Below are 230686 nucleotides of genomic sequence, written 5' to 3'. Positions count from 1 at the left end.
AACAATGTTTGCGAATGATATAGTTAAATCTGCTCTTCCTAATGTTTCATCTCTTTTACCTGCACTTGAAAAATCTTGACAAGGTGGACCACCAATTATCATTTGAGGTTTCAAACTTTTTACAAATTCAAGACCTTCCTCACTTCCTAAATCTGTATCATAAATAGGATGGTCGAAATTATCTTTATATACTTTTACGGCAGGCTCCCATTTGTCAAAAGCAGCTAGTATTTCAAATCCTGCGTTTTGAAAACCAAGTGATAAACCACCACAACCCGAAAATAAATCTACTATTTCCATTATGCGAATAATTCAGGTGAGTTAAAAATAATTGCGTCAAACCGTCTTTCAGGGCTAAGTAGATTTTGTCCGCCACCAAGAATAATTTTTCGAATGTCCTTTTTCTCAATTCTCGGTTTCGTTAATTCTGCACAAGTCATATATCGGTGTGTTACACGTCCGCTTACAGCAAATGCTTTATCGTTTTTAGTATTATACGAAAGTTCGTCAATAATTTTGTGATGATTGATTTGACCTTTTTGGAAAAATCATAAAGCATTTTGAACAACCAAATAATGGTTCTTATTTGTCGGGTAATTTTATTGTTTACAGAAAGTTCACCTCTTGCTACATCAACGAAAAGTTGAGTAAATGCAAAATTACTCCATACAAACACATCTAAACAATTATCAGTTAATTTGGGTGATTTTCCGTTTGTTTTCCAAATTGGTTGTAATAAAATTGGCTCTTGTTTGTCTAAAACCGAGAGAATGATTTTGTCAATGGTAGTAATCATTTCTGTTATATGTGTCCAAACAACTGAACCGTCTGTCCAATCCGAAATACTATCAAATTTATTACCGATAAGTTGAGACAATTCCTTTTGTTTGTCTTTGAAGTTTACAGCAATACTACAAGCCAAATACACGATAGTATCTGGTCGTATTACAATTTCACAACCATAGTATTCTTCACTTAAATTACAAGTTGAATTGTCAGGCAAAGCTGTTAGCTTTACTTCAATTGGTTTCAAGCATTGTCCGTTGCTTCTTAGTTGAGTAACTAAGTCAACTCTTGGTAATGAACCTATAACTAATTGTTGATATGGTGTAAATGGACTTTCAAAAGAAAAAAAATAAATCATCTGAATTTTGTTCAATACCATAAAGCTCTTCAGCCGATATTTTTTGATGATTTACTTTGAGGTCTTTGTCAAGACAGATATAAACATTTTCTAACCTTTTTGAAGCAAGAAAATTTGTCAAACCCGCAGGAAATGAAGAATTAAACTGGTTCTTACCCCAAGTATCTGCTTGGGTAAAATCTCTGTTTGAATGTATTACTCCAAATAATCCTGGTTTTTGCATTTTCATAATTTACTATATCTATAATTTGCTTCAAAATTACTATTTTTTTGGTAAGACAGGGCGGTTTTGTTCGTAAATTGAGGTTGTACAGTCGCTCGTAGCATTGTGCATAACGGCAGTCTGTGAAAAAACTTCACAAACCCTGTCAAATATAGCCAAAATAGTTTGTTAAAAAAATCGAGTTTTCGTATTTTTAAATAGGCAACACATCCAAGGAATCTTGCGTAATCAGTTACATTTGTCCAGCTTAGAAGATAAAATAACACCCGATAATCCAGTTCGTTTTATAGATGCTTTTGTTGAATTAATAGACCTTGAAAAAATTGGATTTACACCCGTTATTTTAAAAACCGAAGGGCATCCGAGTTTTAAGACCGAAGTGTTTCTTAAAATCTATTTATATGGTTATTTAAACGGTATACGTAGCTCAAAAAAACTAGAAAAAGAATGCATTCGCAATATCGAAATGCAGTGGCTTTTAGCTGATATTCGTCCTAACTATCACAGCATTTCTGATTTCAGAAAAGAAAATCCTAAAGTACTCAAGAAACTCTTTAAACTATTTCTTTCTTTTTTAAAAGATGTAGATTTAATTACTGGTGAAACCATTGCTATTGATGGGACTAAATCTAGAGCACACAATGGCAAAAAATCGAATTTTAATCAAAAGAAAATCGATAAACACTTGGCTTATATCGACACCAAAACCCAAGAATATTTGGATGAATTAGAAAAAAATGATGAAAAAGAGAATGTAGTTAAAATCAACAATATTCAACAAAAAATAGCACGTTTACAACAAAACAAAATCAGATATGAACTCCTTGAAAAACAACTCAAAGTGAGTGGTGAGCCTCACCCGAACTCGAAGGAGCGAACTGACGAAGTAAATAAGCACCATAGAATTCCCATAGTAAGTGAATATAGCGTAATCGGTTCCGTTCTACAGAGGTTTACTTCACTGAGTTTCTATTTTGTTTTGGTGTTCAGTGATTACAATTCATTGTTCGTGCTTCGCACGCAACGAAACCTTAGCTGTTAGTAGCTGGCATTTCTATCGTTCCCATATTTTTCTAATTAGTTTCAGCAATGGAAATTCTTTCCTTTTAGTTGGTTTATCCAATGGTGTGTCGTTGTTGTCTGTTTGTGTGGTAACTATTGTTGTTTCACTTTGACTGGCGTTATAACTTTTAATTTCTAATTCAAATCGTTCGTCTTCGTAAAGTGGTTGATCTAAGTCTGCCCCACCTTTATGTGCAAATTGAACATAGTCTTTTGGTGGTGTTGGCAATTTGCTTTCACATTCCTGTGAACAGAGATTTGTCAAAAGAGGTAAAACGTCTGTGCCTACATTTAAAGAAATCCAAAGTTGATTTGTTTGCTCGTAAGTCATAGTCTTACCACAAATGCTACAATTTACGGTGTCGCCTGAATACCGTACTGGATTATGAGTTAAACGAGGAAAGCCCATTCTGTTTTTCCAATTTCCATACAAGGCTCTTGTGCTTACTCTGCTGTCTTTTAGATTTTTACACTCTATAATTTCATAGGGAAACCAATGTAAGTCGTATGAAGTGTAAGGATCAAAATATTCAAGAGCTTCCATTTGTCCAATTTCTGGTGGAATACGTTTCAGTTTACTACCATAAAGCCAAACTTTTTTAACCTTCGTCAGTTTTGAGATTGTCTCAGGTAATGTATGTATTTGAGCAAACAACTCTAGTCCAAGTTCTTCTACAGGTGAAAATTCTTCTCGGTTTTCTGCTGCCACCTTGTCAACATAGTCACATAGCTTTTTCCAAGCAACAGAATTTCTGTCTTGCACGTCATTCTTTATTTTGGAAATTATTTTGTTCATTGTCGTGTTCTATTATGGATGTCTTCTATGCTTGCTGCTAACGTCAGTCTGTGAAAAAACTTCACAAACCCTGTCAAATATAGCCAAAATAGTTTGTTAAAAAAATCGAGTTTTCGTATTTTAAAATAGGCAACACATCCAAGGAATCTTGCGTAATCAGTTACATTTGTCCAGCTTAGAAGACAAGTATTGATACCCAGTATCAAAGGGAAACAATAAAAAACTCCGAAATACAGACTTCAAAAAAAGAGGCACAGAGTGCCTCTTGTATATCATTAAACTTTTAGTTCGAAATTCCCATAGTGAGTGAATGGAATGCAATCGGTTCCGTTCAACAGAGGTTTACTTCACTAAGTTTCTATTTTGTTTTGGTGTTCAGTGATTACAATTCATTGTTCGTGCTCCGCACGCAACGAAACCTTAGCTGTTAGCGGTAGGTTTTTAATCAACCCCCATTATTTGTAAAAAAATAATTTTAGTTTCTTCAATTTCAAAAACTAAATCAATTCCCATTATTCTATAAAAAGCACCTTTAGTAATTCTTGTCTCATATACATTTACTGATTTATTGATAAATTCATTTTCGAATAAATGTATAAATTCATTAATTGAATATTTTATTCTGCTTTTTAAATCTTTAATTGCTTGGATTTCTTCAGAATTTGAATCTGATTGAATTTCAATAAAAGGTTTGTATAGCTCTATTTTTAGTTTTTCTTTCCAGTTTTCAATTTTGAAGACTTCAATTGTCCAATCATTCGGATAAACTCCAAACAGTTCGTAAGAATTATTTTGTATTGACTTTTCAATATTCCCAGCAGAAAAATTAAAAGAATACATTTTATACTTCATTCCAATTACTGAAAAACAATTGATTGCAGCAAGAGAAGCAAGATAACCGTTAAGATAAACTAATTTTGTTTGTAAAATTTGATCTTTTAATTCTTCATTCAACATAAATTTCGTCATTAGGTTTTTTTGGCAAACTTACCGCTAACGTCAGTCTGTGAAAAAACTTCACAAACTCTGTCAAATATAGCCAAAATAGTTTATTAAAAAATCGAGTTTTCGTATTTATAAATAGGCAACACATCCAAGGAATCTCGCGTAATCAGTTACATTTATCCAGTTTAGAAGACAAGTATTGATACCCAGTATCAAAGGGAAACAATAAAAAACTCCGAAATACAGACTTCAAAAAAGAGGCACAGAGTGCCTCTTGTATATCATTAAACTTTTAGTTCGAAATTCCCATAGTGAGTGGATGGAATGCAATCGGTTCCGTTCAACAATGGTTTACTTCACTAAGTTTCTATTTTGTTTTGGTGTTCAGTGATTACAATTCATTGTTCGTGCTTCGCACGCAACGAAACCTTAGCTGTTAGCCGACGTTTCTTTTTATAAAATCTTTAAATTTCTTTTTAAAATCTTTCTCAAACATATTAATATCAAATATTTTTCTACCATAACCTTTCTCAGTTGCAAAAATCATTGATTTATGAAATTCACTATCTAAACCTTCTATTTTTTCTTTATAAAACTTAGTTGAGCAAACCCAAGTTTCTACATAAAAAGCAAACATATTTGATAATCTTCTAAATGTTCTCTTTTCATTTTCCATGAAGTATGAATTGACATATGGTTTAGCCAAAATAGCATCATCTTTGTGATAACCCATCAGTAGTATTGAATTTCCTAAATAAGGAAAAAATGAAATAAAGATTCCAGTTAATCTATCCATGTCTTTTCCATGTTCGGCTTTATATCTGTATACTTCTTCAGGTGTTTCATAATTTATTAAAGCATTAAGACATATTTCTTGTAATTCAAATTGGCGATGTTGAAAGACAAAAGATTCAGTTTGATTTTTTAAATCTGACCACATAGAATCTTTATAAAATTCCATGTCTAAAATTCCAAGTTTATTTTGCTCAATTGTTACTTTTAGTAATTCTTTATTCATTGAAATTTCTTCATTTTTCAAAACGCATTCATGAAGTTTTATTACAACTTGTTTGAGCCAAATTTCATTGTGTAATGTTCTTAGTGCGAATAATAAGCATGAAGTATAATCATCAGAATTTATCTTTCCTTCGGTTTCTATTTTTTTAAATACTGAAGCGTCATGTTCATTACAAAACCCCAAAAAAGTGTATATTTTATTAATTCCATCTTTTTTGAATCCAATATACTCTTGCTTAAAATTATCTATTTTTAGTTCCCACAAATGGTTGTCTTCAGCAATTGAAGATAATATTCCATTTTTTTGCATGATGTGAGAATTTATAGACTTTTTAGTGCATCCAGGAAACATACAGATATTTGTTTTATCTTTCGCTTGCTGTGCACAATCGGCAAATATTTTTGCAATTTTAGTATTTTCTGTTTTCACTATGATTTTTTTGGAAATGACGGCTAACGGACGAGGCTTTGCGAAGCGCGACCGAAGGAAGCGTTTTTCAAAGCCTGATTTGTACGCTGTTATGCTTCTCAAAGATAACAGTTCCAGTTGGGAATAACAATAGCTAGATAAACATTTGCAACCTATTTTGTAAAACTGAGGCTTTACGATGTTGGTTGCAAATAGCATCGAAATTCAACTGATTTTAAGAAAGTTAGGCTGAAAATTTGACATTGTCATTTTTTTCTACTAACTTTGGTCAAGATTTTTTTAGCGATTTCGGTTTGAAAATAAATTTTCGGCAAAACTCTTTTGCAAAAGCTTGGCGAATAATCATTATCATTCTCCTTATTTAAAATCAATCCTTTTTCGATAGTTTATCAGATATTTTTGTCCCAATTGCGTTACAACTCATAAATAGGCGAACCTATCTTAATCGTATTTATTGTTATTATTGAAACAATTTAAAAAGGCGTACTTCGCATTTTGTATTGTTTTTTCCAAATATAACGATAATAATGATTAAAAACAGTTAGAAATATACTCATCAAGATAGTTTTTTGAGATCAATCTTTCTAGTTAACTGGATACTCTTAAAGCAATTATAACAGCAGAAAGTAGTTGTTTAGCTAAACTTGTCAAAGAAAATAAAGCCTACCTAAAAATTATTTGCTTTTATCATAGTAATCGAGGAGCAATGTGGCGCAGTGTGCTGAAAGCATAGCCCTGAAGCGTAACACAGTGGAGAAAAATTGCGGTTGATATTCCTCTTTTGGCTCTTTTGTTCTGCATTGCAAAGTCTATTGTCTAATTTGGGTTCAGTCTATTGATGGGGCAATGTTTTTGTATGCTTACTGAATTTTTTTGTGTGGAAAAAATATTTTTTTAAAAAAAACTACACAAAGTTGTGTGGAAAAAAAATTTTTAAAAAAACTACACAACTTTGTGTGGAAAAAATATTTTAAAAAAAATCCACACAGATTATACGGAGTGTTAATCTATTTAATTATAAAGATTGTGTCTTGTATTTTCCAAGAGGGGGATTATGAAAAGGGATGGGAAAATAATGTGAGTTCCTGCTTTTCTTGTTTGTGTTTTTGTTTTTAAAATGAGGGCTAAGGGGTTGACAAGAGTTGATTTAAAAAAAGTGTGTCCAAAAAGTAAAAAATCAAGGTTGTATGAGTGTATTTAATAATCAGTATTATGTGATTTTTATCTCTCAACAATAGGAATGATTTCTTTGTAGTCTTTTGGGACACACTTTAACTTTGAGGCTCTCCAAAAAGTCCGCTATCTTGTCATTTGACTTCGTCCAGTCGCTTTGCTCTAGTTGACCAAAGAGAGACCCGAGAGCTCCTCTCGAACAGGCAAATCACATAGTACTGATTATAAGACTCCTCCTTCCGTTGGAGTAACAAACTGTATGTTGATTTTTTACTTTTAGGACAGCCTCATTATTATATATCAGATTTCTTAAATTATTTTTTTAGTTCATAACGATCTGAATCCATTACTTTTACCCAAGCTTTAACAAAATCCTGTACAAATTTTTCTTTGCTATCATCTTGTGCATAAACTTCTGCATAAGCGCGTAAAATAGAATTTGAACCGAATACTAGATCAACTCGAGTCGCTGTCCATTTTACCTCTCCATTAGTTCTATCTACTATACTGTAAAGATTTTTTGTTACGGGTTTCCAGGTATACTTCATATCAGTAATATTTACAAAAAAGTCATTAGTTAAAACCCCTTCTCTATCTGTAAAAACACCGTGTTTTGTGTTATCATAGTTGGTTCCTAAAACTCTCATACCACCTATTAAAACGGTCATTTCTGGCGCAGTAAGTCCCATAAGTTGGGTTCTATCAAGAAGTAATTCTTCTGGTGTAATGGCATAATCTTTTTTTAACCAGTTTCTATAAGCATCATGAATTGGTTCAAGAACAGAGAACGATTCAACATCTGTTGTATCTTGTGTTGCATCTCCTCTTCCTGGATTAAAAGGAACTTTAATATTTATACCTCCTTCTTGCGCTGCTTTTTCTATAGCGGCGCTACCGCCTAAAACAATTAAATCAGCTATGCTAATTTTATGACTTAATTCGTTTTGAATTTCTTCGAATTTACTTAATACTTTTTCTAATCTTGCAGGTTCATTTCCTTCCCAATCTTTTTGAGGTACTAAACGAATTCTAGCTCCATTTGCTCCTCCTCTAAAATCAGAATTGCGAAATGTTCTAGCGCTATCCCATGCTGTATTGATAAGTTCTGCTTTAGTGAGTCCTGAATTTAAAATTTTTGTTTTTAATTCTTCAATATCAGTATCATTTAATTTATAATGAACAGCAGGAATTGGGTCTTGCCAGATTAGATCTTCTTTTGGCACATCTGCTCCTAGGTAACGGCTTTTGGGTCCTAAATCGCGATGAGTTAATTTAAACCATGCTCTTGCGAATACCTCTTCAAAATATTGGGGATCATTATAAAATTTTTCTGATATTTTTCTATATTCAGGATCTAATTTCATTGCCATATCAGCATCCGTCATAATAGGGTTTCTACGGACTCCTTTTATATGGGCATCAAATGGTTTATCTTCTTCTTTTATATCAATTGGTTCCCATTGCCATGCATCTGCTGGACTTTTTCTTAATTCCCATTCGTAATTTAATAAAAGATGAAAATAGGTATGATTCCATTTATCAGGGGTTGTTGTCCAAGCTCCTTCTAATCCACTTGTTATTGTGTCTTCTGCGTTACCTTTTCCTTGAGGGTTCATCCATCCAAAACCTTGTGTTTCAACATTGGAAGATTCTGGATTGGGACCTAAAGCAGAGGCATCGCCATTTCCATGAGCTTTTCCTACGGTATGTCCTCCTGCTGTTAAGGCTACTGTTTCTTCGTCATCCATTGCCATACGTTTAAAAGTAGTACGAACGTCTTTGGCTGTTTTTAACGGATCTGGATTTCCATCAACTCCTTCTGGATTTACGTAAATTAATCCCATTTGTACTGCTGCTAAAGGATTTTCAAGGGATTCACTATCTGAATGATCTGAATATCGCTCTTTTCCTAACCATTCTTTTTCCGCTCCCCAATAAATGTCTTTTTCGGGATGCCAAATATCTTCTCTACCTCCTGCAAAACCAAATGTTTTAAATCCCATTGATTCATAAGCCATATTTCCTGCAAGTATGATTAAATCAGCCCAAGAAATTTTGTTACCATATTTTTTCTTAATAGGCCATAACAATCTGCGTGCTTTATCTAAATTTCCATTATCAGGCCAACTATTAAGAGGTGCAAAACGCTGATTACCTGTGTTAGCTCCTCCTCTACCATCTGCCAAGCGATATGTACCCGCTGCATGCCATGCCATTCTGATCATTAAACCTCCATAATGTCCCCAATCAGCAGGCCACCAATCTTGGCTTTCTGTCATTAATTTTTTTAAATCATTTTTTAATGCTTCAAGATCTAATTTTTTAAATTCTTCTGCATAATTAAAGTTTTTTCCTAATGGGTTTGTTTTGGTATCGTGTTGATGTAAAATATCTAAATTAAGTGCATTGGGCCACTTATCCATAACAGAATTTTGAGATTCTGTATTAGCCCCATGATGAAATGGGCATTTTCCTTCTTTTGAATTGTTCATAATTCTTTTAGTTTAAATTTTTATTTATTATTTTTCTTATTGTTATTATCCTTATTATCCTTTTTTTAATCTCTCTGTTATTTAAGATAACAAAAGATCAGAGTACTTATGTTACTTTCTTATATCTTTTAAATTGGATAGCTTAGATAGCTTCTCTATATCATAAATTATAAATGCTAAAAATAGTTAAGAATACTATTTTTCATATGGCTAAGATTTATACAATATTATGTTCTGGATTATATTTTTTTGTTATTCAATAACTCAAATATAATAAAAATCTATGTATTTAGTTAGGAAAAGTAGTCTCTATTTATTGAATTTAGTCAACTTAAAGGTTTTAATTTCTAAGATTTTTTGTGATGAAAATTTGTAGTACTATTTTAAAATGTATGTGTACTTTAATAAAGGAATATAGCTAAACAATCTTTATTGCTTTGGAAAGGAATTTATAGTTGTTAGTAGACTCTAAAATCAACTAATCTAATTAGAAGGAAGTATTCTAAAAGTAAAAAGTCTGGACAAAATTTTTCTTTCTGGTACAAAAGAAAAGTCTCTTAATGAATATGATGTAATTTTTTAGTTTGATCAAAATGGTAGGATTTCAGTTTTTTGGGATACTGTCTTCTTTTTGAGTTTATTTTTAAAAAGGGTAATTTTATAATATGCTTTTTTAGAATATACTTTTATATTTCGTATAATTCAATAGGTAATTTATCAGGGTCTTGAAAAAAAGTAAATCTTTTTTGGGTGTATTCATCAACTCTAATAGGTTCTGTAATAATATTATTTTGTTTTAATTTTTCTATGATCTCTTCTAAATTTGAGACTTCAAAAGCTAAATGTCTTAATCCGCAAGCTTCTGGTCTTGAAGCTCTATTGGGAGGGTTTTGAAAAGAAAATAATTCTATAATATAATTTCCATTTAATGCTAAATCTAGTTTGTATGACTGTCTTAGGTCTCTATATTCTTCTCTTATAATTTCGAGTCCTAAAATTTGTGTATAAAAATATTTTGACTTTTGGTAATCAGAACAAATAATAGCTATATGATGAATCTTTTTTAGCATATGCTTTTAAAATGTATTGAGGGTGTCTGAAAAGTAAAATCTAGACAAAGTTTATGCCTCTTCTTAAAAAAAGATTTTCATAATATATACTTTCTTCCTTTAATAGGATAATAAGCTTGTAAACTTTTAGACACCCTCAATTATTTTTGAGAATTAATTAAAGTTTTTGAAGTTCTTTTAATACGGCTTCTCCAACTCCATGTGCTGATTGTGGATTTTGTCCTGTTACAACTCTTTGATATACTGCTACATGAGATTGCCATAATCCTGATTTCTCAAACTTTGCACCACGTTCTATCAGTTTTGTTTCTAAACTAAATGGAACAACGTTTTCTAATTTTATAGCACTTTCTTCTTCGTTAGTAAAAGCGTTTATTTTTTTACCATCAACTAAATATTTCCCATTACTAAGTTTTATATTTACTAGACCTGCTGGTCCATGGCAAACGGCACTTACAACCCCATTATTTTCATAAATTTTTTGTGCAATTAGAGCGAGTTCTTCATTATCTGCAAAATCCCACATAGTTCCATGTCCTCCTGCATATAAAATAGCTACATAATCTGCTGGATTAACTTCTGATGGTATCATCGTATTTTGTATTTTAGCTTGGTATTTTGTATCAGCTAAGAATCTTTGGTCAACTGGATCTTCGTTATTTTCTCCATAATAAGAAGGATTACCTCCTTTAGGGCTTACAAATTCTATTTCGTATCCTGCATCACTTAAAACAGCCCAAGGATGGGTTACTTCACCTAAATAATAACCTGTAGACTGCCCTGTTTCTCCTAATTTGTTGTGGCTAGTAACCACAAATAAAATTTTCTTGTTCATTTTTTTTGTATTTAAATTTTGTGCAGTTGCTTTATATATTCCACTAAAAAGAGTGAAGCTAGCAATTACGATAATTCCTTTCAAGACATTTTTAAATAGTTGGAAATAGTTGGCTCATTGCTAGTACTATTTTAAATTGATTTTACAAATTTGAGTACATTATTTTTTCTTTAAAAGGAAGTAAATCACAAGTTTGATGTGATATATATCACATTTTAAGAACTAAGACGACTAAGAGTTTCTCTTGAAACGCCTAGATAAGAAGCTATTAGGGTTTTAGGTACTCTTTGAAATAATATAGGATAATTTTCTCGAAGTTGTTCGTATCGTTCTTTGGCATTACTGTTTAATAATGATAATATTCTTCTTTGTAATGCCATATAACCAGAATTGGATTTTTTTCTAAAGAAGTGTTCTATTTTGTGCATATCAGCACATAATTTTTCTCTATTTTCTAAGGATAAACAAAGGACTTCTGTGGCTTCAATACAATCAATATTAAGTATTGATTTTGTTTCATTGAAGTAGGCTTGATAGTCTGTTATCCACCAATCTTCCATTGCAAATTGCATGATATGTTCTTTTCCATCTTGGTTAACATAATATGCTTTTAGAAGTCCTTTTATTACAAAATGATCATTTTGTACAAAATCTCCTTCTTGAATGAGATATTGGTGTTTTTTTAATTTTTTGATTGTGAAATGGGATAAAATATATTGAAACTCTTGGTCTGTTAATGCAGTAATTTTTTCTATTTGCTGTCTTAATATTTCACTCATCTTATTTTATAGGCTATTTTTTAAAAAACGACATGTATTTTATGAGTTAACTTGCCATAGGGTAAATATAGGATAAAAGATAAGAAGTACCAAGTTGGGCTGGGATTCTATTACTCTTTATTAAAGTGATTATATGAATTTAAATATTTTTTTAATCGTTTTAAGCTTGGTTTAAATAGTCAAGCTCAAAACGATTGTTTTTTAAATAAAAGCTTTTTATGTTAGGTATCCTGTTTTTTAGGGGTATCTGTTATTCGTTTTATTTATGATTTAACGTTACGAAATGCTAATATTTTTTCTATTTCTTGTAGGTTCGTATTTTTTGCTTTTAGTAAAATTAAAAAATGATATAATAAATCAGCTGCTTCATTTTTAAACAATTCATTATTAGTATCTTTTGCTTCTATAATGAGTTCTACTGCTTCTTCTCCTACTTTTTGAGCAACTTTATTAATTCCTTGTTTAATGAGTTTGTTTGTATATGAGTTTTTATCATTATTATCAACTCTATTGGTAATCAAATTTTCTAATTGATACAAAAATCCTTTGTGGGTTTCTTCTTTAAAACAAGATTTTAGGCCTGTATGACAGGTTGGTCCTTCTGGTATTGCTTTAATTAAAATAGTATCATAATCACAATCTATTTGTATATCTTTTACTACTAAAAAATTTCCTGATGTTGCTCCTTTTGTCCATAAACGGTTTTTAGTTCGGCTAAAGAATGTAACTTTTTTTTCTTGTAATGTTTTATTAAATGCTTCATCATTCATATAACCTAACATTAATATTTGCAAGGTGATATAATCTTGAATAATTACAGGAATAAGTCCATTATTTTTTTGAAAATTTAAATTCATCTTACTTGAATATTTTGTGATATTAAATATTTTTTTAATTGAGGAATGGAGATTTCTCCAAAGTGAAAGATACTTGCTGCTAATGCAGCACTTACTTTTGTTTTTTGAAATACTTCTTTAAAGTGTTCTTGTTTTCCTGCTCCTCCTGAAGCAATTACGGGTATATGTACTGTATTACTTATTTTATCTAATATATCTAATGCAAATCCTTTTTTAGTACCATCATTATTCATAGATGTTAATAGTATTTCGCCTGCGCCAAGTAATTCTGCTTTTTTTGCCCAATGAATGGTTTTGATGCCTGTAGGCTTTTTGCCTCCATTAATAAACACATTCCATTGATTGTTTTCAAATTTAGTATCAATAGCAACTACGACACATTGACTACCAAATTGATTGGCTATTTCACTTATAAGAGTTGGTTTTTGTATGGCTGAGGAATTAATACTTACTTTATCTGCTCCTGCTCTAATAACTGCTTGTGCATCTTGTATAGAATTAATTCCTCCTCCTACAGTAAAGGGGATATTAATTTCCTTAGCTATTTTTTCTACTAGGTTTACTAATGTTTTTCTATTTTCAATGGTAGCTAAAATATCTAAAAAAACGAGTTCATCAGCACCATATGAAACATAATGTCTAGCTAACTCTATGGGATCTCCTGCGTCTTGTATATCTAGGAAATTTATTCCTTTTACTGTTCGTCCATTTTTAATATCTAAACAAGGGATAATTCTTTTTTTTAACATAATTTACTTAAGTCTTTAAGATTAATTTTACCTTCATAAATGGCCTTTCCTACTATGACTCCGTAACAATTTATTTGTTTGAGTTTTATAATATCTTCTATAGATGAAACTCCGCCACTTGCTATTAAATTACTCTTTGTATTTTTTAAAATTTCTTGATATAATTCATTTGATGCCCCTTGTAACATACCATCTTTAGCAACATCTGTACATATTACGTGAGTAATACCTTTAGTTACATAATTTTTAATAAACTGAACTACGTCTTGTTCTGTTTTTTGAAGCCAACCTTGTGTTACTATTTTTCTATTATGAGCATCTGCCCCAAGAATAATTTTTTCGCTTCCGTAATTTTCTAACCATGTTAAAAATAAGGTGGGGTTTTGAACTGCAATACTTCCTCCTGTAATTTGTGTAGCACCGCTATTAAAGGCTATTTTAACATCTTCTAGACTTTTTATGCCACCTCCAAAATCTATTTTTAAAGAGGTTTTTCGAGCTATTTCTTCTAATACTTTATAATTGACTATATGATTTGATTTTGCTCCATCTAAATCTACTAAATGAAGATATTGAATCCCGTTTGCTTCAAATTTTTTAGCTACTTCTATTGGGTTTTCATTGTAAATTTTTTGTGTACTATAATCCCCTTTTGTAAGTCGAACACATTTTCCATTAATGATATCTATAGCTGGAATAATTTTCATAATTCTAAAAAGTTTTTGAGTATTTTTTCTCCTATCGTGCCTGATTTTTCTGGATGAAATTGGGTGGCATAAAAATTATTTTTTTTCATTGAAGCGCTAAATGGTATAATATAATTACATATGGCGGTTGTATTTTCAGAAATTTCAGAATAATAACTATGTACAAAATACACGTCATTAGTTGATTGAATTCCAAAATATAATTGATCCTTAAAATTTATAAGGTTATTCCATCCCATATGAGGTACAATATGAGTTATGGGAAATCTTTTTACATTAACTTGAAAAATTCCTAAACAATTTACGTTACCTTCTTCAGAAAACTTACACATTAGTTGTTGCCCTAAACAAATTCCTAAAACGGGTTGCTTTAATGATTTTATAAGTTTATCCATGTTACGTTCTTGTAAATATTTCATAGCTGTGCTGGCTTGTCCTACGCCTGGTAAAATGACTTTTTCTGCGTTTCGAATTTCCTGTTCGTTATCTGTTACAATACAATTAAAGCCTAAACGCTCTATGGCATTTTTAACTGATGTTATATTTCCTGCATTGTATTTTATAATGGCAATCATAATGTTCCTTTTGTACTAGGGATTGAAAAATTATTTGTTTTAGAAGTAGCCATTTTTAAAGCTTTTGCAAAAGCTTTAAAAATGGCTTCTATCTTGTGATGTTCATTATTTCCTTCTGCTTTTATATTTAAATTACACTTTGCATTATCACTAAAAGATTTAAAAAAGTGCATAAACATTTCAGTAGGCATATCTCCTATTTTTTCTCTTTTAAATTGAACGTCCCAAACAAGCCAAGGTCTACCTCCGAAATCTATTGCTACTTGAGCAAGACAATCATCCATGGGTAATAAAAATCCATATCGTTCAACTCCTTTTTTAGTTCCTAAAGCGTTTAAAAAGGTGCTTCCAAGTGTAATAGCCACATCTTCTATTGTATGATGTTCATCAATATACAAATCTCCTTTTACTTGTATATTGAGGTCTATATTACCATGCTTAGCAATTTGTTCTAACATATGATCAAAAAAACCCAATCCTGTTGAAATACTCGCATTTCCTGATCCATCTAAATTCAGTTCTACTAGTATTTTTGTTTCGTTAGTATTTCGCGTAACCTTTGCTTTTCGTGATTTTAAGGCTAATAATGTATAAATATCTCTCCATGATGTAGTGGTTAATTCTGCTTGATCGCAATTTTCTTGTCCAATTAATAAAGCCTTACAACCTATATTTTTTGCTAATTGAACATCTGTTAAACGATCACCTATTACATATGAATTTTCTATGTCAAAATCTCCTTTTATATAGTGTGCCAGCATTGCTGTTCCTGGTTTACGAGTAGGTAACTCTTGATATGAAAAGGATTTATCAATTAATATTTCATGAAATTCAATACCTTCATTTTTAAATGCTTTGAGTATTTTATTTTGTACAGGCCAAAAAGTATTTTCTGGAAATGATGGTGTACCTAATCCATCTTGGTTAGTTACCATAACGAGTAAATAATCTAACTCTTTAACTATACGAGAAAGATTTTGAAATACACCCGGGTAGAATTCTAATTTTTCTAAACTATCTAACTGACAATCAACTGGAGGTTCTAAAACTAATGTACCATCTCGATCTATAAATAATATTTTTTTCATAATTTAATATCTTTTAATATGTTTATGAGTATTTTATTTTCATGAGGTTGACCAATGCTAATTCTTAAGGTATTTTGAATTACTGTATGACGATTACGGATGATGATATTTTTTTGTATTAATTTTTGATATATAATATTGGCTTTTTCTACTTTTAATAGAATAAAATTTGCCTGAGTTGGATATATCTTTTTTACAAAGGGAAGCTTGTTTAATTCTTCTATTAACCAAGTTCGTTGTTCTATGATTATTTTTTTATTTTTAATAAAAGTTTCTATATCATTTAATGCTTTTATTGCTTCTTCTTGATTAATCTTACTTATATTGTAAGGAGGCTTAATCTTTGTATATAAGTCAATTATTTCTTTACTGGCATAGGCAATTCCTATACGAATAGCAGCTTTTCCCCAAGCTTTACTTAATGTTTGGGATACTATTATATTAGGATATTTTTTTACTTTTTGTAATAATGATTCTTGCATGCTAAAATCAATGTATGCTTCATCTATAAAAACGATTCCTCTAAAATTTTTAATAATCGTTTCTATATTTTCAATATGATTACCTGTTGGATTATTAGGTGAGCAGATAAAAATCATTTTAGCTTCTGTACTTAAAATTCTATCAATATCTAATTGAAATGATTGATTAAGAGGAATGGTTATGACTTGAATATTATTTATGTGAGCAGCTACTTTGTACATGCCATAAGTAGGTGGACAAATAATGATTTTATCAAGGGCTGGCTCACAAAATATTCTGTAAGCTAAATCAATGACTTCATCACTGCCATTTCCTATAAAGATATTATCAGGAGTAATATTTTTTACTAATCCTAATTTATCTTTTAGTTCTTTCTGATAAGGATCTGGATAACGATTTAAATAACCAAAAGGATTTTCATTTGCATCTAAAAATATACCATCGTTTGTATTAAATTCATCACGTGCACTACTATAAGGAGTAAGTGAAAGTATGTTAGAGCGTATAAGTTTTTTTATTTGAATCATGATTCTAAATTTTTTAATCGAATGGTAACTGCATTTTTGTGGGCGAATAACTGCTCTTCTTCTGCCATTACTTCTATGATGGGACCTATGTTTTGAATTCCCTCTTTACTTAATTCTTGGAAGGTTATTTTTTTATAAAACTATCAACGGATACTCCACTATAGTTGCGCGCATATCCATTAGTAGGTAATGTATGATTTGTTCCACTGGCGTAATCTCCTGCACTTTCACAACTATAATTACCTAAAAAAACAGAACCTGCATTACATATATCTGAAAGGTATTGATTATATGTTTGTACTGCTAAAATCAAGTGTTCAGGTGCATATAAATTACTTAATTCTAAACATTCCCATATATCTTTCAATACAATGGCTTTACTATTTTGAAGTGCTTTTTGAGCAATTGTATTTCTAGGTAATATTTGTATTTGTACTCTTACTTGTTCTAGTATTTGTTTAATTATTTCTAGATTGTCAGAAAGTAATATTACTTGACTATCAGGACCATGTTCCGCTTGTGAGAGTAAGTCTGCTGCAACAAAATGAGGATAACTTGAGTTATCTGCAATTATTAATAATTCACTAGGTCCTGCGGGCATGTCTATTGCTACTCCAAAATTCATTGCAACTTGTTTAGCTGCTGTTACATATTGATTTCCTGGTCCGAAAATCTTATCTACTTTAGGAATTGATCTAGTTCCAAATGTCATTGCTCCTATTGCTTGGATACCTCCAACAGTAAATATTCTAGTAACACCTACTAATCGAGCAGCAAATAAAATTGCAGGATTAATTATGCCGTTTTTATCGGGTGGTGTACAGAGTATAATTTCTTTACATCCAGCTAATTTAGCGGGTATTCCTAACATTAACACCGTTGAAAATAAGGGGGCGGAACCTCCTGGTATATAAATCCCTATTTTTTCTATAGGGCGGTTTTCTCTCCAACACTTTACGCCTATTGTGGTTTCTATTACTTGCTTTTTTTCAATTTGTGCTGTATGAAATTTTTCTATATTTGATTTTGCTATTTGAATAGCTTCTTTTAACTCTTCTGATATATTTTCTATTGATTTATTCCAAATTATTGAATCTATTTCTAATTTTTCTAAATCAACATGATCAAAAAAATGGGTATATTTAATTACGGCTTTATCTCCTTCTTTTTTAATCTCTGAAAAAATTTGATTTATGGTTTCTGAAAGATTTGTTTGATCTATATTCGGACGTTGGATAAGCTGCGTCCATTCTTTTTATGTGGGTTTACAATTATTTCCATTTCTTATTGTTTTATAGTATCATTTTTTCTATTGGAATGACTAATATTCCTTCTGCTCCGAGTTCTTTAAGCTTATCAATAACATCCCAAAATTGCTCTTCTTTTACCACGGAATGTAAGCTACTCCATCCTTCTTCTGCTAATGGTAATATTGTAGGTGATTTCATTCCTGGTAAAACATTACAAATTTGGCTGATAACTTTATTAGGTGCATTTAATAAAATATATTTATTTTCAGCACCGTTTTTAACAGCTTTAATTCTGAATAACAATTTTTCTAAAATGGCTTTTTTTTGTTCTGATAAAATGGGATTTGCTATGAGTACTGCTTGACTTTTTAAATACTACTTCTACTTCTTTTAGACCGTTCATTAATAAAGTACTTCCCGTACTTACAATATCAAATATTGCTTCCGCTAGACCAATACTGGTGGCAATTTCTACGCTACCTCCTATCTCTTCGATTGTTACATTTATATTTTTTTCTTTAAAGAAATTTGTAAGAATTTTCGAATAACTGGTAGCAATTTTTTTGTTCTCAAAATAATGTAAACCTGTATAGTTTTCATCTTTGGGAATAGCAAGTGAAAGTCTACAGGATGCAAAACCTAGTGTTTCTATTTGTTTTACTTTTTTATCTTTTTCCCATACTTCATTCTGCCCAAGAATACCTATATCAGCTACTCCTTGCTCTACATATTGCGGGATATCATCGTCTCGCAGAAATAAAATTTCTAGTGGAAAATTTTTTGCTTCTGATTTTAGTTTACGATTTCCATTAGCCACTTTAATACCACATTCTTCTAGTAGTTTTAGTGATTTTTCGCTTAAACGTCCACTTTTTGAACTGCAATTTTTAATTTACTCATTTTAAAATATTTATATCTGAGCAAACCAAATAATGGAAATAAAAAAATCCCGTCTGATTTACTCAGACGGGATTAGGTATATTATTTGATGTTACAGCACACCACTATCACCTCGCCTGAGCGATTAAGTGATGATGATGATGTAACATATTAAAATTCATTGATTTTTATTATTTAACGCACAAATTTAGATATAAATTTAAAAGTACAAAATTTATTTTTAATTTCTATCAAACATTTTAGGGATTATATTAGTATCTGTTTCTCCACAGAACGTCCAAGAAATAATATACCAACGATTATTTTCAAAAATTAGTTGAATACTATTTATTCCTCTTCTTACTATTTTTCCTTTTTCTTCTAATTTTGTCTCATATGTGCTCCAAACATGAGCAATATTTCCAAAAATTCGAACTTCCCTATTGATCTCATTTTCATAAAATGAGGTTTCAAAAATCATTTGATCGGTTTCATTATGAAACTCTTGAAGTGATACTGTTTGCTGTCTATTTTGTTCTTTATCAAAATATGAATATACTGCTTTTGGATGATGTAAATAAGTATCTCTTTCCCATTGCCTTTTTACTCCCTTTTTCCCTGAAACTACTTCGTAACTGGCTTTAATTAAAGCATCAATTGTTTGTACATCTTTATCATAGCTTGAATTTTGAGCATTTAAATTGTTTAATGTCATAATTACCATTGACGTTAAGTAAAATAATATTTGTTTCATTTTATTTTTTTATACAAAACAACCAAGATCGTTTTAATTATAAAAATAAATTATCTGATCTGATCTAATTATTATTTAAAAGGTTGTTTTTCTTATTTAAAGTAATAATTTATCAATACAATTTATTAAACAATCTTTATAGCTTTTTGCTATTGCAATTTTATGTTCTTCAATAATTAAATGGCTATCTTGAATATAGCTCACATTTTTTAAATTTATAATATAGGAATTATGGACTCTCATAAATTCATCTGGTAATTTATCTATAAGATCTTTTAAAGTTTTATAATAAGTGTACTTTTTATTATTTTTTACAAATATTTCAACGTAATTTCCTAAACCTTTTATAAATAAAATATTTTCAAAATCTAATTTTATTAATTTTTTATCTGTTTTTATAAAAGTATAATTTTGTTTATCTCTCATTTTATAATATATTAAAATTATATCTTATATCTGTAAAAAACAATTCCAGAACCTTAGTAACTAATTGATTTACAAACCTAAAAAACTCCTATTAATATTTCACTAAGAAGAATATAAATATTTCGTATTCTTTTCTTAGTATAATCAAGATATAGAGTTTTTTTAAACCAAATTAGGTGTTATACTTTATAATGAAGATGAAAAGAGCAAAAAAGATAAAAATACACAGATTTTTTATCCGAAAATGTAGTTTTACTATATTGGAAACAAAAAAATAGGTACTTCTTAGATTCAAACTCATTGTTTTATTGGTAATAATTTTCTAACGCTTAATTTGTATTTAAAAATATATTTTACTACTAAATTTATTGTTTTTCAAGTTTATTTTCTATCTATCACACAGGCTAAAAATAGCCTTTAATTACCCAAATATCCATGTCGAAACTTTAGGAATTATTTTATAAAAACATTAACTCATATCGAACAAATGGTAAATACTATAATTGCCGTTACAGGAATTTTTAATGATACTGGAATTTGTAATAAATCTGCTAACCAATAACCAAATCCAACAATAAAATAGTGTATAAAATAAATCCTTAATCCGCATTTTGTTATATTTTTAAATAGTTTTATAAGGAAGGAGTATTAATACTACTAGAAAAACTGCAATGATCATTAATACATCAGATGAACAATACAAAGAGTATAAAAAGAATAATTTAACTTGATCCTCTGTACAGTTTGAATTAGCTATTTATCATTTTAAATCCAATATAGGTGATTCTATATCCAATAAAAAATAAAGGAATAGCAATAATTAAGGTCTTAGTGCAATTGTATTTTTTAAAATCTTTTGCTAAAAAAATTCCCTAATAAAAAATAGTCATTAGATCCAGCAAAATAATAAAATGTTCCAAAGCTATTGCAAGTAGATATTACAAATAACTCATGAGAAAAAGTATAAGCATATGGTAAAAAGAATATAATGCTGCATATAATTAAAAATATTATCTTCTGATTTTGATTTGCTTTTTCACCCGATGCTGAAAAAAAAGCATATAGAGATACCACATTGGCACGGTATAAGCATTAAATTTAAAAGGAATAAGTATTATATTTTTAATTGCATCATGAAATATCTGTGAGGCATTAAGAAAGCCATAAGTAAATACATCTGAAATGATCGTTGAGGGTAATCCTAAAAAGTCCTTTTTATAAAAATCACTAATTGATATTTTTATAGGTAATAGTCGTAAACCTCTAATCATGACGAATAAAGGAACGTAAGGATGAAAAAAAGATCCATAAATTGTACCCAAAAAGTTAAATTCAGGATTTGAGCATGCTTCAGGAAAAAGATTAAATGGATCTCAACAATGAATACATCTTACCATAAAAATAGCAATAGCATTACTTTTATTATAACTTTTTTTTAAACGGTATATCGTATATTAAGCAATAAAGTAAATTATTATATCATGTAGTTGTGTTATTAAAATTGAAAATGTTACAGAACTAGATTTTATAAAACAACTTATTGGGTCATTCTTCTAATTGAATTCAATAAATAAGCTATCAAAATGAAACCAATCTTTTTATATTATTTTCAATAGACATTTCAAAAAAAACTTCTGTTAATCAAAAAGTTAACAGAAGTTACAAACATCATTTATTATTATGTCATACAATTCTATAAATACGATGTATTGGAATAGTAACTCCTTTTTTTAATATTATTTCTTGGTCTGTCACTCCCCAAACTGTCGTGTCTACTACTTTTTTGAGATAGCATCTTCAAAATAAATTTTAATTTTAGAGTGCTCTAAATTCCCCAGTACCTGAGCTCTTTCTAACTCTACTTTAAGTTGTTCTCTATCTTTAACTTCTTCAAGTACTTGTTGATTTGGAAAATGTAGGCTTTCTATCAATTCTTTTTCGATTAATTCAAATTTTGTTTCCATATATTTACACTTATTTTTCTGAATCAGAGATATTATAAATTTAATCATTTTTTATAACAAATTACTTTTTTTATGAATTCATTTACATTTATACCGTTTCAAAATTTAGAATCTGAGCGATTAATACTCAGAAAAATGAACCATAATGATGTAGAAGAGGTATTTGCATTACGCAGTAACCCTAAAAATATGGAGTATATACCCCGTCCATTATTAAAAGATAAGGAGGATGCCATACGACTTATTGATACTATAAATACTAAAATTGACCAAAACGAAGGAATTAATTGGGCAATTACAGAAAAACCAAATGATAAATTAATTGGATTCTTAGGATATTACCGCATACAAAAAGAAAATTATCGTTCAGAAATAGGTTATATGATATTACCAGAATATGCTGGTAGAGGAATTATTACTGAAGCTAGTAAATTAGTATTAGAATATGGTTTTAATCAAATGGGGTTACATTCTGTAGAGGCTGTTATAGATCCTAAAAATGGAGCTTCTGCGCGGGTCTTAGAAAAATTAGGATTCTCAAAAGAAGGGCATTTACGAGAAAATGAGTATTTTGAAGGTAAATTTTGGGATTCAGTAATTTATTCTATTCTAAAATCAGAATTTAAATATAAATAGCTTGAGATACAGAATATCTCAAGCTATTTATAAATTTTATATTGTTTTATTTTATTCTTTTTCCCAATTCCCAACAACAGAAGTAGCTAAAGCATTTCCTAAAACATTAGTTGCACTTCTAAACATATCGCAGAAGTGATCTATTGGTAATATCAAAGCGATGCCTTCAACTGGAATATCAAACATTCCACAAGTAGCTGCAACAACTACTAAACTTGCTCTTGGAACACCTGCTATACCTTTACTAGTAAGCATCAAAACTAACAACATAGTTAATTGAGTTCCTAAATCTAATGACACCCCGTAAGCTTGTGCAATAAAAATACTAGCAAAAGTCATATACATCATACTACCATCTAGATTAAAGGAATAACCTAAAGGAAGCATAAATGATACTATTTTATCTTTAATTCCAAATTTTTCTAATTCTTCCGTTAATTTAGGAAAGACAGCCTCGCTACTAGTAGTACCAAAAGCAATTACTAAAGGAGAAATGATATGATTTAAAAGTATTCTTAATCTACTTCTTAAAAATAAATAACCTATAATTAGTAATACAATCCATAAAGAAGTAATTCCTACTATAAAGGAACCAAAATATTTAGCATATGTTAATAACAACTCTCCTAAATCACGAATAGCAAATACTCCTGCTATTGCTCCAAAAACACCTAGAGGAGCAAATTTCATCACGTAATTCACCATTTTTAAGATAATATGAGATGTTTTATCTAATGCGTTTATAACAGACTTTGTATGATTTCCTAAAGACGCGGCTGCTAAACCAAAGAAGATTGAAAAAATTACAATTTGTAAAATTTCATTTGCTGCCATTGCTTCTACAACACTTTTAGGTATTATGTGTTCAACAAAGTTTTGAGCAGAAAAGTTTTGCGTTTTTTCTGTTACCTCAGCTGCTGTAGTTACATCTACCCCGCTTAGGTTTAGTCCTGCTCCTGGTTTTAAGATATTTACCCAAAACATTCCTATTAACAAGGATATAAAGGAAGCTGTAAAGAACCATCCTAAAGCCTTTCCTCCTATTCGTCCAACTGCTTTTATATCACCTAATTTAGCAATACCTACGACTAAAGTGGTAAAAACTAAAGGAGAAATAATCATCTGAACTAAACGAATAAAAACGGTTGCTAACATCTTTATATATCCACTAAAATCTCTAGCAGTAGTATCATCACAATTATTATGTATAAAGATTCCTAATGCAGCTCCTAAAATCATTGCTAATAGGATTTGCACAGTCAGATTTGAAAAAGTAGATTTCTTAGAAACCTCATTTTTAGTTATTTCCATTATTTAAATTGATAAATTTTATTTAATAAATAATAATCTGCCATTACTAAAGCAGCCATAGCTTCAACAATGGGTACTGCTCTAGGAACAACACAAGGATCATGTCTGCCTTTTCCTTGTTGTTCTATAAGCTCTCCATTTACTGTTAAAACTTCTTGTTTTTGAATTAAAGTAGCTACAGGCTTAAAAGCAACTCTAAAATAGATATCCATTCCATTACTAATTCCTCCCTGTATTCCTCCTGATAAATTAGTCTGGGTGGTTCCATCTGGATTAAAATGATCATTATGTTCACTTCCTTTCATTTTAGCACCACAAAAACCACTTCCGTATTCAAAACCATGAACTGCATTTATAGATAACATGGCCTTACCTAATTCTGCATGTAACTTATCAAAAACAGGTTCTCCTAAACCAATTGGTACATTTTGAATAACACAAGTTATTGTACCTCCTATTGTATCACCTTGTTTTTTAATTTCTTTAATATGAGTTTCCATTAGTGCAGCTATTTCAGGATCAGGGCATCTAACTGGATTTGATTCTATTTTAGAAAAATCTAACTCTTGGTATGGTTTATTTACAAAAATTTCTCCTACAGAAGATACGAAAGCATTAATTTTTATTTGAGGAATAACTTGTTTTGCTACAGCTCCTGCTAGTACTCTAGAGGCAGTTTCTCTTGCAGAACTACGTCCTCCTCCTCTATAATCACGAAACCCATATTTTTGATCATATACATAATCAGCATGACTAGGTCTGTAAGTGTCTTTTATGTGACTATAATCATCTGATTTTTGATTTGTATTAGGAATTATAAAACCTATAGAGGTTCCTGTAGTTTTCCCTTCAAAAATTCCTGACAAAAATTGAACTTCATCTTCTTCTTTACGTTGTGTAACAATAGAAGATTGGCCTGGTTTTCGTCTTTGCATTTCTTGATGAATAAGAGACATATTTAATTCGATACCTGATGGGCATCCATCAATTATTCCTCCTAAAGCCATGCCATGCGATTCTCCAAAAGTGGTTATTTTAAATATATTTCCAAAAGAATTTCCTGCCATTAGATCATTAGTATTAACAAATATTAAAAGAATAGTTTTTAAAGATGTTTATTTATTTTTTTAAAAAACATTCAAAAAATTAAGGCTGTCTATGTAAAACAGCCTTAATAAATATTTGTATTGTAAATTAAAAGACAAACATAGCGCGTTCGCTCATCATTTCATTTACTTCATTAGCTACTTGCTCAACAACTTCTTCATTTGTATGATTCATTAATACTCGATCTATAAAATCTACGATTTTATCCATATCTGTTTCTACTAGACCACGAGTAGTAATGGCTGGTGTACCAACTCGAATACCTGAAGTTATAAAAGGTGATTTATCGTCAAAAGGAACCATATTTTTATTTACGGTGATTTCAGCTTTTACTAATACATTTTCAGCTTCTTTACCTGTAATCCCTTTATTACGTAAATCTATTAACATCATGTGATTATCAGTTCCACCTGATATAATGTTATAGCCTCTTTTTACAAATGCTTCTGCCATTGCTTTCGCATTCTTTTGAACTTGCATTGCATAAGTAAAGAATTCATCTGATAAACATTCTCCAAAAGCAACTGCTTTAGCAGCGATAATGTGCATTAGAGGACCTCCTTGATTTCCAGGAAAAACAGCCATATCTAATAAATTAGACATCATTTTTACTTCTCCTTTAGGTGTTGTGTACCCCCAAGGATTTGGAAAATCCTGTCCCATCATAATCATTCCACCACGAGGACCACGTAATGTTTTATGAGTAGTGGTTGTTACAATATGACAATGAGGAATTGGGTCATTCATTAACCCTTTTGCTATTAAACCAGCAGGATGAGAAATGTCTGCCATTAAAATAGCACCTACTGAATCTGCAATTTCACGAAAACGTTTGAAATCCATATCACGAGAATAAGCTGAAGCTCCCGCAATAATTAGTTTAGGTTGTTCTTTAGTTGCTACTTCTTGAATTTTATCATAATCTAGCATTCCTGTTTCTTGATCTACACCATAAAAAACAGGATTGTACAATTTTCCTGAAAAATTCACAGGAGACCCATGCGTTAAATGTCCACCGTGTGATAAATCAAAACCTAAGATTTTATCACCTGGTTGTAAACAAGCTGCAAAAACAGCAGTATTAGCTTGGGATCCTGAATGAGGTTGTACATTTACATACGCTGCTCCAAACAAAGCTTTTGCTCTATCAATAGCAATTTGTTCTACCACATCTACTACTTCACAACCTCCATAATACCTTTTACCTGGGTAACCTTCTGCATATTTATTAGTTAAACAAGAACCTGCTGCTTCCATTACTTGGTCGCTTACAAAATTCTCAGAAGCAATTAATTCAATACCGTGAATTTGTCTGTCTTGTTCATCAAGAATTAAATCGAATATTTGTTCGTCGCGTAACATTTTTGAATCTTTTTTTATAAATGGTTGTCAAAAATACAAAAAGTGTTTGGTATAATCCCAATAGAAACTATATTTGAAGTGTAAAAATTAATTATAATCACAAAAAAATATAATATGCCTATTACAGCTAACAATCCTGAAAGGAAATCATGGCTAGATGTATCATCTACTAGTGATTTTCCTATCCAAAATATTCCATTTGGTGTTTTTTTAACAAAAGACGACATAGTAACAGTTGGTACTCGTATTGGAGACTATGCCATCGATTTAGGTGCATTACATCAATTAGGTTATTTTGAAGGAATTGATTTAACAGACGATGTTTTTCTTCAAGATGCTTTAAATGAATTTATTTCTTGTGGAAAAAAACATGGCGATTAGTTCGCAATCGTATTGCTGATATTTTTGATTCCGAAAATGCTGATTTAAGAGATAACACAAAACATCGTGAAGTAGTCATTTTTAATATTGAAGACGTAGAAATGCAACTTCCCGTATTTGTAGGCGATTATACTGACTTTTTTCAAGTAAAGAACATGCAACAAACACGGGCAAAATGTTCCGTGACCCTGCTAATGCTTTATTACCAAACTGGTTGCATATCCCTGTAGGATACCACGGAAGAAGTTCTACTATTGTTCCTTCTGGAATTCCTGTTCATAGACCTATGGGACAAACAATGCCTGCTGAAGCAACAACTCCTGTGTTTGGACCGTCACGTTTAGTAGATTTTGAATTAGAAACAGCTTTTATTACTACAGATGCTAATTTGATGGGAGAAAACATCCCTGTAGCAGAAGCTGAAGACTATATCTTCGGAATGGTATTATTAAATGATTGGAGTGCTCGTGACATACAAAAATGGGAATATGTTCCATTAGGTCCTTTCTTAGCTAAAAATTTTGCTAGCTCCATTTCTCCTTGGATTGTTACCCTAGATGCGTTAGAACCATTCCGTTGCGCATCTCCTATTCAAGAACCAACTCCTCTACCATACTTACAACAATCAGGAGATAATGCTTTTGATATAAACTTACAAGTAGGAATTACTCCTGAAAACGCTGAAGAAACAATCATTAGCAATACTAATTTTAAGTATATGTATTGGACTATGAGTCAACAATTAGCACACCATACTATTAATGGCTGTCGTATAAATTCTGGAGACATGATGGGATCTGGTACTATATCAGGACCTACAGAAGATTCTCTTGGTTCTATGTTAGAATTAACATGGGGAGGAAAAAATCCTATTACTCTTAAAGATGGCTCAGAAAGAAAATTTATTAATGATGGTGATACTGTAATCATGAGAGGCTATTGTCAAAATGATAAAATAAGAATTGGTTTTGGAGAAGTTTCTAGTAAATTATTACCTCCTAATCCTACTAAATAATTTTTTTTAATACTCCGAGAAACTCGGAGTATTTTTTGGTCTGAATTTTGCTTAATCTAAATTTTAAAATGAAATTGTATGAAAAAAATTACATCCCTAATAGTACTTATCGGATTTTTGTTTAGCTGTAGTGATATTAAGCAAACACAATCTATGTTGAGTGATGGCAATTATGATGGAGCAATTGGTAAAGCAGTTGAAAATTTAAAAACCAATAAAAACTCAAAAGGAAAACAAAATTATATTTATTTACTAGAAGAAGCTTTTGCCAAAGCTAAACAAAGAGATTTAGAGTCTATTTCTACTTGGGAAAAAGAAAGCAATCCTAATAATTTAGAGAAAATATACAACACTTACATTCAGTTACAAAATCGTCAACAAAAAATTCAACCTCTATTACCTTTAACTTTTATAAGAGAAGGAAGAAATGCGCAATTTCCTTTTGACGACTATTCAAACGCATTAATTACCACTAAAAGTAAACTTTCTAATTTCTTATATGAAAATGCACTAAAACTAATGAAAACAAAAGATAAAATGAGTTTTCGTCGTGCTTTTGATGATTTAGAATATTTAAACAGTATAAATCCTGAATTTAAAGATTGTATAAAATTAATGGAAGAATGTCATTCTAAAGGAACTGATTATGTACATGTATATACTAAGAACGAAACTAATATGGTAATTCCTTATCGTTTACAAAATGATCTATTAGATTTTAGTACTTTCGGACTAAATAATAAATGGACTGTTTTTCATAACAACAAACAAAAGGAAATTAATTATGATTTTGCAATGCTTGTTAGCTTTAGGTCTATTAATATTACTCCTGAAAATGTTTATGAAAAAGTTTTTTCAAAAGAGAAATTAATTACAGATGGCACAAAAAAACCACAATTAAACTCAAATGGTCAACCAATAAAAGATGAAAAAGGAAATTATATTATGGTAGATAATATGATTACTGTTAGAAGTACTATTTATGAGTTTAGACAAAATAAATCATGTAGTATTATGGCTAAAATTGATTATTTAAATCTAAATACTAATCAGTTAATAAATACATTTCCTCTTACAAGTAATTTTGTATTTGAAAATATCTATGCCCATTATAATGGTGACCCAAGAGCCTGCGATAATAATTATACTTCTTATTTTAATCGTAGAGCAGTTAGTTTCCCTAGTAATGAACAAATGATTTATAATTCAGGAGAAGATTTAAAAAACAAGTTAAAGCAAATTATTACGAACAATAGGTTTAGAAAATAAATTTTTTAGGTTGTTAAAATAATTGTTTTGTGCCAAATAAAATTAAATACTTTCAACAACCTTTGATGATAAATAAAAGGCTCGGATTTTTAAAAATCCGAGCCTTTTATTTATCTATTATAATTGAATTTATCTTAGAGTAGCTCCTAATTCATTCTCAAAATTTTGAGTTAGTTTACTCATTACTTTATCTATTTGTGAGTCAGTAAGGGTTTTTCCACTATCTTGTAATAAGAAACTTATTGCATATGATTTTTTCCCTTCTGGTAAATTTTTACCTTGATAAACATCAAATAAATCCACTGCTTTTAATAAGTTTTTTTCTGTTTTCTTTGCTAAGTCAAGAATTTTTGCAAATTCAACATTCTCATCTACTAACAAGGCAAGATCTCTTCTTACTTCTGGATATTTTGAAATTTCAACAAATTTTACATTCGTTGATAAATGTTTTAATATAGCATTCCAGTTGAAATCAGCAAAAAAGACCTCTTGTTTAATATCAAAATGTTTTAGTATTGATTTTTTTACTGTACCAAATTCTACTAAACAGGATGTTCCTAATTCATATACCATTCCTTCGCTTAAAACATCACTTTTGATTGGCATTGTAACAACATTTTTTATACCTAATCTTTCAAAGATATTTAAAATATAACCTTTAAATAAAAAGAAATCACTTGGTTTTTGAACATTTGTCCAAGATTCTTTTGAACGATTTCCACTCATTGTTAGGGTTAAGTGCATCTTCTCTTCATGTCCTGCTAATTGTTTATGATAGGTCTTACCGAATTCAAATAAACGTAAATCTGCATTTTTACGATTTATATTAAAAGATACGGCTTCCAATGCTGAGAACAACATTGATTGACGCATAGCTGATAAATCATTACTTAAAGGATTAAGCATCAAAACATTATTTTTTTCATGCAAACTATCAGTTAAACTCACATAATTTGGAGTCGTTAATGAATTGGCCATCATTTCATTAAAACCATTTCCTACTAATAAATTAGCAATAATATTTTGTACTTTATAATCTTCAGTTTTAGATGAGTGTGCAGTTGTAGCATTTAATTTTTGAGAAAATTCTATATTATTATAACCATACACTCTTAAAATTTCTTCAATTACATCTATTTCACGAGTTACATCTACACGATAAGCAGGAACTGTTAATCCTAATCCTACCTTAGATATGCTATTTACTTTTATATCTAATGAAACTAAAATATTTTTAATTTCTTCATCAGGAATTTCTTGCCCAATAATTTTCTTAACTTTTTCTAAATTTAGCAAAACAGGAAAATCTTCGGTTTTTTTAGGATAAACTTCCATAATGTCTGAAGTCATTTCTCCACCTGCTATTTGACATATAAGAATTGCAGCACGTTTTAAAGCGTATTCTGTAATAGTTGGATCAATTCCTCTTTCAAAACGAAAAGAAGCATCTGAATTGATTCCATGTCGTTTAGCTGTTTTACGAATAGAAACAGGATTAAAATAAGCACTTTCTAAAAACACTGTAGTAGTTCTTTCTGATACGCTTGAATTTTTACCTCCCATTACTCCAGCAATACATAAAGGCCCTTTTTCATCACAAATCATGATATCCTCTTTATGCAAAGTTCTTTCAACATCATCTAGTGTAATAAACGTATCTCCTTCTGTAGCATTCTTCACGATTACTTTTCCGTGTATTTTAGAAGCATCAAAAGCATGTAAAGGTTGCCCTAATTCATGTAAAACATAATTAGTTATATCTACGATATTATTTTTAGGGGTAAGTCCTATTGCTTTTAATCTATGTTGTAACCATGCAGGCGAAGGACCTACTTTAACATCTGAAATTGTAACACCACAATACCTAGGTACTAATGTTGTATTTTCAACATTTACATCTATTTTCAAAGTTCTTTTTCAACTTTGTAGGAACTTACAGATGGAGTAATTAGTTCAGTACTTATATCTTTTTGAAGCATTCCTGCACGTAGATCTCTAGCTACTCCCCAATGGCTCATAGCATCCGCACGATTAGGAGTAAGACCTATTTCAAACACTTCATCTATTTCTACATTAAAAACCGTTGAAGCTAATGTTCCTGCCTGTATATTTTCATCTAGCACTATAATTCCTTCATGACTATCTCCTACTCCAATCTCATCTTCAGCACAGATCATTCCATGACTTTCTTCTCCTCTAATTTTACCCTTTTTAATTTCAAAAGAATTGCCTTCTTTATCATATAATTGAGTACCTATAGTAGCTACTATTACTTTTTGCCCTGCTGCAACATTACTAGCTCCACAAACTATTTGAACTGGTTCTCCATTTCCTAAATCTACCGTAGTAATTTTAAGTTTATCTGCATTTGGGTGCTTTTCACAAGTCAATACATGACCTACTACTAAACCTTCTAATCCTCCCTTGATTGAAAAAAATTTTTCAACTCCTTCTACTTCAAGACCTAAATCAGTCAATAATTCAGCTGTCTTTTCCGAACTCCAATCTGTTTTAATAAATTGTTTTAACCAGTTGTATGAAATTTTCATTTTGAATATTTATCAAATTTTTAAAGCTTCGCAAAGATAAAAAATTACTTAGGAGTTTGAAGATAAATTTTATATAGTCTTAAGCTTATATTAAATAATTTAGTCTTTTTAAATCCTTGTTTATAACCTAAATTAGTTTATATAAAAATATTTAAGTCTTATTCCTTATAATCAAAACTTATCAACCTTATCAAAAACCTATACATTAGATTGATTTATATATACTTACAATAAAAACTCACTTAAAAAATCTTTTTTAAAAATAAAAACACTTGGTTTTAAATACTTAACAATAGCTTTTATATAAAGTTCTTGAGTTTAATTTCATACAGAATCTTCCGTCCTAATCATTTTTATGATATATAATTCTGGAGCATTTTATTATTTTGATAAAATTTAATCTGTAATAAATAATTATTTAATTCTATTTCTAAGGTCTATAATACCTATTATTATTATTATTAATACTACTTAATAAAACCAAAACATGACAACTGACAATTATTAAAACTGACAATTATTAAAACTGACACTATTACCTGACATTTATTCACAAAAATTATTTTTTAAAACATTATTAACACATTATTTAAATATAAATATAAAAAAATATATTTTGAAATATAATTAACAACATAGAGATATAAATAAAACAACTTTTATATTATAACATTATTTTTTACATAAAAATATTTTTGTTATACAAAAATGAAAAACAAAAAAATATCACATTATTAAAACAATCGATTAATTAAATATTTTAAGTATTTGGAATAAAAATTGAGATAAGTGCTTTATTAATTTTTAAAACATAGTTTTTATGAAAAATTTTTTAATTGCAACCGCAATATTAATTACATCAAGTGCATTTGCTCAAAAAGGAAGCTTTTATGTAGGAGGTCAAGTGGGTTATTCGAGCACTAAAACAAAAGTAGAAAGCACAACTCTATCTGAAGGTACTACATGGAACTTTTCACCTGAAGTGGGTACTTTTTTAACAAATAATATTCAATTAGGTGTTGGGTTTACAACTCAAGGTACAAAAAGAGATATTCAAAATAGAGAAAAAGAAGAAAAAGAAAATCAATACGGAGGAACTATTTACAGTCGTTATTTCTTTGGCGAAGGAAGTAATGCTTTTAGACCTTTTGTTGGTGTTAATGTTGGACTATTACCAGGAAATTCAACTGTTATAATAAAAAATAATTCTGCTAGTATTGAAACTAAAAACAATACTTTCGAACTTAATACTAATTTAAATGCTGGTTTTGGATATGCTTTATCTCCTAAAATCACAGTAGTAGGTTCTTTAGGCCTTTTAGGATTTACATCTCACACATCAAAAGATTCTAAAACAAATGTAAAAGCAGAAACAAATACTTTTAATTTTGACCTTAACTCTTTAGGAAATAGATTTAATGTAGGTCTTTATTATACTTTATAGAATACTTTATTTATCCTATAAAGTATAATAAAAACATTTAGTTAGAGACTGTCTAAAAGTTAGCAAATTCTTATATCATTAAAAAGAGATTCTATACTTAAAATATAAGTAAATGAATTAAATCAGATACGTTCATTATCAGATTTCTTTTTGATTACAAAACAAACTTAACTCTGCTTTTATTCTTTTAGGCAGTCTCTTTTTATTTTATTCTAAGAGGTATCTTAATTTGAACCCAGCAAAATACTGATGATTCTAATCATTATATGTCTTTAAAAGAAAATATTGTAACCTTTTTAATTGATATAAAATCTTAAATAGCTATTATCGTATCCTAGGATTTTACAAAATCAGTAATTTTATCTGCTATTTTATTTGCTTCAATTGTATGATGAGAATCTCTATAAATTACTTTACCATTTATTAGAACTATAATTTGTGGCGATTGATGGATAACATCTAAAGTTTGAGCAATAAAATTTGAAACAGATCTATAAGCATGTAAATCTAAATAGTTAAAATCTGATAGTTCTTCAATTAGATTAAATCCGTTTATTAATCGCTCTTTTGCAAATGCACTAATACCACAGCTTACGCTATCTTTAAAAATAACTTGTGGTTTATTATTTGATTTTTCAATAATTTCAAGAACATCATTTTCTGTCTTTATAATATTCCATTTTTCTGTTTCCATACGTTTAAATATTAATTAGTTTTATATATAATAATACCTTTTTTTGTCATTTTGAAAATTAATATTAAAGCAACTCATTCATTCTTATTCATCACATTATTAGTTATTTATTATATAATTTCAATATTTTTCGTCACTTTTAATCTATTTTTGTGATTTTTATAATGAATGAAGAAAAGTATCAAATCTTTCAAAATGACATGTATAACCATTAGGATTTTTTACTAAATAATCTTGATGGTATTCTTCTGCAAGCCAAGCTTTAGTAAAAGGTTCTAAAGTTGTAGCAACTTTTGCTTCCCATTTATTCGATTTTTCTACTAAATTTATCATGTCTTGTGCTTGTATCTTTTCTTCTTCATCTTGATAAAAAATAGCAGAGCGATAACTACTTCCTATATCATTTCCTTGTCTATCAATCGTAGTAGGGTTATGAATTCTAAAAAAATAATCTAATATTTCTTTAAAATTAGTAATCGAGGTATCATAAGTTAATTCGATTCCTTCTGCATGACCAGGGTGATTTCTATAAGTAGGATTGTCATTTTCTCCTCCTAAATAAACAACTTCTGTGTCAATAATACCAGGTCTTTTTCTAAATAAATCTTCCATCCCCCAGAAACATCCACCTGCCACATACGCTTTTTTAATGTTTGCCATATCTACTCCTTTTTTATACAAATTTAGAACTTGATTTCTAAAATCTCTTTAGGAAAATTCCATTTACTTTTGTGAATATTTCCTTTTTACAACTTTACTTTCTTAGTCATAAGTAATTTTTTTAATTGATATTAATTCTAAATAGAATTTATTTCATTCAATAAAGATTTAAACATGAAATCTTATTCTAACCACTTTTCTAATGTATTTATTAGAAAAAAGCAAGCAATTTAATAATAATCATAAAAAACTGTGTAAAACTGAGGTTAAAACGTAAAAATTCTAATATTAATTTCTTTAAAGTCATAAAGAATCATAACTTTATTCTTTGCTATTGATATAAAAGTAAAATATGCTGATAAAATTATTTCATTCTATTATTTAAAAAATATTTTAGATTAAAATTAATAATCTTTCTAATATTTAAAAGTGCTTATCTATACGTTTTCAAAGCAAAATAAAGTAAACTAAAACAAGAAGTTTAGTTATAATCGTTAGTATTTTATCTCCAGATATAGTTAAAATATTATTTTCAACTCCCCACCTCATTTTAAGTCTCTACTTGCAGTGACTCTACTAATTTCCTTGAAGTGTAACAAATACTCTTTTCTGTTAAATAAATTTGATTTAATGATTTCTTGAAAGAGGTTAATCCTTTCAATAGCTGTTAAGTTATTATTTTGCATTTTAAGAAGGCTTAATAATACTTGTAGAATTATTTAATAAACAACGTAAAATATCCTATTTCATCAGATATTTTTATAAATTGGTCATATAGCTTAATAGCATTTTGCACTTCTAAAATACCCTTTTGAGGTGCTAAGACTCTTTTTTTTTCTAGTAAAACAGTTTTTTGTTTTTCTGTGAGCATATTCCCCTCTACTTCTAAAGAAGATTGAATCGTTTTAATACGGTTTCTTTTCCTTAACTCTTTAGCAGGTTTGTATAAATGGATAGCATTAATTACTGCAATTCGTTCTGATATTGAAGTAATTAATTTTAAAATTTTCTATGTAGTTTGATGCAGCATTTTATATATGATAGTATCAAGGTAATACATGTTATTACTTCCCGATACAAAAATTCGCAAAAATATTTCCTAACAATTCATCATTAGTTACTTCACCCGTAATCTCACCAAAATAATATAATGCCTGTCGGATATCAATAGCCATGAGATCAGAAGACAGATTTTGTTGCATACCCCATTGTACTTTTTGAATTTCTTCTAGTGCTTTAAGTAAAGAATCGTAATGTCTTGTATTTGTTATTATTGTTTCGTTATTTCGTAAAGCACCAGTATTCACAAATGACAAAAGAGTATTTTTTAATTCTTCGATACCTTCTTTGTTTTTAGCCGAAATGAATAAGGTTGTTAGTTGTTGGTTGTTGGTTGTTGGTTGTTGGTTGTTGGTTGCTAGTTCTACTTGAAATTGAGTAATCATTTCTTGAGCGATAATGTCTTTTTTATTGATAATGATTACCAAAGGTTTTAAAGGATATTTATTTTTTATTTTTTCAATTTCGATTTTTATAGGGGATGAACCATCAACTATTAACTTAGAACCATCCACTAATAATAAAACCACCTGAGCTTGTTCGATCTTTTCAAAGGTTTTTTGGATACCTATGCTTTCTACAACATCTTGTGTTTCGCGTATACCTGCAGTGTCTATGAATCGGAAACCTATACCGTTAATCACTAATTCGTCTTCTATAGTATCACGTGTGGTACCTGCAATGTCGCTAACTATGGCACGCTCTTCGTTGAGTAAGGCATTTAAGAGGGTAGATTTACCCACATTAGGTTCGCCTACAATAGCTACAGGTATTCCGTTTTTAATTACATTACCTACAGCAAACGAATCGATTAATCGTTTTAAAACAAATTCTATACGGTTTAGTAAATCTATGAATTGACTTCTATCGGCAAATTCAACATCTTCTTCTGCAAAGTCGAGTTCTAATTCAATTAAAGAGGCAAAGTTGAGTAATTCTTCTCTTAATTTGGCTAATTCGTTGCTAAATCCGCCGCGCATTTGTTGCATGGCAATTTGGTGTGAAGCTTCATTATCGGATGCAATCAAGTCAGCAACCGCTTCTGCTTGTGACAAGTCCATTTTTCCATTTAAGAATGAACGCAAGGTGAACTCGCCCGCTTGTGCGATACGACATCCTTTACGTAAAAAAAGTTGGATAATTTGTTGCTGTATAAATGTAGAACCATGGCATGAAATTTCTATAGTATTTTCGCCTGTATAGGAATGAGGTCCCTTGAAAATAGAAACCAAAACTTGATCAAGTATCTTTTCACCATCTACAATATGACCTAAATGTAGAGTATGTGATTTTTGCTTTGTTAAATCTTTATTTTTAATTGATTTAAAAGACTGATTAGCAATATTTATAGCTTCTTTTCCTGAAATTCTAATTAAAGCAACTGCACCAGCTCCCGAAGGTGTAGCTAAAGCAACAATAGTATCGTTTGGGATCATATTTAATCGAATGTAAACCGTATGCAAAGATAATTTTATTTAATAAAAAATAACCTGTAATAAAATATCTTTTAAAGAATTAAAAAATCACAGATTAGTATAATATATTAAATATAAATTGAACGGAAAAACATTGTATCTTGTATTAAACACAATCTATTGCTCTACTTTTTTAGAATAGACACACTAAGAGTAAGGAAATAAAAACATCTTAAAAAAGGAAAAGGATATAATCTCTTTTTACACAGCTAAAACATAGGCTACACTATTTTTTTTATTACGCGAAGTTTATGAGTATGCTTATTTAATTCTGCATTATATATTCCTAAATGATCTAATCGATCTATTCTAACTTTACCACTAGCATGTATAATATAATTATTTTCCATTATAATTCCTACATGAATAATATTTCCTTCTTCATTATCAAAAAAGCCAAATCACCAGGTTCACTTTCTTCTATAAAACTAAGAGGATCTCCTTGTGTTGCTTGCTGTGAAGCATCTCTAAGAAGTTTATAGCCATTTAACTTATAAACCATTTGGGTAAAACCAGAGCAATCAATTCCAAAAGGGGTTTTCCCCCATAAGTAAGGACTATTTAAATACATGAAAGCTGTATTTATAATTTCAGCTTTTGATTTTTGTCCACTAACTTTTAATCCTTCAAACTGGTAATTTTCTACATTTATATCAGATATAGATAAAAAACTTAAAGCGGCTCCTAATGGTATCGGTATTAATGTATTATCTGGTGATGTAATATATTCCATTAAATCTCCATTTAAAAACAAGTCAGCGTTTTTTAAACACTCATATTGTTGAGCTGTAATAAATTGAAATTGTTTGTTATCTACCCACCCTTCATAATGATCAAAAGCTAATCTAATTTTAGACCATTTAGAATTCTGATCAATTATTTGAAAATGTTCACCAAACAAAACTTGCGAAACTAGTTCACTACGATCATTAGGTTCAAAACGTAAAGGAATATTAGCTAAATTACAAATGCCAAACATTTTATCTATCATGATATTTTAATTATGAGTTATGAACTAGTTTATTTTATACATAAAGACTTAAGTCCATAACTCATAAGATTTTATTATTAGATTTTCTCTATTACAATAGCAGAAGCACCACCACCGCCATTACAAATAGCTGCTGCTCCTATTTTTGCATTATTTTGCTCTAATACATTTAATAAAGTAACAATAATTCTAGCTCCAGAACATCCTAGAGGATGTCCTAATGAAACAGCTCCACCATTTACATTAACCTTTTCATTATCTAAACCTAATATTTTAGCATTTGCTAAACCTACAACGGAAAAAGCTTCATTAAATTCAAAAAAGTCCACTTGATCTAAAGTGATACCTGCTTTATTTAGAGCTAATGGTAATGCTTTAGCTGGAGCAGTAGTAAACCATTTTGGTTCTTGTGCTGCATCGGCATATCCTTTAATATAAGCCAATGGTTTTAAACCTAATTCATTTGCTTTTTCTTCACTCATTAAAACTAAAGCAGCAGCTCCATCATTAATAGTCGAAGCATTTGCAGCGGTAACTGTACCTTCTTTTGTAAAAACGGGATTTAAAGCTGGAATTTTATCTAATTTAACATTCGCATATTCTTCGTCTTTTGAAACTACTATAGGATCTCCTTTTCTTTGAGGAATTGTAACTGGAACAATTTCGTTATCAAATTTTCCCGCATCCCAAGCAGCTGCTGATCTCTTATATGATTGGATTGCAAAATTATCTTGTTCTTCACGAGTAATATTATGTTCTGTTGCGCATAAATCTGCACATACTCCCATAGCATTATTATCATAAGCATCTGTTAGTCCATCTTTTTGCATTCCATCTATAAATGTAGTAGAACCAAACTTTACACCATTGCGCATATGTACGTAATGTGGAATTAAGGACATATTTTCCATACCTCCTGCCACAATAATATCTGCATCTCCACACATAATAGCCTGAGCTCCCATCATTACAGCTTTCATACCTGATGCACATACTTTATTTACAGTAGTACAAGCAACATCATTAGTAAGACCTGCAAATAATGCGGCCTGCCTAGCTGGAGCTTGTCCAACACCTGCTTGTACTACATTTCCCATATAAACCTCATTAACTAAGGCTGGATCTAAATTTATCTTATTTAAAGCACCTTTAATAGCAACAGCACCTAATTGTGGAGCTGTAACAGAAGATAAAGCTCCCATAAAACTTCCTATTGGTGTACGGGCAGCTGATACTATAACTACTTTTTTCATTACAAATGATTTTCTAAATTAGTTTGTGCGAAATTAGTAATTTAAAATAGAAAAAATAAACTCTTTAATGAATATTCACATTAAATAACAAGTTAAAACTTTTATTTTACATTTCATTATAGTCTAATTTTTATTTAAAAACTACGATACGTATATAATTATTCAACACAAACAGTATGATCTACATATTTTACATTAAACTCTTTTGCTTTTCAAAAACCTAAACATTTAACCACTAAGCTGTTACAAGAACAATAAAAATAGACTTTATTTTTTTTTAAAAAAAACGAATAAATACTTGTAAAAACATAATCTTATTATATCTTTGCAACCGCAAAACGAATTAAAGTTCTTGTAAAGAATGTTTGGAGAGGTGCCGGAGTGGTAACGGAGCAGATTGCTAATCTGTCATCGGGTAACCGATGCCAGGGTTCGAGTCCCTGTCTCTCCGCTTTTGTTTAGCTTTTCGGGGTGTAGCGTAGCCCGGTCATCGCGCCTGGTTTGGGACCAGGAGGTCGCAGGTTCGAATCCTGCCACCCCGACATAGAAAAGTTTAGATTTTTATCTAAAAGGTCCAATAGCTCAGCTGGATAGAGCAACTGCCTTCTAAGCAGTAGGTCTCAGGTTCGAATCCTGATTGGATCACAAATTAATGACTTACATAATCATACGTTCATTAAAATATTAAATTAATTAAGGAGAGGTGCCGGAGTGGTAACGGAGCAGATTGCTAATCTGTCATCGGGTAACCGATGCCAGGGTTCGAGTCCCTGTCTCTCCGCTTTTATTTAGCTTTTCGGGGTGTAGCGTAGCCCGGTCATCGCGCCTGGTTTGGGACCAGGAGGTCGCAGGTTCGAATCCTGCCACCCCGACATAGAAAAGTTTAGATTTTTATCTAAAAGGTCCAATAGCTCAGCTGGATAGAGCAACTGCCTTCTAAGCAGTAGGTCTCAGGTTCGAATCCTGATTGGATCACAAATATGAATACTTAAAATTACCAAAAAACTCACAAGACACTGTAAATACTAGGTCTGTGAGTTTTTTTTATGTCTAATTTTTAAAATACATATGGCAGTTTTAAGTACAAACGAAAGGGTTTTTGACACAATTCTGGACACAAATAAAATCTATGTGTCAATGAGAACAAAATTTTGACCTAGAAACTAGAAAAATAGAAAAGAAAAAACTCTAAATTTTCCAATATACACAATTTTATATAAGAGTAATCATACTAAGAACTATTCTTCCTATTACTAATTCCTTAATTCATAATCACAAAGAGAAGTAAGCTTACTTCTCATAAAAAAAAACAAAACACGCCCTGTCATTGCGAAGAATGAAGCAAAAGCGTGTTTCTTTTTATAACTTTTTATTTTTACAGTATCACCCGCATTACAAATGCTCTGTTTTTCTTTTTCCTGTATGTAGGTACTCGTTATAAACGAGCACCAGTGGGGGACTTCGCGGGGCTGGGGGCATAAGTGTTCGAAACCCTATTTTGGTTTGAAAATATCCTCAACTTGATTTGGGTTTCCACCGCATTTTTCCACAATATCTTTGATGATTAATACTTCTAACTCGTTAGCAAATTTTAGTTTTGGTATTTTGTACCCTTTTAGATTGTTTAGTTTTTTATAAACTGTCAAAAGGATCGCCATTATCAAAATCATATACATAACAACCTTTATTCCGTTTAGATTCCTAGAAATCAAATGACTAAAGTTTAAGTTTTGTTTTATAAATTTAAAAAACACTTCAATCTCCCATCGCTTTTTGTAAATATCGACAATCTCTTTAGAAGTCAGGTCATTACTATTACTTAAAAAATAGAATATTTCATTACTTTCCTTTTCTCTTGCAATGATTAACCTTAAAAATGAAGTTGTTTTTTTATTTCGTTTATCAAACAATATGACCTTCAAATCTCTTTCAATATATAATCTTTCTGTTTCGTTTTGAACTATTTTAAATTCCTCAACTATATCAAATCGAGTATAATTATTAAGACGAGTAACAAAAATAAAATTCTGGTTATTAAAACTTTCAAATGCACTTCTTGCCTGAAGTCCGCGGTCAAAGACCAATATATTTTCTGGACTTAGGGGACATTCATTTATCAAATCTTTTAAAGCAAAATCTTCAGAAACGAAAGCTTGTTCTGTAAATATCTTTGAGTGTATAGGAACATTCGAAAAAGCCATACTAAATTTCACAAATCTTTTATCTCCTTGTTTGTTAATCTGCATTCCTTCTTCAAATAATTTAGAAGAAATACTGACTAAAGTAGAGTCGAAAGCAATGATGTTGTGCTTTTTATTAAGATATTTATTTTGAAATTGTTTCAAGCAACTTTTGAAAATTGCTTCGAAATAACACGGATTTATAGTAACTAATCGGTCTCTTATCGAATTGTATTTTACTCCGTCAAAACTATTGTTTGCAATACTTTTAAATGCTAATGAATGATAAAATTCCTCCATAACCCTCAGGCTATTATTTTTTACATTTAGCATTGAAAAAAGTAAAAGTTGAAACATCGTTTGCCCATTGAGCTTTTTAACTTGGTAATCAACCTTGTACTTTAATGATAATCTTTCTAATTCCTCTTTTGGAATATAATTTAACACTTCCGAAACTTGCATAGTTTCTTGTAAAATTATAAAATTTAAGGTTTCGAACACTTATGGGCTGGGGGTCAGATTAATTTACATAATAATCTATAAAAGCAGTATCTTTTAAAATTTGATTATAATACTTTTTATTAAATTTATAAGTTACTATAACATATAAAAGATTTTTTCCTTTTTTATATTTTGTCTCTTCTAGTAATAAATAATTTACTCCTGATTTTTTAATCTTTATTTTTCCTTTATGAAAATCTGAATAGATAAATTCAACTTTTCTTATTGTATTTGGGATATTCGCCAACATACAATCCATTTTAAATTTTTCTCCAAATTTAATTTTGTCTGAATCTAAAAAACAGTTCACAGGTTTTCCTTCATAACTTTTTATCCTACCTAAAGAATCTAAACGAATTATAAATGGTACTTTTCCAAGACTATCATATAACATATATTTCCTTAAGTTCCCGTTTTCATAATTATAGAAACCATCCCCACACAAAGTATCTCGACTATATGTCAATAAAGTATTTATTTTTCCATTTTTAAAATATGATACAGCAATCCCATCATTCATTCCATTTCTGAGATTTTGGATTTCTTTTAATTTACCACTATCAAAAAATCTATATAAATTACCGTCGAGTTTGTTGTTTTTATAACTGCACTTTAATACAAGCGCTCCATCTTGATTGTATGTATAAGATTTTCCCTGTAATACAGTGTCTCCTTCTTTTATAATATAATTATATATTTCTCTTTCATTGTTTTCAGGGTTTATTCTTTCAATCACTTTATTCTTTTTACAAGAGATAAAAATTAATAGAAGAATAAAAAGAATTAAATTTTTCATAGTAACTTATTTTTTACTCAAATTTTTTCTTGCAACTCTCTCACTTTTAACAAACTTACCGCCATTGTTTTGATCATAAGTACTTACTGTTATTGAATCGGACTCTTTATTAGAACTAAATTGTGTAGTTTTTTTAAAGTTATCTACTTGTTTTTTTTGTTGAAGCTACTGCATTTTCAACTTGTTCCATCACTTTTACACCATCTGCAAGTTTGTTTATATTATCTAGGTGCGATATAGATGGCGCACCAACTTGTCCAGATGCTATCATATAAAGCTCTGAAATATCAATTTGTGTGGTATTACTTGCTGAATTAATTCGTTCCAAACCTCTAACATTTAATATATTCCCAGCATCATCTACTACTAGTGTAATACCTCCTTTAAAATGTCCTTTTCATTTCCTTTCAAAGGGTCATTCTTTTCTTGAGGGATATCATCGATTCTATCATTTAATATCAACCAAGCTTCTGGTGTTATAGGAGACACTCCAGAATGTGAAAGTGTTTCTGAATCGTTTTTTACGATTTTTCTAGTTAAAACTTTATTATTTTTATCCTTTACTATGTACTCTACATCTACAGTATCATAATAATCATAGACTTTAACAGCATCATCAGATAACCTTTAGTTTTGTTCTTTGAAAAATTTGTAAATTATAACAAAAATGACCAAACCAACAAAGTGAACCCTCGAGCGATCAAAGTTAACGACTTACGACCCGATTAGGACTTTGTTGGTTTATACTGAAAAGCTTCAGAGTAGTAATTAAGGTTTTTAGACCTATTATCAAGGTTTCGAAAGAATTCAGTATTTGGTTATCTAATACTCAATGTTATGAACAAATTTAATCATTTTATTGGAATTGATATTTCCAAAGAGTATTTCGATGCTACTTTATTGGTCGAAAGTAACATTCAAAAACACAATCAATTTGCTAATTCTGTTAAAGGTGTTAAGGGTTTTCTAAAATGGCTTAAACAAGAAAATGCCTCTATTGAAAATACATTGATATGTATGGAACACACAGGGATGTATAGTAAAGTATTGTCTAGTGTTCTTCTTGCTAAGAATTGTAACACTTGGATAGAAATGTCTTTAAAAATCATTCGAAGCAGTGGTCTTCAAAGAGGTAAAAATGATAAGATTGATTCAGAACGAATTGCACTTTACGCTTTTAAAAATCAAGACGAAGTAACCCTTTTTAAAGCACCTAAAAAGTCTTTAGAAAAAATACGAGTATTGTTGTCTTTACGTGAAAAAATGGTAGCGTTTAAAGCTACTTTGATTACAAATGTAAATGAACTAAAGTTATTGGATAAAGAGCTTTATAGGATAACTCAAAAACATCAAAAGCAAAGTATCAAAGGAATTAATCAGGACATTAAAAAGATTGAAAAAGATTTAGAAACTCTTATTTTAGAAGATGAAAAATTAAATTCTTTGTACAATACTATCACTTCTGTTCCTGGTGTTGGAAAGGTTACTGCTTTATCATTAATTTGTTTTACAAAAGAATTTACAACTTTTCAATCCCCAAGACAATTAGCTTGTTATTGTGGAGTTGTTCCTTTTGAATATACCTCTGGAAAAAGTATAAGAGCTAAGCCGAAGGTGCATTTTATGGCTAATAAGAAATTAAAAAAACAATTGCATATGTGTGCTTTGTCTTGTGTAATGCATAATCCAGAAATGAAAATTTATTACCAACGTAAAGTAGCAGAAGGTAAAAGCAAAATGCTTGTCTTAAATAACGTAAGAAACAAACTTGTACACATTATATGTGCTTGTGTTAGAGAAAACAGACATTACCAAATAAGAGAAGTAGCATAAAAAACAATAAATAAATTTTTCTTTTGAAAGGAAAGAAGTAAAAAACTTCTTCCCCTTCGCAAGACTTATTGTGTTTTTGCTACATAAAATTATTAAATTATTCGCAAAAAATAATCGAAAAGTTTAACAATTATTATTTGCTTTTATCATAGTAATCGGGGCTGGACAACATATTTTTATATTTTTTAAATTCTTCAAAATAACCTTCTTCCAATAATTTTTTAATTAGAATTTTACTCATTGAATAATTTAAAAAGCAATGCTCATGAAATATCCTATCATAAAAAAGAAAAGTGGGTCATCTTCGTTTATTAAGAAGCGTGGAAAAGCTATCAATTCTTCTTTCGAATACATAACATTACCACAAATCTTACATTTACTCCTTCCATCTATCATTATAGCCATAAATTAATATTTTGTTGTTGATGCATCAGCTTCAGAACCTTTACCTCTATATATTGTAGTTCTTTGCCCATCATGATAAATATATTGTTTGGATTGATTTAAAACATCTAAAGCCTCTCTGTCAGCTGGACTAGGTGTATTCAATTCACCTGCTCTAACTGGTTTGTGAGTTTTTTTTATGTCTAATTTTTAAAATACATATGGCAGTTTTAAGTACAAACAAAAGGATTTTTGACACAATTCTGAACACAAATAAAATCTATGTGTCAATGAGAACAAATTTTGACCTAGAAACTAGAAAAATAGAAAAGAAAAAACTCTAAATTTTCCAATATACACAATTTTATATAAGAGTAATCATACTAAGAACTATTCTTCCTATTACTAATTCCTTAATTCATAATCACAAAGAGAAGTAAGCTTACTTCTCATAAAAAGACACTATCCTACAAAGTGTGTAAGTTAAAAAGTTTAGGCTTGGATTTTATAATCTGAGCCTTTTTTCAAATATAAGATTAAATTGGTTTAAAACAATACCCCAATTTTGTATTGGCATCGACCATTTTTTAGTTGCTTCTTTTAAGGCAAGGTAAACCGATTTTATTACCGCCTCATCTGTTGGAAACGACATTTTGTTTTTGGTGTACTTGCGAATTTTCCCATTAAGATTTTCAATTAAATTTGTGGTATAAATAATTTTGCGGATTTCTAACGGGAAGTCAAAAAGATGGTTAATTCGTCCCAATTTTCCCTCCAAGATTTGATAGCATATCCATATTTAGATTCCCATTTTTGAGCAAAATCTTCTAGAGCTAACTCGGCGGCTTGTTTTGTTGGTGCTGTATAGACTAGTTTCATGTCGGTTGTAAATTGCTTTTTATCTTTCCATACGACATATCTACAAGCATTTCTTATTTGGTGAACCACACAAATCTGTGTTTGTGATTCAGGAAAAACAGAACGTATGGTTTGAGTAAATCCGTTTAAATTATCGGTAGCCGTTATTAAAATATCTTCCACTCCGCGGGCTTTTAAATCGGTTAAAACACTCATCCAGAAGCTTGAACTTTCATTCTTACCTAACCACATACCAAGAACTTCTTTTCGTCCTTCATGATTAAGTCCTACTGCTAAATAGATAGTTTTATTGATTACTTTTGAGTTTTCACGAACTTTGAAAACAATTCCATCCATCCAAACAATTAAGTAAACTTCATCTAATGGTCTGTTTTGCCAGGTTACTATCTCACTTGCTACTGCATTAGTAATTCTTGAAATGGTAGAAGTTGAAATGTCAAAATTATACATTTCTTTGATTTGCTCTTCAATATCACTAACACTCATTCCTTTAGCATAAAATGAAATGATAACATTCTCTAAACCATCAATAATATTATGTCTTTTAGGGACTAAAACAGGTTCAAAACTACCTTCTCTATCTCTTGGGACTTTAATTTGATCTTCTCCAAAGGAAGTCTTAATCTTCTTGGTTCCATGACCATTACGATAATTGCCGTCAGAGGTTTTTTGATGTTTTTCGGTATCTAAGTGAGCATCTAGTTCGGCATTGAGCATGTGTTCTACTGCTCGTTTATGCATTTGCTTAAAAAAGGAAGATAAATCTTCTCCATTTTTAAAGGATTTAAAAAAATCCTTGTTGTTTAATAAGTCTTCTTTGTCTATCATAACTATGTAAATATATAAAACGTTAAAAAGTTATTTCCGAAAAATTTTAGCTCTTTTAAGCGAGCTAATTTTTCAGAATAACTTTTTAACTTACACAGTTTGTGTTATACTGCCAATCCAATCAGAAACAGTGTAATAGTAAACTGGCTCAAATCAAACAATCTTCGAAAAACCCAATATCTAGCAGGACATAGATATATCAGCAGTACAGAACGCTACCAACAAGACAATTTAGAAGAACTTCACGAAATGATAAACACTTTTCATCCAATCAAATAATCTTCCAATGTAGAGCCATCAATAGGTGTTCACTCCTGGCTCGCTTTGTTCCAGTCATCACTTCCAGTCGCTTTTACAAGCTCCGTTCTCGTTCTTCCTTGCACACACTCTCTGCGTCGTTCACGCTTCGCTATTTTGTCCGTTATAGTTTTTAGTGTGTTCCGCTTCGCTTCACCTAAATCAAGGAACACGTCCAACGCTCGCCGTGTTGTGGCGGTTGCTCCCTGTACTCTCAGTACGCCCTGCAAGGTGTAGCAAAGCTACGCCGAAATAGATTTGCTACCTGCTTCGTTCCTCGCAGTACGCTTCAGGGCTATGCTTTCAGCACACTGCGCCACATTGCTCCTCGTCGTGCCTCCTCGTCCGCATCCCGTGTCGCAGGCTTCGGTACATTGCCGCAACACCGCCACATCGCTCCTCGGTAAGTAAAAAGGCTTTTTTATACCACTAACCGCATAACGCCTTTTTTACTTCCCTGCGGTGCTTGGGGGTGTTTATTCTTGAACCGCATAGGTTACTGAGCCTGTCGAAGTACTAACGCCCTTCGGTTGTTTGCTCATTTTTTTAGAAGAAAGCCAATGAGGCTTTTTCTTAAAAATGGAGCTCTCTCTTTTGGCTTTCTTCCAAAAAAATCGAGCACCACAAGGCTAAAGTACCTGTAAACTAAAGGTAAACACTCGAAGAATAGTAAATACTTGCCAATGGATAAAGGATAAATAAACGGATTTTTATATATTTGGAATGTAGCAATACAAGACGTTCTTTAAAAAAACAGTTGTAGTTAGAGGTAAGGCAAGCGGAAAAATTTTTTTTTACTGGTTTTATCAGAAAAGACATACCCAAAGTAGTGGTAACCCTAGTAAAAAACGCATAAATTATTATCCTTTTGGTTCGCTCGTTCCTAATCGCCACGGATACAGTAAAGACTACCGTTACGGATTCCAAGGACAAGAAAAAGATGACCAAATTAAAGGGGAAGGGAATTCGTTGAATTATGAATTTAGAATGCACGACCCTAGGTTGGGAAGGTTTTTTGCTATTGACCCGCTGGCTCCTAAATACCCACACAATTCTCCGTACGCTTTTAGTGAGAACAGGGTTATTGATGGAGTAGAATTAGAAGGTCTGGAATGGGAAAGCATTAAAAATCAAGATGGAACGACTACAAGACAATTAACTGTTCAGATGCATAATAATTCTGGTTTATCTGAAATACAAGTTGGAAAATTACAAGAAACTTTGAAAGAAAATTTTAATAAAATTTTCACTGGAGAAGGTGCAACAGGTAATTTAGTTATACAAAATGTTACTGAAGCAAAAGGAGATTTTTTAGTTATTCTACAGGATACGAAATCTTACCCAGTTTTTGACAAAGAAACTCAAGAAGTAGTTGGTAAAACTTATTTTGGTGGACTGACAGCAAAACTAGGTCAGACACAAAACAACAGTTTTGATTTAAATGTAACAGTAGATGGTAGTAAAAGAGCTAATTCAGCTATATCTAGAACATTTAATCACGAAGCTGGGCACACAGCTGGTCTCGAACATCCTTGGGAAATAAGCAATCCTGATATAAGACAAGGGACATCAGCAGTAAGCGATTCAACCGTTCAAAAAAACCTTATGAATTCATCAGAGAATACTAATGTAGATAATCGTTCAAATTCAGGAACAAAACTAACCAGTGGTCAGTTTAAAAGTATGGATGAATTAATTAAAAAACGACAATAAATCCAACTTATGAAAACTATCTCTTTTTTAATTTCGTTTTTAACACTAACTACTTTAATTAGTTGCTCCCCAACACAACAAACCATAAAAAGTATTAGTTGTAACAATAGTATTACTATACAATATGATAAACCTTTAAAATCTCAAAAAATATCTTCTGAAGATATTAAGAAACAAGGTTTTGTAGTTATCTTTTTACAATCATTTAATGATTCTATAAAAGCTTTTGTCAATAATAAAATTTATTACGACAAATTTTTAAAAACAGCTAGTAATTCTGATAATCATACAAACTATTTTGGATACAGTTATAAAAATGACAAAATTGTACCTATTCTTAAAATTGAGTCGATATCAAAAAAATCTTGTTTTGATTTACAAATAAATAAAAAGTATAAAAGAATATATGTCTTTTTATCAGATGAGGGAAATTGGACAGTTAGATTCTCAAATAATTACTATTGATAAATATAAAATCCCGCTCCCGCCCACCGATAGTTCGAGCGTCACGCCATAAGTGTTCGAAACCCTATTTTGGTTTGAAAATATCCTCAACTTGATTTGGGTTTTCACCGCATTTTTCCACAATATCTTTGATGATTAATACTTCTAACTCGTTAGCAAATTTTAGTTTTGGTATTTTGTACCCTTTTAGATTGTTTAGTTTTTTATAAACTGTCAAAAGGATCGCCATTATCAAAGTCATATACATAACAACCTTTATTCCGTTTAGATTCCTAGAAATCAAATGACTAAAGTTTAAGTTTTGTTTTATAAATTTAAAAAACACTTCAATCTCCCATCGCTTTTTGTAAATATCGACAATCTCTTTAGAAGTCAGGTCATTACTATTACTTAAAAAATAGAATATTTCATTACTTTCCTTTTCTCTTGCAATGATTAACCTTAAAAATGAAGTTGTTTTTTTATTTCGTTTATCAAACAATATGATCTTCAAATCTCTTTCAATATATAATCTTTCTGTTTCGTTTTGAACTATTTTAAATTCCTCAACTATATCAAATCGAGTATAATTATTAAGACGAGTAACAAAAATAAAATTCTGGTTATTAAAACTTTCAAATGCACTTCTTGCCTGAAGTCCGCGGTCAAAGACCAATATATTTTCTGGACTTAGAGGACATTCATTTATCAAATCTTTTAAAGCAAAATCTTCAGAAACGAAAGCTTGTTCTGTAAATATCTTTGAGTGTATAGGAACATTCGAAAAAGCCATACTAAATTTCACAAATCTTTTATCTCCTTGTTTGTTAATCTGCATTCCTTCTTCAAATAATTTAGAAGAAATACTGACTAAAGTAGAGTCGAAAGCAATGATGTTGTGCTTTTTATTAAGATATTTATTTTGAAATTGTTTCAAGCAACTTTTGAAAATTGCTTCGAAATAACACGGATTTATAGTAACTAATCGGTCTCTTATCGAATTGTATTTTACTCCGTCAAAACTATTGTTTGCAATACTTTTAAATGCTAATGAATGATAAAATTCCTCCATAACCCTCAGGCTATTATTTTTTACATTTAGCATTGAAAAAAGTAAAAGTTGAAACATCGTTTGCCCATTGAGCTTTTTAACTTGGTAATCAACCTTGTACTTTAATGATAATCTTTCTAATTCCTCTTTTGGAATATAATTTAACACTTCCGAAACTTGCATAGTTTCTTGTAAAATTATAAAATTTAAGGTTTCGAACACTTATGTTTACAAAATCGCGCTAACGTTTGCGTTGAGACTCACTTTGCGTCATTCCTGCGCCATCTGGTAACCTTTGTGTTGAGACTCACTTTTTGTCATTCCCGCGACTACGGGTAAAACCATAGTTATCCCAATGACACCTAATGCTCGCGACGGCAGGGGATCGGGTTCGAGCCTTCTAATTTTATTTAGCCCATTCAGGTTTACTTTTCCATCCATCAGGTGGAGCAACTAAAACACTATCAGGGACTGGGTTGTCTAATATTATTCCAGGAGAGCCTAAGATATTATCGTTCTCAAGAAAAACAACAAGAAATCTGTTACCAATTTTTAAATTTTCAACTAATTCAAAACTAGCGTTTGAATAATTTTTAAATTTTTTTCCCTTTACTACAAAAGTAAAAAACACATTATACGAACCTCCTTTTTTAATGCGATATTCAGTAACTTCTCCAATTGTATATTTTCCTTCTTTCTCAACCCTTGGCAACAATACACAATACCTATAATAAAATAGCGAAACTATACATAAAAGGAGTATATATAAAAGGATTTTAGATTTATTAAGAATCATAATTATAGTTTATTAATCACATTTTTCTTCACTGGAACAATTGTTGTCATTAATTTTATTTGATAACACTTGAGAATTAATTTCAACAGTGGTATCAATCACAGCTTGTCCGACAGTTTGAGCAGAACCTGGCTCTAAATTACCAACTGGAATTTTCGTTTTTAATGCTCCTAATGTCAAATCAGTTATCATTCCAGTTCTAAAAGCACTTTCACTAGAAATTGAAAAAACAGGAGTCTTAGAATTTAAATCAATCATTGATTTCATACTTAAATTAGATGAATTCCCAATTGCACTTCCGACTACTGGCGCAAAAAAGTATCTCCCGCCACTTTAACAAGGTTAACGTCTTTGCTTATCAATGCTTGTGTGCTAACACTTATTGCAGCTTTGGTTAACATTACATCTGTAGCAGACATTGTGCCAACTGCTCCAACATCTAAGATTGCAGCTGTTGGAGCAATGACAGGAGCTAAAATCACCCCAACTGTACCTACAGCTACATTTTTAAGTGTCTCTCTAAATGCCTTAGCTTCTCTGTCATTTGAAGTAGCAACATATTTTAAAGCTTTTTTAATGGTAGTTGCTGTACCTACACCTGAATTAAGTTCTTTAATAGTTATACCTGCTTTCTTCATTTTTAAAGCAGAATTATCTCCAGTATAAATCGCCTTTACCATTCCATCCGCACCATAAATATTAAATTGATTCTGTGATTTTGTACCTGACCAAGTCCCAACATTTTGTTGAGTATAACTCATTTGTTTCGTTGCTTCATATTTACCGCCTTTGTTTTTGAAAACGCGATAAACATTAACATTTAAATGTTCTGCCCCTTCTAACTCAATAGCATCCAATACTCTATTTTCACTAAAAGCATAAGACGAGTTCCAAGGATATTCATCTTCTTTAGGATCCACCGCAAAAAACCTTCCCACCCTTGGGTCGTGTCCTCTATAAGTGAAGTTTATGTAGTTCCCTTCACCTTTTAACTCGTCATCTTTTTCCTGTCCTTGGAAGCCGTAACGGTAGTCTTTACTGTATCCGTGCCTATTAGGAACGAGCGAACCAAAAGGATAATAATTTATGCGTTTTTTACTAGGGTTACCACTACTTTGGGTATGTCTTTTCTGACAAAACCAGTAAAAAAAATTTTCCTGCTTGCCTTACCTTTAGCTACAACTGTTTTTTTAAAGAACGTCTTGTATTGCTACATTCCAAATATATAAAAATCCGTTTATTTATCCTTTATCCATTGGCAAGTATTTACTAACCTTCGAGTGTTTACCTTTAGTTTACAGGCACTTTAGCCTTGTGGTGCTCGATTTTTTTGGAAGAAAGCCAAAAGAGAGCGATTCATTTTTAAGAAAAGCCTCTTTGGCTTTCTTCTAAAAAAATGAGCAAACAACCTTTAGATTTGTTCTTTGAAAAATTCGTAAATTTAATAACAACCAAAACTGACAAAGTAAACCATTCGCGCCGCAAAGATTTTAGGCTTATCCCTCGATCAGGACTTTGTCAGTTTTATTGAATCAGCATCAAATAGTTATTCAGTCATAAAGGACTATTATCAAGGCTTGGATAGAAGATTCAATAACTTGGTTGCTAATTTTAAAATCTTTTTCTATGAGTAAATTTAGTAATTTTCTAGGAATCGACGTGTCAAAAGAATATTTTGATGCAGTAGTGATTTTGAATGGTGATAAAAACAACAGCATTCACAATCAGTTTACTAATGATAGCAAAGGTTTAAAAGAATTGATAGCTTGGTTGAAATCCAATCAATCTAATGCGAAAAACACCTTAGTTTGCCTTGAACATACAGGTTTATATGGCAAAATAATTATCCCCCATTTGCTTGATAAAGAGTTCTCTGTTTGGGTTGAAATGTCTTTAAAAATTATTCGCAGTTTAGGAGTTCAAAGAGGTAAGAATTACAAAATAGATGCTGGAAGAATAGCCTATTATGCGATGAAAAATCAAGAAGAAGCCCAGTTTTATCAACCGCCAAGAAAAGTAATTGATAAAATTAGAAAGTTACTGACTCTTAGAGATCATTTGGTAAAAACCAAAGCCTTGTTAGTTAAAAACACCAATGAACTCAAAAGTTTTGAGCCAGAACTGGCTAAGCTAAATGAAAAATATTCCAAAACAACCATTCAAGGAATAGAGAAAGATTTAAAAAACATTGAAAAAGAATTGGATAAAGTCATCGAAGATGATGAAAAACTTTCTAATTTATATGAAAAAGCAACTTCAGTTGTTGGAGTTGGAAAAATAACCGCTTTGTTGTTGATTTGTTTTACCAATGAGTTCACAATGTATGAAAACCCAAGGCAATTAGCTTGTTATTGCGGTGTGGTACCTTTTGAATACAGCTCTGGAAAAAGTGTAAGAGCAAAACCAAAAGTCCATTATATGGCTAATAAAACACTCAAAAAACAGTTGCATATGTGTGCGCTTTCTTGTATTTCAGCAAAAGGTGAACTCAAAGAGTATTTTGAAAGAAAAGTAGCTGAAGGCAAAAACAAAATGCTAGTAATAAATAATATTAGGAACAAATTAGTACACCGAATTTGCGCCTGTGTAAGAGATAATAAGCTATACGAAAGAAAAGCAGCTTAATCAAAAACATATAAATTTTCTTTTGAAAGGTAAGAAGTAAAAAACTCCTTACCCTTCGCAAGACTTATTGTGTTTTTTCAAGATAAAGTTATTGAATTATTCGCAAAAAATAATCGAAAAGTTTAACAATTATTATTTGGAAAAACCATAGTTATCGGTAGGTAATCTGGTTTTAAATAAACTTACTTTACATAAATATCAAATTTTAATGTATCAATAAACATAGGTGTCACATTGTCATTAAACTTATACCTTACTATACTCTGAATAGTATTTCTTCCCTTTACACAAAATTTTTCTTCTAAATCGTAGAAAAATGGTTTTGAATATTTAATATTTTTTAATTTATATTTATTTATTGAATTTTCTATTTCAATACTATAACTTTTTTTTGAATTTGGAATATTCGGATAGATAAACCTGCAATTAATTTTGCCTCCAACTTTATGTTCATTCTTCTTTTGAGTATATTTTACAAATTTCTCTTTATTATACAAATGCTTATCAAGTTCATGTTGAAACAACTCAACTTGAAGTAGTCCACTACTTCTGGTTACTCCTATTTTATCATATTGTATAACATAAAAAGGAACATCATTCGTATCACTAACTACATATCTAGAAAGCAGACCTCTTTTACTATAAAAAAAACTCTCTAAAGTAATATTGCTATTTTTTCTATAATGTTTAGATTCTTTTATACCATTTTCGCAATAATATGTACAATAACCAAATGGTTCATTATTCAAAAATTGACCTTCAGATGTAACATTCCCTTTATTATTATAATTAATAAATTTACCGTCAAAGACAGTATCGCAATTTTTAATTTTATATTCATTTATCCCTTTTAATTTTCCATTTGCATAAAATTCCTTTAAAACATATTTTTTTCAAATATATTTTCATAAATTAAAAAAGAAATGATTGCAATACAAAATAATAATATAATCAATATAACTTTAAAATGTTTCGTCATTATTTATTAGTTTTTTTCTTATTTTTCTGTCTTTCAAGCACATCGTTTCTAGTATATTCACCAGGTCCAGTTTTAACCATATAGACACTATCTTTTGATTTAGGATTAGATTCTTTTTTATTTAATTCATCAACTTGTTTAACTGTTGATTTAGCTGCATTTTCAACTTGTTCCATCACTTTTACACCATCTGCAAGTTTGTTTATATTATCTAGGTGCGATATAGATGGCGCACCAACTTGTCCAGATGCTATCATATAAAGCTCTGAAATATCAATTTGTGTGGTATTACTTACTGAATTAATTCGTTCCAAACCTCTAACATTTAATATATTCCCAGCATCATCTACTACTAGTGTAATACCTCCTTTAAAATGTCCTTTTTCATTTCCTTTCAAAGGGTCATTCTTTTCTTGAGGGATATCATCGATTCTATCATTTAATATCAACCAAGCTTCTGGTGTTATAGGAGACACTCCAGAATGTGAAAGTGTTTCTGAATCGTTTTTTACGATTTTTCTAGTTAAAACTTTATTGTTTTTATCCTTTACTATGTACTCTACATCTACAGTATCATAATAATCATAGACTTTAACAGCATCACCAGATAACGGGTCAGTTTCGTATCTTACTTTTCTTTTTAATGAATAATCAACTAATTTTGCATCTGTTTTAATAATTTCACCATTTTCATTTGCTGTAATAGTTACTTTTCTCTTTCTTTTTCCATCAGGATCAATGATTGATATCGGACTATTCCCAGCGAAACTATATGGGGAATCATAAGCATATTTCATAAACAAGGGGTCTTGCTTAAACCATCTCCCTACTCTCGGGTCATACATCCTAGCCCCAAAATCATAACTATTTCCTTCCCCTTTAATTTGGTCGTCTTCTTTTCCATTAAACCCATAACGATAACCATTTGGTTTTGAGCTACCATGGCGGTTAGGCACGAGCGAACCAAAAGGATAATAATTTATGCGTTTTTTACTAGGGTTACCACTACTTTGGGTATGTCTTTTCTGATAAAACCAGTAAAAAAAAATTTTTCCGCTTGCCTTACCTCTAACTACAACTGTTTTTTTAAAGAACGTCTTGTATTGCTACATTCCAAATATATAAAAATCCGTTTATTTATCCTTTATCCATTGGCAAGTATTTACTATTCTTCGAGTGTTTACCTTTAGTTTACAGGTACTTTAGCCTTGTGGTGCTCGATTTTTTTGGAAGAAAGCCAAAAGAGAGAGCTCCATTTTTAAGAAAAAGCCTCATTGGCTTTCTTCTAAAAAAATGAGCAAACAACCGAAGGGCGTTAGTACTTCGACAGGCTCAGTAACCTATGCGGTTCAACAATAAACACCCCCAAGCACCGCAGGGAAGTAAAAAGGCATTATGCGGTTAGTGGTATAAAAAAGCCTTTTTACTTACCGAGGAGCGATGTGGCGGTGTTGCGGCAATGTACCGAAGCCTGCGACACGGGATGCGGACGAGGAGGCACGACGAGGAGCAATGTGGCGCAGTGTGCTGAAAGCATAGCCCTGAAGCGTACTGCGAGGAACGAAGCAGGTAGCAAATCTATTCCGGCGTAGCTTCGCTACACCTTGCAGGGCGTACTGAGAGTACAGGGAGCAACCGCCACAACACGGCGAGCGTTGGACGTGTTCCTTGATTTAGGTGAAGCGAAGCGGAACACACTAAAAACTATAACGGACAAAATAGCGAAGCGTGAACGACGCAGAGAGTGTGTGCAAGGAAGAACGAGAACGGAGCTTGTAAAAGCGACTGGAAGTGATGACTGGAACAAAGCGAGCCAGGAGTGAACACCTATTGATTGCCTTTGATTGGAAGATTATTTGATTGGATGAAAAGTGTTTATCATTTCGTGAAGTTCTTCTAAATTGTCTTGTTGGTAGCGTTCTGTACTGCTGATATATCTATGTCCTGCTAGATATTGGGTTTTTCGGCAGTATAACACAAACTGTGTAAGTTAAAAAGTTATTCTGAAAAATTAGCTCGCTTAAAAGAGCTAAAATTTTTCGGAAATAACTTTTTAACGTTTTATATATTTACATAGTTATGATAGACAAAGAAGACTTATTAAACAACAAGGATTTTTTTAAATCCTTTAAAAATGGAGAAGATTTATCTTCCTTTTTTAAGCAAATGCATAAACGAGCAGTAGAACACATGCTCAATGCCGAACTAGATGCTCACTTAGATACCGAAAAACATCAAAAAACCTCTGACGGCAATTATCGTAATGGTCATGGAACCAAGAAGATTAAGACTTCCTTTGGAGAAGATCAAATTAAAGTCCCAAGAGATAGAGAAGGTAGTTTTGAACCTGTTTTAGTCCCTAAAAGACATAATATTATTGATGGTTTAGAGAATGTTATCATTTCATTTTATGCTAAAGGAATGAGTGTTAGTGATATTGAAGAGCAAATCAAAGAAATGTATAATTTTGACATTTCAACTTCTACCATTTCAAGAATTACTAATGCAGTAGCAAGTGAGATAGTAACCTGGCAAAACAGACCATTAGATGAAGTTTACTTAATTGTTTGGATGGATGGAATTGTTTTCAAAGTTCGTGAAAACTCAAAAGTAATCAATAAAACTATCTATTTAGCAGTAGGACTTAATCATGAAGGACGAAAAGAAGTTCTTGGTATGTGGTTAGGTAAGAATGAAAGTTCAAGCTTCTGGATGAGTGTTTTAACCGATTTAAAAGCCCGCGGAGTGGAAGATATTTTAATAACGGCTACCGATAATTTAAACGGATTTACTCAAACCATACGTTCTGTTTTTCCTGAATCACAAACACAGATTTGTGTGGTTCACCAAATAAGAAATGCTTGTAGATATGTCGTATGGAAAGATAAAAAGCAATTTACAACCGACATGAAACTAGTCTATACAGCACCAACAAAACAAGCCGCCGAGTTAGCTCTAGAAGATTTTGCTCAAAAATGGGAATCTAAATATGGATATGCTATCAAATCTTGGAGGGAAAATTGGGACGAATTAACCATCTTTTTGACTTCCCGTTAGAAATCCGCAAAATTATTTATACCACAAATTTAATTGAAAATCTTAATGGGAAAATTCGCAAGTACACCAAAAACAAAATGTCGTTTCCAACAGATGAGGCGGTAATAAAATCGGTTTACCTTGCCTTAAAAGAAGCAACTAAAAAATGGTCGATGCCAATACAAAATTGGGGTATTGTTTTAAACCAATTTAATCTTATATTTGAAAAAAGACTCAGATTATAAAATCCAAGCCTAAACTTTTTAACTTACACACTTTGTAGGATAGTGTCGCTTGGATTTTATAATCTGAGCTTAGTCTTATGTTTATTTTGTTCTAAAATAAATAGTTAATCAATCTTCATTATAAATATCTGCCAATTGTCTTTTTGCTAAATCGATATCTTTTAAAACATCACTCTTTTTTGTTAAATTATAATAAGTGTTTGCCAATAAATAGGCATCTACTGGATGTTCCATATATTCATAATTAAAACATTCTTTATATATTGAATAGTTTTTTTTATTAAATACCTCATTATAAACTTTAAAATTTCTATAATTTAATTTTTCTTGATATTTCTTTTCTTGTTTATTCTGGTATTTCGAAAACAATATTTGCTCTTTATGTTTATTATAATATTTAAAGAATAATATTCCAAAAACAACATTTGAAATAATTAAAATTAGACTAAATACCTTTTTATAGTTACTCATTTTTTATTTTAAATTTATTTATTCTTTTTCTTATCTCCAACTTCAACAGATACATTTTCTTCAACATAACTACTATTAACCCATCCTTTTTTATCTCCACCTAATGAAATCTCTTTCCAAGCACCATCAACTTTTCCTGTAAGATTTAATGATGATCCTTTAGGTAATTGCTTAATAACGTTATTACCATAACCTGCTGTAGTCCTAACTTTTAAATTATTAACTGTTGTTATTCCCGTTATGGTCACATCAACATCTGTATAGTTAAACATATAGTCCCAAGCACTTGGAGCACTCATACCATTGTAATCAGCATCAAATTGTCCTTTCCATTCCCCTCCTTCAAATAAATTCCAATGACCAGGAGTATTAATATCTACTTTTCCGTGTTCTCCATCAACTGGATCGGCTCTTTTGTTTTTGGCATTTGTGATTTTTCTAGGGCCTAATTCTTTCCCAGGAATAAATGCTCCTCTTTCGTCTGGTGCGATTAATATTAAATTAGGATACTCAGCACTTATTTTCTGTGCGATTGCTTTGAGGTATTGACCGTTTTCTTTAAAGAAAGATCGACCTGTCCTACAAGAATGTAAAACAACAACAATTTTTTCAGTGCTTTTAGCATTTTTATATACATCACTTTTCTCTAAAACAGCTTTAAATTCTCCAGGTTTATCAGTCCATTTACCGTTACCTGTTAAATCGAAAGAAGAAGGTGAACCGTGCATATATACGTGTACAGCAGATTTATCGGTATTTTTTACTGCTTCATTATAAATAGTTGCATCTTTCTTGGGATCAATAAGGGTAACTTCAGAACCTTCTAACTCTCTTCCATCCATAACCCTATTTTCAGAAAAAGCATAAGGACTATTCCAAGGAAAATTAAAACTTAATGGATCTCTAGCAAAAAACCTTCCCACCCTAGGGTCGTGCATTCTAAACGTATAATTCAAAGAATTCCCTTCCCCTTTAATTTGGTCATCTTTTTCCTTGTCCTTGGAATCCGTAACGGTAGTCTTTACTGTATCCGTGCCTATTAGGAACGAGCGAACCAAAAGGATAATAATTTATGCGTTTTTTACTAGGGTTACCACTACTTTGGGTATGTCTTTTCTGACAAAATCGTTAAAAAATTTTTCCGCTTGCCTTACCTCTAACTACAACTGTTTTTTTAAAGAACGTCTTGTATTGCTACATTCCAAATATATAAAAATCCGTTTATTTATCCTTTATCCATTGGCAAGTATTTACTATTCTTCGAGTGTTTACCTGTAGTTTACAGGTACTTTAGCCTTATGGTGCTCGATTTTTTTGAAAGAAAGCAAAAAAAGAGAGTTTCATTTTTAAGAAAAAGCCTCTTTGGCTTTCTTCTAAAAAAATGAGCAAACAACCGAAGGGCGTTAGTCTGCGTAACGTTTAACACCCCCAAGCACCGCAGGGAAGTAAAAAGGCGTTATGCGGTTAGTGGTATAAAAAAGCCTTTTTACTTACCGAGGAGCGATGTGGCGGTGTTGCGGCAATGTACCGAAGCCTGCGACACAGGATGCGGACGAGGAGCAATGTGCTGAAAGCATAGCCCTGAAGCGTACTGCGAGGAACGAAGCAGGTAGCAAATCTATTCGGCGTAGCTTCGCTACACCTTGCAGGGCGTACTGAGAGTACAGGGAGCAACCGCCACAACACGGCGAGCGTTGGACGTGTTCCTTGATTTAGGTGAAGCGAAGCGGAACACACTAAAAACTATAACGGACAAAATAGCGAAGCGTGAACGACGCAGAGAGTGTGTGCAAGGAAGAACGAGAACGGAGCTTGTAAAAGCGACTGGAAGTGATGACTGGAACAAAGCGAGCCAGGAGTGAACACCTATTGATTGATTGTTCTTTGGAAGATTATTTGATTGGATGAAAAGTGTTTATCATTTCGTGGAGTTCTTCCAAATTGTCTTGCTGATACCTTTCTGTACTACTGATGTAACGATCTCCTGCAAGATATTGTGTTTTTCGTAAGTTGTTTTGTTTTAGCCAGTTTACTATTACGCTGTTTCTGATTTGGATAGCATTTTGATAATTATAATTAATTAGTTTTAATTCATCACTTAATTTTTTTAATACGTTGCTGATATTGGTGTTGCCGTAATTTGAGGTAAAAAGGTTGTCGGTTGTTAGTTGTTGGTTCGTAGCAATTGACACTATCCTACAAAGTGTGTAAGTTAAAAAGTTTAGGCTTGGATTTTATAATCTGAGCCTTTTTTCAAATATAAGATTAAATTGGTTTAAAACAATACCCCAATTTTGTATTGGCATCGACCATTTTTTAGTTGCTTCTTTTAAGGCAAGGTAAACCGATTTTATTACCGCCTCATCTGTTGGAAACGACATTTTGTTTTTGGTGTACTTGCGAATTTTCCCATTAAGATTTTCAATTAAATTTGTGGTATAAATAATTTTGCGGATTTCTAACGGGAAGTCAAAAAGATGGTTAATTCGTCCCAATTTTCCCTCCAAGATTTGATAGCATATCCATATTTAGATTCCCATTTTTGAGCAAAATCTTCTAGAGCTAACTCGGCGGCTTGTTTTGTTGGTGCTGTATAGACTAGTTTCATGTCGGTTGTAAATTGCTTTTTATCTTTCCATACGACATATCTACAAGCATTTCTTATTTGGTGAACCACACAAATCTGTGTTTGTGATTCAGGAAAAACAGAACGTATGGTTTGAGTAAATCCGTTTAAATTATCGGTAGCCGTTATTAAAATATCTTCCACTCCGCGGGCTTTTAAATCGGTTAAAACACTCATCCAGAAGCTTGAACTTTCATTCTTACCTAACCACATACCAAGAACTTCTTTTCGTCCTTCATGATTAAGTCCTACTGCTAAATAGATAGTTTTATTGATTACTTTTGAGTTTTCACGAACTTTGAAAACAATTCCATCCATCCAAACAATTAAGTAAACTTCATCTAATGGTCTGTTTTGCCAGGTTACTATCTCACTTGCTACTGCATTAGTAATTCTTGAAATGGTAGAAGTTGAAATGTCAAAATTATACATTTCTTTGATTTGCTCTTCAATATCACTAACACTCATTCCTTTAGCATAAAATGAAATGATAACATTCTCTAAACCATCAATAATATTATGTCTTTTAGGGACTAAAACAGGTTCAAAACTACCTTCTCTATCTCTTGGGACTTTAATTTGATCTTCTCCAAAGGAAGTCTTAATCTTCTTGGTTCCATGACCATTACGATAATTGCCGTCAGAGGTTTTTTGATGTTTTTCGGTATCTAAGTGAGCATCTAGTTCGGCATTGAGCATGTGTTCTACTGCTCGTTTATGCATTTGCTTAAAAAAGGAAGATAAATCTTCTCCATTTTTAAAGGATTTAAAAAAATCCTTGTTGTTTAATAAGTCTTCTTTGTCTATCATAACTATGTAAATATATAAAACGTTAAAAAGTTATTTCCGAAAAATTTTAGCTCTTTTAAGCGAGCTAATTTTTCAGAATAACTTTTTAACTTACACAGTTTGTGTTATACTGCCGGATGAAAAGTGTTTATCATTTCGTGAAGTTCTTCTAAATTGTCTTGTTGGTAGCGTTCTGTACTGCTGATATATCTATGTCCTGCTAGATATTGGGTTTTTCGAAGATTGTTTGATTTGAGCCAGTTTACTATTACACTGTTTCTGATTTGGATTGCGTTTTGATAATTGTAGTTGATTAGCTTTAATTCATCACTTAGCTTTTTTAATACGTTGCTGATGTTTGTATTTCCATAACTTGATGTAAATAGAGCCTCCCCAACCCCTCCACAGGAGGGGCTTTCCCTAATACCGCTTGCTTTTTCTATGGCTCTTAATCTGTTGCATAGTGTTTGTCCTAATAACTGTATCCCTCTGTAATTGATTAATAGATATTCGGTTTGTTTATAATTGTAAAAAGTTGGTCTAAAGTCGTAAATGTATTCTTCAATAATCTTTAAATTGTAATCGTTGATTGGCACATATCTTTCTTTATAGTTTTTTCCTTTTCTAACATAAATTCGTTCTTTGTCGAATAATATATCTTTGATTTCAAGGTTTATCGCTTCATTTCGTCGTAGTCCACAACTGTATAATAACACTAAAATTACTTTATCTCTTTTTCTAATTCGCTCCTGTTCATTACTGTATTCTGTAGCTTTAAATAATTGTTTAATTTCTTCTTGGGTGAGGATTTGTAAAGAGTCTCTTTGGTTGTATTCCTCTCGTTTTAGATGTATGGGAAGTGGTTTGGCGTTGTGTGCTTTGAGGTAGTCGTTCAATTTGATGAGTGCTTGTATGTGCTTGTTGAGATAGGTGTTGGAAAGTCCTCCGTCTCGGGTTTGATTGTTTCGGGTTTTTAGATGATGATAGTAGTTTTTTATTGTTTGTACATTTATTAGATTGATTTGGTATTCTTCCAAGTAATAAAAAAACTCTTTGAGGTGATTGGGTAAACTTTTTTGTGTACTCTCCGCATAACCTAATATATCCAACCAGTTTTTAAAATCCTTGTGTATTTCTCGATAGCTTTCGTTTTTTAAGTGTAGTTGTTTCATAAGCCCCCTAACCCCAAAAGGGGAATTTTGTTTATGGTTAATAATTATTTTTTGGTGTATGTTATTTTTTGGATTATTTTTACTTTTTACACTTAACTAGTTGATTTTATTTTGATTGACTTCGTTTTTTGAGTAAGGTTAGTTTGTGGCGAGTTGGCGAGTTGTATTTGTGTCATACAATCTTGTAATGCTTTATTTATTAAGTCTTTCAAGTCTTTGTATTCATCTATATTTACTACTTCATAACAATTTGATTTACCTACTTTATTCTTTACTTTTCTAATCTAGTTTTCTAGTAATAATTGTGTGTTGTATCGTCTAAGTGTGGTTTCTTTTACTCTTAAATTTCTTCTTATTTCGCTATTGGAAAATTGAGTTTGATTACTTTGATTTAAATATTCTTTTAGGTTTTCTAAATGGTTTCTGCACGCTCCTGATAAACTATCGCTTTTTCTAAGTAACACTTCTTTGATGAGTTCGTTGGCTTCTTGTATATCTTCTACTGATGTTTCTATATATTCCTCTCCTGTTTCTTTGTCGATGTGGTGGAACTTTTGGTATTGTTTGTAAAAGGTAATGGCTTCTATAAATTGTAAATAATGGGCGTTGGTTCTTCGAGGTTTAAAGACGGATTGAGGAAGTGTTAAGTGCATTGCAAAAGGATTTCTTACCGTTATGGTTTTGAGTAGTCTTTGTGCATTTTGAAGTAACATTTTAGTTTGTATTTCTTCTTCATAATTGATTTGTCCTGCTGACACGGCACGCTGGTAGAACATAATTTTTTCATCCTGCTCCTGGCTTTCATCGATGTATAATAAAAAACTTCGATTACTATTATCCTCGTAGATGCTTTCTTGTGTAGTACAACCACTCACACTTACAGGACCTTCCACCGTTAAATGGATGGTTTGAGTAGTGCCTTTTTTGTCTTTATGAACAACGGTTTTTGTGATTTTTTTCTTTGATTGTAGTTCTCGAAGTGGATAGAGTACACTTTCTGCTCCGTCCAAATCTTCGATTAAGATTAGTTTGTTTTGTAGTTCCGTGCGATTGAAGTAATAAAAGGCATTGGCTGATAAAACGGTCATTTCTATTTTATCTTCTTCGGGAATAAGTTCTGCTACTTTACTTTGCAGGTGAGTTTTTCCTGCTCCACTACTGCCTAATGATATACAATGTAATGGATTGTTGGTTTTTCTTGAGGTAAAGATTAAGTACATTAACAAGCGGTTGATTTCTTCTCCGATTACTCCCGATTTACCGATTAAGTTTTGTGTGTTTGTTCAATTAAATTTTCCTGTGCTAAAAATTCCTTTGCTTGTTTAATCTCTTTCTCAGTCAAACTTTTGACTTTCGACTTTTGACTTTCGACTGTTCTTTCTACTTCTTGCAGTCTGTAGTTTTCCAGTTCATTGGTTAATGCGTCTAAATCTCTTCTTACGATTGTTGTGCCTATTTCCAGTTTTTCGGCTACTTTTCTTGTGAGTTTTTCTATACTGGTGTCATTGTATAAATCAATATTCTGTCTTAGAACTTGCTCTGATTTTAGTTTTTGTATTCCCAGTGTTACTCGTAAGGCTTCTAAATTGTTGAACCTGATACCGCCTAAATGGCTATTTTTAAGTGTTTGGTTTCGTGGATGTAGTGGTTGGGGTTGGTGGTGTTTAAGTTATTACTCATCTTTTAAAATATTTTTAAAAATTTAACTTATTAACTAATTCGCACAGAAATAAACTAAATAGTTTTTATATTTACAAACTATAATTTTGAAAATTAACCCACAACGCACAAATTATTTGCTTTTTACTTGCATTATAGTTAATTTAGCTTAATTAATAAACTTTATAGTTATGGATTTTAGCAGTAGATTAAAGCAATTACGAACCGAAAAAGGACTTTCTAAACTAGAGTTAAGCGAGCTAGCACAAGTACATCACGTGCAAATAGGAAGATATGAAAACAAAGGAGCAATGCCTTCGGCTGATGTATTAGCAAAAATCGCTAATACCTTAAATGTTACCACAGAATATTTATTAAATGGTACTAAAGAAGATTTAGCCAATATTACCCTAACCGATAAAGAGTTATTGAATCAATTCAAGTCTATCGAAAAACTTTCGGATGAGAAAAAACACATTGTAAAAGAGTTAATAGATGCTTTTATTTTAAAAAGTAATTTACAACAACAATTATCTATCTAAAAAAGTAAAGTTATGATTTCATATAATGTAAATATCCCAGATAATAAACAACATTTCTTTTTGGAATTTTTAGAACTTATTGGTGCTAAATACGAGAAAAAACAAGAAGAAGATTTTACACTAACTGAAGAACAAAAGAAAATACTTGACGCTCGTTTAAACGAACCTAAAACCAGTTTTATGCCTGCTAGAGAACAATTAAGCCAATTACGTGAAAAGTATGGCTTATAGTTTATTTATTTTGCCTCAAGCACAGCTTGAAATTGAAAATGCCTACGAGTATTACAGTCAATTTTCTGCTTCTGCAGTAGCTAATTTTGACCAACAACTTGAAGAAGTATATCAAAACCTAGAAACTAATCCTTTTTACCAAGTACGATACAAACATTTAAGAGCTATACCATTTAAATCGTTTCCGTTTCTTGTTTATTTTAATATTGACCAAGAAAACAATATTGTACACATTTACTCCGTTTTTAATACCTATCAAAGCCTTGATAAATTAAAACCATAAAACAACAAAACCAGCATCACAGTTGGTTTTGTGTTTATTAAGGGACGCTTTTTGCTAAAATTATCGTGGAAAGTGCAAGCCAAACAAAAACCAACCTCCTTTAGGAAAATCACAAAAAACAGATCATAAAAAAAATCCCTAACAAATTAACGTTAGGGATTTTTTTATTTCAAATACCCTCTCTAAACCCCTTTATTTACTAGTAATTCCGTTATAACGGACACTTTTGTATAGAATTACTTAAGGAGATGCAGGTTAATAAACCAAGCGATACCTTGATCTCTTCTTCATAAAAAACTCAAACCTTTCACTATTTAATGGGTCATTAGAATTTATTAAAAAACTCAACTTAATATTTTCATTTTTTTCAAAACTTATATTACTAACATAAAATCTGACAATCTTTTCTCTAGAGATTTTATTATCCTTATATTTTTCTAATTCACAAAAATTTCTAAAAGTAACTTCATTACCATTGCTTAGAAGAATTTCTTTTTGTAGAAGTTACTAATTGAATCATTAATTTTTAACGAGAGAGAATCAATAGCTAATTTTACATCTAGTGATTCAATTTTCGATAAAATTTCTATTTTGTCATCAATACCTATAACAGAAATAATTATTGAATATTTTTTTGTTTCTCTTTTTATAACTTCTAATTTAGAATCATCTAAATCTGTGTAATAATAATTTGTCCTTGTGCAAGAAAAAAGAACGCATACCAAACATAAAACTAAAAAAAGTTTTTTAACGTTTTCCTTTCTTTTGTATCTTACTAACATCTGTTCTCTCTATATCTATTAATTCATAACCTCCTTTTTGTAAAGCCTGATTAAGTTGTCCTAATTGTTCAGTCGTCATTCCTTCTGTGTAAATTCTCTGCCCATTTTTTATTCCTTTATAAACACCATTTAATGCTTGGTGGACAATTATTGCGCTTTCAGTTGCAAATGAAGCTCTTTTAAAATCAAATTCATTAGGATGCATATCATTGTCCAAATCGTGGGTATTTCCATCCCAACTAAAATATCCAAATAAATTTTTTGCAGTAGATCTAAATATAGCCCCTTTATGTGCTTGTACATCTTGCAAAGTATGCATGCCATTCCAAGATTTTCTACGGCTTTTGTATTTGCTTCCATATGTTGAATAGAACTTAAACTTGCTGATTCGAATAATAAACTCCAAGCATTATTAAGGCTTCTGTTAATTGAAACTTGAGCTGATATAATATTTGATTCAGAATAAGTTCTTGTAGAATGCCACTTTTGAGCTTCAGCACCTTCAGACTGTGAATCTTTAGTTCTTGTGTAATCGATCCATTTTTTATAAAGTATTCCTTTGGCTTGATCTCCATTTAAAGCTCCGCCAATACTTTTGAAAATTGAGTTATTACCTTGACTATATTTTACATTCTTATCTACTATAACTCTTCCCATCAGTGCCCCTTCATAAGTTGAAGATCTAGATGCTGGATTGTTTGTATAAGTTGAAGAATAATGTGCAATTAGATTAGCTACGACTTCTGAAATACCTGATTTCATTAATTTGTATCTAGTAAGCATATAATGGATAAAAAGAGCGTATTTACCATCTTGATCAATATGAGAAACAGGATTATTTGCGGCATAAATATATGGACTCAAATTTGCAAACTTTGTTTGTAATGGATCAAGGCTTAAAAACCTTCCAATCCTCGAATCATAAAACCTAGCCCCAAAATCATAACTATTTCCTTCGCCTTTAATTTGCCAGTCGTCCTCTTTTCCATTAAATCCATAACGATAACCATTTGGTTTTGAGCTACCATGGCGGTTAGGCACGAGCGAACCAAAAGGATAATAATTTATGCGTTTTTTACTAGGGTTACCACTACTTTGGGTATCTCTTTTCTGACAAAATCGTTAAAAAAATTTTCCGCTTGCCTTACCTCTAACTACAACTGTTTTTTTAAAGAACGTCTTGTATTGCTATATTCCAAATATATAAAAATCCGTTTATTTATCCTTTATCCATTGGCAAGTATTTACTAACCTTCGAGTGTTTACCTTTAGTTTACAGGCACTTTAGCCTTGTGGTGCTCGATTTTTTTGGAAGAAAGCCAAAAGAGAGCGCTTCATTTTTAAGAAAAGCCTCTTTGGCTTTCTTCTAAAAAAATGAGCAAACAACCCTTTAGATTTGTTCTTTGAAAAATTCGTAAATTTAATAACAACCAAAACTGACAAAGTAAACCATTCGAACTGCAAAGTTTCTAGGCTTATCCTTCGATCAGGACTTTGTCAGTTTTATTGAATCAGTATCAAATAGTTATTCAGTCATAAAGGACTATTATTAAGGCTTGGATAGAAGATTCAATAACTTGGTTGCTAATTTTAAAATCTTTTTCTATGAGTAAATTTAGCAATTTTCTAGGAATCGACGTGTTAAAAGAATATTTTGATGCAGTAGTGATTTTGAATGGTGATAAAAACAACAGCATTCACAATCAGTTTACTAATGATAGCAAAGGTTTAAAAGAATTGATAGCTTGGTTGAAATCCAATCAATCTAATGCGAAAAACACCTTAGTTTGCCTTGAACATACAGGTTTATATGGCAAAATAATTATCCCCCATTTGCTTGATAAAGAGTTCTCTGTTTGGGTTGAAATGTCTTTAAAAATTATTCGCAGTTTAGGAATTCAAAGAGGTAAGAATGACAAAATAGATGCTGAAAGAATAGCCTATTATGCGATGAAAAATCAAGAAGAAGCCCAGTTTTATCAACCACCAAGAAAAGTAATTGATAAAATTAGAAAGTTACTGACTCTTAGAGATCATTTGGTAAAAACCAAAGCCTTGTTAATTAAAAACACTAATGAACTCAAAAGTTTTGAGCCAGAACTGGCTAAGCTAAATGAAAAATATTCCAAAACAACCATTCAAGGAATAGAGAAAGATTTGAAAAACATTGAGAAAGAATTGGATGAAGTCATCAAAGATGATGAAAAACTCACCAATTTATTTGAAAAAACAACATCAGTTGTTGGAGTTGGAAAAGTAACCGCTTTGTTGTTGATTTGTTTTACCAATGAGTTTACAATGTATGAAAACCCAAGGCAATTAGCTTGTTATTGCGGTGTAGTACCTTTTGAATACAGTTCTGGAAAAAGTGTAAGAGCAAAACCAAAAGTCCATTATATGACTAATAAAACACTCAAAAAACAGTTGCATATGTGTGCGCTTTCTTGTATTTCAGCAAAAGGAGAACTCAAAGAGTATTTTGAAAGAAAAGTAGCTGAAGGCAAAAACAAAATGCTGATAATAAACAATATTAGAAACAAACTAGTGCATAGAATTTGCGCCTGTGTAAGAGATAATAAGCTATACGAAAGAAAAGCAGCTTAATCAAAAACATATAAATTTTCTTTTGAAAGGTAAGAAGTAAAAAACTCCTTACCCTTCGCAAGACTTATTGTGTTTTTTCAAGATAAAGTTATTGAATTATTCGCAAAAAATAATCGAAAAGTTTAACAATTATTATTTGGAAAAACCATAGTTATCGATTGACCACCCGAAAGGATTCGGGCGGGAGCTGGGGACTACGGGGTTTGTTTTTGTAACCAAAGGATTGTATTCCAGAGGGAAAACATAGTATTGGCATTATGTAACCACACCTTGTCTTTGTTATTTACAACAATATTCTTATACATAAATTTAAACTTTAAGTAGCCTTTTCCTATTCTACAAGCATTTTCATGTAATGCATCAATAAATTCATCATGCGAAATTTTCCCACACTTTCCAGAAGATGTTAAATAATAAACAAACTGTTCTCCAATAATAGTGTAAACTCCTTTATCTTTATTTTGAATTCCTACTAAAGCTTTTTTTTCTTGTTCATTCAATTCTTTTATTGTTCCAGAAGTTTCATCTATAAAGTATTTTCCAGCATTTGTCAATAAATTATTTCTCTCTATTTTAGCTTTTAATACATTTAATCTCATAAGATTATAATTTTCCCGATAGTTTATAACCAGTACCTATATTTTTTTCAATTTTAAGTCCAAAAATTCCCTTACCTGATTTCATTCTAGATTCCAATATTTTTTTCATTTTTTCATTTACTGAATTAGTTCTAATTTCAATAGATTTAGCTCCATGTCTTTTGAAAGCTTCTTTTATCAAATTAATCTGACTATGCGAAGTTTCATTATAAAAACCAAATTGATCAATAATAGCTACATCATCAACAATTCTCTGTCTACTATATCCAGTTGCTGTTTTAAGGGCTTTCTTTTCTGCACTTGTAAAATCAAATTTTCTAATAGTGTTTTTCCATGATTTTATTTGACTTTTAACAGCTCTTAAACTAGATTTAGACAATTCAACTGAACCACTAACAGTCGAACCTCCACCACCTTGCATTCTTTGTTCTTCACTAACTGCCTGCAATCCTTTCATTGCATAAAACTGATATCTCTCTCCACCATAATCACCATCTTTATTTTCTACCATGTTATCATGTGAAGTATAAGTCCAAGTTTCATCATAAGTTACAAATTTAACTTTATCGAATTCTTCCCATGTTCCTTCTCTTTCTTCATGAACAACATATAGTTTTCTTGGATTTTTAACCTGTTCCCACAAATAGAATCCTACCGTTGATTCAGTATCTTTATGTGGATTCCATTTGTATTCATATATATCGTTTGAATGTGTGTATTTTAATATTGGCTTACCATTAACCCATATTCTAGTATAATGATATTCTTCTGCGCCATCCAAATCTATTGCTTGGATAGGAGTATTTCCAGCAAATTGATATGGAGAATACCAAGGGAATTTATTAGCTAAAGGGTCAATACTCAAAAATCGTCCAACTCTCGTATCTTGCATACGAGCTTCATAATTTACACTATTTCCTTCCCCTTTAATTTGGTCATCTTTTTCTTGTCCTTGGAATCCGTAACGGTAGTCTTTACTGTATCCGTGGCGATTAGGAATTAAGGAGCCAAAAGGATAGTAATAATATTTCACTCTCTATCCTCTACAACATATATAATAAACAAAGCATAGAGTAAGTAAGTTTTATAAAATATTTTTGCGTCTAATTATTCTTTAGTTAAGAACATATCATCATCGAAAATAAGAAATATTTTTTGACTCTTCAAAATAAAAAAGAATAGATTAAAAATCTAATAGCTACTTAATATAATTTTAAGTTACTAACATATATTATTTTTAAAAAAATTTAATTATAGTTAAAAAATGTTTTTTGATGAATCTAAATTCAAATAAGATCTTCATAACTATAATTACAACCATAACTAATTGATCATAATAAGGATAATTTTACATCCAGTTTATGTTAAGCAAACAATACTAAATGACCAATATCCATAAATTAGTATCATAATTAGTTAATGTTATTATAAGTAAATAACAAAACATATTTACATTCTTATTTAACAAAAAATAGGAAAACTGACTTCTTAACTAATAAACCTAAAAACTAAAAAGAGCAGATCCCTAATAAAATAACTAATTATAAAAGGCTTTAAAGTTTTTTTCAGAAATTATAATTTAAGAAGAAAAACAAGATATTTTCAAAAAACATATTATTAAATAATAATCATAATATCAAATAAAGAATACTCTGAACTAGTAAATTTAGAATTACACCTATTAATAACCAAAGTATACAGTTATTACACATACTTATCTTTTTACAGTTTTCATATATAAAATTCAATGTTAATAAAGAATACACTAGTAAGAATGTTTTACTTGACTTACTATCTTCACCTACTCCATTTTCATTAATACTGTCATTTAAAAGCTTAGCTTTATAGCAAATTTTTATGATAATAATCGTAAAGAAAAAACTTCCTTATATCTTTTATAGTTCGACAAATTATTAGAATTATTTTTTATCATTCTAAAATTAGGGATTAAAATAAGTAATCTAAAAATACTTTTTTTCAAAATACTATAAATTAATTAAATATACTAATTTTAATTTATGATTGATTTATTAATAATTCAAGAACTAATTCTATCTTATCACATACTTCCTCACTTACGTTTCTAAAATGCCAAAAATCAAAAACTTTTGACTCTGGTATTTCAGGATAATAGTTTTGAATAACAGCTTTAAAAGCGTCAAAACTCCTAAATCCTTTATTAAAAAAACACATCAAAAGACTACTGGAACGCTGAACTAGTTCAATACGCTTTAATGTAGACAGTTCCCTCTTCTTCATTGTATTTGTAGAATCAACTGACATAAACTTTTGTATATTTGTTTTTAATATATACACAAACTATATACACATATAATTTGTGTAAACTATGTGTGAAAATTATATATGCAAATTATTTGCATAAACTGTCTGTGAAAATTACAGATACAAATATATAAAATATTTGATATTCAACAAATAAAACATCAAATATTTTATAATACAAGTAATAATGTTAAAAATTAAACAAAAGTAAAAAGTAAATTATGAATGCAGAAGAATTGAAAGTAGCTAGGAAAATCAAAGGCTTAACACAAAAGGAAGTAGCTGATTTAATAGGCGTATCTTTTCAAACATATAATGGATATGAGAATGGAAAAAAGATTCCATCAACTAAATATCAAATATTAGAAACTGTTTTATCGACCATTAATCAAGTAAAAGAACCTCGTCTGCTATATTTTACTGAAAATGGATATGAAAAAACTATCAAGCACTTAAATGAACTTATATTACAACGAGAAGAAATTCTAAAAATTTTAAATCCTAATTCTCTGGATTACTATCATAATTTAGAATTAATTGAATTATATAAAGAGAGAATTAAATATATGAACCTTGTAAATAATAATAACAAGAAATAGTTTTAAAAAATACTACATTCTTTTAAAATGATTTAGAATATTGCAATAAAAATAATTCTATTTTTTTTAAAACAATATTATTTTAAAAATAACTATTAATTATCTAATTCCATTAATATAATATTATTTTTATAAGTAGATTATTTTTAATTGGACTTGTAAAAAATATTTGAAATATAAAAGGCTATACCTTATAAATTAGAGGTGTCTTTTTATGGCAAAAATGAATAATAATTAATGGTCTATCTACTGTAATTTTTTTAAAAATCAATTGCTTTTTTATTGAATATATGGGCTTGTTCTACATTTACAACATGTCCACATTTTTCTATAACAGTTAACTTTGCTGTTTTATAATGTGATTCTACAACCTTTTTGACAGTTGGCAAAAACATATAATCTTCTTCACCCATTATATATAAAGTTGGAATATTTAGTTCTACTTGTCTAAACCAACGTAATATGGGATTTATTTCTGATGTTAACTTAAACCATTTTATAAATTCTTTTTGATATAATTTTTTAGCTTCATTTATAAACATTAGACGAGATTGTTTATGATTTTCTTTTGGCATGATAATAAAAGCAAACAATCGGTAAAGAACTAAATAAGGAAGCATATATTTAAAGACATTTCCTACTCTCATTAATATTTGTGAACGAAAATTCATTTTTAAAATAGCTCCTCCCATAATCATGCTTTCTACTCGTTCTGGATACATTTCGGCTAATTGTCTTATTACTATTGTTCCTAATGAAATTCCGATAAAATGTGAAGATCGTATTTTTAGATAATCTATAACTTCTAACACATCATGAGCAATAGCTGTGAAGGTATATTTTTTTGAGAAACTTGTTTTCTTTGAATCTCCATGCCCTCTCAAATCTAATAATAGTACGTTAAAATACTTTTGAAATTCTCTAATTTGTTTAAACCATATAGAAGAACTTCCTCCTGCTCCATGTATAAAAGTAACCCATTGATTACTTGATGTATTTTGATAAATAGTATAGTTAATCATCTTTTTTGAACCAATATTTTTTAGTGAGAATGTCCATGATGTAAATGCAATTCACCAATACGTAAACGTAATTTTTTAAAATAATCAAAAGATTTAACTAAACGAGAACCATACCAAGAAAACATTTCACCATCAACAAAAACGGTTTTAGCATGATGTGAATAACGTCCTAATTCAAAAGCATGCTCATCTTTAAAAGGAAAGGGCTCTGAGGAAAGAAAAATCAAGTCTGGATCACCTTGAATACGCATTTTTTGCACAATAATTTCTGGATAGCGCTCAGGATATTTTTCATTATTAGCATAAATATTTTGGTATTTATTTAACTCTAATAAATGATTAATAAAAGTATCTCGACCAGCTACCATATAAGGTTTTCCCCAAATAAAATAAGCGACTGTTTGTTGTTCATAATTTTGAATAAAATGAAGAAAATCATTTTTAACGAAATTAATTTTATCAATCCATTTTTGAGCTTCGGTACGTACATTAAATAGTTTTCCAAAATCTTCAATCATTTTATTATTATCGTGAATGGTATAAACATCAGTTACCCAAACAGGACAAATTTGACTTAATTCTTGAACTATTTCTTTTGTGTTTTCTTCTTTATTACAGATAATAATATCTGGTTGTAATTCTTTTATTTTTTCTATTTTTACATCTTTTGTTCCCCCTACAATAGCTTTAATAGATTTAAAATGAAAAGGATGTATACAAAATTTTGTAATTCCTATTATTTTTTCTTCTAAACCCAAATCGTATAACAATTCAGTTTGCGAAGGAACTAATGAAACTATTCTTTTAGGAGTAGTTTCAAAAGTATGTTGAGTTCCTACTTGATCAATAAAAATCATTTATTTTTTATTTTTTAATCATACTAATTCCAATATGTAAGTTTTCCCTTAGATACTAGTTATTTGCTTTTAATTTCTATGTTATGTATAGGTTATTATAAAGCCATTATAAAGCCATTATAAATTCCATTTCTTTTTGTAACTTGAGTGCTTCTTCTCTTGCTTTTTCGGCAAAATCTTGATCTTTTGAAGCATAAATAATCCCACGTGAAGAATTAATAAGTAACCCAATATTAGCATTCATTCCATATTTGCATACTTCTTGTAGACTTCCTCCTTGTGCTCCTACTCCTGGAACTAATAGAAAACTATTGGGAATTATTTTTCTTATCTCTTGAAAATATTCTGCTTTAGTAGCGCCTACAACATACATTAGATTCTCTGAATTTTTCCATCTTTTTGAAGTTTCTATAACGTGTTTATACAACTCTTTTCCTTCAACACTTAAAGTTTGGAAATCAAAGGCTCCTTCATTTGATGTTAAAGCTAACATTATGGTATGCTTGTTTTGAAATGTAAGAAAAGGTTCTACAGAATCTTTCCCCATATAAGGAGCAACCGTAACTGAATCAAATTGTAAATCTTCAAAAAAGGCTTTAGCATACATAGAAGAAGTATTTCCTATATCACCTCTTTTAGCATCTGCAATAGTAAAAATTTCAGGATAGTTTTTATTAATGTACTGAATTGTTTTTTCAAGAGAAATCCAGCCTTTAATCCCATAAGCTTCAAAGAATGCTATATTAGGTTTATAAGCAACACATAAATCATGCGTAGCATCTATAATGGCTTTATTAAATTCAAAAATAGGATCTTCTGCACTAAGTAAATGTTGAGGGATTTTTTGTAAATCTACATCTAAACCTACACAAAGGAATGATTTTTTTTGTTGAATTTGATGGATTAATTGTTGTGTTGTCATCTTAAAATTTTGTCTGCAAAAATAAAAAAGGATGTTCAATTTGAACATCCTTTTAAATAAATATATTATTCTTATAATTGATATGAAATGCCTGCATTTAGAATTCCTTTATATCCTAATCCTGCTTCTGCCGTTATTCCTAATTTTCCACCATATCTAAATCCTATACCTGTAATTTGAAAATTAAATCGAGTTGAATTATCAAAAGACAGACCTTCTGATGATAAATTATTGGATCTATTTCGTATAAAGGTATAGCCTATTCCTACTCCTGAATATAATCTAATTTTGTTTTTTGATAAATAATTATAATCAGACTTTATAGCAAAGGTAAAATCATCTTCTTTTTGTTTATTAATAAACTTGTTATTGGATATTACATCAGAAATAAAAGCTTCATAAGCAAAATCTAACCCTAAATTTAATTTGTTAATGATCGTATAATTATATCCTAGATTAAATACTCCTGAACTAACTTTATTTTCAACTGTTACAGCTCCTAAACTTGCAGGGGTAATTAAAATGTCTGTAACAGTATTAATAATGTTATTTGTTGAAAACAATCCATAGCTGACCTTAAACTCACTAGTTCCTTTTTCTTGAGCATTAATGGAAAAAAAGGAGATAAACAATAGTAATAAACTAATTCTTTTTAGATCTATTTTTTTCATTTCATGATTTATTTTAATAACATTCAAGATACAAAAAATAGTACAATTATTCTATGATTAATTTCACTTCTACTCTTCTATTTAGTGCTTTTCCTGCTTTTGTTTTATTTGATGCAATTGGTTTTGACTCTCCAAATCCAGCTGTTGTTAATCGAGTGGTATCAATTCCTTTACTTACTAAGTAAACTTTAATAGCAGACGCTCTTGCTTCAGATAATTTTTTATTTACTTCTGCTTTTCCATCACTATCTGTATGTCCTTCTAGTGAGAATTTAGCTGTAGGATATTCTTTTAATAAGGCAGACATTGCTTCTAACACTGGATAAGTAGAAGCTTGAAATGTATTTTTTCCTGCATCAAACAAAATTGTTTTTGCATAATCATTTAATTTTTTAACAACAGCTTGAGTTACTTCTGGACAACCATTATTTCCTACTGTTCCTGGAACGTTTACACATTTATCATCCTTATCTAAAACTGTATCTCCATCTGTATCAGGCCAAGGACAACCTGCGTTTTCTTTAGGCCCTTTTTCATCAATACATTTATCTTCTGGATCTATAATTCCGTCATTATCTGTATCAGGCCAAGGACATCCTGCATTTTCTTTAGGTCCTTTTTCATTAATACATTTGTCTACATCATCCAATATTCCATCATTGTCTGTATCTAATATTTCTTTTACTGGTACTGGCTGTATTTTTTCTTCTTCTTCTTCTTTAGGTTGTTTCACTCTCTTTTCTCCTTTGTAAATAGGCACTTTTAACCCAAAATATAAGTCAACTCCTTTAGATTCTGATGATATTAAATTTGATAAAACAGATCCTGATCCTACAAATAAAGGCCCTAAACGAAGACTTGTCCCTACATTTACGCCCCTATATTCCATATAATTAATTGGTAATGCAAAACTAAACCACTTTGTTTCATAACGTGGTGTTAAAGCATAAGTATTTGCAATTGATAAGGTATTTAAAGCTTTTTTATCATTCAAATTAAAATCTGCATTAAGATTTAAATAAAATTTTCTAAAAAAATTCCAATCTACATTAGTATGTAATGCTGTAGGCAATATTACTTTTTGAGATGTTTCTTCTTCTGGTGAAGGGTCAAACAGTTCTAAAACTTTTTCAAGATCTTTTTCTGACTCAATTTTTATTTGTTGTACGGTAACACTATTAAACTCGTAATGTTTTTGTGTATCTAATTTATATCTTATAGACCCTATATCTGTTACAGATGCCCCAAATCTCCATTTATAATTAGGTCCATATTTTTTTTGCACATTTTGATTTTTTATTTCAAAAACAGCACCAAAATCAGCACCAAAACTACTCGTATTAGGATTTAATTTAACTTCTTTATCTATTTTATCAAAATCTCTAGTACCCCCAAAAATAAAATCACCAGTAGCTATAATTTTTCTATTTTGGGCAATATTATCTGCATCATAAAATACACTTATATTTCTTCCATAAGCATAAGAATTAACTACACCTTGTATGTATTTTAAGGATAAACCTCCTTTTAATGAATATTTATCATTATTTAATATGATAGCTCCATAAGACAATCCTAACTCTGCCCAAGTGTTTGCTACTAAATTAAAATCACCTTCTTCTATACGATAATCAGTAATGTCTTTAAAGTCTTTTCGAACTTTATCAAATAAAGTTCCGTTCAATTCATGTAGATTTGTATTACCTCTAGCTCTGGAAAAAAATCCAATAGAGTGTTTAGGAGCTATATTAAACATAAATGATAGACCTAATACATCCGCATTTATAACTGCATTGTTATTTAACGAGGAAAATTTTTTAGCCTGAAGATCTACATCAAAATCTTTTTTAAGGAGATCTGTAACTTTTGCTCCAAAATAATCATTACTAAATAAAGCATTCGCTGAAACTAAATTTAAATCTAAACGATAGGGAGATCCTACTATGGTAGCTGGATTATAAACCATTCCATGTACACCACTATAATTATCAGGTAAGAATCCTATATAGGATTGTGCTTCTATTTGCTCTGCACAAAGAAGCATGGACACTAATGCTAGAATTTTTTTCATTTAAGCTTATTTGATTATTAATTTTTATTGTATAAGAATAAAAGCCCTTATATATAAGGGCTTTTATTCTTAATAAACTTCTGATTCTTTTAATTTTTCTGTATTAGCTACTAATTGTAGTTCATCAATGAATTTTTGAATTTTTCCTCCCATCACACCGTCCATATCAAAAATATCCATTCCTATTCGGTGATCTGTTACACGTCCTTGTGGGAAATTATAGGTTCTAATTTTTGCAGAACGATCTCCTGAACTAACCTGTGAATTACGTTTTTTAGCATCTTCTTCTTGTTTTTTAGCTAATTCCATTTCATATAAACGAGAACGTAATACGGATAATGCTTTATCTTTGTTTTTATGCTGTGATTTTTCATCTTGACATTGTGCCACTAACCCTGTAGGAATGTGTGTCATACGAACTGCTGATTTTGTTGTATTAACAGATTGACCTCCTGGTCCTGATGAACAGAACAAATCGATACGTACATCATTCATATCTATATGTACATCAAACTCTTCTGCTTCTGGTAATACCATAACAGTAGCTGCTGATGTATGTACACGTCCTTGTGTTTCTGTTTGAGGAACACGCTGTACACGGTGTACTCCTGCTTCATATTTTAAAGTTCCATAAACATCTTCACCTGTAACTTCAAAAATAATTTCTTTAAATCCACCTGCTGTTCCTTCATTTAAATCTACAACAGAGGTTCTCCAGCCCTTAGCTTCACAATATCTAGTGTACATTTTATATAAATCACCTGCAAATAAAGAAGCTTCATCACCACCTGTACCTGCACGTATTTCAACCATAACATTTTTAGCGTCCTCTGGATCTTTAGGAATCAGCATAAATTTAATTTCCTCTTCTAACTGAGGTAATCTTTCTTGTGCTTCTTCTAACTGCATCTTAGCCATTTCTACCATTTCGGCATCAGAACCATCTGCTATAATTTCTTTAGCTTCATTAATATTTCCAACAAGATTTACATATTCATCGCGTTTTTCTACTAACGCTTTTAAATCTTTGTATTCTTTATTTAATTGTACATAACGTTTTTGATCAGCAATAACATCTGGCTGGATGATTAAGTCTGATACTTCATCAAAACGTTGCTTTACATATTGAAGTCTTTCTAACATATTGTAATTCTTCTATTTTGGATTGCAAAATTACAACTTTTGTTTCAAGAACCAAGAATTAGAGATTCAAGTTTTGCTATCTGATTTAAATATCTGTTTATAAAGTCTTTTTATTGAAAAATAGACCTATTATTTTTATTAAAAATAATTTATAGGAAAAAAGGTAAACTGCCTTAAATCTTTGTTTTTAATACAATCTACTCTATATTGTACTTTTTTTTATACTTATCGTGTAATTGTGTTTGATGTGATTGTAGGGAAATTTTTCTTCCTTGTATAAAAGCATTTGATAAATTATTGGTTCTCATATCAAGTGCATCACCATCAGAAATAAAGAGAGTTGCATCTTTACCTACTTCTAAAGAACCACAAGTGCTATCAATTCCTAAAATTTTAGCAGTATTTAAGGTAATTGTTTTTAAGGCTTGTTCTTTTGTTAATCCATACGCTACAGTAGTTCCTGCTTGAAAAGGGAGGTTTCTTGTATTCATACGCTCCATATCTCCACTATTTTCTAAGGCTACTAAAACTCCTTTATCTGTTAAAAGTTTTGCTAATTTAAATGGATGATCTATATCATCTTGATCTAAATTCGGCAAACTGTGTACCCTTCCTATTAAAACTGCCACATTATTTTGAACTAATAAAGGGGCTATTTTATCTGCTTGATATCCTCCAACTATAACCAATTTAGGAATTTGATTTTCTTTTACTATTCGGATGGCATCAGTAATTTGTTTTTCTTCATTAGCGTTTATATAAAGTATTTGAGTTCCATTAAAAACTCCTCTTAATGATTCAAATACTATATTTTTTTCTATTGATTCATTAGTTAAATAAGCTTTTGCTTGTTTTAAGAAATCAGAAAATTCAGTTACTTGTTTTAAATAATCATTATTTATTTCAATAGTACCTGGTTCTGCCCACCAACCTGATTTTTTAAATGTAAGTGGAAAGTTACAATGAATTCCATCATTTTCTTTAATTGTAGCATCTTCCCAAGTCCAAGCATCCATTTGTACAATAGATGAAGTTCCTGCTATACGTCCTCCTCTAGGGGTAATTTGAGCTACAAGAACCCCGTTAATCCTTGCTGTTTCTATTATTTTCGAATCTGTATTATATGCAATTAAGCTTCTTATATTAGGGGTAAAAGTACCTATTTCTCTTTCATCATCTGTAGCTTTTACGGCATCTATTTCTACCAATCCTATAGTAGAGTTAGGTGCTATAAAACCGGGATATATGTGTTTCCCTTCTGCTTGTATAACTTGATCATAAGAAGTTAAATCAATACGAATATTACGTGCATCCGCAACTAATGTCAACTTTCCTTCTTTAAATCCTATTGCACAATTTTCTATTACTTCCCCATTACCTAGATGAGCTATACCATTCATAATGAGTATTGACTGAGTTTGTTTAGGAGCTGGTATTTGCTGAGAATAGGTTCCTATTGTAAATAATATGGAACATAAAATTTTTATATCTATTTTCATTAATCTGAATCTTTTAAAGTTTGATTTATCTTAATAATTTTCCATTGTATCACAATGGTAATGTTTTTTCTCAGTTTTAGTTGCTGGTCTTGTAATTGCTCCTTGATTTTTTTCTTGTAACATTTGATTTATGAGCTCTTTTTTTTCTAATTGAATAGATTTTCTATGTTTTTCATCCAGTACTTTATCATAATACACAACTCCTTCAATCATGGTTTTATCAACTTTTGCATAAACTGATAATGGGTTGTCATCCCATAAAACTAAATCTGCATCTTTACCTATCTTTATACTTCCTATTTTATGATCTAAATGTAATAGTTTAGCTGGATTTAATGTAACCATTTTCCAAGCTTCTTCTTCTGATACTCCTCCATATTTTACAATTTTTGCAGCTTCTTGATTTAATCGTCTTGACATTTCTGCATCATCTGAATTAATGGCTACAAGTATTCCTTTTTATGAAGAATAGAGGCGTTGTAAGGAATAGCATCATTAACTTCGTACTTATAAGCCCACCAATCAGAGAAGGTAGATGCTCCTACTCCGTGTTCTTTCATTTCATTAGCAACTTTATAACCTTCTAAAATATGTGTAAAGGTATTTACTTTAAAGTTAAATTTTTCGGCTATTCGCATTAGAGATAAAATTTCAGACTGGACATATGAGTGACATGAAATAAATCGTTTACGATTTATAATTTCGGCTATTGTTTGTAATTCAATATCAACTCGTGGTTGTTTCATTATGCCTGATTTTCCTTGGGCATTAAATTGTTTCCAATTTTTATCATATTCAAGTGCACGGGTAAAATAATCTATAAACACTTGTTCAACTCCCATACGTGTTTGTGGAAAGCGAGTTGGATCTGAAATACCCCAATTAGATTGTTTTACATTTTCTCCTAAAGCAAATTTGATAAATTGGGGGAATTTTGAAAGATCATTTCATCAGGTGATAGCCCCCATTTCCAACGCACTATAGCCGAGCGTCCTCCTATAGGATTAGCGGAACCATGTAATAACTGTGAAGTGGTTACTCCTCCTGCTAAATTTCTGTAAATATTAACATCATCTGAATTTACAACATCCTCTATGGTAACTTCTGCCGAGGAATTATGACCTCCTTCATTTACTCCACTAGATATTGCTATATGAGAGTGTTCGTCTATAATTCCACTAGTTAAATGTTTTCCTTTTGCATCTATATTTTCAATTATATCTTCTTTTATATTTTTACCTATAGCTGCTATTTTTCCATTTTTTACTAAAACATCTGTTTCAGTTAAAATTCCTTCTTTTTCATTTGTCCAAACCGTAGCGTTTTTAAATAATATACTTTTTACGTGTGGTTTTTCTATATTTCCATAAGGCAAATTAGGAAAAGTTACAGGAAAAATTTTATTCAATTTTTTATCTTCTAATTCTTGATTATTGGGAATAAATTTATCTGTTTGTGTTGCTTCCCAAGTAGATTCTAATCCATCAGCTGTTACAACTTTACCTATAATTTTTTTACTATCTGAAATAAAACCTGTTAATCTATTAAATTCTGTTTTAGTAGTATCTGCTGTTTGTAATAAGATATTTATCCAATTATTAGATACGGTTAGTTTAGCATTTATTTTTTTATTATCAGTATTTTTAATTTCTATCTTAGGAGCATTAATTTCTCCTTCTATTTTCATATTATAATTTTCATTTTTGAAAGTTACATAATAGTTTCCTCTAGGATCTTTAGCTTCTAAATCATTTATTATATTTTTTTCCCATTAACCCAATTTTCAAACAAAGTAGTTTTAGGATCAAAAATATCACCTGAAGTAATTAAGAAATTGGCATAAGCACCTGCTTTTAAAGAACCTATTTCGTTTGATTTACCTAATAAATCTGCTGGAACTGTTGTTAATGCTTCTAATGCTGTTTTTTTACTAAAACCATACGCTATGGCTTTTAATAAATTAGTTTTAAAATCATCTATTTTTTTTAATTTATCAGTTGTTAAAGCAAATACAATTCCGTTATCAGCTAGTATTTTAGGATTTAATGGTGCTTGATTCCAAAAACGTAAATCAGCTAATTCCATTTGATTTGCTATATAAGGATCTGATACGTCGTATACTTCAGGAAAATTAATAGGTATGATTAGTTTTGATTGTATTTTTTTTATATCCTCAATCCGTTCAAATTCATTACCCGAGCCTTTAAATATATAATTAACGCCAAATTGTTTTCCTATTTTGGCTACACGCAGAGTATTTAATTTATCTTCTGAATCAAAAATTTGAACTAATTTTTGATTTTGTATTAGAGCTTGTAATGAAGCGTCTTTATATTCTGAGTTTCCTTTTTGATACCAACTAGCATCGTGGTACATTTGTTTTAACAGAGCTAAGGTCCCCATTAATGAAGAAGGATAAGCTTGATTAGAAGAGCTACTTCTGGTTAAGGAAAAATGGTTTGTTGCTGATTTTTCTAAAAAGTTATTTGTCTCATTTTCATTATTTAAAAAAATCAATGCTCCTGTTCCTCTTGCTATTCCGTCTGGAATATGAGTTCCCAAAACTCCAAATCCTGCTTTTAAAAATTCTTCTGCTTTTTGACTATCATATTTATAAACTTCAAATACATTTTTTTCTGATTTAATATGTTCATTCCAATAATAGCCTTTTCTTTTTGTATCGTACAAAGGATTATTTGTTCTATTAGCATTTGTGTATTTTATTGTTTCAACTCCAAAATTAGTATACAAATCAATAAATGAAGGATATATAGTTTTTCCATTTAAATCAACAGTTATAGTGTTTTTGGGAATTATTAAATTTTGACCAACTTCTATAATTTTTCCTTCTTTAATTAATAATGCTCCTTTTTCTATTATTTGTGAAGGCGTAACATAAATTTTTGCATTAATAAAGGCAGTATAATTAGAAATATTAGTTTTAACACTTTCATTATTAGGAAAATATTCTTGAGAATTAATATTATTCAAAAATGTTAAGTTTAAGAATAAAAATGTTACTATTTTTTTCATAATTGATGTTTATTTTATTCTCGAAAATTAAAAATAAGCATTCAAAACAAAACACATATATTAAATTTTAACAAAATTTTAAGTAATAAATTTAAAAAACAAACAACTCTATTACTTTTTTATTATTTTTACTATATACAAGCCATTTAAAAAATATAAGCCATGTTAGTAAAAGTATTTGGAAGTGCCGTTTTTGGTGTAGATGCTACAACCATAACAATAGAAGTTAATACAGAAAAAGGAATTGGTTATCATTTAGTAGGATTACCTGATAGTACAATTAAGGAAAGCTGCTTTAGAATAACAGCAGCTCTTAAAAATAATGAGTATCATTTTCCTGGAAAAAAATAATTGTAAATATGGCACCTGCTGATTTACGAAAAGAGGGATCTGCGTACGACTTAACTATTGCAGTAGGTATTTTAGCCGCCTCTGGACAAATAAATAAAGAAGAAATAAATCAATACATCATAATGGGCGAACTTTCTTTAGACGGAAGTTTACAACCGATAAAAGGAGCATTACCTATTGCTATAAAAGCTCGAGAAGAAGGTTTTAAAGGTTTTTTCTTACCTAAACAAAATGCTAATGAAGCTGCTATTGTATCAGATTTAAACGTATATGGTATTGAAAATATAAAAGAAATCATTGCTTTTTTTGAAAAAAATTACAACTAGAACCAATACGAATTAATACACGTGAAGCGTTTTTTAAAACTATAGACTATCCCGAGTTTGATTTCGCTGAAGTAAGAGGGCAAGAATCTATTAAAAGATGTATGGAAATAGCTGCTGCGGGAGGTCATAATATTATTTTAATCGGACCTCCTGGTGCTGGTAAAACAATGTTAGCCAAACGACTACCCAGCATATTACCTCCTATGACTTTAAAAGAGGCATTAGAAACAACTAAAATCCATAGTGTTGCAGGAAAAGCAAAAGATTCAGGATTAATCAATCAGCGCCCTTTTAGAGCTCCCCATCACTCAGCATCTAGCGTTTCTCTTGTAGGAGGAGGGAGCTATCCACAACCTGGCGAAATTTCCTTAGCTCACAATGGTGTTCTTTTTTTAGATGAACTACCCGAATTTAAAAGAGAGGTTTTAGAGGTTATGCGGCAACCTTTGGAAGATCGAGAAGTAACTATAGCAAGGGCTAAATTTACGATCACTTACCCCTCTTCTTTTATGCTTGTTGCTAGTATGAATCCTAGTCCAAGTGGTTATTTTTATGATTCAACATCTAAGTTAAGTGGTAGTGCTAACGAAATGCAGCGTTATATGAGCAAAGTATCAGGTCCTTTATTAGATAGAATAGATTTACATATAGAAGTAACACCTGTACCTTTTGAAAAACTTTCAGATAATCGTCAATCTGAAAGCAGTTTAGAAATTAGGAAAAGGGTTTGTAAAGCACGTGACATTCAAAGCCTACGATTTAAAAATTACGAACATCTGCACTACAATGCCCAAATGACCACAAAACAAATAAGAGAATATTGTGCGTTAAATGAAGATTCACTTTATTTATTAAAAACTGCGATGGAAAAACTGAATTTATCAGCCAGAGCTTATGACAGAATATTAAAAGTTTCGCGTACTATAGCTGATCTTGAAAATTCAGAAAATATTCACTCTCATCACATTGCAGAAGCTATACAATATAGGAGCTTAGACAGAGAAGGTTGGCTAGGATAAGAATAATCTATAAAAAAAGAGATGGTTTGATTTTATGACCATCTCTTTTTTTTTAATCAGTTAAAAAGCTAAACTAATTGTTTTAATGCTATTTCAAATGCCCTTGCACTAATATTCTTTTTATCTGAACTTGAATCAAAAGTCTTTTGAATAGCTGTTTTAATAACATCAGAAGTATCATTAAAAATTGCTTCATCTGTCATTTGTACCTTACGTTCCATAAAATAAGCAAAAACACGAGCCATTCCACAATTTGAAATAAAGTCTGGAATTAAACTTACTTTACTATCTGTTTCTTCCATAATAGGTCCGAAGAAAATTTCTTTATCTGCAAAAGGAACATTTGCACCACATGAAATTACTTCTAATCCTGAAGTAATCATACTTTCTACTTGTTCTTTAGTTACTAAACGTGAAGCTGCACATGGAGCAAAAATTTCGGCTCCTATAGACCATATTTTTTCATTAATTTCTGAAAAAGGAAGCATGTTTTGTGCTACTAATTTATTTCCCTCTTTATTTAGGAATAATGATCTTATTTCTTCAAAACTAAAACCTGTTTCATTAATAAGTCCACCATCTCTATCTATAATTCCTACGATTTTGGCTCCCATTTCTGCTAAGTAAAAAGCAGCTGCGGAACCAACATTACCAAAACCTTGAACGATGGCTTTTTTACCTACAACACTTCCACCATAGATATCATAATAATGTCTTACAGCTTGTGCTACCCCGTAACCTGTAATCATATCAGCTACAGTATATTTTCTATGAATATCTGGCGAAAAAGTAGTATTCTCTATTACCTTTACTACTCCTTGACGTAATTGTCCAATACGATTAATTTTATCCGCTTCGGTAGGTTTAAAGTGTCCGTTAAAAACCCCTTCTTGTGGATGCCAAACACCACATTCTTCTGTCATTGGTATTACTTCATGAATTTCATCTACATTTAAATCTCCTCCTGTACCATAATAACTTTTTAATAAAGGTGAGACTGCTTTGTACCAACGTTGCAGGACTTCTTTTTTCTAGAATCATTAGGATCAAAATTGATCCCTGACTTAGCTCCACCTATAGCTGGTCCAGAAACTGAAAATTTAACCTCCATTGTTTTAGCTAATGATAAAACTTCGTTCATATCTAAGCCTTTACGCATACGAGTTCCTCCTCCAGCAGCACCTCCTCGTAACGAATTAATTACAGTCCATCCTTCTGCATCTGTTTCAGGATCTTTCCAATGAAATACTACTTCTGGTTCTTTATTTTCAAATTTCTTTAAAAGCTCTTTCATGTTATTTTATTTAAATTTAGATGTGTCTATTATGAAAAAAGTTGTGCAAATGTAAATATTTTGCACAACTTTTTTCATGACTTATGTTTTTAATGTTTTCCTAAAAGCTCATTCTTTAAATCTTCATCTGCTGGTTGATCTGATAACCAAATACCAAAAAGGGCTTTTTTAAAGTCTTTTCCTTCTACTTTTCCTTTTAATTTATCATTTTTAACAACTGAAATAGCCTCTTCTTTTGGATTGTATGACAATACATACACATCTCCTTTTACAATTTCATCTGAAAGCAATAATTTAAATTGATTAATCTTAGGCATCATAGCATTTAACTTTTCTCCGCATGATTTTTCAAAACCTTTTTCCATTGCATTGGTTAACTTACGGGCTGTCACCATTTTTGAAATTATTTCAATACGAACAGCCATGTCTGTTTCTCCATCCATAATCACTTGAGAATCTTGCGTTAATGCTGTCAAATATAAAGCCTGCACATACACATCAACCCAAGCTTTTGATCTAGTTCCAAATCCATTTAATTGAATTTTCTTTCCTCCATTTACTTCTATTGTTCTAGGAACAATCACTCCTTCTGTTTCAAATTGCGTTTGTGCACTAGACAAAAACGTTGTAAACATAAAAGCGGCAAAAAATAATTTTCTTAGTTTCATATTCTGAATATTTTTAGGGTAATACAAATGTACCACATTTAAAGAGGATTCCAAAAAATGACAGTTTTTATTCTTATTTGTATTCGTATATGAATCCTGCTGAATGATCTTCAAAGGCTCCTGTAACACTTGAAAGTACATTAATTTTATGTTGTAATTTTAGTACTCCCAAAAAGGCAAAAATTAATGCTTCTTTAAATTCTATTATATTTTTATTTGGCACTGTAATTTCTATATCCGGATTATTTTTTTTTATTTTTTTCAATTAAGTAATCATTATAAGCTCCACCACCAGTAATTAACATTTTACCTGTTTTTTTAAATAATACTTTTTTAATTTGTAGAGCAATATGTTCGCAAAATGTACACAAAATATCTGGAATACTTAAATTATCATATCTATCAATAATAGGAAGTACTTTGCTTTTTACATATTCAATCCCTAATGATTTAGGAAAGGGTAATGTGTAATATTCTAGTTGATTTAACTCTGTTAATAAAACTTGATTAATACTTCCTGAAGCAGCTATTTTCCCTTTATCATCAAATTTATTTCCTATTTTTTCGGATAAAAAATTCAAAACAGTATTTACTGGAGATATATCAAAAGCGACTCTTTTTCCTTGAATTTGAAATGAAATATTAGAGAAACCGCCTAGATTTAAACAGTAATCAAAATCTGAAAATAAAATTTGATCTCCTATAGGTACTAAAGGAGCACCCTGCCCACCCTTTTTAACATCTTGAATTCTAAAATCACACACTACTGTTTGACCAAGCAACTGAGCTATTATTGGTAAATTGCCTATTTGCAAAGTAAAACCTTTTTGAGGTTGATGTAAAACAGTATGTCCGTGTGAACAAATAGCATCTAAATTATTTAAATGATATTTTTGTATAAAATTTCTAATAATAGAACTTAAATATATTGTATATTCTTGATTTAAAATTTGTAATTCGAACTGACTAAAGTTTACAGCAGATTTTAATTTAAATAACCATTCTTCAGTATATGGTATCGTTTCTGCTTCTAATATTTCAAATTTCCAGATCTGATCTTCATTTTTCAACAGTACGTGAGCTAAATCAACCCCGTCTAAAGAGGTGCCAGACATTACACCTACAACATTAAAAAAGTTCTTTTCCATAACTTGCAAAAATAGTCAAACTTATTGGTAAATTAGTATAAATAACTATATTTGAAAACTTTTATAAAAATAAAAACAAAAACACATAAATACGATGAACTTTAATTTAAGCGAAGAACATTTAATGATTCAGCAAGCGGCAAAAGATTTTGCTCAAGCGGAATTATTACCAGGTGTTATAGAAAGAGATGAACATTCTATATTTCCAACGGAACAAGTAAAAAAAATGGCTGAACTAGGCTTTTTAGGTATGATGGTAGATCCAAAATATGGAGGAGCTGGTTTAGATAGTGTTTCATATGTATTAGCTATGGAAGAAATAGCTAAAGTTGATGCGTCTGCAGCAGTAATTATGTCCGTTAATAACTCTTTAGTATGTGCAGGTTTAGAAAAATTTGCCAGTGAAGAGCAAAAAATGAAATATTTAGTTCCTCTTGCTAAAGGTGAGGTTATCGGTGCATTTTGTTTATCAGAACCAGAAGCAGGTTCAGATGCTACTTCTCAAAAAACGACTGCAATTGATAAAGGAGATTATTATTTATTAAATGGTACTAAAAACTGGATTACCAATGGTGGTTCAGCTTCTACTTATATCGTTATTGCTCAAACGGATGCTGAAAAAGGACATAAAGGAATTAATGCTTTTATTGTTGAAAAAGGATGGGAAGGTTTTTCTATAGGTCCAAAAGAGAAAAAAATGGGAATCAGAGGCTCTGATACACATTCACTTATGTTTTCTGATGTAAAAGTACCGAAAGAAAACCGTATAGGTGAAGATGGTTTCGGTTTTAATTTTGCTATGGCTGTTTTAAATGGCGGAAGAATAGGTATTGCTTCTCAAGCTTTAGGTATTGCATCTGGAGCATATGAGTTAGCTTTAAAATATTCACAAGAACGTGTAGCTTTTAAAAAACCTATTTTTCAGCATCAAGCCATTGCTTTTAAATTAGCTGACATGGCTACTCAAATTACAGCTGCTAGAATGCTTTGCTTAAAAGCAGCTTGTGAAAAAGATGCAGGACAAGATATTTCTCATTCAGGCGCAATGGCTAAATTATTTGCTTCAGAAACTGCTATGAATGTAACTATAGAAGCGGTTCAAATACACGGAGGTAATGGCTATGTAAGTGAATATCATGTAGAAAGAATGATGCGTGACGCTAAAATTACTCAAATCTATGAAGGGACTTCTGAAATTCAAAGAATTGTTATTTCAAGAGGTTTAGTAAAATAAAAATTACTGAAAGAAAACAAAATAACAACTTATAAACTTTCCTAAAAGTCTATAAGTTGTTATAATGGAGCTTGTCCTAAAAGTAAGAAATCAACGTATCGTTTGACACTATCGCAAAAAGGAGTTTCATAATCAACATGATGCAATTATTTCTTCCTCTGACAAAATGATGAAGTCTACTAACTTTTAGGACAGCCTCTTTTTTAAAATATACTCTACATATACTTGAAGATTGGATCCTAATTTTGTATTCAAATTAACTATTTTCTGATTGATTTCTTAATGTCAAAAATATGGTTTATAGATCTTTTCTATTTAGATTTTCAATGAGATTTAAATTATTTTTCTGATTTCTAAGAAGAGAATAATAAAAAACAGCCCGTTTCCCTTAATTTTTTTCCTAAAATTTTATAGCATAATACTATTTATACTTCTATTATCAATAAAGTATTCTAAAATCTAAGAGCTTATTTTATTTAAATTTAAACACAATAAATAGAGGTTTAAAAAACATCATTTTTTTATTTACATCGCAGTAACAAATAAAGTTTAAAATTGTCTTATTTTTTGGATACAGTCTATAATTACTTCTCAGATTTCATTATTTTGACTATTCTTTCAAATATTTTCAAAAAATATTTCAATGTTCATCCAGCAATAAGCTATCTATTTTCAAAAACTTTTAATTTTCAATAGTTTTTTAAGATAAATAAAGATAATATGTATTGATTTTTAATAAGACTATGAAAAGGAAGAAAAGGTATTTATTCTTATGTTTTAGAAAAGAAGAAGAGGTTGTCTAATTGTAAAATTACCCCCCAGTTTGTCAATTTAATAAAAAAACAAAATCAATTTTTTATGTATTCATTCAGGGTTTCTCTAGTTTATCTTAAAAGATAACTAGAGAAAGCCACTGAAGAAAGTTAAATGACTATTTGAGGATTTTTAGACAACCTCTTTCTTAAATCAACACAGGATTGATACTAAAACTTTTTTATAATTTATTAGAAACACATCATATCTGATTAAATTTTTAATTTATATCATAATAATTCTGCATTAAACTTTTAACTATAAATACTTTATATCAAATTAGTCAATCTAGTTTTTTAACATTGAAAAAATTTCATCTTTCAAAAATAACAATCTAGCTTTTAGTTCGTGCATATGTGCATCTGTAGTGGCTTCTGCTCCAGAATTATATCTATGAATTTCATGTTCGACTTCATGATATTCATCAAATAATTTTCTGAAATGATTGTCTGTTGTTTTTAAATCATGAATTTTTTCGGTGAATTCGGGAATTCGTTCAGTAGGTTGTGTCTTTCCATTTTTGCTTATATTTAAATTATTACTATAATTCTTATTTTTTACTGCTTCTTAAACTAACTTTTATCATTATTTACAATGTGGCGTATTTTGAATAAACAAACTCATGGTACTAGGAGATAAAAAAGGTAAATCCAATCCTAATCCTCTAAAAATAAATAATACTCCGACTCCAATGACTGCTATTGGTATTATTTTTTGAATTTTATTTCGTACAGGCATTGTCAATAAATTGGATATATATACGACCATAGTCATCATAGGAATTGTTCCTATTCCATACAAAGCCATATAAACGATACTTAAAGAAATTTTTTGCATAGCGATAGCTCCAAAAAGTGCTACATAAACTAACCCACAAGGTAAGAATCCATTAAGTAATCCGATCATAAAAATAGATTGATAGGTTTTGTTTTTAAATTGCTGACCTAACAATGTTTTTACTTTACTTAACATTATGAATACAGGTTTAGAAAAGTTGTATTGGGCGAAGACTTTTTCTGGAACTAAAACTATTACTATCATTAAAATGCCAATAATAATTGACATTTTTTGCTGGAAACCAGCAAGAAAAAGCCCTCTACCCAACAAACCAAAAAATGATCCTAATAAAATATAGGACATAATTCTTCCTATATTATAAATTATAATTTGTATAACTTTTTTTGTTTGATTTTTTTCTATCAACAGGTAACATCATAGCAATAGGACCGCACATACCTACACAATGCAAACTGCTAATTAAACCTAATATGAATGCTGAATAGATCATTTTTTAAGTACTTAATTTCTAGCACTCAACTAGTATATTATTTTCGTTAGATTTTTAAATCCTAAATTCATTAGCTTTTTACTCAAAAAAACGTTTTTTTATTTTCATTTTTTAAATTAATAAAAACTGGATACTGAGTTATAGATTAACTTTTTCTTTGTTCAAATAACTTTTCCCTTGGTATTCCCAGTCAATACTAATGTCCCAACGACCGCCAATCAGCTTGGTTTTAGGTATGAGCAAATTGGAAGAAGATAACGATATGGGCACATCGAAATCTAATTGCTGATTAGACGGTCTATAAAAGGACACCTTACCTATTATATTTTTATATTGAAATGATTTTGGAAATTTTATTATAAGTCCTTCACTTTTTGTTTCTATAAGGACTTTTTCTTTTAAATTAATTGCATTTTGTTCTTTATCTAATTGATTCTGATATCCTATTTCTTTTTTATAATATTCTTCTGTAACCATTTCATGATCATATTCTTTCGTTCCTTGCACTTTAAATACAAAGTATAATATGAATGTGATAAATAACCCAAATGCTATCACAATTCCTGTTCCCCAATTTGCTCTCATAATTATATTATTATCTACCTATTTGTGTTGTATAACCTAATGATAAATAGCTTTTGCATTATATTTCTAATAGGTCTTTAAAAGTCACGATGCTAATTAAATTTTCTTGGCCCTAAAAAATTACTAGTCGTTGTTTCTATTAATTTGTTATTATTATAAACCTCTATTTTTATTTTTGTTTTATCACCTTCTAGAAATGCTGGATGAATTTCTACGAATAAAGTCCCTTGAGCTAAATTATCTTTTTTAACTTGAATACTTTGTTTTCCTACAATTTCAATTTTACCCTCTGGATTAACTAATTTAAAAGTTACATTTTTAAAATCATCCATAGTTTTATTAACTATTTTATAAGTAAAAACATTCGTTATATTTTCTCCTTTGTGTTGGAATAATTGCCCTGGTAAACGCAACACTGTGGCTTCTACATCATTTCTTAAAAACAACATCCCTATAAAAATACCTATAAGAATAACTAAAACGGCTATATATCCTTTCATTCGAGTTGTAAAAACAAATTTTTCTTTTTTTACAATCTCATCTTCACTTGCATAACGTATTAGATTAACAGGCAAGTTTACACTTTTCATGATAGTATTACATTCATCAATACAAGCTGTACAATTAACACATTCTAACTGTGTCCCATTACGAATATCAATTCCTGTAGGACAAACATTTACGCACTGATGACAATCTATACAATCACCTTTACCAGCTAATGTTCTGTCTTCGCCTTTTTTAAATTTTGCTCTTCCTTTTTCTCCTTCCCCTCTTACGTGGTCATAAGCTACATTAATGGTTTTATTATCTAACAACACACCTTGCATACGACCATAAGGGCAAGCTATAATACATACTTGTTCTCTAAACCATGCAAATACGAAATAAAAAACTCCTGTAAAAATCAAAAGAGCTATTAATGTTCCCGTATTATTAAGAGGTCCTTGACGTACCATATCTAAAACATGATCACCTCCTGCTAAATAGGCTAAAAAAACATTAGCTATAAAAAGAAACTATAAAAAAGAGAATCCATTTTATTACTCTTTTTCTAATTTTTTCTGCATTCCATTCTTGCTTAGTTAGTTTTATTTGAGCCCCTCTATCTCCTTCTATCCAGTATTCTATACGTCTAAATACCATTTCCATGAAGATAGTTTGAGGACAAATCCAACCACAAAAGATCCGACCAAAAGCTACTGTAAATAATGCTAAACCAACGACTCCAATAATCATTGATATTACGACTAAATGAAAATCTTGAGGCCAAAATGGAAATCCAAAAATTGAGAACTTTCTTTCTATTACATTAAATAGTAAAAACTGGCTACCATTTACTTTTATAAAAGGTGCTAAAAAGAGAAAAATTAATAAAAAGTAACTTACTATTTTTCTTTTGTCATAAAATTTCCCACTTGGTTTTTTAGGAAAAATCCAAGCGCGCTTTCCTTCTTTATCAATAGTTGCAATAGTATCTCTAAAACTATCTGATGGTGAATGGCCTGCCATAATCAATTTATTTTTATGTGATTTCGAATGTAAAGAAGAAATCACATACTTTATGTGATTCCTTCTATTACATAAGAATGACAAACTACATGAGAAACTTATATTTTCTCCTTTAGTCTATTTTTTATTTAACTTTTATTGAATCTACAGTTACTGTTTCTGTTACAGGTTTAGCTGCTGATGTTCCTTCTTCCCAAAGATCTCCTTCAGGAGCTTTTCCACCAGGAGGATTGGTTCCTTGTAAACTCAATACATAACTAGCTATTTTTTGAATATCAGAAGGTTTTATCTGATCTTTCCAAGCAATCATCCCTTTACCTGCACGTCCTCCTTCCATAATAGTATTAAATACATTTTTAATACCTCCTCCTAAAATCCAATGATTATCAGTTAAGTTAGGCCCAATCGCACCTCCTCCATCTGCTTTATGACAAGCAATACAATTGGTTTGAAAGATAGTTTTTCCTGCATTAATACTTTCAGCATCTGTTAATAAAGTAACTTTTTCTTTATCCATTAAGTCTGGTGCCGTTTTTTTGTATTCTTCTACTTGCACTTTTGCTATAGCCATTTCTTTTTCAAACTCAGCGGTTTGATCATCATGTCCTAACATGTGAAAACGTACTAAGTAAATTAATGCAAAAGCAATAGTCCCGTAAAATAAATATACCCACCAAGGAGGTAAAACGTTATCTAATTCTTGAATTCCGTCATAATTATGATTCATAATTAACTCATTTTCTTCTTCAACTTTTCGAGAACGAGTTAGTTTTTGCATAATTCCTTTAAAAAACTGAGTTTCAGTAAAAGGTAAGTTATCTTCTAATTCTTTTGCTTTACGTTGTTCGTCTGTTAATAAAGTATCTAACACTTTATCTGTTGCATTAAGAACCAGCTCTACTGCTACTAATATTAACAAAAAAATTAATAGAATAACATTCAATATAGGGTATTTAATAAATGCTGGACGGTCACCCGAGTCAATAAAGAATTCCATTGCAATGAAAAACATTGCAAAAATACTGGAATTCTTACATATATAGGAAATATTTTTTTCATGTGCTTAAATTTTATTTTTTAGCAGTACATACTGATCGCTCTTTAAACTTTTAGCATTTGTCATAAATAGCGATTTAATGCTTTATAAGTTTAAAAATTCGTCTGTAGTACCTTCTGCAAAAGGTAAATTACTTAATTGATTAATCTTATCTTTCTTATAAGTAAAAACCCAAAAATATAATCCTACAAAAAAGAAGAAAAAGATTAACAATGAAATGATAGGATATATCTCAATACCTGAAATATTTTCCATAGTGTGTTTGACAAACTTTAACATAGCGTCTTAATTTTGAGAATCTTTAACCTTAATATCAGTTCCTAAACGTTGTAAATAAGCTATTAAAGCTACAATCTCACGATTTTTCATAGGAACAAACTCTTCGTTACGCATCTTTGCATTTTTTTCACTTTCTGTATAACTTTTTACAAAATCTGGATCATTTTTCAGATTAGCTTCAATTTTAGCAGATTGTTCAGCAATAGATGTTTTGGCATTTTTAATATCTTCTTGAGTATAAGGTACTCCTAATGTTTGCATTACTCCCATTTTCTTCTCAATTTGAGAATAGTCAGCTGGTTTATTATCAAATAACCATTTATATGCTGGCATAATAGATCCAGCTGATGTACTTTGGGGATCCCACATATGATTAAAATGCCAGTTATCATTATATTTTCCTCCTACTCTAAATAAATCGGGACCTGTACGTTTAGAACCCCACAAGAATGGATGATCGTATACATATTCTCCTGATTTAGAATATTCTCCATAACGTGCTACTTCTGAACGGAAAGGACGAATCATTTGTGAGTGACAGCCTACACAGCCTTCACGAATATATAAATCACGACCTTCTAGTTCTAATGGTGTATAAGGTTTTACACTTGAAATAGTTGGAATGTTTGATTTTACTACTATAGTTGGAATAATTTGTATAACACCTCCTATTAAAATTGCAATTGTAGCTAAAACTGTTAGTTGAACTGGTTTTCTTTCTAACCAAGCATGGAATTTTTCGTTTTTCAAACGATAAGGAGCAATAGTAACTAATGCCGGTGCTTCTGCTAATTCATCTTCAACTGATTGACCAGTTGCCACTGTTTTATAAGCATTATAAACCATGACTAACATTCCTAATAAGTACATTGTTCCTCCTATAGCACGAATTGCGTACATAGGCATAATTTGCGCTACTGTTTCTAGGAAGTTACCGTATACTAATGAGCCATCTGGATTAAATTGTTTCCACATAGAAGCTTGAGTAAAACCTGCTACATACATTGGTAAAGCGTACATAATAATACCTAATGTTCCTATCCAGAAATGAAAATTAGCTAATTTTTGAGAGTATAATTGTGTTTTTGTTAATCTAGGTAATAACCAATAGATGATACCGAAAGTCATAAAACCATTCCAAGCTAAAGCTCCAACGTGTACGTGTGCCACAATCCAATCAGTAAAGTGAGCAATAGCATTTACATTTTTTAATGATAACATTGGTCCTTCAAAAGTTGCCATACCATAACCAGTAAGTGCAACTACGAAGAATTTTAACACAACATCTGTACGTACTTTATCCCATACGCCTCTTAATGTCAAAAGACCATTAATCATACCTCCCCAAGAGGGCGCAATTAGCATCACTGAAAATACTACCCCTAAGTTTTGCGCCCAATCAGGTAAAGCTGTATAGAGTAAATGGTGAGGACCAGCCCAGATATATAAGAAAATTAAAGACCAAAAGTGAATAATTGATAACCTATAAGAATATACAGGTCTATTAGCAGCTTTTGGCATGAAGTAATACATTAAGCCTAAGAAAGGCGTTGTCAAGAAAAATGCAACTGCATTATGACCATACCACCATTGTACTAACGCATCTTGAACTCCTGCATAAACAGAATATGATTTTAAACCATTAACAGGTAATTCTAAACTATTAAAAATATGTAATACTGCTACTGTTACGAAAGTAGCTATATAAAACCAAATTGCTACATAAAGGTGTCTTTCTCTACGACGTAAAATAGTCATAATCATATTTATACCAAATACTACCCAAATTAGTGCTATAGCAATATCTATAGGCCATTCTAATTCAGCATATTCTTTAGAAGTCGTATAACCTAAAGGTAAAGAAATGGCTGCTGCAACAATGATTAACTGCCATCCCCAGAAATTTAAGTTCGTTAAAAAATCACTATACATTCTGGTTTTTAGTAATCGCTGAATAGAATAATAATAACCAGCAAACATTGCATTACCCACAAAAGCAAAAATTATTGCATTTGTATGCAAAGGGCGTAAACGTCCGTAGCTCAACCACGAAATACCATCTGTAATATTAGGGAATAAATACATTGTTGCTAACAATAGCCCTACTAACATACCTACTACCCCAAAAACTATGGTTGCGTATATGAACTTGTTTACAATTTTGTTGTCATAATAAAATTGTTGCATTTCCATAATTAAATTTGATTTTCTGAATTTATATTTGTTTTGGGTTTACTATTTTTTAACTCATCTTCAAATAAGATACGTACTGAAGGAGTATAATCATCGTCAAACTGACCACTTCTTACTGCTCTAATAAAAACATAAAGAAAAGTAACAGCTAGTACAATGCTAATGCAGATTAATAAATATATAATACTCATACCTTTATTTTTACATTTCAAAGTTACCTTGACTATACGGGATAAAATATGATTTTTGTCATACGATGATATTTTAAGCTTGTAATATTTTTAAAATTTAACAACTTAACTTGCTTTAGCATAATAATTACTCATTAATGTAACAAAACTCACAATAGTCACCGTACTCAAAGGCATAATAATAGCAGCCACTATAGGTAATAAGTTTCCTGTTATAGCATAACTTAATCCAATAACATTATACAAAAGTGATAGTCCGAAGCTCATGTAAATAGTTTTCATTGCATTTTTGAATAACGCATAAAAAAATCAATCTTTGAAAACTGTATTGCATCTAAAATCCCATCACAAGCAGGAGAAAATACATTTACATTTTCTGAAATAGCAATACCTATATTACTCTGAGCTAATGCTCCTGCATCATTTAATCCATCTCCCACCATCATTACATTCTTACCTTCCTTTTGAAGTTTTTCTATAAATTGTAATTTTTGTTCTGGTTTTTGATTGAAAACTAAAGTAGTTGAAGAAGGTAACATCTTTTCTAAAATCCTCCTTTCTCCATCATTATCTCCTGATAAAACTACTAATTTGTACACCTTAGATAATTTTTCAAATAATTGTTCTAATCCTTCTCTATATTGATTATTAAACACATAATTTCCTTTATATACTCCATCAACTTCTACATGTACCTTCGTTTTTTTATGTGTATTTTCACTCATATGTTGTAAAAACTGTGAGGATCCTAATTTTACTAAATGCCCATTTAATTCTGCAAAAATCCCCTTACCCGTAACTTCTTCAAAACGAGTAATTTCTATTTTTTCTTGTGTAGGAATAAAATCATACAACCTCCTACTTAGAGGATGATTAGAACCACGAAGTACGTTTTTAAGTAATTTTAATTCATCGGAATTTAATTCTGTTCCTTGGTAGCTTATAGATGTTTTCTTATTAGTTGTAATAGTACCTGTCTTATCAAAAACAATTGTATCTACCTTTGCTAATTGTTCAATAACAGTTGTATTTTTTAAATAAAACTTTTTATATCCCATTATACGCAAAACATTCCCTAATGTAAACGGTGCGGTTAAAGCTAATGCACAAGGACATGCTACAATTAGAATGGCTGTAAAAACATTAAATGCTATGGTTACTTCTTTAAATATCCAAAAACTAAAAGATATAAAAGCTAAGAATAACAAAGCAGGAGTAAAATATCTACTGATAGTATCTGTAATGGTTTTATATTTTTGTTCAATTCTTTTTTGAAAAACATCATTACTCCACAGTTGGGTTAAATAACTTTGCGAAACAGAATTAAGCACTTCTATTTCAATTACTTTACCTATCTGCTTTCCTCCTGCATATACTTTATCTCCTGATTTTTTCTTGATTGGTACAGCTTCCCCTGTAACAAAACTATAATCAATGGAAGCTTCCGAGGAAATTAATATACTATCTACAGGTATTAACTCTTGATTTCTAATTAGTAAACGATCTCCTTTTATAATATCATAAACTTGAACTGGTTCTTCTGCTCCATCAATTTTAATTTTAGTAACAGCAATAGGAAAATAAGATTTATAATCACGCTCAAAAGATAAAAAATTATACGTTTTTTGCTGAAATAATCGCCCTAATAGCATAAAGAAGATTAATCCACACATACTATCAAAAAAACCTTGTCCGTAATCAAAGATTATATCTATTGTACTTCGTACGAACATTACTATGATTCCTAAAGCAATAGGTATATCTATATTAAGCATTTTTGATTGAATACTCTTCCAAGCAGACACATAATATCCTGAAGCTGAATAAAAAAAAGGAGGTAATGATAACGCAAAAATCAACCAACGAAAGAATCCCTTGTACTGTTCTATCCAAAACTCTCCTACTTCAAAATATTCTGGAAATGATAATAACATTATATTTCCAAAAGAAAAGAAAGCAACTCCTATTTTATAAATCAGAGTTCGATCTATCTCTTGTTTTTTATTTTCATAATTTTCTAAACTAATATAAGGTTCGTAACCTATCTTACTAAGCATTTCAACAATATCCCTTAAAGTTGTCTTTTCAGGGCTATAAGCTACTCTAACTTTCTTTTGATGAAAATTAACTTGGGAACTGGTAATTCCTGCAATTAATTTTTGAAGATTTTCTAAAATCCAAATACAGGAACTACAATGTATATGAGGTATATACAAGGAAACGATATGAGTTCCTTGTTCTTCAAAATCTAATAACTTAGAAACTATTTTTTGATCATTTAAAAATTCATATTTGCCCTGAATATCAGAAGGTGTAGCACCTGGTGATTGTTCGAAATCATAATAACAGATCAAATCATTTTGACTAAAAATCTCATATACTGTTTTACAGCCCACACAGCAAAAAGACTTCTCGTCAAAAACAATTTCTTCTACTTCTACAACATCGTTTCCGCAATGAAAACAATTGATTTTATCCATAAATTAATTTGCTCTTTTTAACCTTAAACAAATTTCCTTCCTTATTTACAATTTTACTATGATATTTGTCATACTTTGAATATCTTTGAATGCTGAATTTTGTGTTATGAGCAAATGTGAACAATGTATCGTTAGGCAATTCAGTTCTTTGAAGACCCTAACAAAGGACGAATTATTACGAATGGCCGAATGCAAAACGTCATACACCATTAAAAAAGGTGAACCTATCTTTGAAGAAGGTGAAATGACTAATGGGGTCTTTTGTATAAAAGATGGCGTTTGCAAAATGACCAAACTGAGTACTAATGGTAAAGACCAAATTGTAAAACTCGTAAAAGCGGGTGAACTTTTAGGTCAGCGATCTATGATTAGCGAAGAGCCTGCTAACTTAAGTGCAGTTGCTCTAGAAGACATGGAGGTTTGTTTTGTACCCAAAAGCGAAATTTTAAAATTCTTCAATCAGAACAATCAGTTTTCTATGAATGTAATGAAAACAATTTGTGGTGATTTAAAAGAAGCCGATGATCATATGGTATCAATGGCTCAAAAAAGTGTAAAAGAGCGTTTAGCCGAAACTCTTATTTACCTAGAAGAAACTTTTGGAAATAATGAAGACGGATCATTACGCATTCAACTATCACGTGAAGAATTAGCTGGAATGATTGGTACAGCCACTGAAAGCTGCATTAGACTTCTTTCTGAATTAAACAAACAAGAATTAATCAGTATATCAGGAAAAAAAATAGCAATTAAAAACAAAAATCAATTACGAAAAATGGCTGAATAAGTATAAAAGCAATTATTTGGATGTGTACTCTATTCTTGCTTTTACAAATTAGATTTAGAAAACTACGATTTTTCTAAAATCTAAACTTATGATCTCATAAAAAATCCTTGAACTTAAAAAACATCATCACCTTATAACTTAATCTCTTTTTTTTAAATGTTTTTAAACAAAATTCATTTGAGGCTTACATTACAAACCTCATCACACTAGTAAACATACTACCTACCTTTCTTTTATATATTATTTCCTGATAATATTTCAAAACATCATCCTGATAAATCCTATTACAGACAGATAACAAACTCTTAGAAATCAAAACCTATTAACTAATACTTAATAAAAAATAAAAACCCTATTTTTATTTTACTCAAAATAGGGCTTTAAAATAATCATATAAAAAGACCAATAGTATATTAATCCTTTAAGTCATTCTTAGTAACTGTATAAAATTCATTAGTTAAAAACCTCCTAAAAGTAAAACAAACATACCGTTTGTCACCCCTACTTAAGGAAGAGTCTAATAATTAACATCACGCAACTCCTCCCTCTAATTGAAATGAAATATACTGCCTTTTACAAAACAGTCTCTTCTTTTTATTTTATCAAAATCTTTTTTCGAATAGTATATTGATCTGATTTAATATCTAACAAATAAATTCCCTTAGGGTTATCTGAAATATTAATTTCATCATAAGGGGTTAATGAATTAAATGTTTTTTCAAAAACCACCTTTCCTGTAATATCATATATCGCCATTTTTAAAGGCTCATTTATATTTATATTCACGTTTAATTTAAAAATACCATTAGAAGGATTAGGATAAACATTTACTTTATTCTTATCTGACTCATATTCTTCTACCGCTAATGTACCACTTGGTAAAGCCACTCTCCATATCCCTCTTCCATAAGTAGAAGCAGTCAAATTATTTTCCGAAACATTAATTTTTAATTCAGTTACTCTAACTCTAGGCAAACCATTATTAAAAAGACTCCAAGAATTTGATTCTTCATCAAAATAATACACCCCTAAACTTGTTCCTACATAAACTGAATTTTTTTGATTCCCTTGTGCTGCTAAACAATAAATAGGCGAATTAGGAAAATTAAAAGTTATGTCTGCCCATGTTTTTCCCGAATCTGCTGTTTTATAAATCCTAGAAGCATATACTATATAAAAAATATCAGGATTAACTGGATTAAATTCAATAACCGATAAAGTTCTAAATAAACTTCGAGTAGTAGGAAGGGTCAATACTTTTGGAACTAATTTCCCTAAATCATCTCGTTCTTCATCTGTATAAATTAATTCATCAAAAGCAGGTCTAGCAGCACTTTTTCTGTAATACAATACTCTGTTAGGGTGTAATGGATTAACTTTCATATTTCTTATATTATTCCCATTAGAATTAGCTGTTACTGACTTCCATGATCTATATTCCAGTTGCTCAACCTCTTTCCATCCTCCATAAATATTTCCTGTATTTGAAATTTCAAGAGGAGTAACCCACTCTCCCTTTGAATGACTTACAATAAAAGAACCTTGTTTTTTTGAGTTAAAATTATACTCATACAAGCCCCCTCCATTCTGTGTAAAACCATAAGCTAAATGAGGCATTAAAGGATTTATTGCAGCATCCATACCATCTGCTCCATAAAAATTAGCCCAGCTATCATTATCAGATGTAAAGCCTCCATTATCTTGCAATCCGCCCACTAATCTAGAGTTAGTCAATGGTGACGTATCCATCTTATAAAACTGACTTATTTGCAAACCTCCTGTCCTATTAGTAAAAGTATTTGCTGCATCTTTAGAAATATAAATACCTCCATCCGAACATACATATACATTAGACCCCACCGTCCTTATGTTATGTATATCAGCATGTGTATATCTTGGACTAGAAATACCATTCCAAGAATTCAACTTAACAAATGTAACACCTCCATCATTTGAGTTCCATAAATTAAGACATCCTGTATAAATCAAATCTTTATTAGTTTGTGATGCAGCAAATGCTAAATCATAATAACTCTGATAACTTTCTAAAATATCAGTCGTATCATTTTTAAGCACAAAATTTTCTCCAGAATCAACTGATAAATAAATACCTTTAAATCCATTTAAATTACCAGAAGTATTAGCTCCTAACAAGTATAAATAATTAGGATCAGCTTGGGTAGTTGCCATAAGCATTTTTTTAACTTCAACAAAAGTTTTTTTATTTCCCAAGTTATCCCATTATCAATACTTTTATAAATAAAACTATCAGCTCCAGATGAGTTAGAAGCATATACTATATTAGGATCCGTAGGATGAAATGCTAATTGATAAACAATTTCAGAATTAGAAGTTTGTCTAAAAGTAAGTCCTCCATCTTCTGAACGATATATACCTAAATCAGTACCTACTATTACAACATTACTATTATTAGGATTTACCAATATTGATCTTCCATAACGCACATCCAATCCCCCTATTTTTCTCCAAGTTTCACCTCCATCATTTGATTTATAAAGACCGCCAAAAGGCATATCTCTTCCATCTGCATCACCTGTCATTGCATATAGTATATTAGTATTATTTGGATCTATAGCTAATCCTGAAATGGCTATTGATTCTATAAAATCAGTTTTAGGAGACCAATTTAAACCTCCATCTATAGATTTCCAAACTCCTCCAGCAGCTGCGCCTATATAAATTATATTTTCATCATTAGGATCTGTAACAGAACAGTTCACCCTACCTTGCCCTGTACTCCATGATCCTTTATTTGTATAAGTAAAAGGACCTGCTGGTGTCCATAAATTATTTAAGGTTTTTCTATAAACCTTATCATTAAAACTAGCCATTCCTTTAAATTCAGCTATCATTTTATTAGTATCATATGAATTAGGCAAATAACCATTTTCATCTACCTCAAAACTCATAATATACTTCCATCTCTGATACACTTTCCACCCACTTCCTTTAACATCAATATCTCTATTTTTAAAAGATTCTTCAACAAGTCTATTAATTTCATCAAATTTAATTGCCTTATTTTCAATTGACTTATATAATTTTTGATCAAAAATAAAAGATTGTGAATAAAAACTGATTTTTAAAAACAGTAAAGCTATTATTAAATAATTTTTCATGTTTTGTTTATTTTTTCTTACAAAGTACCTAAAAACATAATGTGTGTTTCAAAAAAAAACGATGAAATGCAAAAAAGACTTTCAACTGTTTGAAAAAATCTTATTTCTTTTTAAAAAGTAAGTAGTACATTTGCAGCGACAAACACAACAACACATACAATGATTCATTTTTTTGGTAACTCAACCAACACTGTATTTGCACTACAAACGCAAAACGAATTATCGACGGAAGACATCAATAAATTAAACTGGCTATTTGGCAACGCACATAAAATAGAAAAATCCGTACTTGCGGATTTTTTTGTTGGACCTCGTGCCGCTATGGTAACTCCTTGGAGTACAAACGCCGTTGAAATTACTCAAAATATGGGAATTACTGGAATTGTTCGTATTGAAGAATTCCAAAAAGTAACTCCTGATTTTACCGATTTTGATCCGATGTTATCTCAAAAATACGCGGAATTAAATCAAGATATTTACACTATCAATATCACTCCTGAAGCTATTTTAGAAATTGAAGATATTGAAGCCTACAACAAACAAGAAGGTTTGGCATTAAGTCCTGAAGAGGTTGACTACTTAAATAATCTTTCTACAAAATTAGGGCGACAATTAACCGACTCAGAGGTATTTGCTTTCTCACAGGCGAATTCAGAACACTGCCGTCACAAAATTTTTAATGGTACTTTTGTTATTGATGGCGAAGAACAACCTACTTCCCTATTCAAATTAATTAAGAAAACATCAGAAACAAATCCTAACGAAATTGTTTCAGCATATAAAGATAATGTTGCTTTTATAAAAGGACCAAAAGCGGTTCAGTTTGCACCAAAAAGTGCTGATAAACCTGATTTCTATCAAGAAACAGCATTCGAATCGGTTTTATCCTTAAAAGCAGAAACACATAATTTCCCAACAACTGTAGAGCCTTTCAACGGTGCTGCTACAGGTTCAGGAGGTGAAATTCGTGACCGTTTAGCAGGTGGACAAGGTTCATTACCTTTGGCAGGAACTGCAGTATATATGACTTCTTACTCTCGTTTGAACGACGAACGTCCTTGGGAAAAAGGAATGGACGAAAGAAAATGGTTATACCAAACACCTATGGATATTTTAATCAAAGCTTCTAATGGAGCTTCTGATTTTGGTAATAAATTTGGTCAACCTTTAATCACAGGTTCTGTATTAACATTTGAACACGAAGAAGAAGGTCGTAAAATAGGTTACGACAAAGTGATTATGCAAGCAGGTGGTGTGGGTTATGGCAAATTAGAACAAGCTAAAAAACACGAACCACAAGCAGGTGACAAAATTGTTATTTTAGGTGGTGAAAATTATAGAATTGGTATGGGTGGTGCTGCGGTATCATCGGCAGATACAGGAGCTTTTGGTTCAGGTATTGAGTTAAATGCCATTCAACGTTCGAATCCAGAAATGCAAAAACGTGCGGCTAATGCTATTCGTGGTTTAGTAGAAAGTGATAACAATCCTATCGTTTCCATTCACGATCACGGTGCAGGTGGACACTTAAACTGTTTGTCAGAATTAGTAGAAGCTACTGGAGGACTTATCGATTTAGACAAATTACCAGTGGGTGACCCTACCCTATCAGCTAAAGAAATTATTGGTAACGAATCGCAAGAAAGAATGGGATTAGTGATTGGTGAAAAAGACATCGATACTTTAAATCGCATTGCAGAACGTGAACGCGCGCCTATGTACACTGTAGGAGAGGTAACCAATGACCATCGTTTTACATTCGAATCGAAAACTACAGGTGTAAAACCTATGGATTATGCTTTAGAAGATTTCTTTGGCAGTTCACCCAAAACCATAATGACCGATACGAAAGTAAATCGTGATTATACAAATCCTGACTATTCAGCGACCGAAATACCCAACTACTTAAACCAAGTATTACAGTTAGAAGCGGTTGCTTGTAAAGACTGGTTAACTAACAAAGTAGACCGTTGTGTAGGCGGACGCGTAGCCAAACAACAATGTGCCGGTCCGTTACAATTGCCTTTAAACAATGTTGGGGTAATGGCTTTAGACTATAAAGGAAAAGAAGGTATTGCAACCACTATAGGACACGCTCCTATTGCTGCACTTGTAGATCCGGTGGCAGGTTCAAGAAACGCTATTGGAGAAGCTTTATCTAATTTAGTTTGGGCACCTTTAAAAGACGGATTACAATCGGTTTCTTTATCGGCTAACTGGATGTGGGCTTGTAAAAACGAAGGGGAAGACGCTCGTTTATATGATGCTGTAAAAGGTTGTTCAGATTTTGCTATCGAATTAGGTATCAATATCCCTACAGGAAAAGATTCCTTATCGATGAAACAAAAATATCCTAATGATGAAGTAATTGCTCCAGGTACCGTAATTATTTCGGCAATAGGAAATTGTACCAATATTACTAAAGTGGTGGAGCCTGTTTTACAACCCAGCGGTGGAAACATTTACTACATCAACTTATCACAAGATAATTTTAAATTAGGTGGTAGTTCATTTAACCAAATTTTAAATAAAATAGGAAATGAAGTACCAAGCATCAAAAATGCAGCTTATTTCAAAAAAGCATTCAATACTTTACAAGAATTAATCAAAGAGCGTAAAATTAAAGCAGGACACGATGTAGGAAGTGGTGGTTTAATCACAACTTTATTAGAAATGTGTTTCAGCCCCCTAGCCCCCAAAGGGGGAACTGGCAACTTCGCCGAAACAGGAATGCAATTAAACTTTGATGAAGTTATTGCGAAATGGGGAACGAAAAAGATTTAGTGGAATTCTTATTTTCAGAAAATATTGGTGTGGTTGTACAACCTGCCAATAATGAAGAATTTGAAAGCTATTTAAATGATAAAGAAGTTGAATTCTTTAATTTAGGTGTAGTTACCGATTTAGGCAAATTAGAGTTCGCCGAATGGAAATTAGATGTTCCTACATTAAGAGATACTTGGTATAAAACCTCATTCCTTTTAGATTCGAAACAATCTAAAAACGGAATGGCACAAGAGAGATACAATAATTACAAAAATCAACCTTTACAGTTTACATTCCCAGAAAACTTCAACGGTAGCCTCACCCCCAACCCCTCTCCAAAGGAGAAGGGAGTTAGAGAGGGGGCTCCTAAAGCAGCCATCATCCGTGAAAAAGGAAGTAACTCAGAGCGTGAAATGGCCAATGCGATGTACTTAGCTGGTTTTGATGTAAAAGATGTGCATATGACCGACTTGATTTCGGGTCGTGAAACCTTAGAAGACATTCAATTCATTGGTGCTGTAGGTGGATTCTCTAACTCAGACGTATTAGGTTCTGCAAAAGGTTGGGCTGGTGCTTTCTTATACAACGAAAAAGCAAATACCGCTTTACAAAACTTCTTTAAGAGAGAAGACACCTTATCAGTTGGTATTTGTAATGGTTGTCAGTTATTTATGGAACTAGAATTGATTAATCCAGAACACGAAGTTCACGGAAAAATGCATCATAACACTTCTAACAAACACGAAAGTGGTTTTACCTCTGTAAAAATTCAAAAAAACCACTCGGTGATGCTTTCTACTTTAGAAGGAGCGACACTAGGCGTTTGGATTTCGCACGGAGAAGGAAAATTCAAATTGCCTTACAACGAAGATAAATACAACATTGTAGCAAAATATGGTTATGAAGGCTACCCTGCTAACCCTAATGGATCAGACTTTAACACGGCTATGCTATGTGACAATACAGGTCGTCATTTAGTAATGATGCCGCATATAGAACGTTCTATCTTCCCTTGGAACTGGGCAAACTACCCAGACCGCGGACAAAAAGACGAAGTTTCTCCTTGGTTAGAAGCTTTTGTCAATGCTAGAAAATGGATTGATAATCAGAAATAATTTTAATAAATGAAATTCTTAATTTTAATAATAAGTTTGACTTCATTTTGTTATGCGCAAACAAATAACCATTATATCCTGTTTAATAAAGAAGACGATAAAATGGGATTAATTAATGAAAATGGAAAAGTACTTTTAGATTCAGAGTACGACTACATAGGAATTAGCAATGGAAATTTTATTGTAAAAAAAATGAAAAATATGGAATATTAAATTCCTCTTTAACACAAATAATACCTTTCATTTATCAAAATATAGAAAGCGAAGAGATAATAAATAATTATTTATATCTAACAGTTAGCCCTTCTAAAAAAAATAATCTTTTTATTGCTACAAAAGGAAATAAATATGGCATAATTAACGATCAAAATAAAAATTTAATTCCTTTCAAATATGAAAGAATAGAAAAATTTCAGGATGGTTTTATCTTTACTAAGAATTCTAAAGTGGGCTTTATTGATAAAAACTTAAAAATAATAATTAAAGAAGAATTTGAGGATATAAATAGATATGCCAACTCACCAAATAACTGTTGGATAGTTAAAATGAAAGGAAAGTGGGGGTTAATTAATGAAAAATCTGATTTTATAATTAAACCTATTTACGAATCATTAGAATTTAATCAAAATCAGGATTTACTAATATATAGTCGATTCGAAGGAAGGTATGGAATAATGGATATAAACGAGAATATCTTGCTTGATGAAATTCAATGCAAATTCATCAAAAGTGAGAATAATTACTTCCGTATATATCATGATTACAACAACCTTTCTATATCACAAATTATTACTAAAAACGATTTGAGCTCAAAGTTTGAATTAGGTGAAACTCTAAAATTTTCTGATATAAGAGGAAACATTAATAAAGGGTTAATTGCAGTACAAAAAAAAGGAAAATATGGTTTTATAAATAATGATGGAAAACTTATAATACCTTATGAATTCGAAGGAGCATATAGCTCAATTGACACATTATCAGCACCAGTATTAAAAAATGGAAAATGGGGCTTTATCAATTCAAAAAATGAACTTTTGATAGACTTCAAATTCACTGGAAATGTGTACCCTTTTGAAAATGGTATTGCAGAATATAGTTTTAATCCTAATCAATCGAAACAAGGTTACAACTGGAATAAGAATGGCTTAATAAACTTACAGGGAAATCTTATAGCTGAACCTATATACGAAGGAATAAAATTTTTATTTCAGGATAGAGCAATTATTCTGGAAAAAGGCATCCATTATTTATTTGATTTAAAAAATAAAATTAAGCTTTTTAGATTAGACTCCTTAGAAGAAGATCAATTAGAAAGAAATAATTAGAATTGTAAGAAAATCAGATATTTTTGATATTAATACAATATCAATAATTCCTTACTACCCAGATCGCGGGCAAAAGACGAATTTTCTCCTTGGCTATAAGCTTTTGTCAATGCTAGAAAATGGATTGATAATCAAAATAAATAATACGGAAGCGACTCGGAAGGGTCGCTTTTTTTATATTTGCATAATGAAGGAAAAGAATCTTTACATTATTTCAGGTTGTAATGGTGCAGGTAAAACAACTGCTTCATTTACTATATTACCAGAAATTTTAGATTGCAAAGAATTTGTAAATGCTGACGAAATAGCTAAAGGTCTTTCTCCATTTCAACCTGAAAAAGTAGCTTTTGAAGCTGGTAGAATTATGCTTCATCGAATAAATGAATTGCTGATACAAAATGAAAGTTTTGCATTTGAGACTACACTGGCTACAAAAAGTTATAAAAACAAAATAATCGAAGCTAAAAACAAAGATTATAATGTAACTTTACTCTTCTTTTGGTTAAAAACACCTGAATTAGCCAAAGAAAGAGTCAAAACTAGAGTAAAAGAGGGTGGTCACAACATTCCTGAAGAGGTTATTGAGAGAAGATACATCAAAGGTATAGTGAATTTAATCGATATTTATTTACCTATTGTTGAACAAGTTCTTATATTTGATAATTCAGAAGGAAATCATCATTTGATTGCTGAAAAATCGAATAATGAAGAATTAAATGTAATAGATGAAAAAAATTCAAACAAATAAAAAATATTTATGACCACAGAAGCTAAAATAGAACGCCGTGATAAAATCATAAAAGGTTTAGCTATAGCTTACCAAAAAATGTTAGAATTTAAAAAGATACATAATAGTGAACTCGTTATTATGAAAGAAGACAAAATCGTCAAGATTAAGTTATAAAAGATAATAGAAGCGACTCGGAAGGGTCGCTTTTTTGTTAGGATTTTTATATTTGATAGGAGCTATAAAACACAAACTACTCTAAAATTAGAATGGAACAAAATATAATCATTTACAATACCTCTGATGGTAAAACCAAAGTAAGTTTATATGCCAAAGATGGATCTATATGGATGAATCAAACACAGCTTGCAGAACTTTTTGACACCTCTATACCTAACATAAGTATGCACATATCTAATATACTGAAAGAAGGAGAGTTAGAAGCAAATTCAGTTGTTAAGAATTACTTAACAACTGCTTCCGATGGGAAACAATATGAAGTAGCCTTCTATAGTCTGGATATGATTTTAGCCATAGGTTTTAGAGTAAGAAGCAAAAGAGGTACACAATTTAGAATTTGGGCAAACCAAAATCTTAAAGAATATATGATTAAGGGATTTATAATGGACGATGAACGCCTTAAAAATCCTGATGGAAGACCTGATCATTTTGATGAATTACTCGAAAGAATTCGGGACATACGAACATCTGAAAAACGATTTTACCAAAAAATGAAGGACTTATTAGCATTGAGTAGTGATTATGACGCTACTGATAAAGCTACACAGATGTTTTTTGCTGAAACTCAAAACAAACTTTTGTACGCTGTAACTAAACAAACTGCTGCCGAACTTATTGTAGCACGAGCTAATCCCGATGCCCCAAATATGGCACTTACCTCTTGGCAAGGAACGAAAGTAAGAAAGCAAGATATTATAATTGCAAAAAACTATTTAAATCACGATGAAATAGACACATTAAACCGACTAACAGTAATTTTTCTTGAAACCGCCGAACTAAGAGTTAAAGATAAAAAAGATATCACCCTTACTTTTTGGAAAGAAAATGTTGATAGAATTTTGCTCTTTAACGATAAAGAAATACTAAAATCTTCTGGTTCTATCTCTCATAAACAAATGGAAGAACAAGTAAAACTAGTATATGAACAATTTGATAAAAACAGAAAAGAATATGAAGCAAAACAAGCCGACCTTGAAGACTTGAAATTACTAGAAGATAAAATAAAAAGGAAGTGAGTTTAGAAAATCGAAGACTTCACAAAAGCTAGAAAATGGATTGACAATCAAAATAAATAATACGGAAGCGACTCGAAAGGGTCACTTTTTTGTTAGGATTTTTTATCTTTAAACAATTATCAAATAACAAATCTTTTTTATGAAAATCATTAAAATCATATTAACTGTATTAATATTTTCAAGCTGTAAAAATAATTTCAAAGAAAAAGAAATTTTAAAAGAATCCTTATCCACTGAGGAAAATATAGAAAATAAAGGAAAAATGAAACCTGCCCTATATATTCACGGTAATGATGAAGCAATTCCTAATCTTAAAAATTTAAAAGACAGCTTTGTTATTATTATAGATACAACCAAAATTCCAAAAAATTATGTTTCCGCAGAAGAAATGTATGAAATAAAACGTTCAAAAACCCTAGATACTTCAGATTTAAACTGGACAGAAGATTGGGAAAAATTAACAGCAAAGCAAAAAAAACAAGCAATAAATTCAGAAAAAAATTTAAGTAGAAATCAAGCTACTTTTTTACACAAAGCTAATAACAGCAAAGAAAACAGACAAGTATGGATAATAAACAATACAAATAATTCAGTTTCTATTCCTATGCAAGACTATTTATTTATATGTGTTTTGGAGGCAAAAGATAAAAGAGGTTTATGGAAGCCTATTGAATATTGGAGATTTAGTGATTGCGGAAATAGCTATTATGAGAAAATATTTAGAGCTAAATCATCCAATTCTTTTATTACTAAAATTCCTAATTCAGGAAATTACAAAACTATTCTTCGATTCAAATTATTAGGAAAAAACAAATTCTATTATTCCAACGAATTTCAAGGTAAAATAGATTATTTACAATTTATTGAAAACACAAATGACTTTGACGAAAGAAGAGGAAAAAAACAACCTCACTACAAACTAGATTCATTAATAAATATATCATAATACTACTGTATGAGAATCTCAGTCGTGCTTTTAGAACTGTAAAGCTCAATAAAGAATTTTTATAAAGGACTAGTAATTGGAAAACAGATTAGCATAATATCTATATCAAATTAATTTTCACCAGGCAGTATAACACAAACTGTGTAAGTTAAAAAGTTATTCTGAAAAATTAGCTCGCTTAAAAGAGCTAAAATTTTTCGGAAATAACTTTTTAACGTTTTATATATTTACATAGTTATGATAGACAAAGAAGACTTATTAAACAACAAGGATTTTTTTAAATCCTTTAAAAATGGAGAAGATTTATCTTCCTTTTTTAAGCAAATGCATAAACGAGCAGTAGAACACATGCTCAATGCCGAACTAGATGCTCACTTAGATACCGAAAAACATCAAAAAACCTCTGACGGCAATTATCGTAATGGTCATGGAACCAAGAAGATTAAGACTTCCTTTGGAGAAGATCAAATTAAAGTCCCAAGAGATAGAGAAGGTAGTTTTGAACCTGTTTTAGTCCCTAAAAGACATAATATTATTGATGGTTTAGAGAATGTTATCATTTCATTTTATGCTAAAGGAATGAGTGTTAGTGATATTGAAGAGCAAATCAAAGAAATGTATAATTTTGACATTTCAACTTCTACCATTTCAAGAATTACTAATGCAGTAGCAAGTGAGATAGTAACCTGGCAAAACAGACCATTAGATGAAGTTTACTTAATTGTTTGGATGGATGGAATTGTTTTCAAAGTTCGTGAAAACTCAAAAGTAATCAATAAAACTATCTATTTAGCAGTAGGACTTAATCATGAAGGACGAAAAGAAGTTCTTGGTATGTGGTTAGGTAAGAATGAAAGTTCAAGCTTCTGGATGAGTGTTTTAACCGATTTAAAAGCCCGCGGAGTGGAAGATATTTTAATAACGGCTACCGATAATTTAAACGGATTTACTCAAACCATACGTTCTGTTTTTCCTGAATCACAAACACAGATTTGTGTGGTTCACCAAATAAGAAATGCTTGTAGATATGTCGTATGGAAAGATAAAAAGCAATTTACAACCGACATGAAACTAGTCTATACAGCACCAACAAAACAAGCCGCCGAGTTAGCTCTAGAAGATTTTGCTCAAAAATGGGAATCTAAATATGGATATGCTATCAAATCTTGGAGGGAAAATTGGGACGAATTAACCATCTTTTTGACTTCCCGTTAGAAATCCGCAAAATCATTTATACCACAAATTTAATTGAAAATCTTAATGGGAAAATTCGCAAGTACACCAAAAACAAAATGTCGTTTCCAACAGATGAGGCGGTAATAAAATCGGTTTACCTTGCCTTAAAAGAAGCAACTAAAAAATGGTCGATGCCAATACAAAATTGGGGTATTGTTTTAAACCAATTTAATCTTATATTTGAAAAAAGGCTCAGATTATAAAATCCAAGCCTAAACTTTTTAACTTACACACTTTGTAGGATAGTGTCTTTCACCAGCATACTCTCGGCTAGCTAGAGGACAGAAAGACGAAGTTTCTCCTTGGCTAGAAGCTTTTGTCAATGCTAGAAAAGGATTGACAATCAAAATAAATAATAAGGAAGCGACTCGAAAGGGAAGCTTTTTTAATGACCGTTTTGTAAAAATATCACTCAACATTTGTCATTCCTGAAGCAGGAGGAATCACATTATCTTGCTCTCGTTATGTGATTTCTCCTTCGTCGAAATGACAGAGAACCGCTTAATTATTCTTAACTTAATGACATTGAGCTTTCAGGGCTCCCTTTGGTCGAAATTGTAAAGAATGTATAAACTTTTAAGCGGAAGAAATCACTCTAGTGTTTGTCATTCCGACGCAGGAGGAATCACATAAAGTCAGTCCTGTTATGAATAACCAAGAGCTATAGATTATGTGATTTCTCCCTTTGGTCGAAATGAACTGTGTTAATTTGCAAATTTATTTTAGTTTATTTTCAATGAATAATATTCTTTTTTGTAGCAATAGCAAAAGCTTGTTTTAATAATTTATTTACAACAGCTATTAAAGCGAGCTTTTTTGACTTTCCTTTTTCCACTAATCGGTCATATAAATCTTTGCACACCTTGTTGCATCTTTTGGCAGACCAAGCACAAACATAAAGCATAGCTCGTATCTTACTCATTCCCATTTTACAAATTTTAGACCTCCCTTTTACACTAGTACCCGATTCAAATATCCTTGGAGAGATTCCAACATAAGATGCTAATTGTTTATGGTTTTTGAATTTTGAAAAACCACCAGAAATTACAATTAAAAATAAAGATGTTTTCTTTCCTAATCCAGGTATGCTTTGTAATTGTTCAAACATTTCCTGATGATATTTTTTAATAATAATCTCCATTTTAATTTCAATTTCCGCAATTTCTTGCTCTATTTTTATTAGAACAGATTTTAAACTTTTATCGACAATTAAACTCTTGTTAGAACTATGATTAAAAGCTTCCATTTGTCTTATAAATCCAGTCCTATTTTTGTTTAATTGCTCTAAAAATGCTTGCATTTGTTTTAATTCTAAAACATAATCAGCATCTGCTTCCCATAAGGCTGGTTTTTCAGTTTTACCATATTCTGCAATTAACATCGCATCTTTTTTATCCGTTTTAGTTCTTGAGATTCGCATTTGTGAAAATCTTCTAATCACTAAAGGATTTATAACACAAACATCAATTTTTTTAGCTGACAAAAAAGTAGCTAACTTTAAATAATATGAACCACTTGCTTCCATAACACAAATAGATTCCGAACTATTTAAAACATCTAATAGTAAAAGAAAACCTTCTTGGTTGTTAGAAAATTTATAATACTTATACTTGTCTTTAGAGTTATAAATAGCAACATCAAAACTCAATTTAGAAATATCTATTCCAACATAATTTTTACTTTTTTTCATACATTTGCTATTAAGGAAATTAAAGTAAACGGAAGAAAACTGCTTAAGACTTATCAATCCTAAATACGATCTTTATGACCAATGAACTGTTCAAGTTCAAAAGCAGAGAGAGAAAGGAACTAGCATTGCGAACAGTCTCAATGACCAATGACAAAATTTAGCTTTTATCTTTCTCTTTCTTCTGTTGAAAATAAATTTACAAAATCTTCTAATCACTAACTTATACAAACATAGGATGACAAACTGTGCGAAGAAATATTAAATCCAAAAATTTAGTATTTTTGATACTCAAATAAGTAAGATACTTTCTACAAATTAAACTTTTAGAATTCTTACATCGAATAAAAAATTAATAAACATCTCAAAATGGATCCATTTAATCCTCAAAGAGGTTTTCATTCATATTATGTTTACATACTAACAAATGATTATCGATCTACCTTTTACATAGGAATGACGAATAATTTAAAACTTAGAATTGAACAACACAAACTTAGTATTCAAAATGAAAATAAAACATTTGTTGCTAAATACAACCTGAAACACTTGGTTTATTACCAAAAATTTACTTGGGTTGAAGAAGCAATTGCAAGAGAAAAAGAATTAAAAAAATGGAGTAGAGATAAAAAATTAAATTTAATTAAAGAATTTAATCCTAATTTTAATTTCTTAAATCATCATTTTGAATAAGTCATATCTTAATTTTAAGATTTATACCTAACAAAAGCCTCAAACCTTTAAAATTAGCATAGAAAAAATCAGAGGCTGTCCTAAAAGTAAAAAATCAACACACAGTTTGTCATTCCGACGCAGGAGGAATCACATAAAGTGAATCCTGTCACGAATAACCAAGAGCTTTATATTATGTGATTTCTCCCTTTGGTCGAAATGACAAGATTGAGGACTTTTTGGACAGCCTCTACTGTAAATTAACTATATGATAAAAAAGGTGAATATATTTGTCAATGCTACAAAATGGATTGACAATCAAAATAAATAATAAGGAAGCGACTCGAAAGGGAAGCTTTTTTAATGTTTATAACTGTATTGAAATGTGAATAACTATTCATTGTTAAGGAGTTATAGGTTTTGTATTTTTGAGTTGAGTATAAATTTTAAATTAAAAGCCGAGAATAAATAACTAATAAAATGGATTTTTTTAATAATAAGCAAACATTAGAGAGAATTAAAAAATTAGAAAGCAATTTTCAGAAAAACAATCAAGCCGTCACGAATTTATCAAGTCTAATAAATCAAATAAAAAAGGATATTCTCGAAGTTGAAAAAAGAAGTCCTGAATATGAAAAAGAAGCAAAAGAATCTTCTAAAAAAACATCTGAATATAGAAACAAAGCTCAAGCAACCTTAAATGAAGTTGATAAAATTCTTAAGAGTATTGAATTAAATGCTACACAAGTATATTCTATTCAAGATTCATTAAATTCTATACATAAAAATCTTAAAACTGATTATGTCTCAATTCAAGAAAAAAAAGAAGAGATTGAAAATACTAAAAATTCAATTTTAAATAGAATTAATGAAATTGAAGAAAAATTAAATTCATTCGAAGAGATATATGAAGAACATCCAGATTTAGAAGAGGAAATTAACAATTTTGAAACAATTATAGCTAAGATTAAAGACAACGAAAGTAAATCTTCTCAACTTATTAAATCTATCACAAATCGTAAAAATGAATTTGAAACTCTTTATAATGAGATATTAGGTTATACAGAAACTGATGAAGAAACAAATGAAGAAATATTTGTCGGAGGGTTAAAAAATGAACTAGAAAATTCATATGATGGATTAAATGATAAATTGGAAAGCTTAAAAGAAAATTTTGAATCACTTGAAAAATCTACTACTAAAAATTATGACGACTTTCTCAAAAAAGCGTCTGAAACAAATTCAAACTTCATTAAAGATTGGAGTGAAAAATATTCAGAATTAAATAAGAAAATTGAGCAATTGCTTCCTAATGCATTAACAGCAGGTTTGAGTTATGCCTTTTCCGATAAGAAGATTGACGAAGTAAAATCTTATGAAAAACATAAAACTCAATTTGGTTATGGTATTTTAGGAATGATATTAGTTTCGCTAATCCCTTTTTGACTAGCTATAAATTCATAATTGACGGGATTGATATTGAAACTGTCATAAATAGAATTCCTAGACTGGTTCTTGCAATTCTCCCTTTATATATTCCTGTACTATGGCTTACTATATCGTCAAATAAAAAAATGAATTTATCAAAACGATTAATTGAAGAGTATTCACATAAAGAAGTTTTAAGTAAAACATTTGAAGGATTATCTAAACAAATTGAAAATCTAGACGAGGAAAATATTTCAAATGAATTAAGAATCTCTTTACTCCAAAATTTCCTTTATATGTATTCTGAGAATCCTGGCAAATTAATTTCAAACTATGATTCAAGTGATCATCCTGTAATGGAATTATTGGAAAATTCACATCGCCTTGAAAACTCTGTTGAAAAACTCAACAAAATACCTGGAATGAGCCGTTTATCTAATTTTCTAGAGAGAAAAAGTTCTCAAAAAATAAATCAGACTATTGAAAAAGTTGAAAAAGGACTAGACAGAGTTATTGGTTTAGATGAAGAAATTGTAGAGTAAAAATCTACCACTATCTCTAACAATATTTCATAAAGTTAAAACCAAAAATGACAACAACACACACCATCCCAACCCACTCATTATTAAACAATAATGTCAATTACCAATATATAGACTCCTATCAAGAAACATTTACCTCCACTAAAACCATTACTGCTGAAGATTTAGGAAAAGCATTTTTTGCTACAGGACCTAAATGGGTAGGTGCTTTAATGAATTTTAGAGATAAAATTGTGAGTGCTTTAGGGTTAAAAACTTCGAGTAAAGTCAGTAATCGTGAAGCCTATTTAAACAATCTAAAATGGGAAGCGGGTGACCAAATAGGGATTTTTAAAGTCTATGACAAATCGGCTAATGAATTAATCATAGGGGAAGATGATAAACATCTAGATTTTAGGGTTTCGCTCCTACTCCAACCTACCGAAAACAGCTATCAAAAAACACTTAGTATTACTACCGTGGTTACTATTCATAATACTTTAGGAAAGTTGTATTTCTTGCCTGTAAAACCTTTTCATCAATTTATAGTTCCTAGAATGTTGAGAGGGATGATAAAAGGTTTAGCAGCATAATAAAATTTTAAAAAGGGTAGTAACTTTACTATTTTTGAAGAAAAATCTCAAAAATGTATTTTATTCTTTTAAGTATTATTTGTAGTGTAAGTGTAGGCATATTGCTTAAAATGGCTCGAAATTCGGGTAAAAGTAGTTACCAAATCATCGCTTGGAACTATATTTTTGCATTACTAGCACTCCTACTCTTCTTTTCACCTAAATTGAAAACAAATTTTAGTTCTACTACGGCGAGTATTATGGTAGGACTCATTATTTTATTACCTTCTATTTTTATTTTACAGGCCAAGGCTATTCAACATTCAGGGATTGTAAAAACAGATATTGCCCAACGTTTATCGTTATTTATCTCTATAGGGTTTTCGGTTATAATTGCAAAAGAAACTTTTAACAATCTAAAAACAATAGGATTAGTCGTGGCTTTTTTGGCTATATTTTTAACATTTTACAAAAAACAAACGCAACACATAGAAAAAGAACACAATTACTTTTTACCATTGGTTTTAATAGGCTTTGGGGTAATAGACATTTTATTTAAAAAGGTGGCAACTATAGGTGAACTAAGCTTTACAGAATTATTATTAGTAGTGTTCTTAGGGGCTTTTGTTCTAGCTGCTCTACTTGCTTATTGGCAAATACAATCGCATAAAGAAGTATTTTCTACGACTACTATAGTCTGGGGTGCGGGCGTAGGATTGTTAAACTTTGGTAACATTGCTTTTTATATCAAAGCCCATCAAAGTCTGTCTTCAAATCCTTCTACCGTTTTTATTGGGATGAATATGGGGGTGATTATTTTAGGAAGTTTAATTGGAATCTTATATTTCAAGGAAAAACTAACCCGATTAAATTACTTTGGCTTAGTTTTATCTTTAGTTTCTATTGTTCTTATTACGATTTCGCAAGTACTTGTAATGAAGAACTAAAAACTTCTAAAAAGACTGAATAGCCATCTTATTGATGACACACTACAAATCAATAAAATATTTTTTTATTCAATATAGAAATGATTTTTAGATCTAATCAAAAAAATAAGATAAATAAAAGTAAATCAAAAACTTTATAATCTATCATTTTTATTAGAATTAAAATCCTAACATATTATCAATTCATTTTCTTCTATACGAAATCAAAAAAACTGTCCAAAAAATTATAATTCTACCTTTTAGTAAAGGGAAATGTAGTGGCTTTTTGGACAGTTTGATATATTTTTTATAATATATAAACTTGTTTTGTAATGGTTGCTCTCCCCCAATTATAATTTGGAGAAGATAAAGACCACATATTAAAAAGAAAAGTAGCATTAAAAGAAGAATAATACTCTAAATAACCATTAAGAGCATATGTTATACTTACAGGAGATGCTCCTGTGGTTATTTTTTCAATATATGTATTAGTTATGGTTAGCATATCTGCTGTTGAATTATAAGGCGCAGATGCTTCATAATTATTTACAAAAGATGATTTTCTAGAACCAGCTTCTGCCTCAATACCATTTTTTAAAAATCTAATTCCATAATAACCTATAATTTCTTGTTTAGGAAAACTAGAAATTCCAATAGGTACGGAATAAGTTACAATAATCATACAATTTTTATTTGCTGGAAGATTAACAGTTGTAGATAACCCTAAGTTTATATTATTAACTGTAGCAGGAGCTGATAAAGAATAACTAACTGGTCCCGAAGCAATAATTCCGTCTACATCTGATGGAAGGTAACTATTAAATGTAGCTATATTTCCATTAGCATCACTTGTAAGTAATTGATTTGAACTTGTAGTAACGGGAATATTTCGAACACGTAAAGTTCCATTTACATCTAACGTAGAGGTTGGAGAAGAAGTCCCTATCCCTAAATTTCCTGCACTGGTAACTCTTAATCTTTCTACATTATCTGTTTTTGTTACAAAATCATTTGCATTTGTTGTACCTATAAAATGCGTATTAGAATTAGTGTTATTATTCCCAGAAAGAGTCCAATTAGTTGGAGTAGATATACTTTGATTAGTTAAAAGTAACCATCTAGTACCACTCCAATAGTAAAAACCTGGCACCACATCGTTTGGAGCAACACCATTAGTTGCTATATTATAAACAATAGTTCCAGACACAATAGAACCTCCTTGAGGATTTAAAACTGGCAATTCAGTATCTGCAGCAATCAATGCTACTTTTGGAGGCACTAATCCGCTTGTAGTTGAATTAATATCTAATATCCCTTGAGGTGTATAGGTACCAATCCCTACTTGCCCTTTAATCAATAAAGAATTTAAAATAACAAAAATTAACAATAGTTTTTTTTTCATCCCTCTTACATTTAAAATCATTTGCAAAATTAATAATTTAAGATTATTTAATACTTTTTTTAACACAAATATTCAATCTATAACATTAAATATCAGTATTTTACTACAAAAAATACTATTCAAACAAAATCTGAAAACAATAATCGTGCCAAAAAAACTAAAGTTAATACTTGTTTATTTTATAGAATAATTTTAATTTTTATTAATTAGTATATTACTAGCAAAATAAGATTTTTCTGATTAAAAATTAAAAACTTAAACATTATGAATTGATAAAACTTCTGAGATATAAAAAAAGCTTATCTTTAATCTTAAAAATCATTTTAGAAATGAGCTATAAACATTTTTTATTTTTCTTCTTTCTTACGCTTTCGGTATTTTGTCAAAATGATATACTAAAAAAATTTAATATTTCAGGTTACGGAGAATTCTATTACAGTTATGATTTCTCAAATCCTTCCAATCATACAAAGCCAAATTTTTTATATAATCACAAACGGCACAATGAAGTTAATGTAAATTTAATGATTATAAAAACAGATTTTAGTGATGAAAATTACCGCGCTAATTTTAGCATTATGGCAGGAAATTATCCGCAATATAATTTAAGTTCTGAACCCACATGGGCACAATTTATAAATGAAGCTAATCTGGGTATTAAACTATCAAATAAAAATAATTTATGGTTAGATGTAGGAATTTTACCTTCTCACATAGGGTTTGAAAGTGCGATAAGTAGTGATTGTTGGACATTAACTCGTAGTATTTTAGCTGAAAATTCGCCTTACTACGAAACTGGTATCAAATTAGGATATCGTTCAAGAGGTGATAAATTATATTTAGCCTTTTTATATTTAAATGGTTGGCAACATATTAAAAAACCAAATTACATATTGAATCCTTCTTTTGGAACGCAAATTAATTATCAAGCATCTAAAAAGCTTTCCATAAATTATAGTACTTTTTTAGGAAGTGACAAACCTGATAGTATACATTCTTTTCGTCATTTTCACAATATATACTTATTATATGAACCTAGTAATAAAACAGGCATAATAGCAGGTTTTGATATAGGCTCAGATAAATACAATACCAAACAGTATGGTACTTGGTATTCCCCTGTAATTATTATTAGACAATATTTTAACAATAAAACTCAACTTGCAATAAGAGGTGAATATTACAATGATCCTAACCAAATTATGATTACAACAGGCTCTCCTAAAGGTTTTCAAACTTTAGGTTTATCTGCCAATCTGGATTATGAAATTATGAAAAATATAAAGGTTCGAATAGAACCTAAGTTGTATCTTTCAAAAGATGAAATATTTGATAATAAAAAACAAAATTTTTCGATTACTTCTAACCTGACAATTAAGTTATAGACAAAAAAACATTTTTAATATCAGAAGAATCAATATAACTTTTTCAAAATTATTTTTTTACTTGTTCTCCTTTTATAAAGGTATAAACTGGTTTAACATAGGGAATAGCATCTATATCTTCGGTCATTAAGTCGTTATCATAAATAACAAAATCAGCCCACTTACCTATTTCGAGACTTCCTTTTTCAGTTTCTTCAAAATTAGAATAAGCAGACCAAATGGTCATTCCTTTTATCGTTTCTTCTCTTGATAAGGCATTTTCAGGTTGAAACCCTCCTTCTGGATAGTTTTTAAGATCTTTGCGAGCAACGGCAGCATAAAAAGTTAACATCGGATTTACTTCCTCTATTGGAAAATCTGTACCTAAAGCTATGACTCCTGCTTTATCTAACATTTTCTTATACGCATAGGAATGTTTAACACGTTCTTTCCCTAATCGTTCTTGAGCCCAATACATATCAGATGTAGCGTGTGTGGGTTGAACTGAAGGGATAATACTAGAGGAAAAAGCTTCAAAATCTTGTTCACGCAATACTTGAGCATGTTCTATTTTCCATCTTCTATCCGGTTTGTTTTTTAAAACTTCTTTATAAATATTTAACAAAACAGTATTAGTTGAATCACCTATAGCATGAGAATTCATTTGATACTCAGAATCTGCTATTTGTTTTGCCATTTTTTGGATATCAGTTATTGTAGATAATAATGCGCCATAATGATTAGGACGATCACTATACGGATTATGCAAACAAGCTCCTCTGGACCCTAATGCTCCATCTCCCATAAATTTAAAAGATCTCACATTTAGATGGTCTGTTTTATATGGTCCTAACTGTGTATATAAATCTACATTATCTTGTGAAGCATTAACCATAGCATAAACATTAATTTTTAACTCTTTTTTTTGTTGTAAAGAATCTATCAAATTAATTGTTTCTTTTTCTAGACCTGCTTCATTAATAGTAGTCAATCCGTATTGAAACATTACGTTTTCAGCATCTTTTAACGCTTGGACTTGAACTTGTTTGCTTGGTTTTGGAATAATCTGATAGACCAACTCCATTGGATTATCTACCAAAATACCAGTTAATTCGTTATTCTTAATTTGAATTTCACCTCCTGAAATTTTAGTCTGAGTAGTAATATTTGCTAATTCTAATGCCTTAGCATTTGCTAAAAGTGCGTGACCATCAATTCGAGTTAACACTACTGGTATCGTTGGAAATAATTCATCTAATTCTTTTTTGTTGGAAATTCTTTAATATCCCAATCATTCTGATCCCATCCACGTCCAGTAATAAACTGAAGTTTTTTTTTTTTTGAAATTGAATAATCTTATCTAATACTTCTTGATAACTTTTAGTACCTCTTAAATCTACTTTTTGTAAATTTAAACCAAAACTATAAAAATGTGCATGTGCATCATATAATCCAGGAAATATGTATTTACCTACTGCGTTAAATACTTTTGTTGATTGAAATTTTTAATAATATCTATAGATTTTCCTATACCTATAATTTTTCCATCTCTAATAGCTAATGCTTCTGCTTTAGAAAATTTTTTATCAACGGTATATATTGTGGCATTCGTAACTACAAGATCTGCCTTTTGCTTTTGAGCTGAAGCTGCAAAATAGGTAAAAGAACTGAGTATTATTATGGAGAAGATTGATTTCATTTTAGTATATTTTCTTAATTACAATATAAGCTTAATAGATTTCCAAGATTTCATATAAAACTCCATTTAACTCAAACTGATGAGAAGGAATTTGCCCCATCAACTTTTTACCTAATGGAGAATTTGGTGAAATTCCAAAAACAGCCTGATTATCTAGTAATAATTTAGGTAAAGCACAACTAAGATAAACGGTTATTTTATTTGTTTTCACTAAACTTCCTAAAGCAATGTTTTTATGTGGATATGATGTATCTATTCTTTCTAAAATTGTCTTGTAATCAATTGCTTCACGTAACTTAGCAGATAATTTTTCTTGTTCTAAGTGCATCATTGATAAAGCTGTTTCATGTTTATCACCAGCAGATCCTTTTGCATCATTTGAAGCATCTTGTGTAAGTCCTTCAATCATATCTTGAAAAACATCTATTTTATCTTGGACAATTTGAAGGTATTGTGTATGAATTTGTTGTTTTAATTTCATTTTTAATGATAAAGTATTGTAATTATTTCAGCACAAAATACAACAATTTAAATAGAATCTTACTCCTACACAAACTTAAACCATTTTTTTTATCTTATAAATCAAACTTATAACTAACACCTCCTATTATTTGCATACCTTGAACAGGATAATTTAACCATCTTTGATAATTTTGATTAGCTAAATTATTCCCTTTTATAAAAAATGTTAGGCGTTCGTTATGTTTATATCCTAAATCTAAATTCATATCAAAATAAGGATCTACATTTTGTACTGAATCTGGATAAATAAAACCAGTAAAACTTTTAAATTGATCTTTGCGTTCTCCTACATAAAAAAATTGTGTGCCTGCATAAAATTTTTCTCCTATATTAAAATCTGCTAAAAAGCCTATTTTTACAATGGGTAAATTCCAAGCTTCTAATTGATTTGCTGTTTGATAAGAATTAAATAGTGCATTTATCCCTAATGCTATATCTTTATTCAGATCTGCTTTTAACTCCCCAAAAAAGCTCAGATTTTTAAGATCATCATATACGATATTAAATGAATTACCGTAGCTATAGTTTTGTGTTGGATTGGACAAATAAGGATTACTAACAAAAAGAGATTTATTCTTTACAGATTCATAAGTTGATTTTAAATGATAGGAAATAGTATTGGCTAATTTCCCATTTAACCCTAAAAATAAAGCATACTGACGATCACTTGGTTTACAATCTAAAGTGGGAGAAAGAAATTTATTTTGGTTAGCAAAATTTTGATAAGTCTGTTGCTCTAATCCTCCCTCTGCTCCTGCATTTGCTACCATTAAATCTCCTACCACTTTGTAGGATGCGTAAATTTTAGGATAGAAATAAAAGCCTGTCTGAGTTCCTTGATCTATTCCTGAATACATATTTTTTAAACGTGTTAAATATGATAATTCAGCACCAAAATCTATTGATAAATCATCTTTTACAAAAGTTAAACTAGGATGAATACTAAAAATGAGCGAAGATTGCTGTATAGACAAATCTTTCCCTTGCATATTTGAATTGATTTGAAAACTCTTATCAAAAGAGGTAGTTACATAATCTAAATTACAATTAAGTTTAAGATCTGTTTGATTTATATCAAAATTAAATCGGGGGTTTAATATAAAACGATTTTCACTTGAATTATAGTCATCTGAAAATCCTATATAGCGAATATTCATTTTATTAAAAAAACTTTTAGAAACTATTAATTCAGCATCTGCTTTTAATGTATTGTAAAGATGTTGAGGTTTTATTATACTATAATTTACCCCATTAAAATTAGGATTTTTTATAGGTAATCCATACCAATTATAGCCTTCTCTATTGTAGGAAGCATCAACTTTTAATAGGTTTTGATCAAATGTATAGCTATAAAAACCTCCAAATAACAAATCAGCATACCCATTATTAAGAGATACTCCTGAAATACCTCCTCCTGAACCTAAATATCGAAGGGTTCCTCCTAAATACTGAGTATCATCTATATCATGGGTAATAAACAGTTCTGAATGAAGTGTATTATAATTTCCATAAGCAGCCGCTATATAATTAGACCATAACTTTTCTTGTTTGATTTTTTCTATTGAAGTGGCTTTACCTTTAGACGGAACAAAAGTGGATGCAACAGGAAATGAGAAAATTTGATATTTTACCACTTCTTTTTGTGTGGTTTCTACTTCTGTTACTGGAAGAACTTCTTTTATTTTAAAAGCGTCTGAAATAGTAGGTGTATAAGGTTTTACTACATTTATTATTTCGGTTCCTATCGTATCTTCTTTTTTTTGAGCTAATCCCTTTTGAGAAAAAATCCAAAAAGCAATTATTGTATATATAGTGATTTTATTCATGTTATTATTTTTTTAAAGAAAAATATTAAGCTTTTTCATGAGCACAACTTTGTTACTAAAAATACCTATCTTAAAACTATAAGTTATTTCTAACAACTATCCTTTTATGGATGAATTAGTCTTAGCTTCTTCTGCTTTAATTTTATTTAATTCCGTTTGAGCTTCAATAAGTACATCCTCAAAATTTTTAAAATTTTTAATTACACTTTCTAAAATGTAACTTGCTTGATAACTATCTTTTAAACCATAAAAATTCTTTGCCATAACTACTAAACTTTTCGCTCCATAATATTTATAACCTGAATATTCTTTTGCTATTTTTTGAATAATTGTATTCGAAAGTTCATATTTCCCTTCTTTATTTTTAAAAAGGAATCATAGTACAAAGCTTCTGCCATTAATTCTCCCTGGGCTATTTTTTGAACATTTGCATAAGCTTCCTTTGTTTTACTCTCATCTCCTATTTCTCTAGCAGCACGTGCTATAATAACTTGGGCATCTGTTTTAAGTTTAGTATCTGCTTTAAGATGTGCTAATACTTTTTCTGCATAAATAACAGCATTATGAAAATCTTTTTATCATTATAAATTTTCATCAAATTAGCCTGTGCATAAATTTTATTCTGCGGAATATCAGACTCATTTTCTAAACGAACTAAATATGAAATAGATGACTCTATATTTTGTTTTTTTAGAAATAATTCTGACAAACGAGTAAGTGCTTGTTCTGTGTATTCGTTTCTTGATTTTGAAACTAAATATTCATAATTAGAAATAGATAAATCTATTACCTCTTTTTGATAATATAATTCAGCTAAATAGAAATATGCTTTTAATATATGAGATCCATTAGGGAAGGTATTAATATAACTTTTTAAATTAATAATTGCTTGCTGTTTATTTTCTTGTGCATATTGTTTTTCTACTGACTCCCAAGCATCTTGATCTAATGTTGTATCATTTAGATCTACAAAATCTAGGGTTTTTATCCAATTTGCATACTCTTGTACTTGCCCTTTATCTATATAAATAAGTCTAGCCGTACGAACAGATTCATTTGCTTCTTCCGTTTTGGGATATTCTTGTACTACCTTTTTAAATTTTAACAAAGCTAATTCGTCTTTATCTTCATTATAAAATATGAGGCCTTGACGTAAAATAGCTTTTGAGGTATAATTTCCATTTTTATACTCAGTAATTAACTGATCATAAATTTTTATGGCTGCTGAAGACTGTCCTATTGTTGTATAAGTGTTACCCAGCTCATAAAGTGCATCATCACGATATTGAGAATCAGGGAATTTTTTAATGAAACTATTAAGTTCAATTATTTTTCGATCATTTTTTCCAGCAAAACCGTAAGAAATTGCTTTTTGAAAACTAGCATAGTCAACATCAATTGCTTTTAATGCTATAACTTTATCATAGGATTCAATAGCTAAATTATACTGAGAAGTAACAAAATAACAATCTGCTAATCTTAAATACGCATCGATCAATCGTGCTCTATCTTCTTTTGTACCTTCTACATATTTTTGAAAAAACTTTGAGGCTTGTTCATATTCTTTCTGTTTAAAATAGACATATGCTATATTATAGTTTATATTTTTATATTCAGGTGTTACTTTTGATTCTATAAAACCTAAAAATTGTTTGTAACTTAATAAAGCATCTGAAAAATCATTTTTAGTATACTCCACCTCCCCTTTCCAAAAAGTAGCACGAGTTGTAAAAGTGGGGTCTTTTTGTTCACTAATAGCTTTTTTAAATAAATTCAAAGCTTCTTCGTTTTTTCCTTCTGTATATAACTCAAGACCTCTATAAAAAGCTACTTTTTGATAAACTGATCTATTTGTTATTGTTTTATTTTTTTCAAGTAACAACAATGCTTCTTTGTAATTACGAGAGGTTATAAAAGAATTAACTAATAAATTTTCAATTTCATTTTTATGAGCGGTATTAGGATATTTTGCTAAAAAAGCAGTTAAAACTTCAGGCGTTGTCTGATACGAGTTGCCTATATCGTAACTTAAACGTGCATAATTTAGATAAGCATCTTCTTGAATTTTTTTATCAAAAATCATTTCGGAGGCATTCTTAAAAGCATTTAAAGCAGGTTGTTTTTTCTCTATTTTCAAATAACTTTCTCCTAAATGATAGTAAGCATTTTGGGCTACCAAATCATTTCCTTCAATAATTCTATTAAAATACCCTATAGCTGACTGATAATCTTTCTTTTGATAAAAAGCATACCCTAACTGATAAAAATCAGTATTATTCCATTTACCATCTTTACCTTGATATGCTTTTAAATAAGGAATACTTTTATCGTATTCTCTTAAATTAAAATAACTTTCACCTATAATCTTATTAAGTTCTGATTTTTCTTCTACTGTAGAGTTAATCATTGCTTTTATTCCTAAGTCAATTGCTTTTTGAAAAGCTCCTGACTTAAAAGCCATATCAGCCTGAAAATAAGACAGCTTTTCACTGTAATTATTATCTTTATCGACTTGATCAAAATATTTACTTGCTTCTTCGTATTGATCTCCTTGATAAGCTAAAAACCCTAAATAGTATTTTGCTTTTGAACCATATTCTTTAGACTGAAGAACTCTATTAAAATATTGTTTTGCTAATTTTTTATCATGAGTTGTAAAAAATGTATAACCTCGATAAAAATAATATTTATTCAGTTCCTCATATGTTAATGCTGATTCATCTACTTTCTCAAAATATTCTAAAGCATACGCATATCTCCCATTTTCAAAAAAATAAGTTGCAAGTTCCGAATAAGCTGTATTCATTTTAGCACTAGTGGGATATTCTCTTATAAACTGCAACATTTTTTGATCTGCACTATCTTGCTTTAATCTTAAAGAAGCTAATGCACTATAAAAAGCACAATCTGATGCTGTTTCAAATTGAGTTGTTTTTTGTGCTTTATCAAAAATCTGTTGAGCAGCTAAATAGCTTTTACTTTTAAAAAGATCAATCCCTTTTTGATATGAACTAAGAGGATTTGTATAAATTTCAGATTGCTGACAAAAAACGGATGAACTTCCCAAAAAAGAATAGGAATCATAATAAAGGGTAATTGACGCATAGAATATTTTTTGTAATTCAAATGTAGTACTTTCCTAACTATAATTTAAAACGTATAGGATACAAGTTTATTACTTTAGTAATACTTTCTTTAGAATAAGTAATCCTTTTTCTTCTTCATTTGAAGCTTTACTTATTCAACAATATTACAATAAAAACACTATATTATAATATTAACAAAATAAAATACATAAAAAAATAACAAAACAAAAAATAAATTAAACTCAATATTTTTTTAAAAAAAATACAATTATTGTAATTTTAATTTGCTTTTTAAAAAAATAAAACTAATTTAGCATCGAATTAAAAAACTTTTATTAATCAAACCAAACAAAAAACAAATTATGAAAAAATTATTATTATCAGCTTCTGCTGCTTTAATGATGTTCTCTTGCCAAAAAGAAGAAAGCGTTACAAATAACCAAGTAGATGCAACTGCTCATAGAGGATGTGCATCACACGAAGTTTTAGAAAGACAAATGCAAGAAGATCCAGGATTAGCATCTAGAATGAATGATATTGAAAAACAAACTTCAGAGGCTATTAAATCAGGAAGATTGGTAAACGGTGTAATTGAAATACCAGTTGTTTTTAATGTTTTATACAGAACTACAGCTGAAAACATTTCATTAGCTCAGTTACAATCACAAATTGACGTTTTAAACAAAGATTATTCAGCTACTAATACTGATTACAACACAGCTAACAATCCATATGCTAGTGTAAGAAGTGGAAACTTAGGTATTCGTTTTGTATTAGACCAAGTAATAAGAAAAACAACTACTAAAACATCTTGGGGTACAGCTGATGCTATGAAAAAATCAACTCAAGGCGGTATAAACCCTACTTCTCCTACAACTAAATTAAACGTTTGGGTTTGTACAATTGGAGGAGGTATCTTAGGATATGCACAATTCCCTGGTGGATCTTCAGCTACTGATGGTGTAGTTTTAGACTCAAAATACACAGGAAATACGGGAACAGCTACTTCCCCATTCAACTTAGGTCGTACAGCTACTCACGAAGTAGGTCACTGGATGAACTTACGTCATATTTGGGGTGATACTACTTGTGGTTCTGACTTAGTATCTGACACTCCTGTTCATGACTCAGCAAACTATGGTGTTCCAGCAGTGGGTCACAGATCAACTTGTACAGGCACTCCACTTGAAATGTATATGAACTATATGGACTATACTGATGACAGAGGAATGTATATGTTCTCATTAGGTCAAAAATCAAGAGCTCTAGCAGTATTTGCATCTGGAGGTGCAAGAAATTCTTTCGCTCAACCATAAAAATTTTAGAATTTTGATACAATTAAAAACCTGAGAAATAATCTCAGGTTTTTTTTATATATTCGTCTCTAAAAATATCCAAATGGAAAGTAAAGCTATTGCAAACGGAATTATAAGAGCAGTCATTACTTTAGTTACTATAACACTTTTAGTTTATTTTCTTTACAAAATAAAGACAGTTATTATTTACCTAGTAATCTCATTACTATTATCCATGATAGGATCTCCTATTGTTGATTTTTTTAGAAAAAAATTAAGATTAAAAAACACTTTAGCAGTATTAACCACTCTTTCTCTTTTTGGAGTTATTATAGCTAGTTTTTTTTTAATGTTTATCCCATTAATAAACAGCCAAGCGACACATATTTCATTATTAGATAGCAAAACACTATCTACACAAATAGAACATTTAATCATACAATTAGAATCTTTTTTAAACACTAATGGCTTCAAAGCAGACCAAATATTAAATAAAAACAATTTAACAAAATACCTCAATTTTCATTTTCTAAGTGAATTTTTAAACACCTTCATTAATACTATCAGTAATTTTGGAATGGGAATAGCCTCCTCTTTTTTTATTACGTTTTTCTTTTTAAAAGACAGAGCTATTTTTCTTCGATTATTTAAAAACATATTACCTGACGAACATGAGGAAAAAATTATTGCATCCTTTAAAAAAATAGACTTTTTACTCTTAAAATATTTTAGCGGTATATTACTACAACTCCTTATTGTTTTTATACTCTATCTAATAGTTTTATTCTTTTTCAATGTAGAAAATTCTTTGATTATAGCTTTCATTTGTGCTGTTCTAAACATTATACCCTACATTGGTCCTCTTATAGCAAGTGTTTTAGCAGTCACACTCTCTTTATTAGGCAGCTTTAATGGCAGCATTAATGCAGAAATGCTTTATCATAGTTTATACATTTTAATTGGTTTCTTCATTGTACAATTTATTGACAACAATTTTAGTCAACCTATTATTTTTTCAAATAGTACTAACTCACATCCTTTGGAAATATTTTTAGTAATCTTAATTTTTGGATTTTTATTTGGAATTATGGGAATGATCATTGCAGTTCCATCTTACACGATCCTTAAAGTAATTGGAAAAGAATTTTTCCCTGACAATAAATTCATCCATTCTCTCACAAAAAATTTATAATGAATTTTGATTTATTAGCTCCTAAAGTACAAGAATTCATAGAAAATTCATTAACGCTAAATTTTACAAAGGTAGCATTAATGAAAAACCCTTTTCCAGAAATACCTTGGAATGAAATTTTAAATCAAATTGCTTCAAAAACAAAAGCAAAAGAAAAATTACCTACATGGTATCACCAAAAAAACATTATTTTCCCAAGTAAATTATCTGTAGAACAAACCTCATCTGAAATTACAGCCCGATACAAGTCTACACTTATTAATGGTAAAACACTAATTGATCTAACAGGAGGGTTTGGAGTAGATGATTATTATTTTTCTAAGAATTTCAATCAATTAATTCATTGTGAAATTAAAAGTGAATTACATGAGATTACAAAGCATAATTTTAAAAATCTAAAAGCAAATAATATTGAATGTTATCTTGGCGATAGCCATGAAATTTTAAAGAATTTCAATCAAGTTTTTGACTGGATATACATTGATCCTTCTAGAAGAAATGATACAAAGGGTAAGGTTTTTTTATTAAAAGACTGCTTACCTAATGTTCCTGATTTTTTAGATTTCTATTTTCAATTCACAGAACATATTTTAATCAAAACAGCTCCAATCTTAGATATATCAGCAGGTCTGAATGAATTAAGAAACGTAAAAGAAATTCATATTGTAGCTTTACAAAATGAAGTAAAAGAAATTCTTTGGATTATTGAAAAAAATTACAAGCAAGATATTTTAATAAAGGCCGTTAACATTACGAAAGAGGAAAAAGAGGTCATAGAATTTTTATGGGGAAAAGAATCATTTGACTGTAAGCATTCAATAGTTCAAGATTTTTTATACGAACCGAATAGCGCAATTATGAAATCAGGAGCATTTGACTATATTTGTCATCTATTTCCTGTTTACAAACTTCATTCTTTTTCACATTTATATACTAATAGTGAACTTATTAATTTCCCAGGCAGAAAATTTAGAGTACTGCAAAATATTCCGTACAATAAAATAGAAATCAAAAAACATCTGGAAGGGAAAAAAGCAAACATTACAACTCGAAATTTTCCAGAAACAGTTGAAATTATTCGGAAAAAATGGAAAATAAAAGAAGGCGGTGATTTGTACACTTTCTTTACAACAGATTTAGATAATAATAAAATTATTTTACTTTGCGAGAAAATTTAAAAATGAAAATAAAATTAAGTTTATTACTTCTCATCTTAAGCAATTATATTTGGGGACAAAAACCTTGTGACTTAGCTGTAAATGTAACCGATTCTATAGGCACTTTAAAAGAAACAAAAGGTTGTATTGTATATGAAAAAGTTTTTGGAGGAAAAATAACTCTTATTTCAATTTCTTTAGTAGCTACTGATGGTATTCCTTCATTAAAATTGCAACATATTCAAAAAAGCACTGAATTTGAAACTCCAATTTGTTTTAACAAATCATCTAAAATCATTTTTCAACTTTCTAATGACAGAATATACACTTTGCTTTATGGGGATGATGATCGTTGTGATAATTTAATATATAATGAAAAAGAAAAAATTAACAATCGCTTTATAGAATCTAACTTTTTTTTCCTAAAAGATGATTTACAGGAACTAAAAAAATATTCTATTCGTTTTATGCGTATTCATTATGCTGGAAATTCTATAGATTATGTTATACAAAACGAATTAGATTGTGAAACATTAGTTGAAACATATTTTCCTGCTAAATTTTTCATAGATCATTTTAATTGCATTTCCAACTAAGGTTAGATAACTGAAACTGACGGGATCCTTCTAAACCATAATGCCACCATTCTGATCCTAATGGCTCAAAATGATGTTTTTGCATTACTTCTTTTAACCATTTTCTATTTTTAAGTACCTTTTTAGATAAATTTGTGTAAGTATGAGATGATTCTTTTCCAAAATGATCAAAAACAGTTCCCATATCTACTTCATTTCCTAATGTATCCACTAAAGTTAAATCTACTGCTCCTCCTCTATTATGAATTGAGCCTCTTTCTGGATTTGCTACATAATTAGGATCAGGAACTATTTGCCACATTCTTTTTGTATACTCAAAGGTCGATAACAATCAAATATTTTTATACGATAACCTTTCTTTTTAAACTCCTGATTAGCTTTTATTAATTGTACAACTGTTTTATATCTCAAATAACAGGCTGCACAGTCGTATACCTTATTTTTTTAAAAAATTATCTTGGGTAGCATACTTTAATTCTAAGACAAAGTCATCTGAATATTCATTTAGGTTGACAAGAGTTGTATCCTGCACTACTAGTTTTTTATTATTTTGAGAAAAATAACTTATTGGAAATAAAATAATTATCAAAAAAATAATCTTTTTCATAAATATACATTAGATTTTACTATTAAATAAGGTAATAAGAAACGAGTCTAGTTTATAATTATCTTATAACCTTAATTTTATACTTCTTGTTTTTTATCTTGATAGTATTCATAAAACCAAGTAATTGTAAAAGATGGTATAAAATCTAAACCTGGGGTTATTTCTTCAATAAAAGTAAGGACTCCTGCAATTTTACCTACTGTTCCTTTATAAAGCATACTCATCATAAACCCTGCAAAAGGAGCCCAAAAAATATCTATAAACTCTCCTATTCCAGGAAATAAATAACTAAAATAACCTACAAAATCCATTATAATACTTATAATTAATTTTGCAACTGTTGCTTGTTTTTTCCTTTTATTTTTTTGTATTAATTGATCTTCGGCTAAATACACGATAAAAATATAAATAATTAATATAAATCTCTTTTTTAGATTTTCTGATACTAAGCTTTCAATCTTTATTTAGATAAAAACATTCCTTTGTAAAAAGGAATTCTACACAATATCTTCTATCTATAACGCTAAAATATTATTTTCAAAGATAAAGATATTAGATTTTGTAATCTTTTTAAATAGTAAATGTATCATTAAAAAATAAATAAGAAATTTTTAAAAAGAAAAAATACGCTAAGTTTCTATATTTCTCTGATTAGCTTAGAAAGAATCATCGTATTTTGTATGAAACTTATTCATTTTATTATACGAATAGAATTCTTTCAAAGCTAAAAAGATTTTAAAAAATCTTTTAATTCAAGGTAATTCAGCCATTCAGGACCTATCTAATTTATTAAAATCAATATGTTTTTTTTATTAAAGTTTCAATGTAAATTTACTATTATGCTAAAATTAAGCGAATTAAAAAAAACACTGATAAAACACTGATAATTATAGATAGAGTCTTATGATTTCTAGAGTTATCTAAAGCTGTTTTTAGAAAATTTATAGATACACAATCTCTATTTATCCAATTTTGTGATTTATAAACAAATACAGAATTTAAAACAAATAGATGACATGCTGTTGCTATTCTTGAGTGAAAAAATTCATTTGACTGAAAAGCTATAATAAAGGAGGCTAAATGAGCCATTAACACTGTAACTTTAGGTAATAACATTTTATTATCTATCAACAAAACTCCAACTAACCAGGAAAAATAAATAAACTGTAATTCAATAGGGGCATCGTATCCATACATAAGCACTCTATTATCTGGAGAGAGTATTGTTCCTGTGCTTCTAAAATAGTATATAAAAAGACCTGTTGTTAATGCAATGGTAGGTATTAAATTAGAATATGTTTTTTTAACTAATAAGGAGAGTAAAAATCCTCCAGATTGAAAAAAAAAGAATACAGCAAATACTATATCAAAAACAATTATTTCTATATTTAAAAAAGTATTTAGTTTTAACGTAATACATATGATATTAAAAAAAGTTTCTAATATGAGTAATCTTTTAATATCTGATGTTAAATTTTCCTTATTAAAAAAAGGAATAGCTAATAGAGGGAATAGTAAACTAATTAAAATTTCACTATAAACACTTTTCTGAATCATATATTGAATAGAAAAACAGTATAGGATGCTTATAAGAAAAAATAGTAAGGTAGTATATATTTGATACTTTTTATTTAGTAATGAGGTCATTCGTTCTCTTTTAAATTAATCTTTCTTTCATTATATTTAGTATTAGATGTTTATAAGTAATAATGTATTAAATTTTATAATTTATTAGGTGTAATTCATCATCAGAATAACTCTAATTAACAAACATCCTGTACAGACTACTAAATTTAGTATTTTTAAAAATTAAGGTATCTAGTTTTATTTCTGAAACACTTAGAGCAAACAAAAAATTGGCTATTACACCTAATAAATTATAATATATTACAGATAAACACTTTAGAGTGTTTTATTATGCTTCAACTAAATAATTATTTACAACTTTAGAGCAAATTGTAGCATTTTCCATACATCTTTCAAGTGTTGAAGGAACTGTCCATATTTGTTTTTCATCATTAACCCACTCTCCAGATATAAAAACATTATTACAATTAGATGAATTAATTCCTACTGTATTGTTATAATCTGGATTGATTAATTCATTTTCAAATATCCAAAAATATTTTTCGCCATTTTGTTCTTTTATTACTGGACCATGATGCCAATCATTATACTGCTCAAGGTTAAAATCTGTATATTTAAGATATTTTGCCCCTACCCCAATATTCATATTTCCATACATAATATCCTTATACATATATTCCTGTAAACCTAATTGGAATAATATTTCTTCTTCTACTTCTTTTAAAGTACATTCGATTAATGGTTTATTATGCAGCGGTCCTTTTTCCTTTTCGGTTTTGGTAGCGGTAATAGAAATAGTAACTTTTACATCATTAGAAAACTCTTTATGTGCATATTTTTTACTGTGATATAATTTGTAACTCAGTCCCCAAGCAGAATCAGCAATAATTCCAATAGTTTTATCTAAAAACAAACTTGGAACTTCTTTAAAATGAAATTGAAATCCATGACTTTTAATGTAATTAACTGATAAACGTTCTGCAATTTTAGGTAATATATTTACAACCTGTTTTGGAGGAATTGCAAGAATAAAAGCATCCGCTTCAATAACGTTGTTTTTTTCTGAAATTGCATTTATAGCTACACCATCACTAATATTTAGTTTTTTAATTCCTTCATTAAAACGAAATTTCACACCTCTTTCTTTTAAAAAGCCATACCATGGTTCTATTAATGAATCAGATATAGGTCCATTAAGAGTAAGACTTGTTGTATTTGTTCTAGTATATACTTTTTTCTTCGATAAATTTTTATAGTTAAATAATAACAAAAAATCTCCTGTTTTAGTATTTCCATTCCCTCCTATCCATGTTGATATTATTTTAAGAATAAAATGAGCTAATTTTGGTCTTTTCTCAAATTCTAAATAGGTAGACAAAGGCATATTTAAAGTGTCTTTATCTAAATTATCTATAAATAATTTAGATCTAAACCAGTAAATATCTTTAAGTGGCACACCTGAAAAAAATAAAGAATTAGCTGATTTTAAATTATCTACTAATTGTTGAAAAGAATTAAAAAAGTTTCGTTTAAAATTCATAAACTTTTTTTCGTTTGCCCAATAAAATTGAACATTATTTAAAGGTTCAATATTCTTCAACAAATTATCTCCTTTATATTCAATTTCTTTTAATGTTGAAATAAAATTCATATTAGAAGCAAACATTTGTCTATGGGTAAGTTCTGTTGGTAGACCATTTTCAAAAGTACCTATACATTTACCTCCTGGTTGATCTCTTGTTTCATAAACAGTAACTAAATTACCTGTTTTAATTAATTCGTGAGCCAATTTAAGTCCTGTTACACCAGAACCAAAAATTACGATTTTCTTCATTTGTTTAATTTATTATGTAAGCATACAAAATTAAAACATTTTTTCACAAGACTAAATGCGTGACGCTTAATATTAACAAAAAGTTATTAAATCAATATTTTGCATAGCAAAAAAAACTAATCCGTATTATTAAAACCGACAATTATAAAAAACTAACTATCAAACATTTAAAAAATAACCAATAATTCTCTTTTTATATGTTATATTCTGAATTAATTAAAAGTAAAAACTTACAAAAAAAAACATAAAATCATTAATAGGGATAACAAACAAAATAGTCTATAAAATTTTACAATTGTAAATGCAGTTAATTTTAGAAATAACAATTCAATACTTTCAATTACACGAAGATCATAATGTTTCAAGATTGTTTTTAATATATAAACTCTTTTTTTGATTAAATGAAGGATAATCTATTATCAAGCATAACAAAACTTTTTTTGAAGTTCATTAAAATTCTTTGTTTATTTGTGAAAATACTCAGGAATGATTAAAGCAACTAATATTCATAAATACTTCGGACAATTAAAAGTTTTAAAAAGAGTTAATCTTCAAATTAGAAAAGGAGAAATTGTATCAATAGTTGGTGCATCTGGTGCTGGAAAAACTACTTTATTACAAATCTTAGGTACGTTAGACCAACCTAGTTTTAAAAATAGAAAAGGTATTAATCTGACTTCTTCTTTAGAAATTAATGGCCAAGATGTTCTAAAAATGAATGATAAAGAATTATCTAAGTTTCGAAATTTAAATCTTGGTTTTATTTTTCAATTCCATCAACTTCTACCTGAATTTACAGCATTAGAAAATGTTTGTATACCAGGATATATTGCTAAAAGACGCAAAACAGAAGTAGAGAGTGAAGCTAAAAAACTATTAGCCTACTTAGGATTAGAACATCGTATGAATCATAAACCTATGGAATTATCTGGAGGAGAACAACAACGAGTTGCTGTAGCTAGAGCGATGATTAATAAACCAAAAGTTATTTTTGCAGATGAACCTTCTGGTAATTTAGATACGGTAACAGCAGAAAATTTACATAAATTATTTTTTAAACTTCGCGACGAACTAAATCAAACTTTTGTTATTGTTACTCATAATGAAGATTTAGCTGACATGGCTGATCGAAAAATTACAATTGTAGATGGTAATATAAAAGACATTAACAACATAGAAGTCGTTCTTGATTAAAATGGAATTAAGAGAATTAAAAGATTTTTTAGACGAAAAAGTAAATTTATATAATCGTCCTGACTTTATAGAAAGTGACCCTATTCAAATTCCTCATTCCTTTACTATTAAAGAAGATATTGAAATAGCTGCTTTTTTAAGTGCTACTATCGCTTGGGGCAATCGGAAGATCATTATTAAAAATGCACAAAAAATGATGAGCTTATTAGGTAATTCACCTTATGATTTTATTCTAAATCATAATTCAACTCAACTAGAAAAACTAAATTCTTTTGTACATAGAACTTTTAATGGAAAGGATTTTATACAATTTATAAAAAGCCTTCAACACATTTATTTACATCATAATGGCTTAGAAAATATCTTTACAAAGCATACTAAAAATAATTCTACACAAAAAGCAATTAGTGAGTTAAAAAATATTTTTTTCGAAATTTCTCATCTAGAAAGAACTAAAAAACATTTATCTGATCCTTTAAATAATTCAGCGGCTAAACGAATTAATATGTTTTTACGCTGGATGTGTAGACAAGATTCTTCTGGGGTTGATTTTGGAATATGGAAACAAATTTCCCCTTCTTCATTATCTTGTCCTTTAGATGTTCATTCGGGCAATGTAGCTCGAAAATTAGGTCTTTTAAGTCGTAAACAAAACGATGCTAAAGCATTACATGAATTAGACCTTAATTTACGTTTAATGGATCCAAAAGATCCTGTAAAATATGATTTTGCTTTATTCGGATTAGGCGTTTTTGAAGGGTTTTAAAAACAGCCTTTTCTTTAATTAAACTCTGCTAACATTAAAATTTCTCTACATATAATCTTTTTATTAGACCTTTTATCTATCACCCTTATCTCTTTTTTCCCTTAATTTAAAAATTACCATTTACCTTCATAAATAATAAAAATATATTTAATATTAATAAAATGTTTCTTTAACTAATTTAAATACATTTTTCATTTATTAACGTTCAATTTTAAAAGAGTTCTCTTAAAAAGAAATCTTTCTTCTAATTACTATTGAGCCTTTAAACAAACATCTAAAAACAACAAATAAAAGAAAAAATTAATTTTTAAAGACAGTCAATAAAAACTATTTTTACAATTCAACTAAACTAAACTAAAATTAACAATTATGGCAGAAAAACACATTGTAGTACAAGGTGCTATATGCAAATGTCAATTTGGTCAAACTACAGACAAAATCAAGGTTCTATCCCACCAGAAAGAATATGCTAACGACAAAGAAGGTACTAAAAAACTAATTGTAACTACAAAAGAAATAGGCAGTTCTACTTTTGAAAAAAACACCTTTGGTAACTGTCCAAAAATGGGAAATCCACCTCCCCCATGCAAACCCATGATAACAGAATGGAAAGATTTTTATAAAAATGTAACCCTCAGCAATGGAGGAAATATGATTATAGAAACCAGTAAAACAGTATGTGCTATAGCAGGTACTCCTTGTATTGAAATTATAGACCATGGACAACGAACAGAAGCAAGTCTACAAAATTTCAAAAATGTTAATAAAGATGTAATAAGGCAAAATAAATCCACTTATAAACTTATGAAAAATATACGAAAAACAGCCTAAACATGATGGTATAGAAATAGCATTTGAAAATCCTCAAAAATAATTAAGCTATAAGTGGAGGAATAAAAAAAAATACATTATGTAAAAGGTCCAATTTTTGAAAAACAATCTACCCCTAATGAATCATTAACTATAGTTCCTGATGAATTTATCTGGTTTAATATAGAATGGTTAAAAGAAACTACCGAAAAACAAAAACAACAAAATGTTTTTTGGATATAGCAAGAAGGTAATAAAAAAACAATACTTAAAAAAACGGCTCTTAACGGCTCTATGCTTTACGGAATCAAGATTCCCAAAAAACTATGTGGTTATTGTTATTTCCTTGAAGCCAGTTTATCTGGCAATAGAAATAGTGCTAAAAAAATCATACTGGATTATATATATACGGATATTGCCTCCCTAGAATTATAAAAAGTAAATGGAGCGTAAGCGGCGATGGTACTCCTGCAGGAAAAGAAAAAATTTTTGCTTATGGTGAAAAAGTATACCTTAATCTAGACACTGAAGGTATAAACGGATATCCTTATCTTACAATAGAAATATATGCCCACAAAACATTAGCTTCTGACCCTTTAACAAGAACCATTACAAACGTTAAAGTTACTGACGGAGAAATAAACATTGAAATTAATAATACGAGTATATGGTACGGTAAACACTCATTCCCTAATCATGTAATGGAGTTTTATGTAAAAGTAAAATTACCTAATGGTAAATATATACAAGATCCTAACGGTGATTATATACATGCTCGATATTTACGAATAAAACCAGAATTTAAAAATCAAATACCTGAAATACCACAAAATACTACAGCCTCAAAAGTAGGAACCCCTGACATAAACAAAAGAAATTATCATTCCTGTCACTTCAAAAATATAGAAATAAAAGACAGTATAGATACCTTTTATATTTTTGAAGATGGTAAAACATTATTAAAAGATCTACGCGTTACCTCACGAAAAGTAACACAAACCGCATATTTTAAATACGACAGGTACGACCTAATACCAGAAGCTAAGAAAACCCTTGATATATTAATTGATTTTTTATTATACAATCCTTTTCTTGATATCATATTAGAAGGTCATGCTGATGAACAAGGCAATCTGGACTATAATCAAAATTTATCCGAAAAAAGAGCACAAAGTGTAAAAGATTATTTATTATACAAAGGTTTAAAAGATGAACTCATCAAAATACGAGGATTTGGAGAAGCTCGAAATGCAACAAAAAATGCCACTAATGAACAACAACACGCTAAAAACCGTCGTACTACTATAGAATTTAGATATAATGAATACGATAATAGTGCCATGCTCTACCAGACCCTAGCAGGTAGTGAATTAAAAACAAAAGAGATAAGCATTAATTTACAGAACTTTCAAACGAAAGGGTGTATCAGAAAAAATGATAAACATGAAAAACAGATTGAAATAAAATCTAAAAATAGTAAGGTGATTTCAGAAGGTAATGAAGTAACAGTAAAAAAAGTATCTTTTTTATCTGATATGTAATAGCTTTTCTTGTGCTTGTGACTAGTTCTAAATAATCGATACAGATTGTTAAATACTAAGTCCATTCTAAATAAAATATTTTTAGAATGGACTTATTTTTTAAATTTATTTTTTCTTTTAAATACTAATTTTTACTATTTATTTTCTAAAAGGTTCATATTTACTAGTCCTATCATTATAAGCATACTTGGTTGTCATTGTCTTATTACTTAAACTAAAATCACCATTAGACAATAACGTAAACAAATAGCCTTCATTTCTCTTTTTAGAAATAGTTTGTGAAGTCGTCTTTAATCTATCCAAATATTCTATTTCTGTTATATCTATTGATTTTTCTGTATTAGCTATTAAAAGTGTTTTATTTAAAGGATTCCAAATCTGATTTTCAGTTAAGGTAGCTAATTCTTTACGTAATGAAGTCTCTTTTTTTCAATAGATTTCCAACTTACATGGTAAAATATACTATTTTTAACTTTTAACTGATTAATCTTAATAGTATTAGGGATAAGATCAGGCTTGTTTTTGGTTAAAAGTATACTATCTTTTAAAACAACTAAACACATATCTCTTTTCTTATTTAATACAACACTAGCTTCTCCATTTTTAGCTAATAAAAGATTGGAACTTGTATTATCAGTTGATTTCTTCTTTTGTGCTTGAATTGTTAAATTCAGTAGAAAAAAACTAAATAAAAGAACTATTTTATTCATAGATGTAAGTTTTTTATTGGTTATTGTTTACTTATTAAATTACTTTATTTATTAGCTTATTTTTTATAAACTTACTATAAACAGCATATATTTCACTAAAAACAAGCACTATACCAATATAAATCTTTTTTTTAAAAAAACATAAGAGATGAATAAAATAATGTATCCTTAAGTAATAACTATTTTCACATCTTTATTTGTCTATGGCATCTAATAACAACTGTGCAGTTGCTTCATTAGTTGCTAAAGGCACATTATGAACATCGCAAATTCTTATAAGCATATTAATATCAGGTTCATGCGGATGGCTACTCATTGGATCTTTAAAAAACAAAACCATGTTACATTTTCCTATAGCAACTCTAGCTGCTATTTGTGCATCTCCTCCTAAAGGACCACTTAAAAGTTTTTTAACTTTAATTCCGGTTGCCTCTACTTTTCCTCCTGTTGTACCAGTTGCAACAACTTTTATACCTTCTCTTGAAAGTAAATTTAAATTTCTATTTACAAACTGAACCATGTCTGCTTTTTTTCCCATCATGGGCAATTAGTGCTATTTCCATTTTTTAATTGGTTTGTAAATGATAAGCAATTAAACCATCTATTGGTTTTTGTAAAATTTTACCAATTTTTATATGATGTTTTGTAAGAACAGATTTTATTTCATCTTGTAAAAAATAAGCTACAGACCCAATAAAGTGATTAGGTAATTCTTTATAATCCTCAAACTGTTTGATATTATTTTCTACAAAAGACTCTATTTCTTCTTTTATAATTTGTTGACAAAATGAGTCTTCTTTATGTTTTATTAAAAACGCTGTAAATGAGGCCAAATAAGCATTTGGATTAGCTTCTTTATATAAATTTTGCTTAATAACATCTGGGTCTAAATCATAAGAAGTTTCAAAAATTTCTGCTAATTTTTTAGGCATCTTATTATAATAATATCCTCTTAATAAATGGCGTCCAAAACGATTACCTGAGCAATCATCCATTACAATATATCCTAATGATTCTACTTTTTGATGTAAAATTTGTCCATCAAAATAACTACAATTAGATCCTGTCCCTAAAATACTAACAATAGCCTTTTCTCCTTTTAATGTTGTTGCATATACAGCTGCATATGTATCTTCATAAACGCTAATTTTTGCATTTAAAAAATATTTTTCAAAAATACAAGCGAGAAAATCTTTCATTCTACTTGTTCCACACCCTGCTCCATAAAAATACAGAAAAGAAACGTTTTCTCTATTTATACTTAACTCTGAATTATCATTTAAGCGTTTTAAAACTTCTGTTTCTGTTAAAATTTCTGGATTTAGGCCTAATGTATGCGTAGAAAACAAAACATTTCCTAATTCATCTATTGCAATCCAATCTGCCTTTGTTGAACCACTGTCTATTATTAATTTCATTTGTATAATTTTTTAATAGCTTGCTAAACATTAATAATGAAGTAATTAGATTTAACAAACTCTTTTTATAATATTTATTTTAGATATGTTTTTTTTCCTGGAATTTTTAATACAATAAAATACTATCTAAAAATGGTTTTAATGATAATAAAAAATCCCGTTTCATCAAGAGAAACGGGAGATAAAAATAATAATTTTAGTTATAAATTAGCTATATGTACAGCTAAATCTATTAATTTACTTGAATAACCATACTCATTATCATACCATGATACAATCTTAAAGAAAGTAGAATTAAGACCAATACCTGCTTTAGCATCTACAATTGATATTCTAGTATCACCAACAAAATCTTGCGAAACTACATCATCTTCTGTAAATCCAATAATTCCGCTCATAGTAGACTCAGAGGCTTTTTTAAGAACTGCCATAATTTCTTCATAAGAAGTTTCTTTACCTAATTTCACTGTCAAATCTACTACAGATACATCTGCTGTAGGTACGCGCATAGACATACCTGTAAGTTTTCCTTTTAAACTAGGAATAACTTTAGCAACTGCTTTAGCTGCTCCTGTTTGGGAAGGTATTATATTTAATAAGGCTGAACGTCCTCCTCTAAAATCTTTTTTTGAAGGTCCATCTACTGTTAATTGAGTGGCTGTTGTAGCATGTATTGTAGTCATTAATCCTTCTACAATTTCAAAATTATCATGAATAACCTTTGCTAAAGGTGCTAAACAGTTAGTGGTACAAGAAGCGTTAGAGACTATAGTATCGTTAGCTGAGGCATCTTTATGATTCACTCCCATCACATACATTGGGGCATCTGCTGAGGGGGCTGAAATTACCACTTTTTAGCACCTCCATCAATATGAGCTTGAGCTGTTTCTAATTTTGTAAAAATACCTGTACATTCTGCTACTATTTCTGCATTTACTTCGTCCCATTTTATTAATCGAGGATCTCTTTCTGCGGTTACTCTAATAGGGCGATCATTTACTAGTAAATTTCCATCAACTACTTCTACTTTTCCATCAAAACGCCCATGGACTGAATCATATTTTAATAAATAAGCTAAATGATTAACATCTAAAAGATCATTAATTGCTACTACTTCTACATTATCTCTTTTTAATATTTCTCTAAATACTATACGTCCTATACGACCAAAACCATTAATTCCTATTTTTACTTTCATATTTTATTTTTTTAATTCTTTTACAACCACTTATCTTCTCATTATCATATAGTATATTGTTGTTTTTTAATCTTCATAAGATATTAGATAGACATGATATCTGATACTTTAAGGAGTTCTTGATCAATTTTAGAGCTTCCTTTTATAGCTTGTTCTAGAGGGGTTAAAGCTACTTTGTCATCTAATAATCCAACCATATAGTTTGATTTTCCTTCTAAAAGGGATTCTACTGCTTTTACTCCTAAACGAGCAGCTAAAACTCTATCAAAGCAAGAGGGTGATCCACCTCGTTGCATATGTCCTAATACAGAAACTCTAACATCGTATTCTGGTAAGTTTTCTTCAACATATTCTTTTAGTTCAAAAACATTTTTTCCTATTTTATCTCCTTCTGAAACGACTACTATACTAGAGGATTTCCCTGAAGCTTTACTTCTTTTTAATGATTCTAGCAATCTATCTAATCCTAAATCTTCTTCTGGAATAAGAATTTCTTCTGCGCCTGCTCCTATTCCTGCATTTAGGGCAATATGTCCGCGTCACGCCCCATTACTTCTACAAAAAAAAGTCGATTATGAGAACTGGCTGTGTCTCTAATTTTATCAATAGCTTCTACTACGGTATTCAAGGCAGTATCATATCCTAGTGTATGGCTAGTTCCATAAATATCATTATCAATGGTTCCTGGAATCCCCATAACAGGAAAATGAAATTCTTTATTAAAAACTTCTGCTCCAGTAAAAGTTCCATCTCCTCCTATTACTACTAAAGCATCTATTTGAGCTTCTTTAATTTTTTGATAAGCTAATTGTCTCCCTTCCAAAGTTCTAAAATCGTTAGAACGAGCAGATTTTAGTATTGTACCGCCTTTATCAATAATATGATTAACTGAACGAGGTCCCATTTCTTTAAAATCACCTTCTATAAGACCTTGATACCCTCTATAAATACCTACACACTTTATATTATAAAAGGCACATGCTCTTACAACAGATCGAATGGCCGCATTCATTCCTGGGGAGTCTCCACCAGAGGTTAAGACACCTATTTTTTTATATTATTATTTGACATTAAAAATGGGTTTTCTTAATAAGTAAAGTTACTAAGACTAGTTTTACTTAAAAATGATAAATATTATTTTATATTAATTTTTAAGTATTTTTTACAATCATAAAAGTAAAGAGGATTATAAAAAATACTCAATCAGAATCTAAGTTACCACTTTTTGTAGAAATAAACAACTAATTTAGCTCTGGAATTCTATCCTCATCTTCTTTTGGTTTTTCAGAAGATTTTTTTGTCTTTTTTCTGTAAACTGGATGATTTCGGGTAATAAATCAGAATCAGGGATTTGATCTTTTGGCTGATCTGTTTTTCTTTTATCTCTAACCTTTTTAGAGTTAAAAACCTTATACATTAATTCTTTAAAAGTATTAAAATCAACTTCATAGCTTACTCCTAATCCTTGTGTATAGCCTATTCCTCCTTGACCTAAATAAGTTATATCATTTTCCCGATTAAACACACGAGCTTTTAACGAACCGTCTTCATTTAAGCGTAACTGTACTTCTACATCGCCCACTACAACTGATTCATTAATTCCTCCAACAGGCACACCAAACTTACCATTAATTGTAATTTTATCGCTTATTTGTGTTGAAACGGTAAATCCAACACGTCCTCCTGTTGTGGTTTCTTGATTAAGTCTATCGTTTTGAACATAATTAAGTCCTAGTTTAAAACGATCGTCATTAGCAAATAAGTCATCAAATAAGCTATTAGCTCGTTCTAAAATATTACCGCTAATTACATTTTCTACGACTCCTTTATCTGATAGGAAAGTTCCTGATGAAATTAAGGACAATGCTTGTTTTTGACGTGTATCAAAATCATTTAGTTTATAGTCTATTTCCGAACGGAGTACTGAACTTACGGTTGGAAAATTTATAAAAATTTCAGGTGTTGGATTAGTTAACTTATCTGTTAACTTAATTACTACTTCTGTAGGTACTTTTTTATTAAAATTAGGGTTATCTAATAGTATAGAAGGATTAGCTTCCGTTTTATAAACTGCTTCCATATTTAAACTTGCATTTAAGGGATCTCCATCCCAAGAAATGTAACCTCCATTTTTAACTTTTATTTTTTTATCTATAAAACCTCCGTATTTAAAATTGTATACTCCATCATATACCTGAAAATCGCCCCACATATTAAATTTACCTAGAGTATTAATTTCCATTAATAGAGAACCACGACCACGACCTTTTAGTCCATGACCATTATTTTTATTAATAATTACTTCTATTTCTGCAACTGGAGTAATATCTAGCTCAAAATTTAATTCTAAACCGTTATAATCTTTATCTATATTTTTAACGTTATGATTCGTTGTTTTAGAATTTACAAATTTTATGTAATTTTTTTCAGAACTAGCCTGATCATCATTAATTGGTATTTTTAAAGAAGATCCTTCTGCTGAAGTAGCATCAACATTAATAACTAAGGCATTTGTAGGTCCTTTAATACTTGCTGTTCCATCCATGTAAGCTGTTCCATAATACAAGGCTCCTTCATGGTCTTTTGTATCAAGTACAACAATACGATCAGAATTAATATTAAAATTTAAATACCAATCACTTAATTTAGTATGTTTCACCCAACCTTCCATAACTCCTTTTGTTCTGAATTTAGAGTCTGTAACCTGTATATCTCTGAATGAAAATTGATTTTCTGTAACTTCTACTATAGAATTGTTTCCAAAATTATAGTCTGTATTTAAATAAGGTATTTTAATACCGGATTGACTTAAATAAAATCGCCCGTTTATTTCAGGATTATAAATATTTCCTTCAAATTTGGCAGAACCAGAAGCTAGTCCGCGTATATTTGTTATAATATCAGCTCCCATTGGGGTAAAAAGGAAAGATCAAAATCTTTAAGTCTAACATCAAGATCCATTAATGTTTTATTATCTTGAAAATAAAGATTTCCTTCTGTTTTTAAGATATCATTTCCTTTGTTATTTAAAATAGAATTAATCTTAAAATTTCGAAAGCTATCATCTCCTGTTACGGCTATATCAAATTTTCCTAAAGGCAAATCATTGATACTAAAATCATCAACTGTTAATTCTGAAGCGGGTTCATAAATATTTCTTTCTTGCTTAAAATCTATATCACCGTTTAACTTTCCTTTAAATCGTAAATCATCTATAGAAGGAGTAATTTTATCTAACTCTACATCTTTAAATGATAATCGAATATCTTTATAAGTAGAATCTCGCAAAACCCCCATTAACTCCATTGATTGATCATTATGAGAAAGTGAGATTTTTTCAATAGAAAAATCAGTTAATTTTTTATTAAATATAATTTTGTTGTTACGCTCTTCTTTTTCATTTAAAAACCATAGATAATTTTTAAAATTTATTTCTGATTTTTTAATTCCTACTACACTTTTATTATCTTCATCAATAGTATGATATAAGTTTAAGTTATAAAAATCTTCTGCTTTATCACCTCCTTTAAACTCTGTTCTTACAAATAGAGTATCATTAGAGGTTACATTTATGAGGCTCATTTTTGAAACTTTATAGTATTTTGTTTTGATACTATCTACTTCAACATAAGCGTTATAAAGAGGGTTTTTATTATCTATATCAACACTAATACTATCAAATTCGTTATCATATGCCTTTATTTTAGGAGATTTAAAATTTAGCTTAAACAAACCTTCATTCGAATTGATTTCTCCTTTCATAAAGGTATTTTCACCTAATGAAATTTCAGGATAAAATATTTCTATTAATTTACTATAAACATTAAAATCAAATTTCATGAATTGTCCTTTACTCACTTTATTGGGTGAATAATTAGCATAGAGGCTTCCTAATGAATTTTCTATTAAATCGGGTAGTTCTTTGAACTTAAATCTCCCTTCTACTTTTCCTTCTACTATATCAGGTGAATTAATTGTAATGGTTCTAAATCCATCTTTTTCAAAAGTAGATTTGACCATAAAATCATCAAAGAAGTAGGTTTCTTTAGGGTTTTCATATGACGTTTTATTTATGTATACATTTCCATAAATATTATCGATTGAATTTCCTTGTAAATCCATTTTTACCTCTCCTCTAAAAACAGAAACAGCATCTGATGTATAAAGATTTATTTTTTTTAAGTTAGCATACTCAATTTTTGCATGAAAATCATATTTATTTTCTTTTCTGGTTAAATCAAGAAAACCATCAAAGTCCATAATTAAATTAGGGTCGTTTGCCTTTATAGAACCTTCAAAAATAGCTTGGTTCATTTGACCGTCAACAACAATATTTCTGTAATTATATTTGTTATAATAGATACTACTAATTGTTCCTTTTATTTTTGTATTCAAATATTTTTCTACAAAACCTTTTCCATCTACTTCTGTATCTAAATTTACAATTCCTAAATCTTTTCTGTTTAGAAATTTTCCTAAATCAAATTCTGTCAGTTTAACATTACCAATGTACGTTGCATCATCAATATTATCTATATTGGTCATAGCTAAATTAGTTTTTACAGTTCCTAATGCGGAAGAAAGTAAAACATTTGCTTTTAATTTTTTTAAATCTATTTCTGCCTGACCACTTAATAAGAAAGTACCTAATTTTTTAAAATTAGTTGGTAATTTTTTTCCTAATATATTAGGTAGTATTTTGATCAAATTGTCATAAGTAGAGGTTATTTTAGAAAAGCGTCCCTTTATATAATAGGTGTCTTTTTGTTTTGAAAAAAGATTTTTAAATCGAAAATCTCCTTTAATTTGGGATCCAAAATCATCTAATAAAACTAATCTTTTGGTAAAAAAGTTGTTTAAAGTTCCTAATAATTTACCTTTTACTTGATATTTCAAGTCCTTACCAAACTCTCCATAAAATTTATTTAAATCATTAGAGGACAATGTTCCTTCTTTAATTTTTACATCAAATAGTACTTTATTATTAAAGTCTGCAAAATCTTTACGATCATAACGTAATTCTACATCTCCTACTAAATTAGATTCAGAAGTTTTTAATTTTAGTTGAGCAAGATGAATATTTTTTTTTGTGTAAGTAAAATTGGATGATGATTCTTCAATTTCGATCCCTCTATTATCTACAAATGACATTTCATCAATTTGAGTTGTAACATCTGGACCGAGAATTTTAAATTTATGAGTATCTGCATTTAATTTTTTAGCACTAAAAACTAAAGGATCAGATATATTGTCATCCCAAAAATAAAATTCACTATTCATTAAGTGAATCTTATTTATGGTCATTAAAAATTTTTTGTTAGAGGTAGAAGGGGTTCCATCATCAAAGAGTTCTATAAACTTATCTAAATTCGTATCACGTTCTCCTTTATAATTTCTAATTTTGAACTTCAGTCCATCCATTCTAACTTCACCAAAATGTAAATCACCATCAAGAAGTTTTTTAAAATCTAAAATATTAGTTTTTAGAACATTTATATGAAATAGAGTATCTTTTTTATAATCCTTAATAAAGACCTTTTTAAGTTTAACACCTCCAAAAACAGTAAAATTAGCTTCTTGAATAGTTATATCTGTACCAAATTCTTTATTCAAAACCTCTGTTGCATACTGTCCTAATTTAGTTTGAACAGAAGGCATAGAAAGAGCTATAACCAATGTTAGCAACAATAATACAACTCCAAGAAAAAAATACATCTTGAATTTTAAAATTGTTACCCACAGACTTTTTTTATTTTTTTTTACTTCAGCTTCTTGCTCTTGCAAAGGGAATATATTTTTGAGTTAAAATTTAGTAACTTTGGCACCGGTTGTAAAAATAATCTATTCCTTAATTTTACGCAACTTTACGAACAAATTCTATGCCTTAAGATAAAAATGAAAGATATTTACATATTAGCAATTGAAAGTTCTTGTGATGATACGGCCTGCGCTGTATTACAAAACAATAAAATGTTATCAAATGTTGTTGCTCGTCAAAGTATACATGAAGAATATGGTGGCGTAGTTCCAGAACTAGCCTCTAGAGCGCATCAACAAAACATTGTTCCTGTAGTTGACGTAGCCCTAAAAAAAGCAGGAATTACAAAAGAACAATTAACAGCCATTGCATTTACACAAGGACCTGGCTTAATGGGCTCTTTATTAGTTGGAACTTCTTTTGCTAAAAGTATGGCTATGGCATTAAACATTCCTCTAATAGCAGTAAATCACATGCACGCTCATATACTAGCACACTTTATAGAGGAAGAGGAATACACTAAACCTGAATTTCCTTTTTTAGCACTTACTATATCAGGAGGACATACTCAAATTGTAAAAGTAAACAACTTCTTTAACATGGAAATCATAGGAGAAACAACTGATGATGCTGTAGGTGAAGCTTTTGATAAATCTGCTAAAATATTAGGCCTTCCTTATCCAGGCGGACCACTTATAGATCAGCATGCTCAATTAGGCAACCCTAAACGTTTTGAATTCACCAAACCAAAAGTTGACGGGCTTAATTTTAGCTTTAGTGGACTTAAAACTCAAATTTTATATTTTATCCAAAAAAATATAAAAGAAAACCCTCTTTTTATTAGTGAAAATCTAAATGACATATGTGCTTCTATACAGTACACTATCATTAAAATATTAATGGACAAGATAAAAGAAGCTTCTATACAAACAGGAATTAAACAAATAGCTATAGGTGGTGGTGTTTCTGCTAATAGTGGTATCCGTCAAACTTTAAAAGAAGCTGAAAAAAATATAATTGGAAAACTTTTATTCCAAAATTTGAATACACCACTGATAATGCTGGCATGATAGGTATTGTTGGGTACTATAAATTTTTAGAAAATCATTTTAGCAATAATTCAGTTACTTCTAAAGCAAGAATTGAGTTTTAAAAAATATAATCATCAATTATTAAGGGACTAATTTACAAATTAAGAAATGCAATTATTTTACAATCCAGATATAACAAAGAATACTATCGATTTTTCTTTTGACAAAGAGGAAAGTAAACATATCGTGAAAGTATTACGTAAAAAGAAAACGACATTTTATTTGTTACTAATGGTGCTGGCTTCTTATTTGAAACAGAAATCACTTTAGCTTCAGAAAAAAAATGTATTGTAAAAATTAATAACTACAAATTATCCGAACCAACTAAATTTAAATTGCATTTAGCTGTTGCCCCTACTAAAATGAATGAGCGTTATGAATGGTTTTTAGAAAAAGCAGCCGAAATAGGAATACATGAAATAACACCTATTATTTGTGAACATTCAGAAAGAACCATTATAAAGATAGATCGCTTTGAAAAAATTTTACAATCAGCGATGAAACAATCTAATCAATTTTACCTACCTAAACTAAATGAACCTATAATATTTAAAGATTTCATTAATCAAGATTTTAGCGGTCAAACATTCATTGCACATTGTGAGGATAGTGATAAAAAAATCTAAAAAAAGAAATAATACCAAATTCAAAATACACTATTTTAATTGGACCTGAAGGCGATTTTTCAGAAAAAGAAATCAAATTAGCACTTAATAAAGGCTTTACCCCCGTAACCTTAGGTAATACTAGGTTAAGAACCGAAACAGCTGCTGTAGTAGCCTGTCACAGTGTAGCTTTTATAAATGAATAATTATTTTTCTTTTTTTCGTATTTAAAAAAGGAATTTATCCGTTTCATTTTCAAAAAAAGCATAACTTTAATTCAAATATAATTACAACATCGTTTCCAAACTAATAGATAAAACTCATCTCTCTTTAAAATGATTAGAATATATTTTTTATTTTTTAGCCTTTTTAGTTCTTTAAACCTTCCTATTTTCTCCCAAGAAATAGCCTTACTAAAATATAATGGAGGGGGTGACTGGTATGCCAATCCTACTTCATTACCTAATTTAATAAAATTTACTAATCAAACGATTAATACACGAATAAAATTAAAACCTTCAACAGTTACTCCTGGTAGTAGTGATATTTTCTCATATCCTTTCATACACATGACAGGACACGGAAATGTAGTTTTTAACACTCAAGAAGCTGAAAATATCCGAAATTATTTAAATGCAGGAGGTTTTTTACATATAGATGATAATTACGGAATGGATCAATACATTCGAAATGAAATTAAAAAACTTTTCCCTAACGAATCTTTAACTGAAATTCCTGTTTCGCATATTATCTTCCAAAAACCTTTTTCGTTTCCTTCTGGATTGCCTAAAATACACGAACATGATGGCAAAAGACCTCAAGCTTTTGGAATATTTTTAAATAATCGCCTAGCACTATTATATACTTATGAATGCGACTTAGGCGATGGATGGGAGGATTATGAAGTACACAATAATCCTAAAGAAGTACGAGAAAAGGCTTTAAAAATGGGCGCTAATATCTTAAATTACGTTTTTAATAATTAATCATTTGGAACAACTCACGCATTACAATTCAACATTTGAATCTAAAAAATTCCCTATTACATTAGTCTGTGATGGTGTTTATTTTCAGGAAAACATTGGTAGTATTTTCCGTATTTGTGATGCAATGGGAGTTTCTAAAATTATTTTTTCAGGTTCTAACTTTATCTTCTCCGAACGCAAAATAAACAAAACATCTAGAAGCACTCACAGAACAGTTCCTTTCGAAATTATAAAAGAACAAAACTCACTGATTAACTACCTCAACACAACATTTTCTACTCGTATAGCATTAGAAATTACCCAATCTAGCATTCCTCTAAATGAAATAAAAATCAATTTAGACCAACCTATTACGTTAATAATAGGAAATGAAATACATGGTATTTCTGCTAAAATTCTAGAAGTTTCTTCAATTCATACCCATATTCCTATGTTTGGACACAATAGTAGCATGAATGTAGTTCAAGCATTATCTATTGCTCTCTACGAATTAATTCAAAGACTGGCTTAATATTATTTCAAAACCAATAACTAAAAGGAAGGTCTTTTTTTACACTTCTAATACTGAACACCCAAATAACAACCTAAATACTATTTTTTTATCAATAAAAACAAAAAATATTTACATAATAAACAAATTAAAACACAATAAAATACATATAATATTTTAAAAAAGCGTTTTTAATAAAAAAAATATTTTTTATAAAGAATATATTTTATATCATTGCAACAGAATAAAACAAAAATTATCAACCAAAAACCAATCAATTATGAAAAAAGTTTTATTATCAGCATCTGTAGCATTAATGATGTTTTCTTGCCAAAAGGAAGATAGTTCTTTAACCGCTCAAACAGATACTACTGCTCACAGAGGATGTGCTTCTCATGAAGTTTTAGAAAGACAAATGCAAGAGGATCCTGCTTTAGCTTCAAGAATGGCAGCTATTGAGCAACAAACTGCAGAGGCTATCAAAACAGGACGTTTAGTAAATGGAAAAATTGAAATTCCTGTTGTTGTAAATGTGCTATATAGTAAAGCTTCAGAGAACATTTCTCTTACTCAAATACAGTCTCAAATTGATGTATTAAACAAGGATTTTCAAGCTTTAAATGCTGACTACAACAATGTACCGGCCGTTTTTTCAGGAGTAAAAGCAAATGTTGGAATTTCTTTCGTATTAGATCAAGTAATTCGTAAATCAACAACAAAAACATCTTGGGGAACAAGAGACACTTGTAAAAAATCTAAACAAGGAGGTATAGATCCTACATCACCTACGACTAAGTTAAACTTATGGTGTGCTACTATTGGTGGTGGAATTTTAGGCTATGCTCAATTCCCTGGTGGTTCTTCTACTACTGATGGTGTTGTAATTGATTCTAAATATTTTGGACTTTCAGGATCAACAAATGCTCCTTACAATTTAGGAAGAACAGCTACTCACGAAGTAGGTCACTGGATGAATTTACGCCACATATGGGGAGATGCTACTTGTGGATCTGACCAAGTGGCTGACACACCAACACATGACAGTGCTAACTATGGCAAACCTGCATTCCCTCACTATTCAACTTGTACAGGTACACCAGTTGAAATGACTATGAACTACATGGATTATACTGATGATGACTCTATGAACATGTTTACCCTTGGACAAAAAGCAAGAATTGATGCCATCTTCGTATCAGGTGGAGCTAGAGCTACATTTGCTCAATAATCACAATAAAGTTATATTTTCTCATCATAATATTTTTACTTTAAGCCTGATCTTTTTTAGATCAGGCTTTTCTATTTGCTTTTAATAATAAAAATAGGCACCCTATTTTATCCTTTTACAACAAAATTATTTTTGATTTAACAAACAACACTATATAATCCTTTTCTATAGCTATAAAATTTAAAAGAACTAATAAAATATTTTCTAATTTAAAACAAAAAAAGAGGCTGTCCAAAAAGTCCGCAATCTTGCCATTTCGACCAAAGGGACAAACCACATAGTGCTGATTATAAAACTCCTCCTTACGTCGGAGTGACAAACTGTGTGTTAATTTTTTTCTTTTAGGACAGCCTTCCCTTTTATTAATCTAAATAGTTATTCTTTTCCTTAAATAAATTTAATATACATCCAAACACTCTAACACTTTCAAGATTATAAAAAAGTAATTACTCCAAAACTTATATTTATGTAATTTATAGAAGTTTTTTATAGCTAAGACGACTGAAAGAAATAAACTAATCTAGAAATAATAAAAAAATATTCTCTAAAATTTTAATTATAACTACTATTTAATTTCTGCAAAAGTATCTCCTACTCTAAGATCTCCCGTTTCATATCCTTTTAAAAACCATTTTTTCCTCTGTTCAGAAGTACCATGAGTAAAAGACTCTGGCACTACATAACCTTGCATTCTTTTTTGAATAGCATCATCTCCTACCGCCTCCGCTGCACTTAATGCTTCTTCAATATCGTCTGGATCTAAATATTTTTGATTATGCTTAGCCCAAACTCCCGCATAAAAATCTGCTTGTAATTCTAAAGCTACGGATAAACGATTCCCTTCCTTCTGCCCCATTCTTTGTTGCAATTGTCTGACTTTATCTGAAGTTCCTATTACAGTTTGTAAATGATGTCCTACTTCGTGAGCTATAACATAAGCTGTTGCAAAATCTCCTTCTTTAGCACCAAAACGAGTTCTTAACTCATCAAAAAAAGCTAAATCCATATAAACTTTTTCATCCCCAGGACAATAAAAAGGTCCTGATGCCGCAGAAGCATTACCACAGGCTGTTTCAACTACATCAGTAAATAAAACCATTTTTGGATTTCTGTAAGCAATACCATTTTCTTTAGATAATCGACCAAAAATATCTTCTGTATCAGCAAAAATCGTAGCCACAAAACGGCCCATTTCTTTTTCTTTTGAGGTAAGTTCACGCTGTGCAGAAGGTGCTTTTTGTGAACTAGATTGATTTATTTGTTCTAAAACTGGAGTAATCATTTTACCTGTTTCTCCTCCAAAAAGATTTAATAACAAAATTAGGATACTTAAAATCCCTCCACCAGCCACCATTTTCCCTCCGACTGAAACCCCTCTTCTATCTTCAACATTATCACTTTGACGTCTTCCTTGCCATTTCATATTTTATCTCTTATTTATTTGATTTAACCATTTAAATATTGTTTTCTCGAAAAAATCTTTATCTATAGGCTTAGAAATATAATCATCCATACCTACTTCTAAACATTTTTCTTTTTCACCTTTTATAGTTCCTGCCGTAAGAGCTATAATTGGAATATTTTGATTTATTTTTCTAATTTCTAATGTAACTTCATACCCATTCATCAGAGGCATCTGAATATCTAACAATATCAAATCAGGGGTATTTTGAATGTATTTTTCAACCCCCACTATTCCGTTTTCCGCTTCAAGAATAATAACATGAGGTATTATTTTCTTTAAAAGAGTTTTAGCAAGCATCATATTAATCTTATTATCTTCTACGATTAATATTTTAAATTCATTCTCTCTAATAGTTTTAATATCTTCTTGACAAACTGTTTCATCTTTATGAAATCTACGATCTATACATATTACATTTTGAGTACAAAAATCTAAATCTAACTCAAAAAGAAAGTACTTCCTGATTTATAATTACTTTCTAATTGAAGTTTCGTTCCCATTAGATTTAAAATATTATTAGAAATTGTCAAACCTAAACCTGTTCCTCCATATTTTCTAGTCGTTGAGTTATCTTCTTGAGAAAAAGGTTCAAAAATTCTTTGATGATTTCCTTTTCTTATACCTATTCCACTGTCACGAACTAAAAACTGAATTTTAACTTTATTTTCTTTTATTTCTTTTACTTTTAATTCTAAAACTACCTCCCCTTCGTTTGTAAATTTAACAGCATTCGATAATAAATTCAATAATACTTGTTTTATTCTTAATGGATCTATAGAAACATATTGAGGAATTTTTTCATCGAAGACAAAATTGAGCGCAATTCCTTTTTTTTCTGAATCAAAACGTATTATTTTAACAATTTGCAATACTAAATCATATAGGTTTGATTTTTTAAATTCTAATTCTAATTTTCCCATCTCAATTTTAGAAAAATCTAAAATATCATTTACTACTTCTAATAAAATCTTAGCTGATTCATTTACTGTTGATAAATATTCATTTTGAGTTGGATCTAATTGTGTTTGCTGCATTAAACCTGAAAATCCGATAATAGCATTTAAAGGAGTTCTGATCTCATGACTCATATTGGCTAAGAATTCTGATTTAGCTTTATTAGAGGTTTCAGCATATTCGCGAGCTTTTATTTCTTTTTCTATCAATTTTTTTTCTGTTACATCTACTAATATTCCTCCTATATAGGATACTTTTCCGTCTTTAATAACGGTATCACTAAATTCTTCAATCCAGATATATTCTCCTGTTTTTTTCTTAATTCGATATATCAACTGAAAAGGGATATTATTTTCAAAAGCTTTTTTATTTTCAAAAATTACTTTTCCTTTATCTTCTTTATGAGTTAAATCAATTAAATAAACTTGACCATTTAGAAATTCTTCAGGAGTATAACCTGTAAGATTTTCTATTTTATCACTGATATATATTTTAGAAAATTTTTGATCATATTCTGATAAAAACACTACTCCTGGTATATTATCTGCTAATAATTTAAACTGTTTTTGAGACTCTTCAATTAGATTTAAATTTTCAATTCTTTCAATTGTAATAGAAACATTATTAGCTAAAATTTGAAGTATACTTACTTCTTCTTCTGTCCATTCTCGCTCTTTTGTACAATCATCAAAACCTAAAAAGCCTCTAAATACATCATTAATAAATATAGGAAATAACAAAATAGACAATATTCCTTGTGAACATAATCTTTCGTAAATAAAGGAATCATTTATTTGAGAACTTTTTGCTTTAAATACTTGTTTTTGTGATAACACTTGATAATAAATCATATTATCTTCATGAAGCATTCTTTGTAAAGCGGCATTATTTATTTGAGGCTGTATATTTTTACTATTATTTACCCATTCATTTTTATGACTAAAATAGTGTTCTACTTCATTATTTTCAAAATAGTAAATACGATCTATATTGGTAGCTTGACCTACAATAGAAAATATTTCTTTAAACAATTGATCTAAGTTATTATTCTTTAATAATTTTTCTGTTGAAACTGCAATTGCTGTTAATATTCTTGTTTTTTCTTCTAATTTTTCTTCTGTTTCTCTTCTTTTATAGGTTTCAATCGCAAGAGAAATAACATCCGCAATTGATCTGGCAAAATTAACATCATCACTATCCCATTCTCTTTTTTGTTTTGTTGTTTCAAAACTTAATAAAGAATGTAACTCTCCATTAATAAAAACAGGAAGATTTAACATCGATTTTATTTTCTCTTTCAGAAAATAATCATCTACAAATTCATTTATATAAAAATATTCGTATACGTCAGTTGCTACAATTAGTTGTTCTTTTTCTAAATATTCAAAATAATTAGGTCTATCTGACTTAAAGGACACTAATCCAACTTTAAAATCATCTAATTCTAAATCATATAAGGAAAAACACTTAAGGCTTAATTTATCATAAGTCCAATAACTAACTCTATCAATTAATGACCCTTCTGCTGCAGATTTTAATATAAGATTAATTCTATCATTAAAACTTTCTTCTTGTTTGTAGGATAAAGTGGCTAGTTTATTTATTGTTTTATTAAAAACTTCATTTTTTTCTTTGTCTATTTTTTTGTTGTATTTCTACATTTTTAAGCAAAGTAATATCTCTTGCTATAGCTGAAAAACCTAAAATTTTTCCTTCTTGGTTTCTTTTTACATTAACTTTTTGAGACAACCATAATTCCGTATCTCTATTAACCACAACTGGAAATTCTATAGAAGGCAGGCTTTTTCTTCCTACTAAATGGGATTGATAGAACTGAAGTACTTTTTTTTTGTAATCTTCTCTAATAAAAAGATCAAAATTTTCACCAATTACATCTTCATTTTTCAAATTAAATAAAGATTTAGCAAAAGTATTCACAAAGGTAAAATTACCCTCTTTATCTGTTTCATAAATAATATCTGTAGCCGTTTCTATCAAGTTTTTATATTGATGATCTAAATTAATTAGTCCGGTAATATCTTGACCTATATTTAAATAAACATCATCTGAATATTTTACATTTTTCCATTGTATGTATTTGTATATTCCTTCTTTTGCTAATATTTTACGCGTATAAAATTCATGATTATTTTGATAGTTTTCAATTGTAAATTCCGGATCTTCAATTAAGCTCAAAAAACTCATTCCTTTTAGATCATCAGAAGTATACCCAAGAATATTTTGAACATTTTGAGAACAATAAATTATTGTTCCATTTTTATTAATACCTATAACAAGGGTTGCTTTTTTATTAATAGCATTATTAGTAAATAAAAAATTATCTTTTGCTTTATATTTTATAATATAACGTACATGATTGATTAAAGAAATCATAAGACAACTACAACCTAAAGTCACAAACATTATTTCATTAAGTACTTTGTAATAATACAAGAAAACTATTAATAAATAATTTAAGATTACAAAGACCCAATAAAAATGTATAGCACTAAAAAGATAATAGGAAAAAAGAATAGAACAATCCAGTCAAAATAAGTAAATACATATTCTGGATGTACTATAATACGTAATAGGGTTATAAAAAAATAGATAAAAAACATGAGCATAAAAAATTCTCTCAAATGTTTTTCTATAAATAAAATTTTATAACTAGCTGCATATAAAAGAAGTAAAATACTAGCAATGATAAAATTAACAGGAAATATTTCTTCTTTTCTTAAATGAAAAAAATTAACTGTAAATTCAATCAGAGATAATCCTACTCCTACAAATAAAAAATAGAGACGATATTGTTCACTATATCCTACGACTTCTGAAAAATCACGTATAATTTCACGCTTACCTACAGATTTTTTGAAAAATCCGTAATAAAAAACAAAAAAAGCAACAAATAGGAAAAAAAGTATAAACCATGATGAATGATAAATCTTTAATCCTAACAACTGAATTATTTGAAAGTACAAAACCTTAATCAAAAATATAAATTTTATTTTTTAACCTAAATCCTTATTAAAAATACAAAAAAACACAAGTATTATATAATTATTTTCTGTTTTTTTCTTCTATCCATTTCGACATATATTTTGTTGTTGCAAACTGATTTTGCAACAATAATCTCCCTATAAAATTTTGATTTCTATAGTAGTCTATATGCCTTCTTCTATCCAAAATACATTCCTCAAACAAATTATAGTATAACTCTTTCTTAAATTTTTGAATAATAATTTTTTCTCCTCTCTTAGAGGATTCTTCCCAAACTTGTTTTTCATTGTACAAAGTTATGGACTTTTGAATAAAATCATTTGTATTTTCTGCTACATAGCCATTCCAATATTGGGAAGAACTAATCCCTTCAGCTCCTATAGAGGTGGTAACAGAAGGTGTATTTACTACCATTGCTTCTAATAACTTTCCTTTTATACCTGCACCAAATCGTAAGGGAGCTAATAAAACTCTACTTTGTTCAAGGACTTCATACACAGAAGAAGCCCTACCTCTAATAAAGAATCCTTCTCTTTGATTATTTAACTGATTTATTTTTGGAGAAGCATAAGCTCCATAAATGTTCATATTTATTCCTGGTAATTCTTTTCGTATTTCTTTCCAAATCATTTTTAGTTGTACAACGGCATCATAATTGGGTTCATGCAAAAAATTCCCTATAAAAACAAAATCCTTTCTTTCTTCATAAGTAATTGTTTGTTTTTTATTTGAATAGAAAATAGGCAAATAAAAAAATAATGATTTATCTACTTTAAAAATACTTTGTAATATTTCTATTTCAAACTCAGAAATAATTAATGTTAAATCACACCTATATATACTGGCTATTTCTCTTAGAGCTAATGGTTCTTCTAATAAATCTTTAGCATGAAAAACTAAATCTTTCTTTACAGCTGTATGACGAGCATAACGTAAGCAATGTAAGTCTTCTGAATCTAATATACGGATAGCTTTAGGGCAGTTATTAGCAACTCTCCAACCAAATTGCTCTTCAGATATAAAACGATCAAAAACAACTATAACTGGATTAATTCTTAAAAGAAAATCATCAAAACTACTATTATTTAATTCAATATTATATTGTGCTACATCAATAGATAATAAATCAAACGAGTTTTCCGTTTTTTGAGCAGTTGAAGAAAAAACAACTTTGTAACCTAATTCTTTATACAAATTAATAAGCTGTAAAATTCTGGTTCCAGCCGCAGAAGATGTGGGCTCTGGAAAAACTAAACCTATAAATAAAACTGTATCCAAGTCTTTTTTTGTACAAAATAACAATTATAAATTAGGAGTAAAAAATGTAATTTTGCATTTCAATGATTTTTATATGTTAGGATTAAAACTCAAAACAGACCCTAGATGGGCTAATATAGCAGAAGGAAACCTTGCTGAAATTCTTTCAGATCACGCGTGGTGTGAACAAAAAGCCGCCACTAACGCAATCAATCTGATCATTAATAATTCTGAAAAAGAGGATTTAGTAACCGAAATGACTAAAATAGCCATTGAAGAAATGGATCATTTCAGAATGGTGCATGATATCATCAAAGAACGCAATTATGAATTTACACGTGAGCGTAAGGATGATTATGTAGGACAATTAACTAAATTCTTAAAAAAGATGGAAGTCGTGAGCAATCTATGATTGACCGTTTATTATTTGCTGCTATGATTGAAGCTAGAAGTTGTGAACGTTTCAAAGTTCTTTCAGAAAATATCCAAGACGAAGAATTAAGTAAATTTTATAGAGAACTTATGATTTCAGAAGCAAATCATTATACAGTTTTTTTAAATTTTGCTAGAAAATACGGCGAAAGAGATTATGTAGATAACCGTTGGAAAGAATGGATTGTTTATGAAGAAAGTATTATTGTAAATTATGGTAAGAAAGAAACCATACATGGCTAAAAGTTATTAAAGATTCAAATGCTTTCTTGTAACATTTTACCTCAATATTAAACTTATATTCAAATATTAAAAACTAGAAAAATGCAAGCACATGAGATAGATTACCATATTTATGGTGAAGAAATGCAATATGTAGAAATAGAATTAGACCCTCAGGAGGTAGTCATTGCAGAAGCTGGTGGCTTTATGATGATGGAAAATGGAATTAAAATGGAAACTATTTTCGGTGATGGTTCAAATAATCAAGGTACTGGAGTTTTAGGTAAAATCTTAAGTGCTGGTAAACGTGTTTTAACAGGTGAAAGTATGTTTATGACTGCATATCAGAACCAAGATTTTTCAAAAGAAAAGTTTCATTTGCCTCTCCTTATCCTGGAAAAATTATTGCAATCGATTTAATGAAATACGGAGGTAAGTTTATTTGTCAAAAAGATTCATTCTTATGTGCTGCAAAAGGAGTTTCAATAGGTATTGAGTTTTCACGAAAATTAGGTAGAGGTTTATTCGGAGGTGAAGGCTTTATCATGCAAAAAATAGAAGGAGATGGTATGGCATTCATACACTCAGGAGGAACTTTAGCACGTAAAGAATTACAACCAGGAGAAATCTTAAAAATTGACACAGGATGTCTTGTAGGATTTACAAAAAATGTAGATTATGACATCGAATTTATAGGAGGTATAAAAAACACTCTTTTTGGAGGAGAGGGTATGTTTTATGCTACTTTAAGAGGCCCTGGTATTGTTTATATCCAATCTTTACCATTTAGCCGTTTAGCTGGTCGCGTTATTGCCGCCTCTAATATTGGTGGACAGAGTAAAGAAGAAGGTAGCTTACTAGGTGGATTTGGCAAACTACTAGATGGAGATAATGGTTTTTAATTAATTTATAATAAGAGGAGGCTGTCTAAATAGAAAAATAAGACACTATCTAAAGATTTAGTAACCATATAATTTACTCTTGTAATAAAACAGGAACTATTAAACTTTTAAGGCACCCTCCTCTTTTATATATTAATACCAACGTTTTTTATTTTTTTTAGAATTGTCAGACTTGCGTGATTTTTTACCACTTCGCTGTTTTGACGTATTATGATTATTGGGAGTTGGTGACTGTTGATTAATTTTCTTTTTATTATTATTTGATTTCCAAGGAAAAGGATGATCTTCTATTATTGTTACTTTATTTTTCAATAACCTGATAATATCTTTCCAATACACTTCTTCATCTTTCCCACAAAAAGAAATAGCTATACCTGAATGCCCTGCTCTACCTGTTCTTCCTATTCTATGAATATAGGTTTCTGGAATATTAGGCAAATCATAATTAATAACTACAGGAAGTTGGTCTATATCAATTCCTCTTGAAGCAACATCTGTAGCTACTAATAAGTCAATGGTTTTATTTTTAAAATCTTCTAAAACTTTTTGACGCGCACTTTGTGATTTATCACCATGAAGTGCATCACAATTTAGTTGATTTTTTTGTAAAAATTCAACAAGATTTTCAGCACCTTGTTTTGTTCTTACAAATAAAATGGTGTTTACTAATTCTTGTTGTTTTATAACTCGCAATAAGAGTTGTTTTTTTTCTGATTTTTCAACAAAATAAACTGATTGTGTTATATTTTGACTATTACTTATAGTTGACTTAACTTCTACGTACTTAGGTTTTTTAAGAAATTCTTCTGCAATTTCTCTAATTTCAATAGGCATTGTAGCGGAAAACAAGAGTGTTTGCCTATTTTCAGGCGCTATTTTTGTTATTTTTCGTACATCATTTATAAACCCCATATCAAGCATTAGATCAGCTTCATCTATTACTAAATGATGTAAATGATTAATATCTATTACACCTTGTTTATTTAAATCTAAAAAACGACCTGGTGTAGCCACTAATATATCTATCCCTTCTTTTAGTTTTTCTACTTGAGAAGTTTGGGAGACACCTCCATAAATAGTAAGTGTAGTACAATTAGTGTATTTCCCATATTTATTAAAGCTCTCTTCAATTTGTAAAGCTAACTCACGAGTAGGAGCTAGAACAACTGTACGAATATATTTTCTCTTTTTAATAGAACCTACTATAGGTATTAAATAATTTAAAATAGGAATAGCAAAAGCAGCTGTCTTTCCTGTTCCAGTCTGTGCGCAACCCACTAAATCTTCTCCTTCAAGAATAATTGGCATTGCTTTCTGCTGTATTTCAGTAGGTTTTGTATAAGTCGCCTCTTTTATTGACTCTACAATATTGCGATGAAAACTGAACTGTTCAAAAGTCATAGATAAAAATTTTAAGCAAAGGTACTATTTTATGACTGAAGAATGTGCTTTTATAAAATCCGTTATCAAATAGCCAATTAATTTTCCCACTAATTGTGGGTTTTTATCTTCACCTAAAGAAGGTGCTCCTTCACAAATGTGCAAATAAGACGCATTTTTATGTTTTCCAAAAAAGTAACAAAATTGTCTCACTTCTTCTACTGAAAAACCACTTAAAGTCATAGCACTAGAAGGAATATTAGGAATAGAATCTAAATCAATTTCAATTCCATATGGATCCCCTTTTATGTGCTCATAAGCAGCTTTTAATTCTGATTGATAATGTTTTTCTTGGCGAATCTTAATTTCATCGTAAGTATTATATTTAACACGATCATTTTTGCTTTTTATAATATCTAATACATTTTTAGAAGTATAACTTTCGTGAAGTCCGAAAATAAAATAATTTTTTAAAAAACCTTCTTCAAAAGCATAAGAAAAACCATTACCGCTATGTCTTCCTTCTAAAATTCTAAAATCAGAATGAGCATCAAAATTTATTGAATTTACAGATTTTCCTAATCCTAATGCTGTTCCTTTTATATTTCCATAAGCATTATTATGTCCTCCTCCTATAACAATAGGTACTTTTCCCGCTTTTATAATATGGTAAATAATATGAGAGACTTCTTTATCTATATTTTCTACTATTTTAAATAATTGCTTTCTATCATCAGGGTTATTAGGATCCAGATCTTCTGCTTGACTCATTTCTTGCGAAACATCTACCCGACCCAAAATAATAATTTGACTCCCTTTGCAAAATTTATTATGTTGTATGTTTGCTACATTTTGAAGAGTACTTTCCCAAGCAGTCTTGGCTCCTCTTCTACCTAGATTAGCACGTATACCTATATCTTCTGGGATTCCTAAAAGTACATACTTAGCTTCACTTTTTTTTAAAAAATTAAAAACATCTTCATCTTTGGGAACGATTTGAATTTTTTCTCCAAATTTTATCTCTCCATTACGGTAAGCCGTAATTTTAGAGAGATCAGACTGCCTAAAACGAATTAAATTTTCCATTGGGGAACAAAATTATATTAGGTCAAAAATACTATTTTTATCTAAAGTTACGTTAATTCTTGGTACAATCACATTAAAAAATTATTTTAGCATACTATAATAACCCTAAATAAATAAATTTAATATGCGAAGAAATGCTCCAGAAAGATCTAGTAACATAGGACTTAAAGTTGTTATAGGTATTTTATTAATGATGTTAATATCTAGTTTAGTTTACATTTATAAATTAAATGAAGACTCTAAAAATACCTTATCTGTAGTAAAAAATGAGAAAGATGCTTTAATGAAAGATTTAGAAATAACTAAGCAATCATTAGAAACTACTATGGCATCAAATACAACAATGACTGAAGAATTAATGGCTGAAAAAGAAAAAAATTCAGCAATTAATGGCTGAGTTAGAAAAAACAAAAAGTACAGATATAACAGCTATTGCAAAATATAAAGACGAAGTCCAAAAGCTTAAATCTAAAATTGCAAATTTAATTAAGCAGATTGATGGCTTAAAAAAGGAGAATGCAACACTTAATACAAAAATTGATAGTACCAATATTGTATTAAAAAAATCGCGTTCAGCAAATGATACTCTAATTTCAAAAAACAATATGCTTGCTAAGACTATTGAAAAAGGAGCAAAATTGTCTATCGTTAATTTACAAACAACAGCTGTTAAACAAAAAAGTAGTGGAAGACAAATTGTTACAGATAAAGCAAGTCGTGCAAATGTCTTAAAAATTAGTTTTACTATAGCAGAAAATCAAATTGCTAAATCTGGTGATAAATCATATTATGTTCAAATTATAGATAGCAAAAATAATGTGCTTGGAGATAAAAAAATAGAAAGCTTTGGAGATAAAATGCTTACCTACAGCTTTGTATCTTCTGTTCGTTATGAAAACAAAACTGTTAAAGTAGAAAAAGATCTTCCTGTAGAGGATATTACAGAAGGAACTTTTTTTGTAAATGTATTTGATAAAACAGAATTAGTTGCTAAAACCAGTTTCTCTCTAAGATAAATATTTTCAATAAAAAGAAACTATAAAAGTTTTCACTGCCCCAAAATGTTAGACACTATTTTGGGGCAGTGTATTTTAAAATAGTCTCTTTTCTTTTAATTTTCCCCGTTTCAGTTTCTTCAAATTTAGGTATAAAAATAACTTGTTTAGGTACTTCATATATACTTAGTTCATTAAACACAGAAGAATTAATTTGATCATTTAAACCTTCTACTATCAATACTAATTTCTCTCCTAATCTTTCATCTAACAAACCACATATAAAAAAACGCTGTTTAATTTTATGAATTAACTTACTTTCAATTTGTTCAGGAAATAATTTTATCCCACCACTATTAATAACATTATCTATTCTTCCTTTCCAAATAAATTCTGATTCTGAAACTAAATCTACCAAATCATTAGTAATAAGTAGATTATTATTAATATTAGGTGCATCTATTACTAAGCACCCTCTTCCATCTTGATTAATTACAATACCTGGTAAGATCTTAAAACTTTTTGTCCCTATTTTTTTTAATGCTATATGCGTAATTGTTTCGGTCATACTATAAGACTCGTAAGCATTAATAGCCCTTTGAAGTAATTTTTCGGTTAAAATAGCGTTTACTTTAGCTCCTCCTATTAATAGAATTTTAATTTTTGATAATTTATTTAAGGATTGTTCTACCTGTAAAGGAACCATTGCAGCAAAATCATATTCCATACTTGCATTTTCTAAAGGAGATGACGAAGGTTCTACAAGAGTTAAATCCCATCCTAATACCATAGCTCTTACTAACATCATTTTTCCCGCAATATATTTAACAGGTAAACAACATAAAGCCTTTGTATCTTCATTTAATCTAAAAAAAGCCCCCCGTGCTCTGAGCGGAATAAACCATAGCTTGTTTTTTCAATGCTATTTGTTTTGCAACACCTGTAGTACCTGATGTTTGCACTTGTAAATCAGAATCAGGGTTGAACCATTGTAATATAAATTCTCCTATAATTTTTTTCATAATCATATCCTTCTATAATTTTATTTTTTGCCCAAAAAGATAAAGTTTCTTTATCATAGGATACCCCATTTAATTTAAAATTTGAATGAATTATCATTATTTATTTTTGTATAAAACTGTACTACCTATTAATTTTTCTTTCCAATTACGCCAATTATATTTATTAGAAAAAAGCACTAATAACATAGGAAAGACTACCACTATTGGAATAAAAAGTTCAAAACTTAATTTAGGTTCTGACACCTCTTTTAAAATGGATGCCGTTTGCAACACACTCCATTTAGAAGTCACTAATAAAGCGGTTATTAAATTATTAGCTGCATGAAAACCTAATGAAAGCTCCATTCCTTCATCCATTAATGTTACAATTCCTAAAAACAAACCTGTTCCTACATAATAAAGTATTAATATATCTCCTAGTTTTTCTACTTCAGGATTGCTCATATGTAATAATCCAAATATTAAAGATGTGAGTAATAAAGGAATTAGTTTATTTTTAAAAAGTAATGCAAAACCTTGCATTAAATAACCTCTAAACATGAGTTCTTCTATAGAAGTTTGTATTGGAATCATTAAGACACTTATAACAACCAGTAATAAAAAAGATTTTAATTCAAAATTCCACTCAAAATCAGTTGGCGATATAAAATAAGCAATACCTGTTGTTAAAATCTGAAAAAAGGACCAAATAGCAAACGAATAAACAACTCGATTCCAGTCTATACTTTGTCTACTTGTAACGATTTTCACAAAAGATTGTTTATGCAATTTTTTAATTACAAAAATAAATCCTAAAAAAGCAAAAGTAAAACTTAACAACATCAGAAAAAGACCTAGATTACTATCTAAAACGTGTAAAAGATCTGCTTCAGTTTTACCAAAAATACTATCTCCATTTTCTTTTAATTTTAAATAAACAGCAACTAGAAAAGGAAACTGTCCAACTAATGCTGAAACAAAAACAACAGAGGTTCCTAAAAGATATTTCCAAAATTTATTTCTATTAAAAAAAGCTTGTTCTAAAAACATATTTTTTATTTTTAAACTATAAGAGCAATTTAGTTTATTTTTGTTACAAAAAAATACTTAAAATTATGATTACAATTTACCATAATACACGTTGCTCTAAATCAAGAGAAGGTGTTTGTTTTTTAGAAGATCAAAAAGAAGATTTTGAAATCGTTAACTATTTAGAAAACACCCCTTCAACAGAAGAATTAAAAGATTTATTAAAAAAATTAAATATTCCTGCTATTGATTTAGTACGAAAAAAAGAAAGTATCTGGATTGAAAATTTCAAATCAAAAGAATTAAATGAAGAGGAAATTATTGAAGCAATGGTTATGTTTCCTAAACTTATAGAAAGACCTATCGTAGTAAAAGGAGATAAAGCAGTTATTGCCAGACCTACTGAACGAATCAATGAAATTTTATAAGAGATTAACATTTTATTAATCTTTTTACTCAAACATATCAGTTACTTTTGCCCACTAACTCATTACAAATGAAAAAAATACTATCTATATTTTTTGTTTTTTTTACGATTACTTTCTATTCGCAAGAAAAATTATCTGCTAAAAAAATCACTATTACAGGTAAGTTGATTGATAAAACAACGCAACAAGCACTTGAATATGCGACTGTAACTGTTATTAACCCCAGTACAAACAAGCCCGTTAATGGTGCTATTACAGATTTAAAAGGAGAATTTAGTATTCAAAATGCACCTGGCAATTTTATTTTAAAATACGAATATTTATCATTCAAAGCATTATTAATAAATCCTAAATTTTATAATCAGGATCTAAATATTGGCATTATTTCACTAGAACCTGATGCCAAAATATTAAATGAAGTGGTTGTAAGATCTGAAAGAACAACGGTTGATCTTAAATTAGATAAAAAAGTCTTTACTGTAGGTAAAGATATACTTGTTAGAGGAGGAACTGTAAGTGATGTCTTAGATAATATCCCCTCTATCTCTGTTAGTAGTGAAGGAACTATTGCCCTAAGAGGAAATGAAAATGTCAGAATATTAATAGATGGTAAACCTACCAATGCAGTAAGTGTAACTGACGCTTTAAAAATGATTCCTTCTGATGCAATAGACAAGGTAGAAACTGTTACAACACCTTCTGCTCGCTATGATGCTGAAGGTGGTGGTGGTATTATTAATATAATCTTAAAAAAAGGTAAAAACCAAGGAATTAATGGCAGTATTATAGCCGCTGTAGGTACACCTAAAAACAATAGTATTTCTGCAAACATAAATTATAAAAATGAAATGATGAATTTCTTTTCTACTATAGGGTATAATGACCGTAATAACCCAGGAAGAACAAAAATTGATCAGGAAACTTTTAATAAAAGAACCGGTCTTTTAGACTCCTATTTAGAAGAAAGAAGAGAAAGTGAAAAATATTCTAAAGGCATTAATGTAAATTTTGGGATTGAAATTGCAATTAACAAAAATATATCTTGGACTAATTCTTTTAACTACAGAAATAACAAAGGTGGAAACAATGAAGATGTTTTCTATTATAATTTTAATGCCAATAAAACTTATCTAAACACATCTAAACGTGATAATGAATTAGTATCAACAGGAGATAATGTAGAATATACAACTAATTTTACCAAGAAATTTAAAAAAGAAGGTCATAAACTTACTTTTGACGGTGCTTTTTCTAAAAACACAGATAAAGATGATTCTGATATCTTACAAACAATCTTAGATAATAATCAATTTGTTAGAAATGAACGTAGTAAAAAACATGACACTCAAGTGCGAAACTTACTACAAATAGATTATATAGTACCTTTTAATAAAGATTCTCAATTTGAAGCAGGATATCGAGGTAATTTTATAAACTTATTGGCAGATTTTTCTGTACAAAATCTTAATACAAAAACAGGTATTTTTGAAAATATTGTAGGCTTTTCTAATCAAATGAATTATATAGAAAATGTAAATGCTCTTTATACCCAATTTGGCTCTAAAATTAATAAGTTATCATACCTTTTAGGTTTACGATTTGAAAATTCACATATTGAAATTAACCAATTAACATCAGAAATTTTAAAATCAAAAAATTACAATAACTTTTTTCCTAGTATTTTTTTAACGTATGAATTAGGAGAAAACACAAGTATATCAAGTAATTATAGTAAACGCATTACTCGTCCTAGAGATCGTTTTATCAATCCGTTTGCTTCCTATACAAGTAATATAAATTTATTTCAAGGAAATCCTGATATTAATCCAGCATATAGTGATGCTTTTGATATTGGTTTTTTAAAGAAATGGAATAAACTAATCTTGAATACTTCTGTTTATCTGAACCATACAACAGATTCATTTCAAATTATTCGTAAAGAAAGAGGTGATTTTATTGATGGAACTCCTGTCATAATTAATACCCCATTCAATCTTTCTACAGATGATAAATATGGTTTTGAAATTACAGCTAATTATACTGTAAAAAAATGGTGGAAACTAAATGCTAATGCTAACTTTTTCTACAATATTACAAAAGGAGATTATCAATATACTAATACCAAAAATGAATTAATCGTTCAGGATTTTAATTTTGAATCATCTACTTGGACTGGGCGTATCAACTCTCGAATCAATTTACCTTATAAAATTGATTTTCAATCAAATTTAACTTATAATGCGTCACAAAAAATTGCTCAAGGAACTCAAAAGGGAATTGCAGTGCTTAACTTAGGATTTAGTAAAGATATTCTAAAGGATAAGGCTACTTTAGCATTTAATATAAGTGATGTATTCAATTCACGCAAAATGATTCGAGATTTAAACTTACCTACTGTAAATTCTTATTCAGAAATGCAAAACCGTATGCGTGTAGCTACTTTATCTTTTACTTATAGATTTAACAAATCCAAAACTGAAAAAGAAAAAGATGCTAAACCTAAATCAGCCAATGATGGAAACGACAATGATTATATAGGTGGATAACATAAAAAGCCCCAATAAATTGGGGCTTTTTTTAAAATAATAAATTTTATTATTTTAAACTTTCTCTATTGGCTCTCTTTTCTTTGTATTCATTCCATAAATAACCTCCTACCCAATAGAATACGAAATTAATTAAGAAAATCATTAACCAAAATCCCATAGTTAGAATGGTTAAGAAAAGTAAGAAACCTAAATACTGTTGAAATTCAAACATTTTCCGGATTTTTTTGTATACTCTACAAAAGTAAAAATACTATTTATTATAGCCAATAATTATTACTTTTTTTTTGTTTTTAATTCTTCTCTTTCATAAGTATAAACGACTTTTAATACGCTAATTTGTTTTTATCTCTAAGTCAAAAATTTTAAAATAAATATTAATTCGTTCTGAGTTTTATTTATATACATCTTATAGTAACAACTTTTAAACTGATAAATCAGTTTTTAGAAATAAAATAATATTTATAATGTCTTACTCAAAATACTATACGTCTATTTCTCATTCTCTTTATAGGAATCTTTGTATTCACCTGCTTCATTTATAGGCCATATACGCATACTATCTACCTCTATTTTTGTGTTGTCAACAAAAAGTTCCATGTCAGAATTATCAGCAGCTATTTTTATAGCAAAACGATGAGTACTTCCCTCAGGGATGTTTTTAAAATGATCAAAAATAGTTTCCTCATTTAAAAAAACCAGCCCTCTGTAATGATCCTTATACCCTGTTTCCCAATCAAAAACAATAACTTTAGGTAAAGCTCTACTCTCTGGAGTAGGTTTGAGTATTTCGGGTCTAAAATAGCAAATAAACTCACCATTAAAAGATTCCCATTCTTTATAAAATAATCTAAACTTTTTGTTCTCAGAGCTTACATCAAGCCCTATATTGTAACGTTTGCGGTAAGTATCCCACAATGCACAAGAGGCATTAGGCATAAAATCACGCGCTCTTACTTGTGCTCTATTCATTGACCAACTGGCAAATAATCGTTTTTCAAAGGCTTTGTCCTCTTCTTTGTTTGTAATTTCTTTTGCCTGAAAACGACCTACTTCTATTTTTGCTCCAGGATAACCTGCCCATACAACGACCATGCCTTGTGGAGCAAAACCAAAAATAAGCGCCTCAAACATGCCTATCTTATAAGGTTCGTCAGGGTTTAAATCTTCTTGGTATAAGTATGATTCTTTATGATAATGAATTTCTTTAACGAGTTTTTTCATTTTTTCGACATCAAATTTTGCATCTAGCCTGTAAAACTTGTCTTCATATCCTGCATAATACACAATAGTAGCCCCTATGGGGGTGCCGTATTGATCGGTATAGCTTTTACCTGAGGAACCCCATACGCCAGAGGAACCCCCAAAAGGCATACTGGCAGATTTTCCTTCAAGAGTGTAAATTTCATCTTCTACTAGTTCAATATTATAAATGCCTTCGTCATTATTAATATTAGGCTGACACATTTCGGGTGTCCATTGTGGTGGTGCTTCTTTCATAGTATTGCAACTTAGTGTGAGCATAAGTACTAATACAAATGCTAGTTGTTTTAATTTATCCATTTTGTATTTCTCGTTTGCGTTTGTCAAAAGTTTGTGGACCAGGGGCTATTCCTAAACTATTTGTCCGTTCGTTAAGCCCAAATGCATCTGCACGAACTGACCAGTGAAAATACCTATTGCGAAGTTCTTTAAGCAATGAAGGGGCTATAAAATCAAGATAACTTATTTTTTTTGTTTGGTGTAAATAACTCGTATATCGCGCACTATCTTGTGTGCGAATACATTCGTTTCTAAAATTTTGACATTGTACTCGTGCCTAGTGCTATACCTGTTTTGTTTTATTTCTCATTCTCTTTATAGGAATCTTTGTATTTACCTGCTTCATTTATAGGCCATATACGCATACTATCTACCTCTATTTTTGTGTTGTCAACAAAAAGTTCCATGTCAGAATTATCAGCAGCTATTTTTATAGCAAAACGATGAGTACTTCCCTCAGGGATGTTTTTAAAATGATCAAAAATAGTTTCCTCATTTAAAAAAACCAGCCCTCTGTAATGATCCTTATACCCTGTTTCCCAATCAAAAACAATAACTTTAGGTAAAGCTCTACTCTCTGGAGTAGGTTTGAGTATTTCGGGTCTAAAATAGCAAATAAACTCACCATTAAAAGATTCCCATTCTTTATAAAATAATCTAAACTTTTTGTTCTCAGAGCTTACATCAAGCCCTATATTGTAACGTTTGCGGTAAGTATCCCACAATGCACAAGAGGCATTAGGCATAAAATCACGCGCTCTTACTTGTGCTCTATTCATTGACCAACTGGCAAATAATCGTTTTTCAAAGGCTTTGTCCTCTTCTTTGTTTGTAATTTCTTTTGCCTGAAAACGACCTACTTCTATTTTTGCTCCAGGATAACCTGCCCATACAACGACCATGCCTTGTGGAGCAAAACCAAAAATAAGCGCCTCAAACATGCCTATCTTATAAGGTTCGTCAGGGTTTAAATCTTCTTGGTATAAGTATGATTCTTTATGATAATGAATTTCTTTAACGAGTTTTTTCATTTTTTCGACATCAAATTTTGCATCTAGCCTGTAAAACTTGTCTTCATATCCTGCATAATACACAATAGTAGCCCCTATGGGGGTGCCGTATTGATCGGTATAGCTTTTACCTGAGGAACCCCATACGCCAGAGGAACCCCCAAAAGGCATACTGGCAGATTTTCCTTCAAGAGTGTAAATTTCATCTTCTACTAGTTCAATATTATAAATGCCTTCGTCATTATTAATATTAGGCTGACACATTTCGGGTGTCCATTGTGGTGGTGCTTCTTTCATAGTATTGCAACTTAGTGTGAGCATAAGTACTAATACAAATGCTAGTTGTTTTAATTTATCCATTTTGTATTTCTCGTTTGCGTTTGTCAAAAGTTTGTGGACCAGGGGCTATTCCTAAACTATTTGTCCGTTCGTTAAGCCCAAATGCATCTGCACGAACTGACCAGTGAAAATACCTATTGCGAAGTTCTTTAAGCAATGAAGGGGCTATAAAATCAAGATAACTTATTTTTTTTTGTTTGGTGTAAATAACTCGTATATCGCGCACTATCTTGTGTGCGAATACATTCGTTTCTAAAATTTTGACATTGTACTCGTGCCTAGTGCTATACCTGTTTTGTTTTATTTCTCATTCTCTTTATAGGAATCTTTGTATTTACCTGCTTCATTTATAGGCCATATACGCATACTATCTACCTCTATTTTTGTGTTGTCAACAAAAAGTTCCATGTCAGAATTATCAGCAGCTATTTTTATAGCAAAACGATGAGTACTTCCCTCAGGGATGTTTTTAAAATGATCAAAAATAGTTTCCTCATTTAAAAAAACCAGCCCTCTGTAATGATCCTTATACCCTGTTTCCCAATCAAAAACAATAACTTTAGGTAAAGCTCTACTCTCTGGAGTAGGTTTGAGTATTTCGGGTCTAAAATAGCAAATAAACTCACCATTAAAAGATTCCCATTCTTTATAAAATAATCTAAACTTTTTGTTCTCAGAGCTTACATCAAGCCCTATATTGTAACGTTTGCGGTAAGTATCCCACAATGCACAAGAGGCATTAGGCATAAAATCACGCGCTCTTACTTGTGCTCTATTCATTGACCAACTGGCAAATAATCGTTTTTCAAAGGCTTTGTCCTCTTCTTTGTTTGTAATTTCTTTTGCCTGAAAACGACCTACTTCTATTTTTGCTCCAGGATAACCTGCCCATACAACGACCATGCCTTGTGGAGCAAAACCAAAAATAAGCGCCTCAAACATGCCTATCTTATAAGGTTCGTCAGGGTTTAAATCTTCTTGGTATAAGTATGATTCTTTATGATAATGAATTTCTTTAACGAGTTTTTTCATTTTTTCGACATCAAATTTTGCATCTAGCCTGTAAAACTTGTCTTCATATCCTGCATAATACACAATAGTAGCCCCTATGGGGGTGCCGTATTGATCGGTATAGCTTTTACCTGAGGAACCCCATACGCCAGAGGAACCCCCAAAAGGCATACTGGCAGATTTTCCTTCAAGAGTGTAAATTTCATCTTCTACTAGTTCAATATTATAAATGCCTTCGTCATTATTAATATTAGGCTGACACATTTCGGGTGTCCATTGTGGTGGTGCTTCTTTCATAGTATTGCAACTTAGTGTGAGCATAAGTACTAATACAAATGCTAGTTGTTTTAATTTATCCATTTTGTATTTCTCGTTTGCGTTTGTCAAAAGTTTGTGGACCAGGGGCTATTCCTAAACTATTTGTCCGTTCGTTAAGCCCAAATGCATCTGCACGAACTGACCAGTGAAAATACCTATTGCGAAGTTCTTTAAGCAATGAAGGGGCTATAAAATCAAGATAACTTATTTTTTTGTTTGGTGTAAATAACTCGTATATCGCGCACTATCTTGTGTGCGAATACATTCGTTTCTAAAATTTTGACATTTTGCAGCATAGGCTTGCAATTGCTGGTAAGCTTTTTTAATTACTGGGTCAGTAATTAATGTTTTTTTATTTTCTTTTTATCTGCATAAACTACATCAAACTGTTCAGATACTTTTACCATCATGTTAAAAGGGATTTTGTCATAAGTGTTTTCAAGCATACGTTTTCCTCTTAATTTGTAGATAAAATCGGGTTCTTTGGTTCTTGTGAGTTCACTAGTTATATAGAGTTGGTCTTTGTTAAACCACCCTTCATTTATAAGAATATCTCTATATTTTTCAGCTTTAATTTTGTTACTACTACCTGTTCCTTTAAATAGTACCGAGTTTTCAATTGTGTGTGGTAAATACGATCCCCCTATATCACTATGTACACCTGGTAAGGTTAACTCTAGCCCGTGTAATCCTGCACTATTTATATTTGTTAAGTCAAAGTTTTCGCGGTATTCATCATCGGCTGCAATTTGAAAAACCATTTTAGCTTTGCGTATTGCATCAAGTCCTAAAACTTTTACATCATTACCGTGATAAATCCCCTCTGAAGAAACAGTATCGTACAAACCTACAAAGTTAAAAACAATATGCTCTGGCTCTAATTCATTAACTACTAACTGATGTCCAAAAAAACCATGCTTGAGGTATAACGGATGTTTTTTTGTGATTTTGTGTCGTTTTTTTGTAGGTGACAATAAAGACATTCCCCATATATGATCTTCTATAATAGATGGGGTACTGGCTACATGAATAAAATTTCGGGCTGTGGTTGCTCCTCTACTAAAACCGTAAACATTAATAAATAAAATACGAAGTTTGTCTTTTCTTAATATTTTAAATTTATCTCTTGCTTTTTTAGCGGCTTTAACACAACCTTTTTCTACCTTTTCAGCTATACCGGTTCCTATACCTAGGCCTATCATATATTCTTTACTTATACCTGTTCCTAATGAAACCTTGTCATCTTCTTGATCATCTTCTGTGGCAACCCCTTCAATATAAACATTCCCTTGCAATGAGTTGTCTTCTGTTATATCATATCCACGAGCCACATTAGTATAATCATTCATGTAACTATCGTCAGTTTTATTAGACATTTCTTTAAAAATAGCATTATTTTCTTCTCTAGAAAGGGTGTTTTTTTTGTTGTTTTGTGTACCATCAAAATAGATATTAATGGTTAAATCTGTAAAAGTAGCGGGAGAATTAGTGATATTTACAGGTTTGTTTTTATTGTAACTTACTCCTTTTTCTTTCCCTTTTTGTGAAATTTTACTATTACTAATATGCTTTATTTTTTCTTTAGACATTAGAACAGTTTTTCCCTTACTGCTCATGGTTATATTCCCACCTGCTATTATCTCAATACTCATGATTAGTGTGAATTAGATTTTTCTGCGCTATTATTTTGTACTTCACTCTCAGAGTGATGCTCCATTTTTTCTTCACTAAAAACAGTAAGTTCTTTTAAACTTACCGTTTTATGTTCTTTATCTGTATGACTTTCTATATCTCCTTTGACATATTTCTTAAAAGCACCCATGATATTAATCAAATAGTTAGTTGTAACAGATAAAGCATATGCAATCCCCACTGTTACATTTTTATTGCCATTTGTGGTTTCAATACTATCTAATGTAACTGATGTCATTAGATTTTTTCCTACTTGGATATTTAAATTTCCTCCTACATTAATTAATAAATTTTCGGGTATATTAAGTACTGCATTACCTTGTCCATCAAAATACAAGTAATTCCCGTCAGGTGTGCTTTGTTTCCAGCTTCCTTGGGAATCGTTAGTAAGGGTTTCAATACCGCTACGGGTTTTTATGACTTTTAGATCATTTCCTGGGGTATGGTACCCGCTGGTTTCACTTCCGTTGTAATGAGTCCCTAATACAAACGGTTTTTCGGCATTGCCGTTTTCAAATCCTACAAGGACTTCTTCGCCTATTTCAGGGATGAAATGAAAGCCTTTGCCAGCTCCTGAGTGGGGTTGTATCAAACGAATCCAAGGGGTTTTTTGATTCTTTTTTTCTTGCCAAGGAAATTGTACGCGTACTCTACCCATTCCCATAGGGTCGTTGTTATCTACTACGCGTGCGGTTTGTTCTTCGCAGTTAGAATGGATGTTGTCGTCAAAATAAGGTGGGGTCCACATATCAGGGATTCCTACAAATTCGTTGTAATAATCCTTTCCGTTATGAAAATGATTGATTTCTATGATACGGTAGGTTTCCATGGGTCTGTCGTTAATGTCAATCAGCTTGGTTAGAACGCCTTGTTTGAGTTCGGGATCTTTGCTTTTGCCTTTTACGATCATCAGGTTTTCTCTGTGTTCTTTTTGTTTTCGTACGGCCTCTTGTAGTTCTCTGTCTGTTTTATTATTAATACCCGTTGAGTTGTAGTGTTTATTGGGTTTTTTATGGAATACGTCTTTTGAGGCGTTTATTGCGGTTACTTGGTAGGGGTTGAATTTGTTTTGTAATTGGGCTGAGGCGCTATCTCTTTGTAGGGTGCTGCCTGATTCTACATCGTAGGAGGTGTAGGTAAATTGCTGGGGTTTTACAGATATTTCAAAGGATGCGTGTACTAGGTCTGCGCCTTCTTCTAGTTGGATGATTTTAGGGCCCACTTTGTTGCCTAATACTAGGCTTTGTCCGTTGTAATAGAGGTATTCGCCATAGCGTATGGCCAGTTGTTTTAAAAATTGGTAATCTGTTTGATTGTATTGTACGGTGTAGGGCAACACGTGTTGGGTGTTGTTATTTTGGGTAATGAGGTTGAGTGTCTTGGGGTAATCTGTTGCTATTTGTTGGGCTATTTCTCCTAGGGTTTTGTTTTCAAAGCTTTGGGATTCAAGGCCTTGTTCTAGCATGATCGTTGGGGCGTGTCCTGTTATGTAAAGTCTGCCGTAACCGTCTTTTTTTAAGAGGTTTAGGTGGGTTATAATTCCTGTAAAGGTTTGTTTTATTTCCCCAAATCGGTGTAGGTGGATCTGTAGGGTTTTGCCTAGATAGCTTTTAGAATTTTCCATGATGTACGCCTCTTCGTTGTCTAGAGAATCAGCACGGGTATCTAGGGTAAAGCTGTCGTGGTCGTTAGTCTTTTGATGGAATGCTAGGTTAAAATGGGATTTTTCTAAAAAGTCTTTGCCTTCTATACTTAGGGTGCAGTACACTAAGAAATCAGATTTGTCTGTTAGGTAGTCTTTAAAGGTGCGTAATTTAGCGTATTTGGCTAGGTCATCTGGGTGGTTGAGCCTTCCATAATCACTGTTGTAGTTTTCCATAGTTTGTTTATTTTTTTAGTTCTTGTTTTTTTATTTAAAAATAGTGTTTATTATAACACAATACATTGTTTTATTTTACGATGGCTTAAAAATACAATATTTTGTATTAAAACCAAGATTGGTTAATGGCTTTGTTTGGGGGTTTAATAAAATTAATTCAAAACGTTAAACCTCGTATATAGGTGTTGGAAATTTATTATTGTTAAAAGGGCTTTGAATCGAAAAAAAACACTCCATTTTTTGTCTTCAATGGAGTAAAACTAGAACTACGGGAAAAATTGCGGTTCATATTCCTCTTTTGGCTCTTTTGTTCTGCATTGCAAAGTCTATTGTCTAATTTGGGTTCAGTCTATTGATGGGGCAATGTTTTTGTATGCTTACTGAATTTTTTTGTGTGGAAATTTTTTTTACAAAAAAAAACTACACAAAGTTGTGCGGAAAAAATATTTTTTTTAAAAAAACTACACAAAGTTGTGCGGAAAAAATATTTTAAAAAAAATCCACACAGATTATACGGAGTGTTAATCTATTTAATTATAAAGATTGTGTCTTGTATTTTCCAAGAGGGGGATTATGGAAAGGGATAGGAAAATAATGTGAGCTCCTGCTTTTCTTGTTTGTGTTTTTGTTTTTAAAATGAGGGCTAAGGGGTTGACAAGAGTTAGTTGAAATAAACCAAGCACTAAAAAAGGCATGATCATTTCATATAATATACAGAAATAAAAGATTGATACATATCAATTTCAAGAGTCTTCCTTTTAGAAAAAACATGAATTGATGGGTTTTTGAATATAAATTTAAAGATTAGAAAATTATTTCATTTTAAAACCATTTTCTCCACTTAAAATAAATTGCCATAACAACTAATAAAATAATCATAGAAGCCATAACTATAAAATAACCATACTTCCAATGTAATTCTGGCATATTATCAAAATTCATCCCATAAACTCCTACTATAAAGGTTAAAGGCATAAAAAAAACTGAAACTATAGTTAAGGTTTTCATCACCTCATTCATTTTATGACTTTGTGAAGCGAAATAAAAATTTGAAGCACTATCTAATGTAGTAAGATCATATTCGATTTGTTCTAATAACTCTAAGCATTTTTGATGCAATCGATCAAAGAAACTAAAATTTTCTTTTTTATAACATTAAATACATTGTCATCCTTTGTACTTCTTATGGAATATAATGAGTCTCGCAAAGGAATGATAGAGCGTTTTAAAAAGTTAAAATTATCACGATGTTTTTCAATTTGTTCTAAAATTTCAGGTTTCGAATTAGTTTTAGAGATATTTATTAATGCTTCTACCTTATCTTCTTCTGTCTCTATCGTTATAAAAAAATTTTCTATAATTGCATCTAATAACAAATACAATAAATAGTCTACTTCTTTATCACGTACTATACCGGAATGGGTTCTAATTCGTTCTCTTATATGTGCAAAAAAATCACTTTTTTTTTCCTGAAAAGAGGTGAGTATTCCATCTTTTAATAAAAAGGAAATTTGTTCTACCTTTATATTATCTGAATGTTCAACAGGTAAAATAGATTTGATACTAAAAAACAGTATATTGTGGTATTCATCTATTTTAGTTCGTTTAGTAGTGTTAAGAATATCGCCTAAGATAAATTTATCAACTTCTAAAAAAGCTCCTATTTTTTGAATCTTTTCTAAATCAGTTAATCCATGAATATTAATCCAATTTTGTTTTTTAAAATCTACATCAACAATCATTTGTTCAAAAAAACCATCAGCACTTTCTATTAATGTATCTGTATCATAGACAAATAACTGCATAGTAGTAAGTACATTTTTATGACTACCTGTATATTCTAAAAAAGTAGGTATTATTTTTTTCCTTTTTTATATTTTATTTTTCGCAAGATCAATTTACTTTTTGTATAACACAAATGTATAGTATAAAAAATAAAAAAGCCATTAAAAAGAATTTAACAGCTTTTCTGCTTTAAATAACTAACCTCAATTTTTATGAAAACAATTTAAATTTAAGTCTTTTTTATACAAACAAAAAAACATTAAAAAGAAGTATTTTCAAAAATAAACACACTAATTTAACAAAATATCTACTAAAAAAACAATTGTATTTTATTCCTATTTTTTTTAAAAATCAAGTTTTTTTGTTGAATACTATAAAACAAAGTACTTTAGCGGTAATATTTTTTTAATTACAATGAAAAAATTAATCATAAACATAAGAGAATTACTACAAATAAGAGAACCGTCTATTTTAAAAGTTTCTGGAAAAGAAATGGCCGAACTTCCTAAAATAGAAAATGCGTATCTATTAATTGAAGACAATCTGATTTCTGATTTTGGCTCTATGGATAATTTTCCAAAAAATTTGGACGCACAAGTCATAGATGCTAAAGGAAAAGTTGTTTTACCAACTTGGTGTGATAGTCATACACATCTTGTATATGCTGGTAACAGAGTACAAGAATTTGTAGATCGTATTAATGGTCTTTCATATGAAGAAATTGCTCAAAAAGGAGGAGGAATTCTAAACTCTGCAAAAAAACTAAATGAAAGTTCAGAAGAAGAAATTTTTGAAGAATCAAAAGTTAGATTAGAAGAAGTTATTAAACAAGGTACAGGGGCTATTGAAATAAAATCAGGTTATGGACTGACAGTTGAAGGAGAACTAAAAATGCTACGCGTAATTAAAAAATTAGCAAAAGCCTACCCAATTAAAATTAAGACTACATTTTTAGGAGCTCATGCTTTTCCTTCTATATACAAAGAAAATCATAATGCGTATATAGATTTAATAATAAACGAAATGCTTCCTAAAATTGCTAAAGAAAATTTAGCAGATTATATCGATGCTTTTTTAGAAACAGGTTACTTTTCTGTTGAAGAAACAGAACGTATTATGAAAGCGGGTCAAGCATATGGTTTACGAGCAAAAATACATGTTAATCAATTTACTGCTATTAATGGTATAGAAGCTTGCGTAAAACACCAAGCCCTTAGTGTTGATCATTTAGAAATTGTAACAGATCATGATATTGAAATATTAAAAAATTCAGATACTATGCCTGTGGCCTTACCAAGTTGCTCCTATTTTATCAGCATTCCTTATACACCTGCTAGAAAAATGATAGAAGCAGGTCTACCTTTAGCTCTAGCAACAGATTTTAATCCAGGAACTACTCCTTCTGGAAATATGAATTTTGTAGTTGCTACAGCCTGTATTAAAATGAAGATGACTCCTGAAGAAGCCATTAATGCAGCTACTCTAAACGGAGCATATGCAATGGGGATAAGTGAAACACACGGAAGCATAACAAAAGGTAAAGTGGCAAATCTTATTATAACTAAAGAAATACCTACTTATTACCAATTACCATATGCCTTTGGCAGTAATCTGATTGAACAAATAATTATAGAAGGCCAAATAATAGAATAACAACTTTTTTTACAATCTCATGTGAATAGAGTCCGCCTAAACTGGAATAGTATATGCCCCTTCCTGAACTTTAGACAGACTCTATTTATATAATTAGAGTACAATTTTTTCTATGTTAGGTTTAAAATAATTAGGCCCTTTCAAGACTTTTCCGTCTTCGCGATAAATAGGTATTCCATCTGCTCCTAACTTACTCATATTACTTTTTTGAATTTCTTCAAATACTTCTTCTATTTTTTCTTGCAATCCATGCTCTAAAATAGTACCACACAATATATATAACATATCACCTAAAGCATCTGCTACCTCTACTAAATTATTGTTTTTAACTGCTTCTAAATATTCTTCATTTTCTTCTTTCATCAAGTTAAAACGGAGCTGGTTCAAGTCATTTCCTAAATCTGCTACTGGAAATTCTTTTACTCCTAAACCGAAAGTTTGATGAAATATACGGACTGATTCGAGTTGTTTTTTCATTTTTATAGAATTATGAGTATTTATACATTAATTAAAAGATTGAAAATAAGAATATACCAATACTAATACTTAATTTTGCGGTAAAAAAACTATGTTTAGTCAAGGTCAAATTTTATTTGCAATTTCGTTTTTTATTTGTTTTGTCATATTAATGATCTTTTCTTACAGAAAAGATATAAATTTACACAAATTACATTACAAAGGCAGTTTTTGGATACTGATCTCTTTTTTAATTTTTATAGGAATTTTATTTTTCATAAAGACAATATTGAAAAATCAATAAGAAATTTGCATTTTTAACATTTTTTTATAGCTTTACGTGAGTTTACACTTAAGACCATGAAGGTAGCTAAATACTTATTCTTATTAGCGCTATTACTTACAGGAACTATAGCTGTATTTGTAGCCACAAAAGATGGAAAATATACGATACAACATGAAAAATTAATTGATGTTTCTAAGGAAATTGCTTTTAAATACATGAGCGATCGTGCTAATTGGGATTCTATAAATCCTTGGAAAGACGAAAAATATCAGATCATTCAAACTAAAAAAATCCCTAATGAGTCTATAACTCAGGAGATCATATTGAATGGCGTAAAGAATGAATTAGTTTTAAATTTTCAGGATACTTTAAAAAATAAAACAAAGACCATTTGGTCTACTAAGGGCGAACTAACTTTTAAAGATAAATTTCTTAGCATCATAGGAAAAGGGGTTAAAAATGATTTTGAAGATCGTTTTGAATCTGCTTTAAATTTTGTAAATACAACTTTAACAAGAGAAATTAATAGCTTTAACATAAAACTAGATGGCTTTGTTAAAAGAGACACTCTTTATTACATACAACGCCCTGTAATTTCAAAAAGGAACAGATTCCGCTAATGATTAAGCATTTTGTTCCTAAACTGCAAAAAATACTAACCAGTACGAATACAACTACTAATGGTGATCCGTTTATTGTTTACCATGCCAAGGATAGTTTGCAAAATAAATTTAAATACTCAATTGCTATCCCTGTAAAAAGAAAATATACACAAGTAGTGATAGTGATATTTTAAGTGGTCAAATTAATCCTTCAAGCACTGTGAAAGCAACTGTAAAAGGAAACTATATTCATTTAGTAAAAGCTCTACCTAAGATTTATGCTTTTATGAAAAAAAATAAATTAGAACAAAGTGATAAATACCGAGAAATTGAAATTTTAACAAAAAACATTACAACAGCTTCATCTACTTCTTCTTGGATAACTGAAATTTATATTCCTGTAAGACCAATAAAAATAGCTATCAAAGCGAACCCTGTAAAAAAAGATACAGTTAAAATCGTCAATGATAGCCATGAAAATCCGCTGAAATAAAGCGGATTTTTTTATTTTCTCAACAAATCTCTAATAACTTTTTCTGCTGCATGCAAACCAAATAAAGCGGGCATCCAACTATTCGTTCCATAAAATGATTTTTTAAAATTGGATCCATCCGTCATTTTCACACTAGAATAATCAGGTCTTTCAGATGAATAAACTACTTTTACTCCTCCTGAAATTCCTTCTGCTTTTAATCTTTTACGAACCTGTTTTGCTAATGGACAATAATCTGTCTTGCTGATATCTTTAACACATACTTTCTCTGCCTCAAATTTACCCCCTGCACCCATATTACTAATTATCTTAACTTTTTTCTTTTTAGCTGCAATGATAAGATTTAGCTTTGGAGTAACACTATCAATACAATCCATAACATAATCAAAATCGTTTGTAACAAGCTCATACGCTCTCTCTGGTGAAAGAAATTCTTCAATAACCGTAAGATCTATTTCCGGATTTATATCCTTAATACGTGCTGCCATTAACTGTACCTTAGGCAACCCCACTGTAGAATGCAAAGCGGGTAATTGTCTATTAATATTTGTAATATCAACTACATCTCCATCAACTATAGTCATTTTACCTACACCAGCACGGGCCACAAACTCTGCTGCAAATGATCCTACCCCTCCCATTCCTACAATTAAAACGTTGGAATTTTTTAATTTTTCTAAGCCTTCTGTTTTAAATAATAACTCCGCTCTTTCCTGCCAAACTGCCATTTTTTTTATATATATTAATTAAATTTGGAACACTTTTATAAAATTAGCTTCAATCAATGCTTCTACATTTTTATTTTTAATTTTTGAAGCTTTTTCATATACCTCGTTAATAGTTTCTTCTATCATATCTGTTTCTAAAAAAAAACGATCATCTGGCACATAACGAAATACTGATGCTAATTCAGGATTCCGAATTAAATATTTACCAAAAGAAAGATAAAACCCATTATCTAATAAACTTTTTGCAACTTGTATATTCTTAGAAAAGCCATGTATTATAATAGGTTCCTCTATTTTCATTGTTTTTTTCAAACTAATGATTTCTTGAAAAGCTGAAACACAGTGCAAAATTAAGGGTTTTTTATATTTTTTTGCAAGTTCTAACTGCTTTTCAAATACTTCAAGTTGAAGATCAAACTTAACATCTATTCTTTTATCTAATCCACATTCACCTAATGCTAAACATTTTTTTAACAATAGTTTATCTTCTATAATTTTTAACTCTTGATCAATAAGATCTTCTTTTATATACCACGGATGTGTACCTATAGAAAAATAGGGAATATCTTCATTGAATTCTAAAGGATACTGATTCACTACTTCTAATACCTCTAGTTGATCTTTAAACGAATGTGTGTGCAAATTATACTTCATTATTAGTCATGAAATTTTTTTACTCCCGCAGGAATAGCAACAGACAAGGTATTTTCATAAGGTACTAAAGGACATGAATATTTTTCATTATAAGCACAATAGGGATTGTAGGCTTGGTTAAAATCAAGCAATACGAATTGAGTTTTAGGAATACGCATTTCTAAATATCTTCCACCACCATAAGTCATTATACCATTTGTTTTATCTTTAAATGGTAAAAACAAATAATCTTCAAATCCTTTTCTACGCATCAACTCTAGATTTTGATATACAAATAATTCTTCCTTAACTCCATCAATTTCAAAGCGTAATACTCCATAAACTTTATATTTCACCCTACGATCTGTTGTAGTGGTCATTTCAAATATCCTTCCCTCATTTATAGGAAAAAAATTTGCTTTCACGATATATTTATCATTTATAGGGAAAAAATTTAAACTTTTAAATTTCTTAAAATCAGACCTCTCTAAAGGAGAACTTACACTATCCAAAAACTCTTTATTTAATTGTTGTTGAAACTCATATGCTTTTTTTTGAAGCGTATTATTTTGTCCAAAAAATTTTAAAACAAATAAAAGAGTGCTAATCAATACTATCTTTTTCATTTTTTAAAATTAAACAAATATTCATAATTACTAATATTTTTCATTCTTCATTTAGTATTTTTGTTATTATTATTTTACCATGCTCAAATCTGGGATCATTCGTTATTTTAATAGCTTCAAAGGCTTTTCAAAAGAAATTTGGATTTTAACCTTCATTACCTTCATTAATCGAGCAGGAACAATGGTTCTGCCATTTTTATCTAAATATCTAAAAGAAGATTTACATTTTAACTACAACCAAATAAGCTGGATCTTAGTCAGCTTTGGAATTGGTTCTATGACAGGATCATGGCTAGGAGGAAAACTTTCTGACAAAATTGGCTTTTACAAAGTAATGCTTTTCAGCTTACTAACAAGCGGTATATGCTTTTTAATATTACAATTCATTACTTCTTTTATTGGATTATGCTTAGGCATTTTTATAATCATGGTCATAGCAGATATGTATAGACCCGCCATGTTTGTGTCCTTAAACACATTTGCTACTAAAGAAAATAGAACAAGGGCATTAACATTAATTCGGTTAGCCATCAATCTAGGTTTTGCATTAGGTCCAGCCATTGGAGGATTAATTATTATAGGGATAGGTTATAAAGGTCTTTTTGGGTTGACGGTGCTACTTGCATACTTGCTATTAGTATCTTCAGATATTTTGTTAAAATCAAAAACAATAAGTTAGCAGTTACAAAAGAAAAAACGCTATTAACCACTCATGTATTTAATGACTCCATTTTTCTTATTTTCTTGTATGCTCACAGGAATATTGTTTTTCCAACTTTTCACTACTCTCCCACTCTACCATAAAATTGAGTTTAATTTAAGTGAATTTCAATCAGGATTACTTCTGATGCTTAACGGATTAATTATATTTTTCTTAGAAATGCCTATTGTTAGTTATGTTGAAAGAAAAAAAATCAATAAAATAAAAGTGATTACAACAGGTGCACTAATGATGTCATCAGCTATGCTTATACTCTTTTTTTTCTCGTGGAGTCCTATATTAATATTTATGATGATCCTAATGTCCCTAGGAGAAATGTTTGCCTTTCCCTTTTCAAACTCTTTTGCAATGAGTCGAGCAACTAAAGGGCATGAGGGAAAATATATGGCAATTTTTAGTATGAGTTTTAGTGCAGCTCATATTCTAAGTGCAAAAATAGGAATGTCAATAATTAATTATTTTGGCTATAGTACAAATTGGTTAACGATGGGGGCTTTAGGAATTCTTGCTACCCTACTCTGTATACTTACTTATAATTTATTACAAAAAGAAACTATTTAATTTAGCTTTTTTCTTAAAATTACCTTAAACTTTAGTTAAACAACTACAAAAACAGTTGTTTAACTAAAAACATAGTTTTAGATTTGTTACAATCAAAAAAGTATAAGAAACTATTTAACTATGCAAAAGTTAACGAACAAAGAAGAAGAAATCATGCAAATCTTATGGAAGCTTGAAAATGCTTTTGTAAAAGACGTAATGGCTGAAATAAAAGATGAGACTCCCCATTATAATACATTATCTACAATTATTCGAAATTTAGAAGATAAAGGATATGTAGGACATAATATTTTTGGAAACACACATCAGTACCATCCTATCATTAGCTTAAAAGACTATAGAAAAAAAATTTTTAATAATGCCATCGAACACTACTTTAACAACTCATATAAAAATGTAGTTTCTTTTTTTGCAGAAGAGGAAAAAATTTCGGCAGCAGAACTCAGAGAAATTTTAGAATTAATAGAAAACAAAAAATAATATGGAAGCGCTGATTCTATATGTAGCTAAAGTAAACTTATTAATAGCTATTTTTTACATTGCTTATTATTTTCTTGTAAGCAAAGAAACTTTTTTCGTAGTAATAGATGGTTTTTACTAACTGGACTAGCAACAGCTATTATTTTACCTCTCTTCTTTATTCGAAAATACATCTTTATTAGTACGCAAATAAAAACTAATGCAGCTGCTTTTCAAGCCATAAAACATATAAATAGTAGTCAAACATCAGCAACACCATCAATAGACTGGATTTTCATTTTTATCATTTTTTATCTTCTTGTTTTTTTGTTTTTATTAATTAAATATCTTATTAGTTTTTTTTCATTATATAAGCTCCTTAAGCAAAATGAAGTTTTAAAAAGAGGTTCTTTTAAATTAGTAGATTTAGATCAAGAAATTGCACCATTTTCATTTTTTAATTATATCGTTTACAACTCTGATTTTTACACAGAAGATGAATTACAAAGCATATTATTACACGAAAGAGTTCATAGTCAAGACAAACACTCAATAGACCTATTAATTAGTCATCTTTTTTGCACTTTTTTTTGGTTCAACCCATTCGTTTGGTTCTATAAAAAAGCCATCTCACAAAACTTAGAATACATTGCTGATCAAAAAGCTAGTAAATTTCTAAAAGATAAAACTAAGTATCAAAAAGCATTATTAAAAGTAATTACACAACGAAATTGTTTTTCAATTTCAAACCATTTTAACTCATCATTAATTAAAAATCGAATCGTTATGTTAAATCAATCCCAATCAGAAAAAAAGAAATCTTGGAAGTACGTATTAATTATTCCAGCCTTAGTTAGTTTTATATTATTTTTTCAAGTAAAAACTATTGCACAAGAAAAAAACATCACTCAATCTAGTTCTAGTGGTTTATACATCACTACAGACAAAAACTCAAGTGATCAGGAAATGAAAGATGATGCAAAAATTGCAAAAGAAAAATTTGGTGTTACAATTAAATTTTCCAAAGTTAAACGTAATACAAAAGGAGAAATAACCGCTATCAAAATAGAATATAAAGATCTTGAAGGAAAAAAAGGAATGACTCATATTCAAGGAGATGAACCTATTAAACCTATTTATTTTCATAAGACTAAAAACAAAATAGGTTTTGGTAAAGCAAACGAACTAAACATTGTCAAAAACTTACATAAATCAAATAATGAAGATTCTAACTTTGGTTTCTCTTTTTTAGACAAAGAGGAAAACTTAGCACCTGATACTAACGAAATAGAAATTCCTTCTCCAGAAACTCCAGATGCAATAACCAAGTCTGATAAAAAAGGGGATAACAAACCCTCAATTAAAAATTACAGTAAAAGTGTAATTATAAAAAAACAAAATAATGGCAAACCTGAAGTTATCATAGATGGTAAACAAATTGAAACAGATTCTGAAGAATACAAAAAAATGTTAAAAGATTTTAATGGAAATTTTGAATTCAACATCCATGAAGATGGCCCTATGGTTTTAAAATTTAACAATGAAGATGTTTTTAAATTTGATTCAAATGAAATAGAAAAAATAACAAAAGATGCTTTATCTAATTCTCAAAAGCAACTTAAGAAATTACGTGACAAAATGAACAATATGCGTCCAGAAATGGATCAAATGAAAATTGAAATGGAAAAAATCAAGCCTGAAGATTTTAACTTTAACTTTAATTGGAATGAAAAAGAAAGTGAAGCAGAAATGAAAAAAGCACGAGAAGAAATGCTAAAAGCACGTGAAGAAATGATTAAGGCTCGTGAAGAAATGTTAAAAGCAAAAGAAGAAATGTTAAAAGCAAAAAACCAACAAAGTAAAACAAAAAAAGCCTAAAAAAACAAGCTATAGGATTCATCTAAAAATTAATCCTTCCCTGTAAAAATCATTCATATTATACAAACTATTGGGGTGTCTAAAATAGGCATCCCTTTTTGGCAGTATAACACAAACTGTGTAAGTTAAAAAGTTATTCTGAAAAATTAGCTCGCTTAAAAGAGCTAAAATTTTTCGGAAATAACTTTTTAACGTTTTATATATTTACATAGTTATGATAGACAAAGAAGACTTATTAAACAACAAGGATTTTTTTAAATCCTTTAAAAATGGAGAAGATTTATCTTCCTTTTTTAAGCAAATGCATAAACGAGCAGTAGAACACATGCTCAATGCCGAACTAGATGCTCACTTAGATACCGAAAAACATCAAAAAACCTCTGACGGCAATTATCGTAATGGTCATGGAACCAAGAAGATTAAGACTTCCTTTGGAGAAGATCAAATTAAAGTCCCAAGAGATAGAGAAGGTAGTTTTGAACCTGTTTTAGTCCCTAAAAGACATAATATTATTGATGGTTTAGAGAATGTTATCATTTCATTTTATGCTAAAGGAATGAGTGTTAGTGATATTGAAGAGCAAATCAAAGAAATGTATAATTTTGACATTTCAACTTCTACCATTTCAAGAATTACTAATGCAGTAGCAAGTGAGATAGTAACCTGGCAAAACAGACCATTAGATGAAGTTTACTTAATTGTTTGGATGGATGGAATTGTTTTCAAAGTTCGTGAAAACTCAAAAGTAATCAATAAAACTATCTATTTAGCAGTAGGACTTAATCATGAAGGACGAAAAGAAGTTCTTGGTATGTGGTTAGGTAAGAATGAAAGTTCAAGCTTCTGGATGAGTGTTTTAACCGATTTAAAAGCCCGCGGAGTGGAAGATATTTTAATAACGGCTACCGATAATTTAAACGGATTTACTCAAACCATACGTTCTGTTTTTCCTGAATCACAAACACAGATTTGTGTGGTTCACCAAATAAGAAATGCTTGTAGATATGTCGTATGGAAAGATAAAAAGCAATTTACAACCGACATGAAACTAGTCTATACAGCACCAACAAAACAAGCCGCCGAGTTAGCTCTAGAAGATTTTGCTCAAAAATGGGAATCTAAATATGGATATGCTATCAAATCTTGGAGGGAAAATTGGGACGAATTAACCATCTTTTTGACTTCCCGTTTGAAATCCGCAAAATCATTTATACCACAAATTTAATTGAAAATCTTAATGGGAAAATTCGCAAGTACACCAAAAACAAAATGTCGTTTCCAACAGATGAGGCGGTAATAAAATCGGTTTACCTTGCCTTAAAAGAAGCAACTAAAAAATGGTCGATGCCAATACAAAATTGGGGTATTGTTTTAAACCAATTTAATCTTATATTTGAAAAAAGGCTCAGATTATAAAATCCAAGCCTAAACTTTTTAACTTACACACTTTGTAGGATAGTGTCCTTTTTTTATAGCTTCAACTCAATTTTAAACAGTACTTATATATAAATAAAAATTAGTTCAATTTAAAAATATTCAAAAAAACATCCATAATATTAGCCACTATGCTATTTACATATAGTGTTAGTTTTAGAATAACAGCTAACATTTTAAGACTTCAAGAAGTAGGAACTTCGTAACCACTTAATTTCTTACTAAAATAATATTTCTTACAAAAGAAAACCGTTTAGGTCTTCTTCTGTTTTAAATTGTTCTAAGAATTACTCTATCTGCTTGAGCAAAACTCTCAAGTTACCCGATAATAAATCTTCTTTTTCTTAAGACTGTCTAAATATTAATTTTTGAAAAAACTTTATTTTTTATCCTTACATACTTTATGCCATAGTATCTTGTTTAGCTATTCAAGAAACATTTTTATAACGATAGAAAACTCAAGCAATCCGCAATCCATTAGGTACTTTCATATCAGAAGTTAACAAAACTACTTCATTTGATTCATCCACTGATCCTAAAACTAAACATTCACTCATAAATTTACCAATTTGTTTTTTAGGAAAATTAACAACCGCTATAATTTGCTTATTTATTAATTCTTCTTTAGAATACCGTTTCGTTATTTGTGCTGAAGATTTTCTAATTCCTAATTCACTCCCAAAATCAAGGGTTAACCGATAAGCTGGCTTACGAGCTTCAGGAAAATCATGTACCTCAATTATAGTACCTACACGCATTTCTACACGTTCAAAATCTGCCCAAGAAATTTCCATACTATGAGTTTTAAAATTTAACTGTAATAAAAAAGTCCCGATTACTCGGGACTTCTAATATATTAAAAATTTGTAAAAACTACGCATTCATTTCAGCATGCCTTTTTTCTATTTCTTCTTTATCTTTTTTAGATAATGTATCTACTAATACAGGAGTTGCGATAAATAATGAAGAATAAGTACCTACAATAATACCTATTAACATTGCAAATATAAATCCTCTTATAGATTCACCACCAAATACGAACATAATAGCTAATACTAAAATCATAGTTAATGATGTATTAATTGTTCTAGATAAAGTTGTATTAATAGATTCGTTAACGATATGATTAAAATTACCTTTTAGGTTACCTGCTAAGAACTCGCGAATACGGTCAAACACAATTACTGTATCATTCATTGAATACCCGATAACAGTTAAGATAGCTGCAATAAAGTGTTGATCCATTTCCATATGGAAAGGCATAAACTTATAACATAAAGAGTAAATACCTAATACAAAAATAACGTCGTGAGCTACAGCTGCTACTGCTCCTAAAGAGTATCCTAACTTACGGAAAGAAATTACTAAATATAAACCTACTACTAACATAGCACCAATAACAGCCCAAAAAGAGTTAGTTTTAATATCATTAGATATAGCTGCTCCAACTTTAGAACCTGATAATACAGCTAATTTTTTTCCATCAGTTAATGTAATGAAAGTCTTGTAATCCATACCAGGGAAATATTTAGATAATCCTTGATATAATAACTTATTTACTTCTTCATCTACAGCTACACCTTCTTCTTCAATCTTATATTTAGTGGTAATTCTTAATTGATCTGAATCACCAAATACTTTTGCTTCTGCAGGCACACCAAAAACTTTTCCTAATTCTTCTGATACAACAGCAGCATCGACTGGTTTTTCAAATTTCACTTGGAAAGTTCTACCTCCCACAAAATCTACCCCTTGATCTAAACCATTTACAAAGAAAATTGATATCAAACTGATTACAGTTACTGATAATGAGAAACCATATGTAAATTTCTTAATTTTTAAGAAGTCAAAATGGTATCCTGTAAACCAATTTTTAGACCATTCTGTAGTAAATGATAAAGTATCATTTTTAGCTACTGCTCTATCTAAGAAAATTCTTGTAATAAAAATAGATGTGAATAATGAAGTTACGATACCAATTAATAAGGTTGTTGCAAAACCTTTAATAGGTCCTGTTCCAAAAGTATATAAAATAGCACCTGTTAATACGTGTGTTACGTTTGCATCAATAATAGAACGCATAGCTCCTGTCCAAGAAAATGATTTTTTTACTGCTTCTTCTAGATTAAGACCATGACGTAATTCTTCTTTTGCTCTTTCATAAATAATGATATTTGCATCTACGGCTGTACCTAATGTTAACACGATACCTGCAATACCTGGTAATGTTAACACAGCTCCTAAGCTTGCTAAAATACCAAATAAGAATAATAAGTTAACTACTAATGCTATATTAGCATAAGTTCCTGATTTACCATAGTATACCCACATCCATAACATTACAGCTAACAATCCTACAATAGCAGACATAGTACCATTATCAATAGCTTTTTGTCCTAATGAAGGCCCTACAACTTCTGACTGAACAATTTCAGCCGCTGCAGGTAATTTACCAGCACGTAAAACATTAGCTAAGTCTTTCGTTTCATCAATTGTAAAAGTTCCTGAAATTTCTGAACGACCACCTGCAATAGGTCCTGAAGTTACGCCTGGTGCAGAATAAACTACATCATCTAAAACAATAGCAATTGCGTTTTTTTGAGAAAACACTCTACCTGTTAATTCTTCCCAAACTTTAGCTCCTTTACCATTCATTTGCATAGAAACAGCAGGTTTTCCCATTTGATCAAAAGTATCGGCAGCATCTACTAAAACGCTTCCACTCATAGGAGGTGTATTCGTTCTATTTCCTTTAATAGCATATACCTCAATTGCTTCTGCTTCTTCATCTTTTGCTTTACCATACAAAAACTTGACATCTGCTAAATTAGCCGGTAATAATGCTTTTATGTCAGCTCTTCTTAAGTAAGCATTAACTGCTGCTGTATCTTTAGTAGCAATCATACCTATAATAGAGCCTCCTTGTTGCAATGGCATTAATTTATCAAATAACGGATTGTTTCCTTTTGCATTATTTGCTGAATCTTTTGATTTATCAACTAATAAATCATTTACTTTAGAAGATGTTTTAGTTTCTTTAACTACTGGTACTACTGCTTTTTCAGTTTTCTTTAAAGCTTCGTTAACTGTCATTAAATATGGAGCAACCTCATCTATTTTATAAGTTTCCCAAAACTCTAATTGAGCTGTAGAAGACAATAATCTTTTTGCGCGATCTACATCTTTAGCTCCTGGTAATTCTACTAAAATACGTCCTGTATTTCCTAATTTAACAATATTAGGTTGTGTTACACCAAATTTATCAATACGCTCACGTAATACTCCAAATGCACTTTGTACCGACTCATCTACTTTTTTAGCAATTATAGCTTTTACTTGTGAATCTGACATATTGAAGTTAATCTCATCTGCTAAATTTCTATTTCCAAAAACATCTGGAGATGCTAACTTAGTTCCTGAACCTACTGAAGCTTTTTCAAATGCTTCAAAAAAAGCATCTAGAAAAGATTGATTTCCTTGTTGATTTATCTTCGCTTCTGCTAAAGCCTTATTAAATATGGCATTTGATGTATTATTAGCTAAACCTTTTAATACATCTTTCACAGAGATTTGCAGGGTAACATTAATCCCTCCTTCTAAGTCTAAACCTTTGTTAATTTGCTTATCAGCTACTTCATTATAAGTAAAATCAGTAAACCCTAAACTAAAAACTTTTTGTTTACCAATTGAATCAAGATACTTAATCTCCTTTTCTTGATTTCCATTTGCAAATGCTTTTGCATCACTTTTAACTTTATTCGCTACAAAAGTGAAAGTAAGCTGGTAAATACTTACTAAAGCAAAGATGATTGCAAAAAACTTAATGAGTCCTCTATTCTGCATTCTTTGTAAAAAATTAATTAATTTGTTCTACGTTAGTTTTTGGTTAATAAAAGACTCCTAAATACAATAGGAGTATTTACTAAAACTTGCAAATATATAATTCTGAATACGATAAACCAATTAATTTCTAAAAATTATATCAAAAAAAAAGACTGTAATAGAACAGTCTTTCAACAAAATTAAATTGTGTATCATAATAATTCAGAAAGAGTATCATTCATATTACGCACTGCTAATGAAGACTTAATAAACAATTCATTTTCAAAATCATCTAATTTTATATCAATTATTTCTTCTATTCCATTTCGCCCTATAATACAAGGAACTCCTATACATAAGTCATTTTGACCATATTCTCCTTCTAAATAAGCTGAACAAGCAATCATTTTTTTCTGATTATTTAAAATAGAATCTACTAGATAGGCTACTGAAGCTCCTGGTGCATACCAAGCAGATGTTCCTAATAAGGAAGTAAGCGTTGCACCTCCTACCATAGTGTCTTTACTTATTTTATCAAGTTGTTCTTTTGATAAAAACTGCGATACAGGAATACCATTATAAGAGGCTAATCGCGTTAATGGTATCATAGTTGTATCTCCATGACCTCCAATAACCATAGCAGCAATATCATTTGTTGGTTTATCTAAAGCTAGAGCTAAATAGGTTTTAAAACGGGCACTATCTAAAGCTCCTCCCATCCCTATAACTCTGCTTTTAGAAATACCTAAAGTCTTATAAGTTAAATAAGTCATTGTATCCATTGGGTTTGAAACTATAATAAATACTGCATCAGGTGAATGTGCTAAAAGATTTTCAGCAACTGATTTTACAATTCCCGCATTAATACCAATGAGTTCTTCACGGGTCATTCCTGGTTTTCTTGGAATTCGGAAGTAATAACCACGACATCACTATTAGCTGTTTTAACATAATCATTAGTAACACCTACTAATTTAGTATTAAATCCAGTATTTGTTGCACATTGTGATATATCTAATGCTTTTCCTTCAGCAAATCCTTCGCGAATATCTAATAAAACTATTTCACTGGCAATACCTCTATAAGCCATAACATCCGCACATGTAGCGCCAACATTACCTGCTCCAACTATTGATACTTTCATAATAAATTATATTTCTCTGTTAAAATTCACTTTTTTAATTATCAAACCTCTCGAACAAGAAGCTTCTCTCGAATATACGAAAAAATACAATATCAATTCATTTATAAGAAAATTTATACAAAAAAAAAGACTGGATTTAAACCAGTCTTTTTTTTTTTGTATAAATTTTCATTTACGCATCAATATTAGCATAAATAGCATTTTTCTCAATGAATTCTCTACGAGGAGGAACTTCATCCCCCATTAACATAGAGAATACCCTATCAGCTTCTGTTAAACTATCAATTGTTACTTGACGTAATGTTCTATGTTCTGGATTTAATGTAGTTTCCCACAACTGTTCAGCGTTCATTTCTCCAAGACCTTTATAACGCTGAATATTAGCTCCACCTCCCAATTTCTCATTAATTGTATCGCGTTGTTTTTCATCCCACGCATACTCTTTTTATTTCCTTTTTTCACAAGATATAAAGGAGGAGTAGCTATGTATACGTGCCCTTCTTCTATTAATTCTTTCATAAAACGGAAGAAGAAAGTTAAAATAAGTGTAGAAATGTGACTACCATCAATATCAGCATCACACATGATTACTACTTTATGATATCTTAATTTTTCTAAATTCAAGGCTTTACTATCTTCAGCAGTCCCTACCGTAACCCCTAAAGCTGTAAAAATATTTCGTATCTCCTCATTTTCAAATACTTTATGCTGCATTGCCTTTTCTACATTCAAAATCTTACCTCTTAATGGCAAAATAGCTTGAAAATTACGATCACGTCCTTGTTTAGCCGTTCCTCCTGCCGAGTCCCCCTCGACAAGAAATATTTCACATTTTGTTGGATCTTGTTCTGAACAATCTGACAATTTGCCTGGTAGTCCACCGCCTCCCATAACGGTTTTACGTTGCACCATTTCACGTGCTTTTTTAGCTGCATGACGAGCTTGTGCGGCTAAAATTACTTTTTGAACAATAATTTTAGCATCATTTGGATTTTCTTCTAGATAGCTCTCTAACATTTCAGCTACTGCTTGTGATACTGGAGAAACTACTTCACGATTTCCTAATTTCGTTTTGGTTTGACCTTCGAACTGTGGTTCAGCAACTTTTACCGAAATAATTGCTGTTAAGCCTTCACGGAAGTCATCACCCGAAATCTCAAATTTCAATTTATCCAATAAACCAGAAGCATCGGCATATTTTTTCAACGTACGAGTTAATCCCATACGGAAACCTTGTAAATGCGTACCTCCTTCGTGGGTATTAATATTATTTACATATGAAAAAATATTTTCTGAATAACTATCATTATAAATTAAAGCTACTTCAACAGGTATTTCTCCTTTATCATTTTCCATAGAAATCACATGTCCTATGATAGGCACACGGTTTCCATCAAGGAATTTAACAAACTCTTTCAACCCTTCTTTTGAATGAAAAGTTTCTCCTAAATACTTACCTTCTTTATCTTGTTCTCTTTTATCTGTAAGAGTTATAGTTATTCCTTTATTCAAAAAAGCTAACTCACGCATACGAGCAGCAAGTGTATCGTATGAATATTCTAAGGTTTGTTGAAATATTGTCCCATCAGGTTTAAACCAAACAGTAGTACCTCTTTTATCAGTAGTTCCAATTTGTTTAACAGGATATTGTGCTTTACCTCTTTCATATTCCTGTTCGTAAATTTTACCATCACGGTAAACAGTCGCTTTCAAATGGTCAGAAAGTGCGTTAACACACGATACCCCAACCCCGTGAAGACCACCAGATACTTTATAGGAATCCTTATCAAATTTACCTCCAGCACCAATTTTAGTCATTACAACCTCAAGAGCAGAAACGCCTTCTTTTTTATGAATATCTACAGGAATACCACGCCCATTATCTTCTACTGTAATGGAATTATCTTCGTTTATAGTAACAAAAATAGTATCACAGTGTCCTGCTAACGCTTCATCAATTGAGTTATCCACCACTTCATACACTAAATGATGTAATCCTCTTACTCCTGTATCACCAATATACATGGAAGGGCGCATACGAACGTGCTCCATTCCTTCAAGTGCCTGAATACTGTCAGCAGAATAATTATTTTTTTTAACTTCTTCGCTCATAATATCTTTTTCGAAATTGTATTACTTTGTCTAACATGCAAATATAATGAAAAACAAAAGGTTTTAAAAGCGTTTAAAAAACTAACAACAGATAAGTTTTTACCAAAAACAGCTTAAACCAACTAAAAAACAGCTTAAACCAAATTTTTAACTAATTTATAAAATTGTTAAAATTAGAAATATTTTAAAAATCACTTTAAAAAGACCTTAAAAACTGCCTTGCTTATAAAATTAAAACAAAAAACCTCAATAGTAATACTATTGAGGCTTACACTTTCCTATTTTTGTACATCATTAGGAAAGTGAATCAGAACACAAAATAATCTTTTTTTATTTTTCATACGCATCATCATGTACAGCAGCTACCGCTCTACCAGATGGATCATTCAGTTTTTTGAAAGCTTCATCCCATTCTAAAGCTATTTTTGTACTACAAGCTACACTTGCTTCTTGCGGTACGCATAATGCCGCTGTATCGCTTGGATAATGCTCGCTGAAAATAGTGCGATAGTAATATTCTTCTTTGTTCATTGGTGTTTGAATAGGAAATCTAAACTTAGCATTAGCCAATTGCTCATCTGAAACCTCTTTATTTACGATTTCTTTCAAGGTATCAATCCAGCTATAACCTACACCATCGCTAAATTGTTCTTTTTGTCTCCAAGCTACACTTTCTGGCAACATATCTTCAAAAGCTTTACGTAAAACCCATTTTTCCATGCGCTCTCCATTAATCATTTTATCTTGTGGGTTAATTCGCATGGCTACATCCATAAATTCTTTATCCAAGAACGGTACACGCCCTTCAATGCCCCAAGCTGCCAAACTTTTATTGGCTCTTAAACAATCGTACATGTGTAGTTTACTTAACTTTCGAACCGTTTCTTCATGGAATTCTTTGGCATTAGGCGCTTTATGGAAATATAAATAACCTCCAAACAATTCATCAGAACCTTCTCCTGACAATACCATTTTAATCCCCATTGATTTAATAACACGAGCCATAAGATACATAGGGGTACTAGCTCTAACCGTTGTTACATCATAAGTTTCTAAGTTATAAATTACATCTCGAATAGCATCTAACCCTTCTTGAATCGTAAATTTTATCTCATGATGAATCGTTCCTAAATGATCTGCTACCTTTTGTGCTGCTGCCAAATCTGGAGAGCCTTCTAAACCTACAGCAAATGAATGCAATTGTGGATACCAAGCTTCTGATGTATCATCTGATTCAATACGACGACTAGCAAACTTTTTAGCAATAGCCGACGTAATTGAAGAATCCAATCCGCCTGAAAGTAATACCCCATAAGGAACATCACTCATTAATTGACGGTGAACAGCCGCCTCTAAAGCTTCTCGTATAGCCTGAATACTGGTTTCATTTTCTTTTACTGCATCATATTCTGTCCATTCTCTATCGTACCATTTTACGAGTTGACCATCACTGCTATGTAAATAATGTCCTGGAGGAAATAATTCAATTTTTGAACAATAGCCTTCTAATGCTTTTAGCTCAGAAGCCACATAAAAAGTACCATGTTTATCCCAACCTATGTATAAAGGAATAATCCCAACATGATCGCGAGCAATAAAATAAGCATCATTCTCAACATCATATAAAGCAAAACCGAAAATTCCATTCATTTCATCTACAAATGAAGATCCTTTCTCTTGATATAAAGCTAAGATAACTTCACAATCACTTTGTGTTTTAAAATCATATTTACCTTCAAATTGCTTACGTAATTCTCTATGATTGTATATTTCTCCATTAGCCGCTAAAACTAAATTTCCATTTGGACTAAATAAAGGTTGTTTCCCTGAAGCTGGATCTACAATAGCTAAACGTTCATGAGCTAAAATAGCCTTATCATTAGAAAAGATTCCGCTCCAATCAGGTCCGCGATGACGGATAATTTTAGCCATTTCTAATACTTGAGATCTTAAAGTTTCAGATTTTTGCTTTAAATCGAAGGCACATACAATTCCACACATATTTTTTATTTTTAGATATCTGAAGTCAGATTTTATTAACTGTTTATTTCTGAAGCAAAATTGAGATATTTAATTTTAATTTTAAACCTTAAAATCTATTTCAATTAAAATATAAAACAAAAAAAAGAACAAAACAAATAAAATGAAATCAAAAAACACAAAGAAAGATCTAAAAGTTTAAATCTGTAATCTCTTAGTTAGAAAGAATGCTTTTTAGGTTTTTTCTTATTATCAATAGATAATTATTGAATAACATTTTATAGCAATATCTATTCAAATCTATTTTTACAAATAGTAATCAATTTTATATACTACAACGACAAAAGAATCTAGTATAATTTAAACAAAATGAGCCCGATACAATATCGAGCTCATCGCCATAAAAATTAAGTTTAAATTTCTCTAAACTTTTAGGTATAACCTAAAATTTAGATCGTCTCTTTCTCTTTATAATTTTATTCTTGCATCTTTTTTTCTTTTTCAAAAAGAAGTTTAATATTTTCATATGAGTTAGTTAAAGCTTCTTCTATTTGAGTAGGATTAAGCCAAGCAACTTTTTCAATCCCTTCATCTAATTGACCTACTAATAAACCATCATAATTTGTTTTCATTTCATACCATTGTGTAATTTTCAAGCGGTATTTACCATTTCTTTTAAAAACATGATACGTTTTTTCAAGTTTTTTAGTAATTACGAGATTAGTAACTCCCGTTTCCTCTTCTACTTCACGAATAGCGGTTTCTTCTATCTCTTCTCCTTTATCAATTCCCCCTTTAGGCAGATCCCATTTTCCTCCTCTATAAATAAAAAGAACTTCTCCTTTACTATTGTATACTAAACCTCCTCCAGCAAAATTCACTTTAATTTTAGATTTGAGGGTATTTAGAATCTCTTTTTCATCGGGATGATACAAATAAGCCTTTTGAATTTTGTTTTGAAAATAGCTTACAATAAGCTGTTCGATATCAATACTTTCAAGTAAAAAAACTTGAAATCAGTTTCCTTGACAAATTGATTTGTCAGGAAAAGTGGTTTGTCGTTTACAAAAACTTTATACATTTGCAGTATGATTTTTAATAAAGATACAGCGAGTAAAACTGCCGAATTGCTTTTACAAATAAATGCAATTAAATTGAATTCTAAAAATCCTTTTACATGGGCCTCTGGTTGGAAATCGCCAATCTACTGTGATAACAGGGTATTACTTTCGTTTCCGGCAATACGAAATTACGTAAAAGATGAATTTGCAAAAACATCGAAAAACAATTTGGTAAACCTGATGTAATTGCAGGTGTAGCTACAGGAGCTATTGGTATAGGAATACTAGTAGCACAAGAATTAGGACTTCCTTTTGTATATGTACGCCCTGAACCTAAAAAACATGGTCGTAAAAACCAAGTAGAAGGTTTTTTACAAAAAGGACAAAATGTTGTAGTTGTTGAAGATTTAATTAGTACAGGAAATAGCAGTTTACTAGCGGTTGAAGCATTACGTAACGAAGGAGCTAATATTAAGGGGATGGCTGCTATATTTACTTATGGTTTTCCGGTTGCTGAAGAGAATTTCAAGGGAGCCAACGTTGATCTATTTACCTTAAGTAACTATGAAAATCTTTTAGAACTAGCCGTAACTAAAAAATACATCACAGAAAAAGAACACGATTTATTAACAGATTGGAGAAAGAATCCAGCTGAATGGAATATTGAAGTATAATATTTTAAAAAAATTGATATGAATTTAGAGAGCCCAAAAGTAACGGTATCAAAATCAGCAGAATATATATTTAACGAATTATCTGACGTTAAAAATTTCGAAAAATTAATGCCTGAAAATACGGCTAAATTTGAAGTAATTGATGAAAATTGTTTCGAATTTGGTTTAAAAGGTATGCCTGAAATTAAATTAGTAAAAAAGAATCAGTACCTAATTCAAAAATTATTTTAGGAGCTGCTTCTAGCAAACTACCTTTTACATTAACAGCTAATATAAACGAAACAGCTGCTGAATCTACTGATATTCAATTAATTTTTGATGGAGAATTTAATGCTATGATGGCTATGATGATTAAAGCTCCTATCACTAAATTTATTGAAACATTAGCTCAAAACATGAGTAAACTATAATTCTTATTAAGAGAAAATAATATAAAGACAACTGCCTAGCAGTTGTTTTTTTTTGAATTTTATTTAAAATTTTAATAACCAAACTCTTATTTTTTTGAAGATATTTAAAAAAAATCTATTTCACAACATTAACTTATAACTTTTCATTACCTTTGCGCCCAATTTAAAAATAAGTAATGAATAAATTTGAACAATTAGGTCTTAACGAATCGCTAGTGCTGGCGATTAAAGATCTAGGATTTGAAAATCCCTCTGAAGTACAAGAAAAAGCGATTCCTCTATTATTAGAGCAAGATACCGACATTGTTGCATTGGCGCAAACTGGTACTGGAAAAACGGCCGCATTTGGTTTCCCTCTTATTCAAAAGATTGACGCAGAAGACAGAACTACTCAAGCATTAATCCTATCTCCTACGCGTGAATTATGTTTGCAAATTACGAATGAAATTAAACTTTATTCTAAATACATCAAAAGTTTAAATACAGTAGCTGTATATGGAGGCGCAAGTATTAATGAGCAAGCAAGAGAAGTAAAAAGAGGAGCTCAAATTATTGTTGCTACTCCTGGACGTATGCAAGACATGATTAACCGCGGAATGGTTAACATAAAAAACATTTCAATCTGTGTATTAGATGAAGCAGATGAGATGCTTAACATGGGATTTTATGATGATATCTGCTCAATTTTAGCAGATACTCCAGAAGATAAAAATACTTGGTTGTTTTCAGCTACTATGCCTGCTGAAGTAGCAAGAATTGCAAAACAATTTATGCACTCTCCTCAAGAAATTACGGTAGGTCATAAAAATCAGGGTTCAACAAATGTTTCGCATGAGTTTTATTTAGTAAATGCACGCGATCGTTATGCTGCTCTAAAACGTTTAGCAGATGCTAATCCTGATATTTTCTCTGTAATTTTTTGTAGAACAAAGAGAGATACACAAGCAATTGCTGAAAAATTAATTGAAGATGGTTATAATGCAGCTGCACTACACGGTGATTTATCACAGGCTCAACGTGACGCTGTTATGAAGGCATTCAGAGGTCGCCAAATTCAAATGTTAGTAGCTACTGACGTTGCAGCACGTGGTATAGATGTAGATGATGTAACTCACGTAATTAATTACCAATTACCTGATGAAATTGAAACCTATACGCACCGTTCTGGTCGTACTGGTCGCGCTGGAAAATCAGGTACTTCAATGGTTATTATTACAAAAAGTGAATTACGCAAAATCAATCAAATAGAGCGAATCATTAAAACTAAATTTGAGGAAAGACCAATCCCTAGCGGAATTGAAATTTGTGAAATTCAATTATATCACTTAGCTAACAAAATAAAAGACGTAGAAATAGATCATGAAATTGATAACTACTTACCTGCTATCTATGATGTTCTTCAAGATTTAACAAAAGAAGAATTAATCAAAAAAATGGTATCAGTAGAATTTAATCGTTTCTTATCATATTATAAAAAATCACGTGATTTACATCAAGAATCTTCTGGAGGAAAAACTACAACTATTCCTACAGAGGGTGCTGTTCGCTATTTTATAAATATTGGTGCTCGCGATGGTTTTGAATGGATGGAACTAAAAGATTTCTTAAAAGAAAAACTAGAATTAGGTCGTGATGATGTCTTTAAAGTAGATGTAAAGGAAGGTTTTTCTTTCTTTAATACAGATGCTGAACATGTTGAATTAGTTATGAACACATTAAACGGCATTACATTAGAAGGACGCCGCATAAATGTGGAAATATCTAAAAATGATGGTTCTTCTAACAACAAACGTCGTGATCACGGCGGTAGAGGCGGAAAACGTGATGGTGGTGAACGTAGAGAAAGACGTGATGCTTCTGCTCCAAGAGGAGAAAGACGTGATGGAGGAGAAAGACGTGACAATGGAAGAAGAACTGATAGAAAAAACAGTTCTAACGACAGAGACAGAGCACCTAGAAACGAAAGACGTTCAGGAGGTGGTCGTTCAGACTCTTCTGGATCAGGTCGTAGAAGCCGTAGAAACTAATCATTTTTTAAGACTATATTTACAAAGCTGTTCATTTTTTGAGCAGCTTTTTCTTTTAAAGAGTTTCTCTTTTATTTTCAATAAAAGATGAAAACACAAATAAGATTGCTTTACTTTGCGTAAAAAAATATGCACGATTTTATCTACGACAGAAACTTTGACCAAATTATTTATGATAAATACGAATTAACCAACAAAGAGTTTGAGAATTGTTCTTTTATTAACTCTGATTTTACACAAGCTCTTTTTACTGGAACTACTTTCGTTGATTGTACTTTCAAAAATTGTAACTTCAAAGATGCCAAAATTGGTCACGTAGGTTTACGTAATGTGTTATTTATAGATAGCAACTTTACAGGTGTAAATTTCTCTATGACAGATCAAGTCATTTATGAATTTCATTTTACAAATTGTCTCTTAGATTACGCTCAGTTTTATAAACTTAAACTTAAAAAAATTCAATTTACTAATTGTAGCATGGTATCAGTAGATTTTATGAAAAGTGATTTAACAGAAGCTTTGTTTGACAACTGTAACCTTCGTTTAGCGGTTTTCTCTGACACAGATCTTACAAAATCTGATTTTTATTCTAGTCACAATTTTTCGATTAATCCCGAAAAAAACAAGTTAAAAAAAGCTATTTTTTCACAAGAAAATATTAAAGGGTTATTAGATAAATATGAAATCATTATAAAGTAGATATGATTTTATATGATCCAAAGGATTTTTTTATAATACCAATGACTATTTTAATCTTGATATTAGTAAAAAAATCGATTCTTTTTAAGACATAATTATAAACAAAAGTTTATTTTGAATTACATCAAATACTTTTTACTACAACAAAGTTAATCCGTAGTAGTTTTTATAAAATAATTTAACTAATAAGACAGTCTGATTACATTTTTTATACTAAAGAAAAATAATTTTACCTCTTATCGTGAACAACTAGTTTATGGATAAGAGGTAATATTTAGATCTACTGCAAATAAAAAAATTACATTTCAGTTATAATTTCATCTATTTCTAAACGTAATTTTGTTTTTATATGAGGCTGATTTACATCTTCCTGATCTCTTTTCCCTATAGCAACTGCAAATAACGGTTGATAGTCTGTTAAATCTAATATTTTTCTATATTTATCTTTTTCTATTCCTTCCATAGGAGTAGAATCTATTCCTAAACTAGCACAAGCTGATAAAAAATATCCTAAAGATAAGTAAACTTGATTTTTTAACCATGCTTTTATCTCTTCATCTGAAAGAGGTTTAACATATTGTTTATAATACCCTACTGCTCCTTCTGGCAATTTTTTTTCTATTTGTTCTTCAAATTTATGAATATCATCAATAACACTAAATACTACTGTATGACTTGATTCTAAAACTTTTGGTGCATTAAAATAAGAGGCTTCTGCAATACGTTTTTTAATTTCAGGATTTGATATAAAAGTAAAATGCCAAGGTTGACTATTAATAGATGATGGTGATAATTTTAATATAGCTTTTAACTTTTCAATTGTTTCTAATGAAAGTTTTTCATCAGGATTGTATTTTTTCGTTGTGTAACGCTGTTTTGCTAATTCTAAAAAATCCATACTTAAAATTTTAAATTAAACTATATTTTTTATAGTTGCAAACATATTTATAGTTTTTTATATTTGCAATAACGGTCAAAAAGATAGTAAAATGTACAAAATAGAGAATAAAATATTTCCTTGTAACACAAGTTTGACTATGAAATTTATTGGAGGAAAATGGAAAGCGGTTATATTAATTCATCTTTTTAGCAAAAAAAGGTATAGTGAATTACGAAAAGAAATACCTACGGTAACAGAAAGAACATTAAGTTTACAGCTAAAAGAATTAGAAGAAGATGGATTAATTTCAAGAACTGTTTTTTCAACTAAAGCTCCATTAAGAGTTGAATACGAGCTTACTGAATTAGGAAAAACCTTAATTCCTTTATTAAATGAAATCTCAAATTGGGGTAAATTTATTGCAGAAAAGCATCTTAATATAAAAATAGAATCTTGTATATCGGATCTTAAATCTTAACTTTACCATCTTCCATTGTAATAATTCTATGGGTTCGATTAGCAAAATCAGGATCATGTGTTACGATCAATAAGGTTTGATTAAATTCTTTTGCTAATTGATTAAAAATATTAAAAACTATATCACTATTCTTTTTATCTAAATTCCCTGTTGGTTCATCTCCCATAATAATAATAGGCTTATTAATAAGTGCTCTGGCAATTGCTACCCGCTGTTTTTGTCCACCACTTAATTGATTCGGCATTTTTAATGCTTGTTCGTGCATATCAAGAGTTCTCAAATGTTGAATAGCATTATATTCAATTTCTTCCTCAGAAAGTTTACCTAATTTTAACCCTGGAAGCATAACATTACGAAGTACACTAAATTCATTAAGTAAATAATGAAACTGAAACACAAAGCCTATTTTTTCATTACGTATTTGTGCCAATTCTACGTCTGTTTTACCCGTAATGAGTTGTTCATCCATAAATATTTGACCTTCATAATCTGTATCCATTGTGGAAAGTAAATACAGCAAAGTAGATTTTCCACAACCTGATTTTCCAACAATAGAAACAAATTGACCATATTCTATTTGCAAATCAATTGTTTTTAAGACCTGCATACGCACAGGATCGTCAAAATATTTGGTCAGTTTTTTAGTTTCTAAAACAATATTATTCATTATTTTCCTCTAATAATTTCTACTGGATCAATTTTACTAGCTTTTAATGCAGGAAATAAACCTGCCACAAAAGTGGTTATTAATGCAAATGTAATTCCTATAATATAAAAAATAGGGTTATAATTTATGGGAAATGTTTTAACTGTAGGTAAAGCTGCTGTATTAAATGGAATGATATCTATAATATTTGAAAATATAAAACCTAAAAGCAAACCTAAAACACCTCCTGTTATGCCTATAATCATAGACAACAACATAAAAATCCATTTTACATCATTTCCAGAAAAACCTGTAGCTTTTAGAATAGCAATACTATCCATTTTTTCAAAAATCATCATATTCAGAATATTATAAATCCCAAACCCTGCTACAATTAAAAGTACAATGCCTACTGCGTAAGATATAATACTTCTAATAGTTGTACCTGTTTCAAATTGCGAATTAGTTGTCTGATAATCAATAGCGTCTGTAGCGTATTTAATTCTATATTCTTTTGTCAAGACAGGAGCCTGTAAAATATCATAAATTTTCACCTGAATATCAGTAATATAATTTTTAGGAACTCCTAGTATTTTTTGTGCCATAGATAAAGAAGTATAACTAGTTATATCATCTATATCTGCAATGCCTATTTGAATAATACCAACAATTTTCATAGAAGTTAATCCTCCTTTTGGTGTCGTAATTTTAATAATATCTCCTTTTTTAAGTAACATTTTATCAGACAATCCTTTACCAATAATGATGCTATTATTTTGTTGTAAATTTTCTATCTTCCCTTCTATCATATAATCATTGAGCGCAAATAATTTTTGTTCTTTTAAAACATCAATACCATTTACAATTCCAGAAATTTCTATGGTCCCTGAATTAAAAAAAACAGGTGTATTAATTTTAGGAGCTACATCGTATACACGCGTGTCTTGCTTTAAACTTTGTATAATTGACTTAGCGTTGTAAATAGATCTTCCTTTATCTTTAGGCTTTACAGATCTAATAAAGTTAACATGATCTTTATAGTCTTTAGAAATAGTTACAGGTTGATTTTTAGAAGGTTTTATTTCATTATATAAACGAACATGTGGTGTTCTATTAATAATCAAACCATCTAATAAATCATTCATACCATACATAAAGCTTACTAGGGTAATAAACATTGCGATACCAAACATCACTCCCGCTCCTGCTATAATGGTTTGTTTAAGCCTTGAACGCATTAAATGTAATGCAATAGAAAAGATTAATTTAAAATTCATCACTTAGGTAAATAAATGGTTTCTTCTACTTTTAATCCACCAATTACTTCTACATTTTGGTAATCGCTTAAGCCTATTTTTATTTTCCGTTTTTCATCTTTATTGACTAAAACATATTCATTTTCTATTAGGTAATTTCTTGGTATAGTTAATACGTTTTTACGTGTTTTTATTATAATATTCGCTTCTGCTGTTAGGTTAGGATATAATTTTTGTGGTGGTTTTACAAAATGAGCTTCTATTTTAAATGTACGTGAACGGGCATCCATAATGGGATATATTTTATTAATAGTAGCTTGAAAAACCTCTCCTTTATAACTATCCATTGTTATTAAAACTTTTTGTCCAACTTCTACTCGAACCATATCATTTTCGTCTACATCTAGTTCTAGTATATAACTATCTTTTTACCTATAATAGCTAAAGCTGTTTGCGGATTTATGACAGTTCCTTCTTTTACTAAAACATCAAATAATTCGCCAGAAAAAGCACTTTTAACAGTAAAATCATTTTGTGTTTTCTGATTAATTTTTAAATTCACATCATTACGATTTTGTTCGTTCTTTAATTGCAACTTTAATTGTGATAACTGCTTAATAGCTGTAGCATAAGCTAATTTCGCGTTTTTAAAAGATAATTCTACCTTTTCAAAATCAACTTCAGAAATAGCGTTATATTCTTTTACATTTTTACTTCGGTTATAAACAGATTCATCTAAAGTTAATTTATCTCTGGCACTTTGGACACGTAATTCAGCTTCTGCTATTTTATCTTGAATATACCTATTACTTTCTTGGCTAATTTCATAAGACAAACGAGCATTCTCAGTAGCTAAATTAGCTTTCTCGTTTTCTATTTGAAACAATGATTGTCCTTTTGAAATAGGTTGTCCAACCTTTACTTTTATATCTTGTAAGATACCTGTTACTGTACTGAAAACAATATATTGTTTATCTGCTTTTACCACTCCTGATGCGTAAACACTTTCTGTAACAGTTCCTTTTTTAGGATACATTTCTTCTGTTTCTCTTTTAGAACAAGAAACTATAGAAAACAATGAAATCAATAATATTTTTTTCATTTAGAATAATTAATTTCCGAAGAATAAATTTACGGAATTACTTGTTTTCATCTGTGACTTTTATCAGTTAATTCTATGTTTTTTAAAATTTTGTCTACTTAAAACAAAAATAGAAACTTCTTCAGTTCTTCTATTTTTTTTAAAAAAAAGAGTACAACATAGCATTTCACAACTTTTATCTTATCTGTATAACAATAATCTAAATAAAAAGAAAGTTAACTAAGGTGATAAATTAAAATTTTAAAGTGCCGTTTGATTATTTTCATAACTTTATAATTTATATGTTAGGAACTTAAGTTAAAAAATAAACAACTGAAATAAAATCAATTTCACACGATTCCTTTATTAATTTGAGTTACTTAATTTTAATATTTTTTTAATGGATTTAAATCAATTAGATACACTTATTTCTCAATTTTCTTTAACTAAAAAAATGCCGGCTTTATTTTTAGGTCACGGAAGTCCTATGAATGCTATTGAAGAAAATCAATTTGTAAGACAATTCCGAAAGATAGTTACTAGTATACCAAAACCTAATTCTATTATATGTATTTCAGCGCATTGGTATACTAACGGAACTAAAGTTACTGCAATGAATTTTCCTTCTACAATTCATGATTTTAAAGGGTTTCCTAAAAAACTTTATGATATACAATACAATGCTCCTGGAAATCCTAAATTAGCTCAATTAACACAAAACTTATTATTTCCTTTCAGTATTAATTTAGATCATGATTGGGGCCTCGATCATGGCACTTGGAGTGTCATTAAGCATTTATATCCAAATGCTGACATTCCGATCATTCAATTAAGTATTGATTATAATAAATCTACTGAATACCATTTTAAATTAGCTCAAAAGCTTCAAAAGCTACGCGAACGAGGTATTTTAATTATTGGTAGTGGAAATATCATACACAATCTTCATTTACTTGATTTTAAAAACATAAACAAAATAGATTATGGCTATGACTGGGCATTAGAGGCTTTTAATACTTTGAACGAGTATCTTTTGAATGGTAATTATAAGGCTTTAATAGAGTACGAAAAAAAGAAAAATTTTTACGTCTAGCTATCCCTACTCCTGATCATTTTCTACCTCTATTATATATATTAGGTCTTCAAGACAAAAATGAAAATTTAAGTCTATTTAACAATCATTTAGTAGGTGGATCACTCAGTATGACAAGTGTAAAAATTGGATAATTAAATTAAAAACATTATGAATGAAATTTTATTAAAAACCTTACTTTACACCTGTATTCCTTTAACAACTTTTGTCATAGGTGGTTTTATTGCTACTTATTTTAAACCTAATGCTACTTTTAGAAGCATCATTCTTCATTTTGCTGCGGGTGTTGTTTTTTCTGTAGTAGCTATTGAATTACTTCCTGATATTATCAAAAGACACCAACCTCTGTATGTAACTATTGGCTTTTTAATAGGAACAGTATTAATGTTATATATAAAAGATTTTACTGAAAAAGACGAAAATAAGCATAAAACTACGAAAGTAATTCCTAAGATTCCTATTTCTTTTTAGTAGCCATTGGAGTAGACATTCTTATTGATGGATTTTTATTAGGAATTGGTTTTACTTCTGGAGTAAAAGCTGGCTTGCTTTTAACTATAGCTTTAGCACTTGAGATGTTTTCAATGGGTATGGCTGTAGCTTCTGAATTAGCGAATGAAAGTATAACGAAAAAAAGATCTTTATTTCATATTATAGCTTTATCTAGCTTATTTCTTATTAGTGCTACTTTGGGAGGTACTCTTTTACAGAACCTTTCCAATAATTGGATGGAAGTAGTATTATCATTTGGACTTTCTGCATTACTGTTTTTAGTAACCGAAGAATTATTAGTAGAAGCTCATAATGAAACGGATAAACCAATGTATACAGCAACTTTTTTCATAGGTTTTTTAATTTTTTTAATTTTAGGAATGACTATTTAACTCTTGTTTTATGCCTTATCCATAAATATTTAGCTTTTTAATCAATATAAAACACTGCTTTTACAATATAAAAAAACTTACTTGCTTCTTTTTATTTTGCTTAACAACAAAATGATTTATTAAAACCTGCTATTTTATTTCCATTCCAATACAATTCCCGATTCTAAAATGAATGTTTGCAGTATCATTGCTTTTTAAGTGAAAACTATAAAATCTTCATTTACTGTTTTTTCTAAATCAAATTTTTGATTTTAGATTCAATTTCACTTTAGCTTCTGATTTTGTTTTATTTATATAATAGAGGTAGGTCAAAACTTGTAATAACAATAGTTAAAATTGACAAAGAGATCCATTTAGACTAAACTTTCATTAATAAACTTGCTATTTATTAATTTAAGCATCAGGTTGCGTTATTTCAACATTACTAGTAATAATTATGTTAATCTAATTTTATTTTAGAGTATAAGTTGTAGAACAAAAAAATATTCTACAACTTAATTTATATATCATCTAGTTATTCTTACAGCTTCAGGCACTAAGCTAGTGTAATCTCCTCCATTACGTACAACATCACGCACTATACTAGAAGAGATAAATGATGTATCAGGTGCTGTTAAAAGAAATACAGTATCTATTTTTGATAATAATCTATTTGTATGCGCAATTGCTTTTTCAAATTCAAAATCAGCAGGATTTCGGAGTCCTCGCAAAATAAAATCAGCTTCTAAACGCTTACATAAATCAATTGTTAATCCTTCATAAGACACAACGGTAATTTTATCTTCGTACTTAAATGTTTCTTCTATAAAACTAATACGTTCTTCTAAAGAAAACATATATTTTTTATCTGCATTAACTCCTATAGCTATTACAATTTCATCAAATAAAGGAAGGCTTCTTTCTATAATATCAATATGCCCTAAAGTTATTGGATCAAAAGATCCAGGAAAAACTGCTTTTCTCATTATTTTCTCCAAATTAATTTTCTTTGAAATGCTAATTGAATTTCGTTATCTAACATTTCGCTAAAATCTAGCTTTGCGTATTGAGCTTGTTGCGGAAAAATACTCTGTGGTGATAAACCAGGATTTGTATTCATTTCTATAAAATGAGGAATTTCATTCATAATAATAAAATCTGTTCTAGAAAAACCACTCATTCCTAAAGCTTCATAAACTTTTCTAGCTGTTTGTTCTACTTTTATACGCACCTCATCAGTTAATCTTGCTGGAGTAATTTCTTCTGATTTACCAAGATATTTAGCTTCGTAATCAAAAAAATCTGTTTGGGAAACAATTTCAGTTATACCTAATACTTTGGTTTCTCCTTTGTAATTAAATACACCTACTGAAATTTCAGTACCTTGCAAAAAAGATTCAATTAATATATCACTATCTTCTGCAAATGCAAATTCTAATGCTTTATCAAACTGGCTTAAATCAGTTACTTTAGAAACACCTAAGCTACTTCCCGATTGATTAGGTTTTACAAAAAAAGGTAATCCTAATTCATCTACAATCGTATTTTTATCTATTACCATTCCTTTTGAAAGATAAATAGATTTTGCTTTAGGGATATCAAACTTAGCTAAGACAGAAAGAGTATCACGCTTATTAAATGTTAATGCTGATTGATAAAAATTACATCCTGTATAAGGAATTTCTAATAATTCCCAATAAGCCTGAAGATGTCCATCTTCTCCCGGTGTCCCATGAATTGTATTTACAATTACATCAAACTTTATTTTTTGTCCGTCTAGTGTAAATGAAAAATCTGATTTATCCAGTAAATACTTTTGATCATTTACTAAAACAGACCAGCCTTCTGCAAGAATATGTACTTCATAAGCTTCGTACTTGTTCTGATCTAAATTACTCAATATCAACTGACCACTACGCAACGAAATTACACTTTCGTTCGAATAGCCTCCCATTACCACAGCAACTTTCATATGTATATATTTATCTTTATAAAATCATTTTAAAAGTTTTAAAAACTCTTTTTTATTCAAAATCTCTTCAAACAAAAATATCATTTTTTTTCAAATGAATTCGCTTTACTATTTTTATATCTTTGCATTTGTTGCTTTTTTATTATAAAAAACAGCACAAAAATAATAACCCATTGAAAATTAGCATTTTTAATATGAGCTGGAAACGATTTTTACTTAGTTTTACTTTTTTTAAGCAACTATTTTTCGCATTTTTAATAGTATCTGCTTCTTTATTTATCTTTATGCAGTGGATTAGCTTTACAACTAATCATGGAGAAGAAATCACTGTCCCTAACCTAAGTAAATTAACGTTAGAAGAAGCAGAAGAAAAGCTAGATGAATTAGACCTCGATTATGAACTATTAGACACTACTGATTACAATCCTTCATTTCCTAAACTTTCTATTGTTCAGCAAGACCCTAAACCAGGTAGCAAAGTAAAACAAAACCGTGTCATCTATGTAAAAATCAATGCAGAAGAATACGCTAAAGTAAGACTTCCTGATTTAATTCAAAAAACGTATCGTCAGGCTGTTCCTACCCTTAACGCACTAGGACTATCAGTAGGAGACACTACCTATGTTCCTAATCTTGCAAAAGATATGGTCTTAGAAATGAATATTAATGGTAAACCAATAAGACCTGGCCAACAAGTTTTAAAAATGACTCGCATTAATCTTGTACTAGGTGATGGAAAGATAGGCTTTGAAGAAGAGGATACAGATCCAGAAAATCAACCCATAGACTCTACTGTTACGGAATAATAATGGCGATCACATTTATAGAAAAAGAAGAGGAATGGGAAGATGATTTATATGAACATTATAAATTTTACATTCCTAAAGGACAGGGTGCAATACGTGTAGATAAATACTTAATGACTAGTATAGAGAACACTACCCGTAATAAAATACAACAAGCTGCTGAAAAAGGTTTTATTTTAGCAAATGATGTACCTGTAAAATCCAGTTACAAAATAAAACCATTTGATCAAATAAAGGTTGTCTTGTCACACCCTCCTTTTGAAAATAAAATTATTCCTGAAAATATTCCTCTGAATATTGTATACGAAGATGATTCTGTCATAGTTATTAATAAACCCGTAGGGCTAGTAGTCCATCCTGGTCATGGAAACTATACAGGAACTTTGGCTAACGCATTAGCTTTTCATTTTGAAAATCTCCCTATGAATTCGAGTAATCGACCAGGGTTAGTACACAGAATAGACAAGGACACTTCTGGCTTATTAGTTGTTGCTAAAACAGAACAAGCTATGGCTTATTTAGCCAAACAATTTGAAGAAAAAACCACAGAAAGAGAATATATTGCAATTGTGTGGGGTAATGTAGAAAAAGATTACGGTACTATTGAGGGAAATATAGCTCGTCATGCTACTGACCGCATGCAGATGGCTGTATACAATGACCCTTTAATAGGTAAACACGCTGTAACGCATTACAAAGTATTAGAACGATTAAGCTATATAACTGTTGTATCTTGTAAATTAGAAACAGGTCGTACCCATCAAATACGTGTTCACATGAAGCATATAGGGCATACTTTATTTAATGATGAACGTTATGGTGGAAATCTAATTCTAAAAGGGACTACTTTTTCAAAATATAAACAATTTGTAGAAAATTGCTTTAAAATTTTACCTCGCCAAGCTCTTCATGCTAAAACGTTGGGCTTTGAACATCCTGTTACAAAAGAATTTATGCGTTTTGATACGGAGTTACCAGAGGATATGGTTGAATGTATTGAAAAATGGAGAGTCTATGGAAAATCTAATATTTTAGATTAAGTTACTTTAAATTCTAAAAAATAGCCCAAAATTAAAAATTCAACATCTATTTATTACTTCTATAAATATAGAATTTTATGATAAACATCTTACAATTATATTATATTTTGACTATTTAAGTAAAACTCTAAAAAGTTCATTATTCTAACTAGAGTAAACTAAACAGTATTTTTTAAGACTTTTGGGACTAATTTATTATTTAGAGATACATGATGATTCCGTTTGATAATTTTATAATTAATAAGTTTTCTATTTTTGTTATCAATAAGTATTTACTTATATTCGTTTATTAAACCTGAAACCATGAATAAAAAAAGGATCTTATTAAGCATTCTTTCTACATTATCTTTAAGTTGTTCAAGCCAAAAAGATGTAACTAAACTAGATAATAACAATAAAAATATAGTTATAACTTATTTAAATAGTATAACTGAAAAAGAGCTTAAAAACCACTTATACACTATTGCTTCTGATGAAATGCAAGGCAGAAATACAGGAGAAGAAGGGCAAAAAAAGGCAGGAAAATATATTATTTCAGAATATCAAAAAAACAATATTCCTTTCCCAAAGGAAACGACTTCTTATTATCAATCTATTCCTTCTTCTTATTTCCAAAAAGCTTTTAGTCCTCGTTTAGGAAATTCTGAAAACATCTGGGCTTTTATAGAAGGTAAAGAAAAACCTAAAGAAATAGTAGTTGTATCTGCTCACTATGATCACATAGGAGTAAAAAATGGTGAAATTTACAACGGAGCTGATGATGATGGTTCAGGTACCGTATCTCTATTAGAAATAGCAGAAGCTTTTCAAAAGCAAAAATTGAAGGACACGGTCCTAAACGTTCTATTTTATTCCTACATGTAACAGGTGAAGAGCACGGATTACATGGTTCACGTTTCTATTCAGAGAATCCTCTCTATCCCTTAAAAAACACAATTGCAAACGTAAACATTGATATGATAGGACGTAGAGATGAAATTCATAAAGATTCAAACAATTATGTGTATATAATCGGTTCTGATTACTTATCAAGTGACTTATACAACATTGTTGAAAACGCTAATTCAAATTTTACAAATCTAAAATTAGATTATAAATATAATGACAAGAGCGATCCTAATCGTTTTTACTATCGTTCAGATCATTATAATTTTGCAAAACATAATATCCCTTCTGTTTTTTTATTTAATGGTACCCATGAAGATTATCACAAACCAACTGATGATCCTGAAAAAATAGAATATGATGCTTTAACAAAAAGAGCTAAGCTTGCCTTTACCATCATATGGGATTTAGCCAATAGAAATGAAAAACCTATTGTAGATAAACTTTAAATAAAAAAGCATTGCTAAATTGATTGCAATGCTTTTTTATTGTTTTATTTTATTTTGTTTTATCCTATAATTTTAACTCCTCTGATAAAAATCCATTTCATAAAAATCTTTTCCCCATCACGCGTAGTAACTGCTTGAAATTTGGGAGCTAAAATAGTACTTACTACAAAAGCAGTCATTGGAATCAACCATCCATTTAAACCAGTGTACTGAGTTACTAGATAACGTGTTAAAAAAAGAGAACACCGAAGGATAAAAATTATATAAAAAGGTTTTTATTTTTTTGTTCATAAGTCATTTTTTAAGGCTTTATACTGTATATATACAGAAAGGGATTATAAACTTTTATTTCATCTAAAAATAAACAGTCTCTTTTTTTTAAAACACGCAACGGCGGTATCAATAAACACCTTAATATGTAATTACACAGAAAGCATTTGTTACAAAAAGAGAGAGATCATTTCTATAATTAATCTTTGAGAGACCTATAAAAAGAAAAATATAGCAATTTAAACAACACTTAACAATGATATTAAGATATAACTTTAAAAGATGCTAAATATTTATTTTTTTTTAGTGATAAATTATTTTGTATCTAAAAACTTCCCTTTTTACTCCCCTCATACATTTCAAACTTAGCTAAGCGAGATTCTAACTTTCCATTAAATAATTTAATTTTTCTTGAGGGTTTTAACCCTACGTACTTTAATGCTTCCATATTTCCTGTTATAAACCAAGCATTCGTATTAGGATAATTTTGTTTTAAGGTATCTCCTATTTCTCTATAAAAGCGTTCTAAATGAATATCAAGACGTTCTCCATAAGGTGGATTAAACACCATATGTAATGGTCCTTCTAATGTTTTTTTAGTTTCAAAAAAGTTTTGTTCTCGAATAATTATATATTCATCTAAATTAGCTTGTGTAATATTCGTTCTAGCTTTTATTACAGCACTTGGAGCTTTATCATAACCTATAATTTTATGATGAAATTCTCTTGTCTTATTTAATAAAGAATCCATTATTTTATCAAATAAGTCATCATCCCAATCTACCCATTTTTCAAAAGCAAATTCTTTACGGTTAATATTAGCTGGAATATTACAAGCTATCATAGCTGCTTCAGCCAGAATTGTTCCTGAACCACACATAGGATCCATAAAATTACAACTGCCATCCCATCCTGATAATAATAAAATACCTGCTGCTAAAACCTCATTTATAGGAGCTATATTCGTAGCTGTCTTGTAACCTCTATGATGTAAAGAATCACCAGAAGAGTCTAATGAAACGGAACAATTTTCTCTATCAATATGTATATTAATACGTACATCAGGACGTTCTTTATCAATACTAGGACGATGTCCAAATTTTTCTTTAAACTGATCTACAATAGCATCTTTACATTTTAATGCTACGAATTGTGAATGATTAAAATATTCAGAATGCACTGTCGTATCAATCACAAAAGTTTGATTTGCCCCAAAATATTGTGCCCAATCTATCTGCTGAATCCCCTTATACAAACTGGATTCATTGTACACTCTAAAGTGATGAATGGGTTTTAAAATTTTTAAAGCTGTACGCAATGCTAAATTTGCTTTATACATAAAACCTTTATCTCCCACAAAACTCACCATTCGAGTTCCTATTTCTACTTTTTGAGCACCTAAAATTTGTAGCTCTTTTGCCAACACTTCTTCCAATCCAAAAAGTGTCTTAGCAATCATTTTAAAATTATTTTCCATAAATTATTTTAAATTCCAAATATTGAAAATTATAAATTTCCAATCTCAAATTTCAAATAATTTTATACATGAATTTTTAAATCTGAAATTGGAATACAAAAATACTTTAAATTTGCATGTAAATAAATATAAATGTCAGAAAACAGAAATACAACTACAGAAAATTGGTTTGAAACTTGGTTTAATTCTCCATATTACCACATTCTTTATAAAGATCGAAATGATGAGGAAGCACAATTATTTATGGATAATTTAACCCATTATTTAAACTTACCAGAAGAGGCTAAAATTTTAGATTTAGCTTGCGGAAAAGGTCGCCACTCTATCTACCTAAATCAATTAGGATATGATGTTACAGGAGTTGATCTAGCAGAGAATAGCATTATAGAAGCATCAAAATCTAGTAATAACAAATTACGCTTCAAGGTACACGATATGCGTAAACATACAGAAGAAAAATATGATGCTGTACTAAACCTTTTTACAAGCTTTGGCTATTTTGAAAATGAAAATGATAATCTAAAAACCTTAATAGCAATAAAAGAAAGCTTGACCGAATATGGTTTTGCTGTTATTGATTTCTTAAATGCAAATTATATTATTAACAACCTAGTCCCAGAAGAAACAAAAACTGTTAATGAAATTGTTTTTCATATTAAAAGATATGTAGAAAATGGACATATCTTTAAAGAAATTTCCTTTGAAGACAAAGGTGAGAAATATCATTTTATAGAAAAAGTACGTGCTCTAAGATTAGAAGACTTTGAAAAAATGATGGAAGAAGCAGGTATTTATCTTTTAGAGATTTTTGGAGATTATAAGCTACGTAAATTCTACAAAAACGAATCAGAACGATTAATAATGATTTTTAAGTAACGTTTATTTAGTCATTTGATAATTCGTCTAATCACGATATATTTTATTGACATAAATAAACAAATAAACATGATGATATATTTAGTACCTTTTTTATCAGTTGTATTAGGCTATTTAACAGCTGTTATTGTACAACCAAAAAATAAAAAAAATTTAAAACTCTTGCTGGCTTTTAGTGGTTCCTTTCTATTAGCATTAACGGTTTCTCATTTACTTCCTCAAATTTTCACTGGAATAAATATGCAAAATGGAGAGCATTTGCATAATGATATAGGAATCTTTATTATGGCTGGAATCTTATTCCAGATTATTTTAGAATATTTTTCACAAGGAGCTGAACACGGACATGTTCACGGACATAATCATTTGCTACACATCCCTTGGGCTTTATTTATAAGTTTATGCTTACATGCTTTATTAGAAGGTATGCCTATCAGCCAACACCCACATATAGCTTGGGGAATATCAATACATCATTTTCCTATTGCAATTATTTTGACTACTTTTTTAATCCAGTCTCATCTTAATAAAAGTCAAATTGCTATATTCATGTTAAGCTTTGCTCTAATGACTCCTATTGGAACTTTTATTTCATCTTATACTGTTTTTTTAATTCCTTATCATAAGGAAATAACGGCTTTTGTTATTGGTATTCTTTTTCATATATCTTCCACTATTATCTTTGAAAGTAGTGAGGGACACAAATTTAATTTAGCAAAACTCATTGCCATTATATTAGGTATTATCTTAGCTTATTTCATGTAAAATATGCAAAAAACGATCACCTTACTTTTAATTTTAGTAGTTATAATCTCTCTATATATTTATCTAAATTCTTTCATTTTAGAAATGAGACAACGAGCTATTTACTACATCTGTAAAAAAACAAATGAACTAATTAAATTTTTAAATAAAAAACACCAACTTAAAATTAAAGTCTTTACAGAAATTTCAGATACTTTTTGGTATTTTAGAGGTATAAAAAATAAAAAAGATAGCTTAAAAATTTCAATTTACTTTTAGACTCTAAACTTCAATTAATTTCAGGAATAGTATTAATTAAGATATTTAATAGAACAATTCACAAAAAAGAAGTTTTAGTTTTACGATTAACAACTAACGTTATACGGTATTATTGCACCTATTTTTTCAAGCTTATACCTATCAAACCAATTTAGATTTTAGCAAATTGAAAGAAAAAATGACCTTTACAAAAACCACTGAACAAGCATCTAAATACGAGCATTTAGAAAAAATGTCAATTCATGATTTATTGACTAATATTAACAATGAAGATAAAACAGTTCCTTTAGCTATTGAAAAAGCATTACCTCAAATTGAAGCATTAATTAGTCAAATTGTTGAAAAGATGAAAATTGGCGGGCGTTTATTTTATATAGGAGCAGGCACTTCTGGAAGATTAGGAATTGTAGATGCCTCAGAATGTCCTCCAACATTTGGAGTCCCTTTTGATAAAGTTATAGGATTAATTGCTGGTGGAGACACAGCTATTCGAAAAGCTGTAGAATTTGCTGAAGATGATCCTGAACAAGCTTGGAAAGATTTAACAGAATGGAATATTAATGTTCATGATGTAGTAATTGGAATTGCGGCTTCTGGAACAACCCCTTATGTATTAGGTGGATTAGAAAAATGTAATGAAAAAGGAATTATCACTGGTGGAATTACGTGTAATGCAGGAAGTCCACTAGCTTTAACATCTAAATTCCCTATTGAAATAGTAGTAGGTCCTGAATTTGTTACAGGTAGTAGCCGTATGAAAGCTGGAACAGCCCAAAAATTAGCTTTAAACATGATTTCAACCACTACGATGATACAATTAGGTCATGTAAAAGGAAATAAAATGGTAGATATGCAACTTAGCAATATAAAACTAATTGATCGTGGAATACGAATGATAATGAGCGAAATCACAATAAATTATGAAGAGGCTGAAAAACTTTTAAAAAAATACGGTAATGTTAGAGAGGCTATTTTAAATTACAAAAAGTAAATTAACTACTAATACTCAAAAATAAATCATAAAAAATGTCAACAAATAAAGATATTTTACTAAAAGGAATAAAAACATTAGTAATGGCCTTACCTCTTATGCTTATAGGTCCTTCTGTGATTTTTAGCTCATTTAAAAATCAAACTCACCCTTTTTACATACCTGTTTTAGGCTTAGGTATTATCCTATGTTTTCTTTCGATATATCTCATATTTAAAGGAATTCAAACTATAATGAAAAGTCTATTTGATGAAGATAAGAACATTAATTAGCTTCTTTATTTACAATAAATTTATTTTAGAAATTTTCAATAAACGGCTTAAAAATGTAGATTAAATCTACTATTTTAAATAAGAAAAGATTATATAACTAACCAAGAAGTAAAAGATATTAATGGAAATAACGAATTCTTATTTAGGAAGCATAAAAAAGCAAATGCTCTATTACAAAACTATTGCGGATAAAGCTATAGAACAATTAGAACCACAACAGTTATTCATTACATCTAATGAAGACACTAATTCAATTGCCATAATAATAAAACATATAGCTGGTAACATGATATCACGTTGGACTGATTTTCTTACTTCTGATGGAGAAAAAGAATGGAGAAATCGTGATGATGAATTTGAAAACAAAATTGCTACCAAAGAAGAACTTTTAATTTTATGGGAAAAAGGCTGGAAATGCTATTTTAATGCTATTAACTCTTTAAACTCTGAAAATTTAAATCAAATAATTTATATCCGTAACGAAGAACATACAATCATAGATGCTATGAATCGTCAGTTAGCGCATTATCCTTATCATATTGGGCAAATTGTATTTTATGCCAAAATGCTAAAAAATGGAGATTGGGATAATTTATCTATTGCTAAAAACCAATCAAAAGAATATAATACTCTCAAATTTTCGAATAAAAATATTTCACAAACCTCTTAAACTAGCATTAAAATGTTAAAATATTTCATGATACTATTAACTTTTACTTTTGCTTCTTGCTATAATGTAGAACGCAATTGTAATGATTTTAAAACAGGAACTTTTAGATTTAACCAAAAAATTGAAGGCATTAAACATTCTTCTACTTTTACTCGTAATGATTCTTTACAAATAGAAACTTTTGAAGGAAAAACAGATACAGCTAAGGTAAGATGGATAAATGATTGTGAATATATACTTCAAAAAGTAAATCCTAAAAATCTAGAAGAAAAAAAAGCAATTCAAATTAAAATACTGAGCACTAATCAGAAAGGATATTTTTTTGAATATTGTTTTGTAGGAGAATCAAAAAAACAAAAAGGTTTTGTAACAAAAACAAAATAGTCACGTATAATGATTGTAAATTCAAACAGACAAAATGGAAATATTATTTAACCCAGATGCTTGGATAGCATTATTAACTTTAACATTTTTAGAAATTATTTTAGGAATTGATAACATTGTATTCTTATCAATTGTATCCGGAAAATTAAAAGAAGAAGAACAACCTAAAGCGCGCAGAATTGGTTTATTATTAGCGATGGCTTTTCGCATTGTTTTATTATTTGGTATTACATGGGTTTTAAGCTTACAAGAAGTATTATTTCATTTTGATTGGGGATGGTTTCAAGCAGGTATAACAGGACAAAGCCTTATTATTTTTGGAGGAGGATTGTTTTTATTATACAAATCAGTATCTGAAATACATCACAAATTAGAAGGGGAAGAAGATGGAGAAACTGGAAAAGCAAGTAATAGCTTATCTGCTGCTATTTTTCAAATTGCTGCTTTAAACTTAGTCTTCTCTTTTGACAGTATACTAACAGCTGTAGGCTTAGTAAGTATGAAACCTTCTCCTGAAGGTTTTGGGTACGAAGGAGCTTTAGTTATTATGATCCTTTCTATTATCATTTCAATCGTTATTATGATGATATTTGCTGGTCCTGTAAGTAAATTCGTAAACAACCACCCAACTATTCAAATCTTAGGATTATCATTCTTAATTTTAATTGGAGTAATGTTGTTAGCTGAAGGAGGTCACCTAGCTCATATGGCATTTTTTGGCGGTACAGAGGTACATAGCATCCCTAAAGGTTATTTATATTTTTCAATCTTTTTCTCTTTATTTGTTGAGTTTTTAAATTTAAGAATGAAAAAATCTAAGAATCCTGTCAAACTTCACAACAATAAAATAGCAGATGCTAAATTAGAGGATCAAGATTTCACTAATTAATAATTTAGTAATAATTGAGCTCGATGTTATCGAGCTCAATATATTTTAAAGCAACTTTTTTTGACTATTAAACCTCTTTTTTAAAAAGGGAAAATATACTATAAAAAAGAGGTTTTTTAAAAAACCTCTTTTAAAAACTATATAACTAAAACTAGATCTTTAATCTATTCTAAATTAAATAGAATATTTTTTCAAAAGAATACTATATTAATCAAAAAATGACCTTTCTTAATTTTTATTCTTTTGAAATACTATTTAATTAGTTTTAACAACTAATCGGAATCCTTCACCATGAATATTAAGTATTTCAACATTTTCATCGTGTTTAAGATATTTACGTAACTTAGCTATATAAACATCCATACTACGTGAAGTAAAATAGTTATCATCACGCCATATTTTAGTCAAAGCTAACTCACGTGGCATTAAATCATTTTCATGTAAAGCTAGCATTTTTAACAGTTCATTTTCTTTAGGTGAAAGTTTTACCGGCTCATCACCTGGATAAGTTAAAAAGCGTAGTTTAGCATTTAGATGAAATTTACCTATTTCAAATTCATATTTACTTGCATCCCCTTTAATTTCAGAAGCTTTACGCTGAATAATAGCGCGGATTTTCATTAATAAAACTTCTGAATCAAAAGGTTTATTTAAATAATCATCTGCTCCTACTTTGTAACCTTTGAGAACATCTTCTTTCATTGTTTTTGCCGTAAGAAAGATAAGAGGTACTTCTTTATTTTTTTCTCTAATCTCTTTAGCTAAAGTAAAACCATCTTTATAGGGCATCATAACATCAAGAATACATAAATCATATTCATCTTTCTTGAATTTTTCAAAGCCTTCCATTCCGTTTTTAGCTAATGTTACTTCAAAATCATTCATGCTCAAATAGTCTCGAAGAATTGAACCAAAATTAGGATCATCTTCTACTAATAATATTTTTTTTACCGTTTCCATAATCAAACTATTAAGGGTAATTTTATTATAAATGTACTTCCTTTACCTTTTTCACTTTCTACCATCACTTCTCCGTGATGATCGTCCATAATTCTTTTCACATAGGCTAATCCTAATCCATGTCCTTTTACATTATGAATATCACCTGTGTGTTCTCTATAAAATTTATCAAAAATCTTTTTTTGTGATACTTTACTAATACCAATTCCATTGTCTTTAATTTTTACAACAATAAAATTTTTAACATTTTCTGTACTAATTTCTATAATGGGTCTTTCTGGCGTATATTTAATAGCATTTTCTAATACATTCACTAATACATTTGTAAAATGAATATCATTTAGCAATGCTTTTGATTTTAGTGCTTTAAAATTTGTCTTAACTTCTCCTTGACGATCTTCCACAATTAAGCTAATATGTTCAATTGCTTCTTCTAACATGTCGTGTACGTCGTGACATTCTTTTGTTATATCTAACTCTTTTTTTTCTAATTTTGATATTCTCAACACATTTTCTACCTGTGCGTGCATCCTCTTGTTTTCATCTTTAATCATTTGCAAATATCGCTGCACTTTTTCTTTATCATCAATTACTTTAGGATTCCTAATAGCATCTAAAGCTAAATTAATAGTAGCTATAGGTGTCTTAAATTCATGCGTCATATTATTAATAAAATCAGTCTTAATTTCAGAAATATGACGCTGAGTATTTAGTTGTTTTAAAGCACTGTAATATGCTACAATAATAATAGATGTAAACAAAAAGGCTAAGAATGCTATTCCTACAAAATCAGAAGCTAAAAACACCTTCTTTTTAGGAAAACTCAATAATAATTGATATCTACTGATTCCATCGTTATCTGTAAAAAGAGGGGTATCATACGTGTTCTTCTTATCGTATTTAAAATGTTCAGATTTTACTTTGGTAGCCAAACCATTATTATAAACTCCAAATTCAAATGGTGTATTTATACCCAATGCTTTTAGCTCATTTGAAAATAAAATCTGTAATTGTTCTACACTTACCCTTTGTGACACTTGCCTCGTTGATGCTATATCCTTAAAATTTAGCTCAAAAGTTGCTTTATCTAAAATCTCTACGACTCCTGCTTTTTCTATTCGTTCAGAAGGATGAACTACTGAACTCATATTTTGGTCATTTAACGTAGTTTCATTATATACTTCTGTTACTCGTTTTGCAACATAATTTTTGATACGTGTAGAATCATTGTTTTTATCAAAGAACGAAGAAGACACTGAATAATCTTCAGGAATTATACTATTTGAATAAATTATGGTTTGATTTGTTAATTCATTTTTTTCTACATAAAAAAACTTCATCAACTCACTACGTTCAGGATCTTTTCCTATGCTATCTTTTATTTTACTAAATCGACTTAAAAAGGAATAAGCCTCTTGTTCTTCTACTTCCCTTGCTACATTATCAATGACTTGCTTTACTTGATATTTAAATTGTTCCTCTTTATTTTTAAAAGAAACATTTATTAAATATCCTTGCACAGCCACGATCCCTAAAAGAGCGATAGACATTAGTACTACAACAAAACGAAACCAATTTTTATTCATTGAAACAAATATAATATTTTAACATTCAACTGTTAAAAAAATTAACCAAAGATTAACAATTAATAGTTTTAATACAAATTTGATAAAAATTTAAGAATATCACTGAATTTTTTATTAGTTTCTTCTAAATTTTCATTTTTAATAACAAAATCGCTTTTTATAAGCTTTTCTCCATCTGATAACTGATTTTTTATTCGTTCTAAAACAGCTTCTTTTGTTAACTGATCACGTTTCATTACTCTCTTAATACGCGTTTCTTGTGAAGCAGTAACTAAAATTATTTTATCACAATTTTTATAACTTCCACTTTCAAAGAGTATAGCTGATTCTTTTACAACAAAAGGAAAGGAATTATAATTTTGTAACCATTCATCAAAATGTTTAGCGACTAATGGATGTATCAAATTATTCAGCTTTTTGAGCTTAGAAGGATCATTAAAAACAATTTGACTTAACTGTTTTCGATCTATTTTACCTCCTAACAACACTTCCTCTCCAAACAAATTAGCAACTTGTTCTATTGTTTCTGGCAATTCCATTATGTTTCGAGCTTCTTCATCAGCAATATAAACAGGAACTCCATTATCTCGAAATAAATGAGCTATTGTAGTTTTACCACTACCTATACCCCCTGTTAAACCAATAACCTTTGCCATCAAACTTTAAAAAACAATTCTGGAAAAGCTTCTTCTGGTGATTTTTTTAATATATTAATTTTATAATAAGATTCTATAAATCCCATTCCATATCCAAAAAATTGCCTCCAAACAGCAATAATTGAATACACTCCTACTTTAATATTTTTATTTTTATAGGTAGAAACTAACATTATGACTATCGTGTATAAAAAATATAGTTTTAATAGCCAATCAAATAAAAATAAGAAACTTAACAATATACCAAGAAAAAAACCTAAAACAAATAAAGACGGCAAAAAGAATGTAGGTTTTGCATACTCTGGATACCATTTATTTAAGATAGGTCTCACTTTTCCAAACTTATTAACTTGTACGTAAAACTTTTCCCAATCAATTCTTCTTTTATGGTAGACAAAAGCATTAGGAATCAACTTGGTTTCAAATCCCATTTTCCATAAACGAATTGATAAATCAGGATCTTCTCCCGGGTGGATGTTAGAGAACCCTTTTGATGCCTCGAATGCTTTACTAGAAATACCCATATTAAAGCTTCTAGGCTGAAATTTACCTATTTTTTCACTAGCGCCTCTTACTCCTCCTGTTGTAAGTACAGAAGTCATAGCAAAATTAATAGCTTTTTGAATAGGAGTAAAACTTGCTAACATATCATCAGGACCTCCAAAACAGTCTACATATTTTTCAGTTAAAGACTTTTCTACCTCTGATAAATATTGAGATGGCAATATACAATCTGAATCTAAGATAATATAATAATCTCCTTTAGCATACTGCATCCCAAAATTACGAGAATCCCCTGGTCCTGAGTTATATTTTAAATAATAAGTTAAGTTAAGCTTTGACCTATACTTATCTACTATATGCTCACAAGGCACTGTAGATCCATCTTCAACAATAATAACTTCAAAAGGCTTATTATAAGTTTGTTTCATCAAACTTTCTAATAATTCATCTATTTCATCAGGTCGATTGTAAACTGGGATAACAAAAGAAAAATTCATTCTTCTTATTTTTTTTGACAAAGTTACATTTTTAACAAAAAAAGTCATGAAAAAATCAGAGCTTTTTTACCTTGCTCAGCACTATTTTTTTCACCAGAATCTTTTATAATCAGAATTTAAACAAATAATAATCCATATAATTAGTCTAAAATTAGTTTATAACTTAAAGAAAAAAACGCGGATATTTAAAGTATAAAAAAACTAAGAAATTATTTCAGATTCCTTTTCGTTTTACCTAATTATATTAAATAAAAATGCAGAAAACAATTTACAGATATTTAGCAACAAAGAAAGTTATCCTAGTTTCATAAAATAAGGCTTATAGAACTCCCTAAATACAGAAAACAGATAGAATCATTCTAAAACAGCATTTAACTAGATATTATTAAGAGAATTATTTTAGAAATAAAAAGCGTAATTATCTTGAACTTTTTAGCAATTAAAAAAATAACTAAAAACACATTAAGCTTTTTAATAAATAATAAATCTGATAGAAGAAAAGAATGAATCTCCTATCAGATTTAAAAAAATTTTATTAGCTTGTTCTATTGATTCACTCATCAACGAAATAAAATATTCTAAAGCTTCATCAAAGTAGGCGAAGCAAATTAGACAAGTCTTATTATAAAATTAATGCAATATTAGATCTTAAGAAGTTGATTTTCATCAAAACTAAACTTAAGTTTACTTATAAAAATAAAATCTAAAATTTTACCTTTTTAACTGATACTTTCTACCATAATCATCTCATTTGCATCAGCCAGATAATCAACACCATCAAAACCGAAACCAAATAAATTTAAGAAATCATTTTTATAACCTGCTAAGTCTCCTATTTCTTTTAAAGTTTCTGTATCTGCTTGAGCCCATAAAGTTTTAACAGCTGCCTGAACATCCTCACGCATTTCCCAATCATCTACACGAATACGTCCTTTTTCGTCTACTGGTACTTCTGCTCCATTGTATAAACAATCTGCAAATAAACGTTGCATTTGCTCTATACATCCTTCATGTAATCCTTTTTCTTTCATTGTTTTATACAACAATGATATATATAATGGAATTACTGGAATAGCAGAACTTGCCTGAGTTACTAATGCTTTGTTTACTGAAACATAAGCACGCCCGTTAATATCCTTTAACTTTTCATCAATTTCAAAAGCTGTTGCTTCAAGATGGTCTTTAGCACGACCTATTGTTCCTTTTCTGTAAACTGCTTCTGTTACTTCTGGTCCTATATAAGAATAAGCAACGGTAGTAGCTCCTTCTGCTAATACACCTGCTTCTTTCATGGCTTCTATCCACATTGTCCAATCTTCACCTCCCATAACTACAACTGTATTATCAATATCTTCTTGTACAGCTGGTTGAATAGAAACTTCTGATACTATTCCTGTATGAAAATCAACTGTTTTATCAGTAAAAACCTGACCAATAGGTTTTAATGCTGAACGATATAAAACACCTGTATCAGGGTGCATACGTACAGGAGAAGCTAAACTATACACGACAAGATCAACCTGACCTAAATCAGATTTTATCATATCAATCGCTTTTTGCTTTATTTCTTTTGAAAAAGCATCTCCATTAATACTTTTAGCATACAAACCTGCTTTTTTAGCCTCTTGTTCAAACGCAGCAGAATTATACCATCCTGGAGTAGCTGTTTTCCCTTCTGTTGGTTCTTTTTCAAAGAAAACCCCAATTGTAGACGCATCACTACCAAAAGCAGCAGTAATTCTAGAAGCCAAACCGAAACCTGTAGAAGCTCCAACGACTAATACTCTCTTGGGTCCATTAATTTTTCCTTTAGATACTACGTAATTAATTTGGTTTTTCACGCTTTGAGCACAACCTTCTGGGTGTGCTGTCAAACAGATAAAACCTCTCATTCTTGGTTCAATAATCATATCTTTTCAATTAGTTTGATTAGCAAATTTAATTTAAATAATTAGTTAAGCAAAGCTTTTGCATGTGCAATAGCAGAGTCTGAAATATTTTTACCTGATAACATTTCCGCTATTTCAATTATTCTTTCTTCTAGAGATAATAATTTTAATTCTGAAA

At 29.9% G+C, this 230686-nt stretch carries 181 protein-coding genes, 6 tRNA genes and 36 pseudogenes (2 of these 223 running past the window's edge); 82 read left to right on the top strand and 141 right to left on the bottom strand.

All coding sequences use genetic code 11. The features are described 5' to 3' along the window. The 3 genes and pseudogenes from JJC03_RS13540 to JJC03_RS18120 all read right to left on the bottom strand — a co-directional run. Positions 1-300 carry the 5' portion of a DNA cytosine methyltransferase gene (locus JJC03_RS13540; protein WP_088400665.1) on the bottom strand. Its footprint begins 681 nt before the window's first position, so the window shows 300 of its 981 coding nt (coding positions 1-300); it begins with the start codon at positions 298-300; its stop codon lies beyond the left edge, outside the window. Next, a pseudogene (locus tag JJC03_RS13535) lies at positions 300-1144 on the bottom strand (HindVP family restriction endonuclease). Before JJC03_RS13535 ends, JJC03_RS13540 begins: the two are co-directional and overlap by 1 nt. Continuing rightward, positions 1122-1373, bottom strand: a complete 252-nt coding sequence (locus JJC03_RS18120) for a HindVP family restriction endonuclease (RefSeq protein WP_258931908.1) — start codon at positions 1371-1373, stop codon at positions 1122-1124. Before JJC03_RS18120 ends, JJC03_RS13535 begins: the two are co-directional and overlap by 23 nt. Positions 1374-1587: 214 nt before the next feature. Between JJC03_RS18120 and JJC03_RS13530 the strand changes: the two genes are divergently transcribed. Continuing rightward, positions 1588-2409 (top strand): transposase, encoded by an 822-nt coding sequence (locus tag JJC03_RS13530; protein WP_258931907.1) that lies wholly within the window; start codon positions 1588-1590, stop codon positions 2407-2409. A gap of 12 nt (positions 2410-2421) precedes the next feature. Here the strand turns inward: JJC03_RS13530 and JJC03_RS13525 are convergent, their stop codons facing one another. The 20 genes and pseudogenes from JJC03_RS13525 to JJC03_RS13435 all read right to left on the bottom strand — a co-directional run bounded on the left by JJC03_RS13525 (position 2422) and on the right by JJC03_RS13435 (position 22225). Then, positions 2422-3225: a leucine-rich repeat domain-containing protein gene (locus tag JJC03_RS13525; protein ID WP_174647551.1), complete on the bottom strand. Its 804-nt coding sequence runs from the start codon at positions 3223-3225 to the stop codon at positions 2422-2424. 441 nt (positions 3226-3666) lie between these two features. After that, complete coding sequence (locus JJC03_RS13520; RefSeq protein WP_235873477.1) at positions 3667-4194, bottom strand: hypothetical protein; 528 nt, start codon at positions 4192-4194, stop codon at positions 3667-3669. A gap of 412 nt (positions 4195-4606) precedes the next feature. Beyond that, positions 4607-5617: a hypothetical protein gene (locus JJC03_RS13515; RefSeq protein WP_235873476.1), complete on the bottom strand. Its 1011-nt coding sequence runs from the start codon at positions 5615-5617 to the stop codon at positions 4607-4609. Positions 5618-7104: 1487 nt separating this feature from the next. Beyond that, on the bottom strand, positions 7105-9282 hold the full coding sequence (gene katG, locus JJC03_RS13510; protein ID WP_088445358.1) for a catalase/peroxidase HPI: 2178 nt from the start codon (positions 9280-9282) through the stop codon (positions 7105-7107). A 686-nt stretch (positions 9283-9968) separates the two neighbouring features. Then, positions 9969-10352: an SMU1112c/YaeR family gloxylase I-like metalloprotein gene (gene gloA2, locus JJC03_RS13505; protein ID WP_088400653.1), complete on the bottom strand. Its 384-nt coding sequence runs from the start codon at positions 10350-10352 to the stop codon at positions 9969-9971. A gap of 157 nt (positions 10353-10509) precedes the next feature. Further along, positions 10510-11187 carry a type 1 glutamine amidotransferase domain-containing protein gene (locus JJC03_RS13500; protein WP_258931904.1) on the bottom strand — a complete coding sequence of 226 codons (678 nt, stop codon included), beginning with the start codon at positions 11185-11187 and terminating at the stop codon, positions 10510-10512. 215 nt (positions 11188-11402) lie between these two features. Then, positions 11403-11966, bottom strand: coding sequence for a Crp/Fnr family transcriptional regulator (locus JJC03_RS13495; RefSeq protein ID WP_088400651.1), 564 nt, complete (start codon positions 11964-11966; stop codon positions 11403-11405). 263 nt (positions 11967-12229) lie between these two features. Further along, positions 12230-12823, bottom strand: coding sequence for a bifunctional phosphoribosyl-AMP cyclohydrolase/phosphoribosyl-ATP diphosphatase HisIE (hisIE, locus tag JJC03_RS13490; RefSeq protein ID WP_088400649.1), 594 nt, complete (start codon positions 12821-12823; stop codon positions 12230-12232). Next, a complete protein-coding gene (hisF, locus tag JJC03_RS13485) occupies positions 12820-13572 on the bottom strand; it encodes an imidazole glycerol phosphate synthase subunit HisF (RefSeq protein ID WP_088400647.1) in 753 nt (250 codons plus the stop codon). The genes hisIE and hisF overlap by 4 nt, the downstream gene beginning before the upstream one ends. Further along, the gene (hisA, locus tag JJC03_RS13480) at positions 13566-14279 is read right to left on the bottom strand and encodes a 1-(5-phosphoribosyl)-5-[(5-phosphoribosylamino)methylideneamino]imidazole-4-carboxamide isomerase (RefSeq protein ID WP_088400645.1); all 714 of its coding nucleotides are present in this window, start codon (positions 14277-14279) and stop codon (positions 13566-13568) included. Before hisA ends, hisF begins: the two co-directional genes overlap by 7 nt. Continuing rightward, positions 14276-14854: an imidazole glycerol phosphate synthase subunit HisH gene (gene hisH / locus JJC03_RS13475; protein WP_088400643.1), complete on the bottom strand. Its 579-nt coding sequence runs from the start codon at positions 14852-14854 to the stop codon at positions 14276-14278. The genes hisA and hisH overlap by 4 nt, the downstream gene beginning before the upstream one ends. After that, a complete protein-coding gene (gene hisB, locus JJC03_RS13470) occupies positions 14851-15942 on the bottom strand; it encodes a bifunctional histidinol-phosphatase/imidazoleglycerol-phosphate dehydratase HisB (protein ID WP_088400641.1) in 1092 nt (363 codons plus the stop codon). The genes hisH and hisB overlap by 4 nt, the downstream gene beginning before the upstream one ends. After that, entirely contained in the window at positions 15939-16952 is a 1014-nt protein-coding gene (gene hisC, locus JJC03_RS13465; protein ID WP_235873474.1) for a histidinol-phosphate transaminase, read from the bottom strand. The genes hisB and hisC overlap by 4 nt, the downstream gene beginning before the upstream one ends. Continuing rightward, positions 16949-18189: pseudogene (hisD, locus tag JJC03_RS13460) on the bottom strand (histidinol dehydrogenase). The gene hisC and the pseudogene hisD overlap by 4 nt, the downstream one beginning before the upstream one ends. Before the next feature lie 55 nt (positions 18190-18244). After that, on the bottom strand, positions 18245-18505 hold the full coding sequence (gene hisG, locus JJC03_RS19270) for an ATP phosphoribosyltransferase (protein ID WP_374226234.1): 261 nt from the start codon (positions 18503-18505) through the stop codon (positions 18245-18247). Next, positions 18489-19019: an ATP phosphoribosyltransferase gene (gene hisG / locus JJC03_RS19265; RefSeq protein WP_374226233.1), complete on the bottom strand. Its 531-nt coding sequence runs from the start codon at positions 19017-19019 to the stop codon at positions 18489-18491. The genes hisG (JJC03_RS19270) and hisG (JJC03_RS19265) overlap by 17 nt, the downstream gene beginning before the upstream one ends. A 303-nt stretch (positions 19020-19322) precedes the next feature. Next, a complete protein-coding gene (locus JJC03_RS13450) occupies positions 19323-19835 on the bottom strand; it encodes a hypothetical protein (protein ID WP_235819409.1) in 513 nt (170 codons plus the stop codon). 96 nt (positions 19836-19931) lie between these two features. After that, positions 19932-20261, bottom strand: coding sequence for a LytR/AlgR family response regulator transcription factor (locus JJC03_RS13445; protein WP_088400669.1), 330 nt, complete (start codon positions 20259-20261; stop codon positions 19932-19934). A 1010-nt stretch (positions 20262-21271) separates the two neighbouring features. Then, positions 21272-21583, bottom strand: a complete 312-nt coding sequence (locus JJC03_RS13440) for an acyltransferase family protein (protein ID WP_235873473.1) — start codon at positions 21581-21583, stop codon at positions 21272-21274. A gap of 453 nt (positions 21584-22036) precedes the next feature. Beyond that, positions 22037-22225 carry a hypothetical protein gene (locus JJC03_RS13435; RefSeq protein ID WP_258931903.1) on the bottom strand — a complete coding sequence of 63 codons (189 nt, stop codon included), beginning with the start codon at positions 22223-22225 and terminating at the stop codon, positions 22037-22039. A 72-nt stretch (positions 22226-22297) separates the two neighbouring features. On the opposite strand from JJC03_RS13435, the gene JJC03_RS13430 reads away from it, so the two are divergent. Then, a complete protein-coding gene (locus tag JJC03_RS13430) occupies positions 22298-22861 on the top strand; it encodes a GNAT family N-acetyltransferase (RefSeq protein WP_088400102.1) in 564 nt (187 codons plus the stop codon). 51 nt (positions 22862-22912) lie between these two features. Here JJC03_RS13430 and JJC03_RS13425 read toward each other — a convergent pair whose 3' ends face one another. From JJC03_RS13425 to glyA, 3 genes are all read right to left on the bottom strand, one after another. Further along, on the bottom strand, positions 22913-24172 hold the full coding sequence (locus tag JJC03_RS13425) for a dicarboxylate/amino acid:cation symporter (RefSeq protein WP_088400100.1): 1260 nt from the start codon (positions 24170-24172) through the stop codon (positions 22913-22915). Further along, a complete protein-coding gene (aroC, locus tag JJC03_RS13420) occupies positions 24172-25239 on the bottom strand; it encodes a chorismate synthase (RefSeq protein WP_088400098.1) in 1068 nt (355 codons plus the stop codon). The genes JJC03_RS13425 and aroC overlap by 1 nt, the downstream gene beginning before the upstream one ends. 127 nt (positions 25240-25366) lie before the next feature. After that, entirely contained in the window at positions 25367-26641 is a 1275-nt protein-coding gene (gene glyA / locus JJC03_RS13415) for a serine hydroxymethyltransferase (protein WP_088400096.1), read from the bottom strand. A gap of 114 nt (positions 26642-26755) precedes the next feature. On the opposite strand from glyA, the pseudogene fahA reads away from it, so the two are divergent. After that, a pseudogene (gene fahA, locus JJC03_RS13410) lies at positions 26756-28037 on the top strand (fumarylacetoacetase). Between the two features lie 78 nt (positions 28038-28115). Further along, entirely contained in the window at positions 28116-29306 is a 1191-nt protein-coding gene (locus JJC03_RS13405) for a hypothetical protein (protein ID WP_088445348.1), read from the top strand. A 129-nt stretch (positions 29307-29435) separates the two neighbouring features. Here the strand turns inward: JJC03_RS13405 and pheT are convergent. After that, a pseudogene (gene pheT, locus JJC03_RS13400) lies at positions 29436-31855 on the bottom strand (phenylalanine--tRNA ligase subunit beta). A gap of 820 nt (positions 31856-32675) precedes the next feature. On the opposite strand from pheT, the gene JJC03_RS13395 reads away from it, so the two are divergent. Beyond that, on the top strand, positions 32676-33299 hold the full coding sequence (locus JJC03_RS13395; protein WP_235873472.1) for an outer membrane beta-barrel protein: 624 nt from the start codon (positions 32676-32678) through the stop codon (positions 33297-33299). 334 nt (positions 33300-33633) lie between these two features. Here the strand turns inward: JJC03_RS13395 and ytxJ are convergent, their stop codons facing one another. The 6 genes and pseudogenes from ytxJ to JJC03_RS13365 all read right to left on the bottom strand — a co-directional run bounded on the left by ytxJ (position 33634) and on the right by JJC03_RS13365 (position 39431). Continuing rightward, positions 33634-33993, bottom strand: a complete 360-nt coding sequence (gene ytxJ, locus JJC03_RS13390; RefSeq protein ID WP_088400086.1) for a bacillithiol system redox-active protein YtxJ — start codon at positions 33991-33993, stop codon at positions 33634-33636. A gap of 159 nt (positions 33994-34152) precedes the next feature. Then, positions 34153-34653 (bottom strand): peptide-methionine (S)-S-oxide reductase MsrA, encoded by a 501-nt coding sequence (msrA, locus tag JJC03_RS13385; RefSeq protein WP_235873471.1) that lies wholly within the window; start codon positions 34651-34653, stop codon positions 34153-34155. 715 nt (positions 34654-35368) lie between these two features. Next, positions 35369-35524, bottom strand: coding sequence for a hypothetical protein (locus tag JJC03_RS13380; RefSeq protein WP_174647546.1), 156 nt, complete (start codon positions 35522-35524; stop codon positions 35369-35371). A 193-nt stretch (positions 35525-35717) separates the two neighbouring features. Next, complete coding sequence (gene mnmE, locus JJC03_RS13375) at positions 35718-37148, bottom strand: tRNA uridine-5-carboxymethylaminomethyl(34) synthesis GTPase MnmE (RefSeq protein WP_088445474.1); 1431 nt, start codon at positions 37146-37148, stop codon at positions 35718-35720. 260 nt (positions 37149-37408) lie between these two features. Beyond that, positions 37409-38166, bottom strand: a pseudogene (locus tag JJC03_RS13370) (C40 family peptidase). An 89-nt stretch (positions 38167-38255) separates the two neighbouring features. Further along, positions 38256-39431, bottom strand: a complete 1176-nt coding sequence (locus tag JJC03_RS13365) for an acetyl-CoA C-acyltransferase (RefSeq protein WP_103715598.1) — start codon at positions 39429-39431, stop codon at positions 38256-38258. Between the two features lie 367 nt (positions 39432-39798). On the opposite strand from JJC03_RS13365, the gene JJC03_RS13360 reads away from it, so the two are divergent. From JJC03_RS13360 to JJC03_RS13335, 6 genes are all read left to right on the top strand, one after another. Further along, a tRNA-Ser gene (locus JJC03_RS13360) sits at positions 39799-39882 on the top strand. A gap of 16 nt (positions 39883-39898) precedes the next feature. Continuing rightward, positions 39899-39973: transfer RNA gene (locus JJC03_RS13355), tRNA-Pro, on the top strand. Between the two features lie 29 nt (positions 39974-40002). After that, positions 40003-40076, top strand: a tRNA-Arg gene (locus tag JJC03_RS13350). 52 nt (positions 40077-40128) lie between these two features. Next, positions 40129-40212: transfer RNA gene (locus tag JJC03_RS13345), tRNA-Ser, on the top strand. A gap of 16 nt (positions 40213-40228) precedes the next feature. Continuing rightward, a tRNA-Pro gene (locus tag JJC03_RS13340) sits at positions 40229-40303 on the top strand. A 29-nt stretch (positions 40304-40332) separates the two neighbouring features. Then, positions 40333-40406 (top strand) — tRNA-Arg (locus JJC03_RS13335). Between the two features lie 518 nt (positions 40407-40924). On the opposite strand, the gene JJC03_RS13330 is transcribed toward JJC03_RS13335, so the two are convergent. From JJC03_RS13330 to JJC03_RS18115, 4 genes are all read right to left on the bottom strand, one after another. Then, positions 40925-42073 (bottom strand): IS4 family transposase, encoded by a 1149-nt coding sequence (locus tag JJC03_RS13330; RefSeq protein WP_235873470.1) that lies wholly within the window; start codon positions 42071-42073, stop codon positions 40925-40927. Between the two features lie 58 nt (positions 42074-42131). Continuing rightward, positions 42132-42908: a toxin-antitoxin system YwqK family antitoxin gene (locus tag JJC03_RS13325; protein WP_235873469.1), complete on the bottom strand. Its 777-nt coding sequence runs from the start codon at positions 42906-42908 to the stop codon at positions 42132-42134. A gap of 139 nt (positions 42909-43047) precedes the next feature. Beyond that, the gene (locus tag JJC03_RS13320; protein WP_235873468.1) at positions 43048-43236 is read right to left on the bottom strand and encodes a hypothetical protein; all 189 of its coding nucleotides are present in this window, start codon (positions 43234-43236) and stop codon (positions 43048-43050) included. 38 nt (positions 43237-43274) lie between these two features. After that, complete coding sequence (locus JJC03_RS18115) at positions 43275-43397, bottom strand: hypothetical protein (protein ID WP_258931901.1); 123 nt, start codon at positions 43395-43397, stop codon at positions 43275-43277. A gap of 348 nt (positions 43398-43745) precedes the next feature. Between JJC03_RS18115 and JJC03_RS13315 the strand changes: the two genes are divergently transcribed. Further along, positions 43746-44741: an IS110 family RNA-guided transposase gene (locus JJC03_RS13315; RefSeq protein ID WP_235873467.1), complete on the top strand. Its 996-nt coding sequence runs from the start codon at positions 43746-43748 to the stop codon at positions 44739-44741. Positions 44742-45149: 408 nt separating this feature from the next. Here the strand turns inward: JJC03_RS13315 and JJC03_RS13310 are convergent, their stop codons facing one another. Further along, positions 45150-45290 carry a hypothetical protein gene (locus JJC03_RS13310; protein WP_235873466.1) on the bottom strand — a complete coding sequence of 47 codons (141 nt, stop codon included), beginning with the start codon at positions 45288-45290 and terminating at the stop codon, positions 45150-45152. Positions 45291-45630: 340 nt separating this feature from the next. Beyond that, positions 45631-46832 (bottom strand): annotated as a pseudogene (locus JJC03_RS13305) (IS256 family transposase). 1083 nt (positions 46833-47915) lie between these two features. Between JJC03_RS13305 and JJC03_RS13300 the strand changes: the two are divergent. Then, positions 47916-48842: an RHS repeat-associated core domain-containing protein gene (locus JJC03_RS13300; RefSeq protein WP_309597807.1), complete on the top strand. Its 927-nt coding sequence runs from the start codon at positions 47916-47918 to the stop codon at positions 48840-48842. A 9-nt stretch (positions 48843-48851) separates the two neighbouring features. Beyond that, complete coding sequence (locus JJC03_RS13295; protein WP_235873465.1) at positions 48852-49307, top strand: hypothetical protein; 456 nt, start codon at positions 48852-48854, stop codon at positions 49305-49307. 64 nt (positions 49308-49371) lie between these two features. On the opposite strand, the gene JJC03_RS13290 is transcribed toward JJC03_RS13295, so the two are convergent. The 4 genes from JJC03_RS13290 to JJC03_RS13275 form a co-directional block, all read right to left on the bottom strand. Beyond that, the gene (locus JJC03_RS13290; protein ID WP_235873464.1) at positions 49372-50520 is read right to left on the bottom strand and encodes an IS4 family transposase; all 1149 of its coding nucleotides are present in this window, start codon (positions 50518-50520) and stop codon (positions 49372-49374) included. Positions 50521-50743: 223 nt separating this feature from the next. Beyond that, positions 50744-51052: a hypothetical protein gene (locus JJC03_RS13285; RefSeq protein ID WP_235873463.1), complete on the bottom strand. Its 309-nt coding sequence runs from the start codon at positions 51050-51052 to the stop codon at positions 50744-50746. 93 nt (positions 51053-51145) lie between these two features. Continuing rightward, positions 51146-51400 carry a hypothetical protein gene (locus JJC03_RS13280; protein ID WP_235873462.1) on the bottom strand — a complete coding sequence of 85 codons (255 nt, stop codon included), beginning with the start codon at positions 51398-51400 and terminating at the stop codon, positions 51146-51148. Positions 51401-51435: 35 nt separating this feature from the next. After that, complete coding sequence (locus JJC03_RS13275) at positions 51436-52071, bottom strand: hypothetical protein (RefSeq protein WP_235873461.1); 636 nt, start codon at positions 52069-52071, stop codon at positions 51436-51438. Between the two features lie 688 nt (positions 52072-52759). On the opposite strand from JJC03_RS13275, the gene JJC03_RS13270 reads away from it, so the two are divergent. Continuing rightward, the gene (locus tag JJC03_RS13270) at positions 52760-53758 is read left to right on the top strand and encodes an IS110 family RNA-guided transposase (RefSeq protein WP_235873460.1); all 999 of its coding nucleotides are present in this window, start codon (positions 52760-52762) and stop codon (positions 53756-53758) included. Between the two features lie 182 nt (positions 53759-53940). Here the strand turns inward: JJC03_RS13270 and JJC03_RS13265 are convergent, their stop codons facing one another. Continuing rightward, complete coding sequence (locus tag JJC03_RS13265; RefSeq protein ID WP_235873459.1) at positions 53941-54507, bottom strand: hypothetical protein; 567 nt, start codon at positions 54505-54507, stop codon at positions 53941-53943. A gap of 229 nt (positions 54508-54736) precedes the next feature. Then, positions 54737-55720 carry an RHS repeat domain-containing protein gene (locus JJC03_RS13260; protein WP_258932627.1) on the bottom strand — a complete coding sequence of 328 codons (984 nt, stop codon included), beginning with the start codon at positions 55718-55720 and terminating at the stop codon, positions 54737-54739. A gap of 1096 nt (positions 55721-56816) precedes the next feature. Between JJC03_RS13260 and JJC03_RS13255 the strand changes: the two are divergent. After that, positions 56817-58018 (top strand): annotated as a pseudogene (locus JJC03_RS13255) (IS256 family transposase). 108 nt (positions 58019-58126) lie between these two features. Here the strand turns inward: JJC03_RS13255 and JJC03_RS13250 are convergent. From JJC03_RS13250 to JJC03_RS13225, 6 genes and pseudogenes are all read right to left on the bottom strand, one after another. Continuing rightward, positions 58127-58489 carry a hypothetical protein gene (locus JJC03_RS13250; protein ID WP_088445526.1) on the bottom strand — a complete coding sequence of 121 codons (363 nt, stop codon included), beginning with the start codon at positions 58487-58489 and terminating at the stop codon, positions 58127-58129. A gap of 14 nt (positions 58490-58503) precedes the next feature. After that, positions 58504-59547, bottom strand: coding sequence for an SH3 domain-containing protein (locus tag JJC03_RS13245; protein WP_235873457.1), 1044 nt, complete (start codon positions 59545-59547; stop codon positions 58504-58506). A gap of 834 nt (positions 59548-60381) precedes the next feature. Continuing rightward, positions 60382-60681, bottom strand: a complete 300-nt coding sequence (locus JJC03_RS13240; protein ID WP_235873456.1) for a site-specific integrase — start codon at positions 60679-60681, stop codon at positions 60382-60384. Positions 60682-60723: 42 nt separating this feature from the next. After that, a pseudogene (locus JJC03_RS13235) lies at positions 60724-61925 on the bottom strand (IS256 family transposase). A gap of 104 nt (positions 61926-62029) precedes the next feature. Continuing rightward, a complete protein-coding gene (locus tag JJC03_RS13230) occupies positions 62030-63076 on the bottom strand; it encodes a tyrosine-type recombinase/integrase (RefSeq protein ID WP_235873455.1) in 1047 nt (348 codons plus the stop codon). Positions 63077-63360: 284 nt separating this feature from the next. Further along, positions 63361-64296, bottom strand: coding sequence for an MTBMA_p00010-related P-loop-containing protein (locus JJC03_RS13225; RefSeq protein WP_235873454.1), 936 nt, complete (start codon positions 64294-64296; stop codon positions 63361-63363). A 630-nt stretch (positions 64297-64926) separates the two neighbouring features. Here JJC03_RS13225 and JJC03_RS13220 point away from each other — a divergent pair. The 3 genes from JJC03_RS13220 to JJC03_RS13210 are packed head-to-tail and all read left to right on the top strand — an operon-like array spanning position 64927 to position 65791. Continuing rightward, complete coding sequence (locus tag JJC03_RS13220; RefSeq protein ID WP_088445480.1) at positions 64927-65277, top strand: helix-turn-helix domain-containing protein; 351 nt, start codon at positions 64927-64929, stop codon at positions 65275-65277. Between the two features lie 12 nt (positions 65278-65289). Next, the gene (locus JJC03_RS13215; protein ID WP_088445479.1) at positions 65290-65508 is read left to right on the top strand and encodes a hypothetical protein; all 219 of its coding nucleotides are present in this window, start codon (positions 65290-65292) and stop codon (positions 65506-65508) included. Then, complete coding sequence (locus JJC03_RS13210; protein ID WP_088445478.1) at positions 65498-65791, top strand: type II toxin-antitoxin system RelE/ParE family toxin; 294 nt, start codon at positions 65498-65500, stop codon at positions 65789-65791. The genes JJC03_RS13215 and JJC03_RS13210 overlap by 11 nt, the downstream gene beginning before the upstream one ends. 747 nt (positions 65792-66538) lie before the next feature. Here JJC03_RS13210 and JJC03_RS13205 read toward each other — a convergent pair. Beyond that, the gene (locus JJC03_RS13205) at positions 66539-66778 is read right to left on the bottom strand and encodes a hypothetical protein (RefSeq protein ID WP_235873453.1); all 240 of its coding nucleotides are present in this window, start codon (positions 66776-66778) and stop codon (positions 66539-66541) included. Further along, positions 66721-67641, bottom strand: a complete 921-nt coding sequence (locus tag JJC03_RS13200) for an RHS repeat domain-containing protein (RefSeq protein ID WP_258932626.1) — start codon at positions 67639-67641, stop codon at positions 66721-66723. Before JJC03_RS13200 ends, JJC03_RS13205 begins: the two co-directional genes overlap by 58 nt. Positions 67642-68178: 537 nt before the next feature. On the opposite strand from JJC03_RS13200, the gene JJC03_RS13195 reads away from it, so the two are divergent. After that, positions 68179-69177 carry an IS110 family RNA-guided transposase gene (locus JJC03_RS13195; protein WP_235873451.1) on the top strand — a complete coding sequence of 333 codons (999 nt, stop codon included), beginning with the start codon at positions 68179-68181 and terminating at the stop codon, positions 69175-69177. A 194-nt stretch (positions 69178-69371) separates the two neighbouring features. Here JJC03_RS13195 and JJC03_RS13190 read toward each other — a convergent pair whose 3' ends face one another. From JJC03_RS13190 to JJC03_RS13180, 3 genes are all read right to left on the bottom strand, one after another. After that, positions 69372-69776, bottom strand: coding sequence for a hypothetical protein (locus JJC03_RS13190; RefSeq protein ID WP_088445514.1), 405 nt, complete (start codon positions 69774-69776; stop codon positions 69372-69374). Between the two features lie 4 nt (positions 69777-69780). Further along, positions 69781-70809 carry an RHS repeat domain-containing protein gene (locus JJC03_RS13185; RefSeq protein WP_088445515.1) on the bottom strand — a complete coding sequence of 343 codons (1029 nt, stop codon included), beginning with the start codon at positions 70807-70809 and terminating at the stop codon, positions 69781-69783. Between the two features lie 983 nt (positions 70810-71792). Then, entirely contained in the window at positions 71793-72059 is a 267-nt protein-coding gene (locus JJC03_RS13180; protein WP_088398665.1) for a hypothetical protein, read from the bottom strand. A gap of 221 nt (positions 72060-72280) precedes the next feature. On the opposite strand from JJC03_RS13180, the gene JJC03_RS13175 reads away from it, so the two are divergent. Beyond that, on the top strand, positions 72281-72658 hold the full coding sequence (locus tag JJC03_RS13175; RefSeq protein ID WP_088398666.1) for a helix-turn-helix transcriptional regulator: 378 nt from the start codon (positions 72281-72283) through the stop codon (positions 72656-72658). Between the two features lie 260 nt (positions 72659-72918). Here JJC03_RS13175 and JJC03_RS13170 read toward each other — a convergent pair whose 3' ends face one another. The 8 genes and pseudogenes from JJC03_RS13170 to JJC03_RS13135 all read right to left on the bottom strand — a co-directional run bounded on the left by JJC03_RS13170 (position 72919) and on the right by JJC03_RS13135 (position 83876). Beyond that, positions 72919-73680: an alpha/beta fold hydrolase gene (locus tag JJC03_RS13170; protein WP_235873450.1), complete on the bottom strand. Its 762-nt coding sequence runs from the start codon at positions 73678-73680 to the stop codon at positions 72919-72921. A 20-nt stretch (positions 73681-73700) separates the two neighbouring features. Then, entirely contained in the window at positions 73701-74537 is an 837-nt protein-coding gene (locus tag JJC03_RS13165; protein ID WP_088398668.1) for an ABC transporter substrate-binding protein, read from the bottom strand. A gap of 106 nt (positions 74538-74643) precedes the next feature. Beyond that, positions 74644-75459, bottom strand: a complete 816-nt coding sequence (pyrF, locus tag JJC03_RS13160) for an orotidine-5'-phosphate decarboxylase (RefSeq protein WP_088398669.1) — start codon at positions 75457-75459, stop codon at positions 74644-74646. 71 nt (positions 75460-75530) lie between these two features. Continuing rightward, positions 75531-76130: an outer membrane beta-barrel protein gene (locus tag JJC03_RS13155; RefSeq protein WP_088398670.1), complete on the bottom strand. Its 600-nt coding sequence runs from the start codon at positions 76128-76130 to the stop codon at positions 75531-75533. Positions 76131-76176: 46 nt separating this feature from the next. Further along, positions 76177-78201, bottom strand: a complete 2025-nt coding sequence (locus JJC03_RS13150; protein ID WP_235873449.1) for a DUF5723 family protein — start codon at positions 78199-78201, stop codon at positions 76177-76179. 69 nt (positions 78202-78270) lie between these two features. After that, on the bottom strand, positions 78271-79344 hold the full coding sequence (gene prfA / locus JJC03_RS13145; protein ID WP_088398672.1) for a peptide chain release factor 1: 1074 nt from the start codon (positions 79342-79344) through the stop codon (positions 78271-78273). Positions 79345-79541: 197 nt separating this feature from the next. After that, entirely contained in the window at positions 79542-80843 is a 1302-nt protein-coding gene (locus JJC03_RS13140; protein WP_235873448.1) for an amidohydrolase family protein, read from the bottom strand. Positions 80844-80873: 30 nt separating this feature from the next. Then, positions 80874-83876 (bottom strand): annotated as a pseudogene (locus JJC03_RS13135) (amidohydrolase family protein). A 162-nt stretch (positions 83877-84038) separates the two neighbouring features. Between JJC03_RS13135 and JJC03_RS13130 the strand changes: the two are divergent. Further along, positions 84039-85572: pseudogene (locus JJC03_RS13130) on the top strand (YifB family Mg chelatase-like AAA ATPase). Between the two features lie 68 nt (positions 85573-85640). Here the strand turns inward: JJC03_RS13130 and JJC03_RS13125 are convergent. From JJC03_RS13125 to JJC03_RS13115, 4 genes and pseudogenes are all read right to left on the bottom strand, one after another. After that, positions 85641-86866, bottom strand: a pseudogene (locus JJC03_RS13125) (Glu/Leu/Phe/Val dehydrogenase dimerization domain-containing protein). An 89-nt stretch (positions 86867-86955) separates the two neighbouring features. After that, entirely contained in the window at positions 86956-87534 is a 579-nt protein-coding gene (locus tag JJC03_RS13120; RefSeq protein ID WP_165624228.1) for a chalcone isomerase family protein, read from the bottom strand. 73 nt (positions 87535-87607) lie between these two features. Beyond that, positions 87608-87799 (bottom strand): hypothetical protein, encoded by a 192-nt coding sequence (locus JJC03_RS18915; protein ID WP_309597666.1) that lies wholly within the window; start codon positions 87797-87799, stop codon positions 87608-87610. Further along, positions 87777-88682: an anhydro-N-acetylmuramic acid kinase gene (locus JJC03_RS13115; RefSeq protein ID WP_309597665.1), complete on the bottom strand. Its 906-nt coding sequence runs from the start codon at positions 88680-88682 to the stop codon at positions 87777-87779. The genes JJC03_RS18915 and JJC03_RS13115 overlap by 23 nt, the downstream gene beginning before the upstream one ends. Positions 88683-88776: 94 nt before the next feature. On the opposite strand from JJC03_RS13115, the gene JJC03_RS13110 reads away from it, so the two are divergent. Further along, complete coding sequence (locus JJC03_RS13110; protein WP_088398678.1) at positions 88777-89916, top strand: acyl-CoA dehydrogenase; 1140 nt, start codon at positions 88777-88779, stop codon at positions 89914-89916. A 1101-nt stretch (positions 89917-91017) separates the two neighbouring features. On the opposite strand, the gene JJC03_RS18110 is transcribed toward JJC03_RS13110, so the two are convergent. From JJC03_RS18110 to JJC03_RS13065, 9 genes and pseudogenes are all read right to left on the bottom strand, one after another. Then, positions 91018-91128: a DUF465 domain-containing protein gene (locus tag JJC03_RS18110; protein ID WP_258932625.1), complete on the bottom strand. Its 111-nt coding sequence runs from the start codon at positions 91126-91128 to the stop codon at positions 91018-91020. Between the two features lie 186 nt (positions 91129-91314). Then, positions 91315-92017 (bottom strand): annotated as a pseudogene (locus tag JJC03_RS13100) (sulfite exporter TauE/SafE family protein). A 138-nt stretch (positions 92018-92155) separates the two neighbouring features. Continuing rightward, complete coding sequence (locus JJC03_RS13095; RefSeq protein WP_088398681.1) at positions 92156-92602, bottom strand: FixH family protein; 447 nt, start codon at positions 92600-92602, stop codon at positions 92156-92158. Positions 92603-92694: 92 nt separating this feature from the next. Then, positions 92695-94114: pseudogene (ccoG, locus tag JJC03_RS13090) on the bottom strand (cytochrome c oxidase accessory protein CcoG). A 124-nt stretch (positions 94115-94238) separates the two neighbouring features. Further along, positions 94239-95126, bottom strand: a complete 888-nt coding sequence (locus JJC03_RS13085; protein ID WP_258931899.1) for a cbb3-type cytochrome c oxidase N-terminal domain-containing protein — start codon at positions 95124-95126, stop codon at positions 94239-94241. A gap of 129 nt (positions 95127-95255) precedes the next feature. Continuing rightward, positions 95256-95450: a CcoQ/FixQ family Cbb3-type cytochrome c oxidase assembly chaperone gene (locus JJC03_RS13080; RefSeq protein WP_088398684.1), complete on the bottom strand. Its 195-nt coding sequence runs from the start codon at positions 95448-95450 to the stop codon at positions 95256-95258. Between the two features lie 6 nt (positions 95451-95456). Next, positions 95457-97643, bottom strand: a complete 2187-nt coding sequence (gene ccoN / locus JJC03_RS13075) for a cytochrome-c oxidase, cbb3-type subunit I (RefSeq protein ID WP_088398685.1) — start codon at positions 97641-97643, stop codon at positions 95457-95459. A gap of 2 nt (positions 97644-97645) precedes the next feature. Further along, positions 97646-97834 (bottom strand): cbb3-type cytochrome oxidase assembly protein CcoS, encoded by a 189-nt coding sequence (gene ccoS / locus JJC03_RS13070; RefSeq protein WP_088398686.1) that lies wholly within the window; start codon positions 97832-97834, stop codon positions 97646-97648. Positions 97835-97939: 105 nt separating this feature from the next. Continuing rightward, positions 97940-100314: pseudogene (locus JJC03_RS13065) on the bottom strand (heavy metal translocating P-type ATPase metal-binding domain-containing protein). 106 nt (positions 100315-100420) lie between these two features. Here JJC03_RS13065 and JJC03_RS13060 point away from each other — a divergent pair. Next, a complete protein-coding gene (locus JJC03_RS13060; protein WP_088398688.1) occupies positions 100421-101101 on the top strand; it encodes a Crp/Fnr family transcriptional regulator in 681 nt (226 codons plus the stop codon). 594 nt (positions 101102-101695) lie between these two features. Here JJC03_RS13060 and JJC03_RS13055 read toward each other — a convergent pair. Further along, positions 101696-103291 (bottom strand): T9SS type A sorting domain-containing protein, encoded by a 1596-nt coding sequence (locus tag JJC03_RS13055; protein WP_235873447.1) that lies wholly within the window; start codon positions 103289-103291, stop codon positions 101696-101698. After that, the gene (locus JJC03_RS13050; protein WP_235873446.1) at positions 103249-104241 is read right to left on the bottom strand and encodes a WD40/YVTN/BNR-like repeat-containing protein; all 993 of its coding nucleotides are present in this window, start codon (positions 104239-104241) and stop codon (positions 103249-103251) included. The genes JJC03_RS13055 and JJC03_RS13050 overlap by 43 nt, the downstream gene beginning before the upstream one ends. Positions 104242-104400: 159 nt before the next feature. On the opposite strand from JJC03_RS13050, the pseudogene purL reads away from it, so the two are divergent. From purL to JJC03_RS13005, 8 genes and pseudogenes are all read left to right on the top strand, one after another. After that, positions 104401-108122: pseudogene (gene purL / locus JJC03_RS13045) on the top strand (phosphoribosylformylglycinamidine synthase). A gap of 9 nt (positions 108123-108131) precedes the next feature. Next, the gene (locus JJC03_RS13040; RefSeq protein ID WP_235873445.1) at positions 108132-108335 is read left to right on the top strand and encodes a WG repeat-containing protein; all 204 of its coding nucleotides are present in this window, start codon (positions 108132-108134) and stop codon (positions 108333-108335) included. After that, positions 108329-109447, top strand: coding sequence for a WG repeat-containing protein (locus JJC03_RS13030; RefSeq protein WP_508623378.1), 1119 nt, complete (start codon positions 108329-108331; stop codon positions 109445-109447). Before JJC03_RS13040 ends, JJC03_RS13030 begins: the two co-directional genes overlap by 7 nt. A gap of 187 nt (positions 109448-109634) precedes the next feature. Beyond that, positions 109635-110221, top strand: a pseudogene (locus JJC03_RS13025) (ATPase). Then, positions 110205-110351, top strand: coding sequence for a DUF8506 family protein (locus tag JJC03_RS13020; RefSeq protein ID WP_165624229.1), 147 nt, complete (start codon positions 110205-110207; stop codon positions 110349-110351). Before JJC03_RS13025 ends, JJC03_RS13020 begins: the two are co-directional and overlap by 17 nt. Before the next feature lie 92 nt (positions 110352-110443). Continuing rightward, complete coding sequence (locus JJC03_RS13015; protein WP_374226232.1) at positions 110444-111430, top strand: virulence RhuM family protein; 987 nt, start codon at positions 110444-110446, stop codon at positions 111428-111430. A 139-nt stretch (positions 111431-111569) separates the two neighbouring features. After that, the gene (locus JJC03_RS13010; protein WP_235873442.1) at positions 111570-112376 is read left to right on the top strand and encodes a hypothetical protein; all 807 of its coding nucleotides are present in this window, start codon (positions 111570-111572) and stop codon (positions 112374-112376) included. Positions 112377-112613: 237 nt separating this feature from the next. Further along, positions 112614-113815 (top strand): annotated as a pseudogene (locus tag JJC03_RS13005) (IS256 family transposase). A gap of 530 nt (positions 113816-114345) precedes the next feature. Here JJC03_RS13005 and JJC03_RS13000 read toward each other — a convergent pair. Beyond that, positions 114346-115302: an IS110 family RNA-guided transposase gene (locus JJC03_RS13000; protein ID WP_235873441.1), complete on the bottom strand. Its 957-nt coding sequence runs from the start codon at positions 115300-115302 to the stop codon at positions 114346-114348. Between the two features lie 366 nt (positions 115303-115668). Here JJC03_RS13000 and JJC03_RS12995 point away from each other — a divergent pair, with 366 nt between their 5' ends. The 5 genes from JJC03_RS12995 (at position 115669) to JJC03_RS12975 (ending at position 119439) form a co-directional block, all read left to right on the top strand. Next, positions 115669-115992, top strand: a complete 324-nt coding sequence (locus JJC03_RS12995) for a GIY-YIG nuclease family protein (protein WP_235873440.1) — start codon at positions 115669-115671, stop codon at positions 115990-115992. A 459-nt stretch (positions 115993-116451) separates the two neighbouring features. Then, positions 116452-117417, top strand: a complete 966-nt coding sequence (locus JJC03_RS12990) for a coiled-coil domain-containing protein (protein ID WP_235873439.1) — start codon at positions 116452-116454, stop codon at positions 117415-117417. 128 nt (positions 117418-117545) lie between these two features. Beyond that, complete coding sequence (locus JJC03_RS12985) at positions 117546-117941, top strand: hypothetical protein (RefSeq protein ID WP_235873438.1); 396 nt, start codon at positions 117546-117548, stop codon at positions 117939-117941. Positions 117942-117988: 47 nt separating this feature from the next. Further along, positions 117989-118513 (top strand): DUF2867 domain-containing protein, encoded by a 525-nt coding sequence (locus tag JJC03_RS12980; protein WP_235873437.1) that lies wholly within the window; start codon positions 117989-117991, stop codon positions 118511-118513. A gap of 53 nt (positions 118514-118566) precedes the next feature. After that, positions 118567-119439: an EamA family transporter gene (locus JJC03_RS12975; RefSeq protein ID WP_235873436.1), complete on the top strand. Its 873-nt coding sequence runs from the start codon at positions 118567-118569 to the stop codon at positions 119437-119439. Between the two features lie 286 nt (positions 119440-119725). Here the strand turns inward: JJC03_RS12975 and JJC03_RS12970 are convergent, their stop codons facing one another. Next, the gene (locus JJC03_RS12970) at positions 119726-120820 is read right to left on the bottom strand and encodes a phage tail-like protein (protein ID WP_123867157.1); all 1095 of its coding nucleotides are present in this window, start codon (positions 120818-120820) and stop codon (positions 119726-119728) included. Between the two features lie 329 nt (positions 120821-121149). On the opposite strand from JJC03_RS12970, the gene JJC03_RS12965 reads away from it, so the two are divergent. Then, positions 121150-122205, top strand: a complete 1056-nt coding sequence (locus tag JJC03_RS12965; protein ID WP_088444799.1) for a porin — start codon at positions 121150-121152, stop codon at positions 122203-122205. Positions 122206-122254: 49 nt separating this feature from the next. On the opposite strand, the pseudogene JJC03_RS12960 reads toward JJC03_RS12965, so the two are convergent. The 5 genes and pseudogenes from JJC03_RS12960 to JJC03_RS12945 all read right to left on the bottom strand — a co-directional run bounded on the left by JJC03_RS12960 (position 122255) and on the right by JJC03_RS12945 (position 129298). Continuing rightward, positions 122255-123883 (bottom strand): annotated as a pseudogene (locus JJC03_RS12960) (amidohydrolase). A 31-nt stretch (positions 123884-123914) separates the two neighbouring features. After that, on the bottom strand, positions 123915-124364 hold the full coding sequence (locus JJC03_RS12955) for a hypothetical protein (protein WP_235873435.1): 450 nt from the start codon (positions 124362-124364) through the stop codon (positions 123915-123917). A 94-nt stretch (positions 124365-124458) separates the two neighbouring features. Further along, the gene (locus tag JJC03_RS12950) at positions 124459-126231 is read right to left on the bottom strand and encodes a TonB-dependent receptor (RefSeq protein WP_235873434.1); all 1773 of its coding nucleotides are present in this window, start codon (positions 126229-126231) and stop codon (positions 124459-124461) included. Positions 126232-126327: 96 nt separating this feature from the next. Beyond that, positions 126328-126495, bottom strand: a complete 168-nt coding sequence (locus JJC03_RS18910; protein WP_309597664.1) for a hypothetical protein — start codon at positions 126493-126495, stop codon at positions 126328-126330. 268 nt (positions 126496-126763) lie between these two features. Then, positions 126764-129298, bottom strand: coding sequence for a tetratricopeptide repeat protein (locus tag JJC03_RS12945; RefSeq protein WP_309597663.1), 2535 nt, complete (start codon positions 129296-129298; stop codon positions 126764-126766). A gap of 381 nt (positions 129299-129679) precedes the next feature. Between JJC03_RS12945 and JJC03_RS12940 the strand changes: the two genes are divergently transcribed. From JJC03_RS12940 to JJC03_RS12925, 4 genes are all read left to right on the top strand, one after another. Continuing rightward, positions 129680-130633: a zinc metalloprotease gene (locus tag JJC03_RS12940; RefSeq protein ID WP_088398707.1), complete on the top strand. Its 954-nt coding sequence runs from the start codon at positions 129680-129682 to the stop codon at positions 130631-130633. Between the two features lie 82 nt (positions 130634-130715). Continuing rightward, positions 130716-131804: an AI-2E family transporter gene (locus tag JJC03_RS12935; protein WP_235873433.1), complete on the top strand. Its 1089-nt coding sequence runs from the start codon at positions 130716-130718 to the stop codon at positions 131802-131804. Continuing rightward, positions 131804-132982: a class I SAM-dependent methyltransferase gene (locus JJC03_RS12930; RefSeq protein ID WP_088444796.1), complete on the top strand. Its 1179-nt coding sequence runs from the start codon at positions 131804-131806 to the stop codon at positions 132980-132982. The genes JJC03_RS12935 and JJC03_RS12930 overlap by 1 nt, the downstream gene beginning before the upstream one ends. Positions 132983-132984: 2 nt before the next feature. Further along, complete coding sequence (locus tag JJC03_RS12925) at positions 132985-133557, top strand: hypothetical protein (RefSeq protein ID WP_235873432.1); 573 nt, start codon at positions 132985-132987, stop codon at positions 133555-133557. On the opposite strand, the pseudogene ddpX reads toward JJC03_RS12925, so the two are convergent. The 4 genes and pseudogenes from ddpX to JJC03_RS12905 form a co-directional block, all read right to left on the bottom strand. Then, positions 133538-134164, bottom strand: a pseudogene (ddpX, locus tag JJC03_RS12920) (D-alanyl-D-alanine dipeptidase). The gene JJC03_RS12925 and the pseudogene ddpX sit on opposite strands and share 20 nt — an antisense overlap. Positions 134165-134241: 77 nt before the next feature. Then, positions 134242-134559 carry a hypothetical protein gene (locus tag JJC03_RS12915; protein ID WP_103715406.1) on the bottom strand — a complete coding sequence of 106 codons (318 nt, stop codon included), beginning with the start codon at positions 134557-134559 and terminating at the stop codon, positions 134242-134244. Positions 134560-135001: 442 nt separating this feature from the next. Further along, a complete protein-coding gene (locus tag JJC03_RS12910) occupies positions 135002-135721 on the bottom strand; it encodes a hypothetical protein (protein ID WP_088398712.1) in 720 nt (239 codons plus the stop codon). A 358-nt stretch (positions 135722-136079) separates the two neighbouring features. Continuing rightward, positions 136080-137585, bottom strand: a complete 1506-nt coding sequence (locus JJC03_RS12905) for an FAD-dependent oxidoreductase (protein WP_088398713.1) — start codon at positions 137583-137585, stop codon at positions 136080-136082. 486 nt (positions 137586-138071) lie between these two features. Between JJC03_RS12905 and JJC03_RS12900 the strand changes: the two genes are divergently transcribed. The 4 genes from JJC03_RS12900 to JJC03_RS12885 all read left to right on the top strand — a co-directional run bounded on the left by JJC03_RS12900 (position 138072) and on the right by JJC03_RS12885 (position 141896). Next, positions 138072-138779, top strand: coding sequence for an ABC transporter ATP-binding protein (locus JJC03_RS12900; protein ID WP_088399647.1), 708 nt, complete (start codon positions 138072-138074; stop codon positions 138777-138779). Position 138780: 1 nt separating this feature from the next. Further along, positions 138781-139545, top strand: a complete 765-nt coding sequence (locus JJC03_RS12895) for a TIGR02757 family protein (protein ID WP_088444791.1) — start codon at positions 138781-138783, stop codon at positions 139543-139545. A 369-nt stretch (positions 139546-139914) separates the two neighbouring features. Beyond that, positions 139915-140376, top strand: coding sequence for a DUF4280 domain-containing protein (locus tag JJC03_RS12890; protein WP_235819362.1), 462 nt, complete (start codon positions 139915-139917; stop codon positions 140374-140376). A 680-nt stretch (positions 140377-141056) separates the two neighbouring features. Further along, a complete protein-coding gene (locus tag JJC03_RS12885) occupies positions 141057-141896 on the top strand; it encodes an OmpA family protein (RefSeq protein ID WP_235873431.1) in 840 nt (279 codons plus the stop codon). A gap of 138 nt (positions 141897-142034) precedes the next feature. Here JJC03_RS12885 and JJC03_RS12880 read toward each other — a convergent pair whose 3' ends face one another. The 8 genes and pseudogenes from JJC03_RS12880 to JJC03_RS18100 all read right to left on the bottom strand — a co-directional run bounded on the left by JJC03_RS12880 (position 142035) and on the right by JJC03_RS18100 (position 150937). After that, complete coding sequence (locus JJC03_RS12880; protein WP_235873430.1) at positions 142035-142199, bottom strand: hypothetical protein; 165 nt, start codon at positions 142197-142199, stop codon at positions 142035-142037. 95 nt (positions 142200-142294) lie between these two features. Continuing rightward, complete coding sequence (locus JJC03_RS12875; RefSeq protein WP_235873429.1) at positions 142295-142606, bottom strand: hypothetical protein; 312 nt, start codon at positions 142604-142606, stop codon at positions 142295-142297. A 193-nt stretch (positions 142607-142799) separates the two neighbouring features. Then, positions 142800-143169, bottom strand: a pseudogene (locus tag JJC03_RS12870) (methylglyoxal synthase). 3 nt (positions 143170-143172) lie between these two features. Further along, positions 143173-144024, bottom strand: coding sequence for an N-acetylglucosamine kinase (locus JJC03_RS12865; RefSeq protein WP_088444789.1), 852 nt, complete (start codon positions 144022-144024; stop codon positions 143173-143175). Between the two features lie 200 nt (positions 144025-144224). Beyond that, a pseudogene (gap, locus tag JJC03_RS12860) lies at positions 144225-145222 on the bottom strand (type I glyceraldehyde-3-phosphate dehydrogenase). An 83-nt stretch (positions 145223-145305) separates the two neighbouring features. Beyond that, a pseudogene (pfkA, locus tag JJC03_RS12855) lies at positions 145306-146234 on the bottom strand (6-phosphofructokinase). A 234-nt stretch (positions 146235-146468) separates the two neighbouring features. Beyond that, positions 146469-148133 carry a translocation/assembly module TamB domain-containing protein gene (locus tag JJC03_RS18105; RefSeq protein ID WP_258931896.1) on the bottom strand — a complete coding sequence of 555 codons (1665 nt, stop codon included), beginning with the start codon at positions 148131-148133 and terminating at the stop codon, positions 146469-146471. Continuing rightward, positions 148115-150937, bottom strand: a complete 2823-nt coding sequence (locus JJC03_RS18100) for a translocation/assembly module TamB domain-containing protein (protein WP_258931895.1) — start codon at positions 150935-150937, stop codon at positions 148115-148117. The genes JJC03_RS18105 and JJC03_RS18100 overlap by 19 nt, the downstream gene beginning before the upstream one ends. Before the next feature lie 180 nt (positions 150938-151117). On the opposite strand from JJC03_RS18100, the pseudogene tsaD reads away from it, so the two are divergent. The 5 genes and pseudogenes from tsaD to JJC03_RS12825 all read left to right on the top strand — a co-directional run bounded on the left by tsaD (position 151118) and on the right by JJC03_RS12825 (position 155380). After that, positions 151118-152133 (top strand): annotated as a pseudogene (tsaD, locus tag JJC03_RS12845) (tRNA (adenosine(37)-N6)-threonylcarbamoyltransferase complex transferase subunit TsaD). Between the two features lie 46 nt (positions 152134-152179). Beyond that, positions 152180-152882 (top strand): annotated as a pseudogene (locus tag JJC03_RS12840) (16S rRNA (uracil(1498)-N(3))-methyltransferase). 129 nt (positions 152883-153011) lie between these two features. Beyond that, a complete protein-coding gene (locus tag JJC03_RS12835; RefSeq protein WP_088399669.1) occupies positions 153012-153662 on the top strand; it encodes a DUF4159 domain-containing protein in 651 nt (216 codons plus the stop codon). A 4-nt stretch (positions 153663-153666) separates the two neighbouring features. Then, positions 153667-154173 (top strand): TrmH family RNA methyltransferase, encoded by a 507-nt coding sequence (locus JJC03_RS12830; protein ID WP_235873428.1) that lies wholly within the window; start codon positions 153667-153669, stop codon positions 154171-154173. A 259-nt stretch (positions 154174-154432) separates the two neighbouring features. Continuing rightward, positions 154433-155380, top strand: coding sequence for a zinc metalloprotease (locus JJC03_RS12825; protein ID WP_088399673.1), 948 nt, complete (start codon positions 154433-154435; stop codon positions 155378-155380). A 565-nt stretch (positions 155381-155945) separates the two neighbouring features. Here JJC03_RS12825 and ypfJ read toward each other — a convergent pair. The 6 genes from ypfJ to JJC03_RS12795 form a co-directional block, all read right to left on the bottom strand. Continuing rightward, a complete protein-coding gene (gene ypfJ, locus JJC03_RS12820) occupies positions 155946-156803 on the bottom strand; it encodes a KPN_02809 family neutral zinc metallopeptidase (protein WP_088399675.1) in 858 nt (285 codons plus the stop codon). 3 nt (positions 156804-156806) lie between these two features. Further along, the gene (locus tag JJC03_RS12815) at positions 156807-157169 is read right to left on the bottom strand and encodes a response regulator (RefSeq protein WP_258932624.1); all 363 of its coding nucleotides are present in this window, start codon (positions 157167-157169) and stop codon (positions 156807-156809) included. 113 nt (positions 157170-157282) lie between these two features. Beyond that, on the bottom strand, positions 157283-159217 hold the full coding sequence (locus JJC03_RS12810; RefSeq protein ID WP_235873426.1) for an ATP-binding protein: 1935 nt from the start codon (positions 159215-159217) through the stop codon (positions 157283-157285). A gap of 202 nt (positions 159218-159419) precedes the next feature. Then, positions 159420-160223, bottom strand: coding sequence for a PAS domain-containing protein (locus tag JJC03_RS12805; protein WP_235873425.1), 804 nt, complete (start codon positions 160221-160223; stop codon positions 159420-159422). 56 nt (positions 160224-160279) lie between these two features. Then, a complete protein-coding gene (locus JJC03_RS12800; RefSeq protein ID WP_235873424.1) occupies positions 160280-160795 on the bottom strand; it encodes a hypothetical protein in 516 nt (171 codons plus the stop codon). Between the two features lie 67 nt (positions 160796-160862). Continuing rightward, positions 160863-162080 carry a glycosyltransferase gene (locus JJC03_RS12795; protein ID WP_088444806.1) on the bottom strand — a complete coding sequence of 406 codons (1218 nt, stop codon included), beginning with the start codon at positions 162078-162080 and terminating at the stop codon, positions 160863-160865. A gap of 73 nt (positions 162081-162153) precedes the next feature. On the opposite strand from JJC03_RS12795, the pseudogene JJC03_RS12790 reads away from it, so the two are divergent. Both JJC03_RS12790 and JJC03_RS12785 read left to right on the top strand, forming a co-directional pair. Next, a pseudogene (locus JJC03_RS12790) lies at positions 162154-162734 on the top strand (MiaE family protein). A gap of 81 nt (positions 162735-162815) precedes the next feature. Beyond that, positions 162816-163615, top strand: a pseudogene (locus JJC03_RS12785) (TIGR00266 family protein). A 132-nt stretch (positions 163616-163747) separates the two neighbouring features. Here the strand turns inward: JJC03_RS12785 and JJC03_RS12780 are convergent. Further along, positions 163748-165016 carry a DEAD/DEAH box helicase gene (locus JJC03_RS12780; protein ID WP_088399683.1) on the bottom strand — a complete coding sequence of 423 codons (1269 nt, stop codon included), beginning with the start codon at positions 165014-165016 and terminating at the stop codon, positions 163748-163750. Between the two features lie 24 nt (positions 165017-165040). Then, complete coding sequence (locus JJC03_RS12775; RefSeq protein ID WP_088399685.1) at positions 165041-166081, bottom strand: formimidoylglutamase; 1041 nt, start codon at positions 166079-166081, stop codon at positions 165041-165043. Positions 166082-166205: 124 nt separating this feature from the next. Here JJC03_RS12775 and JJC03_RS18905 point away from each other — a divergent pair, with 124 nt between their 5' ends. Together JJC03_RS18905 and JJC03_RS12770 are read left to right on the top strand one after the other, a co-directional pair. After that, a complete protein-coding gene (locus tag JJC03_RS18905) occupies positions 166206-166478 on the top strand; it encodes a hypothetical protein (RefSeq protein WP_309597662.1) in 273 nt (90 codons plus the stop codon). Further along, complete coding sequence (locus JJC03_RS12770) at positions 166471-167097, top strand: DUF8428 domain-containing protein (protein ID WP_309597661.1); 627 nt, start codon at positions 166471-166473, stop codon at positions 167095-167097. The genes JJC03_RS18905 and JJC03_RS12770 overlap by 8 nt, the downstream gene beginning before the upstream one ends. A 55-nt stretch (positions 167098-167152) precedes the next feature. Here JJC03_RS12770 and JJC03_RS12765 read toward each other — a convergent pair whose 3' ends face one another. The 3 genes from JJC03_RS12765 to JJC03_RS12760 form a co-directional block, all read right to left on the bottom strand. After that, positions 167153-167884 (bottom strand): acyl-CoA synthetase family protein, encoded by a 732-nt coding sequence (locus JJC03_RS12765; RefSeq protein ID WP_309597660.1) that lies wholly within the window; start codon positions 167882-167884, stop codon positions 167153-167155. Between the two features lie 58 nt (positions 167885-167942). Next, positions 167943-168098: a hypothetical protein gene (locus JJC03_RS18900; protein ID WP_309597659.1), complete on the bottom strand. Its 156-nt coding sequence runs from the start codon at positions 168096-168098 to the stop codon at positions 167943-167945. Between the two features lie 96 nt (positions 168099-168194). Further along, positions 168195-169127: a CPBP family intramembrane glutamic endopeptidase gene (locus JJC03_RS12760; RefSeq protein WP_088399703.1), complete on the bottom strand. Its 933-nt coding sequence runs from the start codon at positions 169125-169127 to the stop codon at positions 168195-168197. Positions 169128-169192: 65 nt separating this feature from the next. Here JJC03_RS12760 and arsC point away from each other — a divergent pair, with 65 nt between their 5' ends. Both arsC and JJC03_RS12750 read left to right on the top strand, forming a co-directional pair. Then, complete coding sequence (arsC, locus tag JJC03_RS12755) at positions 169193-169534, top strand: arsenate reductase (glutaredoxin) (protein WP_235873423.1); 342 nt, start codon at positions 169193-169195, stop codon at positions 169532-169534. 68 nt (positions 169535-169602) lie between these two features. Then, positions 169603-172080 carry an outer membrane beta-barrel family protein gene (locus tag JJC03_RS12750; protein ID WP_235873422.1) on the top strand — a complete coding sequence of 826 codons (2478 nt, stop codon included), beginning with the start codon at positions 169603-169605 and terminating at the stop codon, positions 172078-172080. 49 nt (positions 172081-172129) lie between these two features. Here JJC03_RS12750 and JJC03_RS12745 read toward each other — a convergent pair whose 3' ends face one another. The 8 genes and pseudogenes from JJC03_RS12745 to corA form a co-directional block, all read right to left on the bottom strand. Beyond that, entirely contained in the window at positions 172130-172294 is a 165-nt protein-coding gene (locus tag JJC03_RS12745; RefSeq protein ID WP_088399695.1) for a hypothetical protein, read from the bottom strand. 278 nt (positions 172295-172572) lie between these two features. After that, the gene (locus tag JJC03_RS12740) at positions 172573-173643 is read right to left on the bottom strand and encodes a DUF2931 family protein (RefSeq protein WP_235873421.1); all 1071 of its coding nucleotides are present in this window, start codon (positions 173641-173643) and stop codon (positions 172573-172575) included. A 278-nt stretch (positions 173644-173921) separates the two neighbouring features. Continuing rightward, positions 173922-174992 (bottom strand): DUF2931 family protein, encoded by a 1071-nt coding sequence (locus tag JJC03_RS12735; protein ID WP_235873419.1) that lies wholly within the window; start codon positions 174990-174992, stop codon positions 173922-173924. Next, positions 174985-175197: a hypothetical protein gene (locus JJC03_RS12730; protein WP_235873420.1), complete on the bottom strand. Its 213-nt coding sequence runs from the start codon at positions 175195-175197 to the stop codon at positions 174985-174987. Before JJC03_RS12730 ends, JJC03_RS12735 begins: the two co-directional genes overlap by 8 nt. Before the next feature lie 74 nt (positions 175198-175271). Further along, positions 175272-176342, bottom strand: coding sequence for a DUF2931 family protein (locus JJC03_RS12725; protein WP_235873419.1), 1071 nt, complete (start codon positions 176340-176342; stop codon positions 175272-175274). A gap of 299 nt (positions 176343-176641) precedes the next feature. Continuing rightward, on the bottom strand, positions 176642-177952 hold the full coding sequence (locus JJC03_RS12720; protein WP_235873418.1) for a phospholipase effector Tle1 domain-containing protein: 1311 nt from the start codon (positions 177950-177952) through the stop codon (positions 176642-176644). Positions 177953-177954: 2 nt separating this feature from the next. Then, a complete protein-coding gene (locus tag JJC03_RS12715) occupies positions 177955-179871 on the bottom strand; it encodes a type VI secretion system Vgr family protein (protein ID WP_235873417.1) in 1917 nt (638 codons plus the stop codon). Between the two features lie 822 nt (positions 179872-180693). Then, a pseudogene (corA, locus tag JJC03_RS12710) lies at positions 180694-181762 on the bottom strand (magnesium/cobalt transporter CorA). A gap of 308 nt (positions 181763-182070) precedes the next feature. On the opposite strand from corA, the gene hutI reads away from it, so the two are divergent. Continuing rightward, positions 182071-183309 carry an imidazolonepropionase gene (gene hutI, locus JJC03_RS12705; protein WP_088401018.1) on the top strand — a complete coding sequence of 413 codons (1239 nt, stop codon included), beginning with the start codon at positions 182071-182073 and terminating at the stop codon, positions 183307-183309. Between the two features lie 93 nt (positions 183310-183402). Here the strand turns inward: hutI and JJC03_RS12700 are convergent, their stop codons facing one another. Then, on the bottom strand, positions 183403-183786 hold the full coding sequence (locus JJC03_RS12700) for a pyrophosphohydrolase domain-containing protein (protein WP_088401020.1): 384 nt from the start codon (positions 183784-183786) through the stop codon (positions 183403-183405). A 339-nt stretch (positions 183787-184125) separates the two neighbouring features. On the opposite strand from JJC03_RS12700, the gene JJC03_RS18090 reads away from it, so the two are divergent. Beyond that, complete coding sequence (locus JJC03_RS18090) at positions 184126-184671, top strand: hypothetical protein (protein WP_258931893.1); 546 nt, start codon at positions 184126-184128, stop codon at positions 184669-184671. A gap of 202 nt (positions 184672-184873) precedes the next feature. After that, the gene (locus tag JJC03_RS18085; protein WP_258931892.1) at positions 184874-185146 is read left to right on the top strand and encodes a hypothetical protein; all 273 of its coding nucleotides are present in this window, start codon (positions 184874-184876) and stop codon (positions 185144-185146) included. Positions 185147-185157: 11 nt separating this feature from the next. Here the strand turns inward: JJC03_RS18085 and JJC03_RS12690 are convergent, their stop codons facing one another. From JJC03_RS12690 to JJC03_RS12680, 3 genes are read right to left on the bottom strand one after another with little or no spacing between them, the layout of a single operon-like run. Further along, positions 185158-185874 (bottom strand): tRNA threonylcarbamoyladenosine dehydratase, encoded by a 717-nt coding sequence (locus tag JJC03_RS12690; protein ID WP_088401026.1) that lies wholly within the window; start codon positions 185872-185874, stop codon positions 185158-185160. Between the two features lie 18 nt (positions 185875-185892). Continuing rightward, positions 185893-186528 (bottom strand): TatD family hydrolase, encoded by a 636-nt coding sequence (locus tag JJC03_RS12685; RefSeq protein ID WP_235873416.1) that lies wholly within the window; start codon positions 186526-186528, stop codon positions 185893-185895. Between the two features lie 2 nt (positions 186529-186530). Further along, positions 186531-187133, bottom strand: coding sequence for a DUF1684 domain-containing protein (locus JJC03_RS12680; RefSeq protein ID WP_088444937.1), 603 nt, complete (start codon positions 187131-187133; stop codon positions 186531-186533). A 79-nt stretch (positions 187134-187212) separates the two neighbouring features. Between JJC03_RS12680 and JJC03_RS12675 the strand changes: the two are divergent. The 4 genes and pseudogenes from JJC03_RS12675 (at position 187213) to JJC03_RS12660 (ending at position 192168) form a co-directional block, all read left to right on the top strand. Then, positions 187213-188415, top strand: a pseudogene (locus JJC03_RS12675) (MFS transporter). Between the two features lie 120 nt (positions 188416-188535). After that, positions 188536-188895 carry a BlaI/MecI/CopY family transcriptional regulator gene (locus JJC03_RS12670; RefSeq protein ID WP_235873415.1) on the top strand — a complete coding sequence of 120 codons (360 nt, stop codon included), beginning with the start codon at positions 188536-188538 and terminating at the stop codon, positions 188893-188895. Positions 188896-188934: 39 nt separating this feature from the next. Beyond that, a complete protein-coding gene (locus JJC03_RS12665; protein ID WP_235874386.1) occupies positions 188935-190752 on the top strand; it encodes a M56 family metallopeptidase in 1818 nt (605 codons plus the stop codon). Positions 190753-190966: 214 nt separating this feature from the next. Next, positions 190967-192168: pseudogene (locus JJC03_RS12660) on the top strand (IS256 family transposase). A 476-nt stretch (positions 192169-192644) separates the two neighbouring features. Here the strand turns inward: JJC03_RS12660 and JJC03_RS12655 are convergent. The 6 genes and pseudogenes from JJC03_RS12655 to JJC03_RS12630 all read right to left on the bottom strand — a co-directional run bounded on the left by JJC03_RS12655 (position 192645) and on the right by JJC03_RS12630 (position 202325). After that, positions 192645-192980: a tRNA-binding protein gene (locus tag JJC03_RS12655; RefSeq protein WP_088397981.1), complete on the bottom strand. Its 336-nt coding sequence runs from the start codon at positions 192978-192980 to the stop codon at positions 192645-192647. 79 nt (positions 192981-193059) lie between these two features. Beyond that, positions 193060-196029, bottom strand: a complete 2970-nt coding sequence (secDF, locus tag JJC03_RS12650) for a protein translocase subunit SecDF (protein ID WP_088397980.1) — start codon at positions 196027-196029, stop codon at positions 193060-193062. Positions 196030-196220: 191 nt separating this feature from the next. After that, positions 196221-197152: pseudogene (locus JJC03_RS12645) on the bottom strand (malate dehydrogenase). 172 nt (positions 197153-197324) lie between these two features. Beyond that, a pseudogene (gyrB, locus tag JJC03_RS12640) lies at positions 197325-199264 on the bottom strand (DNA topoisomerase (ATP-hydrolyzing) subunit B). A 330-nt stretch (positions 199265-199594) separates the two neighbouring features. Further along, positions 199595-201265: an asparagine synthase B gene (gene asnB / locus JJC03_RS12635; protein ID WP_088397977.1), complete on the bottom strand. Its 1671-nt coding sequence runs from the start codon at positions 201263-201265 to the stop codon at positions 199595-199597. 455 nt (positions 201266-201720) lie between these two features. After that, positions 201721-202325 (bottom strand): annotated as a pseudogene (locus JJC03_RS12630) (NUDIX hydrolase). Between the two features lie 7 nt (positions 202326-202332). On the opposite strand from JJC03_RS12630, the pseudogene pyrE reads away from it, so the two are divergent. From pyrE to JJC03_RS12610, 4 genes and pseudogenes are all read left to right on the top strand, one after another. Further along, a pseudogene (gene pyrE, locus JJC03_RS12625) lies at positions 202333-202979 on the top strand (orotate phosphoribosyltransferase). An 18-nt stretch (positions 202980-202997) separates the two neighbouring features. Then, positions 202998-203389, top strand: a pseudogene (locus JJC03_RS12620) (SRPBCC family protein). Positions 203390-203565: 176 nt separating this feature from the next. After that, entirely contained in the window at positions 203566-205416 is a 1851-nt protein-coding gene (locus JJC03_RS12615) for a DEAD/DEAH box helicase (RefSeq protein ID WP_088397973.1), read from the top strand. A 129-nt stretch (positions 205417-205545) separates the two neighbouring features. After that, positions 205546-206115 (top strand): pentapeptide repeat-containing protein, encoded by a 570-nt coding sequence (locus JJC03_RS12610; protein WP_235873414.1) that lies wholly within the window; start codon positions 205546-205548, stop codon positions 206113-206115. Between the two features lie 298 nt (positions 206116-206413). Here JJC03_RS12610 and JJC03_RS12605 read toward each other — a convergent pair whose 3' ends face one another. After that, complete coding sequence (locus tag JJC03_RS12605) at positions 206414-207013, bottom strand: nitroreductase family protein (RefSeq protein WP_088397971.1); 600 nt, start codon at positions 207011-207013, stop codon at positions 206414-206416. Positions 207014-207104: 91 nt separating this feature from the next. On the opposite strand from JJC03_RS12605, the gene JJC03_RS12600 reads away from it, so the two are divergent. Further along, positions 207105-207473, top strand: a complete 369-nt coding sequence (locus tag JJC03_RS12600) for a winged helix-turn-helix transcriptional regulator (protein ID WP_088397970.1) — start codon at positions 207105-207107, stop codon at positions 207471-207473. Here the strand turns inward: JJC03_RS12600 and JJC03_RS12595 are convergent. Genes JJC03_RS12595 through JJC03_RS18075 form a run of 4 tightly spaced genes read right to left on the bottom strand, consistent with a single transcriptional unit; the run spans position 207463 to position 210477 of the window. Then, positions 207463-208140: an ABC transporter ATP-binding protein gene (locus JJC03_RS12595; protein WP_088397969.1), complete on the bottom strand. Its 678-nt coding sequence runs from the start codon at positions 208138-208140 to the stop codon at positions 207463-207465. The two genes, JJC03_RS12600 and JJC03_RS12595, sit on opposite strands and share 11 nt — an antisense overlap. Beyond that, positions 208140-209396 (bottom strand): ABC transporter permease, encoded by a 1257-nt coding sequence (locus JJC03_RS12590; RefSeq protein WP_088444940.1) that lies wholly within the window; start codon positions 209394-209396, stop codon positions 208140-208142. The genes JJC03_RS12595 and JJC03_RS12590 overlap by 1 nt, the downstream gene beginning before the upstream one ends. Next, positions 209396-209761, bottom strand: a complete 366-nt coding sequence (locus JJC03_RS18080; protein ID WP_258931890.1) for an efflux RND transporter periplasmic adaptor subunit — start codon at positions 209759-209761, stop codon at positions 209396-209398. The genes JJC03_RS12590 and JJC03_RS18080 overlap by 1 nt, the downstream gene beginning before the upstream one ends. 23 nt (positions 209762-209784) lie before the next feature. Further along, a complete protein-coding gene (locus tag JJC03_RS18075; protein WP_258931888.1) occupies positions 209785-210477 on the bottom strand; it encodes an efflux RND transporter periplasmic adaptor subunit in 693 nt (230 codons plus the stop codon). A 379-nt stretch (positions 210478-210856) separates the two neighbouring features. Here JJC03_RS18075 and ygiD point away from each other — a divergent pair. The 3 genes and pseudogenes from ygiD to JJC03_RS12570 all read left to right on the top strand — a co-directional run bounded on the left by ygiD (position 210857) and on the right by JJC03_RS12570 (position 212433). Continuing rightward, positions 210857-211683 (top strand): annotated as a pseudogene (gene ygiD / locus JJC03_RS12580) (4,5-DOPA-extradiol-dioxygenase). Between the two features lie 16 nt (positions 211684-211699). Continuing rightward, entirely contained in the window at positions 211700-212020 is a 321-nt protein-coding gene (locus JJC03_RS12575; RefSeq protein ID WP_235873413.1) for a ZIP family metal transporter, read from the top strand. A gap of 74 nt (positions 212021-212094) precedes the next feature. Continuing rightward, a complete protein-coding gene (locus JJC03_RS12570) occupies positions 212095-212433 on the top strand; it encodes a ZIP family metal transporter (protein ID WP_235873412.1) in 339 nt (112 codons plus the stop codon). A gap of 506 nt (positions 212434-212939) precedes the next feature. Here the strand turns inward: JJC03_RS12570 and coaD are convergent. Both coaD and JJC03_RS12560 read right to left on the bottom strand, forming a co-directional pair. Next, positions 212940-213398, bottom strand: a complete 459-nt coding sequence (coaD, locus tag JJC03_RS12565; protein WP_088397965.1) for a pantetheine-phosphate adenylyltransferase — start codon at positions 213396-213398, stop codon at positions 212940-212942. Continuing rightward, positions 213398-214384, bottom strand: coding sequence for a D-alanine--D-alanine ligase (locus JJC03_RS12560; RefSeq protein WP_088444942.1), 987 nt, complete (start codon positions 214382-214384; stop codon positions 213398-213400). Before JJC03_RS12560 ends, coaD begins: the two co-directional genes overlap by 1 nt. 194 nt (positions 214385-214578) lie before the next feature. Here JJC03_RS12560 and JJC03_RS12555 point away from each other — a divergent pair, with 194 nt between their 5' ends. From JJC03_RS12555 to JJC03_RS12545, 3 genes and pseudogenes are all read left to right on the top strand, one after another. After that, entirely contained in the window at positions 214579-215190 is a 612-nt protein-coding gene (locus JJC03_RS12555) for a PASTA domain-containing protein (RefSeq protein WP_088397963.1), read from the top strand. Positions 215191-215192: 2 nt separating this feature from the next. Further along, on the top strand, positions 215193-216230 hold the full coding sequence (locus tag JJC03_RS12550; RefSeq protein WP_235873411.1) for an RluA family pseudouridine synthase: 1038 nt from the start codon (positions 215193-215195) through the stop codon (positions 216228-216230). Between the two features lie 303 nt (positions 216231-216533). Beyond that, positions 216534-217564: pseudogene (locus JJC03_RS12545) on the top strand (M28 family metallopeptidase). A gap of 595 nt (positions 217565-218159) precedes the next feature. On the opposite strand, the gene JJC03_RS12540 reads toward JJC03_RS12545, so the two are convergent. Next, a complete protein-coding gene (locus JJC03_RS12540; protein ID WP_235873410.1) occupies positions 218160-219311 on the bottom strand; it encodes a THUMP domain-containing class I SAM-dependent RNA methyltransferase in 1152 nt (383 codons plus the stop codon). 132 nt (positions 219312-219443) lie between these two features. On the opposite strand from JJC03_RS12540, the gene JJC03_RS12535 reads away from it, so the two are divergent. The 7 genes from JJC03_RS12535 to JJC03_RS12505 all read left to right on the top strand — a co-directional run bounded on the left by JJC03_RS12535 (position 219444) and on the right by JJC03_RS12505 (position 224416). Continuing rightward, positions 219444-220187 carry a class I SAM-dependent methyltransferase gene (locus tag JJC03_RS12535; protein WP_235873409.1) on the top strand — a complete coding sequence of 248 codons (744 nt, stop codon included), beginning with the start codon at positions 219444-219446 and terminating at the stop codon, positions 220185-220187. 72 nt (positions 220188-220259) lie between these two features. After that, positions 220260-220952 (top strand): ZIP family metal transporter, encoded by a 693-nt coding sequence (locus JJC03_RS12530; protein WP_088397987.1) that lies wholly within the window; start codon positions 220260-220262, stop codon positions 220950-220952. Between the two features lie 436 nt (positions 220953-221388). Continuing rightward, on the top strand, positions 221389-222201 hold the full coding sequence (gene murQ / locus JJC03_RS12525; protein ID WP_088397986.1) for an N-acetylmuramic acid 6-phosphate etherase: 813 nt from the start codon (positions 221389-221391) through the stop codon (positions 222199-222201). A gap of 35 nt (positions 222202-222236) precedes the next feature. Then, complete coding sequence (locus tag JJC03_RS12520) at positions 222237-222473, top strand: DUF6095 family protein (protein WP_088397957.1); 237 nt, start codon at positions 222237-222239, stop codon at positions 222471-222473. A 121-nt stretch (positions 222474-222594) separates the two neighbouring features. Further along, complete coding sequence (locus JJC03_RS12515; protein WP_088397956.1) at positions 222595-223143, top strand: DUF1572 family protein; 549 nt, start codon at positions 222595-222597, stop codon at positions 223141-223143. A 12-nt stretch (positions 223144-223155) separates the two neighbouring features. Beyond that, entirely contained in the window at positions 223156-223527 is a 372-nt protein-coding gene (locus JJC03_RS12510) for a DNA topoisomerase IV (RefSeq protein ID WP_088397955.1), read from the top strand. A gap of 34 nt (positions 223528-223561) precedes the next feature. Next, entirely contained in the window at positions 223562-224416 is an 855-nt protein-coding gene (locus JJC03_RS12505; RefSeq protein ID WP_088397954.1) for a TerC family protein, read from the top strand. Positions 224417-224671: 255 nt separating this feature from the next. Here JJC03_RS12505 and JJC03_RS12500 read toward each other — a convergent pair whose 3' ends face one another. The 6 genes from JJC03_RS12500 to recN all read right to left on the bottom strand — a co-directional run. Continuing rightward, positions 224672-225376, bottom strand: coding sequence for a response regulator transcription factor (locus JJC03_RS12500; RefSeq protein WP_088397953.1), 705 nt, complete (start codon positions 225374-225376; stop codon positions 224672-224674). Positions 225377-225378: 2 nt separating this feature from the next. Beyond that, complete coding sequence (locus JJC03_RS12495) at positions 225379-226962, bottom strand: sensor histidine kinase (protein ID WP_088397952.1); 1584 nt, start codon at positions 226960-226962, stop codon at positions 225379-225381. A 68-nt stretch (positions 226963-227030) separates the two neighbouring features. Next, the gene (gene coaE, locus JJC03_RS12490) at positions 227031-227618 is read right to left on the bottom strand and encodes a dephospho-CoA kinase (RefSeq protein ID WP_235873408.1); all 588 of its coding nucleotides are present in this window, start codon (positions 227616-227618) and stop codon (positions 227031-227033) included. Continuing rightward, positions 227618-228619 carry a glycosyltransferase family 2 protein gene (locus tag JJC03_RS12485; RefSeq protein ID WP_088397950.1) on the bottom strand — a complete coding sequence of 334 codons (1002 nt, stop codon included), beginning with the start codon at positions 228617-228619 and terminating at the stop codon, positions 227618-227620. Before JJC03_RS12485 ends, coaE begins: the two co-directional genes overlap by 1 nt. Before the next feature lie 719 nt (positions 228620-229338). After that, positions 229339-230529, bottom strand: coding sequence for an enoyl-ACP reductase FabV (fabV, locus tag JJC03_RS12480; protein WP_088397949.1), 1191 nt, complete (start codon positions 230527-230529; stop codon positions 229339-229341). 41 nt (positions 230530-230570) lie between these two features. Then, a protein-coding gene (recN, locus tag JJC03_RS12475; protein ID WP_235873407.1) for a DNA repair protein RecN crosses the window boundary here: on the bottom strand, positions 230571-230686 show its 3' end. It continues 1537 nt past the right edge of the window; 116 of the gene's 1653 nt are visible here — the last part of the coding sequence; the start codon falls outside the window, past its right edge; its stop codon occupies positions 230571-230573.

The sequence above is a fragment of the Flavobacterium oreochromis genome, from assembly GCF_019565455.1.
Lineage (GTDB): Bacteria > Bacteroidota > Bacteroidia > Flavobacteriales > Flavobacteriaceae > Flavobacterium > Flavobacterium oreochromis.
The sequence above is the reverse complement of the archived record's forward strand: the minus strand, read 5'-3'. Positions and strand labels throughout refer to the sequence as shown.

Coding starts and splice junctions, on each gene's coding strand:
- JJC03_RS18120 (WP_258931908.1), bottom strand. CDS start 1,373: ATGAAAATGCAAAAACCAGGATTATTTGGAGTAATACATTCAAACAGA.
- JJC03_RS13525 (WP_174647551.1), bottom strand. CDS start 3,225: ATGAACAAAATAATTTCCAAAATAAAGAATGACGTGCAAGACAGAAAT.
- JJC03_RS13520 (WP_235873477.1), bottom strand. CDS start 4,194: ATGACGAAATTTATGTTGAATGAAGAATTAAAAGATCAAATTTTACAA.
- katG (WP_088445358.1), bottom strand. CDS start 9,282: ATGAACAATTCAAAAGAAGGAAAATGCCCATTTCATCATGGGGCTAAT.
- gloA2 (WP_088400653.1), bottom strand. CDS start 10,352: ATGCTAAAAAAGATTCATCATATAGCTATTATTTGTTCTGATTACCAA.
- JJC03_RS13500 (WP_258931904.1), bottom strand. CDS start 11,187: ATGAACAAGAAAATTTTATTTGTGGTTACTAGCCACAACAAATTAGGA.
- JJC03_RS13495 (WP_088400651.1), bottom strand. CDS start 11,966: ATGAGTGAAATATTAAGACAGCAAATAGAAAAAATTACTGCATTAACA.
- hisIE (WP_088400649.1), bottom strand. CDS start 12,823: ATGAATTTAAATTTTCAAAAAAATAATGGACTTATTCCTGTAATTATT.
- hisF (WP_088400647.1), bottom strand. CDS start 13,572: ATGTTAAAAAAAAGAATTATCCCTTGTTTAGATATTAAAAATGGACGA.
- hisA (WP_088400645.1), bottom strand. CDS start 14,279: ATGAAAATTATTCCAGCTATAGATATCATTAATGGAAAATGTGTTCGA.
- hisH (WP_088400643.1), bottom strand. CDS start 14,854: ATGATTGCCATTATAAAATACAATGCAGGAAATATAACATCAGTTAAA.
- hisB (WP_088400641.1), bottom strand. CDS start 15,942: ATGAAAAAAATATTATTTATAGATCGAGATGGTACATTAGTTTTAGAA.
- hisC (WP_235873474.1), bottom strand. CDS start 16,952: ATGATTCAAATAAAAAAACTTATACGCTCTAACATACTTTCACTTACT.
- JJC03_RS13450 (WP_235819409.1), bottom strand. CDS start 19,835: ATGAAACAAATATTATTTTACTTAACGTCAATGGTAATTATGACATTA.
- JJC03_RS13445 (WP_088400669.1), bottom strand. CDS start 20,261: ATGAGAGATAAACAAAATTATACTTTTATAAAAACAGATAAAAAATTA.
- JJC03_RS13435 (WP_258931903.1), bottom strand. CDS start 22,225: ATGGAAACAAAATTTGAATTAATCGAAAAAGAATTGATAGAAAGCCTA.
- JJC03_RS13430 (WP_088400102.1), top strand. CDS start 22,298: ATGAATTCATTTACATTTATACCGTTTCAAAATTTAGAATCTGAGCGA.
- JJC03_RS13425 (WP_088400100.1), bottom strand. CDS start 24,172: ATGGAAATAACTAAAAATGAGGTTTCTAAGAAATCTACTTTTTCAAAT.
- aroC (WP_088400098.1), bottom strand. CDS start 25,239: ATGGCAGGAAATTCTTTTGGAAATATATTTAAAATAACCACTTTTGGA.
- glyA (WP_088400096.1), bottom strand. CDS start 26,641: ATGTTACGCGACGAACAAATATTCGATTTAATTCTTGATGAACAAGAC.
- JJC03_RS13405 (WP_088445348.1), top strand. CDS start 28,116: ATGAAAAAAATTACATCCCTAATAGTACTTATCGGATTTTTGTTTAGC.
- JJC03_RS13395 (WP_235873472.1), top strand. CDS start 32,676: ATGAAAAATTTTTTAATTGCAACCGCAATATTAATTACATCAAGTGCA.
- ytxJ (WP_088400086.1), bottom strand. CDS start 33,993: ATGGAAACAGAAAAATGGAATATTATAAAGACAGAAAATGATGTTCTT.
- msrA (WP_235873471.1), bottom strand. CDS start 34,653: ATGGCAAACATTAAAAAAGCGTATGTGGCAGGTGGATGTTTCTGGGGG.
- JJC03_RS13380 (WP_174647546.1), bottom strand. CDS start 35,524: ATGCTCACAGAAAAACAAAAAACTGTTTTACTAGAAAAAAAAAGAGTC.
- mnmE (WP_088445474.1), bottom strand. CDS start 37,148: ATGATCCCAAACGATACTATTGTTGCTTTAGCTACACCTTCGGGAGCT.
- JJC03_RS13365 (WP_103715598.1), bottom strand. CDS start 39,431: ATGAAAAAAGTAGTTATAGTATCAGCTGCCCGTACACCAATAGGAAGT.
- JJC03_RS13330 (WP_235873470.1), bottom strand. CDS start 42,073: ATGCAAGTTTCGGAAGTGTTAAATTATATTCCAAAAGAGGAATTAGAA.
- JJC03_RS13325 (WP_235873469.1), bottom strand. CDS start 42,908: ATGAAAAATTTAATTCTTTTTATTCTTCTATTAATTTTTATCTCTTGT.
- JJC03_RS13315 (WP_235873467.1), top strand. CDS start 43,746: ATGAACAAATTTAATCATTTTATTGGAATTGATATTTCCAAAGAGTAT.
- JJC03_RS13295 (WP_235873465.1), top strand. CDS start 48,852: ATGAAAACTATCTCTTTTTTAATTTCGTTTTTAACACTAACTACTTTA.
- JJC03_RS13290 (WP_235873464.1), bottom strand. CDS start 50,520: ATGCAAGTTTCGGAAGTGTTAAATTATATTCCAAAAGAGGAATTAGAA.
- JJC03_RS13280 (WP_235873462.1), bottom strand. CDS start 51,400: ATGAAATCAATGATTGATTTAAATTCTAAGACTCCTGTTTTTTCAATT.
- JJC03_RS13270 (WP_235873460.1), top strand. CDS start 52,760: ATGAGTAAATTTAGTAATTTTCTAGGAATCGACGTGTCAAAAGAATAT.
- JJC03_RS13250 (WP_088445526.1), bottom strand. CDS start 58,489: ATGAGTAACTATAAAAAGGTATTTAGTCTAATTTTAATTATTTCAAAT.
- JJC03_RS13230 (WP_235873455.1), bottom strand. CDS start 63,076: ATGAAACAACTACACTTAAAAAACGAAAGCTATCGAGAAATACACAAG.
- JJC03_RS13225 (WP_235873454.1), bottom strand. CDS start 64,296: ATGTACTTAATCTTTACCTCAAGAAAAACCAACAATCCATTACATTGT.
- JJC03_RS13220 (WP_088445480.1), top strand. CDS start 64,927: ATGGATTTTAGCAGTAGATTAAAGCAATTACGAACCGAAAAAGGACTT.
- JJC03_RS13215 (WP_088445479.1), top strand. CDS start 65,290: ATGATTTCATATAATGTAAATATCCCAGATAATAAACAACATTTCTTT.
- JJC03_RS13210 (WP_088445478.1), top strand. CDS start 65,498: ATGGCTTATAGTTTATTTATTTTGCCTCAAGCACAGCTTGAAATTGAA.
- JJC03_RS13205 (WP_235873453.1), bottom strand. CDS start 66,778: ATGCATCCTAATGAATTTGATTTTAAAAGAGCTTCATTTGCAACTGAA.
- JJC03_RS13195 (WP_235873451.1), top strand. CDS start 68,179: ATGAGTAAATTTAGCAATTTTCTAGGAATCGACGTGTTAAAAGAATAT.
- JJC03_RS13190 (WP_088445514.1), bottom strand. CDS start 69,776: ATGAGATTAAATGTATTAAAAGCTAAAATAGAGAGAAATAATTTATTG.
- JJC03_RS13180 (WP_088398665.1), bottom strand. CDS start 72,059: ATGTCAGTTGATTCTACAAATACAATGAAGAAGAGGGAACTGTCTACA.
- JJC03_RS13175 (WP_088398666.1), top strand. CDS start 72,281: ATGAATGCAGAAGAATTGAAAGTAGCTAGGAAAATCAAAGGCTTAACA.
- JJC03_RS13170 (WP_235873450.1), bottom strand. CDS start 73,680: ATGATTAACTATACTATTTATCAAAATACATCAAGTAATCAATGGGTT.
- JJC03_RS13165 (WP_088398668.1), bottom strand. CDS start 74,537: ATGATTTTTATTGATCAAGTAGGAACTCAACATACTTTTGAAACTACT.
- pyrF (WP_088398669.1), bottom strand. CDS start 75,459: ATGACAACACAACAATTAATCCATCAAATTCAACAAAAAAAATCATTC.
- JJC03_RS13155 (WP_088398670.1), bottom strand. CDS start 76,130: ATGAAAAAAATAGATCTAAAAAGAATTAGTTTATTACTATTGTTTATC.
- JJC03_RS13150 (WP_235873449.1), bottom strand. CDS start 78,201: ATGAAAAAAATTCTAGCATTAGTGTCCATGCTTCTTTGTGCAGAGCAA.
- prfA (WP_088398672.1), bottom strand. CDS start 79,344: ATGTTAGAAAGACTTCAATATGTAAAGCAACGTTTTGATGAAGTATCA.
- JJC03_RS13140 (WP_235873448.1), bottom strand. CDS start 80,843: ATGAAAATAGATATAAAAATTTTATGTTCCATATTATTTACAATAGGA.
- JJC03_RS13120 (WP_165624228.1), bottom strand. CDS start 87,534: ATGAAACTAAGAAAATTATTTTTTGCCGCTTTTATGTTTACAACGTTT.
- JJC03_RS13115 (WP_309597665.1), bottom strand. CDS start 88,682: ATGGAAAAGAACTTTTTTAATGTTGTAGGTGTAATGTCTGGCACCTCT.
- JJC03_RS13110 (WP_088398678.1), top strand. CDS start 88,777: ATGAACTTTAATTTAAGCGAAGAACATTTAATGATTCAGCAAGCGGCA.
- JJC03_RS13095 (WP_088398681.1), bottom strand. CDS start 92,602: ATGAGAGCAAATTGGGGAACAGGAATTGTGATAGCATTTGGGTTATTT.
- JJC03_RS13085 (WP_258931899.1), bottom strand. CDS start 95,126: ATGTTTTTCATTGCAATGGAATTCTTTATTGACTCGGGTGACCGTCCA.
- JJC03_RS13080 (WP_088398684.1), bottom strand. CDS start 95,450: ATGTTAAAGTTTGTCAAACACACTATGGAAAATATTTCAGGTATTGAG.
- ccoN (WP_088398685.1), bottom strand. CDS start 97,643: ATGGAAATGCAACAATTTTATTATGACAACAAAATTGTAAACAAGTTC.
- ccoS (WP_088398686.1), bottom strand. CDS start 97,834: ATGAGTATTATATATTTATTAATCTGCATTAGCATTGTACTAGCTGTT.
- JJC03_RS13060 (WP_088398688.1), top strand. CDS start 100,421: ATGAGCAAATGTGAACAATGTATCGTTAGGCAATTCAGTTCTTTGAAG.
- JJC03_RS13055 (WP_235873447.1), bottom strand. CDS start 103,291: ATGGCAACTACCCAAGCTGATCCTAATTATTTATACTTGTTAGGAGCT.
- JJC03_RS13050 (WP_235873446.1), bottom strand. CDS start 104,241: ATGAAAAATTATTTAATAATAGCTTTACTGTTTTTAAAAATCAGTTTT.
- JJC03_RS13040 (WP_235873445.1), top strand. CDS start 108,132: ATGAAATTCTTAATTTTAATAATAAGTTTGACTTCATTTTGTTATGCG.
- JJC03_RS13020 (WP_165624229.1), top strand. CDS start 110,205: ATGACCACAGAAGCTAAAATAGAACGCCGTGATAAAATCATAAAAGGT.
- JJC03_RS13015 (WP_374226232.1), top strand. CDS start 110,444: ATGGAACAAAATATAATCATTTACAATACCTCTGATGGTAAAACCAAA.
- JJC03_RS13010 (WP_235873442.1), top strand. CDS start 111,570: ATGAAAATCATTAAAATCATATTAACTGTATTAATATTTTCAAGCTGT.
- JJC03_RS13000 (WP_235873441.1), bottom strand. CDS start 115,302: ATGAAAAAAAGTAAAAATTATGTTGGAATAGATATTTCTAAATTGAGT.
- JJC03_RS12995 (WP_235873440.1), top strand. CDS start 115,669: ATGGATCCATTTAATCCTCAAAGAGGTTTTCATTCATATTATGTTTAC.
- JJC03_RS12990 (WP_235873439.1), top strand. CDS start 116,452: ATGGATTTTTTTAATAATAAGCAAACATTAGAGAGAATTAAAAAATTA.
- JJC03_RS12985 (WP_235873438.1), top strand. CDS start 117,546: ATGAATTTATCAAAACGATTAATTGAAGAGTATTCACATAAAGAAGTT.
- JJC03_RS12980 (WP_235873437.1), top strand. CDS start 117,989: ATGACAACAACACACACCATCCCAACCCACTCATTATTAAACAATAAT.
- JJC03_RS12975 (WP_235873436.1), top strand. CDS start 118,567: ATGTATTTTATTCTTTTAAGTATTATTTGTAGTGTAAGTGTAGGCATA.
- JJC03_RS12970 (WP_123867157.1), bottom strand. CDS start 120,820: ATGAAAAAAAAACTATTGTTAATTTTTGTTATTTTAAATTCTTTATTG.
- JJC03_RS12965 (WP_088444799.1), top strand. CDS start 121,150: ATGAGCTATAAACATTTTTTATTTTTCTTCTTTCTTACGCTTTCGGTA.
- JJC03_RS12955 (WP_235873435.1), bottom strand. CDS start 124,364: ATGAAATTAAAACAACAAATTCATACACAATACCTTCAAATTGTCCAA.
- JJC03_RS12950 (WP_235873434.1), bottom strand. CDS start 126,231: ATGAATAAAATCACTATATATACAATAATTGCTTTTTGGATTTTTTCT.
- JJC03_RS18910 (WP_309597664.1), bottom strand. CDS start 126,495: ATGGCAAAGAATTTTTATGGTTTAAAAGATAGTTATCAAGCAAGTTAC.
- JJC03_RS12940 (WP_088398707.1), top strand. CDS start 129,680: ATGAAAAAATTATTATTATCAGCTTCTGCTGCTTTAATGATGTTCTCT.
- JJC03_RS12935 (WP_235873433.1), top strand. CDS start 130,716: ATGGAAAGTAAAGCTATTGCAAACGGAATTATAAGAGCAGTCATTACT.
- JJC03_RS12930 (WP_088444796.1), top strand. CDS start 131,804: ATGAATTTTGATTTATTAGCTCCTAAAGTACAAGAATTCATAGAAAAT.
- JJC03_RS12925 (WP_235873432.1), top strand. CDS start 132,985: ATGAAAATAAAATTAAGTTTATTACTTCTCATCTTAAGCAATTATATT.
- JJC03_RS12910 (WP_088398712.1), bottom strand. CDS start 135,721: ATGATTCAGAAAAGTGTTTATAGTGAAATTTTAATTAGTTTACTATTC.
- JJC03_RS12905 (WP_088398713.1), bottom strand. CDS start 137,585: ATGAAGAAAATCGTAATTTTTGGTTCTGGTGTAACAGGACTTAAATTG.
- JJC03_RS12900 (WP_088399647.1), top strand. CDS start 138,072: ATGATTAAAGCAACTAATATTCATAAATACTTCGGACAATTAAAAGTT.
- JJC03_RS12895 (WP_088444791.1), top strand. CDS start 138,781: ATGGAATTAAGAGAATTAAAAGATTTTTTAGACGAAAAAGTAAATTTA.
- JJC03_RS12890 (WP_235819362.1), top strand. CDS start 139,915: ATGGCAGAAAAACACATTGTAGTACAAGGTGCTATATGCAAATGTCAA.
- JJC03_RS12885 (WP_235873431.1), top strand. CDS start 141,057: ATGGAGTTTTATGTAAAAGTAAAATTACCTAATGGTAAATATATACAA.
- JJC03_RS12875 (WP_235873429.1), bottom strand. CDS start 142,606: ATGAATAAAATAGTTCTTTTATTTAGTTTTTTTCTACTGAATTTAACA.
- JJC03_RS12865 (WP_088444789.1), bottom strand. CDS start 144,024: ATGAAATTAATAATAGACAGTGGTTCAACAAAGGCAGATTGGATTGCA.
- JJC03_RS18105 (WP_258931896.1), bottom strand. CDS start 148,133: ATGGGAGCTGATATTATAACAAATATACGCGGACTAGCTTCTGGTTCT.
- JJC03_RS18100 (WP_258931895.1), bottom strand. CDS start 150,937: ATGTATTTTTTTCTTGGAGTTGTATTATTGTTGCTAACATTGGTTATA.
- JJC03_RS12835 (WP_088399669.1), top strand. CDS start 153,012: ATGATTAGAATATATTTTTTATTTTTTAGCCTTTTTAGTTCTTTAAAC.
- JJC03_RS12825 (WP_088399673.1), top strand. CDS start 154,433: ATGAAAAAAGTTTTATTATCAGCATCTGTAGCATTAATGATGTTTTCT.
- ypfJ (WP_088399675.1), bottom strand. CDS start 156,803: ATGAAATGGCAAGGAAGACGTCAAAGTGATAATGTTGAAGATAGAAGA.
- JJC03_RS12805 (WP_235873425.1), bottom strand. CDS start 160,223: ATGTTTGTGACTTTAGGTTGTAGTTGTCTTATGATTTCTTTAATCAAT.
- JJC03_RS12780 (WP_088399683.1), bottom strand. CDS start 165,016: ATGACTTTTGAACAGTTCAGTTTTCATCGCAATATTGTAGAGTCAATA.
- JJC03_RS12775 (WP_088399685.1), bottom strand. CDS start 166,081: ATGGAAAATTTAATTCGTTTTAGGCAGTCTGATCTCTCTAAAATTACG.
- JJC03_RS18905 (WP_309597662.1), top strand. CDS start 166,206: ATGCGAAGAAATGCTCCAGAAAGATCTAGTAACATAGGACTTAAAGTT.
- JJC03_RS12770 (WP_309597661.1), top strand. CDS start 166,471: ATGGCTGAGTTAGAAAAAACAAAAAGTACAGATATAACAGCTATTGCA.
- JJC03_RS12765 (WP_309597660.1), bottom strand. CDS start 167,884: ATGATGTTAGTAAGAGCTATGGTATTAGGATGGGATTTAACTCTTGTA.
- JJC03_RS18900 (WP_309597659.1), bottom strand. CDS start 168,098: ATGAAAAAAATTATAGGAGAATTTATATTACAATGGTTCAACCCTGAT.
- JJC03_RS12760 (WP_088399703.1), bottom strand. CDS start 169,127: ATGTTTTTAGAACAAGCTTTTTTTAATAGAAATAAATTTTGGAAATAT.
- arsC (WP_235873423.1), top strand. CDS start 169,193: ATGATTACAATTTACCATAATACACGTTGCTCTAAATCAAGAGAAGGT.
- JJC03_RS12750 (WP_235873422.1), top strand. CDS start 169,603: ATGAAAAAAATACTATCTATATTTTTTGTTTTTTTTACGATTACTTTC.
- JJC03_RS12745 (WP_088399695.1), bottom strand. CDS start 172,294: ATGTTTGAATTTCAACAGTATTTAGGTTTCTTACTTTTCTTAACCATT.
- JJC03_RS12740 (WP_235873421.1), bottom strand. CDS start 173,643: ATGGATAAATTAAAACAACTAGCATTTGTATTAGTACTTATGCTCACA.
- JJC03_RS12735 (WP_235873419.1), bottom strand. CDS start 174,992: ATGGATAAATTAAAACAACTAGCATTTGTATTAGTACTTATGCTCACA.
- JJC03_RS12725 (WP_235873419.1), bottom strand. CDS start 176,342: ATGGATAAATTAAAACAACTAGCATTTGTATTAGTACTTATGCTCACA.
- JJC03_RS12720 (WP_235873418.1), bottom strand. CDS start 177,952: ATGAGTATTGAGATAATAGCAGGTGGGAATATAACCATGAGCAGTAAG.
- JJC03_RS12715 (WP_235873417.1), bottom strand. CDS start 179,871: ATGGAAAACTACAACAGTGATTATGGAAGGCTCAACCACCCAGATGAC.
- hutI (WP_088401018.1), top strand. CDS start 182,071: ATGAAAAAATTAATCATAAACATAAGAGAATTACTACAAATAAGAGAA.
- JJC03_RS12700 (WP_088401020.1), bottom strand. CDS start 183,786: ATGAAAAAACAACTCGAATCAGTCCGTATATTTCATCAAACTTTCGGT.
- JJC03_RS18090 (WP_258931893.1), top strand. CDS start 184,126: ATGAAGGTAGCTAAATACTTATTCTTATTAGCGCTATTACTTACAGGA.
- JJC03_RS12690 (WP_088401026.1), bottom strand. CDS start 185,874: ATGGCAGTTTGGCAGGAAAGAGCGGAGTTATTATTTAAAACAGAAGGC.
- JJC03_RS12685 (WP_235873416.1), bottom strand. CDS start 186,528: ATGAAGTATAATTTGCACACACATTCGTTTAAAGATCAACTAGAGGTA.
- JJC03_RS12680 (WP_088444937.1), bottom strand. CDS start 187,133: ATGAAAAAGATAGTATTGATTAGCACTCTTTTATTTGTTTTAAAATTT.
- JJC03_RS12670 (WP_235873415.1), top strand. CDS start 188,536: ATGCAAAAGTTAACGAACAAAGAAGAAGAAATCATGCAAATCTTATGG.
- JJC03_RS12655 (WP_088397981.1), bottom strand. CDS start 192,980: ATGGAAATTTCTTGGGCAGATTTTGAACGTGTAGAAATGCGTGTAGGT.
- secDF (WP_088397980.1), bottom strand. CDS start 196,029: ATGCAGAATAGAGGACTCATTAAGTTTTTTGCAATCATCTTTGCTTTA.
- asnB (WP_088397977.1), bottom strand. CDS start 201,265: ATGTGTGGAATTGTATGTGCCTTCGATTTAAAGCAAAAATCTGAAACT.
- JJC03_RS12615 (WP_088397973.1), top strand. CDS start 203,566: ATGAATAAATTTGAACAATTAGGTCTTAACGAATCGCTAGTGCTGGCG.
- JJC03_RS12610 (WP_235873414.1), top strand. CDS start 205,546: ATGCACGATTTTATCTACGACAGAAACTTTGACCAAATTATTTATGAT.
- JJC03_RS12605 (WP_088397971.1), bottom strand. CDS start 207,013: ATGGATTTTTTAGAATTAGCAAAACAGCGTTACACAACGAAAAAATAC.
- JJC03_RS12600 (WP_088397970.1), top strand. CDS start 207,105: ATGTACAAAATAGAGAATAAAATATTTCCTTGTAACACAAGTTTGACT.
- JJC03_RS12595 (WP_088397969.1), bottom strand. CDS start 208,140: ATGAATAATATTGTTTTAGAAACTAAAAAACTGACCAAATATTTTGAC.
- JJC03_RS12590 (WP_088444940.1), bottom strand. CDS start 209,396: ATGAATTTTAAATTAATCTTTTCTATTGCATTACATTTAATGCGTTCA.
- JJC03_RS18080 (WP_258931890.1), bottom strand. CDS start 209,761: ATGGTTCGAGTAGAAGTTGGACAAAAAGTTTTAATAACAATGGATAGT.
- JJC03_RS18075 (WP_258931888.1), bottom strand. CDS start 210,477: ATGAAAAAAATATTATTGATTTCATTGTTTTCTATAGTTTCTTGTTCT.
- JJC03_RS12575 (WP_235873413.1), top strand. CDS start 211,700: ATGAATGAAATTTTATTAAAAACCTTACTTTACACCTGTATTCCTTTA.
- coaD (WP_088397965.1), bottom strand. CDS start 213,398: ATGAGAAAAGCAGTTTTTCCTGGATCTTTTGATCCAATAACTTTAGGG.
- JJC03_RS12560 (WP_088444942.1), bottom strand. CDS start 214,384: ATGAAAGTTGCTGTGGTAATGGGAGGCTATTCGAACGAAAGTGTAATT.
- JJC03_RS12555 (WP_088397963.1), top strand. CDS start 214,579: ATGAGCTGGAAACGATTTTTACTTAGTTTTACTTTTTTTAAGCAACTA.
- JJC03_RS12550 (WP_235873411.1), top strand. CDS start 215,193: ATGGCGATCACATTTATAGAAAAAGAAGAGGAATGGGAAGATGATTTA.
- JJC03_RS12540 (WP_235873410.1), bottom strand. CDS start 219,311: ATGGAAAATAATTTTAAAATGATTGCTAAGACACTTTTTGGATTGGAA.
- JJC03_RS12535 (WP_235873409.1), top strand. CDS start 219,444: ATGTCAGAAAACAGAAATACAACTACAGAAAATTGGTTTGAAACTTGG.
- JJC03_RS12530 (WP_088397987.1), top strand. CDS start 220,260: ATGATATATTTAGTACCTTTTTTATCAGTTGTATTAGGCTATTTAACA.
- murQ (WP_088397986.1), top strand. CDS start 221,389: ATGACCTTTACAAAAACCACTGAACAAGCATCTAAATACGAGCATTTA.
- JJC03_RS12520 (WP_088397957.1), top strand. CDS start 222,237: ATGTCAACAAATAAAGATATTTTACTAAAAGGAATAAAAACATTAGTA.
- JJC03_RS12515 (WP_088397956.1), top strand. CDS start 222,595: ATGGAAATAACGAATTCTTATTTAGGAAGCATAAAAAAGCAAATGCTC.
- JJC03_RS12510 (WP_088397955.1), top strand. CDS start 223,156: ATGTTAAAATATTTCATGATACTATTAACTTTTACTTTTGCTTCTTGC.
- JJC03_RS12505 (WP_088397954.1), top strand. CDS start 223,562: ATGGAAATATTATTTAACCCAGATGCTTGGATAGCATTATTAACTTTA.
- JJC03_RS12500 (WP_088397953.1), bottom strand. CDS start 225,376: ATGGAAACGGTAAAAAAAATATTATTAGTAGAAGATGATCCTAATTTT.
- JJC03_RS12495 (WP_088397952.1), bottom strand. CDS start 226,962: ATGAATAAAAATTGGTTTCGTTTTGTTGTAGTACTAATGTCTATCGCT.
- coaE (WP_235873408.1), bottom strand. CDS start 227,618: ATGGCAAAGGTTATTGGTTTAACAGGGGGTATAGGTAGTGGTAAAACT.
- JJC03_RS12485 (WP_088397950.1), bottom strand. CDS start 228,619: ATGAATTTTTCTTTTGTTATCCCAGTTTACAATCGACCTGATGAAATA.
- fabV (WP_088397949.1), bottom strand. CDS start 230,529: ATGATTATTGAACCAAGAATGAGAGGTTTTATCTGTTTGACAGCACAC.